Annotated in this window: 215 protein-coding genes, 2 tRNA genes and 1 riboswitch (1 of these 218 cut by a window edge); of the genes, 88 read left to right on the top strand and 129 right to left on the bottom strand. The window is 49.0% G+C overall.

Going from position 1 to position 230,686, the window contains the following annotated elements; genetic code table 11:
- The 20 genes from ACTHTY_RS01085 to hisS all read right to left on the bottom strand — a co-directional run.
- Positions 1-30: the 5' portion of an AMP-binding protein gene (locus ACTHTY_RS01085; RefSeq protein WP_440366194.1), read on the bottom strand. It extends 1,626 nt beyond the left edge of the window; the window shows 30 of its 1,656 coding nt (coding positions 1-30); it begins with the start codon at positions 28-30; the stop codon falls past the left edge of the window.
- 93 nt (positions 31-123) lie between these two features.
- On the bottom strand, positions 124-1,227 hold the full coding sequence (mnmA, locus tag ACTHTY_RS01080) for a tRNA 2-thiouridine(34) synthase MnmA (protein ID WP_440366193.1): 1,104 nt from the start codon (positions 1,225-1,227) through the stop codon (positions 124-126).
- A gap of 126 nt (positions 1,228-1,353) precedes the next feature.
- Positions 1,354-1,830, bottom strand: coding sequence for a copper chaperone PCu(A)C (locus ACTHTY_RS01075; protein WP_004519448.1), 477 nt, complete (start codon positions 1,828-1,830; stop codon positions 1,354-1,356).
- A gap of 131 nt (positions 1,831-1,961) precedes the next feature.
- On the bottom strand, positions 1,962-2,345 hold the full coding sequence (locus ACTHTY_RS01070) for a diacylglycerol kinase (RefSeq protein ID WP_440366468.1): 384 nt from the start codon (positions 2,343-2,345) through the stop codon (positions 1,962-1,964).
- 68 nt (positions 2,346-2,413) lie between these two features.
- Positions 2,414-3,370 (bottom strand): glutathione synthase, encoded by a 957-nt coding sequence (gshB, locus tag ACTHTY_RS01065; protein ID WP_371509913.1) that lies wholly within the window; start codon positions 3,368-3,370, stop codon positions 2,414-2,416.
- A gap of 115 nt (positions 3,371-3,485) precedes the next feature.
- On the bottom strand, positions 3,486-5,147 hold the full coding sequence (gene recN / locus ACTHTY_RS01060) for a DNA repair protein RecN (RefSeq protein ID WP_440366192.1): 1,662 nt from the start codon (positions 5,145-5,147) through the stop codon (positions 3,486-3,488).
- A 199-nt stretch (positions 5,148-5,346) separates the two neighbouring features.
- A complete protein-coding gene (locus tag ACTHTY_RS01055; protein ID WP_440366191.1) occupies positions 5,347-7,362 on the bottom strand; it encodes a BCCT family transporter in 2,016 nt (671 codons plus the stop codon).
- Between the two features lie 244 nt (positions 7,363-7,606).
- Positions 7,607-8,215: an SMC-Scp complex subunit ScpB gene (scpB, locus tag ACTHTY_RS01050; protein ID WP_004519443.1), complete on the bottom strand. Its 609-nt coding sequence runs from the start codon at positions 8,213-8,215 to the stop codon at positions 7,607-7,609.
- Positions 8,216-8,284: 69 nt separating this feature from the next.
- On the bottom strand, positions 8,285-8,518 hold the full coding sequence (locus ACTHTY_RS01045; RefSeq protein WP_070461515.1) for a glutaredoxin family protein: 234 nt from the start codon (positions 8,516-8,518) through the stop codon (positions 8,285-8,287).
- A gap of 149 nt (positions 8,519-8,667) precedes the next feature.
- On the bottom strand, positions 8,668-8,868 hold the full coding sequence (locus tag ACTHTY_RS01040) for a (2Fe-2S)-binding protein (RefSeq protein WP_003681978.1): 201 nt from the start codon (positions 8,866-8,868) through the stop codon (positions 8,668-8,670).
- 227 nt (positions 8,869-9,095) lie between these two features.
- Positions 9,096-9,974 (bottom strand): site-specific tyrosine recombinase XerD, encoded by an 879-nt coding sequence (gene xerD / locus ACTHTY_RS01035; RefSeq protein WP_440366467.1) that lies wholly within the window; start codon positions 9,972-9,974, stop codon positions 9,096-9,098.
- A 76-nt stretch (positions 9,975-10,050) separates the two neighbouring features.
- Positions 10,051-10,494, bottom strand: a complete 444-nt coding sequence (locus ACTHTY_RS01030; RefSeq protein WP_440366190.1) for a peroxiredoxin — start codon at positions 10,492-10,494, stop codon at positions 10,051-10,053.
- Between the two features lie 36 nt (positions 10,495-10,530).
- Positions 10,531-11,166, bottom strand: a complete 636-nt coding sequence (locus ACTHTY_RS01025) for a deoxynucleoside kinase (RefSeq protein WP_049350657.1) — start codon at positions 11,164-11,166, stop codon at positions 10,531-10,533.
- A 97-nt stretch (positions 11,167-11,263) separates the two neighbouring features.
- Positions 11,264-11,752 carry a 2-amino-4-hydroxy-6-hydroxymethyldihydropteridine diphosphokinase gene (gene folK / locus ACTHTY_RS01020; RefSeq protein ID WP_440366189.1) on the bottom strand — a complete coding sequence of 163 codons (489 nt, stop codon included), beginning with the start codon at positions 11,750-11,752 and terminating at the stop codon, positions 11,264-11,266.
- A 15-nt stretch (positions 11,753-11,767) separates the two neighbouring features.
- Entirely contained in the window at positions 11,768-12,142 is a 375-nt protein-coding gene (locus ACTHTY_RS01015; RefSeq protein ID WP_070695352.1) for a SirB2 family protein, read from the bottom strand.
- A gap of 55 nt (positions 12,143-12,197) precedes the next feature.
- Positions 12,198-12,767 (bottom strand): class I SAM-dependent methyltransferase, encoded by a 570-nt coding sequence (locus ACTHTY_RS01010; RefSeq protein WP_440366188.1) that lies wholly within the window; start codon positions 12,765-12,767, stop codon positions 12,198-12,200.
- 78 nt (positions 12,768-12,845) lie between these two features.
- A complete protein-coding gene (hfq, locus tag ACTHTY_RS01005) occupies positions 12,846-13,142 on the bottom strand; it encodes an RNA chaperone Hfq (RefSeq protein ID WP_036493792.1) in 297 nt (98 codons plus the stop codon).
- 297 nt (positions 13,143-13,439) lie between these two features.
- Complete coding sequence (gene der / locus ACTHTY_RS01000; protein WP_440366187.1) at positions 13,440-14,897, bottom strand: ribosome biogenesis GTPase Der; 1,458 nt, start codon at positions 14,895-14,897, stop codon at positions 13,440-13,442.
- Between the two features lie 141 nt (positions 14,898-15,038).
- Positions 15,039-15,668 carry a YfgM family protein gene (locus tag ACTHTY_RS00995; RefSeq protein ID WP_070695350.1) on the bottom strand — a complete coding sequence of 210 codons (630 nt, stop codon included), beginning with the start codon at positions 15,666-15,668 and terminating at the stop codon, positions 15,039-15,041.
- Entirely contained in the window at positions 15,669-16,964 is a 1,296-nt protein-coding gene (hisS, locus tag ACTHTY_RS00990; RefSeq protein WP_440366186.1) for a histidine--tRNA ligase, read from the bottom strand. It abuts the gene before it with no gap.
- Between the two features lie 257 nt (positions 16,965-17,221).
- Between hisS and ACTHTY_RS00985 the strand changes: the two genes are divergently transcribed.
- Positions 17,222-17,728: a hypothetical protein gene (locus ACTHTY_RS00985; RefSeq protein WP_440366185.1), complete on the top strand. Its 507-nt coding sequence runs from the start codon at positions 17,222-17,224 to the stop codon at positions 17,726-17,728.
- A gap of 55 nt (positions 17,729-17,783) precedes the next feature.
- Here ACTHTY_RS00985 and ACTHTY_RS00980 read toward each other — a convergent pair whose 3' ends face one another.
- Positions 17,784-18,086 carry a hypothetical protein gene (locus ACTHTY_RS00980; RefSeq protein WP_107792412.1) on the bottom strand — a complete coding sequence of 101 codons (303 nt, stop codon included), beginning with the start codon at positions 18,084-18,086 and terminating at the stop codon, positions 17,784-17,786.
- 209 nt (positions 18,087-18,295) lie between these two features.
- On the opposite strand from ACTHTY_RS00980, the gene ACTHTY_RS00975 reads away from it, so the two are divergent.
- On the top strand, positions 18,296-19,219 hold the full coding sequence (locus tag ACTHTY_RS00975) for an RluA family pseudouridine synthase (protein ID WP_440366184.1): 924 nt from the start codon (positions 18,296-18,298) through the stop codon (positions 19,217-19,219).
- Positions 19,220-19,288: 69 nt separating this feature from the next.
- On the opposite strand, the gene adhP is transcribed toward ACTHTY_RS00975, so the two are convergent.
- Entirely contained in the window at positions 19,289-20,332 is a 1,044-nt protein-coding gene (gene adhP, locus ACTHTY_RS00970) for an alcohol dehydrogenase AdhP (protein ID WP_440366183.1), read from the bottom strand.
- A gap of 340 nt (positions 20,333-20,672) precedes the next feature.
- On the opposite strand from adhP, the gene ACTHTY_RS00965 reads away from it, so the two are divergent.
- On the top strand, positions 20,673-22,154 hold the full coding sequence (locus ACTHTY_RS00965) for an aldehyde dehydrogenase family protein (protein ID WP_049335482.1): 1,482 nt from the start codon (positions 20,673-20,675) through the stop codon (positions 22,152-22,154).
- 94 nt (positions 22,155-22,248) lie between these two features.
- Here the strand turns inward: ACTHTY_RS00965 and ACTHTY_RS00960 are convergent, their stop codons facing one another.
- The 4 genes from ACTHTY_RS00960 to yjgA all read right to left on the bottom strand — a co-directional run bounded on the left by ACTHTY_RS00960 (position 22,249) and on the right by yjgA (position 26,328).
- Positions 22,249-23,184: a DMT family transporter gene (locus tag ACTHTY_RS00960; RefSeq protein WP_440366182.1), complete on the bottom strand. Its 936-nt coding sequence runs from the start codon at positions 23,182-23,184 to the stop codon at positions 22,249-22,251.
- Between the two features lie 18 nt (positions 23,185-23,202).
- Complete coding sequence (gene recJ, locus ACTHTY_RS00955) at positions 23,203-24,903, bottom strand: single-stranded-DNA-specific exonuclease RecJ (protein ID WP_440366181.1); 1,701 nt, start codon at positions 24,901-24,903, stop codon at positions 23,203-23,205.
- 108 nt (positions 24,904-25,011) lie between these two features.
- Positions 25,012-25,722 carry a hypothetical protein gene (locus ACTHTY_RS00950; protein WP_308881459.1) on the bottom strand — a complete coding sequence of 237 codons (711 nt, stop codon included), beginning with the start codon at positions 25,720-25,722 and terminating at the stop codon, positions 25,012-25,014.
- Positions 25,723-25,794: 72 nt separating this feature from the next.
- A complete protein-coding gene (gene yjgA / locus ACTHTY_RS00945; RefSeq protein ID WP_308881460.1) occupies positions 25,795-26,328 on the bottom strand; it encodes a ribosome biogenesis factor YjgA in 534 nt (177 codons plus the stop codon).
- 124 nt (positions 26,329-26,452) lie between these two features.
- Here yjgA and pmbA point away from each other — a divergent pair, with 124 nt between their 5' ends.
- The 3 genes from pmbA (at position 26,453) to ACTHTY_RS00930 (ending at position 29,705) form a co-directional block, all read left to right on the top strand.
- Positions 26,453-27,784, top strand: a complete 1,332-nt coding sequence (pmbA, locus tag ACTHTY_RS00940; RefSeq protein ID WP_440366180.1) for a metalloprotease PmbA — start codon at positions 26,453-26,455, stop codon at positions 27,782-27,784.
- An 87-nt stretch (positions 27,785-27,871) separates the two neighbouring features.
- The gene (locus tag ACTHTY_RS00935) at positions 27,872-29,041 is read left to right on the top strand and encodes a glycosyltransferase (protein ID WP_440366179.1); all 1,170 of its coding nucleotides are present in this window, start codon (positions 27,872-27,874) and stop codon (positions 29,039-29,041) included.
- A 154-nt stretch (positions 29,042-29,195) separates the two neighbouring features.
- A complete protein-coding gene (locus tag ACTHTY_RS00930) occupies positions 29,196-29,705 on the top strand; it encodes a cold-shock protein (RefSeq protein ID WP_440366178.1) in 510 nt (169 codons plus the stop codon).
- A gap of 93 nt (positions 29,706-29,798) precedes the next feature.
- Here ACTHTY_RS00930 and smc read toward each other — a convergent pair whose 3' ends face one another.
- Together smc and ACTHTY_RS00920 are read right to left on the bottom strand one after the other, a co-directional pair.
- The gene (gene smc / locus ACTHTY_RS00925) at positions 29,799-33,284 is read right to left on the bottom strand and encodes a chromosome segregation protein SMC (RefSeq protein ID WP_440366177.1); all 3,486 of its coding nucleotides are present in this window, start codon (positions 33,282-33,284) and stop codon (positions 29,799-29,801) included.
- A 134-nt stretch (positions 33,285-33,418) separates the two neighbouring features.
- A complete protein-coding gene (locus tag ACTHTY_RS00920; RefSeq protein ID WP_049348902.1) occupies positions 33,419-34,213 on the bottom strand; it encodes a thymidylate synthase in 795 nt (264 codons plus the stop codon).
- 412 nt (positions 34,214-34,625) lie between these two features.
- Between ACTHTY_RS00920 and gdhA the strand changes: the two genes are divergently transcribed.
- On the top strand, positions 34,626-35,960 hold the full coding sequence (gene gdhA, locus ACTHTY_RS00915; RefSeq protein WP_440366176.1) for an NADP-specific glutamate dehydrogenase: 1,335 nt from the start codon (positions 34,626-34,628) through the stop codon (positions 35,958-35,960).
- Positions 35,961-36,028: 68 nt separating this feature from the next.
- Here the strand turns inward: gdhA and recG are convergent, their stop codons facing one another.
- The 14 genes from recG to grxC all read right to left on the bottom strand — a co-directional run bounded on the left by recG (position 36,029) and on the right by grxC (position 50,093).
- Positions 36,029-38,068 carry an ATP-dependent DNA helicase RecG gene (gene recG / locus ACTHTY_RS00910; RefSeq protein ID WP_440366466.1) on the bottom strand — a complete coding sequence of 680 codons (2,040 nt, stop codon included), beginning with the start codon at positions 38,066-38,068 and terminating at the stop codon, positions 36,029-36,031.
- Between the two features lie 249 nt (positions 38,069-38,317).
- Positions 38,318-41,362 carry a TonB-dependent siderophore receptor gene (locus tag ACTHTY_RS00905; RefSeq protein WP_440366465.1) on the bottom strand — a complete coding sequence of 1,015 codons (3,045 nt, stop codon included), beginning with the start codon at positions 41,360-41,362 and terminating at the stop codon, positions 38,318-38,320.
- A gap of 374 nt (positions 41,363-41,736) precedes the next feature.
- The gene (locus ACTHTY_RS00900) at positions 41,737-42,687 is read right to left on the bottom strand and encodes an IS110 family transposase (protein WP_440366175.1); all 951 of its coding nucleotides are present in this window, start codon (positions 42,685-42,687) and stop codon (positions 41,737-41,739) included.
- Positions 42,688-43,242: 555 nt separating this feature from the next.
- Positions 43,243-44,409 carry a zonular occludens toxin family protein gene (locus ACTHTY_RS00895; protein WP_440366174.1) on the bottom strand — a complete coding sequence of 389 codons (1,167 nt, stop codon included), beginning with the start codon at positions 44,407-44,409 and terminating at the stop codon, positions 43,243-43,245.
- Positions 44,410-44,436: 27 nt separating this feature from the next.
- Positions 44,437-44,715 carry a DUF2523 domain-containing protein gene (locus ACTHTY_RS00890; RefSeq protein ID WP_049336921.1) on the bottom strand — a complete coding sequence of 93 codons (279 nt, stop codon included), beginning with the start codon at positions 44,713-44,715 and terminating at the stop codon, positions 44,437-44,439.
- A gap of 1 nt (position 44,716) precedes the next feature.
- A complete protein-coding gene (locus ACTHTY_RS00885) occupies positions 44,717-46,513 on the bottom strand; it encodes an IgG-binding virulence factor TspB family protein (RefSeq protein ID WP_440366173.1) in 1,797 nt (598 codons plus the stop codon).
- Positions 46,514-46,528: 15 nt separating this feature from the next.
- A complete protein-coding gene (locus ACTHTY_RS00880) occupies positions 46,529-46,831 on the bottom strand; it encodes a hypothetical protein (RefSeq protein WP_070646395.1) in 303 nt (100 codons plus the stop codon).
- Between the two features lie 8 nt (positions 46,832-46,839).
- Complete coding sequence (locus tag ACTHTY_RS00875) at positions 46,840-47,070, bottom strand: hypothetical protein (protein ID WP_049336932.1); 231 nt, start codon at positions 47,068-47,070, stop codon at positions 46,840-46,842.
- 84 nt (positions 47,071-47,154) lie between these two features.
- Entirely contained in the window at positions 47,155-47,358 is a 204-nt protein-coding gene (locus ACTHTY_RS00870) for a hypothetical protein (RefSeq protein WP_049336678.1), read from the bottom strand.
- Positions 47,359-47,371: 13 nt separating this feature from the next.
- Positions 47,372-47,683 (bottom strand): hypothetical protein, encoded by a 312-nt coding sequence (locus ACTHTY_RS00865; RefSeq protein WP_070646585.1) that lies wholly within the window; start codon positions 47,681-47,683, stop codon positions 47,372-47,374.
- A complete protein-coding gene (locus tag ACTHTY_RS00860; protein ID WP_440366172.1) occupies positions 47,676-49,043 on the bottom strand; it encodes a replication initiation factor domain-containing protein in 1,368 nt (455 codons plus the stop codon). The genes ACTHTY_RS00865 and ACTHTY_RS00860 overlap by 8 nt, the downstream gene beginning before the upstream one ends.
- Positions 49,018-49,248, bottom strand: a complete 231-nt coding sequence (locus ACTHTY_RS00855) for a hypothetical protein (protein ID WP_440366171.1) — start codon at positions 49,246-49,248, stop codon at positions 49,018-49,020. Before ACTHTY_RS00855 ends, ACTHTY_RS00860 begins: the two co-directional genes overlap by 26 nt.
- Positions 49,249-49,379: 131 nt before the next feature.
- Entirely contained in the window at positions 49,380-49,814 is a 435-nt protein-coding gene (gene secB / locus ACTHTY_RS00850) for a protein-export chaperone SecB (protein WP_003745844.1), read from the bottom strand.
- A 21-nt stretch (positions 49,815-49,835) separates the two neighbouring features.
- Complete coding sequence (gene grxC / locus ACTHTY_RS00845) at positions 49,836-50,093, bottom strand: glutaredoxin 3 (RefSeq protein WP_003684090.1); 258 nt, start codon at positions 50,091-50,093, stop codon at positions 49,836-49,838.
- Between the two features lie 237 nt (positions 50,094-50,330).
- Here grxC and ACTHTY_RS00840 point away from each other — a divergent pair, with 237 nt between their 5' ends.
- Positions 50,331-51,824, top strand: coding sequence for an Rne/Rng family ribonuclease (locus ACTHTY_RS00840; protein ID WP_070713423.1), 1,494 nt, complete (start codon positions 50,331-50,333; stop codon positions 51,822-51,824).
- A 58-nt stretch (positions 51,825-51,882) separates the two neighbouring features.
- On the opposite strand, the gene ACTHTY_RS00835 is transcribed toward ACTHTY_RS00840, so the two are convergent.
- The 4 genes from ACTHTY_RS00835 to ACTHTY_RS00820 form a co-directional block, all read right to left on the bottom strand.
- Entirely contained in the window at positions 51,883-52,551 is a 669-nt protein-coding gene (locus tag ACTHTY_RS00835) for a DUF3108 domain-containing protein (protein WP_107696988.1), read from the bottom strand.
- A gap of 30 nt (positions 52,552-52,581) precedes the next feature.
- Positions 52,582-53,208, bottom strand: coding sequence for a phosphoribosylglycinamide formyltransferase (purN, locus tag ACTHTY_RS00830; RefSeq protein WP_070749076.1), 627 nt, complete (start codon positions 53,206-53,208; stop codon positions 52,582-52,584).
- A gap of 97 nt (positions 53,209-53,305) precedes the next feature.
- Positions 53,306-54,121: an FKBP-type peptidyl-prolyl cis-trans isomerase gene (locus tag ACTHTY_RS00825; RefSeq protein WP_440366170.1), complete on the bottom strand. Its 816-nt coding sequence runs from the start codon at positions 54,119-54,121 to the stop codon at positions 53,306-53,308.
- 160 nt (positions 54,122-54,281) lie between these two features.
- Positions 54,282-55,547, bottom strand: coding sequence for a Glu/Leu/Phe/Val family dehydrogenase (locus tag ACTHTY_RS00820; RefSeq protein WP_070504425.1), 1,266 nt, complete (start codon positions 55,545-55,547; stop codon positions 54,282-54,284).
- A gap of 421 nt (positions 55,548-55,968) precedes the next feature.
- Between ACTHTY_RS00820 and ACTHTY_RS00815 the strand changes: the two genes are divergently transcribed.
- The 3 genes from ACTHTY_RS00815 to ACTHTY_RS00805 all read left to right on the top strand — a co-directional run bounded on the left by ACTHTY_RS00815 (position 55,969) and on the right by ACTHTY_RS00805 (position 57,481).
- Positions 55,969-56,682 carry a phosphoglycolate phosphatase gene (locus ACTHTY_RS00815; RefSeq protein ID WP_107858106.1) on the top strand — a complete coding sequence of 238 codons (714 nt, stop codon included), beginning with the start codon at positions 55,969-55,971 and terminating at the stop codon, positions 56,680-56,682.
- Between the two features lie 100 nt (positions 56,683-56,782).
- Positions 56,783-57,244 carry a recombination regulator RecX gene (gene recX / locus ACTHTY_RS00810; protein ID WP_440366169.1) on the top strand — a complete coding sequence of 154 codons (462 nt, stop codon included), beginning with the start codon at positions 56,783-56,785 and terminating at the stop codon, positions 57,242-57,244.
- Positions 57,245-57,319: 75 nt separating this feature from the next.
- Positions 57,320-57,481, top strand: coding sequence for a hypothetical protein (locus ACTHTY_RS00805; protein ID WP_039861975.1), 162 nt, complete (start codon positions 57,320-57,322; stop codon positions 57,479-57,481).
- 117 nt (positions 57,482-57,598) lie between these two features.
- On the opposite strand, the gene ACTHTY_RS00800 is transcribed toward ACTHTY_RS00805, so the two are convergent.
- The 3 genes from ACTHTY_RS00800 to gmk form a co-directional block, all read right to left on the bottom strand.
- Complete coding sequence (locus ACTHTY_RS00800) at positions 57,599-59,755, bottom strand: RelA/SpoT family protein (protein WP_440366168.1); 2,157 nt, start codon at positions 59,753-59,755, stop codon at positions 57,599-57,601.
- A 104-nt stretch (positions 59,756-59,859) separates the two neighbouring features.
- The gene (gene rpoZ, locus ACTHTY_RS00795; RefSeq protein ID WP_003682294.1) at positions 59,860-60,066 is read right to left on the bottom strand and encodes a DNA-directed RNA polymerase subunit omega; all 207 of its coding nucleotides are present in this window, start codon (positions 60,064-60,066) and stop codon (positions 59,860-59,862) included.
- 52 nt (positions 60,067-60,118) lie between these two features.
- A complete protein-coding gene (gmk, locus tag ACTHTY_RS00790) occupies positions 60,119-60,736 on the bottom strand; it encodes a guanylate kinase (protein ID WP_063067948.1) in 618 nt (205 codons plus the stop codon).
- Between the two features lie 168 nt (positions 60,737-60,904).
- Between gmk and ACTHTY_RS00785 the strand changes: the two genes are divergently transcribed.
- Positions 60,905-61,465: an adenine phosphoribosyltransferase gene (locus tag ACTHTY_RS00785; RefSeq protein ID WP_003682296.1), complete on the top strand. Its 561-nt coding sequence runs from the start codon at positions 60,905-60,907 to the stop codon at positions 61,463-61,465.
- Positions 61,466-61,510: 45 nt separating this feature from the next.
- Here ACTHTY_RS00785 and ACTHTY_RS00780 read toward each other — a convergent pair whose 3' ends face one another.
- The 3 genes from ACTHTY_RS00780 to ACTHTY_RS00770 all read right to left on the bottom strand — a co-directional run bounded on the left by ACTHTY_RS00780 (position 61,511) and on the right by ACTHTY_RS00770 (position 65,724).
- Positions 61,511-62,248: a toxin-antitoxin system YwqK family antitoxin gene (locus ACTHTY_RS00780; RefSeq protein WP_003686026.1), complete on the bottom strand. Its 738-nt coding sequence runs from the start codon at positions 62,246-62,248 to the stop codon at positions 61,511-61,513.
- A gap of 225 nt (positions 62,249-62,473) precedes the next feature.
- The gene (gene prmB, locus ACTHTY_RS00775; protein ID WP_003745819.1) at positions 62,474-63,373 is read right to left on the bottom strand and encodes a 50S ribosomal protein L3 N(5)-glutamine methyltransferase; all 900 of its coding nucleotides are present in this window, start codon (positions 63,371-63,373) and stop codon (positions 62,474-62,476) included.
- Positions 63,374-63,468: 95 nt separating this feature from the next.
- The gene (locus ACTHTY_RS00770; protein WP_440366167.1) at positions 63,469-65,724 is read right to left on the bottom strand and encodes a nitric-oxide reductase large subunit; all 2,256 of its coding nucleotides are present in this window, start codon (positions 65,722-65,724) and stop codon (positions 63,469-63,471) included.
- A 399-nt stretch (positions 65,725-66,123) separates the two neighbouring features.
- Here ACTHTY_RS00770 and nirK point away from each other — a divergent pair, with 399 nt between their 5' ends.
- The 4 genes from nirK to ACTHTY_RS00750 all read left to right on the top strand — a co-directional run bounded on the left by nirK (position 66,124) and on the right by ACTHTY_RS00750 (position 70,972).
- Positions 66,124-67,293 (top strand): copper-containing nitrite reductase, encoded by a 1,170-nt coding sequence (gene nirK / locus ACTHTY_RS00765; RefSeq protein WP_004519389.1) that lies wholly within the window; start codon positions 66,124-66,126, stop codon positions 67,291-67,293.
- A 173-nt stretch (positions 67,294-67,466) separates the two neighbouring features.
- Positions 67,467-68,222, top strand: coding sequence for a formylglycine-generating enzyme family protein (locus ACTHTY_RS00760; RefSeq protein WP_003745813.1), 756 nt, complete (start codon positions 67,467-67,469; stop codon positions 68,220-68,222).
- Positions 68,223-68,432: 210 nt separating this feature from the next.
- Entirely contained in the window at positions 68,433-68,702 is a 270-nt protein-coding gene (rpsO, locus tag ACTHTY_RS00755) for a 30S ribosomal protein S15 (protein WP_003679932.1), read from the top strand.
- Between the two features lie 176 nt (positions 68,703-68,878).
- A complete protein-coding gene (locus ACTHTY_RS00750; protein WP_440366166.1) occupies positions 68,879-70,972 on the top strand; it encodes an AsmA family protein in 2,094 nt (697 codons plus the stop codon).
- A gap of 267 nt (positions 70,973-71,239) precedes the next feature.
- Here ACTHTY_RS00750 and ubiD read toward each other — a convergent pair whose 3' ends face one another.
- Complete coding sequence (gene ubiD, locus ACTHTY_RS00745; protein ID WP_440366165.1) at positions 71,240-72,718, bottom strand: 4-hydroxy-3-polyprenylbenzoate decarboxylase; 1,479 nt, start codon at positions 72,716-72,718, stop codon at positions 71,240-71,242.
- A gap of 249 nt (positions 72,719-72,967) precedes the next feature.
- Here ubiD and ACTHTY_RS00740 point away from each other — a divergent pair, with 249 nt between their 5' ends.
- The 7 genes from ACTHTY_RS00740 (at position 72,968) to trmA (ending at position 81,116) form a co-directional block, all read left to right on the top strand.
- Positions 72,968-73,630 carry a DedA family protein gene (locus ACTHTY_RS00740; RefSeq protein WP_440366164.1) on the top strand — a complete coding sequence of 221 codons (663 nt, stop codon included), beginning with the start codon at positions 72,968-72,970 and terminating at the stop codon, positions 73,628-73,630.
- 66 nt (positions 73,631-73,696) lie between these two features.
- On the top strand, positions 73,697-74,680 hold the full coding sequence (locus tag ACTHTY_RS00735) for an asparaginase (protein ID WP_440366163.1): 984 nt from the start codon (positions 73,697-73,699) through the stop codon (positions 74,678-74,680).
- A gap of 13 nt (positions 74,681-74,693) precedes the next feature.
- On the top strand, positions 74,694-75,461 hold the full coding sequence (locus tag ACTHTY_RS00730) for a TatD family hydrolase (RefSeq protein WP_440366162.1): 768 nt from the start codon (positions 74,694-74,696) through the stop codon (positions 75,459-75,461).
- A gap of 287 nt (positions 75,462-75,748) precedes the next feature.
- Positions 75,749-77,017 (top strand): NRAMP family divalent metal transporter, encoded by a 1,269-nt coding sequence (locus ACTHTY_RS00725; protein ID WP_440366161.1) that lies wholly within the window; start codon positions 75,749-75,751, stop codon positions 77,015-77,017.
- A 155-nt stretch (positions 77,018-77,172) separates the two neighbouring features.
- Positions 77,173-78,249, top strand: coding sequence for a peptide chain release factor 1 (gene prfA, locus ACTHTY_RS00720; protein WP_440366160.1), 1,077 nt, complete (start codon positions 77,173-77,175; stop codon positions 78,247-78,249).
- A gap of 161 nt (positions 78,250-78,410) precedes the next feature.
- On the top strand, positions 78,411-79,913 hold the full coding sequence (pta, locus tag ACTHTY_RS00715; RefSeq protein ID WP_440366159.1) for a phosphate acetyltransferase: 1,503 nt from the start codon (positions 78,411-78,413) through the stop codon (positions 79,911-79,913).
- A gap of 117 nt (positions 79,914-80,030) precedes the next feature.
- Positions 80,031-81,116, top strand: a complete 1,086-nt coding sequence (gene trmA / locus ACTHTY_RS00710) for a tRNA (uridine(54)-C5)-methyltransferase TrmA (RefSeq protein ID WP_440366158.1) — start codon at positions 80,031-80,033, stop codon at positions 81,114-81,116.
- 42 nt (positions 81,117-81,158) lie between these two features.
- On the opposite strand, the gene ACTHTY_RS00705 is transcribed toward trmA, so the two are convergent.
- On the bottom strand, positions 81,159-82,226 hold the full coding sequence (locus ACTHTY_RS00705; protein WP_440366157.1) for a zinc-dependent alcohol dehydrogenase family protein: 1,068 nt from the start codon (positions 82,224-82,226) through the stop codon (positions 81,159-81,161).
- 162 nt (positions 82,227-82,388) lie between these two features.
- On the opposite strand from ACTHTY_RS00705, the gene mutY reads away from it, so the two are divergent.
- Entirely contained in the window at positions 82,389-83,423 is a 1,035-nt protein-coding gene (mutY, locus tag ACTHTY_RS00700; protein WP_440366156.1) for an A/G-specific adenine glycosylase, read from the top strand.
- A gap of 6 nt (positions 83,424-83,429) precedes the next feature.
- On the opposite strand, the gene ACTHTY_RS00695 is transcribed toward mutY, so the two are convergent.
- Both ACTHTY_RS00695 and ACTHTY_RS00690 read right to left on the bottom strand, forming a co-directional pair.
- Positions 83,430-83,786 (bottom strand): hypothetical protein, encoded by a 357-nt coding sequence (locus tag ACTHTY_RS00695; protein WP_004519372.1) that lies wholly within the window; start codon positions 83,784-83,786, stop codon positions 83,430-83,432.
- A gap of 3 nt (positions 83,787-83,789) precedes the next feature.
- Positions 83,790-83,987, bottom strand: a complete 198-nt coding sequence (locus tag ACTHTY_RS00690) for a zinc-finger domain-containing protein (protein WP_204788175.1) — start codon at positions 83,985-83,987, stop codon at positions 83,790-83,792.
- A 112-nt stretch (positions 83,988-84,099) separates the two neighbouring features.
- Here ACTHTY_RS00690 and ACTHTY_RS00685 point away from each other — a divergent pair, with 112 nt between their 5' ends.
- Positions 84,100-84,594, top strand: a complete 495-nt coding sequence (locus ACTHTY_RS00685) for a DMP19 family protein (protein WP_440366155.1) — start codon at positions 84,100-84,102, stop codon at positions 84,592-84,594.
- Positions 84,595-84,657: 63 nt separating this feature from the next.
- On the opposite strand, the gene ACTHTY_RS00680 is transcribed toward ACTHTY_RS00685, so the two are convergent.
- Positions 84,658-85,431, bottom strand: a complete 774-nt coding sequence (locus tag ACTHTY_RS00680) for a M48 family metallopeptidase (protein WP_440366154.1) — start codon at positions 85,429-85,431, stop codon at positions 84,658-84,660.
- Positions 85,432-85,540: 109 nt separating this feature from the next.
- Positions 85,541-86,449: a serine hydrolase gene (locus ACTHTY_RS00675; protein WP_440366464.1), complete on the bottom strand. Its 909-nt coding sequence runs from the start codon at positions 86,447-86,449 to the stop codon at positions 85,541-85,543.
- Positions 86,450-86,762: 313 nt separating this feature from the next.
- Between ACTHTY_RS00675 and clpX the strand changes: the two genes are divergently transcribed.
- Positions 86,763-88,028 carry an ATP-dependent Clp protease ATP-binding subunit ClpX gene (clpX, locus tag ACTHTY_RS00670; protein ID WP_440366153.1) on the top strand — a complete coding sequence of 422 codons (1,266 nt, stop codon included), beginning with the start codon at positions 86,763-86,765 and terminating at the stop codon, positions 88,026-88,028.
- 207 nt (positions 88,029-88,235) lie between these two features.
- Here the strand turns inward: clpX and ACTHTY_RS00665 are convergent, their stop codons facing one another.
- Positions 88,236-88,571: a hypothetical protein gene (locus tag ACTHTY_RS00665; RefSeq protein WP_036491675.1), complete on the bottom strand. Its 336-nt coding sequence runs from the start codon at positions 88,569-88,571 to the stop codon at positions 88,236-88,238.
- A gap of 428 nt (positions 88,572-88,999) precedes the next feature.
- On the opposite strand from ACTHTY_RS00665, the gene ACTHTY_RS00660 reads away from it, so the two are divergent.
- Positions 89,000-90,394 carry a DEAD/DEAH box helicase gene (locus tag ACTHTY_RS00660; protein WP_440366463.1) on the top strand — a complete coding sequence of 465 codons (1,395 nt, stop codon included), beginning with the start codon at positions 89,000-89,002 and terminating at the stop codon, positions 90,392-90,394.
- Between the two features lie 183 nt (positions 90,395-90,577).
- Here the strand turns inward: ACTHTY_RS00660 and acnB are convergent, their stop codons facing one another.
- Together acnB and ACTHTY_RS00650 are read right to left on the bottom strand one after the other, a co-directional pair.
- Positions 90,578-93,163 (bottom strand): bifunctional aconitate hydratase 2/2-methylisocitrate dehydratase, encoded by a 2,586-nt coding sequence (acnB, locus tag ACTHTY_RS00655; RefSeq protein WP_049331611.1) that lies wholly within the window; start codon positions 93,161-93,163, stop codon positions 90,578-90,580.
- A gap of 200 nt (positions 93,164-93,363) precedes the next feature.
- Positions 93,364-94,401, bottom strand: a complete 1,038-nt coding sequence (locus ACTHTY_RS00650) for a sensor histidine kinase (protein ID WP_440366152.1) — start codon at positions 94,399-94,401, stop codon at positions 93,364-93,366.
- A 93-nt stretch (positions 94,402-94,494) separates the two neighbouring features.
- On the opposite strand from ACTHTY_RS00650, the gene argH reads away from it, so the two are divergent.
- Positions 94,495-95,874: an argininosuccinate lyase gene (gene argH / locus ACTHTY_RS00645; RefSeq protein WP_440366151.1), complete on the top strand. Its 1,380-nt coding sequence runs from the start codon at positions 94,495-94,497 to the stop codon at positions 95,872-95,874.
- A 169-nt stretch (positions 95,875-96,043) separates the two neighbouring features.
- Entirely contained in the window at positions 96,044-96,568 is a 525-nt protein-coding gene (locus tag ACTHTY_RS00640) for a hypothetical protein (RefSeq protein ID WP_440366150.1), read from the top strand.
- A gap of 50 nt (positions 96,569-96,618) precedes the next feature.
- Here the strand turns inward: ACTHTY_RS00640 and fumC are convergent, their stop codons facing one another.
- Positions 96,619-98,007 (bottom strand): class II fumarate hydratase, encoded by a 1,389-nt coding sequence (fumC, locus tag ACTHTY_RS00635; RefSeq protein ID WP_440366149.1) that lies wholly within the window; start codon positions 98,005-98,007, stop codon positions 96,619-96,621.
- A gap of 308 nt (positions 98,008-98,315) precedes the next feature.
- On the opposite strand from fumC, the gene ACTHTY_RS00630 reads away from it, so the two are divergent.
- From ACTHTY_RS00630 to ACTHTY_RS00605, 6 genes are all read left to right on the top strand, one after another.
- The gene (locus ACTHTY_RS00630; RefSeq protein ID WP_440366148.1) at positions 98,316-100,235 is read left to right on the top strand and encodes a TonB-dependent receptor; all 1,920 of its coding nucleotides are present in this window, start codon (positions 98,316-98,318) and stop codon (positions 100,233-100,235) included.
- Positions 100,236-100,292: 57 nt separating this feature from the next.
- On the top strand, positions 100,293-101,270 hold the full coding sequence (locus ACTHTY_RS00625; RefSeq protein ID WP_440366147.1) for an ABC transporter substrate-binding protein: 978 nt from the start codon (positions 100,293-100,295) through the stop codon (positions 101,268-101,270).
- 236 nt (positions 101,271-101,506) lie between these two features.
- Entirely contained in the window at positions 101,507-102,304 is a 798-nt protein-coding gene (locus ACTHTY_RS00620; RefSeq protein WP_371459415.1) for an ABC transporter permease, read from the top strand.
- Positions 102,304-102,996 (top strand): ATP-binding cassette domain-containing protein, encoded by a 693-nt coding sequence (locus tag ACTHTY_RS00615; protein WP_182096250.1) that lies wholly within the window; start codon positions 102,304-102,306, stop codon positions 102,994-102,996. The genes ACTHTY_RS00620 and ACTHTY_RS00615 overlap by 1 nt, the downstream gene beginning before the upstream one ends.
- 303 nt (positions 102,997-103,299) lie before the next feature.
- Positions 103,300-103,914: a CadD family cadmium resistance transporter gene (locus tag ACTHTY_RS00610; RefSeq protein WP_199903545.1), complete on the top strand. Its 615-nt coding sequence runs from the start codon at positions 103,300-103,302 to the stop codon at positions 103,912-103,914.
- Between the two features lie 295 nt (positions 103,915-104,209).
- Entirely contained in the window at positions 104,210-105,307 is a 1,098-nt protein-coding gene (locus ACTHTY_RS00605; RefSeq protein ID WP_440366146.1) for an NnrS family protein, read from the top strand.
- A 51-nt stretch (positions 105,308-105,358) separates the two neighbouring features.
- On the opposite strand, the gene pgi is transcribed toward ACTHTY_RS00605, so the two are convergent.
- The 5 genes from pgi to zwf form a co-directional block, all read right to left on the bottom strand.
- A complete protein-coding gene (gene pgi, locus ACTHTY_RS00600) occupies positions 105,359-107,002 on the bottom strand; it encodes a glucose-6-phosphate isomerase (protein WP_440366145.1) in 1,644 nt (547 codons plus the stop codon).
- A gap of 143 nt (positions 107,003-107,145) precedes the next feature.
- On the bottom strand, positions 107,146-107,994 hold the full coding sequence (gene hexR, locus ACTHTY_RS00595; RefSeq protein WP_004519348.1) for a DNA-binding transcriptional regulator HexR: 849 nt from the start codon (positions 107,992-107,994) through the stop codon (positions 107,146-107,148).
- 77 nt (positions 107,995-108,071) lie between these two features.
- Positions 108,072-109,052: a glucokinase gene (locus tag ACTHTY_RS00590; RefSeq protein WP_440366144.1), complete on the bottom strand. Its 981-nt coding sequence runs from the start codon at positions 109,050-109,052 to the stop codon at positions 108,072-108,074.
- Positions 109,033-109,728 carry a 6-phosphogluconolactonase gene (gene pgl, locus ACTHTY_RS00585; protein WP_440366143.1) on the bottom strand — a complete coding sequence of 232 codons (696 nt, stop codon included), beginning with the start codon at positions 109,726-109,728 and terminating at the stop codon, positions 109,033-109,035. Before pgl ends, ACTHTY_RS00590 begins: the two co-directional genes overlap by 20 nt.
- 63 nt (positions 109,729-109,791) lie before the next feature.
- Positions 109,792-111,237, bottom strand: a complete 1,446-nt coding sequence (zwf, locus tag ACTHTY_RS00580) for a glucose-6-phosphate dehydrogenase (RefSeq protein ID WP_440366142.1) — start codon at positions 111,235-111,237, stop codon at positions 109,792-109,794.
- Between the two features lie 481 nt (positions 111,238-111,718).
- Between zwf and edd the strand changes: the two genes are divergently transcribed.
- Together edd and ACTHTY_RS00570 are read left to right on the top strand one after the other, a co-directional pair.
- Positions 111,719-113,554: a phosphogluconate dehydratase gene (gene edd / locus ACTHTY_RS00575; protein WP_070461364.1), complete on the top strand. Its 1,836-nt coding sequence runs from the start codon at positions 111,719-111,721 to the stop codon at positions 113,552-113,554.
- Positions 113,555-113,644: 90 nt separating this feature from the next.
- On the top strand, positions 113,645-114,283 hold the full coding sequence (locus tag ACTHTY_RS00570) for a bifunctional 4-hydroxy-2-oxoglutarate aldolase/2-dehydro-3-deoxy-phosphogluconate aldolase (protein ID WP_440366141.1): 639 nt from the start codon (positions 113,645-113,647) through the stop codon (positions 114,281-114,283).
- Positions 114,284-114,384: 101 nt separating this feature from the next.
- On the opposite strand, the gene ACTHTY_RS00565 is transcribed toward ACTHTY_RS00570, so the two are convergent.
- The 7 genes from ACTHTY_RS00565 to ACTHTY_RS00535 form a co-directional block, all read right to left on the bottom strand.
- Positions 114,385-114,753: a hypothetical protein gene (locus ACTHTY_RS00565; protein WP_440366140.1), complete on the bottom strand. Its 369-nt coding sequence runs from the start codon at positions 114,751-114,753 to the stop codon at positions 114,385-114,387.
- Between the two features lie 68 nt (positions 114,754-114,821).
- The gene (locus tag ACTHTY_RS00560; protein ID WP_440366139.1) at positions 114,822-116,432 is read right to left on the bottom strand and encodes an NAD(P)-binding protein; all 1,611 of its coding nucleotides are present in this window, start codon (positions 116,430-116,432) and stop codon (positions 114,822-114,824) included.
- A 68-nt stretch (positions 116,433-116,500) separates the two neighbouring features.
- Complete coding sequence (locus tag ACTHTY_RS00555) at positions 116,501-118,192, bottom strand: DUF4178 domain-containing protein (protein WP_440366138.1); 1,692 nt, start codon at positions 118,190-118,192, stop codon at positions 116,501-116,503.
- Between the two features lie 105 nt (positions 118,193-118,297).
- Positions 118,298-118,663: an adenosylmethionine decarboxylase gene (gene speD / locus ACTHTY_RS00550; protein WP_440366137.1), complete on the bottom strand. Its 366-nt coding sequence runs from the start codon at positions 118,661-118,663 to the stop codon at positions 118,298-118,300.
- Positions 118,660-120,354, bottom strand: coding sequence for a DUF4178 domain-containing protein (locus ACTHTY_RS00545; RefSeq protein ID WP_440366136.1), 1,695 nt, complete (start codon positions 120,352-120,354; stop codon positions 118,660-118,662). The genes speD and ACTHTY_RS00545 overlap by 4 nt, the downstream gene beginning before the upstream one ends.
- 203 nt (positions 120,355-120,557) lie before the next feature.
- Entirely contained in the window at positions 120,558-121,571 is a 1,014-nt protein-coding gene (locus ACTHTY_RS00540) for an SPFH domain-containing protein (protein ID WP_440366135.1), read from the bottom strand.
- Positions 121,572-121,621: 50 nt separating this feature from the next.
- Positions 121,622-122,020, bottom strand: a complete 399-nt coding sequence (locus ACTHTY_RS00535) for a DUF350 domain-containing protein (RefSeq protein WP_039861961.1) — start codon at positions 122,018-122,020, stop codon at positions 121,622-121,624.
- A 205-nt stretch (positions 122,021-122,225) separates the two neighbouring features.
- Here ACTHTY_RS00535 and ACTHTY_RS00530 point away from each other — a divergent pair, with 205 nt between their 5' ends.
- Complete coding sequence (locus ACTHTY_RS00530) at positions 122,226-122,978, top strand: CPBP family glutamic-type intramembrane protease (protein WP_440366134.1); 753 nt, start codon at positions 122,226-122,228, stop codon at positions 122,976-122,978.
- 73 nt (positions 122,979-123,051) lie between these two features.
- Here the strand turns inward: ACTHTY_RS00530 and ACTHTY_RS00525 are convergent, their stop codons facing one another.
- Complete coding sequence (locus tag ACTHTY_RS00525) at positions 123,052-123,399, bottom strand: hypothetical protein (protein ID WP_263341028.1); 348 nt, start codon at positions 123,397-123,399, stop codon at positions 123,052-123,054.
- 173 nt (positions 123,400-123,572) lie between these two features.
- Here ACTHTY_RS00525 and ACTHTY_RS00520 point away from each other — a divergent pair, with 173 nt between their 5' ends.
- On the top strand, positions 123,573-124,463 hold the full coding sequence (locus tag ACTHTY_RS00520) for a DMT family transporter (RefSeq protein ID WP_440366133.1): 891 nt from the start codon (positions 123,573-123,575) through the stop codon (positions 124,461-124,463).
- An 18-nt stretch (positions 124,464-124,481) separates the two neighbouring features.
- Positions 124,482-124,838: an STAS/SEC14 domain-containing protein gene (locus ACTHTY_RS00515; protein ID WP_003686136.1), complete on the top strand. Its 357-nt coding sequence runs from the start codon at positions 124,482-124,484 to the stop codon at positions 124,836-124,838.
- Positions 124,839-124,995: 157 nt separating this feature from the next.
- Here the strand turns inward: ACTHTY_RS00515 and argS are convergent, their stop codons facing one another.
- Positions 124,996-126,714, bottom strand: a complete 1,719-nt coding sequence (argS, locus tag ACTHTY_RS00510) for an arginine--tRNA ligase (protein ID WP_440366132.1) — start codon at positions 126,712-126,714, stop codon at positions 124,996-124,998.
- A gap of 153 nt (positions 126,715-126,867) precedes the next feature.
- On the opposite strand from argS, the gene ACTHTY_RS00505 reads away from it, so the two are divergent.
- Positions 126,868-127,404 carry an isochorismatase family protein gene (locus ACTHTY_RS00505; protein ID WP_440366131.1) on the top strand — a complete coding sequence of 179 codons (537 nt, stop codon included), beginning with the start codon at positions 126,868-126,870 and terminating at the stop codon, positions 127,402-127,404.
- Positions 127,405-127,417: 13 nt separating this feature from the next.
- Positions 127,418-127,918: an N-acetyltransferase family protein gene (locus tag ACTHTY_RS00500; protein WP_440366130.1), complete on the top strand. Its 501-nt coding sequence runs from the start codon at positions 127,418-127,420 to the stop codon at positions 127,916-127,918.
- 56 nt (positions 127,919-127,974) lie between these two features.
- On the opposite strand, the gene tehB is transcribed toward ACTHTY_RS00500, so the two are convergent.
- The 4 genes from tehB to ACTHTY_RS00480 form a co-directional block, all read right to left on the bottom strand.
- Complete coding sequence (gene tehB / locus ACTHTY_RS00495) at positions 127,975-128,844, bottom strand: SAM-dependent methyltransferase TehB (protein ID WP_049330918.1); 870 nt, start codon at positions 128,842-128,844, stop codon at positions 127,975-127,977.
- A gap of 122 nt (positions 128,845-128,966) precedes the next feature.
- Complete coding sequence (locus tag ACTHTY_RS00490; protein WP_440366129.1) at positions 128,967-129,341, bottom strand: DUF5376 family protein; 375 nt, start codon at positions 129,339-129,341, stop codon at positions 128,967-128,969.
- Between the two features lie 2 nt (positions 129,342-129,343).
- A complete protein-coding gene (locus tag ACTHTY_RS00485; protein WP_440366128.1) occupies positions 129,344-129,694 on the bottom strand; it encodes an EndoU domain-containing protein in 351 nt (116 codons plus the stop codon).
- A gap of 14 nt (positions 129,695-129,708) precedes the next feature.
- A complete protein-coding gene (locus ACTHTY_RS00480; protein WP_440366127.1) occupies positions 129,709-130,101 on the bottom strand; it encodes a hypothetical protein in 393 nt (130 codons plus the stop codon).
- A gap of 387 nt (positions 130,102-130,488) precedes the next feature.
- On the opposite strand from ACTHTY_RS00480, the gene rnhA reads away from it, so the two are divergent.
- The 4 genes from rnhA to ACTHTY_RS00460 all read left to right on the top strand — a co-directional run bounded on the left by rnhA (position 130,489) and on the right by ACTHTY_RS00460 (position 132,913).
- Positions 130,489-130,926 carry a ribonuclease HI gene (gene rnhA / locus ACTHTY_RS00475; protein ID WP_440366126.1) on the top strand — a complete coding sequence of 146 codons (438 nt, stop codon included), beginning with the start codon at positions 130,489-130,491 and terminating at the stop codon, positions 130,924-130,926.
- A 10-nt stretch (positions 130,927-130,936) separates the two neighbouring features.
- On the top strand, positions 130,937-131,251 hold the full coding sequence (locus ACTHTY_RS00470; RefSeq protein ID WP_440366125.1) for a hypothetical protein: 315 nt from the start codon (positions 130,937-130,939) through the stop codon (positions 131,249-131,251).
- Positions 131,248-131,646 (top strand): HIT family protein, encoded by a 399-nt coding sequence (locus ACTHTY_RS00465; RefSeq protein ID WP_300482913.1) that lies wholly within the window; start codon positions 131,248-131,250, stop codon positions 131,644-131,646. The genes ACTHTY_RS00470 and ACTHTY_RS00465 overlap by 4 nt, the downstream gene beginning before the upstream one ends.
- A 73-nt stretch (positions 131,647-131,719) precedes the next feature.
- Positions 131,720-132,913, top strand: coding sequence for an LD-carboxypeptidase (locus tag ACTHTY_RS00460; protein ID WP_440366124.1), 1,194 nt, complete (start codon positions 131,720-131,722; stop codon positions 132,911-132,913).
- A gap of 63 nt (positions 132,914-132,976) precedes the next feature.
- On the opposite strand, the gene serC is transcribed toward ACTHTY_RS00460, so the two are convergent.
- Positions 132,977-134,083: a phosphoserine transaminase gene (gene serC / locus ACTHTY_RS00455; RefSeq protein WP_440366123.1), complete on the bottom strand. Its 1,107-nt coding sequence runs from the start codon at positions 134,081-134,083 to the stop codon at positions 132,977-132,979.
- 343 nt (positions 134,084-134,426) lie between these two features.
- Between serC and rimP the strand changes: the two genes are divergently transcribed.
- The 5 genes from rimP (at position 134,427) to ACTHTY_RS00430 (ending at position 143,036) form a co-directional block, all read left to right on the top strand.
- The gene (gene rimP, locus ACTHTY_RS00450) at positions 134,427-134,858 is read left to right on the top strand and encodes a ribosome maturation factor RimP (protein WP_003685973.1); all 432 of its coding nucleotides are present in this window, start codon (positions 134,427-134,429) and stop codon (positions 134,856-134,858) included.
- Between the two features lie 27 nt (positions 134,859-134,885).
- A complete protein-coding gene (nusA, locus tag ACTHTY_RS00445; RefSeq protein ID WP_440366122.1) occupies positions 134,886-136,391 on the top strand; it encodes a transcription termination factor NusA in 1,506 nt (501 codons plus the stop codon).
- An 11-nt stretch (positions 136,392-136,402) separates the two neighbouring features.
- Positions 136,403-139,279, top strand: coding sequence for a translation initiation factor IF-2 (gene infB, locus ACTHTY_RS00440; protein ID WP_440366121.1), 2,877 nt, complete (start codon positions 136,403-136,405; stop codon positions 139,277-139,279).
- Between the two features lie 350 nt (positions 139,280-139,629).
- Positions 139,630-142,368 carry a calcium-binding protein gene (locus ACTHTY_RS00435; protein ID WP_440366120.1) on the top strand — a complete coding sequence of 913 codons (2,739 nt, stop codon included), beginning with the start codon at positions 139,630-139,632 and terminating at the stop codon, positions 142,366-142,368.
- A gap of 110 nt (positions 142,369-142,478) precedes the next feature.
- Positions 142,479-143,036: a nitroreductase family protein gene (locus tag ACTHTY_RS00430; protein WP_440366119.1), complete on the top strand. Its 558-nt coding sequence runs from the start codon at positions 142,479-142,481 to the stop codon at positions 143,034-143,036.
- Between the two features lie 79 nt (positions 143,037-143,115).
- On the opposite strand, the gene ACTHTY_RS00425 is transcribed toward ACTHTY_RS00430, so the two are convergent.
- The 4 genes from ACTHTY_RS00425 to yajC all read right to left on the bottom strand — a co-directional run bounded on the left by ACTHTY_RS00425 (position 143,116) and on the right by yajC (position 147,456).
- On the bottom strand, positions 143,116-143,997 hold the full coding sequence (locus ACTHTY_RS00425) for a carbohydrate kinase family protein (RefSeq protein WP_440366118.1): 882 nt from the start codon (positions 143,995-143,997) through the stop codon (positions 143,116-143,118).
- Positions 143,998-144,321: 324 nt separating this feature from the next.
- Positions 144,322-145,257 carry a protein translocase subunit SecF gene (gene secF / locus ACTHTY_RS00420; protein WP_263340965.1) on the bottom strand — a complete coding sequence of 312 codons (936 nt, stop codon included), beginning with the start codon at positions 145,255-145,257 and terminating at the stop codon, positions 144,322-144,324.
- 3 nt (positions 145,258-145,260) lie between these two features.
- Positions 145,261-147,114: a protein translocase subunit SecD gene (gene secD, locus ACTHTY_RS00415; RefSeq protein ID WP_440366117.1), complete on the bottom strand. Its 1,854-nt coding sequence runs from the start codon at positions 147,112-147,114 to the stop codon at positions 145,261-145,263.
- 75 nt (positions 147,115-147,189) lie between these two features.
- Positions 147,190-147,456, bottom strand: coding sequence for a preprotein translocase subunit YajC (gene yajC, locus ACTHTY_RS00410; protein ID WP_003675720.1), 267 nt, complete (start codon positions 147,454-147,456; stop codon positions 147,190-147,192).
- 177 nt (positions 147,457-147,633) lie between these two features.
- Here yajC and ACTHTY_RS00405 point away from each other — a divergent pair, with 177 nt between their 5' ends.
- The 4 genes from ACTHTY_RS00405 to ACTHTY_RS00390 all read left to right on the top strand — a co-directional run bounded on the left by ACTHTY_RS00405 (position 147,634) and on the right by ACTHTY_RS00390 (position 153,060).
- A complete protein-coding gene (locus tag ACTHTY_RS00405; RefSeq protein ID WP_440366116.1) occupies positions 147,634-148,692 on the top strand; it encodes a histone deacetylase family protein in 1,059 nt (352 codons plus the stop codon).
- 233 nt (positions 148,693-148,925) lie between these two features.
- A complete protein-coding gene (locus ACTHTY_RS00400) occupies positions 148,926-149,990 on the top strand; it encodes a 2,3-butanediol dehydrogenase (protein ID WP_003745670.1) in 1,065 nt (354 codons plus the stop codon).
- A 118-nt stretch (positions 149,991-150,108) separates the two neighbouring features.
- A complete protein-coding gene (locus ACTHTY_RS00395; protein WP_314458374.1) occupies positions 150,109-151,251 on the top strand; it encodes an NADH-dependent flavin oxidoreductase in 1,143 nt (380 codons plus the stop codon).
- Between the two features lie 213 nt (positions 151,252-151,464).
- Positions 151,465-153,060, top strand: a complete 1,596-nt coding sequence (locus ACTHTY_RS00390) for a peptide chain release factor 3 (RefSeq protein ID WP_440366115.1) — start codon at positions 151,465-151,467, stop codon at positions 153,058-153,060.
- 49 nt (positions 153,061-153,109) lie between these two features.
- On the opposite strand, the gene ACTHTY_RS00385 is transcribed toward ACTHTY_RS00390, so the two are convergent.
- A complete protein-coding gene (locus tag ACTHTY_RS00385; protein WP_254322192.1) occupies positions 153,110-153,880 on the bottom strand; it encodes a sulfite exporter TauE/SafE family protein in 771 nt (256 codons plus the stop codon).
- 196 nt (positions 153,881-154,076) lie between these two features.
- Here ACTHTY_RS00385 and ACTHTY_RS00380 point away from each other — a divergent pair, with 196 nt between their 5' ends.
- The gene (locus ACTHTY_RS00380) at positions 154,077-154,622 is read left to right on the top strand and encodes a TIGR00645 family protein (RefSeq protein WP_440366114.1); all 546 of its coding nucleotides are present in this window, start codon (positions 154,077-154,079) and stop codon (positions 154,620-154,622) included.
- Positions 154,623-154,693: 71 nt separating this feature from the next.
- Here the strand turns inward: ACTHTY_RS00380 and ACTHTY_RS00375 are convergent, their stop codons facing one another.
- Together ACTHTY_RS00375 and ACTHTY_RS00370 are read right to left on the bottom strand one after the other, a co-directional pair.
- Entirely contained in the window at positions 154,694-155,644 is a 951-nt protein-coding gene (locus ACTHTY_RS00375; protein ID WP_440366113.1) for a bile acid:sodium symporter family protein, read from the bottom strand.
- A gap of 206 nt (positions 155,645-155,850) precedes the next feature.
- The gene (locus tag ACTHTY_RS00370) at positions 155,851-156,738 is read right to left on the bottom strand and encodes a YicC/YloC family endoribonuclease (protein ID WP_440366112.1); all 888 of its coding nucleotides are present in this window, start codon (positions 156,736-156,738) and stop codon (positions 155,851-155,853) included.
- A 138-nt stretch (positions 156,739-156,876) separates the two neighbouring features.
- On the opposite strand from ACTHTY_RS00370, the gene rph reads away from it, so the two are divergent.
- The 7 genes from rph (at position 156,877) to ACTHTY_RS00335 (ending at position 161,859) form a co-directional block, all read left to right on the top strand.
- On the top strand, positions 156,877-157,605 hold the full coding sequence (rph, locus tag ACTHTY_RS00365; protein ID WP_440366111.1) for a ribonuclease PH: 729 nt from the start codon (positions 156,877-156,879) through the stop codon (positions 157,603-157,605).
- A gap of 171 nt (positions 157,606-157,776) precedes the next feature.
- The gene (locus ACTHTY_RS00360) at positions 157,777-158,997 is read left to right on the top strand and encodes an aspartate kinase (RefSeq protein WP_107768890.1); all 1,221 of its coding nucleotides are present in this window, start codon (positions 157,777-157,779) and stop codon (positions 158,995-158,997) included.
- A gap of 287 nt (positions 158,998-159,284) precedes the next feature.
- Entirely contained in the window at positions 159,285-159,935 is a 651-nt protein-coding gene (locus ACTHTY_RS00355) for a hypothetical protein (protein ID WP_440366110.1), read from the top strand.
- A gap of 79 nt (positions 159,936-160,014) precedes the next feature.
- The gene (locus ACTHTY_RS00350; protein ID WP_440366109.1) at positions 160,015-160,341 is read left to right on the top strand and encodes a purine permease; all 327 of its coding nucleotides are present in this window, start codon (positions 160,015-160,017) and stop codon (positions 160,339-160,341) included.
- Between the two features lie 68 nt (positions 160,342-160,409).
- A complete protein-coding gene (locus ACTHTY_RS00345) occupies positions 160,410-160,733 on the top strand; it encodes a dimethyl sulfoxide reductase (RefSeq protein ID WP_440366108.1) in 324 nt (107 codons plus the stop codon).
- Positions 160,734-160,826: 93 nt separating this feature from the next.
- On the top strand, positions 160,827-161,237 hold the full coding sequence (locus tag ACTHTY_RS00340) for a hypothetical protein (RefSeq protein WP_440366107.1): 411 nt from the start codon (positions 160,827-160,829) through the stop codon (positions 161,235-161,237).
- 187 nt (positions 161,238-161,424) lie between these two features.
- The gene (locus ACTHTY_RS00335) at positions 161,425-161,859 is read left to right on the top strand and encodes a hypothetical protein (RefSeq protein ID WP_440366106.1); all 435 of its coding nucleotides are present in this window, start codon (positions 161,425-161,427) and stop codon (positions 161,857-161,859) included.
- Positions 161,860-161,935: 76 nt separating this feature from the next.
- On the opposite strand, the gene ACTHTY_RS00330 is transcribed toward ACTHTY_RS00335, so the two are convergent.
- Both ACTHTY_RS00330 and ACTHTY_RS00325 read right to left on the bottom strand, forming a co-directional pair.
- On the bottom strand, positions 161,936-162,376 hold the full coding sequence (locus ACTHTY_RS00330) for a DNA polymerase III subunit chi (protein ID WP_371492574.1): 441 nt from the start codon (positions 162,374-162,376) through the stop codon (positions 161,936-161,938).
- Between the two features lie 37 nt (positions 162,377-162,413).
- On the bottom strand, positions 162,414-164,900 hold the full coding sequence (locus ACTHTY_RS00325; RefSeq protein ID WP_440366105.1) for a heavy metal translocating P-type ATPase: 2,487 nt from the start codon (positions 164,898-164,900) through the stop codon (positions 162,414-162,416).
- Positions 164,901-165,261: 361 nt separating this feature from the next.
- On the opposite strand from ACTHTY_RS00325, the gene ACTHTY_RS00320 reads away from it, so the two are divergent.
- Positions 165,262-165,387: a hypothetical protein gene (locus tag ACTHTY_RS00320; protein ID WP_003678791.1), complete on the top strand. Its 126-nt coding sequence runs from the start codon at positions 165,262-165,264 to the stop codon at positions 165,385-165,387.
- Positions 165,388-165,453: 66 nt separating this feature from the next.
- Here the strand turns inward: ACTHTY_RS00320 and hflX are convergent, their stop codons facing one another.
- The 4 genes from hflX to lptF all read right to left on the bottom strand — a co-directional run bounded on the left by hflX (position 165,454) and on the right by lptF (position 170,181).
- Positions 165,454-166,614, bottom strand: a complete 1,161-nt coding sequence (gene hflX / locus ACTHTY_RS00315) for a GTPase HflX (RefSeq protein WP_440366104.1) — start codon at positions 166,612-166,614, stop codon at positions 165,454-165,456.
- A 44-nt stretch (positions 166,615-166,658) separates the two neighbouring features.
- Positions 166,659-167,879, bottom strand: a complete 1,221-nt coding sequence (locus ACTHTY_RS00310) for a glycosyltransferase (protein WP_440366103.1) — start codon at positions 167,877-167,879, stop codon at positions 166,659-166,661.
- A gap of 119 nt (positions 167,880-167,998) precedes the next feature.
- Positions 167,999-169,069, bottom strand: a complete 1,071-nt coding sequence (gene lptG, locus ACTHTY_RS00305; RefSeq protein ID WP_283121173.1) for an LPS export ABC transporter permease LptG — start codon at positions 169,067-169,069, stop codon at positions 167,999-168,001.
- A complete protein-coding gene (gene lptF / locus ACTHTY_RS00300) occupies positions 169,066-170,181 on the bottom strand; it encodes an LPS export ABC transporter permease LptF (protein ID WP_004519285.1) in 1,116 nt (371 codons plus the stop codon). Before lptF ends, lptG begins: the two co-directional genes overlap by 4 nt.
- A 158-nt stretch (positions 170,182-170,339) precedes the next feature.
- Between lptF and ACTHTY_RS00295 the strand changes: the two genes are divergently transcribed.
- The 3 genes from ACTHTY_RS00295 to znuD all read left to right on the top strand — a co-directional run bounded on the left by ACTHTY_RS00295 (position 170,340) and on the right by znuD (position 174,836).
- On the top strand, positions 170,340-171,749 hold the full coding sequence (locus ACTHTY_RS00295) for a leucyl aminopeptidase (protein ID WP_440366102.1): 1,410 nt from the start codon (positions 170,340-170,342) through the stop codon (positions 171,747-171,749).
- Between the two features lie 95 nt (positions 171,750-171,844).
- The gene (locus ACTHTY_RS00290) at positions 171,845-172,327 is read left to right on the top strand and encodes a cupin domain-containing protein (protein ID WP_440366101.1); all 483 of its coding nucleotides are present in this window, start codon (positions 171,845-171,847) and stop codon (positions 172,325-172,327) included.
- A gap of 220 nt (positions 172,328-172,547) precedes the next feature.
- Positions 172,548-174,836, top strand: coding sequence for a TonB-dependent zinc receptor ZnuD (gene znuD, locus ACTHTY_RS00285; RefSeq protein WP_440366100.1), 2,289 nt, complete (start codon positions 172,548-172,550; stop codon positions 174,834-174,836).
- A gap of 84 nt (positions 174,837-174,920) precedes the next feature.
- On the opposite strand, the gene ACTHTY_RS00280 is transcribed toward znuD, so the two are convergent.
- From ACTHTY_RS00280 to sdhC, 16 genes are all read right to left on the bottom strand, one after another.
- On the bottom strand, positions 174,921-175,751 hold the full coding sequence (locus tag ACTHTY_RS00280; protein WP_440366462.1) for a phosphatidylserine decarboxylase: 831 nt from the start codon (positions 175,749-175,751) through the stop codon (positions 174,921-174,923).
- 225 nt (positions 175,752-175,976) lie between these two features.
- Positions 175,977-176,243, bottom strand: coding sequence for a hypothetical protein (locus tag ACTHTY_RS00275; protein WP_150537685.1), 267 nt, complete (start codon positions 176,241-176,243; stop codon positions 175,977-175,979).
- Positions 176,224-176,631 carry a phage holin family protein gene (locus ACTHTY_RS00270; RefSeq protein ID WP_049349053.1) on the bottom strand — a complete coding sequence of 136 codons (408 nt, stop codon included), beginning with the start codon at positions 176,629-176,631 and terminating at the stop codon, positions 176,224-176,226. Before ACTHTY_RS00270 ends, ACTHTY_RS00275 begins: the two co-directional genes overlap by 20 nt.
- A gap of 109 nt (positions 176,632-176,740) precedes the next feature.
- On the bottom strand, positions 176,741-177,175 hold the full coding sequence (locus ACTHTY_RS00265; RefSeq protein WP_070843376.1) for a DUF883 family protein: 435 nt from the start codon (positions 177,173-177,175) through the stop codon (positions 176,741-176,743).
- Between the two features lie 193 nt (positions 177,176-177,368).
- The gene (sucD, locus tag ACTHTY_RS00260) at positions 177,369-178,259 is read right to left on the bottom strand and encodes a succinate--CoA ligase subunit alpha (protein ID WP_070734676.1); all 891 of its coding nucleotides are present in this window, start codon (positions 178,257-178,259) and stop codon (positions 177,369-177,371) included.
- 10 nt (positions 178,260-178,269) lie between these two features.
- Positions 178,270-179,436: an ADP-forming succinate--CoA ligase subunit beta gene (gene sucC / locus ACTHTY_RS00255; RefSeq protein ID WP_003675098.1), complete on the bottom strand. Its 1,167-nt coding sequence runs from the start codon at positions 179,434-179,436 to the stop codon at positions 178,270-178,272.
- A 71-nt stretch (positions 179,437-179,507) separates the two neighbouring features.
- Positions 179,508-179,795 carry a hypothetical protein gene (locus ACTHTY_RS00250; RefSeq protein WP_004519272.1) on the bottom strand — a complete coding sequence of 96 codons (288 nt, stop codon included), beginning with the start codon at positions 179,793-179,795 and terminating at the stop codon, positions 179,508-179,510.
- A 124-nt stretch (positions 179,796-179,919) separates the two neighbouring features.
- Positions 179,920-181,353, bottom strand: a complete 1,434-nt coding sequence (lpdA, locus tag ACTHTY_RS00245) for a dihydrolipoyl dehydrogenase (RefSeq protein WP_440366099.1) — start codon at positions 181,351-181,353, stop codon at positions 179,920-179,922.
- 259 nt (positions 181,354-181,612) lie between these two features.
- Complete coding sequence (gene odhB / locus ACTHTY_RS00240) at positions 181,613-182,794, bottom strand: 2-oxoglutarate dehydrogenase complex dihydrolipoyllysine-residue succinyltransferase (protein ID WP_002217383.1); 1,182 nt, start codon at positions 182,792-182,794, stop codon at positions 181,613-181,615.
- A gap of 99 nt (positions 182,795-182,893) precedes the next feature.
- Complete coding sequence (locus tag ACTHTY_RS00235; RefSeq protein WP_440366098.1) at positions 182,894-185,722, bottom strand: 2-oxoglutarate dehydrogenase E1 component; 2,829 nt, start codon at positions 185,720-185,722, stop codon at positions 182,894-182,896.
- Positions 185,723-185,931: 209 nt separating this feature from the next.
- The gene (gene gltA / locus ACTHTY_RS00230) at positions 185,932-187,215 is read right to left on the bottom strand and encodes a citrate synthase (RefSeq protein ID WP_440366097.1); all 1,284 of its coding nucleotides are present in this window, start codon (positions 187,213-187,215) and stop codon (positions 185,932-185,934) included.
- Positions 187,216-187,340: 125 nt separating this feature from the next.
- On the bottom strand, positions 187,341-187,589 hold the full coding sequence (locus ACTHTY_RS00225) for a succinate dehydrogenase assembly factor 2 (protein ID WP_440366096.1): 249 nt from the start codon (positions 187,587-187,589) through the stop codon (positions 187,341-187,343).
- 3 nt (positions 187,590-187,592) lie between these two features.
- Complete coding sequence (locus tag ACTHTY_RS00220; RefSeq protein ID WP_003678833.1) at positions 187,593-188,300, bottom strand: succinate dehydrogenase iron-sulfur subunit; 708 nt, start codon at positions 188,298-188,300, stop codon at positions 187,593-187,595.
- A 119-nt stretch (positions 188,301-188,419) separates the two neighbouring features.
- Positions 188,420-190,183 (bottom strand): succinate dehydrogenase flavoprotein subunit, encoded by a 1,764-nt coding sequence (sdhA, locus tag ACTHTY_RS00215; RefSeq protein ID WP_188209249.1) that lies wholly within the window; start codon positions 190,181-190,183, stop codon positions 188,420-188,422.
- 2 nt (positions 190,184-190,185) lie between these two features.
- A complete protein-coding gene (gene sdhD / locus ACTHTY_RS00210; RefSeq protein WP_440366095.1) occupies positions 190,186-190,527 on the bottom strand; it encodes a succinate dehydrogenase, hydrophobic membrane anchor protein in 342 nt (113 codons plus the stop codon).
- Complete coding sequence (gene sdhC / locus ACTHTY_RS00205) at positions 190,521-190,898, bottom strand: succinate dehydrogenase, cytochrome b556 subunit (RefSeq protein ID WP_004519263.1); 378 nt, start codon at positions 190,896-190,898, stop codon at positions 190,521-190,523. The genes sdhD and sdhC overlap by 7 nt, the downstream gene beginning before the upstream one ends.
- 462 nt (positions 190,899-191,360) lie before the next feature.
- On the opposite strand from sdhC, the gene ACTHTY_RS00200 reads away from it, so the two are divergent.
- Positions 191,361-191,744 (top strand): YkvA family protein, encoded by a 384-nt coding sequence (locus tag ACTHTY_RS00200; protein ID WP_440366094.1) that lies wholly within the window; start codon positions 191,361-191,363, stop codon positions 191,742-191,744.
- Between the two features lie 84 nt (positions 191,745-191,828).
- Here ACTHTY_RS00200 and ACTHTY_RS00195 read toward each other — a convergent pair whose 3' ends face one another.
- From ACTHTY_RS00195 to dapF, 4 genes are all read right to left on the bottom strand, one after another.
- A complete protein-coding gene (locus tag ACTHTY_RS00195; RefSeq protein ID WP_371444493.1) occupies positions 191,829-192,329 on the bottom strand; it encodes a membrane lipoprotein lipid attachment site-containing protein in 501 nt (166 codons plus the stop codon).
- Between the two features lie 154 nt (positions 192,330-192,483).
- Complete coding sequence (gene cysK / locus ACTHTY_RS00190) at positions 192,484-193,416, bottom strand: cysteine synthase A (protein ID WP_440366093.1); 933 nt, start codon at positions 193,414-193,416, stop codon at positions 192,484-192,486.
- Between the two features lie 106 nt (positions 193,417-193,522).
- Positions 193,523-194,125, bottom strand: a complete 603-nt coding sequence (locus ACTHTY_RS00185) for a hypothetical protein (RefSeq protein WP_440366092.1) — start codon at positions 194,123-194,125, stop codon at positions 193,523-193,525.
- On the bottom strand, positions 194,122-194,973 hold the full coding sequence (gene dapF, locus ACTHTY_RS00180) for a diaminopimelate epimerase (protein WP_440366091.1): 852 nt from the start codon (positions 194,971-194,973) through the stop codon (positions 194,122-194,124). The genes ACTHTY_RS00185 and dapF overlap by 4 nt, the downstream gene beginning before the upstream one ends.
- Before the next feature lie 180 nt (positions 194,974-195,153).
- Between dapF and ACTHTY_RS00175 the strand changes: the two genes are divergently transcribed.
- Positions 195,154-195,645 carry a hypothetical protein gene (locus ACTHTY_RS00175; RefSeq protein ID WP_003678851.1) on the top strand — a complete coding sequence of 164 codons (492 nt, stop codon included), beginning with the start codon at positions 195,154-195,156 and terminating at the stop codon, positions 195,643-195,645.
- A 139-nt stretch (positions 195,646-195,784) separates the two neighbouring features.
- A tRNA-Asn gene (locus ACTHTY_RS00170) sits at positions 195,785-195,860 on the top strand.
- A gap of 259 nt (positions 195,861-196,119) precedes the next feature.
- Here ACTHTY_RS00170 and ACTHTY_RS00165 read toward each other — a convergent pair.
- From ACTHTY_RS00165 to dnaX, 3 genes are all read right to left on the bottom strand, one after another.
- Positions 196,120-196,530, bottom strand: a complete 411-nt coding sequence (locus ACTHTY_RS00165; protein ID WP_440366090.1) for a hypothetical protein — start codon at positions 196,528-196,530, stop codon at positions 196,120-196,122.
- A 325-nt stretch (positions 196,531-196,855) separates the two neighbouring features.
- On the bottom strand, positions 196,856-197,191 hold the full coding sequence (locus ACTHTY_RS00160; protein ID WP_128582910.1) for a YbaB/EbfC family nucleoid-associated protein: 336 nt from the start codon (positions 197,189-197,191) through the stop codon (positions 196,856-196,858).
- 90 nt (positions 197,192-197,281) lie between these two features.
- Complete coding sequence (dnaX, locus tag ACTHTY_RS00155) at positions 197,282-199,285, bottom strand: DNA polymerase III subunit gamma/tau (protein WP_440366089.1); 2,004 nt, start codon at positions 199,283-199,285, stop codon at positions 197,282-197,284.
- A 198-nt stretch (positions 199,286-199,483) separates the two neighbouring features.
- Here dnaX and ACTHTY_RS00150 point away from each other — a divergent pair, with 198 nt between their 5' ends.
- Positions 199,484-200,197 (top strand): aldose epimerase family protein, encoded by a 714-nt coding sequence (locus ACTHTY_RS00150; protein ID WP_254321551.1) that lies wholly within the window; start codon positions 199,484-199,486, stop codon positions 200,195-200,197.
- A gap of 57 nt (positions 200,198-200,254) precedes the next feature.
- Here ACTHTY_RS00150 and mltB read toward each other — a convergent pair whose 3' ends face one another.
- The 5 genes from mltB to rpsF all read right to left on the bottom strand — a co-directional run bounded on the left by mltB (position 200,255) and on the right by rpsF (position 202,913).
- Positions 200,255-201,334, bottom strand: coding sequence for a lytic murein transglycosylase B (gene mltB, locus ACTHTY_RS00145; protein ID WP_440366088.1), 1,080 nt, complete (start codon positions 201,332-201,334; stop codon positions 200,255-200,257).
- Positions 201,335-201,536: 202 nt separating this feature from the next.
- Complete coding sequence (gene rplI, locus ACTHTY_RS00140; RefSeq protein ID WP_036490126.1) at positions 201,537-201,989, bottom strand: 50S ribosomal protein L9; 453 nt, start codon at positions 201,987-201,989, stop codon at positions 201,537-201,539.
- 16 nt (positions 201,990-202,005) lie between these two features.
- Complete coding sequence (gene rpsR, locus ACTHTY_RS00135) at positions 202,006-202,236, bottom strand: 30S ribosomal protein S18 (RefSeq protein WP_003678863.1); 231 nt, start codon at positions 202,234-202,236, stop codon at positions 202,006-202,008.
- A gap of 6 nt (positions 202,237-202,242) precedes the next feature.
- Positions 202,243-202,545, bottom strand: coding sequence for a primosomal replication protein N (gene priB / locus ACTHTY_RS00130; protein WP_180947864.1), 303 nt, complete (start codon positions 202,543-202,545; stop codon positions 202,243-202,245).
- Positions 202,542-202,913 carry a 30S ribosomal protein S6 gene (gene rpsF / locus ACTHTY_RS00125; protein WP_003686150.1) on the bottom strand — a complete coding sequence of 124 codons (372 nt, stop codon included), beginning with the start codon at positions 202,911-202,913 and terminating at the stop codon, positions 202,542-202,544. Before rpsF ends, priB begins: the two co-directional genes overlap by 4 nt.
- A 245-nt stretch (positions 202,914-203,158) precedes the next feature.
- On the opposite strand from rpsF, the gene hscA reads away from it, so the two are divergent.
- The 4 genes from hscA (at position 203,159) to fdx (ending at position 206,523) form a co-directional block, all read left to right on the top strand.
- Positions 203,159-205,018, top strand: a complete 1,860-nt coding sequence (hscA, locus tag ACTHTY_RS00120) for a Fe-S protein assembly chaperone HscA (protein WP_440366087.1) — start codon at positions 203,159-203,161, stop codon at positions 205,016-205,018.
- A gap of 82 nt (positions 205,019-205,100) precedes the next feature.
- On the top strand, positions 205,101-205,730 hold the full coding sequence (locus ACTHTY_RS00115) for a GIY-YIG nuclease family protein (RefSeq protein WP_049330683.1): 630 nt from the start codon (positions 205,101-205,103) through the stop codon (positions 205,728-205,730).
- The gene (locus ACTHTY_RS00110) at positions 205,727-206,089 is read left to right on the top strand and encodes a TIGR02328 family protein (protein ID WP_440366086.1); all 363 of its coding nucleotides are present in this window, start codon (positions 205,727-205,729) and stop codon (positions 206,087-206,089) included. Before ACTHTY_RS00115 ends, ACTHTY_RS00110 begins: the two co-directional genes overlap by 4 nt.
- A gap of 92 nt (positions 206,090-206,181) precedes the next feature.
- Positions 206,182-206,523: an ISC system 2Fe-2S type ferredoxin gene (gene fdx, locus ACTHTY_RS00105; protein WP_003686005.1), complete on the top strand. Its 342-nt coding sequence runs from the start codon at positions 206,182-206,184 to the stop codon at positions 206,521-206,523.
- Positions 206,524-206,599: 76 nt separating this feature from the next.
- On the opposite strand, the gene ACTHTY_RS00100 is transcribed toward fdx, so the two are convergent.
- On the bottom strand, positions 206,600-207,220 hold the full coding sequence (locus tag ACTHTY_RS00100; RefSeq protein ID WP_440366085.1) for a hypothetical protein: 621 nt from the start codon (positions 207,218-207,220) through the stop codon (positions 206,600-206,602).
- Positions 207,221-207,519: 299 nt separating this feature from the next.
- Between ACTHTY_RS00100 and iscX the strand changes: the two genes are divergently transcribed.
- The 3 genes from iscX to metE all read left to right on the top strand — a co-directional run bounded on the left by iscX (position 207,520) and on the right by metE (position 211,136).
- Positions 207,520-207,717: a Fe-S cluster assembly protein IscX gene (gene iscX, locus ACTHTY_RS00095; RefSeq protein WP_003682097.1), complete on the top strand. Its 198-nt coding sequence runs from the start codon at positions 207,520-207,522 to the stop codon at positions 207,715-207,717.
- Positions 207,718-207,888: 171 nt separating this feature from the next.
- The gene (gene metF / locus ACTHTY_RS00090) at positions 207,889-208,770 is read left to right on the top strand and encodes a methylenetetrahydrofolate reductase (RefSeq protein WP_063075915.1); all 882 of its coding nucleotides are present in this window, start codon (positions 207,889-207,891) and stop codon (positions 208,768-208,770) included.
- A gap of 89 nt (positions 208,771-208,859) precedes the next feature.
- A complete protein-coding gene (gene metE, locus ACTHTY_RS00085; RefSeq protein ID WP_003745555.1) occupies positions 208,860-211,136 on the top strand; it encodes a 5-methyltetrahydropteroyltriglutamate--homocysteine S-methyltransferase in 2,277 nt (758 codons plus the stop codon).
- Between the two features lie 91 nt (positions 211,137-211,227).
- Here the strand turns inward: metE and ACTHTY_RS00080 are convergent, their stop codons facing one another.
- Both ACTHTY_RS00080 and ilvE read right to left on the bottom strand, forming a co-directional pair.
- Positions 211,228-213,723, bottom strand: coding sequence for a right-handed parallel beta-helix repeat-containing protein (locus ACTHTY_RS00080; protein ID WP_440366461.1), 2,496 nt, complete (start codon positions 213,721-213,723; stop codon positions 211,228-211,230).
- An 832-nt stretch (positions 213,724-214,555) separates the two neighbouring features.
- Positions 214,556-215,554 carry a branched-chain-amino-acid transaminase gene (gene ilvE / locus ACTHTY_RS00075; RefSeq protein WP_049323817.1) on the bottom strand — a complete coding sequence of 333 codons (999 nt, stop codon included), beginning with the start codon at positions 215,552-215,554 and terminating at the stop codon, positions 214,556-214,558.
- Positions 215,555-215,766: 212 nt separating this feature from the next.
- Here ilvE and ACTHTY_RS00070 point away from each other — a divergent pair, with 212 nt between their 5' ends.
- Together ACTHTY_RS00070 and lapB are read left to right on the top strand one after the other, a co-directional pair.
- Positions 215,767-216,090 (top strand): LapA family protein, encoded by a 324-nt coding sequence (locus tag ACTHTY_RS00070; protein WP_440366084.1) that lies wholly within the window; start codon positions 215,767-215,769, stop codon positions 216,088-216,090.
- A gap of 25 nt (positions 216,091-216,115) precedes the next feature.
- Positions 216,116-217,285 (top strand): lipopolysaccharide assembly protein LapB, encoded by a 1,170-nt coding sequence (lapB, locus tag ACTHTY_RS00065; protein ID WP_440366083.1) that lies wholly within the window; start codon positions 216,116-216,118, stop codon positions 217,283-217,285.
- 58 nt (positions 217,286-217,343) lie between these two features.
- On the opposite strand, the gene ACTHTY_RS00060 is transcribed toward lapB, so the two are convergent.
- Both ACTHTY_RS00060 and recC read right to left on the bottom strand, forming a co-directional pair.
- Entirely contained in the window at positions 217,344-217,850 is a 507-nt protein-coding gene (locus ACTHTY_RS00060) for a thioredoxin family protein (RefSeq protein ID WP_440366082.1), read from the bottom strand.
- A 9-nt stretch (positions 217,851-217,859) separates the two neighbouring features.
- A complete protein-coding gene (gene recC, locus ACTHTY_RS00055; protein WP_440366081.1) occupies positions 217,860-221,153 on the bottom strand; it encodes an exodeoxyribonuclease V subunit gamma in 3,294 nt (1,097 codons plus the stop codon).
- Positions 221,154-221,352: 199 nt separating this feature from the next.
- On the opposite strand from recC, the gene ACTHTY_RS00050 reads away from it, so the two are divergent.
- Positions 221,353-221,429, top strand: a tRNA-Pro gene (locus tag ACTHTY_RS00050).
- A gap of 48 nt (positions 221,430-221,477) precedes the next feature.
- Here the strand turns inward: ACTHTY_RS00050 and ACTHTY_RS00045 are convergent.
- A complete protein-coding gene (locus tag ACTHTY_RS00045; RefSeq protein WP_003745542.1) occupies positions 221,478-222,359 on the bottom strand; it encodes a lysophospholipid acyltransferase family protein in 882 nt (293 codons plus the stop codon).
- A 108-nt stretch (positions 222,360-222,467) separates the two neighbouring features.
- A riboswitch (SAM-I-IV-variant riboswitch) is annotated at positions 222,468-222,578 on the top strand.
- A 174-nt stretch (positions 222,579-222,752) separates the two neighbouring features.
- Here ACTHTY_RS00045 and metK point away from each other — a divergent pair.
- The 7 genes from metK (at position 222,753) to ACTHTY_RS00010 (ending at position 229,887) form a co-directional block, all read left to right on the top strand.
- Positions 222,753-223,922: a methionine adenosyltransferase gene (metK, locus tag ACTHTY_RS00040; RefSeq protein WP_070583688.1), complete on the top strand. Its 1,170-nt coding sequence runs from the start codon at positions 222,753-222,755 to the stop codon at positions 223,920-223,922.
- A 171-nt stretch (positions 223,923-224,093) separates the two neighbouring features.
- Positions 224,094-225,158: a DUF1176 domain-containing protein gene (locus tag ACTHTY_RS00035; RefSeq protein WP_440366080.1), complete on the top strand. Its 1,065-nt coding sequence runs from the start codon at positions 224,094-224,096 to the stop codon at positions 225,156-225,158.
- Between the two features lie 124 nt (positions 225,159-225,282).
- Positions 225,283-225,603: an accessory factor UbiK family protein gene (locus ACTHTY_RS00030; RefSeq protein ID WP_070849164.1), complete on the top strand. Its 321-nt coding sequence runs from the start codon at positions 225,283-225,285 to the stop codon at positions 225,601-225,603.
- 13 nt (positions 225,604-225,616) lie between these two features.
- On the top strand, positions 225,617-227,113 hold the full coding sequence (locus ACTHTY_RS00025; protein WP_070645415.1) for a YifB family Mg chelatase-like AAA ATPase: 1,497 nt from the start codon (positions 225,617-225,619) through the stop codon (positions 227,111-227,113).
- Positions 227,114-227,267: 154 nt separating this feature from the next.
- Positions 227,268-228,365, top strand: coding sequence for an SPOR domain-containing protein (locus tag ACTHTY_RS00020; RefSeq protein WP_440366079.1), 1,098 nt, complete (start codon positions 227,268-227,270; stop codon positions 228,363-228,365).
- A gap of 11 nt (positions 228,366-228,376) precedes the next feature.
- Positions 228,377-229,018, top strand: a complete 642-nt coding sequence (locus tag ACTHTY_RS00015) for a thiol:disulfide interchange protein DsbA/DsbL (protein WP_440366078.1) — start codon at positions 228,377-228,379, stop codon at positions 229,016-229,018.
- 44 nt (positions 229,019-229,062) lie between these two features.
- A complete protein-coding gene (locus tag ACTHTY_RS00010; RefSeq protein WP_440366077.1) occupies positions 229,063-229,887 on the top strand; it encodes an undecaprenyl-diphosphate phosphatase in 825 nt (274 codons plus the stop codon).
- Positions 229,888-229,958: 71 nt separating this feature from the next.
- Here the strand turns inward: ACTHTY_RS00010 and ACTHTY_RS00005 are convergent, their stop codons facing one another.
- The gene (locus ACTHTY_RS00005) at positions 229,959-230,453 is read right to left on the bottom strand and encodes a type IV pilin protein (RefSeq protein WP_440366076.1); all 495 of its coding nucleotides are present in this window, start codon (positions 230,451-230,453) and stop codon (positions 229,959-229,961) included.
- Positions 230,454-230,686 lie beyond the last annotated feature (233 nt).

The raw sequence follows: 230,686 nt of genomic DNA, 5'->3' as shown, positions 1-230,686 counted from the left end.
TTCGTAGCTTTTGAGCCAGAGTTTTTCCATATTGATCAGTCTTTTATTTAGTCGTTTTTTGAAATCAAGGCCATCTGAAAGGCTTTATTCAATCTGCCGCTTCGTTTTCAGACGGCCCTTTTATTAAGCAGTAATAATGACAGGCTTGTCGGTGGACATAATGATACCGCCACCCAAGCACACATCGCCGTCGTACAGTACCGCAGATTGTCCGGGGGTTACCGCCCATTGCGGCTCATCAAAGACAAGCTCAATGGTTTCATCATCCAAGTAACGCAACGTGCAAGGCGCGTCAGCCATACGGTAGCGCGTTTTGCAGGTATAGCGCCCTTCTTTTGGACGTTCGGGCAATGTGAAACTCAAATCGTTCATAATCAGGCTTTGCGTATAAAGCAAAGGATGGTCATGACCTTGGACGACAATCAGTTCGTTTTTGGTCAAATCCTTGGCCGCAACAAACCATGGCTCGCCTGCGCCGCCGATACCCAAGCCTTTGCGTTGGCCCAGCGTGTAAAACATCAGGCCGACGTGTTCGCCGACTACTTTGCCTTCAGGGGTCACCATTTTGCCATTATTGGTCGGCAGGTATTTTTGCAGAAATTCGCGGAACGGGCGTTCGCCGATAAAGCAGATGCCGGTACTGTCTTTTTTGGTTGCAGTCGGTAATTTAAATTCTTTGGCAAGACGGCGGACTTCAGGCTTCTCCAACTCGCCCAATGGGAAAATCGCGCGCTCGAGTTGGAAAGGCTTGAGGCGGTACAGAAAATAGCTTTGGTCTTTGTTTTGATCCAAGCCTTTGAGCAGGTAATGCACGCCGTTGCGAACTTCTTTGCGGGCATAGTGTCCGGTGGCAATGGTATCGGCGCCCTGCTCTATGGCATAGTCCAAAAAGCATTTAAATTTGATTTCGGCATTGCACAAGACATCCGGGTTTGGCGTGCGACCTGCGCTGTATTCTTTGAGGAAATAGGCAAATACATTGTCTTTATATTGCGCGGCAAAATTGACGATGTCGATATCGATACCGATGATATCGGCAACGGCAATGGCATCAAAGGAGTCTTGTTTAATGCTGCAATATTCGTCGTTGTCGTCATCTTCCCAGTTCTGCATGAACACGCCGCTGATTTGATGGCCTTGCTGTTTGAGCAGGGCCGCGGTAACGGAGGAATCGACGCCGCCGGAAAGGCCGACGATGATGTTTGTTGGTGTGCTGGTAGTATTCATGAGGGGAATGTGGGTTTCAAATACATTTTTTAAAGCGTGATTTTAGCACATTTTGATTTGACGACAGAAAAGGCCGTCTGCAAGCCCAATGACTTTCAGACGGCCTTTATATGCAAATTCAAGCAATTAGTGCTGATGTGCGCCACCGTGTGCGCCGTGATCGTGCTGCATTTCGGCTTTAGGCGCGGTTTTCACTTCCAGCTCGACAGTTTGAGGTTTGGCGTTTTTGAATTTCAGGGTTACAGGCACTTTTTCGCCTTCTTTCAATTGTTTTTTCAGACCCATAAACATAACGTGGTAGCTGCCCGGTTTCAGCTCGGTTACGCCTTTTGCAGCCAAAGGCACGCCGCCTTTAACTTCGCGCATACGCATAACACCGTTGTCGTTAATATGGGTGTGTACTTCAACGCGTTCTGCAACAGGGCTGCTGCCGCCTACCAAGAAGTCTTGTTTGGCTTCATCGTTTTGGATTTTCATGAATGCGCCACCCATTTTCATACCCTCGACAGTGGCACGTGCCCAACCGTCTTCAATATGGATACCGGCTGCAGATACGGAAGTTGCCAAGCCTGCCAGAATCAGGGTTGCCATTAATTTTTTCATGTTTTGCTCCTTGTGTTTGCCAAATGGCTGGGATATACGGCCTTCATCTTACAACCAAAGGCCGTCTGAAAACTTTGATATAGATTAATTAATACTATCTAATCCTAACGAATTACCATATTACCACATTTTTAAGCAGTTAATGCAATAATCCAAACAATAAATAACATGAACAAAGCCATCAGTTGCGCGGCCGAGCCGGCATCTTTGGCACGCTTGGCCAGCTCGTGTTTTTCAGTAGAGGTATGGTCAACAGCTGCTTCGACGGCGGTATTAAACAATTCGGTAATCAATGAAACAAACGATGCAGCAACAAGCACCATTTTAATGGCCGATCCGAAATCAAGGAACAAAGCCAAGACAATTAAAATCAGGTTCAACCAAAAAACTTGGCGAAATGCGCTTTCATAACGGTACGCGGCAGCCAGTCCGTCTTTGGAATAACCAAACGCATTGATAATGCGCTTAATGCCGTTTTTACCTTTTTTTTCAGATGCGTAGGAGGATGGTTCCATCATATTCTCAACATAAAAAGGCCGTCTGAAAAGAAACGGTCGGGTTAATTTTCAGACGGCCTTTGGGTTTATTGTTTTGCCCAAGATGCTACGGCATCTGCAAACATGGCGGCAACGTCGAAATCTTTTTGCTTCATGATTTCTTGGAAGCCGGTCGGGCTGGTTACATTGACTTCGGTCAGGTTGTTGCCGATGACATCCAAACCGGCAAGCAAAATACCGCGACGCTTCAATTCAGGCGCAAGGGTTTCTGCAATTTCACGGTCGCGCTCGCTCAATTCCTGTGCCACGCCGCGACCGCCGGCAGCCAAGTTGCCGCGTGTTTCGCCGTTTTGCGGAATACGCGCCAAAGCATACGGAACAACTTCCCCGCCGATAATCAAAATGCGCTTGTCGCCATGTACGATTTCAGGAATATAGCGTTGCACCATGATGGTGCGTGAATCAAGCTGCATCAGGGTTTCAAGGATACTGCCGATATTGGGGTCGGATTCGGTCAGGCGGAAAATGCCCATACCGCCCATGCCGTCCAAAGGTTTGATGATGATATCGCCGTGTTCTTTCAAAAAGGCACGGACATCGGCGGAACGTGTGGTAACCAAAGTCGGCGCGGTAAACTGGCTGAAGTTCAAAATCGCCAATTTCTCATTGAAATCGCGCATTGCCTGTCCGCTGTTAAATACTTTTGCGCTCTGCTGCTCTGCCAACGTCAAAAACTGGGTCGCGTACAGATATTGCATATCAAACGGCGGATCAGTGCGCATAATGACCGCATCGAAATCTTTCAAGGCCGTCTGAACTTTTGCCTCTGCTTTAAACCATTCGTGATCGTCATCACTCTTCGCGCCGACAAACTCAAATGCCGCTGCCTGAGCCACTACCCAGCCTTCACGGACGGACAATTCTCCGCTCAAGGTATGAAAAAGCTGCCAACCGCGCTTTGCCATTTCACGCATCATGGCGTAAGTAGTGTCTTTATAGGTTTTAAAACTTGCCATTGGATCGGCGATAAACAGGACTTTCATCAAAATTTCCTTGTAAACAGACGATATAATCATACCTTGTATTCTGCCTGCCTGAAAAGGTGGCAAAATATAGAAAAGGCCGTCTGAATCCTATTTTCAGACGGCCTTGAGGCTTTTAGGCGGCTGCCAAATGCAAGAGTTCGGCGGCATGGCTGCGTGTGGTATCGGTAATGATTTCGCCACCCAGCATACGCGCGATTTCCTCAATGCGCTGATGATGGTTCAAGACACTGATTTCGCTGACGGTTTGCTCCCCTTCGCTATGCTTGCGGACCTGCCAATGGTTTTCACCGCAAGAGGCGACTTGAGGAAGATGGGTTACCGCCAAGACTTGATGTTTTTTACCTAAGGCACGCAAAGCTTTACCGACCATTTCAGCAACTCCGCCACCAATACCGGTATCCACTTCGTCAAAAATCAATGTCGGCACTTGCGTGTATTGGCTGGCAACCACTTGCAAAGCCAAGCTGATACGTGCCAATTCGCCGCCGGAAGCCACTTTGTTCAAAGGTCGGGACGGACTGCCTTTATTCGCCGCCACTTGGAATTGCACTTGTTCCAGCCCATGTGCGGTCGGCGAAGACGGCAACAAGACGATGTCAAAACGTGCGCCTTTCATGGCCAAATGCTGCATATGCTCGGTGGTCTCTTCGCCCAAACGGCCGGCTGCCTGATGGCGCATGGCGGAGAGAATGTGCGCGGCTTCGTGGTATTCGGCAAGATTGCGCGCAACCGTATTTTCCAAGGCTTCCAAATCAGCGGCCGCTTGCAGGTTTTGTAGGCGCTCGTCAATTTCCGCCAACTTTTGCGGTAGCTCTTCCGGCTCAATGCGGTATTTGCGCGCCATGCTCATCAATTCACCCATACGGCTTTCTTGTGCGGCCAATTCATTCGGATCGATATCGCTGCGGCCGGCCACATCGCGCATATTGGCACTGATTTCACCCAACTCGGCTTCAATACTTGCCAACATATTCAGGCTTTCGGCAAAGCGCGGTTCAATGTTTTGCAGATTGCCCAGCAGTTTTTGGCATTGGTAGATTTGACGTTGGATGCCGTTGTCGCCGTCTATGCTTTCGCCCACCTGCTCGGCGGTTTGCAGCAACTCGGCCGAATGCGCCAGGCTGTCGTGGCTTTGGCTTAAGGTTTCCCATTCGTTGGGTTTGAGCTCCAATTGGTTCAATTCATTAAACTGCCATTCCAAACGCTCGCGCTCGAGGGCCATGGTTTCTGCCTGCTCTTGTGCTTCTTGCAGAGCTTTTTTCGCATTAACCCAGTTTTGATAAAGCTGCTTGACCGTTTCCGCCTGCTCTTTGCTGCCGGCGAACGCATCCAACAACTCGCGTTGCGCGGATTCTTGATTCAACGAATGATGGGCATTTTGGCCGTGAATATCGATTAACTGCTCGCCGATGGCTTTCAGCTGCGCCAATGTTGCTGCCTGATTATTGATATAACTGCGGCTTTTACCCTTGGCATCGATAATACGGCGGATGCTGAGCTCTTCGGCATCTTCTTCCAAAAGGCCTTGCTCCTGCAGCTGCTCTTTCAGCTCAGGCAAACCGCTGATGTCGAACAAAGCCGACAACTGCGCTTCTTTGGCGCCGCTGCGCACTTGGCTGTAATCGGCTTTATCGCCCAATAACAGGCCAATCGCATCCAGAGTAATCGATTTGCCTGCGCCGGTCTCGCCCGTCAATACGGTAAAGCCGTTTTGAAAATCAAGATTCAGGTTTTCAACAATGACAAAATCACGCAAAGAAAGTGCCAACAGCATTGCAGTATTCCTTAGTAAATCACCCGCACCTATGCGGAATAGCTTTAGATAAGCTGATTATAACTAAGATTTTTTATAGTTTAAATCAGATTTTTCTTATGATTTATCTAAGATATTTATTTTAAACAAATTATTTTTTAATCAGGCAATAAAAAGGCCGTCTGAATATTGCTACATGTTCAGACGGCCTAAATTTATTTTACTCTGCCAGCTCTACTTGTTCATGCCCCATCAATTCCTGCCCTACTCCGGCAAGCAGGTTCAGATAACGCTCATACTGCTTGAGCATATCGGCAATCAATTCTTTGTGCGTCATATATTGCACATCGTATCCATCGCGCCCATCCGAAAAATACGTCAACGGTATGAACGTTGCCGCATATTTGAAATGAGGCAGGCTGTCTTCACGAATCAACTGGTCGGTAATTTCCCGCTTTACGGATTTAATCCCATAGACAAAATCCCTTACCGTCCCTTTATGCACCACCAGCTCCACCGACGGCTCATCCTGTTGCAACAGGCAACGGATTTCTACGTCCATATTGTATTTTTCGGTCAATTCGTTTTTCAATTCCTGCATTGCCGGAAGCGCCGTATTTTTCATAAATTTGATGATATCGACTTCCTGCGTCTGATTCATCATTTGTCCAAGGCGTTCCCTCCAATGATCGCCCGACCAGAAAATACTGCCCGGATTGACCGCAGTTGCAAAATAGTTGGCATCGTTGTTCAGGGCTTTCCACAAAGAAACCATCATAAAAATCATCAACACCGCAAACGGCAGAGACGCAATCAGGGTCATGGTTTGCAAAATAGGCAAACCGCCGGCACCCAACAACACAATAGCCACAGCCGAAATCAACACGCCCCACATAACCGATTGCCACTTGGGCGAAGCCAGCCCTTTATCGCGCGAAGCAATATTGTTCAGCACATAAATGCCTGAGTCGGCAGAAGTGATAAAAAACAGCGCAATCACTAGCAATGCAACCAAGCTGCTGACAACCGGCCACGGCAAATAATTCAAAAAGGCAAACAACAATTTTTCAGGCTCGTTGGTCAAGGCAGACAAGGCGCCGTTTGCCACATGCGTGTCCAGCCACAAGGCCGAATTACCAAATACGGTAAACCACAAAATACTCATCAGGCTAGGCACTGCTAATACGCCAAAAATAAATTCGCGGATGGTCCTGCCTCGTGAAATTCGGGCAATGAACAAACCGACAAAAGGCGACCACGAACACCACCAAGCCCAATACAACACCGTCCAGCCGGTAAACCATTTTGTATGCTCAGGCTCGTAGGTATATGACTTAAAGCTGAACGAAACGAAGTTACTCAAATAAGTGCCCAAATTGTCGCTGAATGCGAAAATCAAATACGTCGTCGGCATACTCAACAAGACAAACAACAGCAATGACAGTGCCAATACCAAGTTGGTTTCACTCAAAATTTTGACGCCTTTGCCCACGCCCGAAGTTGCGGAAAATATGGCAATCGCCATCACAACAACGATAATGCCGACCTGCAAGACATAGCTGTTGTCCTGCACCCAGCCCATCTTCAGCAAACCGGAACCCATTTGTGCCGCGCCAAATCCCAAGGTTGTGATAATACCGAACAAAGTCGCAATCAAAGCCATCACATCGATGGCATCGCCCATTTTGCCGTTGATTTTGTCTTTTAAAATCGGATAAAAGCAGGAGCGCAACGCCAGCGGCAATTTGTAGCGGAAACCGAAATACGCCAAGGCAAGTGCGATGATTCCGTAGATTGCCCAGGCATGAATCCCCCAGTGGAACACCGTATGCAGAATCGCCTCTTGCGCATTGCCTTTGGCAATCGGGGAAGAAAAATGCGATAACGGCTCGGCCACACCGAAAAACATCAAGCCCACGCCCATGCCGGCCGCAAACAGCATGGCCAGCCATGATAAAAACGAAAACTCAGGTTCGTCCTCGTTTGTACCCAGCCTGATACTGCCGAAGCTGCTGATGGGAAGCGCCAATAAGAAAATAAGGAATACAGAGAAAGTCAGAATGTAAAACCAACTGACATTTTGAAAAATAAACTGCTTCATGGCATTTAACAAAGCCTCAGTATTTTGAGGCCAAACCAAAGCAGCTGACAAAAGCAAAAGGACGAAGAAAAGCGTAATACCGACCACGCTTGGGTTGAAAGAAGATTTGTTTTGAATAAATTGTTTGAATTTCATATCGGTTCCGTAGTTGATACAGCGCATATTTGAAGAACAAACGGGCTGCCGATTGATAAAGAAAGAAACGTTTCCGTATGCCTTCTCAAACTATTACAGAATGAGAGATATTTATTCTAATAATTCTTAAATTATATCACAAAATCAATAAGTTATTAAAATAGATGAAAATTATATTTAAAATCATGATGTTATACAACAATAAAGGCCGTCTGAAACACGATTGACGGCCTTTACATTCAAATCAGTTAATCAGTCTGCTTCCTGATTCTACTGCTTCTTCAGCCTCCTCATCGCCTGTCGGCGGCGTTTCCATCAAATCAGGCAACACCAGCTCGCCCAATTCAGTCAGCGGCGGCAATTCTTCCAAACTTTCCAAACGCAAATCGCTTAAGAATGTTGCTGTTGTTGCCCACAAAGCCGGACGGCCGACAGAATCACGGTGGCCGATGACTTCAATCCAGCCCCTATCCTGCAAGGTTTGCATCACATTTTGCGACACCGCCACGCCGCGTATGCCTTCAATATCGCCACGCGTTACCGGTTGCTGATAGGCAATAATCGCCAGCGTCTCCATCACGGCGCGGGAATAACGCGGCGCGCGCTGCTCTTGCAGGCTGCCCAGTCGTTCAAAGGCGGCTTGGGCGATTTGGAAACGCCAGCCCTCATGGGTATGCACCAGTTGCAAAGCCCTGCCCTGCCAGCGGGCCTTCAGTTGCGCCAACACGTCAATCAGCTTGTCTTGCGACAACGGCGGCACACACAATTCGCGCATGGCTTTTTCGTTTAAGGGTTCGACTTGCGTCAACAGCGCCGCTTCAATCAGCGCATCGGGAGAAAGTTTTTCAGTCATAATAAAATCAATGTTCAGACGGCATAAACAGCCAAAGGCCGTCTGAAAGATAATATGGTTAATGGTTTGTTACGCACTCAAATGCGCTTTCAGTTTTTCTTCGTCCAAAAACCAATGGCAGATTTCAGTATCGCCATCCAGCAAAACAGGCACCAGCTCATTGTACTTTTCTTCTAAAACCGGATCGGCATCAACATCGACAATATCCAGCTCAAATCCAAACTGCTCCTGATAAGGCTTTAATTGTTCGCGCATTTTGTGGCACAGGCTGCAATATTCCCGAAACATCAAGGTCAGTTTCATGGCGGTTACTCTCGGAGGGACAAAAGCGGCCATTGTATAGCAAAATGCCGCCAAACCATACAGGCATGACAAAGGCCGTCTGAACAGGCGCGAAACGAAATCAAGGATTTCTGTCACGCCTTCAGACGGCCTTTGTGTGTATTCTAAAATTAAGACTGAACGTTGATACCGGCAGTCACGGTATTTTGGGCACTGCTTGCAGTCAAAAACGATGCAGCCAATTCGCCGCAGCAACCGCAACAAGTCGCCACGCCCAATTGAGCCTGCAAATCGCTCATGGTGGTTGCACCGGCGGCAATGGTCTCTTTGATGTCGTGGTCAGTAATGGCGTTGCAGATGCAGACAAACATGATGTGCTCCAATAATTTTGTTACCCTCTGTAATTGAGAGTAGGATTTATTCTTGAACGTAAATATAAATAAAAACGGTTTGCATTGCAATATTGGCACCGTCCTTTTGTTTTAAAATTTTTCTATGTAAATTTGTATTTTGATTGTTATTTTATAAATAGTAAACTTTATAACCGTTCAGACGGCCACGATAACAAAAGGCGGCATCTTCGAAATGCCGCCTCTATTCATGAACGGGAATGGTGTTCATCGACCATGTTTTTCAAACGAATATTAGCAACATGGGTATAAATCTGTGTGGTGTTGATATCGGAATGTCCCAACATCATCTGGACCGAACGCAAATCGACGCCGTGATTGACCAAATGCGTGGCAAAAGCATGGCGCAAACCGTGCGGGCTGAGCGAAGCAATACCGGCCGCTTCGGCATATTCTTTGACTATCATCCATGCAAGTTGACGGCTGATGCCGCTGCGTTTCTGGCTGACAAACACTTCGTTGCAGATTTTGTTTTTCAGCAACAACGGACGCGATTCGTTGCAATAGCGTTCCACCCAATACGCCGCTTCCTGCCCCAGTGGAACCAGACGCAATTTGTCGCCCTTGCCTATGGTACGGATACTGCCGCGATGTAAATCGATATCGCTGAGCGTCAATTTGACGGCTTCGGTCACGCGCAAACCTGTTGCATACATGACTTCAAGCAAGGCTTTGTCGCGCAGTCCATGCGGCGTTTCCACATCCGGTGCAGCCAGCAGCGCGTCGATTTGGGCTTCGGTAATCAGCGTGGGCAGTTTGCGTTCCGATTTCGGCGCTTTGAGAAAACGGGTGGGATTGTCTGCTCTTTGACCTGTTTCTTCCAACCAGCCGTACATGCGCTTGCAAGCCGACAAGGCTCGTGCTTGGGACGTGCTTTTTTCCCCCTCCGCATATACGGCATCAGACAGGGAAAATTCATCGGCACTCAACCAATCCTGCCCACCCTCGGCCAAACGCGCCGCGACCTTGACCAAATCACGGCGGTAACTTTGCAGCGTATTGTGGCTGAGCCTGTCTTGCAGCCAAAGGGATTCAAGCAGCTTGTCTATTAAATCGTCCATATCCATCAAACTGTATTGAAAGGCCGTCTGAACGGCATGGCTTTACATCCGTTCAGACGGCCTTAGGTTTTCAAAGCCCTATTTAAGAGGCTTGAGAGATTGTATCCAAAACTTCCTGCGCGTGTCCGGCCACTTTGACTTTGCGCCATTCATGGGCGATTTCGCCGTTTTTGTCCAGCACAAACGTACTGCGCTCGATGCCGAGGGATTCTTTGCCGTAAAGCTTTTTCAGCTTGATCACGTCAAACAGTTTGCAGACGGTTTCTTCTTTATCGCTCAACAATTCAAACTGGAAGCCTTGCTTGGCGCAGAAATTCTGATGCGATTTGATACCGTCGCGCGAAATGCCGACAACGGTATAGCCCAATGCTTTGAATTGCTCCAATCGGGCATTGAAATCCAAACCTTCGGTGGTACAGCCGGGCGTGCTGTCTTTAGGATAAAAATAGACAACCAACGGCAAATGTTCGGCGGAGTTAAAATCGCTGCCGGAAGAAGATGGGAGTGTAAATTGATATTTTGACATATTATTCCTTTCAGACGGCCTAAACCTAGCCTGCGTTTATTTTTCACTTAAATTCAAATAACTGCGCGTACCTTGAAAATCTTCCAATGCGCGCAACAAAAGCTGGAAGTGGTCGTCATTGCCGGCCAAATCCAACTCATCGGCATTGACAGTCAGCAAAGGCGCGCTTTGATACAAATGGAAGAAATGACTGTATTCGTCATGCACACGTCCCAAATAGCCTTCGGGGAACAAACTGATGATGCCTTCGTGACGTTTTTGTAGGCGTTTGCGGTTGTTTTCGACGGCGGTTTGCAGATAAATCACCACATCAGGCTCCGCGTATTGCGGCAGAATACGTTGCTTCATATCGGCAAAAAGCTGCTGCTCGTCATCATTCAAAACGATGGGCGTAAAAATACGGTCTTTTTCCGGCAGAAAATCAGCCACAACCATTCCGCCTTGCGCGCATTGTTCTTCAATAATATTCACGCTTTCAGCGCGGCGCGTTAGGAAGAAAAGTTCGGCAGCCAAGCCATTATTGGAAACATTGCTGTAAAACTTCATGAGAAACGGATTGTGATCCGGATTCTCCGACAACAGCAACGCGCTGAAATGCTCTGCCAAACGGCGGCTCAAAGCGGTCTTGCCGCTACCGATGGCGCCTTCGACAACAATATAACGAGGATTCATAGTAACTCTTTGTAATGTGTTTTCCAACAATATTTTATAGCAAAAAAGGCGTGTCCAACACGCCCTTTCTTGTTTTAGTCCGTTTTTCAGACGGCCCTTATTCTTTCAACAGGCGAATACCCTGCCAGCCCAAAGCTTGAGCCAAATCAGCCGCACTGCCATGCTCACCCAACTCGAAATCCGGAAGGATTTCGGCCAGCGGCAACATAACGAAACTGCGCTGATGCGCTCGCGGATGCGGCAAGGTCAGATGCGGGTCATCGCTGCGAATACCGTCAAAATCGATGATGTCCAAATCCAAAGTGCGCGGCGCATTCCGGAAGGTACGTTCGCGCCCAAATTCGGCCTCGATGCGGTTTAACTCTGCCAACAGCGCTACGCCGTCCAATGATGTTTTCACCGCGCAAACCGCGTTCACAAAATCGGGCTGATCATCATAGCCGACCGGCGCAGTTAGATACAGGGAAGAAGTCTTTTCAAGCCGGATATGCGGATGCGCGGCCAATTCGGCCAAAGCGGTGCGAACCTGTTCAGCAGGATTGGCGAGATTGCTGCCCAAAGCGATAACGGCAAAATGCGGATACATTTCAGACAGCCTCTTTTAAAACGGCAGCGTTTTGGTTTTGGCAAGGAAAACAATCGTGGCAACACACGACATGGCCAAAACGTAGACGATATAGAATTTCGGCGAACGCGGACGCGAACGCATCATAATCATGCCCAATACAATATAAACCAGCAACAGCAGGATTTTCATGCCGAGCCACGGCGCATTGAACGGCGAAAAATGGGTAATCTTCATCAGCCACAAGCCGGTAAACAGCAACATGGTGTCGTTCAAATGCGGCATGGCTTTCCAAATGCCTGACAACGGTTTCTCAGGATGACGCCAGAGCAGGAAAAAACGGATGTTGAACAACAGGATGGTAATGGCAACGAAAATCTGATGGCTGTATTTTACAAACAGATATTGCATGGCAGTTTCTTATGTTAAAGGTTGAAAAACAAAGCAGCTATTTTACCGCAAACATCTATTTCTGACGCAACTTTTCAATCGCCAGCAGATAGGGAGGCGCATTGCGGCGGTTGACAAAGCCATAGCGTAACACGGCAAATGCTTCCTGCGGCAAAGTTTCCGCCCATTGCACAATCGCTTCAGCCTCTATTCGGCCGGCTTCATGCCCCGGATACAATACCGCCACGGCAAGCCCGCCCTCTTTCAGCAAACCCAAAGTATCCGTCAGCGCACGGATGCTGCTTGCCGCCTCAGTCGTACAGCTTTTATTGCCACCCGGCAGCCAACCGAAATTAAATACTGCGGCATCTAAAGGCTCGTCGAGATAAGATAAAAGGTTTTCATGGCCGTCATGTATCAGAGCTACCCAACCATCTACGCCATTTTCTTTCAGACGGCCTTGAGTCTGCTCCAGTGCTTTGGGTTGCACATCAAATGCCCACACCCTACCCGTCTCGCCAACCGACTGCGCCAACAGCAAAGTATCATGCCCGTTTCCGGCCGTCGTATCCAAAGCGCGGCAGCCTGATTTTAAGGCTTGTCGTAACAGGGAATGTGCAAAAGGAAGAATGTTTTCAAGCAGCATGATAAAGGTCGTCTGAAAATAAAAATACCCTACCGCAAAAGCGGTAAGGTATTGAAAAACAGGAATGCGTTACATCATTTATTCGGCAGGTTGTTGCACAGTCTCAACTTGAACCGGAGCAGCTGCGGCAGCGGCTTGAGGTTGTTTGTTTTCGTGTTGCAGGCTGACTGCGCGTGCAGGAACGATTGTTGAGATAGCGTGTTTGTAAACCATCTGAGTGACGGAAGTATTACGCAGCAGAACAACGTACTGGTCGAATGATTCCACTTGGCCTTGCAGCTTAATGCCGTTTACCAAGTAGATCGAAACCGGAACGTGCTCTTTACGCAACGCATTCAAAAAAGGATCTTGTAACATTTGTCCTTTAGCTGTCATATTCTTGAGCTCCATTATTATGATTGTAAAGACGCCAAAATCGGCGTTTGATGGGATTGTAGCCCCGAATAGGATAAATTACCAACTATTTTTTTCTATCACACCGTTTAGGAATCCAGCAATCAGGGAACTTCACGACAAACTGACTGTTTCATTTTCATATTCACAACAATTCCCAATTCAAATTTGATGTTTTTTTAAATTCAGCAAACCCTATCGAAAATATGCTACGAAGCTCTAATGAGTTGTTTTTCATTATAAAAAGGCCGTCTGAAATTGTTCAGACGGCCTTTGTGCTTATTTGCTAAATTGTTTTTTCACGCTGACTTTGGTTTTCTTCTTGAAGCGGTTTTTCTCTTCCTTGCGGCCTTCGCGTTTCTCAATACGGTTGCTCAAGCTGACACGGCGTAGCGGTTTTTTCTTCGGTTTGTCTTCCGCATTTTCATACGGGTTTTCCGAAACATTGTATTGAATTCTGAGCGGCGTACCTTGCAGATTGAAGGCTTTGCGGAACGTTTGGGTCAGATAACGTGTGTAGCTGTCAGAAATGGCGTGCAGCGAATTGCCGTGAACCACAATCACCGGCGGGTTCATGCCGCCTTGGTGGGCATAACGCATTTTCGGACGCACCAAACCAGCGCGCGGCGGCTGTTGACGCTCGATCGCGCTTTGCAATACGCGCGTGATTTTCGGCGTCGGCATCTTAATCATCGCCGCATTGTAGGCAGCCTGAATGCTTTCAAACAAACCGTCTATACCGCGCTCTTTCAACGCAGAAATAAAGTGGAACTTAGCAAAATCAAGGAAATACAGTTTTCGGTTGATATCGCGTTTCACTTGCTCGCGGCGCTCTTCGCTGATGCCGTCCCATTTATTGACTGCCACCACCAAAGCACGGCCTGCTTCCAAAGCAAAACCTGCAATCGTCGCATCTTGATCGGCGATATCTTGTTGCGCATCCAACACCAAAACAGCAACGTTTGCCGCCTCAACCGCCTGCATGGCTTTGATAACGGAGAACTTTTCCACCGCTTCATCCACTTTGCCGCGACGGCGCACACCTGCGGTATCGATGATGGTAAACGGCTTGCCTTCGCGTTCAAAATCGATATGGATACTGTCGCGCGTCGTGCCTGCCATATCGAAAGCAATCACGCGTTCCTCGCCGAGAATGGCGTTTACCAAGGTCGATTTACCGACATTTGGACGGCCGATTACAGCAAAAACAGGATGTTTCGCTTCTTCCTCTTCCTTTTCAGGCTCAGGGAAGGTTTCCAAAATCTCTTCAATCAAATAATACACGCCATCGCCGTGCGCACCTGAAATAACATAAGGGTCGCCCAAGGCAAGTTCGTAGAACTCGGCTGCAAGTACAGCCCTATTGCCGCCCTCGCCTTTATTCACGGCCAAATAAACGGGACGCGGACTTTGGCGTAAACGGTCGGCAATAATTTTATCTTGCGGCGTCAAACCGGTACGACCGTCCACCAAAAACACAACCGCATCGGCTTCATCGACAGCCTGCAAGGTTTGTTTTGCCATTTCGTGCAAAATGCCGCTGTCCACAACCGGCTCAAAACCGCCGGTATCGATGACCAAATAAGGTTTGCTGCCGACTTTGCCATGACCGTAATGGCGGTCACGCGTCAGGCCAGGCAGGTCATGCACGAGCGCGTCTTTGGTGCGCGTCAAACGGTTGAATAAAGTAGATTTGCCGACATTGGGGCGGCCGACAAGCGCGATGGTTGGTTTCATAATTGAGTCTTTCTGTGTCAAGTGCCGCCTAAAAACGGGAGCGGAACACAAGCAGGTGTTTTAAAAACACGGTTGATAAGGATAAGTGTAGGCCGTCTGAAAAGTCATTGCAACTTCAGACGGCCTTGATTTCAAACAAACTTATTTCAAGCTGTCGATTTTCATTTGCAGCAATTCACGGCCTACTGCGGTTTGCGGCATTTTGCTCAAAGCTGCTTCGTAACTTTGTACGGCTTCTTTGGTTTTATTTTGGGCAACGTAAACATCGCCTTTGGTTTCCAGCATCAAAGGCTCGAAATCAGCCTCAACCTGAGTATTCAGGGCATTGATGGCGGCATCGTATTTTTTCTGCTGCAACAGGACAACGCCCAAACGCTGCGCTGCCAAAGCTTGAACCAGCGGTGCGTTTTGGTTTTTCAGCACCCAATTCAAATGACCTTCCGCCACATCATAACGGCCGGCATCAAACTCAGTCGCCGCTACCATCAACGTAGCTTGGGCTGTCGAAATGGAATCAGGATAGTTTTTTTGCAATTCGGCCAAATCGGCATTGATGGCTTTAGGGTCGGTTTTTTGCTGCGCCTTTTCCACCATTTGCGCCAATACAGCGGCGGCTTCCTGATCTTTTGAAGCTTTTTGGCCTTGGTAAATGGTGTAACCCAAATACCCCAAAGCCGCCACGATCAGCAAGGCAAAGATCCAACGGCCGGTTTTTTTCCAAAAATATTTAAAGTTGTCTAACTCTTGTTGTTCTTCCAAATGGGCTGCCATTTATGCGTTCTTCCATTGTTGTAAAGTGTCTGTCAAATCAGCGGCGGCAACGGTTTGTTGTTCGTGTTCGCCCTGCATATCTTTCAAGGTAACCGTACCGTTTGCCAGCTCATCCTGAGCCACAATCAGGGCAAAGCGTGCGCCACTGTTGTCTGCTTTTTTCATTTGCGCTTTCAGGCTTTGATAGCCGGAATGCTGCATTACATTGAAACCTTGTGCGCGTAAGGCTTGCGCGTATTTCATCACCTGCAAGTCCGCACCTTCGCCTTGGTGCATTGCATAGACATCAGGCGCAGCGTTCACTTCCAGCGAGCCGTATTCGCTCACCAAAAGCAGCAGTCGCTCAATACCCATCGCAAAGCCGATAGACGGCGCAGGTTTGCCGCCAAGCTCTTCAATCAAACCATCGTAACGGCCGCCGCCGCACACAGTCGCCTGCGCGCCGAGTTTGTCGGTCGTCCACTCAAAAACCGTCTGATTGTAGTAATCCAAACCGCGTACCAAGCGCGGATTTTCAACATATTGAATACCCAAACCGTCCAACATCACCTTGAAGCGTGCATAATGGTTTTGCGAGGCCTCGCCCAAGTAATCCACCAAACGCGGCGCCGCATTGCAGATTTCCTGCAAATCAGGGTTTTTCGTATCCAAAACGCGCAAAGGATTGGTTTTCAGACGGCGTTTGCTGTCTTCATCCAATTTATCTTCATAACGGGTCAGATATTCGACCAATGCCGCACGGTGTGCCGCGCGTTCCTCACGGTTGCCCAAGCTGTTGATTTCCAAAGTCAGGTATTCACGAATACCCAATTTTTCCCATAAGTCGGCAGACATCGCGATGATTTCCGCATCGATATCCGGCCCTTCAAAACCCAAAGCCTCAATACCGACCTGATGGAACTGACGATAACGGCCTTTTTGCGGACGCTCGCGGCGGAACATCGGCCCCATATACCACAGCTTTTGCGGGCTGTTGTACAGAAGGTTGTGTTCGACCACAGCACGCAGACAAGAAGCCGTACCTTCAGGGCGCAGGCTCAAACTCAAAGAATCGTTTGAATCGGAGAAGGTGTACATTTCCTTGCCGACCACATCGGTTTCCTCGCCGATAGAGCGGACAAACAAACCGGTTTGCTCGACAATCGGCGTACGGATTTGCTGGTAGCCGTAAGCGCGTGTCCAGCGACCGACCGTATCTTCAAACGCCTGCCAAAACGCAGCCGTCAGTTTGAAATCTTTTTGTTCGACAGGTAAAAGGTCGTTCATACCTTTTACAGATTGAATTTTTTGTGCCATTTCAATATGGGATAAGCGAAAATCAAATAGTTGGGCATTATAGCTGATTTTTAAGGGTTTGTGAGGTTGGGAACAAATCAAAAGGCCGCCTGAAAATCGGTTTTCGCATTCAGACGGCCTGTAAAGCAGATTGCAGAATCACATTCAATGATTCCAATCCTTCCCTTGCTTTTCAACTTAAATTTCTTAAAAATATATTCAATATAGATTCAATGCCGTTATACTTGGATTCTTTTCATCTCGTCCCTATGCACATCATGAAAACACTACGCTCTCTTTTTGTTATCGGCTTGTTAACTACTATCTTCCCCTCCCAAGCGACGGCTGCAAATAACGCCACAAATAATCAAGCAAAAATAGATTTAGTCAAAAAAGTTTATCTGTCTAAAGTGGATTTAGGCTCTGAACACAATCGTGTTACCACGCCTGAACTACAAAAAATCATCCGACAATTCAATAAATTCAACACAAATATCCGTAAGCAACCCGATATGGAGATGGGATGTGACATGCCGATACATTACTACTTGGGCTTTGACCAGGATCATCCTGACAACTTCCATAAAACCTTACAAATCAAGGTCACTTCTCCCCATACCGTCCGGGCAACATTTAAACAATTTGACGGCCATAGGGTCGGTGCAGATTTCACGTTGAAATGTACAGAAAACCGTTGTTTGATAGATGATTTTAAGATGATTGGCGATCAAACCGGCATCAAAACCGATTACAAACTTGTTTTGCGCAAACAAAAATGTGAGTGAGCCGACAAAACAAAAGGGCTGCCCAAACAAATGGAGCAGCCCTTTGATTTTGAAATCAAGGTCGTGAAGGATGCGGATTTAAGCGGACAGGCGGCAAATTAGGTTTTCCGTATTGGGAAACAGCTTGTCTGCCTGAAGCAGCTTTCCCTGACTGCATGACGCCGCTGTCGTTGCGTATTGGATGTGCGGCATACTCATCTTGATTTAATTGTGAAACTTCTTCATTGACTTCATGCTCTGCCACAAGTTCATACTCATTATCGTATGCCTTACTCTTGCCAAGCCGAACTTCCCCTCCCGCCATAGCGGATACGGAAAACGCGGATAACATGATGATTATGCCGATTTTTCTCTGCATAATATTCTCCTTTTCTCAAATATTGCTTCTTTATCATTTCTTTAATTTATGCCACAAAAGCAAGTTCAAACAAAACCAGTTTCTTTGGTCGGTTGAAGAATCTATTTAAGCACAAAACCGGCATCACTACATATCCGTTATTAGAAGTTTATTTTCCATATAAACAAGGCCGTCTGAAAAAATCCTAAAAAACGAGTACAATCCGCCGCATGAAAAAACGTACTAGTCCCCTACCCCTTTTAGACGGTGTCAAACCCAGCTACTTAGTTTTGCCACATAAAAAGCAATTTTACGGCTTTCCTCTGCTGCATTTTTTATGCGCTCATTTTCCCTTTGTCGGCGAAGAAAACTGGCGACGGCGGCTGAATAGCGGTTTTGTGGTGGGCGCGAATGGCGTACCGTTTGATGAGAATACTTTATTCGAGCCCGGTAAGACGATGTTTTATTACCGTGAAACCAGCCGTGAGAGCGAGCCGCGTATTCCGTTTGAAGAAAAGATTTTGCATATTGACGAGCATTTGATTGTAGTGGACAAACCGCATTTTCTGCCTGTCATCCCCAGCGGCAGATTTTTGCGGGAAACCCTGCTCACGCGCCTGCGTTTGCGTTCTGAATTGCAGCATTTGAATGTTGAAGACATTACGCCGATTCATCGCTTAGATAAAGATACGGCAGGCGTTATGCTGCTTTCGCTCAACCCTGCCACGCGTCGCGATTATCAGACCATGTTCCAAGAAAAAACCGTCCGAAAAACCTATGAAGCGGTTGCGCCGACGCGGACGGATTTGGACTATCCGCTGGATATTTCGTCACGAATGGAACGTGGCGAAAAATTCTTTCTCACGCGGGAAACAGAAGGCAAACCCAACGCCCACACGACCATCGAGCTTATCGAAAACCGCGGCGCATTCAGCCTCTACCGCCTCACGCCGCATACCGGAAAGAAACACCAGCTCCGCGTGCATATGATGAGTTTGAACATGCCGTTGATGAACGATGCACTTTACCCTACCCCATTGGCAGCCGGTGATGAAGACTACGACAAACCTTTAAAACTTCTGGCCAAAAGAATTGAGTTTACCGATCCTGTCAGCGGAAAAATCCGCGTATTTGAAAGCGGCTTTACGCTTTAAGTTATCCAATCCAATAAAAAAGGCCGTCTGAAATTTTTCAGACGGCCTTTTTGTCACGGAATCATTTGATTAGTGATGAATGCAGCTGCACTCTTTATTCATATCAATCACCATACGGCCGGTAATTTTACCTTCGCGCATTTCTTGGAAGATGGCAGGCGCTTCATCCAAAGCACGCAACTCGACTTTAGGCACAACCAAACCTTCTGCGCCGAATTGGAATGCTTCCTCCAAATCTTTGCGGGTACCGACCAAAGAGCCGACCACTTCGATGCCGTCCAATACCAAACGTGGGATAGACAAATCCATAGACTCAGGTGGCAAGCCAACTGCAACGACACGGCCGCCTGCACGGACGCAGTTAACACCTGAATTGAAGGCGGCAGCGGATACGGCTGTTACAACGGCTGCGTGTGCGCCGCCGGTTTTTTCCTGAATCACTTTGGCGGCATCTTCTTTGGCAGCGTTGATGACTAAATCAGCGCCGGTTTCTTTAGCAAAGGCCAGTTTGTCGTCGTTGACGTCAATGGCAACAACATGCGCGCCAAACACTTTTTTCGCGTATTGAACCGCCAAGTTGCCCAAACCGCCTGCGCCGTAAATCGCAATCCATTGGCCCGGACGGACGCCGGAAACTTTAATGGCTTTATAAGTAGTTACGCCGGCACAAGTAATGCTGGAAGCTTGCGCAGGATCCAAACCTTCAGGGACTTTGACCGCGTAATCGGCACTCACGATACAGTGGGTCGCCATGCCGCCGTCGGCAGTATAGCCAGCGTTCAATACAGAGCGGCACAAGGTTTCGCGGCCGGTATTGCAGTATTCGCAAGAACCGCAGCTTTGGAACAGCCATGCGATGCTGACACGGTCGCCGACTTTCAGATTTTTCACACCGTCGGCAACTTCTTTAACCAAACCGATGCCTTCGTGTCCCAACACGCGACCCGGTTTGTCGCCGTAATCGCCTGCCGCAACATGCAAGTCGGTGTGGCACACGCCGCAATACTCGACTTCCACTAACGCCTCGCCGTATTCCAGCGGACGCAGTTCGCGTTCAACAACTTCTACATCACCTGCTACATCTTTATTTACTACCACAGCATGCATTTTCATGAGAGAGTCTCCTAGGGTGTTGAAAAACTGTTTAGCTATGAATGAGAATACTCCCCATATCCGAAGCCGTCAACCCATAATCTTTTTTAAAACAATAAGTTATAATGTTATACCATAACAAAATTTATTTAAGCCGTATAAATCTTTAAATATATTAACAAATGCACTTTCATTTCAATAAAATCCTTTATTTTTCAGACGGCCTGTTACATGAGACAACATTGCAAATGTAAATTTTGAGAATATTCTCATTTTTAGTACTTGAACTTAAAAAGAAAAAAGCATAAGCTGTTTTTCATGGTGTGAAACACCTATTCCCATTCATTAAGGAGACAGCATTATGGCAAAAGATTTAAATGTGTTTGATAAAGAATACGGCCTTTTGATCAACGGCGAATGGACGAAAGGTAGCGAAGGCAAACTTTTATCCTCTTACAACCCTGCCAATGGCGATGAGTTGGCCAAGTTCACAGACGCGACCGATGCCGATGTCGATGCTGCCGTCGCCGCTGCGCAAGAAGCGTTCAAAACATGGCGCAAAACCACGACTGCCGAACGCGCGGCCATTTTGAACAAAATCGCCGATGTGATTGACGAAAACGCCGAATTGTTTGCCCTGCAAGAAACCTTGGACAACGGCAAACCGATCCGCGAAACTCGCGCCGCCGACGTACCATTGGCTTCCGACCATTTCCGCTATTTCGCCAGCGTGATCCGCGGCGAAGAAGGCACTGCGACCCAGCTTGATGCCGAAGACCTGTCCATCGTTCTGCGCGAACCGATCGGTGTTGTCGGCCAAATCATTCCTTGGAACTTCCCATTCTTGATGGCCGCATGGAAAATCGCTCCGGCATTGGCCGCAGGTTGTACCATCGTCATCCATCCTTCTTCCAGCACTTCATTGAGCCTGTTGTCCCTCGCTCAAAAAATCAACCACTTGCTGCCTAAAGGCGTGTTGAACGTGATTACCGGCCGCGGTTCCAAATCCGGCGAATACATGCTGCACCACAAAGGCTTCAACAAACTGGCCTTTACCGGCTCAACCGAAGTCGGCCGCCGCGTCGGCATCGCTGCCGCCGAATTGCTGATTCCGTCCACTTTGGAATTAGGCGGCAAATCTGCCAACATCTTCTTCGACGATATGCCTTTCGACAAAGCCCTCGAAGGCGCGCAAAAAGGTATTTTGTTCAACCAAGGCCAAGTGTGCTGCGCCGGTTCGCGCATTTTTGTACAAGAAGGCATTTACGACAAATTCGTCAATGCTTTGGCGGAAGAATTCAAAAAAATCAAAGTCGGCCTGCCTTGGGAAGATGACACCCAAATGGGTTCGCAAGTCAATGCCGGTCAACTCGAGACCATTTTGAAATACGTCAAAATCGGCGAACAGGAAGGCTGCCGCATCATTACCGGCGGTAAAAAAATCGAAGGCGCATTGGGCAAAGGCGAATTTGTCGAGCCTACTTTGATTGAAGCCAGCAGCAACGAAGCCCGTGTTGCCCAAGAAGAAATCTTCGGCCCGGTTGCCACCGTGATTAAATTCAAAACCGAAGAAGAAGTCATCAAAATGGCCAACGACAGCGAATACGGCTTGGGCGGCGCAGTTTGGAGTACCGACATCAACCGCTGCCTGCGCGTTTCCAATGCACTGGAAACCGGCCGCGTTTGGGTAAACTGCTACAACCGCCTGCCTGCCGGTGCGCCGTTTGGCGGCTACAAAACTTCGGGTATCGGCCGCGAAACCCACAAAATGATGCTCGCCGCCTACACCCAAGTGAAAAACATCTACATCAGCACCCGTGAAGAACGCGAAGGCTTTTATTGATTCGGTGATTCACAGTAATCTGATTTAGAACATAAAAGGCCGTCTGAAACCTGTTTCAGACGGCCTTGCTTTATTCTGTTTCGCAATAAATGCTTTATATCTTTCTCAAAAAAAGCCCCATTACTTTCTCTCCGGCCACCGCCAGCAAGGCTCCGGCCACAACCACCATGGCACCCATATAGCTGACGATATTCATATCTGAAGCGGCAAAATAATCGGGGGCGAGATGATGGCCGATGGTAGAAAATATCATGGTAAACACAGGAATCAGCGTGGTAACGATACTGACTTTTGAAGCGTCCCAATGGTTGAGCGCTTCGCCGAATGAACCGTAGCCGATCAGCGTGTTCAAACAGCAATAGATAAAGCAGCCCCATAAAAACGGATTGCCGATATGGGCGATTTGAGACGGTTCGGCAAACGGCAGGAAAACAAAGCTGCTGCAAAAATAGATCATGAGCAGGATTTGTTGCGAATTAAAATGTTTGGACAGAAGTTTTTGCGCCACGCCGTAGCACACCCAAATCATGCTGCCCGAAGCCGCCATCATCACGCCGACTGCGTAGCTGCCCAAGCTGAAAAGTTCGCCAAATTTGTCGTTGAAAAACATGACCAAACCCGTCAGCAAAAGCATCAAGCCGATTTTTTGCCAGTGCGTAAAGGCTTCTTTAAACACGCCTACGCCGACCAAAATCATGGTAAAGGGCGAGAGCTGCCACAACACCTGCGTGGTTGTCGGCGAAATATAGTGCAAACCCATGGCAACGAGAACAAAGTTGGCGGAAATACCGATAATGCCCAACACCAATAAAAACAAGGTTTGCTTGGAAAATTCAGACGGCCTCGGCAGCTTGCCGGTCAGCCCCAACAGCACAAACAACACCAGCGAAGCCACTAAAAAGCGTATCCACACCAGCGTGGGCGCATCGACGGCTTTTAAGGCCTGTTGGGCGATAACCGGCAGCGAGCCCCAAGTCATGGTGGCAAGCAGCGCCAATGAAAAGCCGAGCCACGGTTTTTGTTTCTTCATTTTTCAGACGGCCTTTGTTTACGCGGCTTCCCAGTAGTCGATATAAAGCTGCAATTCGAGATTATTCCGCCATTCGTTGGCAACGGGGCGGTACACCGTGCGGATGTATTCGGGAATGTCTTCGCTGCAACGCCAAAACATGGCTTCAAATTCATAGCCGTCTTTTTGCAGCCAGACTTTTTTATGTTTGCCTTCTGCGCCCAAAGGTTGCTGGCGGACAACATGAAATTCATCGGTAAAACTCGGCGGCGCGAAGCCCTGCCCCCAAACGTGTTTAGCAAGGTTTTGCGCCTGTTCCAGCGTAATGTCGCGTGCAGGCAGGCTGCCGTCGGTGATGAAGGTTTGCGATAAATCGTCTTCGCACACCATCTCGCGCACGGCTTCTTCAAAGGCCGTCTGAAACGCGGGAATATTGTGTTCAAGTATGCTCAAACCTGCCGCCATCGCGTGTCCGCCGAATTTCAAAATCAAATCGGGATGGCGTTTGGACACCAAGTCCAAAGCGTCGCGCAGGTGCAAATTGGGAATGGAGCGCCCCGAACCGCGCACTTCGCCGTTGTCGGCAGGCGCAAACACGATGGTTGGACGATAAAAACGGTCTTTGAGACGGCTGGCAACGATACCGACCACGCCTTGATGGAAATCGTCGCGATACGCCACTAACGTCGTCTGACCTGAAGGCAGGGTTTCAGGAAAATCATTCAGCGCGTCTTGCAGCATAGACTGCTCGATTTCGCGGCGCTCGATATTGAGGTTGTTTAACTGCGCCGCCAGTTCCTGCGCTTCGACATCATCTCGCGCCAACAGACAGGCAATGCCGACCGACATATCGTCCAGCCGTCCAGCCGCGTTGATGCGCGGTCCCAGTGCAAAACCCATATCAAACGGCTGAGCCTTGCGCCAATCCCGTCGCGCCACTTCAAACAAAGCGCGGATGCCGGGGCGCATTTTGCCCAAACGCATCCGTTTCAAACCTTGCGACACGAGGATACGGTTGTTGTGGTCTAGAGTAACGACGTCAGCGACGGTACCGAGTGCGACCAAATCCAAAAGGTCGCCCAGATTCGGCTCTTTCATGCCGTCTGAAAAATAATTGCGGCGGCGCAATTCGGCACGCAACGCCATCAATACATAAAAAATCACGCCCACGCCCGCCAAGCTTTTGCTTTGGAAAGCGCAGCCTTTTTGGTTCGGATTGACGATGATGCAGTCGGGCACGGTCTCGGCAGGCAGGTGGTGGTCGGTCACAATCACATCCAAACCCAATTCCTGCGCACGCGCCACGCCTGCAATGCTGGCGATACCGTTATCCACCGTCACCAACAAATCCACACCTTGCTCGGCAGCGATTTCAGCCAGCTCGAGCGTTAAGCCGTAGCCGTGTTCAAAGCGGTTGGGCACAAGGAAATCCACTTTCGCCCCCATCGCCGCCAAACCGCTCATACCGACGGAACACGCCGTCGCACCGTCGGCATCATAGTCGGCGACAATCAGGATTTTTTCCTGACGCTCAATCGCATCCGCCAAACGGCCGGCGGCGGCTTCGCAGTTTGTCAGCGTTTGATACGGCAAAAGCGCAGCAAGCTTGTCGTCCAACTCGGCCGGACTTTGCACATCACGCGCAGCACACAGCCGGGCAATCAAAGGATCGGTACCGGCAGTAAGCAAGTCGTTGAAAACAGTCGGATTAATGGAACGTGTTTGGATTTTGACGGACATGGTATGTGGGATTAAATAGAGAGAAAATTAATATATTTTTGAAGCGTTTATTTTAAGGTGGGGAAGGCCGTCTGAAACCTGCAATCCGTTTTCAGACGGCCTTGAATATTATTTGCGTGAAGCATCGATAATTTCACTGACTACGACATAGGGGACTGCTATCACTGCGCCGACTGCATCCAAAGCCAATGTGAATGGCGTTTGCAGGATATTCTCCGTCAACTTCTGAACGTCAGTGCTTTTTTTGGTTTCCGTATAATAAATTCTGACCGGAACGGCAGTGTCAAAACGGCGGTCTTCGGCAACATTTTTCGGCGTTGCGTAATAATGACCTTCGGTAGAAATACACCGCGTGTAGACAGTTTTGTCATCGAGTTCGACCGGCTTGAATGCCAACTGTTTCAACTTAGCAATCTCGGCAGCTTTTTGAGTATCGTAACGCAGGCAGAATTTTGAGCGGAAAGTTTGCGCTTCAGGGGATTTCAATTCGACCGGCAAAGCCTTATACACATATCTTGGATTTTGCTGAACCATTTGAAACTGTTTGTCCAATTTAACATCCAAGACCGCCTTCAACTTGGTCGAATCTCTAGGATTAACAACAAACCAATATTTTTTGCCCATCATAACCAAGCTGCCTGTTTTCAATTGCGTATTGTCTTTGGCAACCACGCCAAATGCTTGAATATTGTCTTTGGCAACGGTTTTTTCGGTTGTGGTTTTATGGAACGGGTTGTTCTCTCCCCAAAGAAAGACAGTACAACCATTCAGGGTTAGTGCACTGATTAACAAGGCAGGTACAAAGTGGCGAAATTTCATGGTCATCCTCCTTCGGCATTACGATACAGGCCGTCTGAAAACCGCAATCCGTTTTCAGACGGCCTTAAGGGTTTATTCTTCCCAATCCTGCCCTTCTTCTGAAGCATCGGATTGACCGGCCTCCATCACTGCTTTAATTTCTTGGAACAGCGCGCGGAAGTTTTTCGGCGGTTTGTTTTGTTCCTGCTCTTTTTTGGTGTTGCGGATCAAGGTACGCAATTTGCCGGCATCGGCTTGCGGAAAATCGGCCATAAATTGGGTAATCGCACCATCGTCTGCCAACAGTCGGGTACGCGCCTGCTCGACGCGTTGCAAAAAGGCATTGTGTGCCGTATTGTCGCCACGCAGTTTGGCCAAATAGGCTTCGATGGGCGCAGGGTCGGTATCGCGCATCAGGCGGCCGATAAATTGGGCTTGGCGTTTGAGCGCACTGTTGGACGTGATTTTTTTATAGGTAACGATGGCCTCGAACAGCTCTTCGTCCAAGCCGATTTTTTTCAGCGTATCGCTGGAAAGCTTGGTCAATTCCATACCCAAAGCCTGCAAATCGTTCATCTGCTTTTTCATTTGGGTTTTGCTGACCCATTCGTCTTCTTGTTCAAACATTGTGTTTCCCTGATTTTCTTAATCTGCCTATTTTATCAGTTTTCAGACGGCCTTTCCGTGCGATTTTTGCAGAGGCCGTCTGAAACGGTTAAAATGCCGCAAAACCCTGTCAGGAAACCTTTTTATGCTGTTTAACCACACACCGGACGAGCTGTTGCGCTTGTGCGGACACACGCTGGATTTGGCCAAACAATCCGGCGCCACCTCGGCCGAAGCCGATTTCAGCGAGTCACTCGGTCAAAGCGTCAGCGTGCGCTTGGGCGAAATCGAACAAATCGAGTTCCAACAAGACAAATCTTTAGACATTACGGTCTATGTCGGCCAACGCAAAGGCCGAGCCAGCACTGCCGACTTCTCCGAACGAGCACTGCAAGATACGGTCAAAGCCGCCATCGATATTGCGCGCTATACCGCCGAAGACGATTGCGCCGGTCTTGCCGACGCTGCCTTGATGGCAACCCATATCGGCGACCTCGACCGCTACCATGAATGGGATTTGAGTACCGAATCCGCCATCGATTTGGCCAAGCAATGCGAACAGGCCGCGCTGTCAACGGACAAACGCATTGAAAATTCCGAAGGTGCATCGGTTCATACCGGCCATTACCAATACGTCTACGGCAACACTCACGGCTTTGCCGCACACCAGCAAAGCACGCACCACAGCATTTCTTGCAGCGTGGTCGCCAGCGACGAACACGGCATGCAGCGCGACTATTGGTATGATTCTTCCTGCCGTCACGAAGACATGGACGCGCCCGAACTCATCGGCCAAACCGCAGCCGAACGGACTTTACGTCGTCTGGACAGCCGCAGCGTTCCGACCGGCAACTATCCCGTACTGTTCGACACCACTGTCGCCGTCGGCTTAATCGGCCACCTTATCGGCGCACTCAGCGGCGGCGCGCTCTACCGCCAAAGCAGCTTCCTGATTGACAGCATCGGCAAACAGGTGCTGCCCGAGTTTCTCAGCCTTCGTGAAGAGCCGCATATCCTGCGCTCGTTCCGCAGCACTTATTTCGATGCCGAAGGCGTCGCCACGCAGCCACGTTTTGTAGTAAAAGACGGCGTCGTCGAAGGCTATTTCCTCAGCAGTTACAGCGCGAAAAAACTCGGTATGCAGACAACGGGCAACGCCGGCGGCGCGCACAATCTGTATCTGAACCACACCCACGCCACGCAGGCCGACCTGTTGAAAGAAATGGGGACAGGTTTGCTGGTTACCGAATTGATGGGACAAGGCGTCAACACCATTACCGGCGACTACTCGCGCGGCGCGGCCGGATTTTGGGTGGAAAACGGCGTCATTGCCTATCCGGTTCAGGAAATCACCATTGCCGGACGTTTGCAGGATATGTACCGCGACATCACCGGCGTGGCAGACGATGCATTACGCCGTTCGTCCAACCAAATCGGCTCCGTCTTGGTTTCCAAAATGACGGTTGCCGGCAACTAATTGAACTAAATATACAAAAGGCCGTCTGAAAGATATCTTTTCTTTTCAGACGGCCTCGCCGTTATCTACTTCCATAAAAAACACATCATGCATATTGTCGTCATCCCCTCTTGGTACCCCTCTTCCGAAACCGATGTGGACGGAATCTTTTTCCGCCTCCAAGCCCAAGCCCTGCAACGCGAAGGCATGAAAATCGGCATGGTCGTACCCATGTTCCGCTACTTGAGAAGTCAGCCGAAAACCATCTTCTCACGCTTCTACGGCCTACGCCGCCATCAACAAGGCGGACTCAATACTTACGCCTACGACAGCATGTATTTCTTCCCGCGCTGTCCGGTTGTCGATATCGACCGCATCCGCTGGATCAACGCAGGCATGAAAGCTTTTGAAGCCTATATCGCCGACAACGGCAAACCCGACGTAATTCACGCCCATTGCGTCAACTACGCCGCCATTTTGGCCTGCGCCATCTTCAAAAAATACGGCATTCCCTATGTGATTACCGAACACAGCAGCGCCATTTCACGCGGCCTTGTCCGCAAAAACCAATGGCCGTCCATGCACGAAGCCGTGCGCCACAGCGCGGCCCGGTTCGCCGTCAGCCGTGATTTCTGCCGCATTCTCGAAAAAACCTACGCCGGTACAGACTGGCAATACCTGCCCAATATGCTGGGCGGCAATTTTGAACAGGATTTCGAGTTCCCCGAAAAAAACAATCAAGACTTCACCTTCTGCAGCGTTTCCCACCTGCGCCACCTCAAAGGCCACGACCTGCTCCTGCCTGCTTTTGCCGAAGCACTCAAAACCTATCCGCAGCTCAAACTCAAAATCGGCGGCGGCGGCGTAGAAGAAGGCCGTCTGAAACAACTGGCAAGCGACTTGGGCATCAACCACGCCGTTACCTTTACCGGCGCATTAACCACCGACCAAACCCTAGACCTCATGCGCCACAGCAACGCATTCGTCCTCGCCAGCCGTACCGAGACCTTCGGCGTCGTCTATATCGAAGCACTGTCGCAAGGTTTGCCCGTTATCGCCACACGTTGCGGCGGCCCCGAATCCATCGTCACATCCGACAACGGCCTGCTGGTGCCAATCGAAAACATACTGGAACTGACCAAAGCATTGCTCACCCTCTACGAAAACCATGCACAATACGATCCCGTCCGCTTGCGCCAAGATTGCCTGCAACAATTCGGCAGCCGTGCCATTGCGCAACATCTGATCGACACCTTCCAAAAAGTGCTTAATAAGTAAGCGTAAACCATACAGGCCGTCTGAAGGATTTCAGACGGCCTGGCCGCTTCCAACAAGATAAATCTAGTGTAAAATTAAGACAATAACTAAACTTTTTGATTTAAAATCAGTCAAAGGAAAAACTGTTACCTATAATAATATCCCCACATACATTATGCGCTATTACGGAACGATTACTCGCTGGAACAGCAAGCGCGGCTTTGGAGCCGCTACCATAGAAGACACAGGCCAAGAAATCTTTCTTGCCCTTGCCGCCTTTACCACCCTTACCCGCCTTCCGGCCGAAGGGCAACACATCTCCTTCAACATCACAGAAGGCCGACGCGGCCGCAAAGAAGCCGAAAACGTCTGCTTCGCCCTCGATTGCGCCGACTGCTTTGATGTCCTCGTCCCTCCCCCCGAAAAACCCCTCGCCGGCAAACAAGCCATCGTCGGTCTGATCGCCGTTATCTTCGTCTGCAGCATTTTCGCCGCCTTGTGGTATGGCCTCCACTTTTCCGACAACACACTGGAAGAGCCGGCCGTCAAAAAACAAGAAACCATGGTTCACGAAGTAGCCGCCAAAATCGAAGCCGAACGCAAAGCATGGCGCGATGCCGTCAATGGCAGCAACCAACGCTCGAGGCAGCCCCAACGCGCCAAAGATAATACTTCAAAACAATAACGCTGTATCCAATACAAAAAGGCCGTCTGAAAAAATGGGGAGATGAAATTATAGATTTCTTCCTCATTCTTTCAAACGGCCTTTGTTCTTACCTCAATTCGGCTCTGCCATTTCCAACGCCTGTTTAATGTCCACGGCGACGACGCGCGATACGCCTTTTTCCTGCATGGTTACGCCGACGAGCTGCTCTGCCATTTCCATGGTCAGGCGGTTGTGGGAGATGTAGAGGAACTGGGTTTGTGCCGACATTTCTTTGACCAGGTTGCAGAAACGCGAGGTGTTGGCGTCGTCCAGCGGGGCGTCGACTTCGTCCAGAAGGCAGAAGGGGGCGGGGTTGAGGCTGAACAGGGCGAACACGAGGCTCATGGCGGTGAGGGCTTTTTCGCCGCCGGAGAGGAGGTGGATGGTGCTGTTTTTCTTGCCGGGTGGGCGCGCCATGATGGACACGCCGGCGGTCAGGAGGTCGTCGCCTATCATTTTGAGGGTGGCTTCGCCGCCGCCGAACAGGGTCGGGAAGAAGGTTTGGACTTTGCCGTTGACGGCGTCGAAGGTTTCTTTGAAGCGCGCTTTGGTTTTGTCGTCGATTTGGGCGATGGCTTCTTCCAAAAGCGCGATGGCAGCCTGCACGTCTTCACTCTGGCTGCGGTAGTAGCCGTCGCGTTCGCGCGCTTCTTCGAGTTCTTGCAGGGCGGCGAGGTTGACGGCGCCGAGGGCTTCGATTTGTTGCGAGAGGCTGCCGATACTGCTGTTCAATACTTTCGGCGATTCTTTCGCCAACACTTCGAGCGCATCCAAATCGGCGGCGCGTTCGGTCAGGTTTTGATGGTAACGTTTGGCGTTGATCAGGGCTTCCTGCTGCTGCAACAGGGCAGTTTGGGTGGCTGCCTGAAGCTGCGGCAGCTTGGTTTGCAGGGTTTGTACGCGGGTGTATTGCTCCCTGCCCTGCTCCTGAATCTGCGCGAGTTTTTCCTGCACGGCGATGTATTCTTCGTCCAGCGTGTGCACGGCTTCGGTCAGCTCGTCGAGCTTGATGTGCTGCTCGTCGTTTTGAAACTCGGTTTCATAGGCGAGGGCAAGCTCTTGCTGGCGTTCCTGCCAATCTAGGGTTTGCTGTTCGAGTCGGGCGATTTGCTGCTGGTAGTTTTGTTTTTGCTGGTTGAGCTTGTGAACGGCAACTTCGGCCAATCCATACTGGCGGTTTGCTTCCAACAGGGCAAGCTGCGCCTGTTTCAGACGGCCTTGCTGCTCTTGGCGGCGGTGCGCGGCGGTTTGCTGTTGGTGTTCAAGTTCGGCGGCGGCTTCCTGTAAAGTAACAATGTCGTCTGCAAGGCCGTCTGAAGTATGTTGCAACACAGTCTGCTCTTCCGCCAACTGCGCCAGTTCGCGCTCGATGTGTTCGCGGCGGATTTGCCCTTGGTTGGTGCGCGCCAGAAGTTCGGCGGCGCGTTGCTGCGCTTGGCTGTATTGGCGCGTGTGCTGCTGTTGCTGCTGCATCAGGTTTTTATGTTGCACTTCAGACGAGCGCACGGCGGCTTCCGCCTGTTTGAACACGGCTTCGGCGGCGGAGAGTTCGGGGGCGAGGTTTTCCAGTTCGGACGCGATACCGTCGAGGCGCGCTTTTTGGGCAATCAGGCTTTCCTGCGCGGGTTTGGCATAGAGCAGGACGCTGACTTTGTCGACCTGATGGCCTTCAGGCGTGAGCCAGATTTGGTGTGCGCCCAAATCGCTTTGATGCGCGAGGGCGTAGCTCAAATCGGGCGCGCACAATACGCCGTCGAGCCAGTGGTGCAACGCCGTCTGAAACGGCGGCTGCGCTTGGATTTGGTTCAGCAATGCCTGTACGGGCAGGGATTTTTTGATGCCGCCGGAGAGGTCGTCTGGAAGCCATGCCGCCTGCCCTTGTGGCAATGGCGTGGGCGGAACGAAGCCGTGCGGCACGCTACGGGCGTGCAGACATTCAGCAAGGATGACGGACAAGGCGTGTTGCCACTCGGCGGGGGCGGTGATGTGTTGCCATAGCTGCGGCGCGGCGGCGTGGTCGGTTGCCTGCCAGAAGTCGGCGGCTTCCTGCTGTTGCGACAGGATTTGCGACAACGCCTGCTGCTGCGCCTGCAAGGTGATGTGTTGCTGCTTCAGGCTTTGGAAGCGGTTTGAGGCCGTCTGAAACACTTCACGTGCGGCGTGTAAGGCTTCTTCGGCGGCGATGATTTGTTCTTCGTAATGCTCTTGCTGGCTTTGCAACAAAGCGGCGGCTTCCTGCGCGGCGGCGGTTTCGGCTTCGTCGGGCAGGTTCAGGGCTTGGGTTTCCTGTTTCAGACGACCTTTACGCTCTTCATGCTTGGCAATCGTTTGTTCAGCATGGGCAAGCTGCTGCTGTTTCAACGCCAGTTCGCGGCGGATGCGGTTTGCCTCGTCCTGCTGGGTTTGGAAGGCGGCGTTGAGCGTGGCTTGGGCTTCTTCCAATTCGGGCAGACGCTCTTCGTGTTCGGCAACCTGCATCGCCCATTCCGCCAATTCGGTTTGCTTTTCTTCGACGTATAACTCGTTTTCTTCCAGCTTGACGCGGATTTGCTGCTGCTCTTGATGGATGCGTTGCAACTGCGCCTGCGCCGCCTGCTTGTCGCGTTCGATGCGTTGGTGCAGGTTTTGCTGATGGCGGATTTGTTCTTCCAAACGGGCAATCTGCTCGCGCAACACGCCGCGTTTGTTGCTCAATTCATGCACCGCCTGCTGCTGCGACTGCTCGGCGGTCTGCAAGGCGTGTACTTCGTCGTTTAACGCCTGAACCTGCGCGGCGGTTTCGTCCTGCTGCGCCTGCAAAGACTGATGTTGCGCGGTCGCCTTATCTGCGGCGGCAAGCGATTGCTGCCATTGGGCGTAATCAAGCAAATCCTGTTGTTGGTTCAACTGTGCGGTCAGGGATTTGTAGCGTTCGGCGGTTTCTGCTTGTTTCTCCAGCTTCTCCACCTGACGCGCCAACTCGTTCTGCAAATCTCCCAAACGCTGCAAATGCTCGCGCGTGTCTTTCAGACGGCCTTCCGTCTCCTTGCGGCGTTCCTTATATTTGGACACGCCCGCCGCTTCCTCGATATAGGCGCGTAACTCCTCCGGCCGCGCTTCGATGATGCGCGAAATCATCCCCTGCTCGATAACGGCATAACCGCGCGCGCCCACGCCCGTACCTAAAAACAAATCGGTAATGTCTCGGCGGCGCACAGTCTGATTGTTGATGAAATAAGTCGATTCGCCCTGACGCGTCAGCTGCCGCTTGATGCTCACCTCGGCATACTGCCCCCACGCCCCCTGCAAACAGTGGTCACTGTTGTCAAACACCAGCTCCACCGAAGCCCTCGGCGCAGGACGGCGCGTCGCCGCACCGTTAAAAATCACGTCCTGCATACTCTCGCCACGAAGCTGCTTCGCCGAAGCCTCGCCCAACACCCAGCGCACCGCGTCAATCACATTCGACTTGCCGCAGCCGTTCGGCCCGATAACCGCAACAAGCTGCCCCGGCACATGAATCGTGGTCGGGTCGGTAAAAGATTTGAAGCCGGAGAGTTTGATGTGGGTGAGGCGCATGGCAATGTTTCGAATCGGAAAAAAAGGCGTATTTTAACGGAAATACGCTTATCCGTTGAGAGAAAATCTGACAACTCAAATCAAATAAAAAGGCCGTCTGAAGTTTCAGACGGCCTTTTTATTTTTAACTTGAATTACACCGATACGGCTGCTTTGATGTGCGGATGCGGATCATAGCCTTCCAGCTCGAAGTCTTCAAATTTGAAGGCAAACAAGTCTTTGACTTCAGGGTTGATTTTCATGGTCGGTAGGCTTCGGAAATCGCGGCTTAATTGCAGTTGGGCCTGCTCGATATGGTTGCTGTACAAATGCGCATCGCCAAACGTATGGATAAATTCACCGGCTTCCAGTCCGCACACTTGCGCCATCATCATGGTCAACAATGCGTAGCTGGCGATGTTGAACGGTACGCCAAGGAAAATATCGGCGCTGCGTTGGTAAAGCTGGCAAGACAGTTTGCCGTTGGCAACGTAAAACTGAAACAGCGCATGGCAAGGCGGCAAGGCCATTTCGTCGACCAAAGCGGGATTCCATGCCGATACAATCAGACGGCGCGAGTCGGGATTTTTCTTGATTTGTTCCACCACGTTGGCAATTTGGTCGATATGGCGGCCGTCGGGTGCGGGCCAGCTGCGCCATTGGTAGCCGTAAACTGGGCCTAAATCCCCGTTTTCGTCCGCCCATTCGTCCCAAATGGAAACGTTGTTGTCTTTCAGGTATTTGATGTTGGTATCGCCTTTGAGAAACCAAAGCAGCTCATGAATAATCGAGCGCAGATGCAGTTTTTTGGTGGTCAACAGCGGAAAGCCTTCACTCAAATCAAAACGCATTTGGTAACCGAACACAGAACGCGTGCCGGTGCCGGTACGGTCGGATTTGTCGATACCATTGTCGAGGACATGGCGCATAAGGTCGTGATAGGCTTTCATGTGTTTCCTTAATGTATGTGTTGTGGGAATTTCTTGTGTATTGTACCGAATTTTCAGACGGCCTGCCTCTCTGTCTTCAAGGGGGCGACCTTCCCCATATTCACGTAGTACACTCATTAACAATGTTGACAATTTAGCGCTAATTTACACAAATTTTGAGCTGAATTAAATTTTTACAAAAAATTTTTAAACATTTTCTAGTTTAATTACTTAGCACTTTATTTTTTTATTACTTATTTGATGAAATATTTTTAGATATTTTTAATTAAATTTAAAATATAATTCTATTTTTACAAATTAGTAAAAAAAGAATGTCAACAATCTGGGTAAAATTTTTCTTGGCAAGTAAAATTTTTACAGCTATATTTCAAAACATAAATATTGAAATATCTCACTCAATAGGAGTAGAAAAATGACCGACCTGAACACTCTATTTACCAATCTCAAACAACGCAACCCCAACCAAGAACCCTTCCATCAAGCCGTTGAAGAAGTATTCATGAGTTTGGATCCGTTTTTGGCAAAAAACCCGAAATATACCCAACAAAGCCTGCTTGAGCGTATTGTTGAACCGGAGCGTGTGATTATGTTCCGCGTCACTTGGATGGACGACAAAGGCCAAGTCCAAGTCAACCGCGGCTACCGCATCCAAATGAATTCTGCCATCGGCCCTTACAAAGGCGGCTTGCGCTTCCACCCTACCGTCGATTTGGGCGTGTTGAAATTCCTCGCTTTTGAACAAGTCTTCAAAAACGCGCTGACCACCCTGCCTATGGGCGGCGGCAAAGGCGGTTCCGACTTTGACCCTAAAGGCAAATCCGATGCCGAAGTAATGCGCTTCTGCCAAGCCTTTATGACCGAACTCTACCGACACATCGGCGCCGACACCGACGTCCCTGCCGGCGACATCGGCGTAGGCGGCCGCGAAATCGGCTATCTGTTCGGCCAATACAAAAAAATCAGCAACGAATTTGCATCCGTCCTGACCGGCAAAGGCCTCGAATGGGGCGGCAGCCTGATTCGTCCTGAAGCCACCGGCTACGGCTGCGTGTATTTCGCCCAAGCCATGTTGGAAACCCGCAACGACAGCATCGAAGGCAAACGCGTGTTGATTTCCGGCTCCGGCAACGTGGCGCAATACGCTGCCGAAAAAGCCATCCAACTGGGTGCAAAAGTATTGACCGTTTCCGACTCCAACGGCTTTGTCCTCTTCCCTGACAGCGGTATGACCGAAGCGCAACTGGCCGCTTTGATCGAACTGAAAGAAGTACGCCGCGAACGCGTGGCCACTTATGCAAAAGAACAAGGCCTGCAATACTTTGAAAACCAAAAACCGTGGAACATCGCAGCCGAAGTCGCCCTGCCTTGCGCCACCCAAAACGAATTGGATGCAGATGCCGCCAAAATCCTGTTGGCAAACGGTTGCTATGTGGTTGCAGAAGGTGCGAACATGCCGTCAACTTTGGGCGCAGTCGAACAATTTATCAAAGCCGGCATCCTCTACGCTCCGGGCAAAGCGTCCAACGCCGGCGGCGTAGCGACTTCAGGTTTGGAAATGAGTCAAAACGCCATCCGCCTGTCTTGGACTCGTGAAGAAGTCGACCAACGCCTGTTCGACATCATGCACAACATCCACGAATCCTGCCTGAAATACGGCAAAGTCGGCGACAAAGTGAACTACGTCAATGGTGCGAACATTGCCGGCTTCGTCAAAGTTGCCGATGCCATGTTGGCGCAAGGCTTCTAAACCCCTACCCAGCCAAACCAAAGGCCGTCTGAAATCTTTCAGACGGCCTTTTTCTTTTAAAGCAAACCTTATACGCCCAAATAACCTTCCCTGCTGGAAAGCCATCTTGCCAAATGCGCTTCGACGATTTCAGGGTTTTGTTCAATCAGCAAAGGGGCGATTTCGCGTGCCTGTTCCAAAAGGTGCAGGTCTTCTTCGAGGTTGGCAAAACGCAGCATGGGGACTCCGCTTTGACGCGCGCCGAGAAATTCGCCCGGGCCGCGGATGTTGAGGTCTTGGCGGGCGATTTCGAAGCCGTCGGTGTGTTCGTAGATGACTTTCAACCGCGCTTTAGCAAGTTCGCTTAAAGGTTCGGCAAACAGGAGGACGCACACGCTTTCTGCCGCGCCGCGCCCTACCCGCCCGCGTAATTGATGCAGCTGCGCCAAGCCCATGCGCTCGGCGTGTTCGATAACCATCAGGGCGGCGTTGGGCACATCTACGCCGACTTCGATGACGGTGGTGGCAACCAAGACGTTCAGACGGCCTGCGACAAATTCCGCCATGACTTCGGCTTTTTCGGTAGCCTTCATGCGCCCGTGTACCAAGCCGATGTTGAGTTCGGGCAATGCCGCCTGAAGCTGCTCTAGGGTTTCGGTCGCGGTTTGCAGTTGCAAGGTTTCGCTTTCTTCAATCAGCGGGCAGACCCAGTATGCCTGCTGCCCTTTGCGGCAGATGTTGAGAACGAAGCCTTCGACTTCGGCGCGGCGGATGTTGTTGACGAGGCGGGTTTTAATCGGGGTGCGCCCGGGCGGCAACTGGTCGATGACGGACACGTCCAAGTCGGCGAAGAAACTCATGGCGAGCGTGCGCGGGATAGGCGTGGCGGACATCATCAGCTGGTGGACGTCGCGCCCTTTGTTTTTGAGGGCGAGACGTTGGGCGACGCCGAAGCGGTGTTGTTCGTCCACAATCACCAAGCCGAGATTTTGGAACTCGACGTCGTCTGAAAACAGGGCGTGCGTTCCGACGGCGATTTTGACGGTGCCGTCTGCGAGTTTGGCTTTGGCTTCGTCTTTGGCTTTTTTGCGCTGACTTCCGGAAAGCCAGACGACTTCGAGTCCTAAAGGTTCGAGCCATTGTTTGAACTTGATAAAGTGCTGTTCGGCAAGGATTTCGGTCGGCGCCATCACGGCCGCCTGCGCACCGGATTCGATGGCGGTCAGCGCGGACAAGGCGGCGACGATGGTTTTGCCGCTGCCGACATCGCCTTGCAGCAGGCGGTGCATGGGGTGGGTTTGCGCCATATCGCGGCGGATTTCGGACACGACTCTTTCTTGGGCATCAGTCAGGGCAAACGGCAAGGCGTGGCGCAGGGCTTGGGTCAGCGTGCCGTCGCCGCCCAATGCCGCCGCCGTACCGCTGACACGCTTCTGCCGCGCCAGCCGCATGGAAAGCTGTTGCGCCAAAAGTTCGTCGAATTTGAGCCGCTGCCATGCGGGCAGCGTGCCGTCAGAAAGCTGGTGGATGGTGAAACTCGGCGGCGGCGAATGCAAAAGGCGTAGGCTTTCGGCAAGGTGTGGCAATTTCAAACGGCCTAATAAAGCATCAGGCAAGGTATCGTGTAGCGGAGTAACGTCCAAGGCCGTCTGAATAATACGGCGCAGAGTGGGTTGATTCAAACCGTTTACAGTCGGATAAATCGGCGTGAGGCTTTCCGCCAAACCACTGCTCTCGGCATCGCGGATTTTGGGATGAATCATCTCGTCGCCGTAAAACCCGTGTTTGATTTCGCCCACTGCGCGGATGCGTTTGCCTGCCGCCATCTGTTTCTGATTGCTGGCGTAAAAGTGGATGAAGCGCAGAAAAAGGACGCTGCCGGAACCGTCGGCGATTTGGACAATCAGCTGTTTGCGTGGCTTAAAAGTTACTTCCTGATGGATGACCTCGCCCTCGACCTGACACGGCATGCCGATCGGCGCGTCCTTAATCGGCATGATGTGCGTCTCGTCCTCGTAACGCAACGGCAAGTGCAACACCAAATCCCATGCAGTATGGAGGTTGAGCTTGTCGAGCTTCTTGGCGGAAACGTCGGTGATTTTGAGCTGTTTTTGGGTTTCGGGCGTCATCTTAAAAGGCAGCTGATTGAAAGTTTGCTGTATTTTATCTGAAAACAAAAAAGCCGTCTGAACGCAATGTTTCAGACGGCCTTCAAAGCTGAATACTTGAAACAAATGAATATTTGAAAATACGCCGGCTATCGAATCAACTTCAGCCATTGTTAGAAAACAGCTTTCAAAAAAGAAGGATGTTCAATCCATACTTTTATCAGGAATTTTGCCAATAATGTTCACATACCAAATAATGATCCATTCACTCTAGAAATGCCAATCCAATTTCAGTTTGACTGTCCGCGGTTCGCCATAGAAATTGTTTTGACCTCGCGTACGGTTGTAGTTGTTTTCAAAATACGTCCTGTCAGCCAGGTTCGTTCCTATCAGGCTGATTCTGCCGTGTTTGTGAAAGTCATATTGAACAAAGCCATCTATAAGTCCGTAGCCTCCTTGGCGAATATTGTAAAGGCTACTTGTGCGACTTTGCGCGGATATTCCGCCACCCAAGGTCAATTTAGTTTGAGGCAAGCGGTAGCTTGTACCGAGGCGGAACATATGTACCGGCGTGAAGTTACTGAAGTTATACGGGTCGGCAGTCGTGTTTTTCTCCAACCGCTCCGCATTGACTTCTGCAGCATTTTTATACTTACTTTTGTTATATGTGTAGCCAACAAAAATACGCCAGTTTTCCGACAATTCGCCAGCCAATTCAAGTTCTGCGCCACTACTCTTAACCTTACCCACAGGTTTGGCGATGGTTTGGAATGAACCTCCGTTACGACCAGTATCGGGAACAAATCCGAAATCGACAACGGTTCGGTTTTTCTGCTGTAAAACAAATAAGGCAAGCGAAGCATTCAGACGGCCTTGCAAGAACGACCCTTTCCAACCTATTTCATAGTTAGTCCCGATGAGTGGTGGAAGAACGGATTTGCTGGTTACATCAACGTTATCCTGTTGTTTAAAAATCTTAGTATAGCTGGCATACAAGCTTTGTTGCGGTGTCAGGTCGTAGGTAATGCCTGCATATGGCGTAAACCGATGACTTTGCATTTTTGAGGTGTAGTGTTCTTTGTCGATTTTATTACTGCTCTCAGTTTGAAATGCCGTAGCAGGCTGGCCGTAGCGTACAGGCATTTCTTTGGCTTGTGTGGTTTCATAGCGCGTATAGTGCATACCGCCCAAGAGATGCAAACGGTTGGTTGCATTAAAGCGGGTACTGAAAGTCAAAGAATGTGTTTTATTCGTGTTAAGGTATTTCGAATAATTGTATAACGCCGGAACATGATCATCTGCAACCTGAACAGTTTTCCACAGCGGCGTTTTCAGATATTGGTTTGCCCATTTCAAATTCCCCTCTTCATCCCGCTCCTGTATTTTGTTTCCATTTGCATCCAATTCGTAAACAGGATCTTGCACCATTACGCGCTCACCATTGTCGTTGACTGTCCAGACAGGCTTGCCCTCAGCATCCAAACGGGGAGTATATTTGGTAACATGCGCGCCACTGCATTCCGGCACATAGATTTTGTTATTACCTTTTTCGTTATAAATATGCCAATCTGGTTCGACAATGCCTTTTTCTAAAGGATTACGCTCCGGACCATCGGGATGAATGCCGCAACTGCCTGCACCTGCATAACCTTGAGGACGGACAAAATAACGGTTTTGATATATTTCTGTATAAGCAGAACGGATTTTTTCATTGTTATACGCATAGCCGACAAAGAAATCATGTTCACGTCCAAGCAAGCGGTAGTTACCTGTCAGATCCAGCTTAAAGCCCCATTGCACATCGTGTTTGGTATAGTGCAACGGCATGAAGTTGTAACGGCGGTTGTATGTGTGGCGAAGATTGTATGCTGAGTCGTATAGACGGTTGGGAAACAAACCTTCTGCATTGTTAATAATGCCTTGCTTTGCAAGCTCCTTATCAACAAACTCTTTTTTATCTACTTCTACACCAGGATCCTGCCAGTCGTTGCACAGGAAATCCAAACCAATGTCCTGCATACATTGATCAAAACCTGCCCGACGTGCTGCCGCCCTTTGGGAGCGATATTGTTCAAAAGCAGATGCATCGAAATGATGGGCAACGTAATCTGCTTTTTTCTCTTCATATGTCTTAGTGACGCCATCACGATATTCTTTTAATTTTGCCAACGCCTTGTCTTTAGGCTCAAAAGGGATCACCTCTCCCTTTTCAGTTAGGAAACCTGTTGCCGCAGATGCTGAAATACCTGCCGCGTGTTCGTTTTTCAGAAAAAATTGTCCGACTTTGGCATCTGAATCATTACGCGTATAAGAAATTTCGGCATTAAGTTGCCATCCATTGTCAAAAACATGTTTGAAACCGGAAAAAATATTGTATTTATCAGCATTTAGGCGTGACCATGAGGTTTCACCCAAATAAGTATTACGTGGCAATTTCAAAGGATTGTTACAAGCAGGACTGGAGCTGAAGGCCGCAGTTTTTTGATCCTCACAAGGTAAAATCACGCCGGCAAAATCGGGAATATCTTTATTTTTCTGATAAGTACCACCCAAAGTCAGCATACTGTTATCACTCAAATCCGTATCGATCACGCCATAAACCATGTCTTTCTTGTTCCATACACCCTCTTTAAAAGAACGGTGGTCCTCATGAACACCAACCAGCCTACCGCGTACCGTATGTTCATTATTCAAGCTTCCAGATACATCCAAAGCTAAACGCTTGCTGCCCCTATGGTCAGTGCTGATTTCACCTGTATGCTTAAACAGAGCTGTTGGCCGCTTACGGATTAAATTAATGGTTCCACCCGGTTCGGAATTGGACTGAGTAAGACCGGTTGCACCTCTGACAACCTCAATGTGATCATAAACAGCCAGGTCTGTACTGGGTGAGACATCGATTTTTGCCGTATAGCCCGAACGTCCAGACACATTAGTGGTAATACCGTCTTCACCAATCTGATCAACATAGAAACCACGAGACAAAAAACGAGTTTGTAGGCCCGAATCGCGAACCACGTTAATTCCCGTAGTGTTTTTCATTGCATCTTCTAAAGAATATATTGCTTTATCATCTAGCTGCCGACGCGTCATTACGCTCACCGACTGCGGTGTATCCTTGCCTGAAATACGCAAGCCAGTCGCCGTTGCCATCGTTCCGATTGTATAAGACTGACTGCGCTCGGTATTCCTTTGTGCCTGCCGTTTGCCGCTGACCTTGACCGTATCCATGTCTACATGCTCCACTTCTTGATGTCCTGTATCTGCAAAAACAGTTTGGCAAGGCAGCACCAATAACAAACAAATTGTTTTCATTTGAAAATCAGGTTTCACAACTATTTCCTTAATTAATAGAATCTACTTACTGGATAAAATTCTAATTCATTGATTTTAAATGGTATATAAACCTATAAAAATTAAAAATATTATCGTAATGATAAACGATATCATTATATACTTATTACATTAATATATGAACTTTTTATTATAGATTTTTCTTATGTCCTAATTTTCAAATAAAAAAGATAGTGTATTTCACAGTCAAATAAATTTACATTTCTTAAAATTGCAACAATACGCACCCTGATTTGTTCAGGGTGTTTTGTTTGATATTAAATGGTTTTTCGTTTTATTTTTTTATTTATTTTTCAGTAAATTAAAAATCGCCGGCGAAAGCCTGGTTTAATTTTTCATTTATATCTTTCCGGCTCAAAATCTTGACCGTTATTTAATAAGTTGAAAGCTATCACGGCAAGTTTGCGCATGATGGCTATCAGTATGAGTTTTATGGGCTTTCCTTTGGCTTTTAATCTGTTTACGAAACTGGAAAAGACGTTACAGCGATAAGCAACTACGGCGGGCATATACAGGCTTTTTCTGATGTCGGCATTGCCGATTTTCGATATTCGGCTTTTGCCGTTTACGCTGCTTCCTGATTGGTTTTTGCGTGGGTCTAAACCGAGATAGGCAGTAAACTGCTTTTGGTTGGAGAAAGGGTGTCTTTTGTAGGCGGAAAGCAATACTGCTGCGCTTTGTTCCCCTATGCCCGTAATGGTCTTTAGGCGTTTGCGTTGCGTATTGTAATCGGGATGAGACTTGTAGAACTGGAGCAGTTGCTTTTTGATGTCACGGATTTGGCTGCTCAGATTTTCAATGGTGATTTTGATATGCGGGGCAATGTAGTCGGGTGCTTCGTGCAGTTTGGTGGTTTCGGTCGCACGTTGTTGTTTGAGATGGTCTAAATATCGGGCGAGTTCTTGGAGCTGTTTCTGTTCTTGTGCCGGCGGTATCCATGCTTTCAGTTTGTGTTTCCGGTCTTGGCAGTATTGTGCGATTAGTCTTGCATCTTGCTTGTCGGTTTTACTTCGTTGAAGTTCGGCTATGGCATACCCTTTTATTCTTCGCGGATTCTCGACCGTAACGGTGTAATGCTGATGTAAATAATGGGCTAGCGGTTCGTAATATGTTCCGGTGGCTTCGCAGCAGCAATGCAGCTCTGAAGTCATTTGATGAAATTTTAGCCAGTCTGTAAGTAGTTGGAATCCTTTCGGGTTGTTGCTGAATCTCTTTTCATGGTTTTGGCCGTCTGAAATGAGACAGCAATCTATTGTGAGTTTTGATACGTCTATGCCTAAGTACATGTGTTTTACCTTATGAATTCGGGTTGCGCCCTAGATAGTGTTCAAACTTCAGATGTACGAAAGCCCACGCTTCTATCTTTTTTACAAGCTATGGCTTTGGCCGTGCTTTCGAAGTCGTGGGCTTTACTTGGTGTTTCGTCAAACGCCAAGCCCTGAAAATGCTGGTTTCACGTTCAGGGCTTGAAGCTTATCGTGTGCTTGCCTTCGGCGACATTCGCCATGTGGCAGGGGTTGGCGCAAAAAACCGCCCCAACCCTTGCTAATAGCGTTTTTGGGTGGGCTAGCGTCAAGGGGTATCCAAAAAGTTTTATAAAGGCAAAAAACGCGCCTTTACAAAACTTTCTGGACGTCCTCCCCCTGACTTGTGTTCAAGTAAGTGGGTGGATTAGGGGCGTTTAATTTATAAAAATATTAACACTGCAAAAATTAAAACAAGGGCTATTGAAAAACCTATCAAAGCTTCTTTAAAAAAGACTTTAAATATAGACATTCCATATTTTTTATGCAAATGAACTATGGCGTAAAGTATTAATCCACCAACTACTATATCAAAAATCATATCCCAACCTTTGCCCCTTGATTACTTAACGATTTTTCTTCGTATCCGTCATACATCAAATTTTGCGGACTCTTTCCACCCATTGTCAAGACTTGAGGCGTTTCGTGCTGCGCCTTTGGTGCTTCCGTTGCCGCCGATTCGGGCTGTTTTGTCTTGTAGGGGTTAAAGGGCAGGCCGTCATTTACATATTGGACACAGGTTTTTTTGCTGATCTCTTTTATTTTTGTGCCTTGATCGGTATAGCAGTTACAGCCTTTTTCGGATTTGATGCAGGCAGACGGCCACGGCATGGCTTTAAAGGCTTTGTTCATGCTGTCGTAGATCGGGGCGGTTTCGGGACGCTCTGCTATTCTTGGTTCGTAGTCTTGCTGTGTGATATAGGGCTTTTCTTCCTCTTTTTCGGTTGTTTTCGGCTCTTGTTGGGGATATTGGCCGCTTTGTTCAATTTGGGGTTGTGCCGTTTGTGTGTTTTGTACTGTTTGGTTACTGTCTGTTTCGGTTGTTTTTTTGACCTCTATCGGTTTTGATATGTCTTTATAACTGCCATATGCAATAAACATGCTGAATATAATTACTATAAGAACCAAAGGCAAAATAAATATCACTTTACTTCGTTTGGTTTTGATTTTTGTGTGTTCTTCGGCCGATTTGTAAACGCCAAATGCTTTTTTATCGAGTTTATAAACGCTTTTAACGCCGTTTGCTATATCGCCGTTTGCTTCGGGATTGGCACATCTTTCCCATTCGACCATACGCCGAACGCCTAGGCTGGTTTTGCCGATATGGCAATGATGACCTATCAGGCTTCTGACGTTGGCATCTATAAGCCGTGGGTGTTGTGTCAATAAAAAAATGTCTATGCCTTTATGTCGGTGTGTTTCAAGTTCGGCGACATAATCGGGGACTTTTGAACCGCTTGGGCGTGGACGGAATACGCGTTGACACTCATCAATCACGAGGATCGCGCCAGTAGGTGCCCATTTGTGCCACGTCTGCATGGTTTCGCCTTCAGGGATCGGCAGATTGGGGATGATTTGGCCGTCAACTTCGGGAATTCCATCAAGATAAAGCGGACGGTTTTTTAAATCGTCTCTTGTCATCAAGTCCGAGATCATTTTTAATGTTTTGCCCGAACCAGGTACGCCTGTTATCAGATACAACATTTTTTATCTCCTTTTTAATTATCTGTTTTATTTTTTTGACATAACTGCCGAGAGTTTGGCAAAAGATTTAAGCGATGCAATAAATGCGAAAGTGCCAAATATCCAATTAAGACACACTCCCATGCCTGTTATATAAAGTATTTGTAAGGCATCATCAGATATACCGCCTATTTGATTTGTTACATAGCTTAATAACTGCTGTTGCAGTTCGTTTGCCCCTACATAAGTTACAAACGACAGACCAAATGCGGCCATGATTTTTCCTGCTACGGTTGTCAATACGGCAGTTAACAATTTACTCCACATGTTACAACTCCTTGACTGCCGACCATGCCGCCCAGCTACAACTTATCATGCATATTAAAACCAAAATTGGCCTGATTTTTCGGGCAATGTCGCAAATTGTGTCATAACCCATCTCAAAACGTCCGAACAGTCCAAAATCAAATGATTGTGGCTTTGGACAAACGCCATCTGTCTGAAAGTGTTCCAACGGTTTCAAAGTACCTATATCTTGATCGTTTTGAGGAATGTTTAGATCTTTTTCTTCTGCGTTGCCCAAATCTGCACACGCTGCGATATTTGGAAACAGCGAACATAAGTTATTTTCTTGCTGTTTTGGCGTAGGAGTGTTCGGACTATTCGGCTCATTTGGAGTATTGGGAGAATTAGGGCTATTTGGTGCGTTTGGCGTGTCTGGACTCTCCTGTCTGCTCGGTGTTGTCTTTTCGGGCTTATTCGGTGCTTCTGGACTGTTTGGCTTTAAATCTGGACGTGGCACATAATCAACGCCCACAGTACCATCTTGATTCATTTTGAATCTTGTTTGTTGAGGGGTGCTACTGCCTTCAGGGGTATATGGCGCACTAAGTGCTGTATCAGGGCTAAATGTGCTTGGCTCGGCAGATTGATTCATAACGCCCATTTTTGCCAGTTGGTTCATCAACTCGGCATGGTTTGTCTGATTGTTTTCAAGCATACGTTTAAGAATGTCTAACATTTCTTTTTGTGTCAGCATGAAATCTTCAGGTTTTACTTGGCTTTCATTTTGTGCAATTTTCTGTTTTTCTGATTCGGGAACTGTGCCTTCTTTATAAGATTTCCAGCGAATAAAAACAAGCCTATCAGACGGAGTACTTACTTTAATATTTGATGGGGATGCTCCACCTAAATCAATATTGTAGGATGATACAAATTGGCGCATATATGGAGGCGTATTGTTTAAAGTATTACGATCAGAACCACTTATTCCATAACCGTCTCGAGCATAGATAACATAGTTTTGATATGACCCATCAACTTCTACTATTAATTGATACTTGAATAATCCTTTCTTTTTTGCTTCTTCGTCTTTCTTTTGTTCTTCTTTCTTCTGTTGGTCTTGTTGTTGCGCTTTTTGTGCTGCTTCTGCTGCTTTTTTAGCTGCTGCTTCAGCTACTGCTTTTTGATAGTTGCCTTGTGCTTCTGCTTCGCGTTGGGCAGCATAAAATCTTTCTGCTGCATCTCTAAATTGTTGCGGTGATGGATTATTTACTAACCCTAAAGAGCGCCCTAAATTCACAATGGATTCTGGCAATCCGCCAAATAAGTTATTACCGAAATCTCCTAAAGCAAGAACTGAACCTTCAAACGCTGACTGATAATTCCCAGCTCTTAATTGAGTTGCTACATATGAGCCATTTTTACTTAACGCATTTGCAGCCGATGACCCAACCCATACACCCGTAGCAGTTTTTTGAATCGCGCTTGTACCGACTCTTTGATTAACAGTCGTGTTCATCGTGCCAGTTTCGCCATAGCGACCTGTAACCGTTACGGTTTTTCCTTGGCTACCATTAATATTTCCGCCATTTTTAGTTACTGTCGGTTTGCCGTTATTTTGTACATCAACTTTCCAAATGCCTGTTTTTGGATCGTATCCGCGACGTTGCAAGGCTTGGTCACTCGGAAAGCCTGCGTTTTGATGTTGTACAGGGGGAGGAAGGCCGACTTCTGCAAACGCTGTTAACGGGCTTAAAACTTGCGCGCCAAAACATACAAGCACAAGCAGGCGACTGCGTAAGGCGAAACGCCGAGAATAAAATAAACTTCGGGTATCATTCATTTTTCCTTTTCCCTTTTATTCGTCATTTTGCATATTGGCCAGTTTTACGACTTTTAAGCAAACTACGACAATAAATAAACCTATAAAAGCAAGTAGCATAGACTGTCCCAACTCTCTGCCCTGATCATAAAAATCTTGATTATTGCACTGAGGAAAGTTGAGTTTTACTTGATTTCCGTGATATTCCCATGCCGAACCAATAAAAACAGGGTGATTTAACACCCCGTCTTTATCGATTGTCGGTATGACTTGGGACATCACATGATTTTGAGCTTCTATCTGCGTTCCATAACAGATTTGGCCTACTCGATATCCCATATCAAACCTTATGCTTTATTGATCACGCGTTTAACCAGACCAATTGACACGATAGCAATCGCAATGCCTACAACAACAACGCCGAATGCGACAATACCTGTTTTGAGAGCGCCAATTTCTGTAGAGGCGGTATCGAGCAAGTTTGTATCTGCCAATGCTTGATTAGCCAAAGCCAGAGGAGCAGCGGCAACAACGGCCAGTTTTGCGCCGTATTTACGGCAAGTGTTCATCAATTTCATGATGTTTTCCTTTACGAAATGTTTAAAAAATATGTTTGCGGGCTATGTGAAGGTTTTAGAGACCGCCCGCCGAGCCTCTTAAACTTAATCTTCTTTTGTATAAAAACTGAAAATTAAAAATTCTCCGCCGATTTCTTCAATCGCCGAACTGAAAGCATCTTCATAGCTTTCATATTGACCGGCAGATTTAATATTGGGCGTAAAGCCAATATCGCCGAATGGATCGGGATAGATGAATTCATGATTTTCGAGTTCTTGAACAATAAATTTTTGCTGATACTTACTCATGATTCAGCCTTTCTTAGGCTTTGGGCGTTGCGCCTTTAACTTGGAAATCCAGCAATTTTGGAACAAGACCTTTACCTGTTGATTCCATGGCGACGGTTACATCAACCGCGCAAGGGAATTTAAGATTTTTCAGCTTTTCAAAATTATGGCTATCGCCAAATTTCATGCTTGCCGCGGTAAAGCCCACGGCATTGCCGTTTGAAGGCATGGGGCTGGCTACCAAAACTGTGCAAGAATCGATTTTGTTACCGTCGATTTCGCCTTTGAATTGTTTTGCGCCCAACAGGGTTGCTGAATATGTGGTTACTTGGCTTTGCTCAAACATTTGAATTTCCTTTACTGTTTAAAAAATTTGAAATAATTTTCTCTTCGAGTTCTATGTCTTTAATGTGTTGTTTTTCCCTATCTTGTGGGAATGCGGTTTCTTTCTCATCAAGCAAATCATCAAGTAATGTTTGCATGTTCAAATCATCAATTGCTTTTTGCTCTTCGTGTATATATTGAATCTTTTGTGTCTGATCTCTACAGTCGTATTGTTCAGGTTGTAAACCTTTGGGATAACCTTCAATGCCTTTTACAAGTTCATCGACAATTTTTGTATCATCCCAACCTATATCACGGAGAAAATTAACCATCTTTCCAACCTGATTACGCGCATGGAACAGTTTGTGATCGAAAGATAGATTTACTGTTTCTGTCTTTGCATCCATCCGCTTGGCTTCTGTTTTGAATATTGCGGTACATATCGGATAAGCACCACCAAGATATGAACCGGTATAAAGCAAAACATCTAAGGGAATTTCTATATCGCCTGCCCGAAATTCAGTTTCAAACCTTACCCAAGGACTGTTGACATCGCCAAATTGTTTTCCTTTCTCATAAACGCGGGTAAATTTGGAATTTCCGCGTTTACCTACATAAAAGGTTTTGCCGCTACCATCATCATTGCGCCATGCAGTACCTCGGCATTCGCTTTTTGGTCTCATATTGTGAACGTCAAAATGACCGTTATCATGATCAAGTAATGCCTGATCGGGTGTGTATTCGCCGTTAAAAAAATCATGGGCGACATCAACACGGGTAATTTTTGGACGTATGCACTTACTTAAAAACTCATACAGTCTGTTTTCCCAACCAGGTATAGCAGCCTGACAACCTGTACCATTCAATTCAACCAGCATTGTTTCTCGCTGACCACCATAATGAACCTTGCCATATTCGACGTTATCCGGGCCGAGTTGGTAACAGCTTTTATAGAAAAACTTTCCTTTGAACGGTAGTTTTTGGGTAATGCCAAAACCTAAAATTTCTTCTAACAGCTCGCTATACTTCACAACAAATTCTGTATCTGAAACCAATCCTTTACCTGTTACTTTCGGTAAACTGTCTTCGTGAATCGTGAAAGTGATTTGGTCAATAAATGCGCCGTCATCCCTTCCTCTTCTTAACGGTATTTCGATGAATTTGCCTTTTCCATCCGATACGAAATGGCTGAAATATTCAAACTCAAAATCTTGGTTCTCCGATTTTTCCGCACCCTTCGGATTAGGGGTTTTATTTTGCTCCCCCCCTATTAGCCTAGGGGGGCAGCCTTCGGTGGTTGCCGCAGCCCTGCCGTCCGCTGACGCGTCCGCCATGTCTGCGCCCACCGCCACGGCTTTATCTTCCCAAGCTTTCACGGCCATATTCCTCATTCATCAAATCCCTTACTAAAAGTCTTCCGCATTCGTTTGCAGCGTTTTCAGCTTTGTGTTTTAAAGTTTGATGTGAAACAGGAAAGCAAAGAGTTTTGACACATTGAGATTCATCATTTATATCCTTGAAAACTTTGAGGATATATGCCTTCGGAAAAGATACTGGTTCGGGATTTACGGTGTAGAAAATAAGCATGATTAAAGCCCCTTCACTGGCTTAGTTAAGGGGCTTTACAAGAATTAAGAATATGCGCCCCTGATGGAACGCAATATATAAGGCCGTCTGAACGCAATGTTTCAGACGGCCTTAATTTAGGTATAACGCGATTAAGCGTTAGCTTCCTGTTGTTGTTGGTAGATGGCTTCGAAGTTGATCGGAGCGAGCAATACAGGTGGGAAGCCGGCGCGGGTTACGCTGTTGGAAATGGCTTCGCGCGCGTAAGGGAACAGGATGTTCGGACAAGCAACGCCCAACAGCAGTTGTACGTCTTCTTCAGGAATATTTTCCAGACGGAAGATGCCGCTTTGGGTAACTTCGTTCAAGAACATGGTGCGCTCTTCGTTCAGTTTGGCAGTCACGGTCACGGTCACGTCAACGCTGTAGAAGCCGTCTTCCAGTTTGGTGTTGCCGGTAGAAACGCGCATATCCACTTCAGGCTCGCCTTGTTCCAAGAAGATTTGTGGTGCGTGAGGCACTTCCAAAGACAAGTCTTTTACATACAGACGCTCAACGCTGAATACGGGTTGCAATTCTTCGCTCATTTTATTTTCCTAAGTTAAGGGTTAAGGATTTAATAATTCGTCCAACTTGCCTTCCTGCTGCAAGCGGTACAAATCGGTAAAGCCACCGACATGGGTGTCGCCGATAAAAATCTGCGGCACGCTGCGCTGGCCGGAAAGCTGCTGCATTTCGGCAAAAACTTCCGGATTGCCGTCGATGCGGATTTCGTTGATTTCTTTCACACCCACCGCCTGCAACAGCCTTTTCGCCATGGTGCAGTACGGGCAATATGGACCGGTATAAACAGTAACGGTTTGCATGATTTCTTCCAAAATACCAATGTTCATGACTATATGGGCATAGGTGCTATTTTACAAGTATTCCCGCCGTACGGTTGTAAAAAACATTCAGACGGCCTCTTGGCCATAAACATTTGTGCAGATGCGGAAAAACCATAATTAAAGTATGATAAGCGCTTTCGCAGAATGACTTTTGCCATTTGTTTTTTGGAGAAGAACACATCGCAAAATTTTTTCTATTCAAAATCAGGTATCCCCATGCTTTCAGGAATTCCCATACCCAAGGACGCTGTGCGTCCGCCCGAAACTGTCCTCGTCAACATCACGCCGCAAGAAACGCGTGTGGCTGTTTTGGAAGAGAACAATATCTGCGAGCTGCACATCGAGCGCAACAGCGGCCATAGCTTGGTCGGCAATATTTATTTAGGCGTCGTCAAACGCGTCCTTCCCGGCATGCAAAGCGCGTTCATCGATATCGGCTTGGAACGCGCCGCGTTTTTGCATATCGTCGACGTCCTCGAACAACGCCGCAATCCGGATGAAACCCAACGCATCGAACACATGCTCTTTGAAGGCCAGTCTGTCTTGGTTCAAGTCATCAAAGACCCCATCAACACCAAAGGCGCGCGCCTGTCCACCCAAATCTCACTGGCCGGCCGTTTCCTCGTCCATCTTCCGCAAGAAGACCACATCGGCATTTCCCAACGCATTGAAGACGATGCGGAACGCAGCAGTTTGAGGGAGCGCCTCAACAACCTGCTGCCCGAAAACGCCTGCCACGGCTACATCATCCGTACCAACGCTGAAAACGCCTCCGATGACCAACTACAATCAGACATCAACTATCTGACCAAAGTGTGGGAACACATTCAAAAACAGGCAAAAATTCAGCCGCCTGAAACCCTGCTCTATCAAGATTTGCCATTAAGCCTGCGCGTATTACGAGATATGTTCAGCCTTGATACGCACAAAATCCTGGTCGATTCCACCGAAAACCACCGCCGCATGACCCAGTTTGCCGAACAATACGTTCAAGGTGCATTGGGCAGAATCGAGCTGTTCAAAGGCGAACGCCCCCTATTTGAAACCCACAACATCGAGCAGGAAATCGCCCGCGCCCTGCAACCGCGCGTCAACCTCAACTTCGGCAGCTACCTCATCATCGAGTCCACCGAAGCCATGACCACCATCGATGTCAACACCGGCGGCTTTGTCGGCGCGCGCAATTTTGATGAGACCATCTTCCGCACCAACCTCGAAGCCTGCCACACCATCGCCCGCGAACTTCGCCTGCGCAATCTCGGCGGCATCATCATCATCGACTTCATCGATATGGCGCAGGAAGTCCACCGCGAAGCCGTCCTGCAAGAGCTTGCCAAAGCCCTCAGTTTCGACCGTACCCGCGTCACCCTCAACGGCTTTACCAGCCTGGGCCTTGTCGAACTGACCCGCAAACGCTCGCGTGAAAACTTAAGCCAAATTCTCTGCGAACCCTGCCCTTCCTGCCAAGGCCGGGGCCGTCTGAAAACGCCGCAAACCGTGTGCTACGAAATCCAACGCGAAATCGTCCGCGAAGCGCGCCGCTACGATGTCCAAGCTTTCCGCATTTTGGCCGCTCCAAATGTCATCGACTTGTTCTTAGACGAAGAATCGCAATCGCTGGCGATGTTGATAGACTTTATCGGCAAGCCGATTTCACTGGCAGTCGAAACCGCCTACACGCAGGAACAATACGATATTGTGTTGCTGTAAAAATAAAAGGCCGTCTGAAAACTTTTTCAGACGGCCTTCTTGTTTGAGCAAATAAAGATTACGGTTTCACTACTTTACCGTTGATTTTGACGGAAGTCAGTTTCAAGTTGTAGGTTTTGCCGTCATCGGTATAACTGATTTGCGCAGGGATATTGTCGATATCGGAAGCAAAAGAGTAAGTAACGGTATCGTCGCCACGGCGGACGCGATATTTGCTCACAGGCGTTGTACCGCCATTCAATTTATAGCTTTCGCTGCCAATTTTGTTCATGCTGCCGACGGTATAGAGTTTTTTACCGTTGGTAATTTTCAAACCTGACGGCAGGCGCACGTCATTGGCGGCCAGTTGCCATGCCAAAGTGAACAAGTCCATAGCCGGGCCGGATTTTTCGGTTTTCAAATCACCTGCTTTGCCGTAAGTGATGTTGCCGCCGGAGAATTTGGCCTCGGCATACAATTTACCGCCGCGTACATCTTTGTAGTAAGACGGATTCAAGGTTGTGCCGTTGATGCTGCCGCCAGATTCAAAGCGGATATTGTAAAGCGGTACTTTGATGGTAGAGACAATTTTGTATTGGCTGCCGCTACGTGTGAAGGTCATGGTTGCAGGAATACCGTAGCTGCCTGAGTATTGCAAAACGGCAGATTGCGGCAATTCAGCGGCTTGCGCGCCGATGGAGGCTGTAAGTAGGGAAAGTGTCAGCAGAGTTGTTTTAATCGGATTCATGATGTTTTCCTTGTGTGTATGGTGTTTTAATTAAGCCAACAGGCTTTGACCGGCGGCATTGCGTTGTGCATTCAAAACGCGGTTGCCTTCGATTTTCAGACGGCCTGCAACAAAGTCGGCAACGGCTTGTGGGAAAAGCTGGTGTTCAACCGTCAGCACGCGTGCGGCAACGTCGTCAGCGGTATCGCCGTCCAAAATAGGAACAATGCCTTGTGAAATAATCGGACCACAATCCAGCTCGGGGGTCACGAAATGGATGGTGCAGCCAGCTACTCGGCAACCTGCTTCCAATGCGCGTTCGTGGGTATGCAAACCGGTGAAAGAAGGCAGGATGGACGGATGGATGTTGATCAGGCGGTTTTCATAATGCGCGCAAAATTCCGGAGTCAAAATGCGCATAAAGCCCGCCAATACGACCAAATCCGGCTGATAGGCATCAATTTTCTCCATCATGGCCTGATCAAATGCCAGACGCGAGTCGAAGTTTTTATGGTTCAAACTGTCAGTGGCAATACCGCGCTCTGCCGCCCATGCCAATCCGGCTGCGGTCTCGCTGTTGCTCAATACGGCTGCAATGTTGGCATCGGGAATATTAGCATTCACAATCGCCTGCATATTGCTGCCGCGTCCGGAAATAAGGATGACGATATTTTTCATCATAATTCCTTGTTTGTTTGGAACAAAGGCCGTCTGAAACGGAATTTTTTCAGACGGCCTTTTATCCGTTGTTTAAGGGCGTAAGCCTTGATTCGGATTATTGAACTTTTTGTACGTCAACTTGTACAGGTTGTTGTGCAGCAGCATCAGGCGCGCCGACTTTAACCAGTTTCACGTCGAATACCAAAGTAGCGTTCGGACCGATTTTATCGCCGGCACCAACTTCGCGGTAAGCCAATTTAGCCGGGATGTAGAATGTTGCTTCGCCGCCTTCTTTCAAGAGTTGGATACCTTCAGTCCAACCTGGAATCACTTGGCTCACAGGGAAGCTTACTGGGCCACCGTTGGCTTTGCTGCTGTCAAATACGGTACCATCAATCAGACGGCCTTCGTATTCAACGGTAACCATATCGTCTTTAGTCGGTTTTTTACCTTCGCCTTCTTTGGTGATTTTGTATTGCAGACCGGAAGCGCTGGTTTTCACGCCTTCTTTAGTCGCGTTTTCTTTCAAGAACGCTTCGCCTTTTTCCAAGTTTACTTTGGCATCTTCAGCACGTTTGGCAGCCGCTTTTTCTTGTTGCTCTTGCAGGAACTTCATCATCACTTCCTGAGCTTGGGCTTCCGTCATTTTGACTTCTTTACCTTCAAACATGGCTTCCATAGCTTCGGTGAAGACTTTCAAATCGATTTCCGTACCTTGGTCTTTCATTTGTTTCAATGAACGGCCGATGTCCACACCCATTGCGTAGCTGGCTTGTTGGGCAGTAGAACCGATGGCGGAAGCATCTGCAGTCGCATTTGAAGCTGCTGAAGCAGCTGGGGCATCTTTAGCGGAAGTGTCTTTTTGGTTGCAAGCAGTCAGTGCCAACAAAGCAGACAAAGCCAATGCGCTGAATTTGAAAGTTTTGTTCATGATTATGTCTTTTCCGGAAAGGTCAAAAAAGGGGATTATAGCTGAGTTTGATTGAAATGGAATCAAGGTGGATTAAAATTTGTAAAGGCTCTTATCAAAAACATTAAGGCCGTCTGAAAACAGGTTTCAGACAGCCTACTCTTAGCTATCGCTCAAACGATTAATACCAGCCGCGCAGTTTCATTGCTTTTTCAACACGACGGATACTCATCATGTAAGAAGCGGTACGCAGGTCGACATCGTATTCTTGAGCCAAGTTCCAAATATCGCGGAACGCACGGCGCAGAACCACGGTTTCTTTCTCTTGAACTTCGTCAAACTCCCAGTAGTAGCCTTGCAGGTTTTGTACCCATTCAAAATAGGATACCACCACGCCGCCGCAGTTTGCCAAAATATCAGGAACAACCAATACGCCGTTTTGACGCAGGATAACGTCTGCTTCAGGAGTAGTCGGGCCGTTTGCGCCTTCAACCACGATTTTCGCGCGGACTTTACCGGCGTTTTCAGAAGTCAGTTGGTTTTCCAGCGCGCAAGGGGCGAGTACGTCCACATCCAAAGCCAAAAGTTCGGCATTGCTGATTTCTTTGCCGTAGCCGGCTTCGTTGGTGATGAAACCTTTGGTTTGGAATTCTTTGATGATTGCTTCCATATCCAAGCCGTTTTCATTGTAGATGGCAACGTCAACAGTAGATACGGCAACGATTTTCGCACCGGCTTTGTGTGCATAGTAACCGGTGTGGTAACCCACATTACCGAAACCTTGAATGGCGTAAGTGGCACCCTTCACGTCTTTGCCCAGTTTTTCCAAAGCTTGGACGGCGGCGAAGTTTACACCGTAACCGGTGGCTTCGGTACGCGCCAAGGAGCCGCCAAACTCAACCGGTTTGCCGGTAAATACGCCCGGTGCGGAATGTTTCACCACGTTTTCATAGGCATCAACCATCCAAGACATGATTTTGCCGTTGGTGTTCACATCAGGGGCAGGAATATCGATTTTCTCGCCGATCAGCGGAGAAATGGCTTCGGAATAAGCGCGGGCAATGCGTTCCAATTCCGCTTCGGAATAGTTACGCGGATCCAAAGTGATGCCGCCTTTACCGCCGCCGTAAGGAATACCGGCCACGCAGCATTTGATGGTCATCCAGATTGACAGGGCTTTGACTTCGTCCAGATTCACATTGGGATGGAAGCGCACGCCGCCTTTGTAAGGGCCGACGGCATTATTGTGTTGGGAACGGTAGCCGGTGAAGTTTTCTACTGTACCGTTGTCGAGTTTGACAGGGAAGTTGACTTCCAAAACACGTTGCGGCTTTTTCAAGATTTCAAATACTGCCGGGTCGGCATTCAGGCGATCGCAGGCAATTTTTACTTGTTTTTGTGCAATTTCAAACGGATTCAGTGTTTCTTTAACAGCAGATGCGGACATGTATTTTTCCTTTTCATACACATGATTAGACGAGAGCCATACTTGTTACTATATACAAAAACAGAAAAAAATGTAATAGCATGTAGTCGATAAAAAGCAAATCCATTCATTTATATATAAATTTAGTTTGAGGCCGTCTGAAAATATCGGCATGCCGACCAAAAAATTTTCAGACGGCCTAGTATAAATGCTCATCAAACCATTCAAAAAAACACACAAACCCTTTGTTTTTTAATGCCTACCAAACCACCCTTTTTGTTGACAAAATCCCTTCCATATTCCAAATAGGCTAACAGCCTTACACCAGCAAAAATTGTTAACAATTTAAACAAATATCCCTTTAAAGAATCAGCAAAACATCGGCAAATCAGGCAAACAATGTTAAAATAAGCGCTTAAATAATATGACAGAAAGCTACTCAATGACCACTGCTGCTTTAGAACACGTTCAAGCCGTTGCCTTTGATTTGGACGGTACCTTATGTGATTCCGTTCCCGATTTGGCCGCAGCAGCCCAAGCCATGTGTGCGCACTTGGGTTTACCTGTTTTGCCCACCCAAACGGTTGAAAGTTATGTCGGCGACGGCATCGGCAAATTGGTTCATCGCGTCATTACCAATGATCGTGAAAAAGAAGCCGATCCTGAAATCTGGGAAAAAGGTTTTGTGTTCTTTATGAAATATTATCGCGAACACTTGAGCGACTTTACCCGCCCCTACCCTGAAACTGAAGCCGGTCTCGGCCTGCTGAAGTCCTTGGGTATTCCATTGGTTGTCATTACTAACAAAAATGAAATTCTGGCTGCTGAGTTACTGAAACAGCTCAATCTCGACGACTATTTCAGCCTGGTTCTCGGCGGCGACAGCCTGACTGAGAAAAAACCCAGCCCATTGCCGCTTCAACATGCAGCCGAAGTTCTGGGCATCGACGTTGCCAATATGCTGATGGTGGGCGACTCCAAAAATGACATTATTGCCGCCAAAGCGGCCGGTTGCTTCAGCGTCGGCGTAACATTCGGCTACGGCGACATGACCTTGCTCTCTCAAGACAAAGCAACCAAACCTGATTTGTTGATTCGCGCCCTGCCTGAAATCTACGAAAATCTGCAACCGCAAAAAAACAAAGACGAAGAATAATTCGGCTTTATTTTCAGACGGCCTTTTCGGCTATTTTCCCCAATCAGGCCGTCTGAAAATGTAATTCGATGTAGTTAAAATCCCGCCCCTTCCATATCCTATGAAACCTCCCAAAACCTTACGCGCCCGCGCCTTGGATATTCTTTCCCGTCAGGAAGTCAGCCGTGTCGGCTTGAAACGCAAACTGGCCCCACACGCTGAAAGCGAAGAAGAATTGGAAAAGGTTTTGGACGAATTTGCCGAACGGAATTGGCAATCCGACCAACGTTACGCAGAAGCCTATATTCACAGTAAAAGCAACCGTTACGGCACGCTCCGCCTCAAGCAAGCTTTGGCGCAACAAGGTATCGATGCAGACGACTGTCGGGAGTTCCTACCCGATAGGGAGAACGAGCTGCAAACCGCTATTTCCGTCTTACGTAAAAAATTCAAGCAAGAAGCTCAAGATTTGAAAGAAAAACAAAAACAAGCACGTTTCCTTGCTTATCGCGGCTTTGGTGCCGATACCATTCAGACGGCCTTAAAAACGGCGTGGAATGAAGACGAAGACTTCTATCAATAATCATTCCCACTTGAATCTTTGCTTCTATCGGCGTACCCTTACGTTTTTATTCAATAATTCAATCAGAGCTTCATCATGTCCGACAAACCGCACGATACACCTAATCCCCTACTCGAAGACGAACGCAAAAATCCTGTTTACCGCTTGGGTCAGGCAGTAGCCGGATTCATGTTGCTGGTTTGGGCCGGCGTTTTGGCCTTAGTTTTCTTCTTGGTTTTCCGTTTTTGGTTAAGTTAAATCCAACCTGAAGCATTATTTTTCTTCAAAACAAACTAACAGAGTTTGTTTGTACATACTCAAAAGGCCGTCTGAACACACTTTCAGACGGCCTTTTCTAATCATGCTAATCACAGATTATCCTCGGATTACTTTACGGATATTCGGATTAGCATGCATTGCATGAATAATCTGATTAACCTGATCCAAATCTTTGACTTTAATTGTGAATTTAAATTCCACAAAACCTTCCGTTCCTGCTTGCGCTTTGGTCGGCGTATCAACAGATTCAATATCCGCACCGGAATTGGAAATCGCTTGCGCCATTGAGGCCAACAAACCATGCGCATCTTCGGATTTGACATTGAGGATGGTGCGATACGTTTGATTGCGCAAACTGTCCCAGCCCGCATCGAGTTGCTCTTCCGGATCGGCTTTGACCAAAGTTTGACAGGTATCACGGTGGATAATCATACCCTTGTCTTTGACCAATAAGGCGCGGATCGCATCGCCGGGAATCGGATGGCAACATTCGGCAAAATGAATCCGGCCGGTTTCTTGATCGTTGACTTTGATCGGGCTGAGTTTGACCGCGCTGCCAAAATGTTGGCCCGCCAACTCGGCAATGTGCATGGCAACGTGTACCGGCAAAGTATGCCCCATACCGACATTGTAGAGAACCTCTTCAAACGAGGTTTGTTTGGTATTCAAATCGGTAAGGTATTTTTCTTTGAGGTCGTCTGAAAGCAGAACGTCTTTAGGCAACAGGCTGGATAAAGCTTTTTGCAGCAGGTTCTCACCCAAAACAACGGCATCGTGACGATTCAGATTTTTAATGTATTGGCGGATGGCGCTGCGCGCACGGCTGGAAACGGTAAAATTCAGCCATGCCACATTAGGCTTGGCGTGTTCGGAAGTAATGATTTCTACCGTATCGCCGGTTTTCAGCTTGGTGCGCAACGGCATCATGACGTTATTGATACGCGCAGCAACAGTTTTATGACCGATATTGGTGTGAACGGCATAGGCAAAGTCAATCGGTGTCGCTCCTTTAGGCAAGGTAAGAATATCGCCTTTCGGGGTAACGATATAGACTTCGTTGGGGAACAAATCGACTTTGACATGCTCCAGAAACTCGATGGCATTTGAGCTGCTAGCCTGCAGGTCAAGAATATTTTTCATCCACCGGTTCATATGGAGGACGGCTTGGTCCGGAGTGTTTTCACCGGATTTATAAATCCAATGACCGGCAATACCGCCCTCAGCCACTGCATCCATTTCACGCGTACGGATTTGCACTTCGATCGGCAAACCGTAAGGGCCGACCAAGGTAGTGTGTAGGCTTTGGTAGCCGTTGCTTTTCGGAATGGCGATATAGTCTTTGAAACGGCCGGGCTTGGGGTGGTATAAATTATGCAATGCACCCAACGCGGCATAACAGGCAGGAATATTGTTTACAATGACCCGAAAGCCGTAGATATCCATTACTTCGGCAAAACGCAGCTTTTTAGCCAGCATTTTTTGATGGATGCTGTATAAGTTTTTCTCGCGGCCTTTGATTTTGGCTTCAATATTGACACCAACCAAACGCTGACCGAATGCACGCAACACTTTGCCGACAACATCGCGGCGATTTTTGCGGCTGTTGTCCATGGCTTTTTTCAGGGTTTCGTAGCGTCTTGGGTGGAGGTTTTGGAACGATAAGTCTTGAAGCTCTTGATACGCATTGTTCAGACCAATGCGGTTGGCGATTTGAGCATAGATTTCGAGGGTTTCTTTGGCGATGCGGCGGCGTTTTTCCGGACGCATAGAGCCAAGGGTACGCATATTGTGCAATCGGTCGGCAAGTTTGACGACGATGACGCGCACGTCTTTAGTCATGGCGAGGATCAGTTTGCGGAAACTTTCCGCCTGATGCTCGGCATGATCTTCAAATTTGAGTTTTTCCAGTTTGGAGAGGCCGTCTACCATTTCGGCAATGGTATCGCCGAATTCTGCCGCCATTTCGACTTTGGTTACGCCCGTATCTTCCAATACATCATGCATAACGCCCGCGCAGAGGCCTTGAACATCCATGTGCCAAATCGCAAGCTGCGTGGCAACGGCAAGGGGATGGGTGATGTAGGGTTCGCCGCTTTTACGGGTTTGTCCGTCATGGGCGTGGAAAGCGTAGGCAACGGCTCTTTCAAGCTCGGCCTGCTCATTGGTATTGAGATAGGATGCGGTGCGAAACAGAAGATCGCGCGCTTCTGCTGTCAACGGATCATAGGGGGAGGTAGGCAGTGGGGCTGGCATTTTCAGACGGCCTTTTATGGCTATTTTTAAGCCGTCAGACTGTATCGGTTGTGATATCGCACCGATACAGTCCGCGCGGCGGTTTTATCGGTTTGCCGGTTGGTTTATTTGTTGCGGGTCAGCAGCTCGGTTCCGATTTGTCCGGCAGCGATTTCGCGCAGTGCGGTTACGGTTGGTTTGTTGTTGCGAATGTCGTCAACCAAAGGCGTGTTGCCGTTTTCGAGCTGGCGTGCGCGACGGGCGGCAACGAGGGTAAGGTCGAAGTGGTTAGGGATTTTACCTGTGCAGTCTTCAGTAGTAATACGTGCCATGTTTGCTTGCTTTCTTTCTATGTTTCAAATAAACGGTTATTTTCGCTGTTTTTTACGAATTTTCCAACAGGTTTGAGATAAATCCCTGCTGGGCGGATTTTTTCAGACGGCCTGCTTTAATAATGTGGAACAAATCGGCTTCTGCACGATCCAAATCGTCATTCACGACAACGTAATCGAACAAAACGGATTGCTCAATCTCATGTCGGGCTTTTGAAAGACGTGTTTGAATAACTTCTTCGCTGTCTGTACCACGGCCGATCAAACGTTGCGCCAAAACTTCAAAGGAAGGCGGCAGGATGAAAATGCTGCTGGCTTCAGGCAACGATTTACGCACTTGCGCCGCACCTTGCACATCAATTTCCAAAATTACGTCATAGCCCTCTTCACTCAGCGAATTCACGCCGGCAATGCTGGTGCCGTAATAATTGCCGAACACATTGGCGTGTTCCAAAAATGCTCTTTGCTCAATCAGCGATTCAAATTCTTCTTTGGGAACAAAGTGGTAATGCACACCATGTGCCTCACCCTCTCGCGGCTGGCGCGTGGTATGAGAAATGGAAACACGGATGTCGTCATGATTTTTCAACAGGCGTGACACCAAGGTCGTTTTACCTGTGCCGGAAGCGGCAGAAATGATGTAAATATTGCCTTTTTTATGATTTTGCATGGTGGTTCAGCCGATGGTATGTATCTGTAAATTATAACACAACACAATGTTTCTCGGAATTTCAGACGGCATGTTGCAAAATTTGGCTATTGTATCGATTAATTTGGCAAGTCTGCATATGACCGCTACAATATCGTGTTAAAAACTTTTTGATTTCGGAATGTCGAGATGTTAATTCATCCTGAAGTAATGGGCGTAGAAGCTTTGGCGGACAAAATCCGTAAAATTGAAAACTGGCCGCAAAAAGGAATTTTGTTTCATGACATTACTCCCGTTTTGCAAAGCGCAGAATATTTCCGCCTGCTGGTTGATTTACTGGTTTACCGCTATATGGGGCAAAAAGTTGACGTTGTGGCAGGCTTGGACGCACGCGGTTTTATCATTGGTGCGGCTTTGGCCTATCAGCTAAATGTCGGCTTCGTTCCCATTCGTAAAAAAGGCAAGCTGCCGTTTGATACGGTTTCTCAAAGTTACGCTTTGGAATATGGCGAAGCAACGGTAGAAATCCATACCGACGCCATCAAGCCGGGCGCACGCGTTTTGTTGGTAGATGATTTGGTGGCAACCGGCGGCACAATGCTGGCAGGTGTCGAGCTGATCCGCAAACTGGGCGGCGAAGTAATCGAAGCGGCTGCCATTTTGGAATTTACCGATTTGGACGGCGGCAAAAAAATCCGCGAAAGCGGTGCGCCGTTATTTACCCTATGCCAAAACAAAGGCTGTATGTAATAAAAAACCGCAAGCTAATCAGCCTGCGGTTTTTTATGATCAAAATTATTCGAGGACGTATCCGTCCGTATCCCAAAAAGTTTTTTTCACCAACTGGTCGTCTTTATAAACCAACTCGGATTTCTTCGCACCATCATCGTACCAATCCAAAATGATGCCGCTGCGTTTACCGTTGCGAATACTCAATTCAGACACGATGCGGCCATTTTCATCCCAACTGATGATCTCCGTCGGTTTGTCATTGCTCATCATCATTTCAGTTTTCGGGCTGCCGTCTGAATACCATTGTTTCCAATGGCCATTGGCTTTATCGTGCTTAAACTGGATTTCGCTTTCTTTCACACCATTTCGGTAATAGCGGGAACCCACGCCCTCACTCAGTCCATTTTGATAAGGCATTACTGCGGATTTTTTACCGTTTGGATACCAGTTGACCCATTCACCATGCGGTTTGCCGTTGCGATAGCTGCCAACCATCTTTTTCTGACCGTTGAAATGCCACAGGGTTAACGTACCATTATCCAAAGCCGGAACAAAAACCTTAATCTGACCGGCAGGTACTTCATAAGGATCAGAATATTTTTTCATCGATGGATAGTAAAAATCCTGCACCTGCGCCTTACCTGCCTCAATCTTGTATTGGCGGACATAAGCAACCGAAGGCATGGTCGCCGTCAGTTTACCGTTTTGATTGAAATAAACGGTATGTTGCTGGGCAAAGGCGGCAACGGGCATACTGAACAAGGCGGCAGCCAACAGGCCTGATTTTAAATAATTATTCATAATATGGAGTTTGGCAGTATATGTTCTACAAAAAGTCAGTAATAAAAATCCACTGACATTAGAAACTATGACGAATATTATAAGCTATAGTTTCAAAGCCTGCTTGGATTTCATATTCGGCATACCATAGGCATTTGTATTTTCTTAAAACATTAAAGATTATACAGAATAAAGGCCGTCTGAAACTTTTTCAGACAGCCTTTGTTTTATTCATATCAAAATAAACTACTCTTCACCCAATAATTGCTCACGGGTCAACAAGAATACAAACCCATCGCCACCGCTGGTTTCCAACCAAGTAAACGGCAATTCGGGATAAGCTGCTTCCAATACTTCACGGTTATGACCGATTTCAACCAGCAATACACCTTTCGGATTCAAATATTTCGCCGCTTGCAGAATGATTTGACGTGTAGCGTCCAAACCATCTTCGCCGCTACCCAAAGCCAATTCCGGCTCGTGCAGGTATTCATCAGGCAACGCTTCCACAGATTCCGCGTCAACATAAGGCGGATTGGAAACAATCAAGTCGTAGGTTTCATCCAAACCTTCGAACAAATCGGTATGCACCAAGCTGATACGGTCTTCCAAGCCATAATCTTCGATATTAATCGCGGCCACTTCCAACGCATCCAAGCTTAAATCAACGGCATCGATTTGTGCGTCGGGATAGTGATGCGCCATTTGAATGGCCAAACAGCCGCTACCGGTACACAAATCCAAAGCACGATGCACCAACTCATCGTGTTCAATCCAAGGACGAATACCGTCGCCAAGCAATTCATAAATAAAAGAACGGGGCACGATGACGCGTTCATCGACATAAAAATCAAACTCACCCTGCCATGCTTGATGTGTCAGATACGCGGCAGGAATATGCTCCACTGCGCGGCGTTCGAGAATGGACAATACCTCTTCCTTCTCACTTTGCAACAATTTGGCATCCAAATAAGGCTCCAACGTATCCAAAGGCAGGTTCAAAGTGTGCAAAATCAGATAGGCTGCCTCGTCATGGGCATTATCGCTTCCGTGTCCGAAAAACAGTCCGGCATCGTTAAAACGGCTGACGGCGAAACGCAATAAATCGCGAACAGTGGTCAGCTCTTGAGCAGCTTGGTTGAACATAATGTTTTGTCTTGTCGATTTAAGAATATTGAAATTATAACAGAAAGGCCGTCTGAAAACTTTTCAGACGGCCTTCGATTTAATTCAGCTTAAGATTATTTATCGCGGCTGAATACGATTTTGGTAGCTTGGATAGCAACGCAGACAGCACCACCGATGAAGATCAAGTCAGCAGCGGTACGAACCCAACGCAGGGTATCCAGAATTTCCATTTGCAGGAATTCTTCGCTACGCGCATACCACAGACCATGAGTGATAGAAGCGTAAGCTTGAATCACGCCGACCGGCAACAGGCTGATAGCAATCATACCCACCAGGCCGCCGTTCAGCAACCAGAAGCCCCAAGTCATCAGTTTATCGTCAAATTGAACATTAGGTTTCAAGTAGCGTGCAACCAGCAATACGAAGCCCAGAGCCAAGAAACCATACACACCGAACAGAGCAGCGTGAGCGTGAACTGCAGTAGTGTTCAGACCTTGGATGTAGAACAGGGAAATCGGCGGATTAATCAGGAAGCCGAATACGCCGGCACCGATCATGTTCCAGAAGGCAACTGCTACGAAGCACATCAAAGGCCAACGCAGACGTTTCGCCCAGTCGGACAGGTGTTGGTAAGACCAGTGTTCGTAAGCTTCACGACCCAGCAGAATCAAAGGTACAACTTCCAAAGCGGAGAAACATGCACCGATTGCCATAGAAGCAGAGGTAGAGCCGGAGAAGTACAAGTGGTGCAATGTACCTGGAATACCGCCCAACATAAAGATGGCAGCAGCAGCCAAAGTAGAAGCAGTGGCAGTACTACGGCGGACAAAGCCCATGTTATAGAAGATGAATGCGAAAGCGGCAGTAGCGAACACTTCGAAGAAACCTTCTACCCACAAGTGAACCACCCACCAACGCCAGTACTCCATCACAGCGATTGGAGACTTTTCACCGTAGAACAGACCAGGAGCATAGAACACACCCACACCGACCATAGAAGCTACGAAGATAGCCAACAGGTTTTTGTCTGTACCTTTTTCTTTAAAGGCAGAAATGGTACAACGCAGCATCAGGAACAGCCACAACAGCAAGCCGACCATCAACAGAAGTTGCCAGAAGCGACCCAAATCCAAGTATTCGTAACCTTGGTGACCGAACCAGAAGTTCAGCTCAGGCGGAATGATGTGAGTCAAAGCAAAGAAGTTACCTGCATAAGAACCGCCGACTACGATGAACAGGGCGACGTACAGGAAGTTCACACCGGCACGTTGGAATTTAGGATCTTTACCGCCGTTCACAATCGGAGCCAAGAACAGACCTGCTGTCAGGAAGCCGGTTGCAATCCAGAAAATAGCGGATTGGATGTGCCAAGTACGGGTCAGCGCATATGGGAACCAGTCGGCCATTTCAAAGCCCAAGGCGGTATCGATACCGTAGAAGCCTTGACCTTCGACAGTATAGTGAGCGGTCAAACCACCCAACAGTACTTGTACGACAAACAACGCAACAGTCAGGAATACATATTTGCCCAACGCTTTTTGAGAAGGAGTCAGTTGTACTTTGGAAATAGGATCCTCAGTAGGTACTTCAACCTCTTCGTGTTTGGTCAAGAAAGAGTAACCCCACATCAGCAAGCCGATACCCATCAGCAACAATACCACGCTGGTGAAGGACCACATGTAGTTTTCAGTAGTCGGTACGTTCTTGATCAAAGGCTCGTGCGGCCAGTTGTTGGTGTAAGTGAAGTTCTCATCAGGACGGTTGGTCGAAGCAGACCAAGAAGTCCAGAAGAAGAAGTTGAACAGTTTTTCACGCGCTTCTTGGCTTGGCAATGTGTTGTTTTTCATTGCAAAGTGTTCGCGAGTGGTTTGGAACTTAGGATCGTCGCTGTACACACCGTGGTAGTAAGGCAGAATGCTTTCGATCGCTTTCACGCGGGTATCGCTGATAACGACAGAACCGTCTTCCTTAATACGGCTTTGGTTGCGGTATTCGTCAGCCAAACGGGTTTTCAGAACAGCTTGTTCCTCAGGAGAAACTTCGTCAAATTTTTTGCCGTAAGTTTCTTGCGCAGTCAGATCCAACCATGCAACCAGCTCGCGGTGCAGCCAGTCGGCAGTCCAGTCCGGAGCTTGGTATGCACCGTGACCCAATACAGAGCCAACTTCCATACCGCCGGTAGTTTGCCATGCAGATTGACCTGCCAAAATATCGTCTTTGGTCATCAGGACTTTGCCGGATGCAGAAACGACTTGTTCAGGGTATGGCGGAGCCTTTTTATAGACCTCGCTACCCATATAACCAAGAATGGTAAAGCATACTGCCAGTACGGCAAACAGCAAGTACCAAAGCTTCTTGTACTGTCCCATTTTGAGTACTCCTTGATTTTGGTAAAAAGTGGTTGGGTATTAATTCATCAAATATGAATGTTAAAGATTGTATCACGGTTTTAAAAGTAAAGAAATATTTTGTCAATAATATTCCTTTAAAACCATTAACTTACATGATATTGATTCCTATTATCTTGTATAACTCCTCCTTTGTTATATTTTGTGTTAAGCCCACACTAACATTTTCACACAAAAATAAACTTTTCGGTTTAGTTTTTTATACTACTAAAGGAGTATTTAAGGATTAAAAGATTCATATTCATTGAACAATTTGATTTATGTCAAAATACACCCAAACAAGCGCCTACATAATCATACAAAATTTCAAACCATCCTATCAGGATACTTAACTTTTCTTACAATAAGGAAACTTTAAACATGAAACGCCAAACCTTAGCTGCACTTATCGCTTCTGTATTTGCACTGGCCGCATGCGGCGAACAAGCTGCTAAACCAGCTGAAACTCCGGCTGCCACCGCTTCTGCCGAAGCTCCTGCTGCTGCTTCTGACTCACAAGCTGCTGCCGAGACTCCTTCTTCAGAATTGCCTGTAGTCGATGCCATCATGACTCACGCTCCGGAAGTTCCACCTGCAATCGATCGCGATCATCCGGCTAAAGTACGCGTTAAAATGGAAACCGTCGAAAAAACCATGACTATGGAAGACGGTGTTGAATACCACTACTGGACATTCAACGGTGACGTTCCGGGCCAAATGATTCGTGTACGCGAAGGCGATACCGTAGAAGTAGAATTCTCTAACAATCCTTCTTCTACTGTTCCTCACAACGTTGACTTCCACGCTGCTACCGGTCAAGGCGGTGGTGCAGAAGCTTCTTTCACTGCCCCAGGCCACACTTCTACTTTCAGCTTTAAAGCTCTGCAAGCCGGTTTGTACATTTACCACTGTGCCGTTGCTCCTGTAGGTATGCACATCGCCAACGGTATGTACGGTTTGATCTTGGTTGAACCTAAAGAAGGCCTGCCTAAAGTAGATAAAGAGTTCTACATCGTACAAGGCGACTTCTATACTAAAGGTAAAAAAGGCGCTCAAGGCCTGCAACCTTTCGATATGGACAAAGCAATTGCCGAACAACCTGAATACGTTGTATTCAACGGTCACGTAGGCTCTATCGCCGGTGACAACGCCCTGAAAGCCAAAGCTGGTGAAACTGTTCGTATGTACGTTGGTAACGGTGGTCCTAACTTGGTATCTTCTTTCCACGTTATCGGCGAAATCTTCGACAAAGTATATGTTGAAGGTGGTAAACTGATTAACGAAAACGTACAAAGCACTGTGATTCCTGCCGGTGGCGCCGCCATGATCGAATTCAAAGTCGATATTCCAGGCAGCTACACTATAGTTGACCACTCTATCTTCCGTGCGTTCAACAAAGGTGCTTTGGGTCAATTGAAAGTTGAGGGTAACGAAAACCCTGAAATCATGACCAAAAAACTGAGCGACACCGTTTACCAACCTGCCGGTGCTGCCGCTTCTGCCCCAGCCGCTGCGTCTGCCGCACCTGCTGCTTCTGAAGCCGCTAAATAATCCCTCGGTTTAATACGCCAAGCCACTGCTACTCTTCTCTTAGAGTCGCAGTGGCTTCCATCACAATTAATCTTCCTATTCAATCAGACAGATTAATTTTTCAGACGGCCTTGTTATGATTAGGCTATCTTAAAAATAAATTTTCTGTTTTCAAACGATAATAAGGGCGTACCATGAAACTCATACGACTCCTCCTCTTAGGCAGTGCCTTAATCTGCGGCAATACATTTGCAGCCGAAATGGTAAAAATCGAAGGAGGCAGCTATCGCCCTCTCTATCTCAAAAAAGAGACTTCCCTTATTAAAGTCAAACCCTTCCAACTTGACAAATATCCTGTAACCAATGCCGAATTTGCCGAATTTTTGAAAACACATCCACAATGGCAAAAAGACAAAATCAGCTCCAAACAAGCTGAAAAAGCTTACCTGAAACATTGGGTAAAAAACGGCAGCAACAGTTATGCGCCTAAAGCCAGCGAACTCAAACATCCGGTAACCAATGTTTCATGGTTTGCCGCCAATGCCTACTGCGTTTCCAAAGGCAAACGCCTGCCGACTATTGACGAGTGGGAATTTGCAGGCTTGGCTTCTGCCACTCAAAAAGACGGCTCTGCCGAGCCTGGCTACAACCGCACCATCTTGGATTGGTATGCAGACGGCGGCCGCAACGGCCTGCATGACATCGGTAAAAACAAACCCAACTACTGGGGCGTATATGATATGCACGGCCTGATTTGGGAATGGACTGAAGACTTCAACAGCAGCCAACTCTCTGCTGGCTCGTCCAATACACAAATGTTCTGTAGCGGCGCATCCGTAGGTTCAAGCGATCCGTCCAACTATGCGGCATTCTTACGCTACGGCATCCGCACCAGCCTGCAGTCCAAATATGTTTTAAATAACTTGGGCTTCCGCTGTGCGAGCAAATAAAGTTTAGTTTTTATCACCAAAGCAGCTTTGGCGGTACTGAAAGGTATCGCCGCTTTTTTTGGCCGTCTGAAAAGATATGGCGCACAAAGACAAATTGTGGCATAATCCGCCCGTCTTTATAAAAAGGCACTTAGGAGTTTGCTTAGGTCGTTCGGCTTGGCAAACTTGTCCGAACCTGAAAAGGTTCTTTTATTTTCGGAGTTATCCATCATGGCATTGACCGTAGAACAAAAAGCACAAATTGTTAAAGATTTCCAACGTAAAGAAGGCGATACTGGTTCTTCTGAAGTACAAGTCGCTCTGTTGACTTTCCGCATCAACGACCTGACTCCTCACTTCAAAGCCAACCCTAAAGACCACCACAGCCGTCGCGGCCTGTTGAAAATGGTTAGCCAACGTCGTCGCCTGCTGTCTTACCTGCGTCGTACTCAGCCTGATACTTACCGTACGCTGATTACCCGCCTGGGTCTGCGTAAATAATTTATGCTTAAAATCAACACCGCCTTCGGGCGGTGTTTTTATTCATATACCCATGCCGTCTGAAACACATGCCCACTCTGTGTTATACTTCCACACGCTTAAGCAGCAAGGCTTAAACTTCCAATCACTCCTTAAAGCTCCCATCAAAGCGAGAATCTGAATTGTCTGTTCATTCCATGTTGCACTCAGGAAAATTTTGGCTGAAAACCCTGGTTTTCAGCATTGCCGTGCTTTTATGCCTCACGGCGGTATTGAGTGCCTTAATGTTCCGCATATTCAATACAGAAAACATCGACGCATTCATACAGAAAAACTTTTCCGCCCATGGCTGCCAAATCAAATACAACGCCACTATCGGCAGAAAATGGCTGCCGCGCCCCACGCTAATTTTAAAAGACCTCAGCCTTTCCTCTTCCGAACCAGACACGCCGACACTGAACATTGCCGAATCCAAAATGGGCTTTGGCTGGAGCAGCCTATGGTCAGATGCCCCAATTCTTGAAAAATGGATTCTTTCCAATCCATTGCTGACGCTGGGTCCCAAAAACCACCTGCCTGCCTGCCTGCAACAAAACCATGCATCAAAAGAAAGCTTCCAGCTCAACCGCGTCATCATCAATAACGGCAGCATCCGCTATCACAATAAAGAGCAAGATATTGCCTTAAACGATCTGCAATTTTCCCTGCGCAGAGCCGATTCAGACGGCCGTCCATTCGATATCAGCGGCACACTGCAAAACATCGGCAACCCCATCAATTGGCAAGGCATCGGCCATCTTGTACAAGATGATACCGGCTGGAACGTTCCCGCCCTCAAATTAAACCTGCAAACCGTATTACTCAAAAACAAGCTGGATGCCCAAATCGCAGGCAGCCTTAATTGGCAAAACCAAACCGCCCTTTTGCGCGACTTCAATCTGCAAGCCGAAAGCGACTATCAAAACTTGCATATCAACGCACGTTCTCCCCTCTTGCAATTCAAAAATGGCTATTTGCACCTCAACACACTCAACGGCGCATTGACCGCCGGCAGTGAAAACAACCAATGGGACGGTTCATTCAAACTGGACAAAACCAACCTCTATCCAACCGTTTTGACCGCCGCCAATTTTGAACTCAAAGGCAGCCATAAAAACGACCGCCTCCAAACCAACTTTACCTTTTCCAGCCCATTGGTTTGGCAAAAAGGCAAAGGCATCGATGCGCCCAAACTACACCTCAGCACCCTGCAAGACACCATCAACCGCCTTCCCCGCCCCCGATTCATCAGCACCCTTGAAGGACAGGCCAATTTCAGCCTCAATACATGGGAAGGCCGTCTGAAAGGCGCATTTGACAGACAAGCCCTTGCCTTGGCCTTTAAATACCAACGCGATGCCCAACCGCGTCCACACCTTGACGCCGGTATCGCTTTACAAAAACTGAATCTAACCCCTTACTTGGAAGACCTGAAAACCCAGCCATCACTGAACCTTCCTTCCCTGCTGGCCAAATCCTGGTTGCCCGACATTGAGGCCAACCTCCAAATCGGCAGCATTCAAACTGCCGGCCTGCAATTAGAAAATGTCGAATCCCTGCTCACCGCCGATAAAGAACATATCGCCCTGCACCGTTTCAAAGCCGGGCTTTATGGCGGCAAAACCGAGGGCGGCCTGAGTATTGCGGCGACCCAACCTGCTTCCTACCACCTTCAGCAAAACGCAAAAGGCATACAAATTCAGCCGCTGCTGCAAGACCTGTTCGGCTTCCACAGCTTCAGTGGCAGCGGTGACGCCGTTATCGACATTCAAACTTCCGGCAACGACCGCACCCAAATGATACAGGCCCTAAACGGCAGCCTGCTCCTCGATATTACCAACGGTGCATGGCACGGCATCGATATGGACAGCATTCTGAAAAACGGCATCTCTTCGGAAAAAATCGACAACAGCAACCTAAAAACCCCTTTCCATCATTTCATCCTCAATAGCGAAATCGAGAAAGGCATCAGCCATCATATCAACACCGAACTGTTTTCCGACAGCCTGCACGTTGTCAGCAGCGGCTATACCGACTTGAATACCCAAAAGCTGTCCGAAAACCTGCTTATCAGCAATGTACTGCAACCTAAAAACAAACCGATTCCCCTAAAAATCGGCGGAACCGCACAAAACCCTTCCATTACCCTTGATTACAGCCGCTTGACCAATGGCATGAACACGCCTGCAGAAAAACAAAAAGCCCTGCAAGAAACCATACAAGAACAATGGAAGTGGCTCAAACCACGCTAGGTTTTCAAATCAAAGGCCGTCTGAAACCCAAAAAGTTTCAGACGGCCTTTTAACAGATACATTGTCAGAATAAGATGTTTACTTAGGAATGACTATATACGCAATCAGTGCAACAATGATGGCAAACCATATAGTCAACATTATCAAGCCTTTTTTGGAGAGTTTTCTTTTTCTCCAATCGAGCCTCAATATTTCTATCGTACCCTCAAACATCGCCCCAATCATTTCCATCAATATTTGAAGTATAAATTCCAATAGAAATGACATCTACAAGCCCAAACTCTCCCAAATCTCATCGATTTTGGCCGTAACGGCAGGGTCTTTTTTGATCACACGTCCCCATTCGCGGTCGGTTTCGCCCGGCCACTTGTTGGTCGCATCCAAACCCATTTTGCCGCCGAGTCCGCTGACGGGGCTGGCGAAGTCGAGGTAGTCGATAGGTGTGTTTTCCACCAAAACGGTATCGCGTACGGGGTCCATGCGCGTGGTGACCGCCCAGATGACTTCTTTCCAGTCGCGCACGTTCACATCGTCATCCACTACGATGATGAATTTGGTGTACATAAACTGGCGCAGGAATGACCAGCAGCCCATCATCACGCGCTTGGCGTGGCCGGCGTACTGTTTTTTCATGCTGACCACCGCCATGCGGTAGGAGCAGCCTTCGGGTGGCAGATAGAAATCGGTGATTTCGGGGAACTGCTTTTGCAAAAGCGGGACGAACACTTCGTTCAACGCCACGCCCAAAACGGCAGGCTCATCGGGTGGTTTGCCTGTGTAGGTAGAGTGGTAAATCGGGTTTTCGCGCATGGTAATGCGCTCGACCGTAAACACAGGGAAATGATCCTGCTCGTTGTAATAACCCGTGTGGTCGCCGTATGGGCCTTCCAACGCGGTTTCGTTTGGATGAATCACGCCTTCCAACACGATTTCTGCACGGGCAGGCACTTGCAAATCGTTGCCGATACATTTCACCAGCTCCGTCCGCGAACCGCGCAGTAGTCCGGCAAACTGGTATTCGCTCAAAGTATCGGGAACAGGCGTTACAGCGCCCAAAATGGTGGCAGGGTCGCAACCGAGTACGACGGCGACGGGATACGGCGTCTCGGGATTGAGTTTGCGAAACTCCTGATAATCCAGCGCGCCGCCGCGATGCGACAGCCAACGCATAATCAGCTTGTTTTTGCCGATGAGTTGTTGGCGATAAATGCCTAAGTTTTGGCGTTTTTTGTACGGGCCGCGCGTGACGGTCAAGCCCCACGTTACCAGCGGCGCAACGTCTTCCGGCCAGCAATGCTGAATCGGAAGTTTATATAAATCAACGTCGTCACCTTCCCATACGATTTCCTGACACAGCGCATTTTTCACCACGTTCGGTGCCATGCTCCAAATATCTTTCAAAAGCGGCAGTTTGGAAAACGCGTCTTTAATGCCTTTGGGCGGTTCGGGTTCTTTCAGATACGCCAGCGTCTGCCCGATTTCGCGCAACTTGGACACACTCTCCGCACCCATGCCCAGCGCCACACGTTCGGGCGTGCCGAACAGATTCGCCAACACGGGATAATTATAACGCGTACCGTCAGGCTTAATCGGATTTTCAAACAACAACGCCGGTCCTTCAGCACGCAGCACGCGGTCGGCGATTTCGGTCATTTCCAAATGCGGCGACACCGGATGCTGAATGCGCTTGAGTTTGCCATCAGCTTCCAATCCGGCGATAAATTCTCGCAAATCTCTGTATTTCATGATTTCATTTTCCTGAACAGGCCGTCTGAAAACAGACTGCCATTTCGGGTTTGAAAGATAAACCAGCGGCTATTGTACCTGCCAAATCTGTTCAAATCCCAACTTTCCACGTCCGAATTTCGAGTTTTTTTGCAAACTACCGTCAAATTTAAACAATATCTGCTTGTGATTGCTTTCAGACGGCCTTATCTTTGGTAAAATTCCAACTTAATCCAGTCATCAATCAATATTTATCGTGGGACGGCGGCCATGTTTGCAATTTTAGAATCTTTTTTCGTTGAATACGGCTATGCGGCCGTGTTTTTCGTTTTGGTTATTTGCGGCTTCGGCGTGCCGATTCCTGAAGATTTGACGCTGGTAACCGGCGGTGTGATTTCCGGCCTGGGTTATACCAACTCGCATATTATGTTTGCCGTCGGCATGCTCGGCGTATTGGTAGGTGACGGCTTTATGTTTGCGGCCGGCCGGATTTGGGGACAAAAAATCCTTAAATTCAAACCGATTGCGCGCGTGATGACACCCAAACGCTATGCCCAAGTACAGGAAAAATTCGACAAATACGGCAACTGGGTTTTATTCGTCGCCCGTTTCCTGCCCGGCCTGCGTACTGCCGTTTTCGTGACTGCAGGCATCAGCCGCAAGGTTTCCTACATGCGCTTCATCCTGATGGACGGCTTGGCCGCGCTGATTTCCGTTCCGGTTTGGATTTATTTGGGCGAATACGGCGCACGCAATACCGACTGGCTGATGAAAAAAATGCACAGCCTGCAATCCGGTATCTTTATCGTACTGGGCATAGGTGCAGTCATCGTCGGCTGGATTTGGTGGAGAAAACACCGCCGCCACACCTTCTTCCGTGAAAAATTACACGAAAAACGCGCCGCAAAAGCCAAAAAACAAGCCAATCAATAAACCATTCCAGGCCGTCTGAAACACTTCCCCGCTTTCAGACGGCCTCAATCATTCATCAGAAACACCATGAAACAAAAAATCTTTGTCCTCTACACCGGCGGCACCATCGGCATGACCCAAAGCAGCGCCGGCCTGCGTCCCGATACCGCACTCGTCGATAAAGCCCTTGCTCCCTTTTCAGACAGCCTTGATTTCGAATGGCACGTTTGTCAGCCGCTCATCGATTCTTCCGCGGTAACGCTGCAAAACCAACGCAACTGGCTGGAGCTTATTATCGCCAAACTGCCTGACTATGACGGCATTTTGGTGCTACACGGCACGGATACCATGGCATACACTGCCAATCTCTTCGCCCTAGCGCTGCAAAGTTTGGACAAACCTATTATCCTGACCGGCTCACAATGGCCTTACGATGCCGCAAACAGCGATGCGCCGCGCAACCTTGCTACCGCCGTTTCCGCCTTCTCGCTCAAACTCAAACAAGTGGCGATTGCCTTTGACGGCAAACTATTCCCCGCCGTCGGCAGCAGCAAGGTCAGCACCGAGACCGCCGCAGGTTTTGACAACCTGCATTTGGGCTCACTCGCCGAATGGGAGGAAAACAAAGGTTGGCACAATATCCGTACCGCCCCGACCGACCATTCAGACGGCCTCAAGCCGCGTCTTCCAAATCCCGAAGCCAAAGTTTCCGTCCGCACGCTGATTCCCGGTTATGCCGCGCAAGAACTTTCAGACGGCCTGCCCCATCTTTCCGCCCAAGCCCTGATTCTGCAAAGCTACGGCCACGGCAATGCGCCGAGCAACGATGCGTTTGTCCGAGCCGTTCAAGCCTTTACGCAACAAGGCAAATTGCTGCTCAACATCAGCCAAGTACCGCAAGGTTGCGCCGCCGCCGTCTATGCCCAAGGCGATGCTTTGCGTCAGGCAGGTATTATCAACGGCGGCAAATGCAATCTCGAAACTGCCACGGCACTGATGATCCTCGCCGTATCTCATGACTGGAATGCGGATAAGGTGCAACAAGAATTGCGACAATTAAATCTGCTGTAAACCACCATTTAATATGACTTTCACCGACACCCACTGCCATCTTGCCGACCCCAAACTTGCCGACATGCTTCCTGCCGTGCTTGCCGAAGCGCAAGCCGTCGGCGTAACGCGTTTTATCGTACCGGCTACATCTCCCAAGGATTGGCATTCCGTTGCGCAGTTGGAAAGGCCGTCTGAAAACATCCATATCGCTTTGGGCATTCATCCGTGGTTTTCAGACGGCATTGATGAAACAGCGTTTCAACAATTAGAAACCGAACTGATCCAACATCCGCAGGCATGGGTTGGCGAAATCGGCTTGGATTTTTATGGCAAAGAGCAAACCCAAGCGCAACGCGACACGCAAACCGACGTCTTTATCCGCCAACTCATCCTCGCCCAAAACCTCAACCGCCGCGTCATCATCCATAATCTGAAAGCCACCGCCGCCATTGCCGCCGCCGTCAAAACCGTCGGTTTCACACGAGGCGGTATCGTTCACGCCTTCTCCGGCAGCGTAGAAGAAGCGCGAATTTTGGTAAAACTCGGCTTCAAAATCGGCATAGGCTCGCTGCTACTCAATCCCAATGCCAAAAAAGTCCGTGCCGCCTTACAAGCCTTAGATGACACGGATTTCGTTCTCGAAACCGACAGCCCTTTTATGCTCGGCCAAGAAACCAACACACCAGCCAACATCCGCCGTATCGCCAAAATTGCCGCCGAACTGCGCGGCGTACCGCTGTCGCAACTGGCTGAAATCACCGAGCAAAACGTGGATTCCCTACTCCATACTTCCCCTTAATATACCGACCTCAAGGCATCAAAAAGCCTTGCCCGGCCATTTCGTTTCCAAACCGACACACTTTGTCCTCCCTACCCCATATTCATGAATAAAAAGCGATACAAGGCCGTCTAAAAAAATGTTTTTGGCACAAAATATCGTTCATTCCACCATTTCAGCTTTTTAAAACTGTATTTTTCCTTTGATTGATAAAAAGTATTACGCATATTATTGGGCAAACTTTTTATTTACGTTAAAATATGCTTTTTTTTGATAATAAGGCCGTCTGAAACAGGCGGAAAATACTTATGGCAGAACAACATACACACTCCTCTACCTGGCAGAGCAAAATTAATGCTCTCGGCCCGGGCATCATGATGGCTTCGGCAGCGGTCGGCGGATCGCACCTTATCGCCTCCACGCAGGCAGGTGCGCTTTACGGCTGGCAGCTTGCGTTGATTATTATTCTGACCAACCTGTTCAAATACCCGTTTTTCCGCTTCAGCGCACATTACACGCTGGATACGGGCAAAAGCCTAATTGAGGGCTATGCCGAAAAAAGCCGCGTTTATTTGTGGGTATTTTTGATTTTGTGTATTGCATCGGCAACGATTAATGCCGGTGCGGTCGCCATCGTGACCGCCGCCATCGTCAAAATGGCGATCCCATCGCTGACTTTCGATGCCGGCATAGTGTCCGTCATGATTATGGCTTCCTGCCTGCTGATTTTGGCAAGTGGCCGCTATAAAGCATTGGACAACGTTTCCAAAATCATCATCGTCAGCCTGACCATCGCCACCGTCGCCGCAGCAGCCGTGGCCATGTCTCGCGGCATGCAGATGAAACCCGACTTTATCGAGCCTACCCCGTGGACACTGACCGGCTTGGGCTTCCTCATCGCGCTGATGGGCTGGATGCCTGCACCGATTGAAATTTCCGCCATCAACTCTTTGTGGGTAACCGAAAAACAACGTATCAACCCTTCCAGCTACCGCGACGGCATATTTGACTTCAACGTCGGCTACATTACCAGCGCGATTTTGGCGGTCGTTTTCCTCGCCTTGGGTGCATATGTACAATACGGCAACGGCGAGGAAGTGCAAATGGCGGGCGGCAAATATGTTGGCCAACTGATTAATATGTACGCCGTGACCATCGGCGACTGGTCTCGTCCGCTGGTGGCATTTATCGCCTTCGCCTGCATGTACGGCACCACCATTACCGTAGTGGACGGCTACGCCCGCGCGATTGCCGAACCGGTACGCCTGCTGCGCGGCAAAGACAAAACCGGCAATGCCGAATTGTTTGCTTGGAACATCTGGGTTGCAGGCTCAGGCTTGGCCGTGATTTTCTGGTTCAACAGCGCAATGGCCGAGTTGCTCAAATTCGCCATGATCACCGCCTTCGTTGCCGCCCCAGTGTTCGCTTGGTTGAACTACCGCCTCGTCAAAGGCGACAAACGCCACAAACTGACCATGGGCATGAACTTCCTCGCCATTATCGGTTTGATTTATTTGACCGGCTTTACCGTTTTGTTCCTGCTGAACCAAACAGGCATCTTGGCTGCGCCTAAATAAGCCCATATAAAAAAGGCCGTCTGAAACTTAAAAACAGGTTTCAGACGGCCTTTCCAATCCATCATATCTTGTTGAATTTCCATTCAAACCCATTATAATGACTCCTTATTTCGCCGTTGCAGATCACTCGACGGCATCCGTATTTTGGAAAATTTATGAAGCCGTCTATCTTAGAAAAACTACAACAACTCAGCGACCGACTGGAAGAAGTCACGCACCTGCTCGGTCAGCCTGAAGCCACGTCCGACATGGACAACTACCGCAAACTCACTCGCGAACACGCCGAACTGACCCCTGTGGTCGAAGTCTTCCAAAACTATCAGCTGGCGCAAAGCGACTTGGCAGATGCCGAAGAAATGCTGTCCGACCCTGAAATGAAAGACTTTGCCGCCGAAGAAATCGAAGCGGCCAAAGCCAAAATCGACAAACTCGATACCGAATTGCAAAAACTGCTGCTACCCAAAGACGCCGACGACGACAAAAACATCTTTATCGAAGTGCGCGCCGGTACCGGTGGCGACGAAGCCGCGCTGTTTGCAGGCGATTTGCTGCGTATGTACAGTCGCTACGCCGAGCGAAACCGCTGGCAGGTCGAAATCGTTTCCGCCAACGAAAGCGAATTGGGCGGCTATAAAGAAGTCATCGCCCGCATTATCGGCTTAGGCGCGTATAGCCGTCTGAAATTTGAATCCGGCGGCCACCGCGTACAGCGTGTTCCTGCCACCGAAAGCCAAGGCCGCATCCATACTTCCGCCTGCACCGTCGCCGTCATGCCCGAAGCGGACGAACTGGAAGACATCGAGTTGAATCCGGCTGATCTGCGCATCGATACCTTCCGCGCATCCGGCGCGGGCGGTCAGCACATCAACAAAACCGACTCCGCCGTCCGTATTACCCACCTGCCGACAGGCATGGTGGTCGAATGCCAAGACGGCCGCAGCCAACACGCCAACAAAGCGCAGGCGATGAAAGTCCTCGCTGCCCGCTTAAACGACGCACAAAAACGCGAAGCCCAAGCCAAAGAAGCCGCCGAACGAAAATCCCTGATCGGCAGCGGCGACCGCAGCGAACGCATCCGCACCTACAACTACCCCCAAGGCCGCGTGACCGACCACCGCATCAACCTCACCCTGCACAAACTGGATTTTGTGATGGACGGCGACTTGGAAGAAATCACCAATGCCCTGATTGCCGAGCATCAAGCCGAGCTTTTAGCAGCAATGGGGGATTGATGAATTTAGCCCATTGCGTTTATACTTTTCAGACGGCCTGATGACATATGTCAATATGACCGTGAATATATTAAAGAAACTTCAATCCTGAAGTGTTAAAATGCAGCACCAGCTGCACTCCAGCAACACCCTTCTACAATTAACGAAAGAGAGGACACAAAATGGCAAAAATCCTGATCGCACCGGTATCTACCGGCCTGAGCGCCGATGCAGCGGCAAAAGCATTTGCAGCGGCATTGAATGCACAAGTTTTCCAAGCCGTTGACTCCACTACAGAAGTCCTGTTGGCTCAAGGCAAGAGCGACGACTGGTTTGACGCGCTTGTCGGTAAAGTTGCAGCATTGAATGCAGATAACCTCGTTATCGAAGGCATCACTCCTGATGCAGACAAATTGTTCTTGGCAGGCAAAAACGTCGAATTGGCGTTGTCTTTGGACGCAGGCGTTGTATTGGCGCTGAAATCCGACAATACTGACGCTGCCGTCATCGCCCAACAATTAAACCTCACCAAACAGCTCTACACCAACTCCCCGGGCTTATTGGAAGGTTTCATCATTGACGGCGCAGCCGCTGCTTTAGGCGCACAAGTTGCCGAGCAAACCGGCCTGACTTTCTTCGGCTCCAGCGACAAACTGCAAGACGTATCCGCTTTGGCCAAACGCGAAGCCAAACGCCTGTCTCCAGCCCAATTCCGTTACAACCTGATCGATTTCGCCCGCAAAGCCGATATGCGCATCGTTCTGCCTGAAGGCGCCGAACCACGCACCGTCGCCGCTGCCGCTATCTGTCACGAAAAAGGCATCGCCCGTTGCGTACTGTTGGCTACCCGCGAAGAAGTTGAAGCCGTTGCTAAAGAACGCGGCATTTCCCTGCCTGATTCTTTGGAAATCATTGATCCTGCTACTTTGGTTGAGCAATACGTCGAGCCAATGTGCGAATTGCGCAAATCCAAAGGCCTGACTCCTGAAGATGCACGCAAACAGCTGCAAGACACCGTCGTACTCGGCACCATGATGATGGCTCAAAACGACGTGGACGGTTTGGTTTCCGGCGCAGTCCACACTACTGCCAACACCATCCGCCCTGCCCTGCAACTGATTAAAACCGCTCCGGGTGCAAGCCTCGTATCCAGCGTATTCTTCATGTTGCTGCCTAACCAAGTTTTGGCATTCGGCGACTGCGCGGTTAACCCGAACCCAACTCCGGAACAACTGGCCGACATCGCCATTCAATCTGCCGACAGCGCCAAAGCTTTCGGTATCGATCCAAAAGTGGCCATGATTTCCTACTCTACCATCAACTCAGGCAGCGGCCCTGATGTCGATGCAGTGATCGAAGCAACCAAACTGGCGAAAGAAAAACGCCCTGATTTGGCCATCGAAGGCCCGCTGCAATACGATGCGGCTACCGTTCCATCTATCGGTCAATCCAAAGCTCCGGGCAGCGCTGTCGCTGGTCAAGCAACCGTTTTGGTTTTCCCAGACCTCAATACCGGCAACTGTACTTACAAAGCCGTACAACGCAGCGCCAACGTCCTGAGCGTAGGCCCGTTGTTGCAAGGCTTGCGTAAACCGGTTAACGACTTGTCACGCGGCGCATTGATTGAAGACATCGTCTTCACCATCGCCCTGACTGCCGTTCAAGCCAAACAAATGCAAGGCTGATTGACAAGCTGATGCTTTGAAATCAAAGGCCGTCTGAAACCGATGTTTCAGACGGCCTTTCGTATCTTTGCGCCAACTATATTATAATTCTCCATTATTTTCTGAAAGACTGCCCCAATGACTGCCTACCAGCAACAACTAGCCGACAAAAAGCAATATCTTCAGCAACTTTTCCAAGGACTGGATTTCCCTAAAATCGAAGTCTTTGAATCTCCGGAACAGCATTACAGAATGCGCGCCGAGTTCCGCATCTGGCATGAGGGCGGCGAAATGTTTTACGCCATGTTTGAGCGCGGGCAAAAGGCAAGCGGGGCAAGCCTGATCCGTTGCGACCAATTTCCTGCCGCGTCCGAATCCATCAATGCCTTGATGCCGAAACTGATTGAAGCCGCATCCAATCATCCCGAGCTGAAAAACCGCTGGTACGCCGTCGAATTTTTGTCCACTTTAAGCGGCGAAATGCTGGTTACCATGATTTACCACAAGAAGCTGAACGAAGCATGGCAACAAGCCGCGCAAGAGCTGGCGCAAAATTTGGGCATCCACATCATCGGCCGCAGCCGCGGACAAAAAATCGTATTGAGCCAAGATTTTGTGACCGAAGCGTTGGAAGTCAACGGCAAGACCTTCCGCTATCGTCAAATCGAGGGCAGCTTTACCCAACCCAATGCCCAAGTGTGCCAAAAAATGCTGACATGGGCATGTGATGCCGCGCAAAACTTAGGCAAAGACATGCTTGAGTTGTACTGCGGCAACGGCAATTTCACCCTACCGCTTTCACAACATTTCAATCAGGTGCTGGCAACCGAAGTTTCCAAAACTTCCGTCAATGCCGCCCAATGGAATATTGAAGCCAACCAAATTATCAATCTCAAAATCGCCCGCCTGTCTGCGGAAGAATTTACCGAGGCCTACACGCAAAACCGTGAATTCCGCCGCCTGCAAGAACAAGGTATCGACTTAAAAAACTATGATTTTTCAACTATTTTTGTCGATCCTCCACGCGCCGGTGTTGATGATGAGACGCTCAAATTGGTTGCCCGATTCGACAACGTCCTCTATATTTCCTGCAACCCTGAGACCCTGCGCGCCAATCTCGACACGCTCTGTCAAACCCATACCATTGAACGCGCCGCCCTGTTCGACCAATTCCCATTTACCCACCATATCGAAAGCGGCGTTTGGTTGAAGAAGAAAAAATAAAACCATACAAAAAGGCCGTCTGAATGTTCAGACGGCCTTTAATTAACGGCATATTAAGCGATTTTCAAATCGATCCGCTTCCAAAACTACTTTCATGGCTTGGTTTTCAGCAGCGTGTTTGAACACATCGTAAGCTTTTTCCAATTCGCTGAATTTGAAATGGTGGGTCATCATTTTGGTGTAATCCACTGAGCTGCTGGAAATGGCTTTCATCAGCATTTCTGTGGTATTGGCGTTAACCAGGCCGGTAGTAATGGCAAGGTTTTTAATCCACAGTTTTTCCAGTTTGAAATCAACGGATTGACCATGTACACCGACCACAGCAATATGGCCGCCGGGTTTCACGATATCTTGGCACATATTCCAAGTCGCAGGGATACCGACCGCTTCGATGGCGCAATCTACGCCATCTTCGCCAACAATGTCGGCAACTTGCTTGCTTACATCGCCGGAAGCAGGGTTGATGGTATGGGTCGCTCCCAATTCTTTCGCCAGTTTCAAACGGTTTTCATCCATATCACAAACGATGATGGCGGCGGGACTATACAGTTGGGCGGTCAATAAGGCGGACATACCGACAGGGCCTGCGCCTGCAATGAATACAGTATCGCCAGGTTTCACATCACCATATTGCACGCCGATTTCGTGGGCGGTAGGTAAGGCGTCGCTCAACAGCAGGGCAACTTCTTCGTTGACGTTGTCAGGCAGCGGAACCAAGCTGTTGTCGGCATAAGGCGTACGGACGTATTCGGCCTGAGTACCGTCAATCATATAGCCCAAGATCCAACCGCCATTGCGGCAGTGTGAATAAAGTTGGATTTTACAATTGTCGCAAGTACAGCATTTGCTGACACATGAAATAATGACTTTATCACCGACTTTGATGTTTTTTACAGCGTCGCCGACTTCTTCTACAATACCGATGCCCTCATGACCAAGAATACGACCGTCGGCAACTTCAGGGTTTTTACCCTTCCAAATACCCAAGTCAGTACCGCAAATCGTGGTTTTAACGATTTTGACGACTGCATCGGTCGGATCGATAATTTGAGGGCGAGGTTTTTCTTCGAAACGGATGTCGTTTGCGCCATGATAAACCATTGCTTTCATGTGAATCTCCTTGAACGGTTAATAAACTTTAACAATACAGCGTAAATCCACGTTAACTATATTTATATACCCCTACATCAGATAAGTCAATCCTGATTATTATTTTGTATGCTATATTGTAACATACTGTTTTAAAAATAAATAATTAAAAAGTAAATATTAATGAACACACCCGCATCCTTCTCTCAACGACTCATCAATTGGCAGCGCCAACACGGTCGTCACAACCTGCCTTGGCAGGTCAAAGACCCTTATTCCGTCTGGCTTTCAGAGATCATGCTCCAACAAACGCAGGTTGCTACCGTATTGGACTACTATCCGCGTTTCTTAGCTAAATTCCCGACCGTGCAATCGCTGGCAGCAGCTCCTCAAGACGAGGTTTTATCTTTGTGGGCAGGCTTGGGCTATTACAGCCGCGCACGCAACCTGCATAAAGCTGCGCAACAAGTCGTCGGACAATTCGGCGGTATCTTTCCATCCAAGCGCAAAGACTTGGAAACGCTCTGCGGCGTAGGCAGAAGTACCGCCGCAGCTATTTCCGCCTTTGCTTTCAACCAACGCGAAACCATCTTGGACGGCAACGTCAAACGCGTTCTCTGCCGTGTCTTTGCCCAAGACGGCAATCCGCAAGACAAAAAATTTGAAAACTCGCTTTGGACGCTTGCTGAAAGCCTGATGCCGTCTGAAAACGCCGATATGCCTGCCTATACACAAGGACTGATGGATTTGGGTGCAACCGTCTGCAAACGGACAAAACCTTTGTGTCATCAATGCCCAATGGCAGACATCTGCGAAGCAAAAAAACAAAACCGCATTGACGAGCTGCCCCGCAAAAAAACTGCTCCCGAAGTGCAAACCCTACCGCTTTACTGGCTGATTATTCATAACACTGACGGCGCATTATTGCTTGAAAAACGCCCTGCCAAAGGTATTTGGGGCGGTCTGTATTGCGCACCCTGTTTTGAAAAATTAGACGATTTGTATGCTTACGCAGAACGCTTCGGTATTGTTTCAGACGGCCTTGAAGAACAAACCACGTTTACCCACCGCCTGACCCACCGTTTATTGATGATTACCCCTTTTCAGACGCAACAAAGGCCGTCTGAACATCTTTCAGACGGCCTTTGGATATCATCAGAACAGTTGGCGGATTATGGTTTGCCCAAACCTTTACTCAAGTATTTGGCTAAAGGCTAAACCGCCCTATTCCACAATCTCTTTAAATACAACCTCTTTTCCGCCGCGAATCAGTACGGCAAACCCGTCGCCAATCTGCCAACGCGAGCTTGGATTGGCGTACTCGACGCCCTGACTCCGCAAGCGGACTTGCACCAGTTTCTCAACCGTATTGCCTTCACGCAGCTCAACCATCATCGGGCTGTGGCTGTTGATATAAATTGCAGTAATCGTCCGGCCTTGTGCGGATTGATAACGGACAGAATACGTCTGCGCCTGCGCAATGACTGGTAACGGCGCGTCAGGGCGCACGGCCTTATACGAGCCGCACGCAGCGCACAAACTCAGGCACAAAGCGCAGATGACTTTGTTCAACATAGGCATAGATCAGTAATGGTGATGCGGAATCTCGCCATCAAGACGATAATAAGTGCCGCAATACGGGCATTCAATCTCACTGTTGGACTGAATCGGCAAGAACACGCGCGGATGGCCGTTCCATGTTTCATGATTAGGGCCGGAGCAATGCAGCGGCAAATCCTGCGGCTTGATGACTACAAGGTTTTTTTCAGACTGTGTACTCATGGTTTGGTTCCTCACTATGTTTTCTTATCTTCCGATATTGTAAAGCAAAACGGCCGCTAGGTTCGACTGAAAACATTATATAATCACTTTTTTCAGACGGCCTTTGATGATTATGACTACACTGCTCCGCCTTCAAGATTTCGATACTTCCGATTCCGCTTCATTTCTTTATACACTCAGCGCAGCCTATTTGGATCACACCGAACAGGCAGACGACGAGGAAATGTCCGGCCTCAACGACGAACAGCATACATTGACCGCCCTTTGCTATCTCGACAGCCAAGTTCAAGAAGGCGGCTTCGTACAGCTTATCGCTTCAGGATACGGAGAATACATCTTTGGCAACCCGGTTGCCGACAGCCTACGCCGCTGGCGCATCAAGCCTACACCGAAAATCTTAGACAAAGCCAAAGCCCTGTACGAAAAACACGGCGAAACCATTGAAAAAATGGCAGACGAACAAAGGGATTTCGACGAAATCCGCAAAGCTTTTCTCGATTTTGAAGAGCTTGATGGCGATTATTATGACGTTGCCGACGAAGACTTGGAAACTGCGGCAGCGTATGTTCAGGCAAATTGGGATAAATTTGCCAAACTGTCAGGCTGAAACCATAAAACTTTGCCGGTTTGAATCATCTGTTCAAACCGGCAAAATCATCAATACGTCAAATTAACGTTTGTTTTTCTGATAAATCGGCATCACTTCCGGCAACATTTTGCGGATTGCATTGATACGCGCCTGATTGGTCGGGTGGGTCGACAAAATAGACAATGAGCTGCCGCCCTGTACTTTGTTCATTTTTTCCCACACGCTTACCGCAGCCTCAGGATTGTAGCCTGCTTCAGCCATCAAACGCACACCGCCGGCATCCGCTTCGCTTTCCTGATGACGTGAGAACGGTTTGGTTGCCAACAAATCTGCACCCAAGCCGACCAAATCACCATCCACACCGGTTGAGCTGGCCAAAATCGAACCGCCCAAGCCGGTCAATACTTGTCCGCCTAAAGCTTTTTTACTGTGTTCCAACAAAGCATGGGTCATTTCATGGCCGACAACGGCGGCAATTTCAGCATCAGTCAGCTTCAATTTTTCTACTATGCCGGTGTACACGGCCATTTTACCGCCCGGCATTGCCCATGCGTTCATTTCATCACTGCGGATAACGTTCATCTGCCAGTTGAAAGGCACGCCGGTTTTGTTGGCGCGCTCAGCATGAGGACGCAGACGTGCAAACACGCGTTGAACACGTTGCGCAGTTGGAGATGAAACATCCAAAGCTTTTTGACCACGCGCTTTTTGAATGACTTGTGTGTAACTTTTAGCCGCATCTTCATTTAAAGTCGCGGTATCGTAGCCAACCATATCTGCTACGGAAGTACAGCCGGTCAATGCCAAAATAACGCCCATGCCGGCCCAATATTTTTTATTCAGTTTTTTCAACATGTTTTCTCTCTGTGTTTTTAAGTTAATGTAACGACATTGTACCCAAATTTAATACACTTTACACAAAAAGCCGTCTGAACGGTTTCAGACGGCCTTTAAGCGTAATATTTTAAGAACGGCGCTGCAACATCCAAGACTCAATCTTACGTGCATCGTTCACGCGGGTTGTGGAAGACGGAGAGTTGAGCAACACAATGGTGATCGGCTGATTCTGTACATTGGCTTTAACCACCATAGAACGTCCTGCCTCGCGGATATAGCCTGTTTTCTGCAATTCGATATTCCAGCTGCCCTCACGCACCAAGGCATTGGAGTTTTTGTAGTTTTGACGACCGTTTGCCGTCCAAACCGAGCCGTAATTTGAAGTCGAATTTTTACGGATCAGCGGATACTTGCTGGCTGCCGCAACCATGCGGTTCAAATCGCGTGCAGTTGAAACGTTTTGGAAATTCAAACCGGTAGGCTCATAGAAACGACTGCTGCTCATGCCCAGGCTTTGTGCTTTGGCATTCATGGCCGCAACAAACGCACTCATACCGCCCGGATAGGTACGACCCAACGCATGGGTAGCACGGTTTTCACTGCTCATCAGGCTCAGATGTAACAGTTCTCCGCGAGTCAGCGTCGTGCCGATGCTCAAACGGCTGCCCGTACCTTTCAAACGGTCGATTTCAGCCTCGGTAATCGTGATAGGTTCGTTCATATCCAGACGCGCATCCAACACCACCATCGCGCTCATCAATTTGGAAATAGAGGCAATCGGCATGACACGATCAGGGTTTTTCTGATACAGCACTTCACCGGTTTTATTATTGAAAATCAAAGCAGATTGCGAAGAAAGCAGAGGACCTGCCAAAGCGGCTTGAGCTTCGACTTGGTCGGCATGACTCAACGCAAAAGCTTCCATCGGGTCATTTTGCACTGGGAAATTTTGCTCCAAAAATTGTCCCAATACATCCATATCATCGGCAACGGCAGGCGCAGAAGCAAAGGCCAATGCCACACCTGTCCATACCATTCCTAAAGTTTTATAGAATTTCATATCTGCCAATTCAAAAAAATACATTTAATTCAACATTCTGTTAAATTTTTCGGCAATTGTAAAGCGAGTTGAGAAAACTTTGCGTTTGTTTGCGAGATATTCAAATCCAGCGCCCGCATCTGTTTCTTAGACGATACGGCGCAATGCCTGCTCTGATTTGAAAAAACACAAGATAGTCATTATACTTAGGCTCCTTTGTCAGAGGCATTCCCTCAATCCGGCAATACGCCCGAAATATCTGTTCCCCCTTTACAACACAGCCTCCATACAACCATACGAAGAAATTATTATGTCTGAAGAAAAACGTACCTGTTCATTCTGCGGGAAGTCCGAAAACGACGTTAAAAATCTGATCGAAGGCGAACACGCCTTCATCTGCAACGAATGTGTAGAAACTTGCGGCATAATGCTACAAGACAACGAATCCGGCGAGATTGAAAACGAGCTTGCCAAAGCGAAAGAAGAAAACACCGAGAAAAAACTGCCTACCCCTGCCGAAATCGTTGCCAACCTCAACGACCACGTTATCGGCCAGGAACACGCAAAAAAAGCGTTGGCAGTATCGGTTTACAACCACTACAAACGCCTGCGCCACCCGAAAGCGGAGGGCAAAGTTGAATTGTCCAAGTCCAACATCCTGCTCATCGGCCCTACCGGCTCAGGTAAAACCCTGTTGGCGCAATCTTTGGCGCGCAAACTGGATGTGCCTTTTGTCATGGCGGATGCCACAACTTTAACCGAAGCCGGTTATGTCGGTGAAGACGTCGAACAAATCATCACCAAACTTTTGGGCAAATGTGATTTTGACGTTGAAAAAGCCCAGCGCGGCATCGTTTATATCGATGAAATCGATAAAATTTCACGCAAAAGCGACAATCCGTCCATCACGCGTGACGTATCCGGCGAAGGCGTGCAACAAGCCCTGCTGAAACTGATTGAAGGCACGGTAGCCAGCGTTCCCCCTCAAGGTGGCCGCAAACATCCGAACCAAGAATTCATCAATGTTGATACCACCAACATCCTCTTTATCTGCGGCGGTGCATTTGCCGGCTTGGAAAAAGTCATCCGCCAACGTACTGAAAAAGGCGGTATCGGCTTTGGTGCGGCGGTGCACAGCAAAGATGAAAACGCCGATATTTCAGCCCTGTTTGAAACAGTCGAGCCTGAAGACTTGATTAAATTCGGTTTGATTCCCGAGCTTATCGGCCGTCTGCCCGTGATTGCCACATTGGCAGAATTGGACGAAGATGCTCTGGTCAACATTTTGACCGAACCGAAAAATGCCTTGGTCAAACAATATCAAACCTTGTTTGAAATGGAAAATGTCGGCCTTGAGTTTGAAGAAGATGCCTTGCGCAGCATCGCCAAACTGGCAATGGAACGCAAAACCGGTGCGCGTGGCCTGCGCTCTATCGTTGAACGCTGCCTCTTGGACACCATGTACGCCCTGCCAGATTTAAAAGACGTAGCCAAAGTCGTCATCAATAAAGAAGTGGTGGAAAAAGGCGATCAGCCAAAACTTTTCCGTGAAGACGGCAGCGAATACAAGCAATAAGGTTTATTCTTCGAAAAAGACGTGTACCCATTACACGTCTTTTTTATTTTCTTAATAAAACCAAAACCATATTTTCTAATGATGGCCTTATACATGAAAAACAAAGGCCATCTGAAACATATTCAGACGGCCTTTGTTTTCAAGTTGCTCTAAGTCTGTCTTCATCCGGAGTATTGATGAGAGTGACTTCCTTGAATTTTATGAAGCTTATTTTTTTGCTTTTTTAGCAGCTTTTTTTGCAGGAGCAGCTTTAGCAGCAGGCTCGGATGCGGCAGCTTCAGGAGCAACAGCCTCAGGCGCTGCTACCGGTTCAGAGGCAGCAGGCTCGGAAGCAGCTGATTCAGCGGTACGTTGATAGCCTTTGTCTTTCATGCAGGCATCAAACACAGCGCGGTCAGCATTTTCACCAGATGCCTGTTGGCATTGGGTCATTGCTTCTTCAACAGTGACGCGTGGCGCTGCCGCTTCTTCAGCAGGTTTGGAAGAAGAACAAGCTGCCAACATCAGGCTACCGGTTGCAAGAGCGATCAATAAAGTTTTCATAATTGTATATTCCTAAATTTTGATTTTATGGTTTACCGTTAAACGGGAGATACAGGCTACAAAACAAGCTCTGCACCTCAATATTGAGTACGTGAGTACAATTTAGTTTCATTTCAGCCTGTAAGTTTTTGATAAATTAATTCTATTGACGTTAAGACAAATGCTTAATTCCCAATAAACTCAAAACCTTGCAGGTCAGCCATTTTTTCTGTTTTTGAACTGTAAAAATATCAAAACTTGGTCAATTCTAGCCGCAACCATCATTTGGGGAGTCCCTCTTTTTATGGCATAATGAACTACTTGACGGATTATTCCGCTCCCCATTTTTTCAAACCGCAGAATCAACATCATACTGCGGTTTGTCCATTTCAGAATCAGATTTTTCAGACGGCCTATCATTCAAAAGGCCGTCTGAACAGAAAGCCACCATCATGAATCCTTTCTCTTCACTCGGTTTAGGCAGCGAATTAGTCTCTGCCCTGACTGATCAGGGTTATGAAAACCCGACGCCTATTCAAGCAGCAGCGATTCCTAAAGCCTTGGCAGGACACGACCTTTTGGCCGCAGCACAAACCGGCACAGGTAAAACCGCCGCCTTTATGCTGCCCAGCCTCGAACGTCTGAAACGCTACGCTACATCCAGCACCTCCCCTGCCATGCACCCTGTCCGCATGTTGGTATTGACCCCGACCCGCGAACTGGCCGATCAAATCGATCAAAACGTACAGGCATACATTAAAAATCTTCCTTTGCGCCATACCGTCCTCTTCGGCGGCATCAATATGGACAAACAAACTGCCGACTTGCGCGCCGGTTGTGAAATCGTTGTTGCCACGGTTGGCCGACTGCTCGACCACGTCAAACAAAAAAACATCAATTTAAACAAAGTTGAAATCGTTGTACTCGATGAAGCCGACCGTATGCTTGATATGGGTTTCATCGACGATATCCGCAAAATCATGCAGATGTTGCCCAAACAGCGACAAACCCTGCTTTTTTCCGCCACTTTCTCACCGCCTATCCGCAAGCTTGCACAAGATTTTATGCACACGCCTGAAATGGTCGAGGTGGCCGCGCAAAACACCACCAACGCCAATGTCGAGCAACACATCATTGCCGTTGATGCACTTAAAAAACGCAACCTGCTCGAACGTCTGATTGTTGATTTGCATATGAATCAAGTTATTGTTTTCTGCAAAACCAAACAAAGCGTCGATCAAGTTACCCGCGACCTCGTCCGCCGCAATATCGCTGCGCAATCCATCCACGGCGACAAATCCCAACAAAGCCGACTGGAAACCCTCAACGCCTTTAAAGAAGGTACATTACGCGTTTTGGTTGCCACTGACGTTGCAGCGCGCGGCCTGGATATTGCCGAGTTGCCTTTCGTCATCAACTACGAACTACCAACCCAACCTGAAGACTACGTCCACCGCATCGGACGTACCGGCCGAGCCGGTGCCGACGGCGTTGCCATTTCCTTAATGGATAAAACCGAACAGAAAATGTTTGAATCCATTAAAGAGCTGACCGGCAGCAATTTGAATGTGGAACGCATCGAAGGCTTTGATCCGCATTGGTGGGGCAACGACAATCAAGATGAAGCCGAAGCGCAACCGGTTCAGCATAACGACAGCCGCTCTCGCCGCGAAGATAGAAACAAACGCAACGAATACGCAAATAAATCAGACAAAAACTCGAAAAAAGCAGAAGAGAAAAACGATCCGGGTATTGTCTGCGGCAAAATTGCCGGCAGAACACGCCGCAGCCGTCACGAGCGTCAGCCTTGCGCCCTGCTCCAACCTGGTTTTGGCGTAAAGTAAACAACGCTGATTAATCGGTTTTCTGATTATTTATCCTAAGCAAAGGCCGTCTGAAACTTATCTTTCAGACGGCCTTTTATTAAACTAAAAATAAAAAGGACGTGATGAACACGCCCTTTATTTTTCCGTTTCAGACGGCCTTTATTATTTAAGGCCGTCTGAAAATCGGTTTACCTTGCTATATTAAACATTCACGGTTTCGGCTACTTCGTTGTAGCTATCGATTTCGTTGAAGTTCATGTAGCGGTAGATTTGGTCGCCCTGCTCGTTGATGATGCCGATATTGGCTTGGTATTCTTCAACAGTCGGGATTTTACCCAGTTTGGAGCAGATTGCCGCCAACTCAGCCGAGCCGAGGTAAACAAAGGTGTTTTTACCCAAGCGGTTCGGGAAGTTGCGGGTGGAAGTGGACATGACGGTTGCGCCTTCGTGTACTTGGGCTTGGTTACCCATACACAATGAGCAACCCGGCATTTCCATACGCGCGCCTGCACGGCCGAGTACGCCGTAGTGACCTTCGTCAGACAGCTCTTTCGCATCCATTTTGGTCGGTGGTGCCATCCACAGACGTACCGGGATGTCGGTTTTACCTTCCAAGAGTTTGGAAGCGGCACGGAAGTGGCCGATGTTGGTCATACAAGAACCGATGAACACTTCGTCGATTTTGGTGCCGGAGCGTTCAGACATGAAGCACACGTCGTCAGGGTCGTTCGGGCAAGCAATAATCGGCTCTTTAATATCGTCCATGTTGATCTCAATCACGGCGGCGTATTCGGCATCTTTATCCGCTTCGAGCAATTCAGGATTTGCCAACCATGCTTCCATGGCTTTGATACGGCGTTCCAAAGTGCGCGAATCTTGATAGCCGTTGGCAATCATGTTTTTCATCAACACAATGTTGGATTTCATATACTCGATAATCGGCTCTTTGTTGAGCTTCACAGTACAGCCAGCAGCGGAGCGTTCGGCGGACGCATCAGTCAACTCAAAGGCTTGTTCCACTTTCAAATCAGGCAGGCCTTCGATTTCGAGGATGCGGCCGGAAAAGATGTTTTTCTTACCGGCTTTGGCAACAGTCAGCAAACCTTGTTTAATCGCGTACAACGGAATGGCATTCACCAAATCGCGCAGGGTTACGCCCGGTTGCAGTTTGCCGCTGAAGCGTACCAATACAGACTCAGGCATATCGAGCGGCATTACACCAGTAGCTGCTGCGAAAGCAACCAAGCCGGAGCCGGCAGGGAAAGAAATACCGATAGGGAAACGAGTGTGGCTGTCGCCGCCTGTACCGACTGTATCAGGCAACAGCAGACGGTTGAGCCATGAGTGAATCACGCCATCGCCCGGACGCAGGGATACACCGCCACGGGTAGAGATGAAGGCAGGCAATTCTTTATGGGTTCTCACATCGACAGGTTTTGGATAAGCAGCGGTGTGACAGAAAGACTGCATCACCATATCTGCTGAGAAGCCCAAGCAAGCCAGGTCTTTCAATTCGTCGCGAGTCATAGGGCCGGTAGTATCTTGCGAGCCGACAGTAGTCATGCGTGGTTCGCAGTAAGTACCCGGACGCACGCCTTTGCCTTCCGGCAAACCGCAGGCACGACCAACCATTTTTTGAGCCAAGGTGAAACCGGCTTTGCTTTCGGCAGGCGCTTGAGGCAGACGGAACTCGGTAGAAGCAGGCAATTTCAGTGCTTCGCGCGCTTTGGCAGTCAGGCCGCGACCGATAATTAGGTTGATACGGCCACCGGCTTGTACTTCATCCAGCAATACTTGTGATTTCAATTCAAAATCGGCAACAGTTTCGCCGTTTTTCACGATCTTGCCTTCATAAGGCAGGATATCGACGACATCGCCCATTTTCAGCGCGGAAACATCGACTTCAATCGGCAGTGCGCCGGAGTCTTCTTGAGTATTGAAGAAAATAGGAGCAATTTTGCCACCCAGGCATACGCCACCGAAACGTTTGTTCGGTACGAACGGAATATCTTCGCCTGTATGCCAAATGACAGAGTTGGTCGCGGATTTACGTGAAGAACCGGTACCGACCACGTCGCCAACGTAAGCAACCGGATGGCCTTTGGCTTTGAGTTCTTCCAATAATTTAATCGGACCGACTTCGCCCGGTTTGTCAGGATTGATGCCGTCGCGCGGGTTTTTCAACATCGCCAGCGCGTGCAGAGGGATATCAGGACGGCTCCATGCATCAGGTGCAGGAGAGAGGTCGTCTGTATTGGTTTCACCGTCAACTTTGAATACGGTAACAGTGATTTTTTCTGGAACTTTGGCACGAGAAGTGAACCATTCGGCATCTGCCCAAGATTGCAATACTTCTTGCGCGTATTTATTGCCTTTTTCGGCTTTTTCTTGAACATCGTGGAAAGAGTCAAACATCAACAGAGTGTGTTTCAGACCATTTGCAGCGATAGGCGCAAGTTTGTCGTTGTCCAAGAGTTCGATGAGTGCATGAATGTTGTAACCGCCAAGCATGGTGCCCAACAGCTCGGTAGCATACTCAGGGGAAATCAGCGGACTGGATGCGCTACCTTCGGCAACGGCTGCCAAAAATGAGGCTTTTACTTTAGCGGCATCATCCACACCGGGTGGTACGCGGTGAGCCAACAGCTCAACCAAGAATTCACCTTCACCGGCAGGTGGATTTTTCAGCAGCTCAACCAAATCAGCAGTCTGCTGAGCAGTCAGAGGAAGGGCGGGAATACCAAGGGCGGCGCGCTCGGCGGCGGCTTTACGATAGGCTTCTAACATCTCTTTGTTCCTTTTTCTGTTTTTTCTTCTGGACAATTGCAAATGATTTGCAATTAAGGATTGTAAACAATCCTTTTAAGTATCATAGACCAGTTTTCAAAAAATGGGAACAGTTATGTTACTGAATGTAATAAATTTAAACTATTTTGTTTAATGTATTAATAGTCTAACCTATCTAAAGCCGCCCTCTTCTAAGCGTTTTAGCCAAACAGACGAGAAACTTCGGCTGATTTTTTACGATACGGCAATATGATTTCAACGCGGAACAGGCCGTCTGATTGGATGTTTCTGATTTTCGCGTCGGTGTCATACATCAAAGTCAAGCGCTCTTTCAGATTGCGCAGAGCCATAGAATTGCCTTTATGCGGCTTGGTATTTTCGTTAGGTTCTGTTCCGCACGGATTTTCGATACTGATGAAAATAGATGATTTTTCCAATTTTGTTAATACCGTAATTATCCCTGGACGGTGGATAGATTCGACACCATGAAATACGGCATTCTCCAAAAGCGGCTGCAGCAGCAGATGTGGCGTTTCGGCATCATCGGGCGCATGATGCTGCCACATGACCTGTACGCGCATATGTCCCATTCGGATTTGCTCGATGGCAATATATTCCTGTGCCCACTCGATTTCCTGCCCCAAGGTGCTGTTTTGACTACCATCGCGCAGTTGCGCGCGGAACAGGTTGGCCAGATTTTCCAGCAAAGTTTCCGCATCATACGGACGCAGACGGATTAAGCTGATGGCGGCATTCAGGCTGTTAAACAAGAAATGCGGACGGATACGCGCCGTCAACGCACTCAGCCTGGCTTCGGAAATGGAAGGCGCAAGGCTGTTGCGGCGGGCGGCTTCGATGTACATGAAACTGAAACAAAAAAAGGTCAACAAGAAGAAGTGTTGAATCAGCGGCCAAATTTGCGTCTTCAAAATCACTAGATCGACAAACAAGAAAATCAGCAGGTTGGAGACGTAGGAAACCACAACGCTGTACTGCGAGCGAAGCAGGGACGGCGCAAATGCCTGTAAGAAATAGACCTTGAGTAAAATTAAAAGGATGACGGGGCAAGCCCATGAAAAATGTTGGAAAATCTGTTCCGGATAAGGTACGCCCGATACCGTCATCAACGGAAAGATAAACAAACTGATTAACAAAACAATGAGCAGGCGCACCAGAGTTGCGGAATTGCGCAAATCCGGCACTGCGAAATTCTGGTTTATTTGACGTATAATAGACATGATTTCAACCGTTTTCTTTCATAATGTATAGACGGGTCTGCTATATTGAAGACGTAGACCCTGTTTTTTTATTTATATTTTAAGGATGCTGATATGAGCAAGGACAAAACCTGGTCAGGCCGTTTTAACGAACCTGTTTCCGAGCTGGTTAAAAAATATACCGGCTCGATTGATTTTGACAAACGACTGGCAGAATGGGACATCCAAGGCTCGCTGGCACACGCGCAAATGCTGACACAGTCGGGCGTTTTGAGCGAAGACGACCTCTCCGCCATCCGTCAGGGCATGGCCGAGATTATAGCAGAAATCAAAGAAGGAACGATTTCCTGGTCGCTGGATTTGGAAGATGTCCACATGAACATCGAACGCCGCCTCACCGACAAAATCGGCGATGCCGGCAAACGCCTGCACACCGGCCGCAGCCGCAACGACCAAGTCTCTACCGACATCCGCCTGTGGCTGCGCGATCAAATTACCGTTATTCAAAGCCTGATTCAAAACCTTCAGACGGCCTTGGTTGATTTGGCGGAACAAAACGCCGAAACCGTCATGCCCGGCTTTACCCATCTGCAAGTTGCCCAACCGGTCAGCTTCGGGCATCACATGCTCGCCTATGTTGAAATGCTCGGCCGTGATTTCGAGCGCATGGCCGACTGCCGCAAACGCGTCAACCGTATGCCGCTCGGCGCCGCCGCACTGGCCGGTACCACCTACCCGATTCAACGCGAAATTACCGCCGAGCTGCTGGGATTTGAGCAAATCTGCCAAAACTCGCTCGATGCCGTATCTGACCGCGATTTTGCCATTGAGTTCACGGCTGCCGCTTCTCTGATTATGGTTCACCTGAGCCGTCTTTCCGAAGAATTGATTTTGTGGATGAGCCCGCGTTTCGGCTTCATCGATATTGCCGACCGTTTCTGCACCGGCTCTTCCATCATGCCGCAAAAGAAAAACCCCGACGTACCCGAACTCGTGCGCGGTAAATCCGGTCGCGTGATTGGCCACCTGATCGGCCTGGTTACCCTGATGAAATCGCAACCTTTAGCATACAACAAAGACAATCAGGAAGACAAAGAGCCTTTGTTTGATACTGCCGACACGCTTATCGACACCCTGCGCATTTACGCCGACATGATGCGCGGCGTGACCGTCAAACCCGACAATATGCGCGCCGCCGTAATGCAGGGTTTTGCAACGGCTACCGATTTGGCGGATTACTTAGTGAAAAAAGGCATGCCTTTCCGCGACAGCCACGAAGTCGTTGCCCAAGCCGTGCGCCATGCCGATGAAGCTGGCGTTGATTTAAGCGAATTGCCGCTTGAAGTCCTGCGAGGTTTCAGCGGTTTGATTGCCGACGACGTTTACAGCGTGCTGACACCCGAAGGCAGCTTAAACGCGCGCAACCACTTGGGCGGCACCGCGCCTGAACAAGTCCGTTTCCAAGTGAAACGCTGGCGTGAATTGTTGGCTTAAATCCATCTAAACACATAAGTAAAAGGCCGTCTGAAAATTTTCAGACGGCCTTTTGATTACCCGTGTTACACTCAACCTCACAATAAAAACAGATAAAACCTAAACTTACCTTCAAACGAGAAAACACGCCTCCTGACTTTGCCGCCCTACTCAAACAAAAGGAGCAAGGATGAAAAACATTGTCTTAAAATTGATCATGATCTGCCTATGCTGCGGATGCTATGCCGTATTCGTTGCCTGGGAAAATGGCGGATTCAGCCAGCTCCATGATTTTCAAGCAATAGAGAGCAACGGCATGAGCGCATACCTTCATCAAACCTCCGCCGCCACCATGCAGGCTGAAAAAAACGAGCTGTCGATTTTGCAAAACAACCAAAACAGCTTGGCCTCTTGCGTCGGCATTGAATCTTTATGCGAACACGCCAAGCCGGGCATCTGGGTTGAACATGCCAAATTCTTACAACACAAAGACACAGGCAAATTATTGGTACTTTCGTTGGATTATTTGGAAAACAATGACACCGCAAAAACCCTACACAACCGCTATACTGCATCGCTCCTCCGCCAAGCAGACAGAACGGAAGCATGGCATTACGCCTGGCGTACATTTTTGAGCTCAATAATATTTCTAATGGTCGTCAATCTGACGCCAATGATTTTTGCCCTATTAGAAGAAAAGACAAGCGCAGCATAAAAACATGCCGTCTGAACACATTTTCAGACGGCATGTTTCATTATTAAAGCTTAACGCGGATGAACCATATCGGCAGGAACGACCAATTCATCAAACTCTTCTCCCGTCAACAAGCCCAATTCGATGGCGGTTTCGCGCAACGATTTGTCGTTTTTATAGGCGGTTTTGGCGACTTTGGCGGCGTTTTCGTAGCCGATTTTGCGGTTTAACGCAGTAACCAACATCAGAGAATGGTGCAAGAAATAATCGATTTTTTCCGGCACGGGTTCGATGCCGACGGCGCAGTGTTCGTTGAAGCTGTTGCACACGTCACCCAAGAGGCGGATGGATTGCAAGAGATTGTAAGCGATAACGGGCATATAGACGTTCAGCTCGAAATTGCCCGACGCGCCTGCCATGCCGATGGTGACGTCGTTGCCGAACACTTGGCAGCACACCATGGTCATCGCTTCGCATTGGGTCGGGTTGACTTTGCCCGGCATGATGGACGAACCCGGCTCGTTTTCGGGGATTTTAATTTCGCCCAAACCGCAGCGCGGCCCGCTTGCCAGCCAGCGGATGTCGTTGGCGATTTTGTTCAGGCTTGCCGCCAGCGTTTTCAATGCACCCGAAGCGGCAACGGCGGCATCGCGTCCGCCCAAGGCTTCAAATTTGTTCGGCGCGCTGACAAACGGCAGGCCGGACAATTCGGCGAGTTTTGCGGCGGCTTTTTCGGCGTATTCGGGATGGCTGTTCAAGCCCGTGCCTACCGCCGTGCCGCCCAAAGCGAGTTCATACAAGTCTTTAAGTGCATCGTTCAGACGGCCTAAACCGTGATCGAGCTGGGAAACGTAGCCGGAAAACTCTTGTCCCAAAGTCAACGGCGTCGCATCTTGCAAGTGAGTGCGGCCGATTTTGACGATAGGGGCGAAAGCTTGGGCTTTTTTGTCCAATGTATCGCGCAAGGTTTTTACCGCCGGAATAAGGTGACGGTTGATTTCAATCGCGGCGGCGACATGGATGGCGGTCGGGAACGCGTCATTGGTCGATTGTGCGTGGTTCACATGGTCGTTGGGATGGACGGGCTGATACGCCGCCAAACCTGTACCGGCGATTTCGTTGGCGCGGTTTGCCAACACTTCGTTCATGTTCATATTGGATTGCGTGCCGGAGCCGGTCTGCCACACTACCAATGGGAACTGCCCGTCGAGCTTGCCGTTCAACACGTCGTCTGCCGCCTGCGTAATCAAATCTGCCTGTTCGGGCTTAATCCTGCCGAGGGAAACATTGGTGGCGGCAGCGGCTTTTTTCACCAGCGCCAAAGCATAAATCAACGGCTGCGGCAGGGTTTCGCCGCCGATTTTGAAATTGTTACGGCTGCGCTGGGTCTGCGCGCCCCAATAGGCTTCGGACGGGACTTCGACATTGCCCATGGTGTCGTGTTCGGTACGGGTACTCATGCGTTTCTCCTACATTTAAACAGAAATAATAATGATTCGTAAATTTATTATACCCAGCAAAAGGCCATCTGAAAAGAGAGAGGTTTTCAGACGGCCTTTTGCTTTATTAACCTAAAATACTAATAGAAGATAAAACCCGATTTCGGAGCAAATACAACCTGCGCCGCCGCTCCCCTCTTCTAAAAATTTTCCTCCTTGCCGATTTGTGTTCGACGCTAAGTGTTTATCAACAATAAATACCTTATCGTTTCTTTACTTTGTTTCTCTCCAAGAGCATAATGAATAAAAATGATTATCAGGAGATGAAGATGAAACGAAAACATTTGGTTTACCTGTTAATGAGCAGTTTTGCCGCTGCAAACGGCTTTGCCGAAACCTTGGCAGACCCTGATGAAATCCAGCCTGTCAAAACCTTCTCCCCTCCCAAACCGATTGCACCAACCGCCGCACAAGGCTATTTCCCCGAAAACCAATTCGACCGCACCGACCGCAGCGATCATTACTTTGTTACTGAAAACATAGACCAAGCCTTCCGTCCGCTGAAAGCAAACAGCGGCTTTTACGGCAAAAGCTTTTACAATTCCGTTACCGCACAAGCGCGTGGGGCAAAGGTGTACGGCGTAGCCAACCTCAATCACACCAAGGCCAACGGCTACAAAGACGGCGACGGCAATCAGACCGATTGGAAATACAGCCGTCTTAATCAAGCTTTGGTACTCGGTTTCGTGCCGTCTGAAAATCAGGAATACCGCCTCACCTACCTACACGACAACATCAACAACGACCGCCAACCGCAGTTCGTCAACGACGCATTGGATACCGAACGCCATATCGCCAAACTCAACGCACGTTGGGGCAATGCCGATTTGAGCAATACGGTCAGCGCAGAAGCAGGCATCATCAAACTCAAACGCCATGCCGACAATTACTCCTTGCGACCAAACAACACGCCGCAGCAAGTGTTCGTAGAGCTTGACCGCAAAGTGTACGACTTCTCGCTCAAACACGATGCGGACTTCGGCAAATTCCACAACACCGCCGCCGTCAGCTACCGCAACGACAGCCAAAACGGTGAGCGCAACGCCCACACCGCCATGCGCGATTTCCTCAACGGCTACCGTTTCGCTGATGTACACCTCGACCGCTGGCGCATAGCCGATACCCTGTCTTACAAGTTTGACGACCAACACAAACTGGGCTTGGGCTTAAGCTACGAAATCAACGAAGCGGACGTACGCAAAAATACGGCGCAGCCTGAAAACCCAATAAAACCCGGTTTCTCCTTCGCCTCATCACAACAAATCTGGAAAACCCATTACGGCTACGACTTCAACGGCAAAGTGCGCCGTCATGCCTTCTCAGGCGAACTCAAATACGATTTCACGCCGTCTGAAACGCAAAAATACAGCGTTTCCCTTGCTCACTTAGAACGCATCGGCGACAACACCGAACGCTTCAACTCGCTTGCCGCCATCGTGCAAAACCGTATGAACGGCATGATGATGAACCCAAACCCAGCCGCCGCCATCGCAGGCAATCCCCTGCTGAAAACCGAAAAACACAACCGTATCAAGCTCACCGCCGACAGCCGCAACGACTACTACAACGGCTACATGAACTCGTTGGCAGGCGCAGGCTGGAACGTAGGCGGCACGCTTGTGGCAGACAAAGTCAAAGACCTGATTATTTTTGACCGCGCCCACGGACAAAGCGGCACGGCTTCCAAAGGCAGCGGCATCATCACACGCAACGTGGACGCGCGATTGTTTACCGCTCAGGCCTATGCGCGTTACAACTTCAATCCGCATTGGGCGGCAGGCATCAAAGCCGCCTACAACTACGGACACAATGAAACCGACGGCAGGCCGCTCTATCAAATCCGTCCGTTTGAAGCCGCCGTCCAAGCCGACTACAAAAATTACTTTGCCCACGGCAGCTACAACATCGGCGCGGCGACACGCTTTGTCGCCAAACAAACGCGCGGCGATTTTGACGCGGCAAGCGGTCTGGGCATAGACAAACGCGAAGCCGCCAAAGGCTTTACCGTTGCCGACGTGTACGCAGGCGTAAACTTCAAAGACAAATACGGCTTACGCTTGGGCGTAAACAACGTGTTCAACAAAACATACGCCGAATACATCAGCGGCGACCACGTCCTCGCCCTGTCGCCCAGCGTCGTGTATGCACCGGGCAGGACATATTGGTTGAGTTTGCATGCGGCATTTTAAAATCAGGCCGTCTGAAAGAATGCCTGCATTGGCTTATTAAGAATTAGGAGATAAAAAATGGAACTGAAAAGACGCGATTTCTTAAAAATGACCGCCGCGCTGGCAGCCGCAGGCGTTTCGCCTTCGCTATTGGCAGCCGGTAAAGAACAATTTACCGTGTACGGCGCGCCGGCGATGCCCAGCGTTACCATCGCCGTAGCGGCGTTGCAAGGCAAGCTGGCGAAACAGGCGGATGTATCGCTGAAAATCTGGCGTTCGCCCGACCAACTGCGCGCAGGTGTAGCAAGCGGACAATTTAAAGTAATGATGAGTCCGAGCAATGTCGGCGTAAACCTGCGCAACCAAGGGCAGAAAGTCGGTATGGTCAATATTTTGACCAACGGCATCACGCAGCTGATGTGCAAAGGCAGCGCGATTGCCTCGCCGCAGGATTTGGTCGGTAAAAAAATCCTTGTGCCGTTTAAAAACGATATGCCCGACATCGTGCTGCAAGCCTTGTTGAAAAAACTGAAAATCGACGTACACAAAGTCGGCATCACTTACACCGCCACGCCGCCCGAAGCAGTCGGACTGTTTTTAAGCAAGGACTACCACGCCGCCATCCTGCCTGAACCGATGGCAACCGCCAGCCTACTGAAAGGCAAAACCATGGGCGTAAACGTCGTGCGCGGCTTTGATTTGGTGAAAGCATGGGGACAGGCGTTTGACACCAAACCGCTGATTCCGATGGCAGGCATCATCGCCAACGAAGAATATTTCCACGCACACAAAGCGCAGTTCGACCTCTTCCATCAGGATTTGAAAAACGCGCTCAACTGGATACTCGCCAACCGCCAAAGCGCGGCGAAAATCGGTAAAAACTATCTCCCCGCCCCCGAACCCGCCCTAGTCATGGGCTTGGACGGCGCGCGGCTGACGGTAACCAAAGGCAGCGAAGTGAAGAACGAGATTTTGAAGTTTTACGAAATCCTGATGCAGTTCAACCCGAAACTTTTGGGCGGCAAGCTGCCTGATAATGGGTTTTTCTTGGCTTAAAATGGGAGAAAGGCCGTCTGAAAGTGTAGAATAGTTGCAAGTATTCAATCTTCTATTTTCAGACGACCTCAGAGCATTATCCGCTGCGTAGGTTAAATCAATTCCCAGCAGCGTAGGTCGGATTCTTGAATCCGACATTTCGGCTAAACGGGGGCTGTCGGATACGAGTATCCGACCTACTTTTTTTCAGATGGCCTATCCTTGCCAAAACATAACGACAAAACAACACCCAAACCATGATTAAAACCGATAAAATCCGCAAACCGCAGCCTGCGGTGTTTTACATCATCGACTACCTTTGGAGCGGCTTTGCCGGTCTGAGCGTGGCGATGGTGGTGGTGGCGTTGTGGGCATGGGGCAGTGCCGTGTTCGGCGAGTTTATGCTGCCTGCGCCGGTGGAGGTGTTTCAAAAGTCTTTGGATTTATTGAAACATTTTCAGGAAAACGAAATCGGGATTTCGCTGTGGCGGTCGGTGGTGGGCATTTCGGTTGCTTTGGTAGCAGGATTGACAGCGGGGCTGGTGGCAGGCAGTTTTAAGACGGCGATGGCGTTGCTTAAGCCTGTGATTACGGTTTTATTGGCGATGCCGCCGATTATTTGGGTGGTAATGGCTCTGTTTTGGTTCGGTTTCGGCAATCCGAGCGTGCTGTTTACCATCATTGTGTTGGTTGCGCCGCTGACGTTTGCGAGTGCGGCGGTTGGGATGGCGAGCGTGAACAGGCAGCATGAGGAATTGTTTGACGCTTATAAGTTAGGCCGTCTGAAAAAAATCCGTTATCTGTATATCCCGCATCTGACGGGCTATGTGATTTCCAGCATCGGCGTGGCGGTGGCGATGGGGGTGAAGGTGGTGATTATGGCGGAACTCTTGGGCGCGAGCGAAGGCGTGGGCGCGCGGATTGCGGACGCGAGGGCGATGCTGGAGACTTCGACGGTGATGGCTTATGTGGTGTTGGTTATCGTGTTTGTGTCGCTGTTTGAATACTTGATTACCAAGCCTTTGGAAATTTTGTTTATGCCGTGGAGAAGATGATGCTCTGTCTTGAAAACGTGCGTTTTGAAATTCTCCGCGACCCCATCGTGCGCGATTTCAGTTTGAACCTGCAACATGGCGAAGTGAAAGCCTTATTCGGGCCGAGCGGCTGCGGCAAGACGACGGTTTTGCGGCTGATTGCGGGCTTGGAAACGCCGAAATCGGGTACGATACGCAATACTTTCCGCAAAACGGGCTTTCTGTTTCAGGAAAACCGCCTGCCGGAAAACCTGACCGCGATGCAGAATATCGCGATTTTTATGGACAAACCCGATGAAGGCGAAATCATCGCGCTGGCGGCGAAAGTCGGGCTGACTGCGGGCGATTTGAACAAATATCCGACCGAGTTGTCCGGCGGTATGGCGAAACGGGTGGCGTTTCTGCGCCTGCTGCTGTGCGGCTGCGACCTTGCCTTGCTGGACGAACCGTTTGTCGGTTTGGACCGCGATTTGCGCGATATTTTGGTTGCCATGCTGGTGGAAAAAATCGAGCAGCAGGGCATGGCGTGTATGCTGGTAACGCACGACCGCTTCGAAGCCGCGCGCCTGAGCCATGAAATCATGCTGCTTTCCACTAAGGGCATGAACGTGCAAAACGTGATTACCCTGCCTACGCCGCTGTCCGAACGCGATTCGGCTTTTGAAGAAGCCGTGGTGGCAAGAGAGTTTCAGGGGATTCATTATTATGAGTGATAGGAATTTAAATTTCTGACAAACCTTGCGGTTCGTTGCCCTCTCCCACGGGGAAAGGGGATCAGGTTTCTCAAAATCAGAGAGCCGTAGAATTGGGAATCAGATGTCAGGTAAACCTAAAAATATTCAGGCTCGACAGCCCAATTCCCTCTCCCCGTGGGAGAGGGCTAGGGAGAGGGTAAGCAAGCCGCAGGCTTGCCTCTTTAGCGAAAGATACGAATCTGTTATCCGAACGCGATTCGGTTTTTGAAAAAGCCGTGGTGCCAAGGGGGCAGGGGATTCATTATCATTATGAGGTGCTTTATGTTTTCGACTGTGATTACTGCTGCTGTTTTATATATTGCTACAGCAGTAGATTTGTTGGTAATACTATTAATATTTTTTGCTAGAGCAAATACTAGAAAAGAATATCGAGATATTTATATCGGACAATATTTAGGTTCTGTAATTTTAATATTAGTTAGTTTATTTCTAGCTTTTGTTTTGCATTATGTTCCGGAAAAATGGGTGTTGGGTTTATTAGGTTTAATACCGATTTACTTAGGTATTAAAGTTGCTATTTACGACGATTGTGAGGGCGAAAAAAGAGCTAAAAAAGAATTGGATGAAAAAGGGTTGTCAAAATTAGTCGGTATTGTTGCTTTGGTTACAGTTGCTAGTTGTGGTGCAGATAATATTGGACTTTTTGTTCCTTACTTTGTGACTTTAGATCTTGTCGACTTATTAGTTACTCTTCTTGTATTTTTAATATTGATTTTTGTTTTAGTATATACAGCACAAAGATTGGCTAATATTTCAGGTGTTGGTGAAATTATAGAGAAGTTTAGTCGTTGGATAATGGCTGTTATTTATATTGGTTTAGGATTATTTATTATTATTGAAAATAATACAATTCAAACAATAATATCAATAATATGAATGATACGGGCATTTGAGTATCTGACAAACCTTGCGGTTCGTTGCCCTCTCCCTAGCCCTCTTCCACGGGGAGAGGGAATCAAGTTGCTGAAAATCAAAGAGTGCAGGATTGGGAATTAGATGGCAGGTAAACCTGAAAATATTCAGGCTCGACAGCCCAATTCCCTCTCCCCGTGGGAGAGGGCTAGGGAGAGGGTAAGCAAGCTGCAGGCTTGCCTCTTTGGCGAAAAATACAACCCTGTCCGCCCAATAAATCTATATCCGAAAGCATCTTCATGCAGAATCAAGCCAAACCATGAATAAGTTTTTCACCCACCCCATGCGGCCGTTTTTCGTCGGTGCAGCGGTGCTTGCCATACTCGGCGCGTTGGTGTTTTTCATCAGCCCCGGTGCCGTCATTTTGCACCGCCAAATCTTCTTAGAACTCATGCTGCCTGCGGCATACGGCGGCTTCCTGACTGCAGCCATGCTCGAATGGACGGGTTATAAAGGTCGTCTAAAACCTGTCGCTACTTTGATGGCGGCATTACTGCTCGCCGCATCTGCCATACTGCCCTTTTCGCCGCAAACCGCCTCGTTTTTCGTCGCCGCCTATTGGCTGGTATTGCTGCTGTTTTGCGCCTGGCTGATTTGGCTCGACCGCAACACTGATAACTTCGCCCTCTTAATGCTGCTTGCCGCGTTTACTATTTTTCAGACGGCCTACGCCGCAACTGGCGATTTGAACTTACTGCGCGCGCAAGTACATCTGAACATGGCGGCGGTCATGTTTGTATCCGTCCGCGTCAGTATTCTTTTGGGCGCGGAAGCCCTTAAAGAATGCCGTCTGAAAGACCCTGTTTTCATTCCAAATATCGTTTATAAAAACATCGCCATTACTTTCCTGCTCTTGCACGCCGCCGCCGAACTTTGGCTGCCCGCGCAAACCGCCGGTTTTACCGCGCTTGCCGTCGGATTCATCCTGCTCGCCAAGCTGCGTGAGCTCCACCATCACGAACTCCTGCGCAAACACTACGTCTGCACTTATTACCTGCTCCAGCTCTTTGCCGCCGCAGGCTATCTGTGGGCAGGCGTGGAGAAACTGCAAAATCTGCCCTCCTCTGCCCCCCTGCATTTGATTACCCTCGGCGGCATGATGGGCGGCGTGATGATGGTGTGGCTGACCGCAGGACTGTGGCACAGCGGCTTTACCAAGCTCGACTACCCGAAACTCTGCCGCATTGCCGTCCCCCTGCTCTTTATGGCTGCCGTCTCGCGCGCTTTCTTGATGAACGTGAACCCGATATTTTTCATCACCGTCCCCGCGCTTCTGACCATCGCCGTGTTCGTACTGTATCTTTTCACGTTTGTACCAATATTTCGGGAAAATGCGTTTACGGATGATCCGGAATAACACAAAAGGCCGTCTGAAACTTTCAGACGGCCTTTGCTTTAAATAAATGCTTTATTTGTTGGCGTTCAAATAAAGATTAATTAGGCGTGTAGTGGAGCTGTCGTGTTTTTGCACTTCGGTCTCGCCGGTCAATTCGGCAAGAATGGTTTTGGCCAGTTGTTTGCCGAGTTCTACGCCCCATTGGTCAAAGCTGTTGATGCCCCAAATAATGCCTTGAACGAAGGTTTTGTGTTCGTACATGGCAATCAGACTGCCCATATTGCGCGGGTTGATTTTGTCCATGAGGATAAGGTTGGTCGGACGGTTGCCGGAGAAGGTTTTGTGCGGAACCAGCTCTTCGATACGCGCTTCATCCATGCCTTGGGCTTGAAGCTCGGCGCGTACTTCGTCAGGCGTTTTGCCACGCATAAAGGCTTCGGCTTGGGCAAAAACGTTTGCCAACAGGATTTCGTGATGGCCTTGCAAATTGCTGCGTTTTTCAAGAGAGGCAATCAGGTCAATCGGCGTGATGTGCGTACCTTGGTGCAGCAGTTGGAAGAATGCGTGCTGGCCGTTGATACCGGTTTCGCCCCAAATAATCGGGGAAGTTTCGTAACCGACCGGTTTGCCGTCAAGGGTAACTTGTTTGCCGTTGCTCTCCATATCGAGCTGCTGGATGAATTTGGGCAGGCGGTGGAGATGTTGGTCGTAAGGCGCGATAACGTGGCTGCCACCGCCGTAGTAGTTGATGTACCAGATGCCGATAAGGGCGAGGATGACGGGCATGTTGCGCTCTAGCGGCGTATTGATGAAGTGTTGGTCCATCAGGTGCGCGCCGTTGAGCATTTCGATGAAGTTTTCTTCGCCGAGATACAGCATAATCGGCAGGCCGATGGCCGACCACAGGCTGTATCGTCCGCCGACCCAGTCCCAAAATTCAAACATATTGGCGGTATCGATACCGAATTCGGCAACGGCTTTTTGGTTGGTCGATACAGCAACGAAGTGTTTGGCCACGGCGCTTTCATCGCCTGCATGATCCAAGAACCATTTACGCGCGGTCAGGGCGTTGGTGAGGGTTTCTTGGGTGGTGAAGGTTTTGGAGGCGATGATGAACAGCGTGGTTTCAGGGTGGACTTTGGACAATACGTCGCGCAGTTGGGAGCCGTCCACGTTGGAGACGAAGTGCATGTTCAAACGCGGATGGCCGAAAGGCTTGAGCGCGGTACACATCATCAGAGGGCCGAGGTCAGAGCCGCCGATACCGATGTTGACGACATCGGTAATGACTTGATTGGTATAGCCCAACCAGCTGCCGCTGCGGACTTCATGCGCGAACTCGCCCATGCGTTGCAGGACATGGTTGACTTTAGGCATCACATCCTCACCATCCACAACAATGGGGGCATTGGTGCGGTTGCGCAGGGCAACGTGGAGTACGGCGCGGTTTTCTGTCGTATTGATTTTTTCGCCGTGGAACATTTGCTGCATCCGCTCCGGCACGCCTGCTTCACGCGCCAACTCGAACAAAAGCGACATGGTTTCGTCGTTGATACGGTTTTTAGAATAATCCAAAGTCAGGCCGCCAACCTGCAGCCAGTAGCGCTCGGCACGTTCGGGATCTTGCTCGAACATTTCGCGCATGTGTTGTTCTTTGGTTTCGTCAAAATGTATCCATAATTTTGACCAAGCTGGTAAATCGTGAAGGTGTTTCATCGGATGCTCTCCTGGATAGTGGACAGTTTTGTTGAGAAAACGGCCGTGAGGTCGTCTGAAACGGGAACGGGGTGGTTTCCGTTTTTTGAGGTTTCAGACGGCCTTGATATGGAACGAGGTCGTCTGAAAATGTCAGTGAAGAATCAATCTTTATCGTATTCGATGTGCTTGTTATGTATGCTTTTTTTACTTTTTTGCAGTTGCGTGCTGGCAGTGTCGCCCAAACGCAAGGCCAAACCGATGGCAAGAATGTCGATAACGGCCAACTGCAGAAGGCGGGACACCATAGGCGTATAAAGCTCGGCATTTTCCTGAGTGGCAATGCTCAATACGCAGTCGGCCATTTGAGCCAACGGCGAATCATTGCGAGTCAGCGCGATAACGGCTGCGCCGTTTTCTTTGGCGATACTGGCCGCATCCAACAATTCGATAGATGAGCCGGTATTGGAAATCGCCACCAACACATCCTGCTCAGTCAATACGGAAGCCGCCATCAGCTGGGTATGCGTATCGACATAGGCAACGGTGGACATACCGAAGCGGAAGAATTTGTGTTGCGCATCTTGGGCAACGATGCCGGAGTTGCCGACACCATAAAACTCAACGCGTCGCGCGTGCATCAGAATGGCAATCGCGTTTTCAAGCTCGGATTCTTTCAGGAAGCGGCGCTCGCCCAAAAGGGAGGCTGCGGCATTGCCCAATACTTTTTCGACCACGCTGCCCATGTTGTCATCGGCGTTTAATTCTTCATGAACGTAAGGCATGCCTTCGTGGCCGATGCTGGCAGACAAAGCGAGTTTGAACTCAGGCAAGCCTTTGTAACCCAAGCTGCGGCAGAAACGGATTACAGTCGGCTGACTGACGGATGCACGCTCGGCGATTTCCGCCACAGCGGCATGAACGAACCATTTCGGCTCGGCCAGCGCAGATTCGGCAACTTTGCGTTCCGCACCGGAGAGATTGGACAATGATTCGCTGATTTTGCTTAACATATACTCTACCCTTTGATTCTTTGACGTTCAGGACAAGGCACATTTTCGCACCCTGCCCTGCACCGCCGTTTGTGTGTTTAAACGTTATTTAAATGATTGTCTAATGCGACCGCCGCGCCGACGATGCCCGGAAACTCGCTCAATACGACATACACGGGAATGGCGGCAAGATAAGCCTCAAAGCGGCCTTTATTTTCAAAGCGGCTGCGGAACGGGGATGTTTTAAAGTAATCCAACACGCGCGGGATAATCCCGCCGCACAAATACACGCCGCCGCGCGCACCCAATGACAAAGCCAAATTGGAAGCAACCGTACCCAGCATGGCGCAGAAAATATCCAAAGTCTGACGGCAAATCGGCGATGTTCCGCTCAATGTCTTATCGGTGATTTCAGAAGGCTTCAGACGGCATTGTTTGATGTTGTCGCGTTTGGCCAATGCTTCGTAAATCAGGCTCAAACCTGCGCCGCTCAAGAAACGCTCGGCAGAAACATGGCCGTATTTGTTTTTAGCGTATTGCCAAATCAATACTTCCATATCGTCAAACGGCGGGAAGCTGGTATGGCCGCCCTCGCCTGCCAACGCTACCCAGCCGGCAGCGCTGTGCACCAAACCGCTGACACCCAAACCGGTCCCCGGACCGATAACGGCTTTAGGCGCAAATTCGATGGGCTTTTGACCGCCGATTTGTATCAAGTCTTTCTTATCGGTTTTTGTTACCGCCAAAGCCTGGGCGGTAAAGTCGTTCAACAGAATCAACGTTTCAAAACCCAAAGCCTGGCGGGTGGTTTCGATGGAGAATGCCCAGTGGTGGTTGGTCATCTGCACCCAGTCGCCCAAAATCGGATTGGCAATCGCAAAGGAGGCGTGCAAGACTTTCGGACTGCCTGCGCGTTCCAAATAAGTTTTGGCGGCATCGACAATGGTGTCGTAATCCTGGCAAGGCAAGACTTCAGCCTTTTCAATGACCTGTGGTGCAGTTTCAAGTGCAAAACGGGCATTCGTACCGCCGATATCGGCAACCAAACGAGGATAAGCTTCAGTGTGCATAGTAGACATGGCAGTTAATTCCTTGATGATTGAGAATCAGACTGGTCGGATATTCGGTATCGGCCCTTGCGGCAGCTTTATCAAATACTGCTTTTTTCTCTGCACCTTGAATAGCCAAAAACACATTCGGCGTTTTGGCAATCGCACCCAAAGTCATACTCACACGCTCATGCGGCACGGTAACCGGCGTAGTATGAATCAATGTCGGGTCATTGGCTTCATTGATTGCTGCCTGTAATTGAGGCGCTTGAGGGAACAACGACGCCGTATGTCCGTCTGAACCCATGCCCAACACCAGCACGTCAGGTTGCTTGTAATGTTTCAATGCATAAGCAACGACAACTTCAGGTTGTAATTCAGTTTCAGACTTTCCGTCTTCAACAACAGGAATCCATGTGGCAACGGCCGCGTTATTTTTGAGCAGATATTCGCGTACCAAGCCTGTATTGCTGTCGGCATGCGTGGTCGGGACGATACGCTCGTCCACCAAAGTAATGCCGACATTTTGCCAATTTAAATCTTTTTGCGACAAAGCCTCGAAAAACGCAATCGGCGAACGACCGCCGGAAACGGCCAAAACCGCATGACCTTTCTCATTCAACGCGGCTTGCAATGCGGCGGCAACGGCATCGGCGAGAGCTTGCGCGGCAGTTGCAGCGTTTTCTTGTTCGTGCCAAACAAACATGTTTCGTCCTTTCATGGTTTCAGACGGCCTTTTGTTGGAAAACAAGGCCGTCTGAAAGAAATATTATTGCTCTTCGTGCCACTTGTTGCCGTCACGGGCCAACAGCGCGCGCGCAGCTTCAGGACCCCAAGAATGGGCTTCGTAAGCATGTGGAGGCGTTGTATTGTTCGCCCAGTTTTCCAAAATCGGCATCACATATTCCCAAGCTGCTTCGAGTTCGTCACGACGGTTGAACAAAGCGAGTTTGCCGTTAATCACGTCCAGCAGCAGACGCTCATAAGCCTCAGCGCGGCGACCCTCTACGGCTGTGCCCAAGTCGACGCCAATCGGTGTCACTTCGACTTTGTTGCCTGCACCCGGGGTTTTTACTTGAGTGTAAAGGCGGACGGATTCGGTCGGTTGTAGTTCAATAACCAAACGATTCGGCGCAGGTTGGCTGTTGTCGAAAATATGGTTTTGCAGCGGACGGAAGTTCAACACGATTTCCGCCACTTTTCCTGCCATGCGTTTGCCGGTACGCAGGTAGAAAGGTACACCTTTCCAACGCTCGTTTTCAATTTCGGCTTTGATGGCGACATAGGTTTCAGTGAAACTGTCTTTCGGTACATCGACTTCTTCCAGATAGCCGTTCATGCCGTTTGCTGCAACATATTGGCCGCGAATAACATTTTCGTTGACGGATTCGATGGTCAGCGGTTTCAGCGATTTGATGACTTTCACTTTCTCGTCGCGTACGGCATCCGCATCCAAGCTTGCCGGCGCTTCCATCGCAGTCATACAAAGCATTTGCATCAAGTGGTTTTGCACCATATCGCGCAATGCGCCGGTAATGTCGTAAAACTCACCGCGTTCTTCCACGCCCAACTGCTCGGCGATGGTCAGCTGTACGCTTTCAATATATTTGTTGTTCCACAAAGGCTCGAACATCACATTGGCAAAACGCAAGGCCAGCAGGTTTTGCAGGCTTTCTTTACCCAAGTAATGGTCGATACGGTAGATTTGTTCTTCTTTGAAATAACGGGCTACATCCGTATTGATTTGTTGGGAAGAGGCCAAGTCCGTACCCAACGGTTTTTCCAAAACCACGCGCACGTTATCGGCATTCAAACCGATTTCAGCAAGGTTTTCACAGGCTTGCGCAAAGAATTTCGGCGCAGTTGAGAGGTAGATCACGACACTCTCAGTATTCTTGCGCGCTTTTACCAACTCGCCCAAAGCAATGAAGTCGTCTTTCTTTGTCACATCGACTTTCAAATACTCAAGACGTTGAATAAACGATGCCCACGCTTCTTCTGAGAAGTTTTGTTTGACATGGATTTTAGAATTCGTTTCCACTTTGGCCAAAAAGCCGGCGGTATCCAATTCGCTGCGGCTTACACCCAAAATACGACCTTCGGGATGAAGCAAACCGGCTACATGCGCCTGATACAGGCAAGGCAAAAGTTTACGCATTGCCAAATCGCCGGTCGCGCCAAACAACACCAAATCAAAATTTGTCTGTGTACTCATCGTTTCATCTCTCGTTGAGGAAGCTTGCTTCAAAACTTTTGGACTGTCATCATCTATAAAAATTGATTAGAATCAAAAGCCTTTAAGCAATAAGCAGTAAAAAACCAATCGCCTGCACCAAAACTTCAAACAAGCGGGCTAATGAGTAGTAATACTACACATGGCTACAGATTTTGTCCATTCTCATTTTTACAAATTGTTTGATTTAACATAAAAGTTTGATGACTTTTGCAGCCTGCCATTTTACGAATTGACCATACCTCGATTTAAATCAAATTTCTTCCACTTAGTGAATTATTTTGTAACAAAATTACAGATTTTGTACTATAATACGCAGACGCTTCGAAGAGAAATCTTCAAATATTCAGACGGCCCATATTATTCATTCCCACAGCTCAAGGCCGTCTGAAACATACCCAATACAAAAATCAGAAACGCGCAAACAAAATCCCTATCATATCGTTTAGCCAGGAGACCGCACATGAACCCCACTCCTATTCACCCGAAACTCGCCGAAATTACCGAGCGCATCATCGAGCGCAGCCGCCCGACGCGTGAAAAGTATCTGGCGAAAATCCGCAGCGCCAAACAGATGGGACGCTTAGAGCGCAACCAGCTCGGCTGCAGCAATTTGGCGCACGGCTATGCCGCCATGCCTAAAAGCATCAAAATTGAAATGCTTCAGGAAACCGTCCCCAACTTAGGCATCATCACTGCCTACAACGACATGGTTTCCGCACACCAGCCATTTAAAGACTTCCCTGACCAAATCAAAGACGAAGCACAGAAAAACGGCGCGACCGCCCAAGTCGCCGGCGGCACGCCCGCCATGTGCGACGGCATCACGCAAGGCTATGCCGGTATGGAATTGTCGCTGTTCTCCCGCGACGTGATTGCCATGAGTACCGCCATCGGTCTGTCGCATCAAATGTTTGACGGCAGCCTGTTTATGGGCGTGTGCGACAAAATTGTTCCCGGCCTGATGATCGGTGCGTTGTCTTTCGGCCATATTCCAGGCATCTTCGTTCCGGCAGGCCCGATGTCCAGCGGTATCGGCAATAAAGAAAAAGCCCGTACCCGCCAGCTTTTCGCCGAAGGTAAAGTCGGCCGCGACGCCTTGCTTGAAAGCGAAATGGGCTCTTACCACAGCCCGGGTACTTGTACCTTCTACGGTACCGCCAACTCCAACCAAATGATGATGGAAATGATGGGGGTACACCTTCCTGCCGCCGCCTTCGTCCACCCTTATACCGACCTGCGCGAAGCACTGACCCGCTACGCAGCCGGACATCTCGCACGCGGCATCAAAAACGGCACCATCAAACCATTGGGCGAAATGTTGACCGAAAAATCCTTTATCAACGCCCTGATCGGCCTGATGGCAACCGGCGGCTCGACCAACCACACCATGCACCTCGTCGCCATGGCGCGTGCCGCAGGTGTGATTTTGAACTGGGACGACTTCGACGAAATTTCCTCCATCATCCCATTGCTGATCCGTGTGTATCCAAACGGCAAAGCCGACGTGAACCACTTTACCGCAGCAGGCGGCCTGCCTTTCGTTATCCGCGAATTGCTGGACGCAGGCTTATTGCACGACGATGTCGATACCGTCGTTGGACACGGTATGCGCCACTACACCAAAGAGCCTTTCCTCATCGACGGTAAACTCGAATGGCGTGAAGCACCCGAAACCAGCGGCAACGACGACATCCTGCGCAAAGCCGACAACCCGTTCTCCCCAGACGGTGGTCTGCGCCTGATGAAAGGCAACATCGGTCGGGGCGTGATTAAAGTGTCCGCCGTGCGCGAAGGCTGCCGCATCATCGAAGCGCCCGCCATCGTATTCAACGACCAACGCGAAGTGTTGGCGGCATTTGAACGCGGCGAGTTGGAACGCGATTTCGTCTGTGTTGTCCGCTACCAAGGCCCGCGCGCCAATGGCATGCCCGAATTGCACAAACTGACTCCGCCTTTGGGCATTCTGCAAGACCGCGGCTTCAAAGTGGCGCTGCTGACCGACGGCCGTATGTCCGGTGCGTCCGGCAAAGTACCTGCGTCCATCCACATGACGCCTGAAGCCCTGATGGGTGGCAACATCGCCAAAATCCGTACCGGCGACCTGATCCGCTTCGACTCCGTTACCGGCGAACTCAACGTCCTGATTAACGAAGCCGAATGGAACGCCCGCGAAGTCGAGCGCATCGACTTGAGCGCCAACCAACAAGGCTGCGGCCGCGAACTCTTCGCCAACTTCCGCAGCATGACCAGCAGCGCAGAAACCGGCGCCATGAGCTTCGGCGGCGAATTTGCCTAAACCCTTTTCAGACGGCCTTTTAAAACAATCAGGCCGTCTGAAACCATGTTAACGAACCTATTACGATACAGTCCCCAACGGAGACCTAAAATGTCCAAACTGACCCCTCGTGAAATTCTGACTGCCGGCGCAGTTGTTCCGGTAATGGCGATTGACGACTTGAGTACTGCTGTCGATTTATCCCATGCCCTTGTCGAAGGTGGCATTCCCACCCTCGAAATTACCCTGCGCACCCCTGTCGGCCTCGACGCCATCCGCCTGATTGCCAAAGAAGTGCCCAACGCCATCGTCGGCGCAGGTACGGTAACCAATCCAGAACAGCTCAAAGCTGTCGAAGATGCAGGCGCAGTTTTCGCCATCAGCCCGGGTTTGCACGAATCCCTCGCCAAAGCCAGCCACAACAGCGGCATCCCCCTGATTCCCGGCGTTGCCACTCCGGGTGAAGTCCAACTGGCTTTGGAACACGGCATCGACACACTCAAACTCTTCCCCGCCGAAGTCGTTGGTGGCAAAGCTATGCTCAAGGCACTCTACGGCCCTTATGCCGACGTACGCTTCTGCCCAACCGGCGGCATCAGCCTGGCAACTGCACCCGAGTACTTGGTGCTGCCTAATGTCTTGTGCGTCGGCGGCTCATGGCTGACTCCGAAAGAAGCCATCAAAAACAAGGACTGGGATACCATCACCCGTCTTGCTCGCGAAGCTGCCGCTTTGAAACCCAAAGCCTAATCAGGTCATAAGGTTAAAAAAAGGCCGTCTGAATATGATTTCAGACGGCCTTTTTTACTGCAAGCATACCGAATCAAACATTATTCGGCTTAATATTTATCCTAACTGGCAGCATTAACACACAAAGATTCAATCTTACCTGCCCTCGGGAAGTGGATGGTGTAACGTCCTTTCTGATCAATTTCGGCAAAGCTGAAGCGGTTTTCAGGCGTATCACCATCAGCCCCTACTTCCAAAGCAATCCGTTTGCCTTTCGGGTCTTTCACAACGACATCGGGACTGACAGGCGCGAATGAAAGCACTAAACCGGCATCTGCCGAACTATTAAAACCATACACTTGGCCACGTTTAACCTGTAAGGGTTGGTCAATGCAGCCTGTTTCGTTCAGAGGCAGCATTTTTTCAGCAGAGGCAAATGCCGCGCTCCCTAACCCTAAGGCAACAATCAGAGAAAAACTCAAATATTTCATATAGTTTCCTTTTAAAATTGAAATTTGAATGTAAACAGAAATTTAGCCGAATATCCGCCTCATTCTAATTATCCTTTTCCCAACACTTTCCGTGCCGCTTCCACACCCCAATACAAAGCCTCTTCAAATACCGAATAGCTGCTTAAATCACTGTGTGCAAACAATAATCCGGCATTTCGGTTTCTGATTTTTAATAAAGCCTCATCGCTTAAATAGCCGGGTTTCGGCACGCTCATGCCATGCCCGCGCACGGTAATGTCAACATGGGAAACATGCCGCCAAAAGCCTTCGCCGTAAGCGGTAAGCAGATCTTGGACGGCAAGCTGGAGCAGCTCTTCATCGCTTGCATCAAGCAGCTGGCGGCGGACGGCTTGTGGCGTATCGTGATTGAGCGCGGCGTAGGCGGTAAAAATCGTGCGTTCAGGACGGGCAACCCGGATAAGCTGATTGGTCGCAACAACATAGCCCAGCCCTTGGCTGCCATAAACCACGTTGTCCCATGCAAGTTCGCTGTTGTTTTTTTCTTTCGGGAAACTGTGCAGTTCAAAATTAGAAACCAGCCATGGCGCGTATTCGGGGATGTCCAGACCAAATTGTTCAGGAGATTCAATAATGCGGGCGCCAACCATCAGCGGCATGGCGGAGATAACGTGTTGCGCGGTGACGGCAACGGTTTCCCCTTTTGCATTATCACGCAGCCACACTTCAATCCGGCCGTCTGAAAGCGGTTTGATTTTGACGGCTGAAGCATTAACCGAAGCAGGTTTCTCCAAACGGATACGGTTTTCAGACGGCCATTGCCAGCCTTCCTGCAAACCAGCATGACGGCGCAGGTTTTCAGAAAGATGTGCCAAACCTTCGGGCCAAGTGAGGACGGTTTCTGCATTGTTGCGGGCGGCAAAATAATGCAGTCCCGCAAAGGCGGATACTTGCGCTATGCCCTGTCCGTAATCGTCGCGGCAACAATAATCGAGATACCACAAAAGCTCGAGTGAGGTGTAGCCCTCTTGCTCAAGCCATTGTTTAAACGTCAGATGATCGAGTTTTCGCCATGTTTCATTTGTCGATGACAGCGCAATTGGAATGGCAAAAATTTTCTTACCGTCATTGCCGTAAGCCTGTTTCAGACGACCTATTAAATCAAAAAACCGTTTGGAATCCGCATCTTCTTTCGGCAATAAATGTTCCATCCATTTATCCTGATATAAGAGACGTGATTCGGGCGCATAGACTAAATCGGTTTCCCTAAAGCTACCGTCCGACTGCAAAATACCGAAATCCGCCAGCATCTCGCGCACATACACGCTTTCTTTCGACGGCAAAGCCAAATAATGCGCACCGCTCGGCGCTTTCAGGCCGTCTGAAGACGTATAGGCGGCATTGTTGCCATTGCGCTCAAACCCTTCTGCCAACAATACATCGCGGTGATTATGCTTCGCCAAATACCACAACGCCCCCAAACCCGCCGCACCGCCGCCGAGTATCAACGTATTGCATTCATAACGACGGGTCGGCGGACTGAGCAATTCCCCGTCGCGCAACAAATGCCCCAACGGCAAGCCTACACGGTTAATAGAAACCGGCGGTTTGCGGTTGAAGTATTGGTAAGTCTGCCAAGAAAAAGCAGAAGCAGCGCCAAGCGCGGCGGTATAACTGAGAAATTGACGGCGGGTTAGCATGTTTTATAAAAAAGGTTGTCTGAAAAAATAAAAGTAAAACGGCACAACGAGGTTAAGCAGATCTCACGTTATTTATGCCCTGCCGAATAACCATGATAGGAGCCGCCGGAATGCGATGAATCGCTGTCTTCCGCTTTGACATAGTTGAACAAGACGGTAAGAAAAATGATGAAAGCAAAGAAAATAATCGTCCCTACCCGTTCTTCTTCATAATCACGATCGCTTTTATATCTGTCAGAAATCCATATCCATACCAACGCACACAGACTGACCACTATGCCGACAGGGCTACGTAGGTGCGGCGACAGCCAGGCCGGAAGGTTGACGATGATAAGAATCAGCATAGCAATAATACGGGCTACATTATCTCTACTCCCAACATTTCTATTGTCGCCCTTCAGCCAGTAAGAGAGCATCTCCTTAGTATCAAAAGACAGGCCGAATGCCTTTCTCATTTGACGGTAAGACACAGGGCTGCTTTTACTCCAGACAATTTCATCCTTGCTCTGCTCGGAACACAGAATGACATTCCGGCCATAACTTTTCTTGCCGCTATATTCCTTGTAATGAAGCAAATCGCCTTGTTTGACTTTCCAATAAAAAGCGCCAGCCGCTGCCTCGACCCGCCCGCGGTAATGATCAATCAACATTTCACCGGCAGGATTGCCACTTGAATCAAAGTCCGGCCATGTGTGTAAGGTTTCTGACAGCCGCCAGCGTTTTCCAGACTCAATCAGCCAGGCAAACCCTTGTTGAGTGTTATAAAGCAGATATTCCGTCCAGTATTCGGACTGATTTTGGTTATAGGACGATATCTCTGCAAATCTTACAGCCCCGATAATCAGATATTCTGTATCGTTCAGACGGCCTTTCATACCAATGGAAAGTGTAAACAGGTTTTCTTGTTCTTTCCTTTGGGCATTTGCCTTCATCAACGCAACAGTATCTTTTGTCGTGTTCAAACTGCTGCCGCAAGACTGACACAAAAGGAAAGAAGTAACACCACTTGGCCAATGGACAGGAGCGCCGCAATGAGGGCAGTTTTCAGAAAAAATCTCTCCTTTCAGACGGCCTGCACTTTCACGGATTTCATCATCACTGCGCTTATTTTCCAGCTTCAAACTGTCCAAACTGACTATGCGTCCGAAGTAGGAGTCCATTGGAAAAGTCGAATAATCCAAGGTCAAAAACAAATTGCCGCGTCGCCAGTCGCAAACCTCGCCTGTCGCTTGATTCCCAGATAGGTTGAACGGCAACTCACCTTGCGCATCGGTATTACGGTAATGTATGGTGCGGACGTCTGACGCAATAAAGGTTTGGCCATTAAAGACCAACGAACTGGAGCCGGCTTTCACCGACTTAAATTTTTTCGGCCCCCGTCTCCTCTTCTGGGCAAGCAAACAAGTCATCGCATATAAATCGCCAACCTCGGAAAGCCAGCCGGTCTGCCCGTCATCAAACAAGACATACCATTCATTCCATGCGCCGACATCGTAATGCACCTGCAATCGCCCAATCAGCGTAAATTTCCGATCATCAAAAACGCCTCGCGTTCCAATCTGCAACGGACTGAAATCTTCCAGCAACGTAGAATTATGCCCTGAATTGGCAACAAAATATCCGCTCCTCCCCTTACCGCTTCTAGCAACCAGCATACTGTGACAATGGCCACACACGAGCGTCACGGCAGTAGCGGAATACGCCTCCACAGGCGCACCACAGCTTGGGCAATCGGTTTTAAAAAAAGGCGTTTTTTCCATATAACGTCAATATTTCAGTTTAATCAGCACAAGGTTTAAGGCCGTCTGAAAACGGATTGAATATGCTTTCAGACGGCCTGACAGATTTTATTGTTCAACCGATGGTTATATATCGTCCAGTATACCTTCGCCACGTTGCGCAACCGTCCAATCCACCCGTTCCGCCGCCAATTCCCTGCACAAGATTTCCTTCACTTTTTCCAATTTCATACCGCCGCAAATAAATGCGTCTATAGCAGCAAAACGGTGTTCCGGCCAAGTATGGATACTGATATGGGACTCGGCAAGCAGCAAAACGCCGGTTACGCCGCCTGCGCCGCCGAAGGTGTGGAAATGTTCGGTTAATATAGTCGCTTCTGTTGCCTGTGCGGCAGCCATCAAAGCGGTTTTCAGACGGCCTTCATCTTTTAAGATGGCTTCATCGCAGCCATATAAATCCAATAGGCCATGATTACCGGGCACATGGGTCATTTATGGCCTCCGGAATAGCCGCTTGAATAGCCTCCGTAGCTTCCTCCTGAATGAACTCGGCTACCGTCATCATCCAAATCAGACAAATCTGCATAATTCATCATCGTAACAAAAACAATCAAAGCCATTGCGCAAATAACATATCCCACTCGAGAGATACTCTGTTCGCCATTTTCATCTCTCTTCCGTCCGACTATAAAAAGAGCATAGACACCCCAACCGATAAGAAATATATCGAACAGTGCATCGAAGCCATTCATAAACAATGACGGAATATTGACGATAACCAAAATAGCAATCATCAGAAGTCGTAATTTTTCATCGATATCATCTGCACTCATTTTCACGGTGTAAGATGATATTTTATTGGTCAATTCAAATGCATCTGCAATTTCCCGATAAGCAATTGGGGCACTTCTAGTCCATGCCATTTCGTGACTGTTTAGTTCGGAGCCAATCTTACGGCTTTGTCCGTCTCGGTAATCGCTGTAATAGTTCAAATCACCGTTTCGGACACGCCAATAAAACGCTCCGCTGGCAATCCTGACCCGTCCGCCATAGTCATAAAGTTTGCCATAGCCTTGCGGTTGGCGGTTGCGGTCGAGGCGCGGCCAATCGTTCAAGGTTTCGGAAATATTCCAACCTTCATCAGCTTCAACCAGCCATAAGAAACCCTGAGTTGGGTTGTAAAGCAAATACTCTGTCCACTGCCCTTCTGGTGCCAATGTATGTTTGGCACCTTTGAACAAGTTATCAAATGTTTCCTGCGCATCTGTTTCTAAATATCTAATTGCGCCGATAACATGAAACTCTTTATTTTTCAGACGGCCTGTCGATCCGACAGGCAAAGTAAACATCGTATTTTGCGACAAACGCAGATTATTGGCTGTAATGAGTTCCGCTTTATCCTTACCGACTGCCAATTCGCTGCCGCAACTTTGACAGCTCAGATGGGAAGTCAGCCCGTTTACCCAATGAATGGATGAGCCGCAGTTAGGACAGTTTTCTGAAGTAATACTGCCTTTCAGACGGCCTGCGCTTTCTTTAATTTCATCTTCGTGGCGCGTGTTTTCCAGCTTCAAATCATCTAGGTTTACCATCCGACCGAAGAAGGCTTCGGGTGTTTTGTTGCTGTAATCGAGCGTGATGAAAAGGTTTTCGCAACGCCAGTCGGAAACCCGATTTTCTGTATCCTCTTTCAAAACAAACGGCAATTCGCCCTGCGCGGCGGCGCGTTTCAAGCTGATGTTGCGGACATCGGAGGCAATATAGTGCTTATCTTGAAAAGTCAGCTCACTAAATCCGGCTTGCGTGTCTTCAAATTTCGGCGGATTATCGATTTCGACCGACATGGTCATCACATACAAATCACCCGCCTCAGAAAGCCAACCTGCCCTGCCGTCGTCAAACAGCGCATACCATTCATTCCACGCACCATCGTCGTATTGCACCTGAAGCCGTCCGACCAAGGTAAAGCGTTGAGCGACAAATGTGCCGCTGGTTCCGATTTGAAGCGGACTAAAATCTTCCAGCAATGCGGAATCGCGGCCGGAGTCGACAACGCCGTTATCTTGCCGCACCAGCATGCTGTTGCAATAGCCGCACACCAGCGTCACGGCAGAAGCAGAATGCGCTTCAACAGGTGCGCCGCAGCTTGGACAGTCGGTTTTGAAGAAAGGAGTTTGAGACATAGATTTGCTTTTTCGGAATGGGTTGGAGTATTTCAGACGGCCTTAATGTTTATATCAACTGGTTTTATCAATGATTTCAGATTAGAAACAAACCAAATCGCCGAACGAACTCACTCAAATGACTCGAAAGGCCGTCTGAAACCTTTTCACAGAAGCAGCTCAACGCTTCTTTGAATGATATTTTTCAGACGGCCTTCAATTTGTCAACCAATCAACTGTTTCAACACTTCAGCCTTGGCTTTATCAAAATCTTCTTGCGAAATCAAACCGCCATCCAGCAAAGACTTGAGTTTCACCAATTTCGCCTGCGGATCTTCGGCAGCCGGCTGAACATTTTGCTGAGCCTGTTGCGCATTCGGCTGCATCATGCCAGACATGGCACCCGCCATCGCCTGACCAATGCCGGCACCTACGCCCAAACCTGCACCGATTCCGGCAAGTCCGCCTTCATTTTGTGCCGCAAGCGGGATGGATTCGGCGGTTTGATATTGGGTGTAGCGTCCCAAATCGCCGATAACGCCCATCGAAATTTTCTTATCCAACGCAGCCTGAATAGACGCAGGCAAGGTAATGCTTTCAACAGTGAAGTTTTCTAGCGCCAAACCCAGCTTGGCAAATTCCGCACCGAGCAATTCGCCGATTTTTTGCGACAGCAAAACTTGGTTCGCCGCCATATCCAAGAATGGGATACCGGAGCTGCCAAACGCGGCCGCCAATTGGGTGACTGCAATATTGCGCAACTGGTTTTCCAAATCTACACCGCTGTATTGAGCCGCCACGCCGCTGACTTCTTTGAAGAATTTTACCGGATCGCTGATACGGTAAGAATACATACCGAACGAACGCAGTTGCACCGCGCCAAACTCGGCATCGCGCACGGTAACAGGCTGGGACGTACCCCATTTACGTGCAAGCTGTTGTTTGGTATTGAAAAAGTAAACATCCGATTTAAACGGAGACTCAAAAAGCTTGTCCCAGTTTTTCAAATTGGTCAGCACTGGCAGCGTTTGCGTATTGAGCGTGTAACGCCCCGGCCCAAACACGTCGGCGGTTACGCCTTCATCGACAAACATCGCCATCTGCGCCTCGCGCACAGTCAGGCTCGCACCGTTTTGGATCTCCTCATCGGCAATCGGAAAACGCCACATCAACAGGCTGTCATCGGGATTCGGCCATTGAATGACGTCGATAAACTGTTTCTTGATAAAGTTGAACATTTCAACTCCTTATAAAATAAATAGGGATACAAAATTCAAGGTATGGGTATTCAAGTCAAGCAAGCAGCATTCAAAATGCCGATTGAGATGGACACTGCACCAAACAGCGCGCCGACGGCAACATTGTTGCCGATAAGTTCTGCGGTAGCGCCTTTAATCATCATGGTGGCGGCGAAATAGACAAAAATCTGAATCACTGCTGCGGCAAGGGCCCACAGGATAAAATCGATGAAGCTGACGCTGTGGGCAATACTTGAAGCCAGTGTCAGACAAAAACCGACCAACGCGCCGCCAAATGATAAGGCGCAGGCAAGGTTGCCGTTTTTAATCAGGCGCAATTCTTCAACGGGTGTAATCCGCAGATATACGGCAGCAAAAACAACGGTCATGGCGATACCTGCCAACATGTATTGCAGGTAGAGCAGATATTGGGACAGAGAAATACTCACGATAAGATTCCTTGGTTTGCAATAAAGTGATTATGCCATATTTTTGAAGATAAACCCTTCGGAAAATATGGCATTTTTAGAAGCACTTCAGGCTGTCTGAAACGGTCTGATTTTTAATTCATGTTTTATTGTGATAATTGTTGACGATTTTTGTATGTTTATGTAACTATTGCGCACCGCTATTTATTAGAGCAAAGAGGAGAATATGAGCATACTCGCCGCCATCCGCCCTAAAGAGCCTTTGCGCCATCTGCGCTGGTTTGACATGCTGATTGTGACCGCTATCCTGTTCGGTCAATTTGCCTACCGTTCTACCCAACTTTATATTGCCAGCCTGATACCGCAAATAGAAACGGCCGCTGTTGCCGAAGAGGCGCGCGATACTGCGGTAACCGGTGTGGCTTATTCGGAAAACATGAGCCTGCAGCTGACGCTACTTGCTATTGCTCTGATTTACCTCGTTATCCGCCGTTTCGACTTCAAACAATTGCCGATTCACTTTAATTTAGGCGTATTGTTTTGGACGCCTGTGATTTTTATCCTGATGGGCTTAACCGCCGACGCGGTGACTTCGTTAAGTGGCGGCTACAATTACTTCACCACTGAAATCTTTCAATACATCAAACCATTATCCATCTTCGACAAATTCGCCGCCCTTGCGCCGATGGCCATCCTCTACGGCCTTTTAAACGGCTTTTATGAGGAATTCTGTTTCCTCGGTCTTTTGACCTGCGTGGAAGACAAATACAAATGGCAGGCATTGGCCTATTCGACCTTGGTGCGCATCTCCTTCCATACTTACCAAGGCATGCTTTGGGCGACCGTTATCGGCGTTGTTTTCGGCTTGATGTACTACTTCTTCTACAAATACAAAGTCAAAAATCTGCTGCCGTTTTTCCTGATTCACGCCTTGGCAGATATCTTCGGCTCCGGCTTCATCTATTTGATTTGCGCTTAATGGCAATGGTTGACTGAATAAACCAGGCCGTCTGAAACATCATTTTTCAGACGGCCTTTTATTATCTATCGGTTTACTTAATCAAAGTAATTGCCACATCCGCATCTTCGGTTGCAACTGCCTCAATCACAGCATCGCCGCCAAACCGCAACACCGAGCCTGCGCCGACAGTATGTTTTTCAGTCTGATTTAACGTTACGTCAAAACTTCCCTTTCCAACGGCAAAAATCAGCGTTTTAAAACCCGGATGATCGTGCGGCTTAATCTGTTCCCCTTTTTTCATATCTTTCTTAACGACCATGTAATTTTCGCCGCTGAAAATCTTACCGTTTTCGGAAGAAACCTCTCCCAAAGGCGCGGCAGAAACAGCAACAGAAAACAAAGCGGACAGTAATACGGCAGAAATATTGGCAACTTTCATGACAAGCCTTTCTTAAAAACAGAACCCCCATTCTATAAAAAACCACTTCATTATTCAATAATAATTCTTATTTCTAATAAAAGGCCGTCTGAAACCCAACGATATTTTTCAGACGACCTGATTGACCTGTATAATATTTTCTTATTAATAAAATCGCTTTACATACCCATCAAATGGAAACCGTCAGAAAAGATCCGCTCGGCTCGGCATGGATGGTTATCGCCGCGCTCGGCTTTACCGTCATGAACCTCTCCGTCAAAGCCGCCTCTACACATTTCGGCTTTTCCAGCGGCGAGCTGGTCTTTTGGCGCATGCTGGTCTCCACCCTGTTCTTAGGCATCATGGCCAAAGTGCAAGGCAACACGTTTTCCACACCGCATTGGAAAACCCATCTCAACCGCAGCGTCATCGGCACGCTTGCCATGATGTGCACGTTTTATTCCGTCATGCACCTGCCGCTGGCAACAGGCGTCACGCTCAACTACACGTCCTCCATCTGGCTGGCCATCTTTTCATTTTTCATTTTAAAAGAAAGAATTACGCTTTATACCCAAGCCATTTTGGTTATGGGCTTTATCGGCGTTATCCTCTTGCTCAACCCATCTTTTCAAGGCGGACAAGAATTTGCCGCGCTGGTCAGTTTGGCAGGTGGCGCCATGTCGGGCTGGGCGTATTTGCAGGTGCGCGAACTCTCTCTTTTGGGCGAGCCGGGCTGGCGCGTGGTGTTTTACCTCTCGCTTACCGGCCTGATTATGGGCGCAGTCTGGAGTACCATCACAGGCTGGCATCCGCTGACCGTCTCTTCCCTGCCCTATCTGGCCGGCATCGGCATCTCCGCCATGATTGCCCAACTGGCCATGACCCGCGCCTATAAGGTCGGCAAGAAATTTACCGTTGCCTCGCTTTCCTACTTGACCGTCGTTTTCTCCGCCCTATCCGGCGTACTGCTTTTCGGCGATAAAATCACTTGGCAGGAAGCCGCCGGCATGGTTATCATTGTTGCAGGCGGCGTGTTCAGCAGTTTTACTCCGGCCTCAATCAAAAAATTTCTGATGAAGCAATAATTTAACAAGGAGAACACCATGATTTCCATCCGCGAACAATCTTACGGCTTAAACGTAGCGCTGTACAACGAGTTCACTTTGGACGATTTCCGCCAATTGGAAGAAGCCTTGTTGGCCGCAAAACAGAAAGTCCATCTGCCCGACATCCTGTTGGATTTGTCCATGCTGAAAGACTTCACCATCGATATGGCGGTCGAGCAAATCAAATTCCTCAACCAACACGAAACCGACTTCGGCCGCGTTGCCGTCATTACCGACGACATCTGGATCAAACTCGGCGCGCGCCTTTCCAGCCTCTTGACCAACCAACATCCCAAATATTTCAGCGACGCCACTGAAGCACAGGCTTGGTTGTTGGCAAGCAATTTGAAATAAAGATAAGGCCGTCTGAACGCATTACCTGAGCAAATATAAAACCGCTCAGGCTCAAAATCAACGGTATCACAATATTTTTCAAAGCATAAAAAAGGCCGTCTGAAACCTTGCAACCTGCAAAGTTTCAGACGGCCTTTCATCGTTTTCATTCAAAAACTTACATCACATTCAATACATCAATACCCAACAATTCCAAGCCTTGTTTCAGCGTGTCGCCGGTCAGCTTCGCCAGTTGCAGGCGGCTGTTGCGGGTTGCGCCTTCTGATTTCAGGATTGGGCAGGCTTCGTAGAAGCGGCTGAACAGGGTGGCGATTTGATAGAGGTAGGCGGCGAGGTAGTGCGGATACGCGGTATCTGCCACGCTTTGCAGCACGTCTTCAAATTTCAGCAGCTCGGCGGCAAGCTGTTTTTCCAGCGGTTCGGTCAAAACGGTTGGCGCGGTTGCGTCCCATTCGCCTGCTTTGCGGAACACGCTTTGTACGCGAGTGTAGGCGTATTGCAGGTAGGGGGCGGTGTTGCCTTCAAACGAAAGCATGGCGTCCCAGTCGAACACATAATCGCTGGTGCGGTTTTTGCTCAAATCGGCGTATTTGACTGCGCCGATGCCGACGGTTTTGCCGATTTCACCTGCTTCGTCTGTGCCCAATTCAGGATTTTTCTCTTTTACCAAAGCGGTAGCGTGCTCGACGGCTTCGGTCAGCAGGTCAACCAGTTTTACGGTGTCGCCGCTGCGCGTTTTGAACGGTTTGCCATCTTTGCCCATCATCGTACCGAAGCCGATAAACTCGGCTTTTACATTTTCCGGCAGATAGCCTGCTTTGCGGGAAGTGGTAAAGAGTTGCTCAAAGTGCAGGGCTTGGCGATGGTCGACGACGTACAGCAGGCGGTCGGCATGAAGCGTGCCGACGCGGTAGCGCAAACACGCCAAGTCGGTGGAAGCATAAAGGAAACCGCCGCCTTGTTTTTGCACGATAAATGCGGCAGGTTCGCCGTCTTTGTTTTTGAACTCGTCCAAGAACACGACTTTCGCGCCGTCGTCTTCGACTGCCAAACCTTTTTCGACCAAATCATCGACCACGGGCTGCAAATCGTCGTTGTATTTCGATTCGCCCGCCACGTCTTCAGGGCGCAGTTTCAAGCCCAACGTGTCGTAAACGGCTTGAGCATGTGAGAGCGAAATATCAACAAACTGTTTCCACAATGCCAATACGGTTTCATCGCCGCCTTGCAGCTTCACAACGTATTCGCGCGCGGTGTCGGCAAAGGCAGGATCATCGTCAAAACGTACTTTGGCGGCGCGGTAAAACTGCTCCAAGTCCGCCAGCTCAAACGCGGCATTGTCTTTTTGCTGCTCGACCAAATAAGCGACCAACATGCCGAACTGCGTACCCCAGTCGCCGACATGGTTTTGGCGGATAACGGTGTTGCCCATAAATTCCAACACGCGTGAAATGCTGTCGCCGATGATGCTGGAGCGCAGATGGCCGACGTGCATTTCTTTGGCCAGATTAGGCGAAGAATAGTCGATAACGACGGTTTTCGGTTGGTCGGTTTTCGCTACGCCGAAACGCGCGTCGTTCAAGGCCGTCTGAATGTTTTGGGCGAGGAACTCAGGACGCAGGCGCAGGTTGATAAAGCCCGGGCCGGCTACTTCCGCACTTTCAATCACAGCGTTGTCCGCCAATACCTCGGCCACTTTTTGCGCCAACTCGCGCGGATTTTGTTTGGCTTTTTTCGCCGCACCCATCACGCCGTTGATTTGGAAATCGCCGTGTTCGGCATTCTTGGTCGGCTGCAAAACAACGGGGCTGTCGGCAATGCCTGCGGCGGCAAAGGCTGCTTGGGCTTCACGTTCGACGGTTTGGTATAAATTCATGTTGTCGGTCTCTATCAATTCAAATCAGGCGGTATTTTAAAAGAATTTCGGGCTTTAAAACAGGGCAAGCTGCAATACTTTTCCAGCGGCTTGTTATATGATTGCATTCTGATTCAACGATTTTGCTGTAAAGGCCGTCTGAAAGGAAAAGCCATGAACCCCAAAAATACGCTTTGTCTGATTGTCGATATTCAAGAACGCCTGCAGCCCGCCCTTTCCGGCGCGGACGAAATGTTGGAACGCTGCCGCCTGCTGATTCAAGGCTTGACGGCTTTGGACGTACCCTTTGCCGTAACCGAACAATATCCGAAAGGTTTGGGCAACACCGTATCCGCCGTATCGCTGCTGTTGCCCGAAGGCACGCCTGTTGTCGAGAAAACCCGATTCTCGGCGTTTTTACCTGAAATTCAGGAAATCTTACGCAAAAACGACATCAAAAACGTTATTTTAGTGGGAGCGGAAGCGCATATCTGTATGCTTCAGACGGCCTTGGATTTGAAAGCGCAAGGTTACGCCGTATCCCTGCCTTTTGAATGTACCGCCTCGCGCACAACAGCCAACCGCGACAATGGTTTGGCGCAACTGAGCCGTCAGGGCATTATCGTTTCCAATGTCGAAAGTATTTTGTTCCAACTGCTCGGCGATGCCAAACATCCGGCCTTTAAGACTATCTCCAAACTGATTCAATAACAGGCCGTCTGAAATGCAATACACCATCCGCCCTGCCCTGCGCCAAGACTTGCCCGCCATCGTCGATATTTACAACAGCACTGTGGCCACGCGCCAATCTACGGCCGATTTGTCGCCGACCACGGTTGCCGAACGCGAAATATGGTTTGCCGCACACACGGACAAACGCCCGATCTACACCCTTTACGATGCCGACGGCACCATATTGGCCTGGGGCAGTTTCAGCGACTACCATCCGCGCTACGCCTACCACATCAGCGCGGAAGTCAGCATTTATGTCCGCCACGATATGCGCGGCGCAGGCGTGGGCAAAATCCTGTTGCGGCATATGCTCGAACGCGCACCTTCCTTAGACATCCGCAACGTCATCGCGCTTGTGTTCGGCCACAACTATCCGAGCCTGAACCTGTTTCACCGTTTCGGTTTTGAAGAATGGGGACGGCTGCCGCAAGTCTGCGATTTGGAAACCATGTTGGCAGACGTCGTGATTTTGGGCAAAAGGATTGTGGATTGATTACGGCAAAGGCCGTCTGAAAACTGAATTCAGACGGCCTTTTTACGGCAAAACCTTTATTCCGGTTTCTTCGCCAGCATGGTGACGAATTTAAACTGGATCGGATTGCCGAATTCGTCTTTCGCGTGCATCGAACCCAGCTCTTCCTTGTATTCCACCAATTCCCAATCCTTATAGTATTCGCGCAACTCGCCCTCGCCAAACTTGAACGGGAACGGCATCGGGCAAGGGAAATCTTCCGTATCCATCGCAGAAACGATCAAGTTGTAGCCACCAGGGTTGGTGTGTTCCTTCATATTGGCAATCACGTCAGGAACGTAACGTGGCATCAGGAACATAAACACCACGGTCGCCACCATATAATCGAAGTTTTCCTGAATATTGGCGGCGTTGAGGTCGTATTCAAACGCGCGAACATTCAGCTCTTCAATACGCGCCAGCTCTTCCACGTTTTGAACCGCGTTCGGATTATTATCGACAGCGGTAACGTCAAAACCTTTCAAACCTAAATATAGCGCATTGCGGCCCTGACCGCAGCCCATATCCAAAACCTTGCCGACAGGTACGATGCCCTCGGCGGCGCGGACGGCCGAATGTGTCGCGCTCATGCCGTATTTCTTATTGAAATAGTCCGCCGCCTCGCAGTAAAACGACAGTTGGATTTCCGTGTCTTGCGTTTGCGGCGCGATAAAGTGCCATGCTTGCGGATGGATAATCCAATCATCGCTTTCAGGCGTCAACTCGTGCGTAGCCGTAATATTGCCCGCTTCGTCCACTTCGTTGAAGTTCAGACGGCCTTGGAGGACATTGAGGCAGCCCCAAGTACCGGCGGCGGTATTGTGTTTGGACAACAAGGCTTCGGGAATCTCGTCCGCCGTCCATACCGGCATCTGTTTGTAACAAAACAATTCTTGCTGTTCGCTCATCATATTTCCTTTCTATTTTGACGGTTTCAACACGGCTTCTGCCAAGGCTTTCTGAATGGCAATAAAGTGCAGGCAATTTTGAGATATTTTAAAACTCTTTGATAATTGGCCATCTTTCCAATCTAGAACTCTAAGTGCTGTATTAAGCCTTCTTCAGGTTCTTGGCTTCGGAAAATCAGCCATAACCTTAACACATCAACCATAACTCCACGAGGCAAAGTGAGATAAAGTGATTCCTCTTCTTGAGCAAAGAGAAAATAAAAATTCACTTGATCGTTCATCACCTCAACACCCCAAGAATTGGAAGAAATATCCGCTTCTTGAATCGTCTCATCTGTTAAGATTGACAATGAATGATCCAAAAAAGAGAAATAATTTGGACCACCCATTGGATCATTCAAATAGCCGGTTAATGGATTTAATTGGTGATTTTCTTCCAAATAGCAAGCTGGAATAATTTGCCCTTTATGTTGAATATACGTAAAAATAAGTTTCATCTTTACTCCTGCCCAGCACTTGGGAAAGCCGTGACGACAGGATAGGTATAACCTTCTACACGTACGCCTGAATTTGAAATGCCAACCCACATACCTTCAGCTTTACGAATAGAATCTAAATCATCTACTTGATTCATATAAGCAGAATTAATTTCCACTTTGATACGATCTGCCGTCCACGTTTGAGGAAACATCAAGGTCTCCCCATTATTGTTAGTTTTAGTCATATATTGATTAGCTTCACTATCAAAAGCGGAAATTTGTGCAAGATATACGCCATTTGGATAAGTATATAATATCCGATCAACACGTATATTGCCTAAGGCGGAATGGCCACCGATCATGACTGTCATAAAATACCTCTAATCTACACTGAAAAATAAACTTCATTACTTATATTGGGTTCAGATATTAAGAAATTATACCAATTAGTTAAAATGGTTTTAAATTGCTCAAACTCAAGATAATCATCAGGGTACTCTTCATCACCCCAATAAATAGTTACTTTATCTAACAAAATTAGTGCGCCTAAAGTTTGCCCCCACATATCATATTCAAGAATTTCTTTTTTAGATATTTTATCAATCTCTTCAAGACCATTTTTTATCCACTTTTGCAAATGGCTTATACCTAATCCTTCATCATCAATCAAAAAATTAACTATATTTAAAGCCTCATCTACATTCAACATTGAGCAACGAGGTCTCAAAACCTCATCCTTCCATGTAGACGATATATACCAATAAAACTTAAAATCCATAATTAGCTCATATTTCATTAGCGGGTAAACTGTTACTTTAGGTTCCTTATAATCTATCACTAGATGTAGTTAATTCCCACATAACCTTTCCATTTTTCAAATTCGTATTTATTTTCTTGCTCGTTGATGTAATGATCTTTTTGGCGATTAGAAATCCTTTCATTCAATCCTTTATTTCGATTTCCTCCTATATTTAGCTATATCTTCTGATTAATTAACCGCATTTTTAGTCTTGGATTTCAACATCCCTCTAGCCTTAACCAACGCCAATCCAGCACAACTTAACGAGTGATAAAGTACAGGTTATTTTACACGCGCAAACCGTATTTGCCGATATTTCAGACGGCCTTATGTTATGATACCGCCTTATTCGACAAAGACATGCCCATGGATAAACCCGTTTACCTCTACACAGACGGCGCATGCAAAGGCAATCCCGGCGCAGGCGGCTGGGGAGTGTTTATGCGCTACGGCACGCACGAAAAAGAACTGTTCGGCGGCGAAGCCGAAACCACCAACAACCGCATGGAGCTGACCGCCGTCATCGAAGGCCTGAAATCCTTAAAACGCCGCTGCCAAGTCGTCATCTGCACCGACTCGCAATACGTCAAAAACGGCATGGAAAGCTGGATACACGGTTGGAAAAAAAACGGCTGGAAAACCGCCGCCAAAAAACCGGTCAAAAACGACGATTTATGGAAAGAGCTGGATAGTTTGGTTCAACAGCACGATGTCCGCTGGACGTGGGTAAAAGGCCATGCCGGACACCAAGAAAACGAAAAAGCCGACGAGCTTGCCAACCGAGGCGCAGCAAAATTTTTATAACATTTCATCCATGACTGCACTCAAACATCTCAAACCATTCTTTTGGATTGCCATCATTGCATTGATTTGTGTGATGCCCATAGCGCTTATGTTCGCCTATTCGCCCTTTCATGATGTCAATGATTTTTTTCGCTTTGGCTTGTGCGATCACGTTAAGAGTGCCGAAGAATGTGCCGACTTAATCACGCCCTCCTATTTATTTTGGTGGTTTATACCTGAACCGTGGCTTTTCGCATTCATATCTCTGACTGCCATTTACCTCGTTCTAAAAATCCTGATTGAAATCATCCGATTCCTATTCAGACTGAGAAAGAAAAACCCATGACCTGCCCCATCTGCACTGCCGACAACGAAGATATTTTGCTGCAAACGCCAAACCTGCGCGTCATCGCCGTCCACAACGAAGCCGGCGCACCGGCATTCTGCCGCGTTATTTGGAATAACCATGTTTCCGAGATGACCAACCTTTCCCCTGCCGAACGCAACGAAATCATGGAAATGGTGTATCAGGTTGAAGCCGCAATGCGCCAAGTCTTCCACCCGGCCAAAATCAATTTGGCCAGCCTCGGCAATGTTGTGCCCCACTTGCATTGGCACGTCATCGCCCGCTTTGAAAACGACGCCAACTTCCCCGCGCCGATTTGGGCCGCGCCCGTACGCGAACACGGCATGACCCTGCCCGAAAATTGGCCGGAACAAATCAAAAACTTAATCGCTTAAACTTTCAGACGGCCTGCAAGGTCCGACACGCCCAGTTCAGGCCGTCTGAACATATAACGAAAGGAAAACCTCAATGACTTCCACCACGCGCCGCCATTTCCTGCGCACCTGCTCTGCCGCGGCAGGCGCAGGGTTGTTGCAAGCCTGCGGTACAGGCACGACCACCACGCCGCAAACCAAAACCACTTCCACCACCGCGAAAGCCCAAACCGTGCAACCTAAGCAACCCCATCCGCCACGTTCCGGCGACAACCTCCTGCGCGTTGTTGCGCCGTCAGGCTTCGCCGAAGACCCCAACCGCGTAACCACCGGCCTGACCCGCCTCTACAACGCAGGCTTTACCGTGACCAACCAACAGGCAGGCAGCCGCCGTTACCAACGCTTTGCCGGCAGCGACGCCCAACGCGCCGCCGACTTCCAAGACGTTGCCGGCGGCCGCGTCGAAACGCCTAAAGTCTTGATGGGCCTGCGCGGCGGTTACGGCGCGGCACGCATCCTGCCGCAAATCGAATTTGCCTCACTCGGTGCCAGAATGCGCGAACGCGGCACATTGTTCTTCGGCTTCAGCGACGTGTGCGCCGTCCAACTCGCCCTGTTGGCCAAAGGCAATATGATGAGCTTTGCCGGCCCGATGGTGTACAGCGAATTCGGCAAAGCAGACCCCAGCATCTTTACCATGGATTCGTTCATCCGCGGCACGACCAACAACGTCAACATCGTTGATGTCCCAACCATCCAACGCGCCGATGTCAACGTTGAAGGCACATTGTGGGGCGGCAACCTCAGCGTTCTCGCCTCCCTCGCCGGTACGCCTTACATGCCCGATATTCAAGGCGGCATCCTCTTTATCGAAGACGTCAGCGAGCAACCCTACCGCATCGAGCGCATGCTCAACACGCTTTATCTGTCAGGTGTTTTACAAAAACAACGCGCCATCATCTTCGGCGATTTCCGCATGGGCACCATCCGCGACGTGTACGACTCCAGCTACGATTTCTCCGCCGTCGTCAACCACATTTCGCGCACCGCCAAGATTCCTGTGTTGACCGGCTTCCCATTCGGCCACATCACCAACAAAACCACTTTCCCGTTGGGCGCGCATGCCAAAGTCCGCAGTACCGGTAACGGCGGTTATTCCGTAACCTTCAGCAGCTATCCTACGCTGAACCCGTCCGCACTGACACTCGACAACCTGCTGCCGCCTCCTGTTCCAACTTACGACAGCACCATCTACCGCGACAGCATTACTGAAGAAGTCACCGAATAAGGCTTGTTCAAATCAAAAGGCCGTCTGAAACCCAGTTTCAGACGGCCTTTTTATATCTTCATCTTAACCGTAACGTCGTTGGAAATCTTTCATAAAGTCAGCCAACGCGTTCACGCCTTCAAGCGGCATCGCATTGTAAATGCTGGCACGCATACCGCCGACGGTTTTATAACCCTTAAGCAGGCACAAGCCCTGCAACTCGGCTTCCAACACAAAACGGCGGTCCAAGTCTTCGCTTGCGGTTTTAAAGACCACGTTCATTTTGGAGCGCGCATCAGGATGAATATCGTTGATGTAAAAACCGCCGCTGCCGTCTATCGTCTCATACAAGGTTTGTGCCTTTATTCGATTGACTGCTTCAATTTTTTTCACACCGCCCTGCGTTTGCAGCCAGCGGAACACCAAACCCGACATATAAATCGCATAAGTGGAAGGCGTGTTGTACATACCGTCGCGGTTGATGTGAGAGCGGTAGTTGAACACATCGGGAATATCGTTTGGACAACGCTCCAGCAAATCCTCGCGGATAATGACCACAGTTGCACCGGCAGGGCCGATATTTTTTTGCGCGCCGGCATAAATCAAGCCGTAATCGGATACATCAAACTCACGCGACAAAATCTCGCTCGACATATCGCACACCAGCGGCGGCAGGCCGTCTGAAAGTTTGGGGACATTTTGATACTGCAAGCCGTTTACGGTTTCATTAATCGCAAAATGAACAAACGCGGAATTCGAGTTGACATCCCAATCCTCAACCGCAGGAAGGTTTTTATAGGAATATTGCTCGCCGCCATGCGCGGCCAAACGGATTTCGGCATTGCTCAAACGGCTCATCTGCTCATAGGCAATACGGCTCCAGTTGCCCGTTACCACCGCGTCGGCAGTCGCAAAACCGTGCGCCAGATTCATGGCCGCCATATTGAATTGCGTGGTCGCACCGCCCTGTAAAAACAGGATTTTATAGTTGGACGGAATATTCAAAAGCTGGCGCAAGTCTTGTTCGGCATGATGCAGAATACTCAAAAACATATCCGAACGGTGGCTCATCGCCATCACGGGAAAGCCCGTACCGTTGTAGTCGAGCATTTCCTGTTGCGCGGTACGCAATACCGCTTCCGGCAATACGGCAGGACCTGCGGAAAAATTGTAAATCGGGTGTGCGGACATGGCGGCCTTCTTTCTTATTCGGTGGGTATGAAGAAATTGTAGAACCGCCTTGCACATTGTGCAAGCACGAAAAATCAGAAAATCCAAGGCCGTCTGAAAACAAAGCAATACCAATTATTTGTTTTCCAAACTAATTTAAGAAACACCACACCAAAACTTGTCAACAATTTCCTTTTCAGACGGCCTCAACCCTCCCCTTTACATTTAAGCAATCACTTCAAAAAATCCACGCCAAATCAACACTTTTCTTTTATCTTGAAAACAGTTATAATAGGCCAATTTTTCAAATCACACGAAAAATGGCCGCGCGGCCATTTTTTTGTTTATGCACTTCTGGAGAAGCATGGATATTCAAAGCATTCTTGATAAAACCCTGCCCGGCTTGGGCTACGAGCTGGTCGATTTCGAACTGACCGCACAAGGCGATTTACGCGTTTTCATCGATAAAGAAGGCGGCATCACCGTCGAAGACTGCGCCACTGTCAGCAACCATCTGAGCCGCGTGTTTATGGTTGAAGACATCGACTACAAACGTTTGGAAATCTCCAGCCCGGGCCTTGACCGTCCGTTGAAAAAAGCCGCCGACTTCGTGCGCTTTGCCGGCCAGAACGCCAAAATCAAAACACGCCTGCCGATTGATGGTCAGAAAAACTTCATCGGCCGCATCGAATCTTGCGAAAACGACATCGTTACCGTCTCTTTCGACGGCAAAACTGCCCAAATCGAATTGAGCAACATCGACAAAGCCCGTTTGCGCCCCGAATTTAAATTTTAAAAACCGATTACTTGGAGATTCTAGAAAATGAGTCGCGAAATGTTACAGCTAGCCGAAGCGCTGGCAAGTGAAAAAAACGTTGAAACGGAAGTCGTATTCAAAGCCCTTGAATTCGCCCTCTCTACTGCCGCCAAGAAAAAAGCCGACCGCGAGCACATGGACGTGCGCGTCGAAATCGACCGCGATACCGGCGAATACCAAACCTTCCGCCGCTGGCTGATTGTTGCCGATGAAGACTATACCTACCCCGATGTAGAAAAAACCATCGAGGAAATCCAAGAAGAAATTCCCGGCACCACCATCCAAATCGGCGAATACTACGAAGAGCAGCTGCCAAACGAAGGCTTCGGCCGCCAAGCCGCGCAAACTGCCAAACAAATCATCCTGCAACGCATCCGTGATGCGGAGCGCGAGCAAAACCTGAACGAGTTCCTCGCTTCTAAAGAAGACATCGTTTCCGGTACGGTAAAACGCGTCGAGCGCCACGGCATCATCGTTGAAGTCGTCGCGGGCAAACTTGACGCACTGATTCCGCGCGAAGAAATGATTCCGCGCGAAAACTTCCGCAGCGGCGACCGCATCCGCGCCCTCTTCCTGCGTGTGGACGAAATCGGCAATACCGGCCGCAAACAAGTTATTTTGAGCCGTACCAGCGGCGACTTCTTGGCCAAACTCTACGCCAACGAAGTACCTGAAATTGCAGACGGCCTGTTGGAAATCCGCGAAGTAGCACGCGACCCAGGCCAACGCGCCAAAGTTGCCGTTAAAGCCAACGACCAACGCATCGACCCGCAAGGTACTTGTATCGGCGTGCGCGGTTCCCGTGTTAACGCCGTGAGCAACGAATTGTCCGGCGAACGCATTGACATCGTATTGTGGTCTCCTGAGCCAGCCCAATTCGTGATGAACGCGCTGTCTCCTGCCGAAGTGAGCCGCATCGTGATTGACGAAGACAAACACGCCGTTGACGTGATTGTTGATGAAAACCAACTGGCGCTGGCCATCGGCCGCGGCGGTCAAAACGTCCGCCTGGCTTCCATCCTGACCGGCTGGCAGCTGAACATCATGACCGTTGAAGAAGCCGACGAGCGCAATGCCGCCGAAGACGCCGTTATCCGCAACCTCTTCACCACCCACTTGAACATCGACGACGAAACCGCCGATATCTTGGTGGAAGAAGGCTTTGCCACTTTGGAAGAAGTTGCTTACGTTCCAGCGGCAGAATTGCTCGCCATTGACGGCTTTGACGAAGAAATCGTTGAAACCCTGCGCAATCGCGCACGCGACGCGATCCTGACCATTACCATCGCCGCAGAAGAAAAACTGGGTGAGGTGTCTGAAGACATGCGCAATTTAGACGGCGTAGATTCCGACATGTTGCGCAAACTGGCCGAAGCCGGCGTTACCCAACGCGATGATCTGGCCGAATTGTCTGTTGACGAATTGGTCGAAATTACCGGTGTTGACGAAGAAGAAGCCAAAAAAGTGATTTTGGCTGCACGCGAACACTGGTTTATTGAAGAAAACAACTAAGGGGGTACTGAATGAGTAATACAACCGTAGCGCAATTTGCCGCCGAACTAAACCGCCCCGTCGATGATTTGCTTAAACAATTGAAAGAAGCCGGGGTCAATAAAAACAGCGGTAATGACAGCATAACCACTGACGACAAACAATTGCTGACCGCTTACCTGCAAAAGAAAAACGGCAGCAACAGCGGCACCATCAGCATCCGCCGCAAAAAAACCGAAGTCAGCACCGTTGACGGCGTAAAAGTGGAAACGCGCCGCCGCAGCCGTGCCGTTACCATTCCTTCTTCCGAAGAATTGGCAGCGGAAGCTAAAGCCAAAGTAGCAGCGGAAAACCAAAAAGCCGAAGCAGAAAAAGCAGCTGCTCAAGCTGCCGAAGAAAAAGCCAAAGCTGAAGCAGAAGCTGCCGCAAAAGCCGAAGCCCGTGCCAAAGCAGAGGCCGAAGCAGCCAGACTGAAAGCAGCCAAAGCCGCACCAAAAGCAGAAGGCAAACCTGCCGAAGCCAAAAAAGAAGAAGCCAAACCGGTTGAAGCCGTAGAAGCCAAGGCCGAAGCAAAAGTTGAGGCTAAAGCAGACAACAAGCCGTCTGAAAAATCCGTTGAAGCCAAAAAACCTGCCAAAGCCAAACAAGACAAAGGCAGCAAAGGCAAAGAAGCGAAAAAGGCAGCCAAACCTGCCGCTCCTGCCGTACCGCAACCTGTCGTCAGCGTGGAAGAACAGGCTCAACGCGATGAAGAGGCCCGTCGTGCCGCCGCCCTGCGTGCGCATCAAGAAGCTTTGTTGAAAGAAAAACAAGAGCGTCAAGCACGCCGTGAAGCCATGAAACAACAGGCCGATCAAGACTCAAAACCTACTAAAGAAGCCAAATCAGGCGAACGCAACAAACCTGCTGAGAAAGCCAAAGCAGCATCCGGCGAAGGCAAATCCGAACACAACGCGCGCGGTAAAAAAGAAGACCGCCGTGACCGTGACGAAGAAAACCAAGGCCGTAACGCCAAAGGCAAAGGCGGCAAAGGTGGTCGCGACCGCAACAATGCGCGCAATGGCGACGACGAGCGCGTACGCGGCGGCAAAAAAGGCAAAAAACTCAAACTTGAACCAAACCAACACGCCTTCCAAGCGCCGACCGAACCTGTCGTACACGAAGTTTTGGTACCTGAAACCATTACCGTTGCCGACTTGGCACACAAAATGGCCGTTAAAGGCGTGGAAGTGGTTAAAGCCCTGATGAAAATGGGCATGATGGTAACCATCAACCAATCCATCGACCAAGACACTGCCCTGATTGTGGTGGAAGAACTCGGCCACATCGGCAAACCTGCCGCAGCCGACGACCCTGAAGCATTCTTGGATGAAGGCGTTGAAGCAGTAGAAGCCGAAGCATTGCCGCGTCCTCCGGTTGTTACCGTGATGGGTCACGTTGACCACGGTAAAACTTCCCTGCTGGACTACATCCGCCGCGCCAAAGTGGTACAAGGCGAAGCGGGCGGCATTACCCAACACATCGGTGCATACCACGTTGAAACCCCTCGCGGCGTAATTACCTTCTTGGATACTCCGGGTCACGAAGCGTTTACCGCCATGCGTGCGCGCGGTGCAAAAGCAACCGATATCGTGATTCTTGTGGTTGCAGCCGACGACGGCGTGATGCCGCAAACCATCGAGGCAATTGCCCACGCTAAAGCCGCCGGCGTACCAATTGTGGTTGCCGTCAACAAAATCGATAAAGAAGCCGCCAACCCTGAGCGTATCCGCCAAGAGCTGACCGCGCACGAAGTCGTGCCTGACGAATGGGGCGGCGATGTACAGTTTATCGACGTTTCCGCTAAAAAAGGCCTGAACATCGATGCATTGCTCGAAGCCGTCTTGCTCGAAGCCGAAGTTTTGGAACTGACTGCCCCAGTCGATGCACCTGCAAAAGGTATCATCGTTGAGGCACGTTTGGACAAAGGCCGCGGCGCGGTTGCCACATTACTGGTTCAAAGCGGTACACTGAAAAAAGGCGATATGCTGCTGGCCGGTACTGCATTCGGTAAAATCCGTGCCATGGTTGACGAAAACGGCAAAGCCATCAATGAAGCCGGTCCGTCTATCCCTGTCGAAATCCTCGGCTTGTCCGACGTACCGAACGCAGGCGAAGATGCAATGGTATTGGCCGACGAGAAAAAAGCGCGCGAAATCGCCCTCTTCCGTCAAGGAAAATACCGCGACGTGCGCTTGGCCAAACAACAGGCCGCGAAACTGGAAAACATGTTCAACAACATGGGCGAAAACCAAGCCCAATCCTTGTCTGTCATCATCAAAGCAGACGTACAAGGTTCTTACGAAGCTTTGGCGGGCAGCCTGAAAAAACTGTCCACTGACGAAGTGAAAGTGAACGTGTTGCACAGCGGCGTTGGCGGCATTACCGAATCTGATGTTAACTTGGCCATCGCTTCCGGCGCATTCATCATCGGCTTTAACGTCCGTGCAGATGCTTCCGCACGCAAACTGGCTGAGAATGAAAACGTGGAAATCCGTTACTACAACATCATTTACGATGCCATCGACGACGTGAAAGCCGCCATGAGCGGTATGCTCTCTCCGGAAGAGAAAGAGCAAGTCACCGGTACGGTCGAAATCCGTCAGGTCATCAGCGTATCCAAAGTCGGCAATATTGCAGGCTGTATGGTTACCGACGGTGTGGTCAAACGCGATTCCCATGTCCGCCTCATCCGCAACAACGTGGTTATCCATACCGGCGAGCTGTCTTCTTTGAAACGCTACAAAGACGACGTCAAAGAAGTCCGCATGGGCTTCGAGTGTGGTCTGATGCTCAAAGGCTACAACGAGATTATGGAAGGCGACCAACTCGAATGTTTCGACATCGTCGAAGTTGCCCGTACTCTGTAATCAGACAGGCCGTCTGAAAAATCAGAAGCAGGTTTTACAATGCGAAACCTGCTTCTTTTTTTCAGACGGCCTTTTTACAACCATTCATAGTTTGAAACTATTAAAATTAATGTGTGGTATATAAGAAACAAAACAGCCGCATAAGGCAAAGCCATTTGGCAAAAGAATAGACGGCAAACTAAGCCTGATAAGGCTCTCTATATATTGTCATATCTTAACGTTTCTGTTGTTTTTATCAAATTTCGGCACTAGTATATACAGCCTAAACACAATACAAATTAAGCAATACCGGCCATATGCCGGATACGTTTACTTCCTTGTTACTCTCATCAATATCTAAAGAAAATATCATGACAATCGAAAAAGCAATGCGCACCTCCAATGCGCAATTTGAATTACGACATTTAGAGCAATTACAACCTTCCTTCCTTGAACAAGTAACGATAGGCACGTCGGAAGATGACGTTTATTATGTAACCCTCAGTGACGATATAATCATTGAAAACCCAAATGGCGGCGATGATACGGTTTGCAGCAACGTCAGCTATACCCTTCCAAACCACGTTAAAAACCTTGTTTTGACCGGTACAGCCAACATTTTCGGTGCAGGCAACAACAGCAACAACATCCTCATCGGCAATGAAGGCCGCAACCGCCTCAACAGCGGCCGCGGCGACGACATCGTTTACGGCGGTGGTGGCAACGATTTCATCAACGGCGGCGAAGGCAACGACCGTCTTTTCGGCGAAACAGGCAATGACATCCTCAACGGCGAAGCAGGCAACGATGTGCTTGAAGGTGGCGAAGGCGACGATACCTACCTTTTCTCTGCAAAAAGCGAGCAAGACACCATCATCGACAATCAAGGCCACAACAGCATCCGCTTTCATCCTGACCTGAGCCTTAACGATTTAACCGTTGAAGTCCAAAACAACGAAACCGGCAGCCATGACTGGCTGATTGCCGTGAAAAACAGCAACGCCGTTTTAACCATCAAAAACCAATACACTCAAAACGGTACAATACCGGCAGTCTCCCAATTCATCATCGGCACACAAAAACTGGATGTAAACAACTTTGCCAAATATTTCGATATTTCCCTGACTGAACATACCGAAAGCGGTCAGACCATCGATGGCAGCGACGGCAATGACCACCTGATCGGCACATCCGGCGATGATATTATCGATGGCAAGGCCGGTGCCGACATTATGGAAGGCGGAGACGGCAATGACACTTACTACGTTGATGATGTAAAAGACGTGGTGATTGAACAAGCTGGCGGCGGCGAAGACACCGTATTCAGCAGCATTTCCCATACTGCCGCTACCCACGTCGAAAATGTCACCTTAACCGGCTCTGCCAATATTTTTGCCGCCGGCAACAACAGCAATAATATCCTGACCGGTAACGAAGGCCGCAACCGCCTCAATAGCGGACGCGGTGATGATACCGTTTACGGCATGGGTGGCAATGACAACCTCAACGGCGGCGACGGCAACGATTATCTGGATGGCGGCGACGGCAACGATGTCATCAATGGTGATGCAGGCGACGACATTTTGGTGGGCGGCAAAGGTAAAGACATTCTGAAAGGCGGCGCCGGAAACGATACCTATATCTACGGCGACAACGATACCATTATCGATAACCAAGGCATCAATACCCTCAAGTTTTCAGACGGCCTGAACAATGCCAAGCTCCACCTGAAGACCATTCAGAACGATGATGGCAGCCAAAGTTGGGAAATCACTTCGGAACAAGGTTCAGCCCTGATTCAAAACCAAATCGGCGCTGATGGCAGTATTTCCATCGACCGTTTCCAGTTCAACGACCAAACCTATATTGCCGCGCAGTTCCAACAAGCCTTCCAAGCGCTGAAAGACGAAACCATTAAATTTGTCGGCACAAACGGCGACGATACCTTGCATGGCAATGCAGACAACAATGAAATCAACGGCGGCAATGACGGCCAAGACACCCTCTATGGCCACGACGGCGATGACATCTTGCGCGAACACAGCGAAACCTATTACGGCAACGAACCTGCTTCCGACGATAAATTCTATGGTGGCAACGGTAACGACAAACTCTATGCCCATGTAGGCGCCGACCTGCTTGACGGCGGCGCAGGCAATGATTATCTGGAAGGCGGCGAACACAACGATACTTATGTTTTCGGAAAAGGTTACGGACACGACACCATTTTCGACTACAACTTCGGTTTCGACAACGAGGCCGGCCTGCATACGCTCAACGCCAACGTCGTGAAATTTAGCGGCGGCATTACCCTTGACGACCTTGAAATTACCGTTGAAAAAGGTTACGACAAAACCGGGATTGCCGACCTGCCCGACAGCAACCAATTTGTATCTCCACCCCTGCTGGATGGTGACACTTGGCATATCCGCATCAAAGGTACAGACGATGTTTTGACCATCAAAAACCAAAGCGGTATTTATGGTGCAATTTCTGAATTTCAGTTTGACGGCAATGCCTCATACAGCACGGGTGAGCTGATCAACCACTTCAAACTGTCTATCCCGCACATGATCGGCAACAAAAACATCGTCCAATACACCGGCCAACCCGTTGAAGAACTCAACCGGGATGCGTACAACAACTTCAACCACACCATCCATGCCGATAGCGACAACAGCGATTTAGATTTGTCGCGTTATACTTCTGTTGTCGAATACAGGGGCAACCGCAGCGATGAAACCATTACTTTGGGCCGAGGCATCAACATCGTTGATACGGCCGGGGGCAACGATACCATTACCGACCCGGGTGCCGATAACACCGTTATCATGTTTGGCAGAAACAGCGGCAACGACACCTTTAATCCGTATGGTGGCAGCGATACCCAAGTCCGTTTCAAAGAAGGGCTCACGCTGAAAGATTTACAGTTGAAAACCGGTGATGATTGGGTCTTAACCATCAAAGATACAGGCGAAACCCTGACCATCCATGACATTGCCAACAATAATGTCGACAGCTTTGTATTCGGAAACGGTAAGAGCTACACCGCCGACGAAATCAGCAAAGCACTGATGACTGAAAATACACAAAACAACGGTATCCTGTAAAACTCAAAGGCCGTCTGAAACCTTAATTCAGACGGCCTTAGTCCTTTGCTGATTTATTTATCGTTCTGCTATATAATTATTCTCATTCGAATTCACAAGAAAGAATAAAAATGAATGCCTTAAATCTCCTGACCACGCGTCGTTCTTCCAAAAAACTGACTGCTCCGGCACCCAATGCCGAGCAACTGGAACAAATGCTGCAAGCGGCAACACAAGTACCCGATCACGGCAATATGCGCCCTTTCCGCTTTACTGTGATTCAAAGCGAGGCCGGCTTACAACGTTTCCGCGAGCTTTTGAGCAAGACCGTTACCGAACTCAACTTCGGCGACGATGCCATGAAAAAGGCCGAACGCGTCGGCAACATGGCGCCTATGATTATCGCCGTTACATTCGTACCAAACCGTGAAGTAGCAAAACCCAAACCTGAATGGGAACAAATGTTGACTGCCGGCTGCGCCGCCTATGCTTTACAACTGGCTGCTTCTGCTCAAGGCTTCGACAATGTTTGGATTACGGGCATGTGGGTCAACAGCCCATTATTGCGCGAAGCATTTGAGTGTGCCGACAAAGACAAAATCATTGGCCTGATGATGATTGGTTCGCCGACCGAAGAAGGAAGCGGCCCGAAAAATACCAACTTAGAATGTTTTACAACTTATTGGTAAAGCCTGAAAATACTAAGGCCGTCTGAAAAACCTGATTTAATGGTTTTCAGACGGTCTTTTTATGTCTCTTGTCAAAATATCAAGCAGGATTCATAAACGCTTCAACTTCTTCCAAAGAAATATCCGCCGTCGCGCCATGACGTGAAGCCACCAATGCACCCAGCGCACAAGCAAAAGCAATGGCTTCTTGAGGAGGCGCATTATTCAGCAGTTTGTAAGTCAAACCGCCAAGGAAGCTGTCGCCGGAGCCGACAGTATCCACCACTTTGACGCGGAAACCGCAATGGCGGTATAACTCGCCGTCCTTATACAAAACTGCGCCATGGCTACCCAAAGTCACACAAAGAATTTTGACGCCGGTCAGCTCAACGAGGTAGCTGATATTTTGCTCGATACTGTGATAAGGAGAGCCGTAAGCCGCAGCCAATTCATACAACTCATCATCGTTGAGTTTGACCATATCGGACTGTTTCATAGTCTCCAACAAGCGGTCAATATCGTAATGAGGCTTACGCAGATTAACGTCAAAAATTTTGAATTTGGCTTCTTTCAGCAAAACAGCCAAACTTTTACGCGAAACTTCATCGCGGGTTGCCAAGCTGCCAAAAACGAAAGCATCGGATTCTGCCACACGTTTAATTGCCGCATCATCAACCGCAATCCTGTCCCACGCGCAAGGGTAAACAATCTCATAAGACGCGCTGCCAGACTTGTCCAAGTGTACTTTCACCAAACTGGTCGCACATTCGTGACAAACCTGCAAATAATCAGTATTGACGTTTTTACTTTGAATTTGACGTAGTAATTCCTCACCATCGGCATCATCGCCGCGACGGCTGATGATGACAGCATCGATACCCAAAGACTGCAAACGGACAGCAACATTCAAGGGTGCACCACCCAATACCTTCCCGTTTGGAAAATCGTCCCACAGCACTTCGCCGAAACTGGTTACTTTCATTCTTGGCCTTCCTTTTTTGAGGTTGATTGGCAGGGTCTGCACACCCGACAGATTTTTTGCAAATCATGTACTTGTAGTAAAACTCCAGCATCGGGGGCAAAAGTATTATGTTTTAAAATGTTGGGACTGACAAGCAATTAAGGGAATATCAGACAATAAACTTGATTCATCACAAAATTATATTGTTCCTATTTTTTCTTTTTCTTTCATATTTATCCCCTCCTGTTTCATTAAAACAAAATATTCTGAAATTTAAATACAAAAGGCCGTCTGAAAACTGATTCAATCAATTTTCAGACGGCCTTTATCGAATTATTGCAGCGATTAAACTACAACTTCTTCTTTTTTCTTCACTTCTTTGGCAATGTTCTCACGACTCAAGCCAAACATCAGCAAGAGCGGGCTGGCAACCAATACGGAAGAGTAAATACCGAACACGATACCGATGGTCAGCGCCATAGAGAAACCGTGCAAGGCTGCACCGCCGAACACCAGCATAGAAACAACCATTGCCTCGGTCGAACCGTGGGTAATGATGGTACGGCTCATGGTTGCGGTAATCGCATTGTCGATGACCTCCGGAACAGTATGGCCGCGCATATGCGGTTTGCGGAAGTTTTCACGAATACGGTCAAACACAACCACTGATTCGTTCACGGAATAACCCAAAACAGCCAAGATACCTGCCAAGACAGTCAGAGAGAATTCCCATTGGAAGAAGGCGAAACAGCCGAGAATAATCACGATATCGTGCATATTCGCAATAATCGCGGACACTGCAAAACGCCACTCAAAACGCATAGACAGATAAACAATGATACCTGCCACCACGAAGCCCAATGCCATCAAACCATTGGTAACCAATTCTTCACCAACCTGAGGGCCGATGAATTCAACTTGGCGCAAAGTAACGTCAGGATTGTCTTTTTTCAGCAAATCCATCACTTGGTTGGACAGCTGGGCTGACGTTACGCCTTCTTTGTTCGGCAGGCGAATCATGATGTGCTTGTTCGTACCCAATGCCTGAACCTGTACATCACCCATTTTCAGCGTATCGAGGCGTTCGCGCGTTTTATTCACATCCACGCCCTGCTGATATTGGACTTCCATCACCGTACCGCCGGTAAATTCAACGGAGAAATTGAGGCCTTTGGTTACCAAAAAGAACACGGCGGCGATAAACGTAACCAACGAAATAAAAGTCGTCAGTTTGCCGTAGCTCATAAACGGAATATCGCGTTTGATTTTAAATAATTCCATGTTTTACTCCTTGCCTTCTGCCATTTCAGCTTTCGGCTTCCATACCGCACCAATGGAAATATTCCGCAATTTGCGACGGCGGCCGTACCACAGGTTGACCAAAGCACGGAACACGACTACAGACGAATACATCGAAGTCAGAATACCGATACAGTGTACAACGGCAAAACCGCGTACAGGGCCGGAACCGAATACCAACAAAGCAATACCGGCAATCAGAGAGGTCAAGTTAGAGTCGACAATGGTTGCCCAAGCATGTTGGAAACCGAGGTTGATGGCCTGTTGAGGTGGTATGCCTCCGCGTAATTCTTCACGGATACGTTCGTTAATCAATACGTTGGAGTCAATCGCCATACCCAATGTCAATGCCAACGCGGCAATACCCGGCAAGGTCAGCGTTGCCTGCATGGCAGACAAAATACCTACCAAAAATAAGATATTGGTACTCAAAGCGATAGTAGAGAAGAAACCCATCAGACGGTAGTAAACCACCATAAACGCTGCAACGGCGGCAAAGCCCCACAAGGTAGAGTGGAAACCTTTTTCAATGTTTTCTTTACCCAAAGACGGGCCGATGGTACGTTCTTCGACAATCTGCATCGGCGCGGCCAGCGAACCGGCACGCAGCAACAATGAAGTATCTTCAGCTTCTGCTTTTGTCATACTGCCAGTAATTTCTACACGACCACCGGTAATTGCACCGAGGATTTTAGGTGCAGTGACGACTTCAGATTTACCTTGGTCGATCAACACCATAGCCATACGTTTACCCACATTGGCCGAAGTCAATTCGCCAAAAATACTACCGCCTGCACTATCCAATCTCAGGCTCACAGAAGGTGCGCCCATTTGGTCAGTGCTAGGTTGCGCGTCATTAATATTGTCGCCGGTCAGTTCAACTTGTTTACTAACCAAAATAGTTTCAAAACGATCACCACCGCTTGACAACAACTCGTAACCATTCGGTACATTACCGTTTAAGGCTTCCTGCAATTTAATCGGATCATCTTCCACCATACGCACTTCCAAAGTCGCGGTACGACCGATAATATCTTTTGCTTTGGCAGTATCTTGCACACCCGGCAGCTGTACGACAATGCGGTCAATACCAGATTGTTGGATAACCGGCTCTGCCACACCCAATTCGTTCACACGATTGTGCAAAGTGTTGATGTTTTGTTTCACTGCATCAGAGCGTACTTTATTGATTACCTCTTCAGACAGGGTCAGCAGGATATTGTTGCCGTCTGCAACTAAAGTGGCTTCAGGGAACAATTTTTGCAACTGAGGCAAGGCTTTTTGTACATCGGCAGCATCTTGTAAAGGCACGGTCAGACCATTCTCAGCCTGATGCACCGTGCCGGTACGAATTTTTTCGCGGCGCAATTCGCGGCGGATGTCGCCGGAATAACGTTCAAACGTTTTCTGCATCGCGGCTTTCATGTCCACCTGCATGGTGAAATGCACGCCGCCACGCAAGTCCAGACCCAGGAACATCGGATTGGCTTTGATTTTTGCCATCCACTCAGGGCTGTCTGCCAACAGGTTTAGCGCGGTAATATAGCCCTCGCCCAAAGTATTTTCGATGACGTCGCGCGCTTTCAGTTGCGTTTCGGTATCTTTGAAACGCACTTTCAGCGAGTTGTCGACGATGAACATACCATCAGTCTGAATACCTGCCTGTTTCAGCGCGGCATCCACTTTAGACTGGGTTTGATCGTTGATCACGATGGCTTGTCGGTTGGTCGATACCTGTACGGCAGGCGTTTCACCGAAAAGGTTGGGCAGCGAGTAAACAGCCGCAACCACAATCGTGAACGCAATCAGCAGGTATTTCCATAAAGGATAACGGTTCATGGTAAACCTTTGCTTTATTTATAAAGGCAAACAGCCGCGCTCGGAAAATGAGGCGGCTTTTTGCAAAAAAACGGATTATTCGGCTTTCGCGGCAATCGCGTTGCGCTCAACTTCCACTTCGATTTTCGCACCTTGACCGATGTCGACAGTGTAGAATTGCTCGCCGACTTTGGTCACACGGCCTTTGAAACCTGCCGCCAAAACGACTTTATCGCCGACTTTCAAAGCGGCCAACATCGCTTGGTGCGCTTTGAATTTCTTTTGTTGAGGACGCATAATCAGGAAGTAGAACACCACCATGATCAGCACTAAAGGGGCAAATTGAGCCACTGCTTGATTCATAATATATCCGTTCTTTCAAGTTTTAGATTAAGTAAAAAACTGCACACTGCAATCAAACACATTGGTTGGACTGCAAAATTGAGCTATTCTAAAGGCCGTCTGAAAAATTTCCAAGTATTTCCGTATTTATTAACCATATTTAGCAGTCTTTACGACTTGTCCGACACATACTGTTCCATGTTCAAAAAAATCCTTTGGCGCATCAGCACCCGCCTACGCCGTTTGTTTGGCAAAAACGCCCGCACCGTATGGATTTCGCATCCGATATTCCTACAGCACCAGCCGGGGTCCAACCATCCCGACAGGCCCGAACGCATCAGCGCCATTCAAGCCGCCTTAAAAACGGAAGGCATTTGGCGTCATCTGCAAACCACCGAAGCACCGGAAATCAAAGATGCACAACTGGCATTGGTCCACTCGCGCAACTATCTGCACGAGTTGGAAGCCGCCCAGCCGCTCCCCGGTAAAATCCACCGTATCGACGACGATACCGTCATCTGCCACGACTCCCTCCAAGCCGCCCGTTTTGCGGCCGGCGCCGTTATCAAGGCAGTCGATATGGTGATGAACAAAAAGGCCTGGCATGCTTTTTGCGCCATCCGCCCTCCCGGCCATCATGCCCACAGCAACAGTGCCGGCGGATTTTGCCTGATCAACAACGTTGCCGCCGGAGTGATGCACGCCATTGCCCAATACCGCTTGCAACGCATCGCCGTCATCGATTTCGACGTCCACTTCGGCGATGGTACGGCGGAGATTCTCCAAGACGATCCGCGCGTGATGTTTTTCAACCTGTTTGAAACCGACATCTTCCCCTTCCCTCAAGCAGAACAATACGCCGGCAATAAAAATATGCTGCATACGCCCCTCAAACCGGGCACAGGCAGCCGTATCTTCCGCACGACCATCCGCGAACAATGGCTGCCCAAGCTCACGGCCTTCCGCCCCGAGTTGGTGTTGCTTTCGGCAGGTTTTGACGGGCACAAACAAGACGAAACAGGCCGTCTGAACCTGCATGAAGCCGATTTTGCCTGGCTGACGCACAAAATCGTCCAAGCAACGGCAAGCTGTCAAGGACGTGTCGTTTCCGTACTGGAGGGCGGATATACCTTGGAATCCATGTCTAAATCCGCCGCCGCCCACATCCGCGTATTGGCGGGCTTAAGCAAGGCCGACTACGTCATCGCTTACCAAAAGCATCTGAAGCGCGGCAAAAGTAATAATCCTACACCATAATGCATTCAAACTATTGCCCCAGGCCGTCTGAAAACAGATTATCCATTTCAGACGGCCTTTTTTTTCATTTACAAACTTTAATTTGAGCAAAGACAAACCATTTCCATATTATCAGTAGTAAAATAACAAACATAAAACATATCAATAAAAACATTTCACACGCCACACTGCTTCCCTTTCCCCAATTGACCGTCTTTTTCAGACGGCCTCCACTTTAAAAAAGGAGCGTTACAATGAAAGCAGCACGTTTTTATAACAAAGGCGACATCCGCATCGAAGACATTCCCGAGCCAACCGTAGCTCCGGGTACTGTCGGCATCAATGTTGCTTGGTGCGGTATCTGCGGTACCGACCTGCACGAATTCATGGAAGGCCCGATTTTCATTCCGCCTTGCGGCCATCCGCACCCAATCTCCGGCGAGTCAGCGCCAGTCACCATGGGTCACGAGTTCTCCGGCGTGGTTTATGCCGTAGGTGAAGGCGTGGACGACATCAAAGTTGGCCAACACGTTGTCGTTGAGCCCTACATCATCCGCGACGACGTACCTACCGGCGAAGGCAGCAACTACCACCTCTCCAAAGACATGAACTTCATCGGCTTGGGCGGCTGCGGTGGCGGCTTGTCTGAAAAAATCGCCGTTAAACGCCGTTGGGTACACCCTATTTCCGACAAAATCCCATTAGACCAAGCTGCTTTGATTGAGCCTCTGTCTGTCGGCCACCATGCTTATGTACGCAGTGGTGCGAAAGAAGGCGATGTCGCATTGGTCGGCGGCGCAGGTCCAATCGGTTTGTTATTGGCTGCCGTATTGAAAGCCAAAGGCATCAAAGTCATCATCACCGAATTGAGCAAAGCACGCAAAGACAAAGCACGCGAAGCCGGCGTTGCCGACTACATCCTCGACCCATCTGAAGTCGATGTCGTTGAAGAAGTGAAAAAACTGACCAACGGCGAAGGCGTAGACGTTGCATTCGAATGCACCAGCGTCAACAAAGTGCTGGACACCATGGTCGAAGCATGCCGTCCGACTGCGAAAGTCGTCATCGTATCCATTTGGAGCCACCCCGCCACCATCAACGTCCACAGCGTTGTGATGAAAGAGCTGGACGTGCGCGGCACCATCGCCTACTGCAACGACCACGCCGAAACCATCAAATTGGTTGAAGAAGGCAAAATCAACCTTGAGCCTTTCATCACCCAACGCATCAAACTGGACGAATTGATTTCCGAAGGCTTCGAGCGCTTGATCCACAACAACGAATCCGCAGTAAAAATCATTGTTAATCCTAATCTTTAATCCTAAGGCTTAAAGAATAAACAGGCCGTCTGAAACTTTTCAGACGGCCTGTTTACTTGATAATTTCCCGAATGGCCCAATTCTCTGCCAACCATTCACTTATCAAGAGCAAAATCTCATGAATCCAAAATACGCCCCACTCTTTCAAACATACACCCTCAATAACGGCGTAACCATCAAAAACCGCCTTGTCGTCGCTCCCATGACCCATTTCGGCTCACAAGCCGACGGTTTGATCAGCGACCAAGAGCGTACTTTCCTCAGCAACCGCGCAGGCGATATGGGCATGTTTATCACTGCCGCCACTTTGGTTCAAAAAGACGGCAAAGCCTTTCACGGCCAACCTGAAGCCACAGGCGAACATTGCCTCGACAGCCTGAAAGAAACCGCACAAATCCTGCAACAGCAAGGCGCAAAAGCGATTTTGCAAATTCATCACGGCGGTTCCAAAGCCATTGATGACCTTTTGGACGGTCTCGACAAAATCAGCGCTTCCGACAGCGAAGCCGAACACGCACGCGAAGCGACCGCAGAAGAAGTCGAGGCACTCATCGCCTCTTATGCGCAAGCCGCCGATTTGGCGCTTCGTGCCGGTTTTGACGGCGTGGAAATCCACGGTGCCAATACCTATCTGATCCAACAGTTTTATTCTGCTCAAAGCAACCGCCGCAACGACCAATGGGGCGGCAGCTTGGAAAACAGAATGCGCTTCCCTCTGGCCGTTATCGATGCCGTGGTTACCGTCCGTGAAAAACACCAGCGCGACGACTTCATTATCGGCTACCGCTTCTCCCCTGAAGAGCCGGGCGATGACGGCTTAACCATGACCGAAACCGGCGCACTGATTGACGCATTGGTACAAAAACCGCTGCAATACCTGCACGTTTCCCTGTGGGAATTTAATAAAAAAATCCGTCGCGGCGGCGATACTGCGCAAACCCGTATGCAGTTCATCCACGAACGCATCAACGGCAAACTGCCGCTTATCGGCGTGGGCAACCTGTTTACCGCCGATCAAATTTTGGCCGCCTATGAAACCGGCTGGGCAGAATTTATCGCATTGGGCAAAACCGTAATGATTAATCCGCACATCGCCACGCAAATCCGTGAAGGCCGCGAAGCTGAAATCGAAACGCAACTCGACCCGACACACGCCGACCATTACGGCCTCCCCGACACCTTGTGGGGATTTGCCTCCAGCGGTACGCAATCATGGCTGCCGCCGGTAAAAGGCGCGGAATGGAAACCGATGGATATTTAATCATCGATTCATAGCACAAGGCCGTCTGAAACTTTTCAGACGGCCTTCGGTTTGGTGCAAACATTGAATTATCAAGCATTTTTTTGTACAATTCCGCATCTTTCAATCTATTGCAGGGCGTGTCGCACACGCCCTTATTTTAGCCTGTTTTCCAACACCCATATCCTTCAGGCCGTCTGAAAAAGCGGCCTGAAACTTTTTGCAAAGAAAACCATGTCCCAAGAAATCCTCGACCAAGTGCGCCGCCGCCGCACGTTTGCCATCATCTCCCACCCTGACGCGGGTAAAACCACGCTGACCGAAAAACTGCTGCTGTTTTCAGGTGCGATTCAAAGCGCAGGTACGGTAAAAGGCAAGAAAACCGGCAAATTCGCCACCTCCGACTGGATGGAAATCGAGAAGCAGCGCGGCATTTCCGTGGCATCAAGCGTGATGCAGTTCGACTACAAAGACCACACCGTCAACCTTTTGGACACGCCGGGACACCAGGACTTCTCCGAAGATACCTACCGCGTATTGACCGCCGTCGACAGCGCATTAATGGTCATCGACGCGGCAAAAGGCGTGGAAGCGCAAACCATCAAACTTTTGAACGTCTGCCGCCTGCGCAATACGCCGATTGTCACGTTCATGAACAAATACGACCGCGAAGTGCGCGATTCTTTGGAATTGCTGGACGAAGTGGAAAACATCCTGCAAATCCGCTGCGCGCCCGTCACTTGGCCGATCGGCATGGGCAAAAACTTCAAAGGCGTGTACCACATCCTGAACGACGAAATTTATCTCTTCGACGCAGGCGGCGAGCGCCAGCCGCACGAGTTCGACATCATCAAAGGCATCGACAATCCCGAACTGGAACAACGCTTTCCGCTTGAAATACAGCAGTTGCGTGACGAAATCGAATTGGTGCAGGCTGCTTCCAACGAGTTTAATCTCGACGAATTCCTCGCCGGCGAACTCACGCCCGTGTTCTTCGGCTCTGCGATTAACAACTTCGGTATTCAGGAAATCCTCAATTCATTGATTGACTGGGCGCCTGCGCCGAAACCGCGCGACGCGACCGTACGCATGGTCGAACCGGACGAGCCGAAGTTCTCCGGATTTATCTTCAAAATCCAAGCCAATATGGACCCGAAACACCGCGACCGCATCGCCTTCTTGCGCGTTTGCTCCGGCAAATTCGAGCGCGGCATGAAAATGAAACACCTGCGCATCAACCGCGAAATCGCCGCGTCCAGCGTGGTAACATTCATGTCGCACGACCGCGAGCTGGTGGAAGAAGCCTACGCGGGCGACATCATCGGTATCCCGAACCACGGCAACATCCAAATCGGCGACAGCTTCTCCGAAGGCGAACAACTGGCGTTTACCGGTATCCCATTCTTCGCGCCCGAACTGTTCCGCAGCGTCCGCATCAAAAACCCACTGAAAATCAAGCAACTGCAAAAAGGTTTGCAACAGCTTGGCGAAGAAGGCGCGGTACAGGTCTTCAAACCGATGAGCGGCGCAGATTTGATTTTGGGCGCGGTCGGCGTGTTGCAGTTTGAAGTTGTTACCTCGCGCCTCGCCAACGAATATGGCGTAGAAGCTGTGTTCGACAGCGCATCCATCTGGTCTGCGCGCTGGGTATCGTGCGAAGACAAGAAAAAGCTGGCGGAATTTGAAAAAGCCAATGCAGGCAATCTGTCGATAGACGCAGGCGGCAACCTCGCCTACCTCGCGCCTAACCGCGTCAACCTGAATCTGACGCAAGAACGCTGGCCGGATATCGTGTTCCACGAAACGCGCGAGCATTCGGTTAAACTGTAAAACGCAAAGGCCGTCTGAAACATTCAGACGGCCTTTTTTTCATTCGATATCAACCCAATAAATCCCAAGCAAACTTTCCGATGGTCAGGCACAGCAGCAACATAAACCCATAACGCAGTAATTTAGTTCCGCCGCGTATTGCCAAGCGCGCGCCGACCACGCCGCCGCACAAATTCGCCACCGCCAACGGTATCGCCCATGCCCACACGACATGGCCTTGTGGGATAAAAAACGTCAGCGCGGCAAGATTAGTGGTCGAATTGATGACCTTTGCCGAAGCATTCGCCGCTAAAAAATCATAGCCGTAAAAGCGGACGAACACAAAAGCCAGCAGGCTGCCCGTCCCCGGCCCGAACACGCCGTCGTAAAACCCGATTAACGCGCCGAAAAATAAGCCCCATAAAGTTTCGCGGCGCGTCAGCTTTTCAGTGCGCACCGTCTGCCCCAAGTCTTTTTTCAAAAAAGTGTACAGACACATGGCAATCATGATGACCAACATTGCCGGTTTCATGTATTGCACGGGGAAATACACCACCGTTTTCGCGCCTAAATATGAAGCGGCAAACGCCAACGCCGCGGCAGGCAGCAGCATTTTCCACGGCACGGGAATTCGGCGCAGATATTGCCCCGTCGCGGTCAACGTGCCGCAGCAGGAAGCAAATTTATTGACACCCATCACCGAGGCCACAGGCGTAGCGTTTGGCAATAGGTTGAACAATCCGGGAATCTGCAACAGCCCTCCGCCACCAACCGCCGCATCCATCAGCCCAGCAGCAAAACCGACCAATACCAGATAATAAAAAAACGAATCTGCAAGCATAATGTCCATCTCTAAAAAGCAAAGCGATTTTGCGCGTGTTTGCCTGTCCTGACAACCTACAAGGCCGTCTGAAAAACAAGGAACGATATTCTGTTTTCAGACGGCCTTTCTTTTTAAATTCAGCCGCTCAAATTGCAGCTTAAAAACTTTTCCATTAAAATGCCGCCCCTTATCTTTCCTACACACAACACATTTTATGGAACATTCCACCCCGACCAAACGCACAGCCCACGACCGAATGGGCATCTTCGCGCATTTCATTTTTGCCAGCCGCTGGCTGCAACTACCGATTTATATAGGCTTGATTATCGCCCAAGTCATTTATGCCTGTAAGTTCCTCAAATCCTTGTGGCACTTGGTATCCAATTTCAGCATCATGGATGAAAACACCATCATGATCGCCGTATTGAACCTGATTGATGTCGTAATGATTGCCAACCTGCTGACCATGGTCATTGTCGGCGGCTACGAGACCTTCGTTTCCCGCCTCCACGTTGACGAACATCCCGACCAGCCCGAATGGCTCAGTCATGTCAATGCTTCGGTTTTAAAGGTTAAGCTGTCGATGTCCATCATCAGCATTTCCTCCATCCATCTGCTGCAAACCTTCCTCAACGCCGCCAACCTGACCGAAAAACAAATCATGTGGCAGTGCATTACCCACATCTGCTTCCTGATTTCCGCCCTCGCCATGGCTTTAACAGACAAAATCGTGTACAGCACGACGCATAAAGCGCATTGATAATAAAAGGCAATCAAAAGGCCGTCTGAAATATTTCAGACGGCCTTTTGCTATCTGGCAATGTTTACAGCTTATTGCTTACGCTTGTCCCACCAAGCAAACAAGTTGCCCAAAACCGTTCCCGATACGGAGTGCCAAACGCAGGCAACGGCGGCGGCAACTGCGGATTCAGCATTACCGGGGAAGAATTTAGCGCTCAAACCGGTCGCAAGTCCGGCATTTTGTACGCCGACTTCGATGGCAAGGGTGCGTTTTTTGGCGGTGTTCATGCTGGTCAGTGCGCCGCTGTAATAGCCGAGGATGTAGCCGCCGATGTTGTGGGCAGCGATGGCAAGTACCATAACGAAGGCGGATTCGGCGAAACGGTGGCCGTGAACGGCAGCAACGCCGCCGACGATGCAGGCAAACGCGACAACGGCAACGGCCGGCATAATCGCGCGCACGTCTTCAAACCAATGTTTTTTATGCAGCAAGATATTGGCGGCAGAGCCGATAACGACAGGCAACAGGGTAACGAGCAGCATAAATTTGAACATACCCCAGCCGTCCATTTCGACAGTTTGTCCGACCAAATAAGTCATCCAAAGCGGCGTCATCACAGGCGCGAGGACGGTGGAGACGGTGGTCATGCCGACCGAAAAAGCGACATCGCCTTTAGCCAAAAAACTCATGATATTGGACGAAACCCCACCCGGACAGGTACCGACCAAAACCAGACCTAGCGTCAATCCGGGCGAAAGGTCAAAGGCTTTGGCAATGCCGATGGCAAGCAGGGGCATAATCGTGTATTGGGCGATTGCGCCGATAAAAATATCGAGCGGACGTTGCGCCAGAATTTGATAATCTTCTTTACCCAAAGTCATGCCCATGCCGAGCATGATGATGCCGAGTACAACGACTTGCGTATCGCCTTTTACCCACGAAAACGTAGCAGGTTCGATAAAGGCGATGATGGAGGCAAGGACGATAATCAGGGCGGTGAAGCGGGTCATTTGCCGACTGACTGCGGTTAGAAAGTTCATGTTTTTACTCCTTTGTATGTTCTTATCATGACAATAATTGCCATAATTTAACACATGTTAACTCTTTCGCGCAATTACAATAACGAAACAGGAAATCCGCCATCCAATAATGTTTAAAAACAAACCACAACGATTCCACCCAATATCAACACAAAGGCCGTCTGAAACCTTTTCAGACGGCCTTATCCTATCCATTCATGATCGATTTATTCGATATTTTGAACCTGTTCGCGCATTTGCTCGATCAAGACTTTCAGTTCAACTGACGCTTGCGTGCATTCGGCAGCGATGGCTTTGCTGCCCAAGGTATTGGCTTCACGGTTCAACTCTTGCATCAAGAAATCCAAACGTTTACCTGCGCTGCCCTTGCCTTCGGTAACAATGCGGCGCACTTCGGCGATATGGGTGCGCAAACGGCTGAACTCTTCATCCACATCGGATTTTTGAATAAACAAAGCAAATTCCTGTTGCAAGCGGTCGTTATCGATGTTGCCGATGGCTTCTGCCAAACGGGCTTTGACTTTGTCCATATGCGCTTGCAGCAGGCTTGGGAACAGCTCGTTCAAAGCATCCACAATCTCTTCCATACCGTCCAGACGTTGCAGCAAATGTTCGCCCAGCTTTTTGCCTTCGCGTTTGCGGGCGGCTGTAAACTCTTTCAACGCGCCGGTCAATAAATCTTTGACACCTTTCGCCAAGGCCTCAGAGTCTTCGCTCTGACCTGCCAAAACGCCGGGGAAACGCAAAACGTCGGCCACGCTCAGCTTGCCGAAATTGTGTTCCTTGCGCCATTCTTTGTTCAAATGCGCCAGCTGTGCGACCAAATCCTGATTGACTTCCAAAGTCTGACCGCCCGAAGCTGCATCTTGCAGCTGAACACGGCACTCCAATTTACCGCGTGCCACAGCCGCGGCAATCTGTTCGCGTAATGCGCCTTCCAAATAGCGCAGCTCTTCCGGCATACGGAATTGGACATCCAAATAACGATGGTTGACCGCGCGGATTTCCAAATTAATCCGCTTGCCGCCGCATTCGCCTGCGGCATTGGCAAAGCCGGTCATGCTGTGGATTTGAATAGTTCGTCTTGTAGCCATGGTTTTACTCCGTTTCCAAATACGAGTGAAAGTACGGATACTATAACACACCCGACCGACGATTTTCAGACGGCCTTTGGTGCCAAATTCCTCTATAATTCAAGGCAACCTGTTTTTTATTTCCCCCAAAGGACCATCATGAGCGACTACACCCGCACCGGCCGCGCCGCCGACAGCCTGCGCAACATCAAAATTACGCCCAATTTCCTGCCACACGCCGACGGCTCCTGCCTTATCGAGTGTGGCAACACCAAAGTGATTTGCACTGCCTCCATCGACGAAAATGTCCCACCGTTCCTGCGTGGTAAAGAACAAGGCTGGGTAACGGCCGAATACGGCATGTTGCCGGCTTCTACCGCCTCCCGTATGCGTCGTGAAGCCGCCGCGGGCAAACAGTCAGGCCGCACACAAGAAATCCAACGCCTAATCGGCCGCTCGCTACGCGCCGTCGTCGATATGGAAAAACTCGGCGAACGCCAAATCCTGATTGACTGCGACGTCATCCAAGCCGACGGTGGCACGCGTACCGCCTCCATTACCGGCGCCTACGTTGCCCTGCAAATCGCCGTAGACAAACTGCTTTCAGACGGCCTTATCAGCGAAAACCCGATCCGTGAAGCTGTTGCTGCCGTTTCCGCCGGCGTGGTGGGCGGTGTACCGCTTTTGGACTTAGACTATCCCGAAGACTCAGGCTGCGACAGCGACGTCAACATCATCATGACCGCATCCGGCAAAATCATCGAAATCCAAGGTACAGCCGAAGGCGCACCGTTCAGCATCGAAGAATTGGGCAAACTCATTGCCCTCGCGCATAAAGGCATTTCCGAATTGGTTCAACACCAAAAGGCCGCCCTTTTGTCCCGATAAGCAGCAAGGCCGTCTGAAAGATTTCAGGCGGCCTTTTTTAACCCCGTCCATTTATGCGCATTTACTCAAAAAAGCGCGCCCCATCCTTGAATTTCATGTAAAAAATAGTAATAATAACCCTTTTTCCAGCAAACCAAGCTGCCCGACAACCCCCACAAGAAAGCACGAAACATGGCGTTAATCGTACATAAATACGGCGGCACATCAGTAGGCTCGCCAGAACGCATCAAAAACGTAGCCAAACGTGTCGCCAAAGCCCGCGCCGAAGGACACGACATCGTAGTCGTCGTATCCGCCATGAGCGGTGAAACCAACCGACTGGTCGCACTGGCACACGAAATGCAAGAGCATCCCGATCCGCGCGAACTCGACGTTGTTCTCGCTACCGGCGAACAAGTGACCATCGGCCTGCTGGCCATGGCTTTGAAAGACATCGGCGTTGACGCCAAGAGCTACACCGGCTGGCAAGTCGCCCTCCAAACCGACACTTCCCACACCAAAGCCCGCATCGAAAATATCGACGACGAAAGAATGCGTGCCGATTTGGCCGACGGTAAAGTCGTTATCGTAGCCGGTTTCCAAGGCATCAGCAGCGAAGGCAATATCTCAACCCTCGGCCGCGGCGGTTCGGACACCTCTGCCGTTGCCATCGCCGCAGCCCTCAAAGCCGACGAATGCCAAATTTATACCGACGTGGACGGCGTTTACACCACCGACCCGCGCGTCGTACCCGAGGCGCGCCGCATGGACACGATCACTTTTGAAGAAATGATCGAATTGGCCAGTCTCGGCTCAAAAGTTTTACAAATCCGCTCCGTAGAATTCGCCGGAAAATACAAAGTGCGCCTGCGCGTACTCAGCAGCCTGCAAGATGGCGGCAACGGCACCCTGATTACCTTTGAAGAGGACGACAACATGGAAAGAGCAGCCGTAACCGGTATCGCATTCGACAAAAACCAAGCACGCATCAACGTACGCGGCGTACCTGACAAACCCGGCGTTGCCTACCAAATCCTCGGCGCAGTTGCCGATGCCAACATCGAAGTCGACATGATCATCCAAAATGTCGGTAGCGAAGGCACAACAGACTTCTCCTTCACCGTTCCACGCGGCGACTACAAACAAACCATCGAACTCCTGCAACAACGCCAAGACAGCATCGGCGCAGCCTACATTGACGGCGACGACACCGTATGCAAAGTCTCCGCAGTCGGCTTGGGCATGCGTTCACACGTCGGCGTAGCCGCCAAAATCTTCCGCACCCTCGCAGAAGAAGGCATCAACATCCAAATGATCTCAACTTCCGAAATCAAAGTATCCGTCCTGATTGACGAAAAATACATGGAACTGGCTACCCGCGTTCTGCATAAAGCATTCGACTTAGGCAACTAATTCCAGTCTGTTAAAAGGCCGTCTGAAACAATAAAGTTTCAGACGGCCTCTTTTTATTTCCATCATATCAATCAACAATTCTATGATGCGCAATACATCCACTTCTGCTCAAAACAGTATATCCACCCTACCTTGCCGTTTAATTCCAAAAACATACCACTTAACCTAATTTAAGAAAAATAAACAAATTTGTAATAAAATAGAACAAAAGTACAGATAATTATCTATACTCATTAATAAAAACAAATTTCCCCCAATTTTCCCCTAACTTAAGAAGGAATCCTAATATGAACGTATTAAACAAATTCGGTATGCTAATCTTGACCGCTTCCCTGCTGGCAGCCTGCGGCGACTCCGACAATAAAGGTAGCAGCGACAAACCGGCAGAACAAGTTGCCCAAAGCGAATCTAGCCCAGCCAACAAATACGAAAAAGCCCTGAGCGAATTCCCAGAAGCAGATCCTAAACTGGCCGAACCTATCGTCATTTCCGATAAAAAATCTCCAGACGGTCTTGCCGAATTGCAAAAATTCATTCACTTCACCACTGGTGAAGAAGCTCAAAAAATTACTCAGCTAGGCCTAGAATTGCAAAACTTGGCTAACCAAAATAAAGAAAAAGAAGCTTTGGAGCAGATGAACAAACTGACTGCCGCACTGGAACAATTCCATCAGAGCGCAGCTGCCCTCGACATCAAAGATCCTGAAATCAAAGCAGTTCTGGATCGTGCATTACAAGTCAGCAGTGCTGCCAACAACATGATGATTTATGCAGGCAAACATGCTTCTGAGCTGACTATCAACGGCAAAGATAAAGATTCGCTCAAATTTGCCAATGATTTCCAAGAAAAATCTCAAAAATTGCAAGAAACCCTGCGTGCAGCCAATCAAGAAGTACAAAAAGCTGCCGAAGCTTTAGGCAAAAAATACTCCCAATAAGCCTATTGTTTCCGATAAATAGCGGTGGTATCGGCAACATCGATACCACCTTTCCAAACCCTAAGTCAGGTTGAACACAATGAATAATCTTAATCCTTCACTCCCCTGCCCACACTGCCATGCCCCGATCCAAGGCGGATTGGTTAAAGGATTGGCCGCAGTCAAAGAATGCCCTTCCTGCCATAAAAAAGTTAAATTCAAAAAGCCGCCTGTTGGCGAATATTTCAAAGCTTTACTGAAGCCTTTTGCTATTTTTGTAGTCGTCGTCTGCATCGTAGCGGCAATACTGATCAGCCTGTTTGGTACATTTCCCCCATATATCAGTACGGTATTAGTTATCGGCTTTCTCGTCTACTACATTATCCCGATTCAAAACAAACTTTCATCTTTTGAAAAAGACGAATAAACATATACTTTGCCCATCCAACCCGCTTTTCCGGATGGGCAATACTTTATACGGCCCAATAAAAAATAATGAAATCGTCCCCATTTTCTTGTCCTCATTGTTCCAATCCGATTCGGGGTAGTGCATTCAAAGGACTGAAAAGCATTAAAGAGTGCCCGACCTGCCACAAAAAAGTCCGCTATAAGCAGCCGACTGCAAAAGAAATCCGCCAAGCGACATGGAAAAAGAGCGTTATTTTCCTTGCCCTGCTGACCTTATACCTTGCCTTTCTGATTGCACTATTTCGCGCAGATATTCCTTTTGCGTATCTCATCCTCCCTATCGTGATTTATTTGGTTGCTGTCTTCCAGCCTGCCATTATCAAGCTTTCTTCATTTGAGAAAGACGAATAGCCTGTTTCAGACGGCCATCGCCTTTAATGACAAGGTTTGGCCGATACCGATTTTAATCCTTATCCCCGATATTCTATCCAAGGCTTTTATTACATGAAACGCCCAGTCCCTGTTACCATCGCCACCGTTCTCTATTTCATCCTAACTACCCTTGTCTGCTTTACCACTGTTGCTCTTGCGATTTATTCGGGCGATTTACTGATAGAGGTTGCAGCCTTGGCATTCCCTTTCCTGCCTTGGTGGCTGTCTATGCCCCTATACTTCATCCTCCTTTTCTTACCGGTATTTATTGCTGTCGGCCTGCTTTCAGGCAACCGTTCTGCCCGTTGGCTGGCTGTTGTGTTGGCTGCCGCTTCGCTATTCATGGTGTATAGCGATATGGCGAGCTATAGTTCTCAACAAATCATTATTCAATCCATTCTCCACCCTGCTTTGCTGCTCCTCATCTTCAATCCGGTATCCAACCGCTATTTTGCCAACGCGGCCTCAAAAACCGAATCCTAAACCATCGGATTTTGACCTCAAAAAGACTTAAGGCCGTCTGAAACCCTTGCCCTTACGCAAATCTTTTTCAGACGGCCTAAAATAGAATGGCCTTTTCAGACTGTCTTTTTCTAAGGCAGCCCTTCATACAATCAATGATGCGTTTCCCTTAGCAGCTTTAAATACCAAACTGTAAGCAAACAAACCCATGAAATCCGTTTTCCCTATTTTTTTTATCCTGCTCAACTTATTCTTCATCCTTTATTTGCCACGCAAACTATCCATATGGGTCCGTCTTGCGCTTTACCTATCTATCGGGGGGCTGTTTTATTTATGGATGTCCAACAAATCTGCCCTGACCTCCCTATTTGCACACACCCTGTCATTGCAGCCATTCGACGTATTTCATGAGACAATCGGTTTTTCATTATTGGTTACAGTCTTCCTCAATCTGTTTGACTTGCTTGCCGTACCTTCGATTGTCCGTTTCCCCAACTTAATCCTCAAAAATCCCCAACACCACCATCAGTCTGTTCAATGGTATCTTGCCAATACTTCCCTTTTTGAACGCTTTTTCCACTATTTCTACGCTTTCTGCTGTTGTCTCATGTTTTATGGCATATGGCGCGAAGCCTTCCGATAATCAATCTAAAAAATAAAGGGACATCATTAAAATGTCCCTTTGTTTATATTCAGACGGCTTTGAATATCTTCAATACTCAATCCTTCCCTTCTCTCGAAAAATGCTCAATCTCAAATCCGCTCTGACGATAAGCTCGAAAACGGTCTCGGGCTTCGGCCAAATCTTCTAAGCTATTGCCGACAATTTCAAGGATACGGTTTGGAATGGCTGGGGCTTGGCTCCAGAAATCAGCAGACAGGTTCAAAACCGTGCAATCTTGCGGAATATTCGGCAATGCATTTCCAAACGCAAGTAATACCGGCGTTTCAGACGGCATGGGGTCGGTAGGCAGCCAAACTTCATGCGGAATAAAGCTTTCGGGAATCTGCTGCCACAAATCAACATCTAGTTGCTGTACTGCCGCAACAGAATCCGACCACACCAAAATCTGACCGCCATCGCGTATGGCGCGCGCAATCAGGCGGCAGGCAAAGGCGGCCGGCTGGGCGACATGTGTATAAAAAGTGGCTTTAGGCATGGAGTATTCTTTCGTTTAGGCAATGGATTGGCCGGTTTCAGACGGCCTTTTTGGTTTTCAACAATCTCAAGGCATTGCCCAACACCAGCAGCGAGCTGAAACTCATGCCGAGCGCGGCGATCCACGGGGTCACGTAACCAAACACGGCCAGCGGAACGGCAACCAGATTGTATGCGCTCGCCCAAGTCAGGTTTTGGAGGATGATTTGATGGGTGCGGCGAGCCTGTTCCATCATCACGGGCAAAACGTTCAAATCATCATTGAGCAAAACCACATCGGCACCGTCTCGCGCCACATCGGCACTCGTAGCCACTGCGGCCGACACGTCGGCTTGGGCAAGGACGGGGGCATCGTTAATCCCGTCGCCGATCATCATGACTTTACGTCCTTGTTTTTGCAGATTTTCTACATAAGCCAGCTTGTCTTCAGGCGTGGCTTCGGCACGATAGGCATCCAAACCCAGCTCTTGCGCGACTTGGGCTACGGCAGCTTGACGGTCACCGCTTAAAAGGTGCAGACGGATGCCGTGTTGTTTCAGGTTTTGCAACATTTCAGCGGCGCTGTCTTTGATTTGGTCTTCCAACAAAAAGGCCGTCTGAAAACCGCTTTGATTGCCCAAGAAAATAATGCCGCCGGTGTGGTCGATATGGGAAAATGCTTCGGGAAGATTACCGGCAATTTCCGAGACAAACGCTGCTTTGCCCAAAGCCCAAACTTGGGTTTCGCCATCAAATTCGATTTGCGCGCTGACGCCGTGTCCGATACGGTTGACCCGTTGTTGCACTTTCACATCAAGCGCGGATACAGGGCCGTCTGAAAGCGTATGATTCAAAATGGCACGGGCGATGGGGTGTTCGGATTGCTGTTCCAATGCTTGGGCGATAGCAAGGGCTTGGACTTCGTTCAGACGGCCTGCGGACAACATACGGCTGACGGAAAGCTGCCCTTTGGTCAACGTACCGGTTTTATCGAACACGACATCGTCAATTTGAGCAAGCGTTTCCAAGCTTTGTTTGCCACTGATGAGAATGCCGTCTTTGGCAAGTGCGCCGGTCGAAGCTGCCAGCGCAGTCGGTGTGGCAAGCGATAAGGCGCACGGGCAGGTAATGACCAGCAGGGCGACGGTAATCCACAAGGCGGTGTGCGCGTCGGCATACCAAGCCCAGCCGATAAAAACGGGAATAGCAAGCAAGAGCTCGCCAAACACGAAACTGGACGCGTATTTCTCGGCCAACTCGGCAGCACGCGGTTTTTGCGCCAGCGCACGGTCGAGCAGTTTGACGATATGGGACAGGCGCGTGTTGCCGCCGGTATGGTCGGTGCGGATGATTAAAGGACTGCTGGTGTTGAGCGTGCCGGCAGTTACTTTTTCAGACGGCCTTTTCACGATGGGCAGGCTTTCGCCGGTCAACATGGCTTCGTTAACTTCGCTCTCGCCGGACAAAACCGTACCGTCCACCGGAATGACTTCGCCGGGTTTCACAACAATCGTATCGCCGATATTGAGGCGGACGACTGCGGCTTCCTCGATGGCTTCGCTTTCAGGATAAGCAGGCAAACGGTGGCAGAATGCCGGAACCAGTTTGACCAACCGCTCCGCCGCATCGCCTGCTTTGCGTCGGGCAATCTGTTCCATAAAACGCCCGCCCAACAGAAAAAACAGCAGCATGGCGATGGATTCAAAATACATGCCCTGCCCTGCGTTGGTAGCCAAGCTGTAAATACCGGCGATAAAGGTCATCACAATGGCAATGGCAATCGGCGTATCCATGCCGACACGGCGGTTTTTCCAGTCGCGCCATGCGCCGCGGTAAAACGGCAACGCGCTGTAAAACACAACGGGCAACACCATCAAAAAGCCGCCCCAATGCAGGATTTCCAAATAAAGCGGCTCGATGTCGCCGCCGTAAAAATAAGTCGGCAGGGCAAACATCATCGTCTGCATCATGCCCAGACCGGCCACGGCCAATCTGACGATAAACTGTTTGCGTTCCTTCTGCGCCTGCGCTTCGATTTTTTGCGCATCATAAGGCGCGGCGGTATAACCGGTTTGGCGGATTTTCAGCAAAATATCCGACAATTCGATGTGGGCGCTGTTCCACACCACGCGGCAGCGGTGGGTGCTGTAATTCAAATCCACACGCACTACGCCCTTCATGCGCAACAACTGCTGCTCAATCAGCCACACACACGCGGCGCAGGTAATGCCGCCCAGCATCAACACCGCCTCGCGCTCATCCCCTGCGCCGACCTCGACAAAATCCGCCTGCACTTCGGGCAAATCGTACAGCTTTAATTGCGACAACACTTCCGGCGGCGGCAATTCGGATTTTTCCGCGTCGGCAGTACGCTGTTTGTAATAATTGCCCAAACCAGCATCAATAATGCTCTGCGCCACCGCTTGGCAGCCGGCGCAGCAGGTTTCGTGTTCTTCGTCTTCAAAACGAACCGTCAAATGCAGATGCTCCGGGACTTCAAGTCCGCAATGGAAGCAGTTTTTTTGGGGATGTGTGGAAGATGTCATAATGTGTTCGATTTATTTTTCAGACGGCCTGAAACAATCGTTTCAGGGTGTTACATTTTAGCAAAAAGCGTTTTTTCGCCTCATTTCATTTACTTTTGAATTAATAGACTGTCGAATTTTATAAAAAATATGGAAAACAAAGTATTGACCGTTTATCAAATGATGAACGGTAACATATAAATACCGTTTATTCTTAAAAACTTCCGATTATTTTAATGTAAAAATGGAACTTTTTTAAAAATTCCGATACATTCTTTGTTGACCTCAGCCCACTTAAGCAGCATACTTTAGGCATTCCGCGAAGACGGAAATCAAAAAACACACATTTACTTATAAAACTAACTTATTGGGAAACCTCACCATGATTGATCGCCTTATGCCTATTTTTGCCGTTATCGGCATTTTGTCCAGCACCGTATACCTGAGCCTTGCTGCTTGGATGCTTTACGAAAGCGTGTTCAAAAAGAAAAGCCCTCTGTCGGCATAATCCTCGGATTTAGAATTTTACGGTAAGGCCGTCTGAACATTCAGACGGCCTTGTTTCATTTAAACATCAAGCATTCGGCTGTACGGCCAATTCAATCATCGCTTCACGCAAACCGTCCAAGCCCAAACTTTCGGTAACGGAAACATTCACGCCGACCGCCTGTCCGGAATTGTCGCGCAAAATGCCTGCTTCACGCATACCCGACGGCAGCAAATCGATTTTGTTGTACACCACCAATTGCGGAATTTCATGCGCACCGATTTCTTCCAAGACCTCGTTGACATCGTCCATCTGCCGTTCAAAATCGGGATTGGACGCATCAACGACGTGCAGTAATACATCCGCCATCGCCGTCTCTTCCAAAGTAGCGGAAAACGCCGACACCAGCTTGTGCGGCAAATCGCGGACGAAACCAACGGTATCGGTCAAAATCACACTCGCCTCGTGCGACAGGAACAGCCGACGCGCAGTGGTATCCAAAGTGGCAAACAACTGGTCTTTTGCCAATACGTCCGCTTTGGTCAAACGGTTGAACAGGCTGGATTTTCCGGCATTGGTATAGCCGACAATGGCAAAGGTTTTCAGACGGCCGCTCATGCGCGATTTGCGGCGCGTGGCGCGTTGTTTGCGGACATCGGCAAGCTGCTTTTTCAATGCCGTGATTTTTTGTCCGATTAAACGGCGGTCGGTTTCCAACTGGGTTTCGCCCGGCCCTTTCAAGCCGATACCGCCCTTTTGGCTTTGCAAATGTCCATAACCGCGCACCAGCCGTCCGCTCAAATGGTTCAGCTGAGCCAGCTCCACCTGCAACTTACCTTCCTGCGATTGGGCGCGTTTGGCAAAAATCGCCAAAATCAAACCCACTCTGTCGAGTACGCGGCATTGAAGCTCTTTCTCCAGATTACGCTCTTGTGTCGGCGTGAGTTCGTGGTTAAACACGACCAGCCCGACATCATGCTGCTTGACCACTGCCGCCAACTCTTCCGCCTTGCCCGTACCGACAAACAAAGCCGGATGCGGTTTGTCGCGGCGTGAAGTTTCGATAGAAACCAAATCACCGCCGGCCGCGCTCACCAATTCTGCCGCTTCGGTCAAGGCCGTCTGAAAGCCGCGCTCGCGCGTTTCGTTTGCGCCGGAATAATCCGCCGTCAACATCACGCCGACCAAGAGGACGCGTTCGGGCTGCTCCAAAGATTTATCGACGGAAAACAGATTGCGCTTGCTCAAAAAATTTCCTTTCAGACGGCCTTATGGCTGGGTCAAAGTGCTGATTAACGGTTTTTCAAAATATCGGCAAAATATTCGGTCACTTCCGCCAAACGTGCGCCCTGCTCGGCATAAGGCTGCATGACGACCACCAGTTGCTCCAACACTTCACGCGTTTCTGTTTGCGCGTGTTCGCGGTAGAGCCACATATTTTGCATGGTCACCGTGGTCAATGCCTCGCGTACATTCAGCAAGAGCAAGTGGCGGCAAGACTCATAGCCTTGGCGCAAATCGCCAGCCGCATATGCGGTAACCGACAATTCATAGTCGATGTCCAACTGATAAACATTGCTTTGGACAAAAAGAATATCGTCTTTCGGGAACGGGATACGTTTCGCCATCAGGCCGATTGCATGGGAAATGCGGTATTTCCCTTCCTGACGCAGCATGGTTTGCGCAAGGTAGAGACACTCGGCACGGCGCGGGTTGTAATCATAGCCTGCCAACCAGGTTGCCAAGGCTTCATCGCGTTTGCCCATTAATTTGTAGCACTCGCCCAGCTGTTGGTAAGAAACCGACACTTCCTCGATCCAACCACCCAACTCGATGCGTTTTTTAAACCATTCGCTTGCACGCTCGGGCATATCGGAATCCCAATAAGAACGCGCCGCATAAAAGGCGTAACGCGGTTTCAGGTCTTCATCTTCAGGGCTGTAAAACGCTTTTTCCAAAGAAACCGCGTCAAGCAGGTATTTGTTCGCCATATTGCTGCGTGCGCCGAAACGGCCGCTGAGAACCGTATAGTCGCCATGAAGCGTGGCTTCGCTGGTATCTTGTTTGTCGGTTTCAATAAACTCGTGCAACACGCCGCGCCAGTAGAATGTTCCGTCATTGCGCAACAACAGCGGACGATAATAAACCACGCTGCCCATGGCATTTCTCATGCGGAGGCGGTAACGGTCGGCGGTCAGCTCGGGCAATTCCAATTTGCCTTCAAAGCGGTCGTCCGCATCAAAAATCAACACATAATCGGTTTTGCCTTTTGCGTGTTTCAACGCCTGATTGCGGTTGTATGCAAAATTTTGCCAACCATCATGATGAATCTCGCCCGCGATGCCCTTTGCATCGAAAAAGCGGCGGATCACGCCGGCGGTATCATCGGTCGAGCCGGTGTCGCTGATGACATAGTAGTCAAGTTTGATGTGGTCGGTGATGTTGGCCAGTGTTTCTTCGATGATTGCCGCTTCGTTTTTGACAATCATATTCAAGCAGATGGTTTGGGACATTTTCAATAGCCGCATTGGTTTGGAAAGGTATTATTTTACTTTAGCATTTTGTTTTTTGCACACAAAATACTCAGGCCGTCTGAAGATTGCCTTTCAGACGGCCTGAAGTTTATTTTGCCTTATCTTTTTTCCTGACGGCGTATCAGATACACCGCCAACAGTGCAAACAAAACCGTCGGCAATGCGCCTGCCAAAAACGGCGGCACGCCGTACAACTGGCTGGTAAAGCCGAAGAGCCGTCCAGCAAAGTGGAACAGCAAACCGAGGCAGATACCGCCGAAAAGTTTCAAGCCCATATTGCCGTGGCGCGTGGTTTGCGGCGTAAAGGCGAAGGCAACAAGCGCCATCACCCATGCGGCAACGGGATACACCAGCTTGCGCCACCATGCGATGGCATAGACTTGGGTATTTTGGTTGTTTTTTTCCAGATGGTCGATGTAGGTGGTCAGTTCGCCGACAGACATTTGGTCAGGCTTGACGAGCAATACATCCATCAGGTTGCGCTTGACGGAAATCGGCCAGTTTTCTTCGGCGGCAGTGGAGACCTCGACTTTATCTTCGCCCAATACGCTGCGGCGGATGTTTTTCAACTGCCAGCTGCCGTCAGGATTCAAAACGGCCGATTCTGCTTCTGCCGCTTGGGTCAGTTCGTTTTTATCGTTGCGCTGCCAAATTTTGATGCCCAAAAGCGTATGATCGGGCAACATTTCGCGCACGTTGATAATGCTGTTTTTTTCTTTCAGCCAAAGGCCGGTATTGCCGGTACTGATTTTGCCGTTGATGGCGGCGGCTTTGATATTTTCAGCCTTTTGGCTCAGCGTGGGGGCAACCCATTCGCCAAGCGCGACGGTGGCAATGGCGAAAATCAAGCCAAACTGCGACAGAATCAACAGCAGCTTTTTGGTGCTCATGCCGCTGGCTTTGATAACGGTCAGCTCACTGCCGGAAGCCAGTTGGCTGAGGGAAATCAGGCCGCCGATCAAAACGGCAAGCGGCATCAGTTCATATGCGCGCGCAGGCATCTGCATTAAAACATACTGCCCCAACTTTGCGCCGTTATAGCTGCCTTTTCCAAGATCGCCGACTTCGTTGATGATTTCAAAAAAGCTGTATAAAGCGAGGAAGGCAAGGAGGGCGTAAACCGCCATAACCGCCATTTGACGGATGATGTAACGTGAAATCAGGTTCATTTTCCGCCTTTCAATGTCAGACTTTTGGCAACCGCCTGCCAGAAGGGTTGGCTAGGCATACTGCGCACGCGCAGCAGGACGACGGCAATCACAAACATGATGATGTGCATAGGCAACAGTCCGAGCCAAAAATGGATTTTGCCGTCTTCCACGGCGTTGCGCAGGAAGGTCAGCCCGTTTTGGTAAACCAAAAACAAACCGATGGCAATCAGGATATTGTAGGTGTGGCCGCTGCGCGGATTGAAATAAGAAAGCGGCACGGCAAGCAGGCACAGCAACAAAACGCTGACGGTCAAGGAAATACGCCACATCAATTCCGCTTGGTGTTGGGGATTGCTGCTGCCAATCAGTTGGGCGGTCGGAATGGTACGGCGGTGTGAAACAGGGTCGATGAGTTTCGGCGTGGTGCTGATAATCAGGCTGAGGTGTTGGAAAGAAACGCGGTTGTAATCGGCTTTGCCGGGCGTACCGCTGTAACGGTAGCCGTCGCGCAATTCAAGCGTACGTTTGTTGTCGGTCAGCGAAAAATTGCCCTCTTTGGCAAAAACGATGTTGTCGTTGCCGTTTTTGTCCTGCTCGCGCAGGAACAGGTTTTTCATGATGCCGGATTCGGTATCGAAGGTTTCGACAAAATAAACCCTACCGTTGCGCTTGCCCAAGCTATTGAACTCGCCGGCTTCCACCAAAGACAACTCCTGCTTCTGCTTCAAAATTTCGGCATATTCGCGGCTGCGCAACTCTGCCCACGGCATCACCCAAAGCTGCATGACGGCAATCAAAATAGCAAACGGCACGGCAAACTGCATGACCGGGCGTATCCATTGTTTCAATGCCAATCCGCAGGAAAGCCAAACCGACATCTCGCTGTCGCGCCAGTAACGGGTCAATACGGTCAACGTACTGATAAATGCGGTCAACACCAGCAAAAGCGGGGTCATGCCGATTACCCAAAAGCCGACCAAGGCCAACACGGCATCGATGGCGACACGCCCGTCGGCTGCGCGGCCAAGCAGGTTGATGGCCTGCGTCGACACCAATACCGCCAAGAGGACGACAAAGATGCCGACGGCGGTAAAGGAAAGTTCTTTAATAAAGTTTCTTTGGTAAATCATAAGATTGAGCGTGGTATACGGTTTATGGGAAACCTATATTTATTAATAAGGCTTCAGACGGCATGACACAAATGGAGTACAATGATTTTCATCTGTTCGGACGGTTGGTCAACAGGCCGTCTGAACAACCGACAACCGTTCCAATCAGGAGAATAAACGTGAAATTTAGCACAAAAGCCGAAACTTTGCAGGCTCAACAGGCAGGTGCGCAATTATTTGTCTGCGCCGAAGCATCACAACTGAACAACCCAACTGCCCTCGCCCTCTTCGCTTCCCTTGAAGAAGGTCAAAATTTCGCCGACACCAAAATCCCGACGGACAACGGTTTGCAAGCCATTGCCGTCGCCCGCCTCGAAAAAACCGACCGCGCCGCATTGAACAAAGCCGCAGCCGAAGCCGCCAAATGGGCGCAAAATCAAGAAACGGTCAATGTGGACGTTCACGCCTTTGATGAAGCGCAAGCAGCAGACATTGCCGAAGCGTTTGCAATTGCGTTCGGCAATGCCGCCTACCGTTTCGACCGCTATAAAAAAGAAGCCAAACCGGCCAAATTTGCAGAAGCCGTGTTCCACAGCGCACACGAAGCCGCCGTCAAAGAAGCCCTGCGCGTTGCCGAAGCGCAAGTTTACGGACAAAGCCTCTGCCGCGACTTAGGCAATGCCGCACCGAACGAATGCACGCCTGAGTTCCTCGCGCGTACCGCCAAAGCCGAAGCCGAAAAATTGGGCGCACACGCCAAAATCATTGAAAAAGACTACATAAAAGAAAACATGGGTTCATTTTGGTCTGTCGCCAAAGGCAGCGTTGAGGATCCATATTTGGTCGAACTGAGCTATTTCGGTGCGGCCGACAAAGAAGCCGCGCCCGTCGTCTTGGTCGGCAAAGGCATTACCTTCGACACCGGCGGCATCTCCCTCAAACCCGGTCTGAACATGGACGAAATGAAGTTTGACATGTGCGGCGCGGCAACCGTCATCAGCACCTTCTGCGCCGCCGTCAAACTGCAACTGCCGATCAACCTCGTCGCCGTCGTTGCCACCTGCGAAAACATGCCTTCCGGCGCGGCAAACAAACCGGGCGACGTCGTGAAAAGCATGAAAGGCCTGACCATCGAAGTGTTGAACACCGATGCCGAAGGCCGTCTGATTTTGTGCGACGCACTCACTTACGCCGAGCAGTTCAAACCCAAAGCCGTTATTGACGTCGCCACCCTGACCGGCGCGTGCATCATCGCCTTGGGACATGACGTCAGCGGCGTGATGGGCAACAATCAGGATTTGGTTGACAGCCTGCTTGCTGCCTCCCGCAACGTGGACGACAAAGCATGGCAACTGCCGCTTTTCGAGACCTACAAAGACCAGCTCAAATCCAACTTCGCTGACATCCCCAACATCGGCACGCCCGGCGCAGGCACGATTACCGCCGCCACCTTCCTGTCTTACTTCACCGAAGATTACCCGTGGGCGCACCTCGACATCGCAGGTACGGCATGGAAATCCGGCAGCGAAAAAGGCGCGACCGGCCGCCCCGTTCCCTTGTTGCTGAACTATCTGCGCAACGTGAAATAAGCCTTGACGCCTGCGGGGCAAAGCCATCGCCTCCGCAGGCCGTCTGAAAACGGAATCCGCATTATCTGACTCAACCTGACAAACGGAGAACCACCATGAAACCACTATTTGCCGCATTATCTGCCGCCCTTCTGCTCGGCACATCTCTAAACACTCAAGCTGCCGAACAACCCATCCCCACCGACCGCAGCATCCAAGTGTACAAAAAAGCCGACTTAGCAGAATGGAACCGCGAAAACGCAGCTGGAGGCCAAGGCCCGCTACTCGGCAGCTTTGCCTTCACGCGCCATCAAACCGCAGAACAAGACGCATTCAAAGAAATTGGCTGGCTCACATTACCGCCGGGCGCTTCCATCGGCCAACACAAACATACCGGCAATGAAGACGTTTACATCATCGTATCCGGCAAAGGCCTGTTTACCGATAGCGAAGGCAAACAAACCGAAGTCGGCGCCGGCGACATTACCATCGCCCGCCCCGGCCAGTCCCACGCACTCAAAAACATCGGCAAAAAGCCGTTGGTATTCTTGGATTTGATTGCAGAGACCGCTGGCGCTAAAGCCGCCGAAACCAAGTAATACTTTCAATGAAAGCAAACAATCTGCCATAACTTTCTGCCTTACCCAAACCAGGCAGTAGAGAGATTGTTCCGTTTTCATTTAAACCTGCATACAAGCTAAAGGCCGTCTGAAAACCACGCTTCGTTTTCAGACGGCCTTTTTTTTCTCAAAAATCTTATCATATAAATAATGAAATGTTATATAATAACAGCCTTTCAAAATATGATGAGAAACTAAAATGACACAAACCACACTCAAACCCATTGTTTTATCTATTCTTTTAATCAGCGCCCCTATCCTCTCCCAAGCGCATGAAACCGATCAGTCGGTGGACTTGGACGAGGTTACCGTCGTCGGCAAAAGCCGTCCGCGCGCCACTTCAGGGCTGTTGCACACTTCGACCGCCTCCGACAAAATCATCTCCGGCGATACCTTGCGCCAAAAGGCCGTCAACTTGGGCGATGCTTTAGACGGCGTACCGGGCATTCATGCCTCGCAATACGGCGGCGGCGCGTCTGCTCCCGTTATTCGCGGTCAAACAGGCAGACGGATTAAAGTGCTGAACCATCACGACGAAACAGGCGACATGGCGGACTTCTCTCCCGACCATGCCTTGATGGTGGACAGTGCCTTGTCGCAACAGGTCGAAATCCTGCGCGGTCCGGTTACGCTCTTGTACAGCTCGGGCAATGTAGCCGGTTTGGTCGATGTTGCCGATGGCAAAATCCCCGAAAAAATGCCTGAAAACGGCGTATCGGGCGAAGCCGGATTGCGTTTGAGCAGTGGCAATTTGGAAAAACTGACATCCGCAGGCATCAATATCGGTTTAGGCAAAAACTTCGTGCTGCATACCGAAGGCTTGTACCGCAAATCGGGCGATTACGCCGTACCGCGCTATCAAAAAGAAGAAGGCCGTCTGAAACGACTGCCCGACAGCTATGCTGATTCAAAAACCGGCAGCATCGGCCTGTCTTGGGTTGGGGATAAAGGTTTCCTCGGTGTGGCGTACAGCGACCGTCGCGACAGCTACGGCCTGCCTGCCCACAGCCACGAATACGATGATTGCCACGCCGACATCATCTGGCAAAAGAGTTTGATTAACAAACGCTATTTGCAGCTTTATCCGCACCTTCTGACCGAAGAAGACATTGATTACGACAATCCGGGCTTGAGCTGCGGCTTTCACGACGACGATGATGCACACGCCCATGCCCACAACGGCAAACCTTGGATAGACCTGCGCAACAAACGCTACGAACTCCGCGCCGAATGGAAGCAGCCGTTTCCAGGTTTTGAAGCCCTGCGCGTACACCTAAACCGCAACGACTACCACCACGACGAAAAAGCAGGCGATGCAGTAGAAAACTTCTTCAACAACAAAACACACAACGCCCGTATCGAGTTGCGCCACCAACCCATAGGCCGTCTGAAAGGCAGCTGGGGCGTGCAATATTTGGGACAAAAATCCAGCGCGCTCTCCGCCATTCCCGAAACCGTCCAACAACCGATGCTGATTGACAACAATGTCCGCCATTACGGCTTTTTCGGCGTAGAACAGGCGAACTGGGACAACTTCTCGCTTGAAGGCGGCGTACGCGTGGAAAAACAAAAAGCCTCCATCCAATACGACAAAGCATTGATTGATCGGGAAAACTACTACAACCAACCCCTGCCCGACCTCGGCGCACACCGCCAAACCGCCCGCTCGTTCGCGCTTTCGGGCAACTGGTATTTCACGCCACATCACAAACTCAGCCTGACCGCCTCCCATCAGGAACGCCTGCCGTCAACGCAAGAGCTGTACGCACACGGCAAGCACGTCGCCACCAACACCTTTGAAGTCGGTAACAAACACCTCAACAAAGAGCGTTCCAACAACATCGAACTCGCGCTGGGCTACGAAGGCGACCGCTGGCAATACAATCTGGCACTCTATCGCAACCGCTTCGGCAACTATATCTACGCCCAAACCTTAAACGATGGACGCGGCCCCAAATCCATCGAAGACGACAGCGAAATGAAGCTCGTGCGCTACAACCAATCCGGCGCCGACTTCTACGGCGCGGAAGGCGAAATCTACTTCAAACCGACACCGCACTCCCGCATCGGCGTTTCCGGCGACTATGTACGAGGCCGTCTGAAAAACCTGCCGTCCCTACCCGGCAGGGAAGATGCCTACGGCAACCGTCCTTTCATCGCGCAGGACGACCAAAACGCGCCCCGTGTTCCGGCTGCGCGCTTCGGTGTCCACCTGAAAGCCGCGCTGACCGACCGCATCGATGCCAATTTGGACTACTACCGCGTGTTCGCCCAAAACAAACTTGCACGCTACGAAACGCGTACGCCCGGACACCATATGCTCAACCTCGGCACAAACTACCGCCGCAATACGCGCTATGGCGAGTGGAATTGGTACGTCAAAGCCGACAACCTGCTCAACCAATCCGTTTACGCCCACAGCAGTTTCCTCTCTGATACGCCGCAAATGGGCCGCAGCTTTACCGGCGGCGTAAACGTGAAGTTTTAAAATCGGACAGGCAAACAAAAAAGGTTTTCAGACGGCCGTCTGAAAACCTTTTTCTTGTTTTAGCCAATCATTTAAAACTGACTATTAATCTTTCAACACATCTTGCACAGCCGCTTGAATCTTAGCCGCCGCTGCTTCGATTTGCTGTTGTTCGGTAGATTGGCTTGCCACTGTTTCAGCCGGAGCAGCTTGAGAAGCCGGAGTTGCTTGTGAAACTGGCGCGGCTTGTGGAGCTGCGGCTTTAGGCTCAGATTCAGCTTGCGGCGCAGTCAGCGGCAAACGCGCCAATACAGTGCTGACGCCGGTGACTTTATCGCCAATCGCCACTTGCGCCTGCGCATCGACAGGCAGATACATATCCACGCGCGAGCCAAAGCGGATAAAACCATAGCGTTCGCCGCGAGACAGTTTCGCACCTGCTTGGGTGTAGCACAAAATACGGCGTGCCACCAAACCGGCTACTTGAACAAAAGTAATTTCACGACCAGAAGCCGTAGTCGCCAAAACCGCATTACGTTCATTTTCTGTGCTGGCTTTGTCCAAATCCGCATTCACGAATTTGCCTTTGTTATAGACCACTTTCGTTACCGTACAATCGGCAGGCGATTTTTGCGAATGCACGTTGAACACGTTCATAAAAATACTGATTTTCAAAGCATCGACATCACGATACGGATCGCGTGCGCGCTCGACCACCACGATACGGCCGTCAACAGGGCTCAACACCGCTTCAGGATTTTGCGGAATCTCACGCGCAGGGTCGCGGAAAAACTGCAAAGCAAATACAGTAAACACCCAAAACGGCAAAGACCACCAGCCGCAGCACATAGACACTAGCAGGCTCAAAGCCAAACCGCCGCCGATAATTGGCCAGCCCTCACGGGCAATAATCGGGTGGGGATACAAACGGTTCATCATTTATCCTTCATTTAATAATTTCAAAATTGCCGCCATTATATCTGAAACTCCAAACATTGAGGCCGTCTGAAATGTTCAGACGGCCGGTGTCTTTTGTAAAAAATACTCAACATAGATAAAGTTTCAGTTTCGGCAACACAATGACGCAGCGTCCTCAACACGCGGCTCACACGAGCCAACAATACGCTGCAAATATCATTTCGACCAAACCTCTGCCCTCGATTATCTCGACAAGCCCAGTATGACCGCCAATACCAGCCAAATCCAATGCCGACGGCGCGATGTAGAAAACAAAGCGCGTTGAGACAGCAAACGCGTTTGGCTCAGCTGATACGCCACATCGGCCAACATTACCAAGCGATTAGTCTGCCGAGCATTACCTTCTTCCGCTTTACGCAGTTTCAAATTTTCCGCTTCAATCCGCAGCCGCACCAGCTTGGCCTCTAAAAGCAGCAGCTCGCGCGCTTCTTCATACTCCTGTCGCTTCATCGTCCGCATCCTTATCTATCTCACCGCGCAAATACGCAATATCCGATCGAATATCCTGCAAGGTCTCAGCCACACGGCTGCCCTGCTCCCGATAATCTGCCGATACTTTGCGGAACAATACAGCAATAATCAACAGGCTTACAAAGAAAATGCCGAAAAATACCCACAAAGCGGCCACATCCGACAGCACGCGGTTCAAGCCGAACAGCAAACCGACCAAGCCCACCATCAACAGCGCGCCGGACAACACCAGCCAAACCGCCAACCGGAACACATTCTCCGCCTGACGTGTCAAATCCAAGCTCAATACCTGCAAACGCAGCAGCAGCAAATCCGCGCCCTGATTCAACAAAGCCTTGCCATGTTCAAAACGTTGGCGAATTCCCATCTCGATTATCCTTTTTCTCAGGAAACATAAGGCTAAGGCCGTCTGCACGGCGCAATGAAATCCATGATTTCATATACACACCTGTTCAGACGGCCTTAACATATTCACATTAACGGCGGTTCAACAACACACCGACAACCAAACCGGCCAATGCGGCAAAACCCATCGCATAGTATGGTTTTTCATGCACCACTTCATCAGCGTGTTTGGCACCGCGTTTCAAACGCTCGCCCGCATCAGCTTCAAATTCGGCAAAACGCTCTTTGCCTTCTTTAAAACGTTCCTGAGCCGCCTCTTCAAACTGCTCGTATTTTTCACGCGCACGCTCGGCATGATGGCGCAAACGTTCGCCGGCCTCTTCTTCAAAACGGCTCAAACGCTCTTTGGCCGCGGCCAATTTCTCTTCCAATTTGGCCCGGGCTTTGCCGCCCTCTTCCGAACCGGCTTCCACACCATCGCGGTACAACTCTTCCACATCATCCATCACTTCTCGGATGTCTTTCAGCAAAGCCTCGCGACGTGCCTCAAAATCGTGTTTTTTCATGGTTTTCTCCTTGATATAGGTTGATATGGTTACAGATTGTTCATCTGTTAATAATATTATAACCATTTATTTCCAAATAAACGTTAATTTAAATTAAATTAAGTGCTTATTCTGAAAACAACCCAATGGAATTTAAAAAAGGCCGTCTGAAAACTTCAGACGGCCTTTTCAATTCAGTTTAAAGACTTAAGTTTTATGCCAAACCTTTTGCTTTCAACACTTCCAGCATGGTAGTGCCCAACTCGGCAGGGCTGCGGGTGTAAGCGATACCGGCTTTTTCGAAAGCGGCGAATTTTTCTTCGGCAGTACCTTTACCACCGGAAATAATCGCACCGGCGTGGCCCATACGTTTGCCTTTAGGAGCGGTAACACCAGCGATGTAACCGACAACAGGTTTGGTTACGTTGGATTGGATGTATTCGGCTGCTTCTTCTTCTGCAGTACCGCCGATTTCACCGATCATGATGATGGCATCGGTATCTGGGTCTTCTTGAAAGAGTTTCAGTGCGTCGATTTGGTTCATACCAGGAATCGGGTCGCCGCCGATACCGATACAGGTTGATTGACCCAAGCCCAGTTTGGTGGTTTGTGCCACGGCTTCGTAAGTCAACGTACCGGAACGGGAAATAATACCGATGCGGCCAGGTTGGTGGATGTGGCCCGGCATAATACCGATTTTGCACTCACCCGGAGTAATCACGCCCGGGCAGTTAGGGCCGACCAAGCGGGTACCGTTGCCGTTGGTTTCCAAGTAACGTTTAGCTTTGAGCATGTCCAGAGTAGGCACGCCTTCGGTAATCACAACGACCAAGCCTACGCCTGAATCAACGGCTTCAACGATAGAATCCAAAACAAACGGAGCTGGAACGTAAATTACAGATGCGTCAGCGCCGGTTTCTTTAACGGCTTCTTTCATGGTGTTGAATACAGGCAGATCCAAATGGGTTTGACCGCCTTTGCCTGGGGTAACGCCGCCGACAACTTTAGTGCCGTAAGCCAGAGCTTGTTCGGAGTGGAAAGTACCGTTTTTACCGGTGAAACCTTGAACCAATACTTTGGTGTCTTTATTAATCAATACGCTCATTCTTTTCTCCTTAGGCGTTTACGGCTGCAACAATTTTTTCGGCTGCGTCATTCAGGCCGTCTGCAGAAGTCAGTTTCAGACCTGATTCGTTCAGGATTTTCGCGCCGAGTTCGGCGTTGTTACCTTCCAAACGAACAACGACAGGAACGTTGACGTTGATTTCTTTAACGGCTGCCACGATGGCTTCCGCAATCATGTCGCAACGTACGATACCGCCGAAGATGTTGATCAATACGCCTTTAACGGATTTGTCTTCCAAAATCAGTTTGAACGCTTCAACCACGCGGTCTTTAGTTGCGCCGCCACCAACGTCCAAGAAGTTGGCAGGTTGGCCGCCTTTGAGTTTGATGATGTCCATAGTGGCCATCGCCAAACCGGCACCGTTAACCATACAGCCGATGTTACCTTCCAGAGCAACATAGTTCAGGTCGAATTCAGAAGCTTTCAGCTCACGTTCGTTTTCTTGAGATTTGTCGCGCAATTCAGCAATTTTTGGCAGGCGGTAGAGCGCGTTGCTGTCGATACCGATTTTGCCGTCCACGCAAGCCAGTGCGCCGTTTTCGCGAACTGCCAATGGGTTTACTTCAAACAGGGCGAAGTCGTTTTCGATAAACGCTTTGTACGCGCCGGTCATCAGTTTGACGAACTCGTTGATTTGTTTGTCTTTCAAGCCCAGTTGGAAGGCAACTTCGCGAGCTTGGCAAGGTTGCAGGCCGACCAGCGGATCAACGGTTACTTTGAAGATTTTTTCAGGAGTTTCGGCAGCAACTTTTTCGATTTCCACGCCACCTTCGGTAGAAGCCATGAATGTAACGCGGCGGGTAGAACGGTCAACCACTGCGCCCAAGTACAGCTCGGTTTGAACCGGATACATGTCTTCGCAAACCAAAACGCTGTTGACAGGTTGGCCGTTGGCATCGGTTTGGTAAGTTACCAAGTTGGTGCCAATCAGGCTTTCAGCCACTTCTTTTGCTTCTTCGCGGCTTTTAACGACTTTTACGCCGCCCGCTTTACCGCGGCCGCCGGCGTGTACTTGTGCTTTGACAACAGCGAATTTGCCGCCCAATTTGTCGTAAGCTGCAGCGGCTTCTTCGCCGTTGTGTGCCAAAATACCGCCTTGTACGGGCAAACCGTAGCTAGCCAGCAGTTCTTTAGCCTGATACTCGTGTAAATTCATGGATTTCTCCTTAAGGTGAGTGGGTTTTAGGAATCGCCCTGCGGCCAATCCCATATTTTCAGACGGCCCTACTATTTACTGAAGGGCAACCACATCCGCGCCAGCAGATACATGGTTGCACCGCCTCCTCCGAGAATAAAAAAGACAATGCCTTTTTTACGCGAATTCGGGCAGAGCAGATAAACGGCAAGGCTGAAACTGATAAACAACAATGCCACGCGCCAAACCAATTCTTTATCTTTGAAACGGTTGAGCGTATAAGTTTCGGTCATCATCACATACATTTGCCACAATGCGGCCATACACATGCTGATGATGCCCATCGGTATAAAGAAAATACCGACTATTTCTTTGTTCATAATGAATGTAAATGCTGTTTGTTTGCCTGACGAAATTATAAATCAGAAAACGAAGCTCTCGGAACATTCAATTTGTCGGAGGCCTTAAGGCCGTCTGAAAAGTTTCAGACGGCCTTAATGTCTATCAACCGTGCAAAGCGCGTTTGTCGGCTGCCAATGCAGCTTCGTGAACCACTTCGGACAAGGTTGGGTGGGCATGGATAATGCGGGCGATGTCTTCGCTGCTGGCGAAGAATTCGAGCGCAGTCACGCCTTCGGTAACCAATTCGCTGACAACCGGGCCGATCATGTGTACGCCCAAGATGCGGTCGGTTTTGGCATCTGCCAATACTTTAACCGTACCTTTGGCTTTGCCCATTGCCAATGCGCGACCGTTTGCACCGAAACCTGAAGTACCTTTTTTGTACTCCACACCTTCGGCTTTGAGCTGCTCTTCGGTTTTACCCACCCAAGCGATTTCAGGGTCGGTGTAAATCACAAACGGTACGTTGTTGAAGTCGATATGCGGTTTTTGACCGGCAATACGCTCGGCAACGGCAACACCTTCATCGCTGGCTTTGTGTGCCAACATCGGGCCACGAACCACGTCGCCGATTGCCCATACGTTAGGCAGGTTGGTACGGCATTCGCCATCTACTTTGATAAAGCCACGCTCGTCTTTTTCCAAGCCGACGGCTTCGGCATTCAGGCCTTTGGTGTTTGGAATACGGCCGATGGCAACGATCAGTTTGTCGAATACTTCGGTTTTGGCTTCGCCGGCAGCAGTTTCGTAAGCAACGGAAACGCCTTTGCCTTCAGATTTAATGTCGCCGATTTTCACGCCCAATTCGATGCCCAAACCTTGCTCTTTGGTGAAGTATTTGAAGGCTTCTTTGGCGATTTGTTGGTCGGCGGCAGCCAGGAAGGTCGGCGCGGCTTCAAGAATGGTAACTTCTGCACCCACGCGGTTCCATACGGAACCCATTTCTAAACCAATCACGCCGGAACCGATCACGCCGAGTTTGGCAGGCACTTCGGTCAGGTTCAATGCGCCTTCGTTGTCCAATACGTTCACATTGTCGATAGCGACTTGTGGCAGCGGACGCGGTACGGAACCGGTGGCTACGATGACGTGTTTGGCTTCGATAACGGTTTTCTCGCCTTTGTTATCGACTTCGATTTGGTAAGCATCGCCATTTTTACCGACAAAGGAAGCAGTACCGAACAGGCTGGTTACTTTGTTTTTTTGGAACAGGAATTTCACGCCGCCGGTCAGTTTGGTTACGATGGCATCTTTGCGCTCAATCATTTTGGCCGCGTCGAATTTTACATCACCGACAGTGATACCGTGTTCGGCAAAATCGTGTTGCGCAGCGTGGAAATGTTCACTGGATTGCAACAGGGCTTTGGAAGGAATACAGCCTACGTTCAAGCAAGTACCGCCCAATGCAGGGGCATTGCCTGCTTTGTTAACGCCTGCATCGACGCAAGCGGTTTTGAAACCCAGTTGCGCGGCACGGATGGCGGCAACGTATCCGCCCGGGCCTGCACCAATCACTACTACATCATATTGAGACATCGTGTCATCCTTTGCTTTTAGCAGTATCTCAAAATAAAAACGATACTTTTTGTTTCTTTTTTATTTTGAATGACTGCGTTTTGATGGTTTTAAGAAAAGGCCGTCTGAAAGTCCATATCTGTCGATTCATTCGAATCAAATGTTTCAGACGGCCTCAATCGTTCGTTGAGCCTATTGTAGCACGATACTACATTACGCTACATCTAAATAAAAATTCAGACGGCCTTTTCATTAATAAATAAAAGGCCGTCTGAAACGATTACAGATCCAACAACAGGCGGGCTGGGTCTTCCAACGCGTCTTTAATGGCTACCAAGGTCAATACGGCTTCGCGGCCGTCAATGATACGGTGGTCGTAAGACAGAGCCAGATACATCATTGGACGGACAACAACTTGACCGTTTTCAACCACAGCGCGCTCTTTAGTAGCGTGCATACCCAAAATCGCAGATTGAGGCGGGTTGATGATCGGGGTAGACATCATAGAACCGAAAGTACCACCGTTGGTAATACTGAATGTACCGCCGGTCAGATCTTCGATAGCGATTTTGCCGTCTTTTGCTTTTTTCGCGTAATCAACAATTGCTTGTTCGATGTCGGCAATGCTCATTTGGTCGGCATCGCGCAGGATTGGTACAACCAAACCGCGTGGGCTGCCAATTGCGATACCAATGTCGAAGTAGCCGTGGTACACGATGTCTTTGCCGTCAACAGAAGCATTCACAACCGGGTATTTTTTCAGGGCGGCAACAGCGGCTTTAACGAAGAAGGACATAAAGCCCAGTTTCACGCCGTGTTCTTTCTCGAATTTTTCTTTGTACTTCGCACGCAAGTCCATGATCGGTTTCATGTTGACTTCATTGAATGTAGTCAAAATGGCGTTTTCTTGTTGAGAAGCCAGGAGGCGTTCTGCAACACGGGCACGCAGGCGGCTCATTGGTACGCGTTCTTCAGGGCGTGCGCCAGCAGGAAGTGCAACAGCAGGAGCAGCGGCTGCGGCAGGTTTGGCAGCGGCATTTTGTACGTCTTCTTTCAATACGCGACCGTCACGGCCGGAACCTTGCAATGCGTTTACGTCAACACCGGTCTCGGCAGCCAATTTGGCGGCAGCAGGCATAGCGGCGTTGTTTTGTGCAGCAGCAGGAGCGGCGGCTGGGGCAGCTTCGGCAGGCGCGGCGGCTGGGGCTTCAGCAGCGGCAGTAGCAGCTGTATCGATGCGTGCCAAAACTTGGTCGGCAACAACGGTTTCACCGTCTTGCGCTACGATTTCAACCAATACGCCGGCTTGTGGAGAAGGTACTTCCAAAACCACTTTGTCAGTTTCGATATCGATCAGGATTTCGTCACGGGCAACGGCTTCGCCAACTTTTTTCTTCCATTCCAAGAGCGTGCCTTCAGATACGCTTTCAGACAGCATAGGTACTTTTACATCAATAATCATTTTGTGTCTCCAATGGCCCTTTCAGACGGCCTGTTGTGTGTTTTTAATTCTGCATATGGGCATTCCGCCTGAACAATTTCAAACGGAATGCCACTAGGCTTACAACGCCAAAGCGTCTTCAACCAATTGTTTCAATTGAGCAATATGTTTGCTTGAGTAGCCCACTGCAGGCGATGCGCTGCTTGGACGACCGGCATAAGACAGTTTTTGCTCTTCGCTGATAACGTCTTCAATGCGGTGGCGGATTTGGTAGAACGCACCTTGGTTTTTCGGCTCTTCTTGTGCCCAAACCACAGATTTTGCGTTCGGATATTTCGCCAGTTCAGCTTTAACCTCCTCGTATGGGAACGGATACAGCTGCTCAACGCGGACGATAGCGACATCATCTTCCAGTTTACGCTCGGCACGGCCTGCTTCCAAGTCATAGTAAACCTGACCGGCACACAATACTACGCGTTTCACGCTGTCGTTGCTTGCGCGTTCTGCGGTATCGCCGATAACCGGACGGAAAGTCGAACCTTCGGTGAAGTTTTCCAGCGGGCTCATTGCACCTTTGAAGCGCAACAGGCGTTTGGACATGAAAATCACCAGCGGTTTGCGGTATGAACCCAAGACTTGACGTTGCAAGAGGTGGAACATTTGCGACGCTTCAGACGGCATGATGACTTGCATATTGTTCTCAGAACACAGTTGCAACCAACGTTCTACGCGTGCAGAAGAGTGCTCAGGGCCTTGACCGTCGTAGCCGTGCGGCAGGATGGTGGTCAGGCCGCACAAACGACCCCATTTGGTTTCGCCTGAAGACAGGAATTGGTCGATAGTTACTTGCGCGCCGTTGGCGAAGTCACCAAATTGAGCTTCCCAAATGGTCAGCTTGTCAGGAGCGGAGCAGGCAAAGCCGTACTCGAACGCCATCACGGCTTCTTCGTTCAAGATAGAGTCGATAACCAGGAACTCGCCCAAGCCTTCGCCCATGTTGCGCAGAGGAACATAAGTACCGTCGTCCCATTTTTCGCGTTTTTGATCGTGCAGAACGGCATGACGGTGTGAGAATGTACCGCGGCCGGAGTCCTCACCGGAGATACGCACGCCATGACCTTTAGTCAGCAGGCTTGCGTATGCGAGGGTTTCGGCCATACCCCAGTCGATGGCTTGTTTGCCGGATGCCATGGCTTTACGCGCTTCGATCACACGTTTTGCAGTCGGATGCAGGGCAAAGCCTTCCGGTACAGCGGTGAATTTCTCAGTAAGACGCTCAATGTCGGCGGCAGGCAAACCGGTTTCGATTTTTTCGCGCCAATCTTTGCCTTGGTATTTGCTCCAGTCGATTTGTGTGCGTTGGAAATTGCTCAACGTTGTTTGTTCAACATGTTCGCCTTTGTCCAAAGCATCACGGTAGGCTTGGATGTAACCGTCAGCCTCAGCTTGGGTTACCACGCCTTCGGCAATCAGTTGTTCGGTGTACAAAGCACGCGCACCCGGGTGTTGCGATACTTTTTTGTACATCATCGGTTGGGTCAGGGTCGGATCATCGCCCTCGTTGTGGCCCCATTTACGGTAGCAGACAACGTCGACCACGATGTCTTTATGGAATTTTTTGCGGTAATCCAAAGCGGCTTGGATAGCAAAGCAAACGCGTTCAGGGTCATCGCCGTTCACGTGGATAACCGGAGCGGAAACCATTTTCGCGATATCGGTACAGTGTACGGTAGAACGGGTATCGCGGGTATCGGAAGTGGTAAAGCCGATTTGGTTGTTGATCACGATGTGAACAGTACCGCCGGTGGTATAGCCGCGTGTTTTAGACAGGTTGAATGTTGCTTGGTTAACACCCAAACCGATAAATGCGGAGTCACCGTGAATCAATACCGGCAAGACTTTATCGCGGCCGTTTTCGCCCAAACGTTTTTGTTTGGCGCGTGCAGAACCTTCTACTACTGGGTTAACGATTTCCAAGTGTGACGGGTTGAATGCCAAAGAAACGTGCATCGGGCCGTGTGGCGTAGCAATGTCGGAGCTGAAGCCCATGTGGTATTTCACGTCGCCGCTAGGCAATTTGATTTCGGCACGGCCTTCAAATTCGGCAAACAGATCAGCCGGTTTTTTGCCCAAAATGTTAACCAAAACATTCAGACGGCCACGGTGTGCCATACCGATGATGACTTCTTCCACACCGTCTTTACCGGCGTTTTGAATCAGGTAGTTCAAACCGGCAATCGCGCTTTCGCCGCCTTCTACACCAAAGCGTTTTTGACCGACATATTTGGTATGCAGGTAGCGTTCCAGAGTTTCGGCAGCAGTCATTTCCTTCAAGATACGGCGTTTTTGTTCAACGTTGTAGCTTGGCGTAGACAGTACGCTTTCAAAATAATTACGAACCCAACGACGCTCTTCGGTATTTGGAATGTAGATGTACTCTACCGCGATATGGCCGCAGTAGGTTTGTTTGAGGTTACTGATGATTTGGGACAGAGGCAGTTTGCTCTGACCGGAAAAATCGCCCTCGCCCATATTGAACTGAAGTACCATATCGGCATCTGACAGACCGTGGAATTTAGGATCGAGAGCTTCGATATTTTGAGGAGGAATACGTTTGAGCGGATCAAGTTGGGCTGCACCCACGCCTTGGATACGATAGGCAGAAATCAGTCGCAAAACGCTGACTTGCTTTTTCATCATTGCCTCATCCACACCGCCTACGACGGCTGCGGCAATTTTCTTTTTAGCCAAAGTGGCAAATGATTCACGAATCGGTGTATGGGCAACATCGACAGCGACTGCGCCCGGCTGTTTACTCAAATCGGTAAAGTACTGTTTCCATTTTTCATCGACAAATTCCGGATTATCCAGAAACTTTTCATACAACTCCTCGATGTATGGTGCATTAGAACCAAACAGATAAGAGAAATTGAGTTTTTCGTCCATCATGGCGTGAGCTCTTTTCTTTAAAATATAAACAAAGGGTAGAATCCCGTGTTCTCCGAACGGAATTCAGGCCGTCTGAAATGACACTTTATTCTACCCTATTTCAAATCAAATTACCTGCTATCAACTTAATTAATTACGACCAACCTCATTGAAAACGGCAATTCGATTTTTTCAAACGACTTTTCAACAATATATTAATATATTGTCTGTTAGCGCTTATCTACCGGAACATAATCACGACGTTCCGCACCGGTATACAGTTGACGTGGGCGGCCGATTTTCAGTGTCGGATCGCTAATCATTTCATGCCAATGTGAAATCCAGCCTACACTGCGCGACAATGCGAAGATAACGGTAAACATTTCAGTTGGAATGCCCAATGCGGACAAGACGATACCGGAGTAGAAGTCGACGTTTGGATACAGCTTGCGTTCAACAAAGAATGGGTCTTTCAGTGCAATTTGTTCCAATTCCATTGCCAGTTTGAATTTCGGGCTGTCTTCCAAACCCAACTCTTTCAAAACTTCATAACAGGTTTCGCGCATGATGTTGGCTCGTGGGTCCATATTGCGGTATACGCGGTGACCGAAGCCCATCAGACGGTATTTGCGTTGTTTCACACCTTCCATGTATTCAGCAACATTAGATACATCGCCGATTTCGTCCAGCATCTTCAACACAGCTTCGTTTGCACCGCCATGTGAAGCACCCCACAGACAGGCGATACCGGCAGCGATACAGGCAAATGGGTTCGCGCCGGAAGAACCGGCCAAACGTACGGTTGAAGTTGACGCGTTTTGCTCGTGATCGGCATGCAAAATAAAGATGCGGTCGAGCGCGCGAGCCAATACTGGATTAGGTTTGTATTCTTCACATGGTGTCGCAAACATCATGTGCAAGAAGTTTTCAGCATAGGAAAGGTTATTTTTTGGATAATTGAACGGCAGACCGTTGGAATAACGGTAACACATTGCCGCAATGGTCGGAATTTTGGAGATTAAGCGGTAAATCGCAATTTTACGGTGCTCAGGATTGGCAATATCCAAGCTATCTTGGTAGAAAGCAGACAAAGCGCCAACCACGCCAACCATCATCGCCATTGGATGCGCATCGCGACGGAAACCGCGGAAGAACCAAGTCAGCTGTTCATGCACCATAGTATGGTGGCTGACTGTGGCATCAAATTCTTTTTTCTGTTCAGGGGTAGGCAGTTCGCCGTAAATTAACAGATAGCAAACTTCCAAGTAATCAGATTTTTCGGCCAGCTGCTCGATAGGATAACCACGGTAATACAACAGACCTTCATCGCCATCAATATAAGTGATTTTGGATTCGCAACTTGCAGTTGACACGAATCCGGGGTCGAAGGAAAACAGACCTGTATTTTTTGTCAACGCACGGATGTCAACCACATCATGGCCGATACTTGCTTCCAATACTGGCAGTTCCAAGGTCTCTTGATTTGGGGTGGTGAGCTTGACTGATTTAGACATTCTTAAACTCCTTTGTAAGTTGGGGCTTTCGTTGCCGCCTAAGCGGCACGGTCCTTTTTTTTCAGACGGCCTCAGTATGGAAAGAGCTTGTTCGGATTGGCATCGCAAACAAGCTCTATAACACGTCATGCCTGTCTGATTTTTTCAAGCATAAGAATCAGGTGTTTCTTGTCCGTCGCCGAATGTCCGTTAATCAAGGCAAGCAATTCTTGGTCTTGAAATTCGAGGATTTCGGAAAATTCGGACAACTCCTGATCACTCAGGTGCTCGAATTCTTTTTCCATAAACCTACCGAAGATTAAGTCTAATTCCAACAATCCCCGGCGGGTTTGAAAACGGATTTTCCGTTTGGCAATATCGTCAAAAACCATCATTTCTTAAACGGCTCGTTTCAACATAATCTCTTTAATCTTACCGATGGCTCGGGTCGGATTCAAGTGTTTAGGACATACGTCTACGCAGTTCATAATGGTGTGACAACGGAACAAACGGTATGGGTCGTTCAGATTATCCAAACGCTCATTAGTAATGGTATCACGGCTATCCGCAATGAAACGGTAAGCATTCAGCAAGCCAGACGGACCAACGAATTTATCAGGGTTCCACCAGAATGACGGGCAGGCAGTCGAACAGCAGGCGCACAAAATACACTCGTACAAACCGTCCAACTCTTTACGCTCTTCCTGAGTTTGCAGACGCTCTTTGTCCGCATCGATAGGGTTATCGTTGACAACGTAAGGTTTAATGGAGTGATATTGTTTGAAGAACTGGGTCATATCCACAATCAGGTCGCGGATAACAGGCAGACCTGGCAGAGGGCGGATTTTAACCGGCTGTTTCAGGCTGCGCAGATCGGTCAGACATGCCAAGCCGTTTTTACCGTTGATGTTCATACCGTCAGAACCGCAAATACCTTCGCGGCAAGAACGGCGGAAAGACAATGTATCGTCTTGTGCTTTCAGACGCACCAAAGCGTCCAAAAGTTTAACGTCGGTTGGTTCCAATTCCAACTCATAACGTTGCATATAAGGCTTGGCATCAACGTCCGGGTTGTAACGGTAAATTTCAAAACTCATTTTTTCCATGAGAAGTGTTCCTTTTCTCATAAACTGCCCAATGATTTTGTATTATGAATTCAAGCAGTTCAATGTGGGTATGGTTAGGTTTCAGACGGCCTTTAAGGTAAAGGCCGTCTGAAAACTCATCAATAAACGCGTTTAGCCGGTTTGATGTATTCCACGCTCAAAGGCTTGGTATGTACCGGTTTGTAAGACAAAGTATTGGTATCTGAATGATACAGGGTATGTTTCATCCAGTTTTCATCATCGCGCTCAGGATGGTCGTCTGAAGCGTGTGCGCCACGCGATTCTTTACGCGCTTCGGCGGACACCAAAGTCGCTTTCGCTACTTCAATCAGATTATCCAATTCCAAAGCTTCGATACGCGCGGTATTCCACACTTTGCTCTTATCTTTGATTTCAGTACGTTTCACGCGCTCGGCAATCGCCATGATTTCTCGAACGCCTTTGCTCAGAATCTCATCGGTACGGAACACGCCGGCATGCAGTTGTACAGAGCGTTGCAGTTCGCGACGCAATGCATCAACGTTTTCGCCGCCGGTTTGGTTGTCCAAACGCTCGATACGTTGGCGGGTCAATTCACCGGCATTAGCAGGCAGAGGTTTCCAATCGCTTTGCTCTTTGATGAATTTAATCATACTGTCACCAGCAGCTTTACCAAATACCACCAAGTCCAACAGGGAGTTGGTACCCAAACGGTTTGCACCGTGTACGGAAGCACAAGCGCACTCACCTGCCGCATACAGACCTTTTACAGGCACTTCGTAATCTTCACCTTGCGGAACAACAACTTCGCCATGGTAGTTGGTCGGAATACCGCCCATCATGTAGTGGGTAGTCGGCACAACAGGAATCGGGTCTTTAATCGGGTCAATACCGGCAAACTGGATGGAAATCTCGCGGATGCCCGGCAGTTTTTCCATAATTTTTTCTGCGCCGATATGGTCAATTTTCAGCAATACGTGGTCTTTGTTTTTACCACAGCCGCGACCTTCGTAGATTTCCATAGCCATCGCACGGGAAACCACGTCACGGGAAGCCAAGTCTTTTACGGTTGGAGCGTAACGTTCCATAAAGCGTTCGCCATCGGCATTCAACAGAATACCACCCTCACCGCGCACACCCTCGGTGATCAATACACCAGCACCGGCTACACCAGTCGGGTGGAATTGCCAGAATTCCATGTCTTCCAACGGAATACCTGCACGCGCACAAATACCCAAACCGTCACCGGTGTTCATATAAGCATTGGTGGAAGAAGCATAAATACGACCGCCGCCACCAGTAGCAAACATAACAGCTTTAGCGTGGAAAATATAAACTTCGCCGGTTTCCATTTCCATGGCGGTTACACCGACTACGTCGCCGTTTTCATCACGAATCAAATCTTGCGCCGTCCATTCCACAAAGAATTGTGTATTGGCACGGACGTTTTGTTGGTACAAAGTATGCAACATCGCATGACCGGTACGGTCGGCAACCGCACATGCACGTTCTACCGCGCGTTTACCGTGTTCGGCAGTATGGCCGCCGAAAGGACGTTGGTAGATTTTGCCACTTTCCACACGGTCAAAAGGCATACCCATGTGTTCCAACTCAATTACGGCTTCAGGCGCTGCGCGGCACATAAACTCAATCGCATCTTGGTCGCCCAACCAGTCAGAACCTTTCACGGTATCGTACATATGCCAATCCCAACGGTCTTCCTGCACATTACCCAATGAAGCAGAAATACCACCTTGAGCCGCTACAGTATGAGAACGGGTTGGGAATACTTTAGACAAAACAGCACAATTCAGGCCGGATTTAGACAATTGGAGGGCTGCGCGTAAACCTGCACCACCACCGCCAACAATCACGGCATCAAACTTGCGAACAGGAAAACTCATATTTACCCCCAGATTACTTTAACTGAATATACCAAGCAGCCGACCAACCAAACGATGGTGGCAACTTGTAAAAACAAACGCACGCCGAAAGGCTTAATGTAGTCCATCCACAAATCGCGGATACCTACCCATGCATGCAGGAATACGGCCAAGAAGCTCACTTGGGTAAATACTTTCACCCAAGTTTGATTAAAAAATGCCTGCCATGCCGAATACTCTTTAGGCAATGTAAACAAAACAACCAAAAGAACCACGGTGTACACCAACATGATGACCGCAGTTGCACGTTGCATTGCCCAATCGCGCAAACCGTAATGCGCACCTGTCAATTTACGTTCTACCATAACAAAGCTCCCAAAACGACGGTCAGAATCAAAGCAGAAGCAAATACAACTTTAGCAGTAGTACGGGCAGTATTTAATTCCAGGCCTTTATGCACATCCAAAAACAGAAAGCGGATGCCGGCGAAAAAGTGGTGCAGATATGCCCACAACAGACCGATAAGGATCAGCTTCACAAACGGATTGGAGATAGCAGAACGATATGCTTCAAACGACGCTTCGCGATCCAGCGTTCCAGAGAAGAAATACAAGAGAACAGGCAGCATCACAAACAAGCCGACGCCGCTGATACGGTGAAGAATAGATACAATCCCCGGTATGGGCAATCGGATATTCGGAATTTCCAAAAATACCGGGCGTGATTTGGCGGACATGGTCAGTTCCTCTAGATTTATTATCAGCTCAAAACCTATAGCTCAGCACTACAATAAGCTACATAAACCATAATTTACCTGTTTTATCTCATTTTGAACAGTGCAATTTATGAATGCTCTAATGATTTTTACCAAAAGACTAATAAAATCAAACAATCATTCTTAGATTTTTTTTTGCGTGGCTAGCCTTTTTTGTTACTTTCCTGCAATTAAGCCATCTCCCCATCAAAGCACTTACGATAACATCATTATTGTTTGAGAATTGTATCTATTGTGAGATAAATTCTCACTCTTGATACCTAATCTTTACAAAGGCATAAGCCATTCTTAACTTATTACCATTGCATTATCACCACTACTCTTACATAGTTATACATTCAAAGACATTTCATCCATCTCTAGATGGACTAAAATACAGCACAACACCAACAATGTTTCCATACCTTATAAGGAAGCTGCATCATGACACACTCCCCTCATCAAAACACACCCGATCCGGAAGACTACATCCCCTCCTTCCGCCGTCGAAACTTGGACACATCCGGTTTTATGAAAAAACTCGGACGCTTTACAGGCCGCCTGGGCAAACCTGTCGTCCGACAGCTTTATGCACTTTATTACCTTTGGGAATCTGAACACACGCCCAAACGGGCCAAAATGATTATTGTCGGTGCACTGGTTTATTTTCTCAGCCCCATCGACAGCATTCCCGACCTGCTGATTCCATTTGGTTTCAGTGACGACATTGCCGTCATTGCATTGGTTTATTCTCAGATGAAAAACTATCTGACCGAAGATATTCAAGAAAAAGCCCGTCAAGCGGCTGACAAGCTGTTTGGTTATTGATTAGATAGAGTTCAACTACACATATATAAATAATAAGAAGAAGGCCGTCTGAATATTCAGACGGCCTTCTCGGTTTATGACTTTTTATTTCAAAGGCTGCATACCCATAACTTCCATCAGGAAGTTGGTAAACGCAGGATTACTTGGCTTGGTATCCATGTTTTTCCAACGTTGTTGCCAACCGCGCAAAGCACCTTGGATGTACTGTTTGGATTGCTCGGTAGTAATTTCACCACGTTGGCTGTCAACGGCAGAGCGCAGATAAACTTCGTACATACTGTCATCGACGGAGTTGCGTCCCACTTGTTGGATACGGAAGCGGTTCAAATATTGGGCAGCCTGAACTTTGGTCAGACTACCTTGGCTCACTTGGGTACTCAAGCGACGTGCTTCATCATGAATCTTGGAAACATCTGCCCAATGCGAAGGAGCTAAATGATAACCGGTAGCTGAAACTTGTGAATCAGCCTTAGGTTTCTTAACGTTAGTTGGTCGAACTGGCACTTCTTTCAATGTTGGAACATAAATCGATTCACAACCAGCAAGTGCCGCCACAGCAAGGATAGGAAGAATGTATTTTTTCATAATGCGCATTATAAGCATGATTCGTTGAAGAAACCAACTTTTGAATAACGGTATTCAAAACAGATTAACTGAATTACAACAGATTTCATACGATATCTCAAGCCCATACGCAAAAAAGGCCGTCTGAAAACGGCCTTTTAACGACAATCCTATATTATGCCAAATCGGCAAACAGAGGTGTAGAAAGATAGCGTTCGCCATATGATGGCAATAAGACAACGATCAGCTTACCTTCGTTTTCAGGTTTTTTGGCCAGTTGCAATGCACTCCATACTGCGGCACCTGAAGAAATACCTACCAAAATGCCTTCTTTTTCAGCCATAGCGCGCGCAGTTTCAAACGCTGCCTCGTTAGGTACTTTGGAAATGCTGTCGTAAACAGTCGTATTCAAAACGCTGGGGATAAAGCCTGCACCCAAACCTTGAATCGGATGCGGGCCTTTCTCGCCACCGCTCAATACTGGGGAAGCTTCAGGCTCGACAGCCACGATTTGAACTTCGGGTTTGTATTTTTTCAACACTTCACCTACGCCGGTAATCGTGCCGCCAGTACCCACACCGGCCACGAAAATATCAACTTGGCCGTCTGTATCACGCCAAATTTCTTCGGCAGTGGTTTTACGGTGAACTTCAGGATTGGCCTCGTTATCAAATTGGCGCGGCATGAAATAAGTGCCCGGATGTTCGTCTACCAAAGATTGGGCTTTGGCGATAGCGCCTGCCATGCCTTCGGCAGCAGGGGTCAAAATCAATTCTGCACCAAACGCACGCAGCAGCATTTTGCGTTCTTTACTCATGCTTTCAGGCATGGTGATGGCCAATTTGTAACCGCGGGCCGCACACACCATGGCCAAACCGATACCGGTATTGCCGCTGGTTGCCTCGACGATAACGGTATCTTTATTGATTTTACCGGCTTGCTCGGCCGCTTCAATCATGGCTTCGGCAATACGGTCTTTTACGCTGCTGCCCGGATTGAAAAATTCAAGTTTAACGGCGATTTGCGCTTTTAAACCTTCGGTCAGGCGGTTCAGTTTCACCAGAGGTGTGTTGCCGATCAGCTCGGTAATATTATTTGCAATTTTCATTTCCTGCTCCTGATTTAGATGTAATACAGCCTGCATATTAAACTCAGGCCGTCTGAAAAACCAATATCGAAAATTTCTTTCTTTATAACTTTTGGTTCAAGCGCGGTCAATATCCACTGCGCTCAAAAATCAATGCAACGGCAACCACAGCCTGCATCACGACGGCAACCATCCAGCCTGCCCACATCTGCCGCATACTGAAAAGAGAGGCAGACTGCTTGCAAACAACCACACGGTGCAGATAAAACACCAGCATCAACACGCCCTGCAATGCAAACCAATAAATGGGTTTCAAAGCATAAATTTTCAGTAAGGCCGCCCATGCAAAAACCGCGCCTGCTAATGGCAAGATGAAATAAACCACGCCTGCCAAGAAAACAAAAGTCAAAGTCATGACTACATTGGAAACCGCAAATAAGGTCAAACCGGCATATTCGCCTGCCGACCAAAACTTTTTGTCTTCCGTTTTACTGCAGTCATCGATAAAGAAGAAAATACTGGCGATTGTCAGATAAAAATGAGGGATGAACAAAGGGCCTGTATGCGTAAAGCCCCACATTCCGGGCAACAAGCGTGCACCCAATGCCGAAACCCCCAGCCACAACAACACCGCAGCCCAAAGCCATTGAAACTGCTGTGCGCGAAAAATAAATGCCAACGATACCGCAGCATACGCGATGGCAAACCAAAAATCCAAAGAAACCATCATGAATACTGCAACTCGCCTTCAAAAACGGTTTCAGCAGGGCCAGTCATTTGCACATCGCCACCCTCTTCCCAACTGATAAACAATTCGCCACCAGGCAAAGTAACACGCACAGGCGCACCCGCTTTCAGCAAGCCATTGCGCACGCCTGCCACCACGGCCGCACACGCTCCGGTGCCGCAAGCCTGAGTTTCCCCCACCCCGCGTTCAAACACGCGCAGGCGGACTGACAATTCATCTTCAACCTGCAAAAAGCCGACATTGACCCGTTCAGGAAACTGCTCGTGCGATTCAATAGCGCCGCCCCAATGCTCCACCGGTGCGGTTTCAACATTATCAACCAAAATTACCGCATGCGGATTACCCATATTCACACAGCTTACCGGTACAGACTCCAAACCGACTAAGACAATATGTGTCAACGCATCTTCATTTTCACCATGGGCAGGCACAAACGGAATTTCAGACGGCATGAAACGCGGTTTACCCATGTTGACGGTAACCAAACCGTTATCCAACAGCTTCGGCACAATAATCCCTTTGGCCGTCTCGACCAAAATTTCCGTTTTATCCGTCAAACCCTTATCCGCAACAAAACGTGCAAAACAACGCGCACCATTGCCGCACTGCTCTACTTCCCGACCATCGGCATTGAAAATGCGGTACCGAAAATCGACCGCATCAGAAGAAGGCTTCTCCACTACCAAAAACTGATCAAAACCCACGCCGCAATAGCGGTCTGCCCATTGGGCAAGCGGCGCAGCCAACGGATCAAAGTCCTGTTCGATGGCATTGACCACCATAAAATCATTGCCCAAGCCGTGCATCTTCGTAAATTTCAAAGTTTTCATGATTCATTCACATTCTTATTAAATCATTATTTCGGCACATTCTACACCAGAATGATATATTCGTTTCTATCTTGTTTTTCAGACGGCCTTGCGCCCTTTTACCAATACTAACACCAGCCACCCCGCAAAAATACTATACTTCCCACATTACAAACATTTCTTATTACAAGGATACACATTATGAAAAAAGTTCTCTTACCTGCCCTTTTGGCCGCTTCACTCAGCGCATGTACAGTCGGCACGCCAGGTGTTTCCGTCGGTTTAGGCGTCGGCACCAGCATCGGCCGCCATGTCGGCCTGGGTACATCCATCAACATCCCTGTCGGCTTGGATAAAACCAAAACCACCAAAGGCACGGATTCAGACGGCATCCGTATCTCAGAAGAACAAATCGTGACCTATTTTGATGCACACGGCACACCCAGCAACAGCGCAGTCAAAGGCGGCTTCCATCGCCAACTGATCAGCAAACGCAACAACGAATATGTCGTCCAAGACTTTTACAGCGACAACAGCCAAAAACGCACGGACCCTTACGTCCTCAGCCGCAACCAACTGATGCAGTTCCGCGCCACGCCAAGCAACGGCTCGCTGACCACTTACGCCTACAATGGCACGGTGATGCAGCAACAAGTATTCCAAAACGGCAAATTGGTTAACGCCAAATACTAAAGGCCGTCTGAAACGGCTGGGGAGCATGTAAAACTTGATTACAAAATATTTTTAACATTCAAACATTTGAAATATTTTGCACCATTTTCTTAAAAATATTGATTGACACATTTTTTCCAGCCATTATAATACGCCCCATTCCCCGATAGCTCAGTCGGTAGAGCGACGGACTGTTAATCCGCAGGTCCCTGGTTCGAGCCCAGGTCGGGGAGCCAAATTTCAAAAGCCTGAACTGCTGTTCAGGCTTTTTTACATCAATAAGGAACGATTGTTCTTTCCCAAAGAAAGCCCTGAATCCTCATGAGACCTTTGCCAAGGTCTCTATCCGCCAAACTGGCACGCCTTGCGCCCTACCCGCTTCGTCTGGCGAACAGGTGCAAACAGCCCGAAACTGACTGCAAAAGGTTTCGGGCTGTTTCGTTTTTTGAATAAACGGCATCTTTTCAGACGGCCTTGTCCATCAAATTTGGCACATCATTTCACACACGGATTATCTAAAACGACTGAGACATTGCGTTCGGCTTTGTTTATATACGTCATGTGGACTTTCTTGCCTTTGAACTCTGCCTCGACGACTGATTCCAGCGTGGCAACATCTTGAGGGAAGCCAAATTTTTTGTCGTTTGCAGCAATGAATTTGACGGGTTTGTCGCGGAAGAGCGAGTAGAAAGACACGCCTTTATTATCTGCGGTTACGGCGCATTGCGTTTTGCTGTCGATGGCGATGACGGAGGAAAGCGTATGGGGCTTGTGGGTACGATCGGCGAAGGTGGTGTAGGAATCATACGACCCGAAGCTGGTTCTTAATGCGAAGGTATTGCCAATCCATTCATAGCTTGTCCTGTCTTCGGGAAGATTTTTTTTCGATGGCTTTTTTGCCTGCAAAGAAAGAGCATTCTTGGTTTTTGTGGCTGCAGACTTTTCTGACGCTGAACTGTTTATCCGGAGAAGTAATGACGGTTTCGGCGGCAAAGCTGTTTGCACTTGCTGTGGCGAACATACAGCTTAAAAGAAGTGAGCGGATGGGAAGGGACGGTTTCATTTTGTTTAGTGTATCGGTTGGTTTTAATATTGATTGAGCTGATTTGAATGCAATAAGCGGAATAACTGCCGATATGTTGATTTCAATCTGCAGAACAGATAATCCAAAGGCCGTCTGAAACTAATTTTTAGTGTTTCAGACGACCTTTGTTTGCTTTGCGGCGCGGGTTTAGCGGAAGAAGTCGCCCATGCCTGCCGGCAGGCCTTGGGTAAACGCACCCATGGTTTTGTTGGTCGTTTCCTCGGCTTTTTCAGAAGCGGCATTGATGGCGGCCAATACCAAATCTTCCAGCATTTCTTTGTCGTCAGTGGCTTCTTGAATCAAATCAGGGCTGATTTCAAGTTTGCGGACAACGTGCGAACACGTCATCACAACTTTTACCAAACCATTGCCTGCTTCGCCTTCAACTTCGGTTTCAGCCAGCTTGGCTTGTGCCTTTTTCATGTTTTCCTGCATTTGTTGAGCCTGCTTCATCAGGCCGCCTAATCCGGCTTTTCCGAACATGTTTTACTCCTATGGGTTTGAATAAATGGGTTTCACTCATGCCGTCTGAAAAACGCTATTGCCTTTCAGACGGCCTTGTATGTCAGTATTTTAAGAATGCCCTGCCAACTCTAAAGAATCCGGCAGCCATTGCGCTTCAAAGGTTTGCAAAATTTTCTGCGCCGTTGTATCCGCTTCCAGCAAATCTTGCGCCTGCTGCCGTCCTTCTTCTTGAATACGTTTGCGGCGCATCACCGGCGTTTCCCAGCCTTTATCATCCTGCCAAGGCTCGGTTTGCAACCTTAAATTACCAAGATGGTAGGCCTCGCCCAATGTCTGGCAGATTTTGTCCAAGCGCTCTTTATTAGCGGTGGCTTTGGCCTCATCCGTCAACGACAGCATGATTAATCCTGCTTCCACATCATAACTCGTCCATGCCGCATTTTGCGCCAACATCTGCGCCGCGCCTAATTTACGGGCGAAGCGTTCGATAATGCTGTGCCAATTCTCCGTTTTAAACTCAGGCAAAGGAGCGAACTGAAGCTCTTCTTCATCTCCCTCCTCTTCTTCAGGCTCAGCAGACGCAACCGGCTGAGGTACTTCCATCACATCAGCACGGTGTGAATCTTCATATGTATATGCTTCATCAAAAAACGGAGGCGGAATTTCCTCATCCATGTGCGGATATTCTTCCTGCTCAGGGGCCGTCTGAACTTTTGCAACAGGCAATGGCTCCGTTGCTTCTTGTATCTGTACCGTTTGAGTTTGAGGCGGCTCAGCCGATACTTGGCTCGGCATATCTTCCCAAGGCGGCACATCCGCCTGTTGTTGCTGAACAGGCTGAACCGTTTCTTCAGACGGCCTTTCAACGGTATCCTGCTTGGCAGAAACAGCCTCTTTCTCAACCGCCGGTGCTGCTATCGGCTCAGATTTCGGCATCTGAAAAGGCTTTTTTTCGGCCTCAGCTTTCTGATGGTCGGAATGCAAATCCGTGTGTTCAATCTGACTTTGCGTATCGCAACCCGAAGCAGCCAACGGCGCAAATGCAAGCATGCGCAAAAGCGTCATGACAAAACCGGCATATTCGTCCGGAGCCAGCGGCAAATCCTGTTTGCCATGAATAACACATTGATAATAAAGCTGAATCTGCTCGCCACTCAAAGCCTGACTTAATCGCAGCAAAGTTTCACATTCAGGGTCATCATTCGCCAAGGCGGAAGGAATGGTTTGAATCAAAGCCAAACGTTGCAACAGCATGGCTAATTCTGCCAATGCGCTGTCAAAACCAATCGCCCTGGCGGACATTTCCTGAGCTTTTTCTAGCAAGGCCTCACCGTTTTGATTGATGATTCCTTCAAGCAATTCAAACAAGTATTGTTTATCGACCGCTCCGATCATCTGGCGGACATCTTGCTCGGCCACTTTACCCGAACCCATGGCAATCGCCTGATCCAAAAGACTCAACGCATCGCGCATCGAGCCGGCGGCGGCACGGCCTAAAAGTTGCAAAGCCTGTGGCTGATAAGGAACGTTTTCACGATCCAAGACATGCGCCAAATGCTCCGCAACCTGCTGGGTTGTCATGTTGCGCAAAACAAACTGCAAACAGCGGCTCAATACGGTAATGGGGACTTTATGCGGATCGGTGGTCGCCAAAATAAATTTAACGTGTTCAGGCGGTTCTTCCAAAGTCTTCAGCATGGCATTGAACGCGCTTTTGGAAAGCATATGCACTTCGTCGATGATATAGACTTTGTATTTACCCGCTGTCGGCGCGTATTGGGCGTTTTCCAACACTTCGCGGATATTATCGATACCGGTATTCGATGCCGCGTCGATTTCCAATAAATCCACATAACGGCCGCTGTCGATTTGCGTACAGCTTTCACACTGACCGCATGGTTCGCCATGCACGGCATTTTCGCAGTTCAAACTCTTGGCCAAAATCCTGGCAATCGTGGTTTTACCCACACCGCGCGTCCCTGTCAGCAGATAGGCATGGTGCAGACGGCCTTCGTCCAGCGCGTTGCGCAGGGCTTTGACGACGTGTTCCTGACCGACCAAATCGGCAAAGGTTTTCGGGCGCCATTTTCGTGCAAGAACTTGATAAGCCATGTTGTTTCTCTACGGGAAATAAATCGGAAGGCCGTCTGAAAAGAATTATCCGCTTTTCAGACGGCCTCAGAAAATGGCATATATTCTAGCATTTTTTTGATTTTTATTAAGGATTTTCTATCAAGCCGACAGCGACAGCATGTCATCGCAATGTTATAATACTACATAAATGATAAACAATTTGAAACTCAAATCATTATGACTGAAATCATACTACACAACAAATCAGCCACTATGCAAGTCAATACAATAGGCGGATATATTGACTCCCTGATTCTAAAAGGACGGGAAGTCTTATTTCCGAAAACCAGCGTCCACGTGGGCGATGATACAAAATTACGTGGCGGCATGCACGTTTGCTTACCCCAATTCGGACCGGACAGCAAAAATCATCTGGCCCAACATGGTTTCGGCAGAACTTCAGACTGGGAAATCCGTCATCAAAATGAATCGGATATCGGCTTGAAATTAATCAGCACAGAAAAAGGCTATGAACACGTCGAATGGTTGCTCGATTACAGCCTACCTAACGAAAATGAAGCCATTGCCATCCTGACCGTCTGCAATTACGGCGAATCGCCCGTCCGCACGTCTCCGGGATTCCACCCCTACTTTACCGCTGCCGGCACACAATTTGATTTCAACGGCGCACCATACGATGCCGACTATATCTCCCATACCGAATTTGTTTCCTCCGACCAGGATGCACACGTTGCATTTGACGGCTTGAAACTAGATATCCGCACCCACAATCTGCCTGTGTACGCACTCTGGAGCGATCGAAACGGCCAATATACTTGTGCAGAGCCAACCGCAGAAGGCAATGCGTTTTTATCCCCTGCCCGCGGAGGACAGTTTGTTTCAGGACACAGTAAAAAACGTTACGCCATGAAAATCAGACTGATGGCTTAACCCCCTTACAAATCCTCAATATTTAAAAACCACCCCAAAGGGTGGTTTTCTTATAGCTTACAGTCCATTGTTATTGATTGCATTCGCAATATCGCGTACCGCTGTTACATACATGCGGCTGTGGTTGTATTGCCATACTGTGTAGAAGTTATTCAGGCCCAAATAGTATTCAAATACGCCCGGGCTGGTCTCCAAAGCATACAATACAGCCTTTTCATTATCCGCAACAGCAGCTTGAGGCATGACACCCAAAGCTTTGAAATCTGCGACAGTGCGCGTCAAGGCAGTTTTCTCATCGATAATCGCCTGCAAGTGCGGGGTAATCGTCAGACTTACCGGCACAACCATCTTACCGCCGGTCTGCCAACCATGCTGTTTCATATAATTGGCGACAGAAGCCGCCACATCGCCGACATTATTCCAAATATCGCGATGACCATCACCATCATAGTCCACCGCCCATTTACGGTAGCTTGAAGGCATAAATTGCGGCATGCCCATCGCGCCAGCATAGCTGCCTTTGAAGTCAAAAATATTTTCTTTTTCTTCTTTTGCCATCAGCAAAAGTTCGCTCAATTCGTTTTGGAAAAATTCGGCACGGCGGGGATAATCAAAGGCCAATGTACTCAAGGCATCGGCAACGCGGAAGCTGCCCGTATTTTTGCCGTAATTGGTTTCAATACCGAGAATCGCCACAATCAATTCGGCAGGTACGCCGTATTTGCGTGCCACATCATCGATTACGGCACGGTTTGCCGCATAGAATTGTCTGCCGCCGTTAAATTTGGCTGCACCAGAGTTACCGGTGCGGAATTCATACCACGGACGCGAAGTGCTTGGGCGGTACATAATGGTAATAATATTGCCTTTATACACCACGCCATTGAAGAAGTTACGCAATTCTTCTGCACTGAAACGACGGTTTTTCACTTCATATTGGATAAACTGCTGAACATTGACGTTTTCATTAAAACCGCTGCTGGCAACAGATTCAGCCGCTGCATCAAATACAGGTCGTTTTGCAGAGGAAACAGGCTCGACAGGTTTTGCCGTATCAACAGCAGGCTTTTGCGGAGTGCCGCATGAAGCTAAAGCCAAAGCAGTCAGACCTATCCCAAAGATTTTAATTTTATTCATAAATAATCTCTTTACTAAATAATACGACAAACCCGAACACGAATGAATATTCGGCCAATACATCATCTCTTCCGCTATATTTCTAGACAGACTTAAAAAATATAGACAAATCGATATTTACTTACTTCGGCCCAAGCAGATAAACAAGGCCGTCTGAAATTCAAGGAAACCCTTGATTTTCAGACGGCCTTGAATGAATTAATTACTCAGCGGCTGCAACAACAGCAACGGTAATTTTAGCAACAGCGTCAGTGTGCAGAGCCACTTCAACTTCGTATTCACCAACAGCTTTCAAAGGACCGTTAGGCAGGCGTACGTTTGCTTTAGCAGCTTGGATACCGGTAGCAACAATCGCTTCAGCGATGTCAGCATTGGTAACAGAACCGAACAGACGACCATCAACACCGGCTTTTTGAGCAACAGTAATGGTTTGGCCTTCCAGTTTTTCTTGACGGGCTTTAGCATCAGCCAAGATTTCAGCTTGTTTGGCTTCCAATTCAGCGCGGCGTGCTTCGAATTCTTTCATGTTGGCTTCGGTTGCACGTTTTGCTTTACCGGCAGGGATCAGGAAGTTGCGTGCGTAACCGTTTTTAACGGTAACGATGTCACCCAAGTTACCCAGACCGCCGATTTTTTCTAACAGAATAATTTGCATGATTTAAACTCCAAAATTATTTGTGTTGATCGGTGTAAGGCAACAGAGCCAGGAAACGGGCACGTTTCACAGCAGTAGCCAACTGACGTTGGTAGTGTGCTTTAGTACCAGTAATGCGGGCAGGGATGATTTTGCCGTTTTCAGAGATGAAGTCTTTCAACAAATCAACTTGTTTGTAATCAACTTCTTGGATTTTTTCAGCCGTAAAGCGGCAGAATTTTCTACGTTTGAATGATTGACGGGCCATTGTCGTTTAACCTTTATATTCTTTAATGTTCTGTATGCGTAGTACCGGCTTGGGGAAGCGTTGGCTGCGTTGCGCCAAAAAACCTTCCGATTCGATGACGGCATCTTGCCGATACTGCCATTCCTCAGCCTGCTTACCTAAAATCCGCGCAGGGATTTCAAACTTGACCAGACATTTCTGTCCGTTTTCTTCCTGCCAAGACTCATGTTGCAACACAATATCTAAAACAGGAATTCCTGCCGGCGTATATCTCAAGGGCTGAACCTGCAAGATACGGGCGGTAAGCTTAATCAGATTGTTCAATCTTATTCAGCTGCTGCAACTTCTTCAGCTGCACCGTTCAGCAAGTTTTTTGCTTTTTCGCCGCCCAGCATTGGGGAAGCTTCAGTTACAGCGTGTTTTGTCTTGATGGTCAGGTGACGCAGTACGGCATCATTGAAGCGGAAAGCAGTTTCCAGCTCTTCAACCACTTCAGGAGTAGTTTCGATATTCATCAAAACATAGTGTGCTTTGTGGATTTTGTTGATTGGGTAAGCCAATTGACGACGGCCCCAGTCTTCCAAACGGTGGATTTTACCGCTGGCTTCAGTAATCATGGTTTTGTAACGCTCAACCATAGCAGGCACTTGCTCGCTTTGATCAGGATGAACGATAAACACGATCTCGTAATGACGCATGTTATCTCCTTATGGATGATTAAAAACAGCCTTTCACCATGCGAAGTAAAAGGCAAGGCAAAGAGGTCGAATTTTATCCGCATTTCTTAAAAAATACAAGTCTGAATTCAAAATCCACTTTCTTTTCAATTAAAAAACAACATTAGGCCTTATGGTTATTTCCTAGCAAACCACTCAACTATCTGCCAAAAATCTGCTAAAATCTGCCCCATCCTAATAAATACAGCATCAGAAGGCACACAATCATGGCTCTTTTGCAGATTTCAGAACCCGGCATGTCCGCCGCCCCCCATCAACACCGCCTCGCCGTAGGCATTGATTTAGGTACAACCAACAGCTTGGTTGCCACCGTCCGCAGCGGTAGCGCAGTCTGCCTGCCCGATTCAGACGGCCGCACCACCCTGCCTTCGGTTGTCCGTTATTTAGATGGCGAAGTAGAAGTCGGCAAAAACGCCCTTTCTGCCCAAAAAACCGATCCGCTAAATACAGTCAGCTCCGCCAAACGCCTGATCGGCCGCACCCTTACCGACCTCGCACAAGAGGCGCAATATCTGCCCTATCGATTTACACCCAATGAGCGCGTTGTTGAATTAAACACCCGTCAAGGTGCAAAAACGCCTATCGAAGTATCGGCTGAAATCCTCAAAGCCCTTAAATCGCGTGCCGAAGAAACATTAGGCGGCGATTTGGTCGGTGCCGTCATTACCGTACCTGCTTATTTTGACGACGCCCAACGTCAAGCCACCAAAGATGCCGCACGCTTGGCAGGCTTAAATGTCTTGCGCCTCCTCAACGAGCCGACTGCCGCCGCAATCGCCTACGGACTGGACAACGCCTCAGAAGGTACGTTTGTCGTCTATGACTTGGGTGGCGGCACATTCGACGTATCCGTATTGCAACTGACCAAAGGCCTGTTTGAAGTTAAAGCCACCGGCGGCAACAGCGCATTGGGCGGCGATGACTTCGACCATCGTTTGTTCTGCTACCTGCTCGAACAAAACGACCTTTCCAAACTCAACGAACAAGACAGCCAGCTTCTGCTCTCCCTTGTCCGTACCGCCAAAGAAAAACTGACCACTCAAACCGAAGCCGTCATCGAAACCACACTTTCAGACGGCCATAAAATCCATACTGTCATTACCCGCCAAGAGTTTCACAATCTGACCCAAAACCTGGTACAAAAAACCATCGAACCTGTCAAACAGGCGTTGAAAGATGCCGGCGTAACCAAGGAAGATGTCAAGGGCGTGATTATGGTTGGCGGCTCTACCCGCATGTTGCACGTTCAACAAGCGGTTGCCACATTCTTTGGTCAAACTCCGCTGAACAACCTCAATCCTGACGAAGTGGTCGCACTAGGTGCCGCCATACAGGCAAACGTCCTTGCCGGCAACAAAAACGACGGCGAATGGCTGCTGCTGGACGTTACACCTTTGTCGCTTGGTTTGGAAACCTACGGCGGTCTTGCCGAGAAAATCATCCCGCGCAACTCCACCATTCCTACCGCACGCGCGCAGGACTTCACCACTTTCAAAGACGGTCAAACCGCCATGACGATACACGTCGTACAAGGCGAGCGCGAACTCGTTTCCGACTGCCGCAGCCTTGCCAAATTTACCCTGCGCGGCATTCCGCCGATGGCCGCAGGCGCAGCGCGTATCCGCGTGACCTTCCAAGTTGATGCCGACGGTTTGCTGTCCGTTTCCGCACAAGAACAAAGCACCGGCGTACAGGCGCAAATCGAAGTCAAACCTTCCTACGGTTTGGACGACAGTACCATCACCCAAATGCTCAAAGACAGCATGAGCAACGCTGCCGAAGACATGGCTGCACGCGCACGCGCCGAAGCCGTGGTCGAAGCAGAAAGCCTGACCGATGCCGTCAACGCCGCCCTTGAGTTGGATAGCGATTTGCTGGATGCTGAAGAATTGCAACAGATTCAGCAAGACATCGCTGCTTTGCAAGGCCGTCTGAAAGACGGAAAAGCCGAAGAGATCCGCTCCGCCGTCGCCAAGCTCAGCCACAGCACCGACAACTTCGCCGCCAAACGCATGAACCGCAACATCCAACGCGCATTGACAGGACAAAGCGTTGATAATATTTGACGGCAAATGGTTTCAGACGGACTTTGATAAAAAGGCCGTCTGAAAAGATATCTTCATACAGAAATAAAAATAAAGGACAACAATGGAAAAAGCGGGCATTGTCTACCTGATGAAAACCGTCATCAAAGGCGTATATAAAATTGGTATTACTGACGAAAATAATTTTGAAACTAGAATGCGCCATTTGGAAAACAACGGCTACGCAAACGTTGCCGGGTTAGAACGTATTCTAGCGATTAAAACCGACAACTATAAAGAAAAAGAAACCTTACTTCATGAAATTTTCGGCAAAAGCCAAATAGGAGAAACTGAGCTTTTTGCAATTGATGAAAATCTTGTGAAAAGGCTTTTTCTCTCATTAAGAGGTGAAATTGTATTTCCTAAGAATGAAATAGCAGAGTTAGGTTTTGAAAAAACTGTCAAAGAACATCATCAAGAAAAAATTTTTGAAGTAAACAGAAGTGCATTTATCTCCTTTATCAAGGAAAAGCATCAACAAAATCCTTCCATATTAAGAAATCTCCTCTCTTCAGAAAATGCATATAAACCCAAAAATTCCAAAGTCCGTCTATATAAAGACGAATACTTTGGGAAAAGTGGATCGAAGCTAACCACTGAAATTGAAGAGGGTCTTCACATTTATACTACCTACTCAAAAAAGGATTTGAAGATAGCTTACGAAGATTACTCAGAATTATTTGAATCACAATGAGACTCTGGCACCAAACCCTTATCCCCCTACTCCCCCGCGCCCAGCTTTTGGGGCAACACCGCGAATGCGCCGCTTTACGCGGAGCAGGCTGGGGCAGGCCGCATGCGACGGTAAATTACGTTTTTACCCATTCACCCTACAAACTCTACCTGTATCACGTATTGATTATGGAAGAGATGGAAAAGCGCGGTTACAAACCGGATGTTTTATGGAAAGACCCACTATATCGCGGCAAAGCCGCTGCCCCATACCATTCGCACGCGATTGAAGCATCCACTTCGCCGATTTACGCCGAACATGATGATGCCTACTTGGACGAATGTCTGGAAAATTTAAAAAGTAAAGGCATCATGTTATAAACCCATTTTTCAGACGGCCTGAATATTGAATATCCAAGGCCGTCTGAAACCACTTTAACCACAACCACTCTTAAACAACCGAGACAATAAAAATGCCAAAAATTACCGTACTCCCACACGCGACATTATGCCCTGAAGGCGCGGTTATCGAAGATGCACCGGAAGGCCAAACCGTCCTTGACGTGCTGCTCGACCACGACATCGAAGTCGATCACGCCTGCGAAAAATCCTGCGCCTGCACCACTTGCCACGTGATTATCCGCAAAGGTTTTGACAGCCTGGAAGAACCGACCGAATTGGAAGAAGACCTGCTCGACCAAGCATGGGGCTTGGAAGCCGACTCGCGCCTGAGCTGTCAGGCGGTGGTTGCCGATGAAGACTTAGTGGTCGAAATCCCCAAATACACCATTAACCACGCTCGCGAAGACCATTAAAACGAGATTTAATGAAAAAGGCCGTCTGAAACCATGTGCGTTATGGTTTCAGACGGCCTTTTGGTTACATCCCAAACTATTCGATATGAGGGAAAATAAAACGCATACGCGAAATCTGCATGGAGGCCACTTTCTGCGTAGCAGAGTAATTTTCAATTTTTTCTTGCATTCTGATTTGATGCATATTGCTGTTATAACGGGGAGCGGCGTTCTGAGATTTATTTACTGTCGGCAGCTCAGCCTCTGCCTTCAACGCTTCCTCTGCCTCAATCGCCGAAAGTGCTGCCTCATCCCTTACCAAACCGAAACGCTCGATAATGGCATTGGCTTCATCTATATAACGCGATTTGTCCACGCCATTTTCCAACACTGCATCTTCAAGCACGACCGACAAATGTTTGCCGCAATTCTCGATACGCTCGGCGATACGCGAATAAACCATCCAACGTTTCAACCTCAACGCGCCTGCATCGTCGTTGAGTGAAGCGGCATCCAGTTTAATCAAGCCATAGTGTTTGCCGTAATACAGACGGAACACCAGCTGTTTCAAACCTTCTGTTTCGTCCAGCATCCGATAAAATTCGCGAACCAACAACAACAAACGGTCAAATGCGCCTGTTTTGGACAGACACTCCGGATCATCGGAAGCGAGCGCGTAAATCAGTTTGGACAATTTGGCGTTGAGTGCGTTATTCATCTTTTTTCCTTTTATTTTTAAGCGATGGATTTTCTTAAGAGCCATTCCAAAAAATTTGGTTGCATAACAAAATGTAAATTTTGCATGAAAACCAAATCATACAAAGCGGAATAGAAAGTATAAAACGGCAGATTGCCGTGAATTTTAAGTGTCTTGCCGTATTTTAACGCAACTATGCTATTTTGTTAAAAAATAGCGCCATCATTTATCTGCCCATCTTCCGTAAAACAATCTGGCAGTCCGACTTCTTCTTGATTAAAATAATTACTAATAGCCCAAACCCAATAAAGGAACACATCATGAAATGGACAGATACCCAACGCATCGCCGAAGAACTCTACGACTTACACGGCGACAGCATCGATCCGAAAACCGTACGTTTTACCCAACTGCGTGATTTAATTATGGCTTTGCCTGAATTTGACGATGATCCTGCGCGTTGCGGCGAGCGTATTCTCGAAGCCGTGCAACAAGCATGGATAGATGAAGCAGAATAATCCTTCCTCCCTTTCCTATCAAACAAGACCTCAGGCTGTTTTTCAGACGGCCTGAGGCCTTTATTAAATCTATTCATACAATTTCGGAAAATTTCGAAATTGACTCATGCCAACCTCAAATTTATTATGCAGCCTGACAACAAATAAAAGATATGCAGAAGGTGCATAAGCATGAATCACGCTAGAGAAATTAACGCATTAAATCACAGCCTTTCCGATTTAAAAGGCGACATCAACGTTTCATTCGAATTTTTTCCGCCGAAAAACGAACAAATGGAAACCATGCTGTGGGATTCCATCCATCGCCTGCAAACCCTGCACCCGAAATTTGTTTCCGTAACTTACGGTGCAAACTCAGGCGAGCGCGACCGCACTCACAGCATCGTTAAACGCATCCAACAAGAAACCGGCCTTGAAGCCGCCCCTCACTTGACCGGTATCGATGCCAGCCCTGACGAGTTGCGTCAAATTGCCAAAGACTATTGGGACAGCGGTATCCGCCGCATCGTTGCCCTACGTGGCGACGAGCCGCCTGGCTACGAGAAAAAACCTTTCTATGCCGAAGATTTGGTCAAACTGTTGCGCTCCGTTGCCGACTTTGACATTTCCGTAGCAGCCTATCCTGAGGTACACCCGGAAGCCAAATCCGCCCAAGCCGACTTGATCAATCTGAAACGCAAAATCGATGCGGGTGCAAACCACGTTATCACCCAATTCTTCTTCGACGTGGAAAGCTATCTGCGCTTCCGCGACCGTTGCGTGATGATGGGCATCGATGTTGAAATCGTTCCCGGCATCCTGCCTGTAACCAATTTCAAACAATTGACCAAAATGGCCCAAGTGACCAACGTCAAAATCCCAAGCTGGCTGTCTAAAATGTACGAAGGTTTGGATGACGACCAAGGCACGCGCAACCTTGTTGCCGCCAGCATCGCCATCGACATGGTCAAAGTCCTCTCGCGCGAAGGTGTCAAAGACTTCCACTTCTACACCCTCAACCGCAGCGAACTGACTTACGCCATCTGCCATATTTTGGGTGTACGTCCCCGTTAATAAAACAGACGGCCTCACCATTCTGATTTACAATATCGAACATTCAGGCCATACCGGCCTGATTCAAAATTCCAACTAGGAGAGTTAACATGACAACATTACATTTTTCAGGCTTCCCGCGCGTCGGTGCCTTCCGCGAATTGAAATTCGCACAAGAAAAATACTGGCGCAAAGAAATCAGCGAGCAAGAATTGCTGGCTGTTGCTAAAGACTTGCGCGAGAAAAACTGGAAACACCAAGCTGCTGCCAACGCTGATTACGTTGCCGTAGGCGATTTCACTTTCTACGATCACATCCTCGACCTGCAAGTTGCCACCGGTGCCATCCCTGCCCGTTTCGGCTTCGACAGCCAAAACCTGTCTTTGGAACAATTCTTCCAACTGGCCCGTGGTAACAAAGACCAATTCGCTATCGAAATGACCAAATGGTTCGACACCAACTACCACTACTTGGTGCCTGAATTCCACGCCGATACCGAATTCAAAGCCAACGCCAAACACTACGTTCAACAACTGCAAGAAGCCCAAGCTTTGGGCCTGAAAGCCAAACCGACCATCGTCGGCCCATTGACTTTCCTGTGGGTAGGTAAAGAAAAAGGCGCTGTCGAATTCGACCGTCTGAGCCTGTTGCCTAAACTGTTGCCTGTTTACGTTGAAATCCTGAACGCTTTGGTTGAAGCCGGTGCCGAATGGATTCAAATCGACGAGCCAGCTTTGGCTGTTGACCTGCCTAAAGAATGGGTAGAAGCCTACAAAGACGTTTACGCCACTTTGAGCAAAGTAAACGCCAAAATCCTGTTGAGCACTTACTTCGGTTCTGTTGCCGAACACGCTGCTTTGCTGAAATCCCTGCCTGTTGACGGCCTACACATCGACTTGGTACGCGCTCCTGAACAACTGGACGCATTTGCCGACTACGACAAAGTTCTGTCTGCCGGCGTTATCGACGGCCGCAATATTTGGCGTGCCAACCTGAACAAAGTTTTGGAAACTGTCGAGCCTCTGCAAGCCAAACTGGGCGACCGTTTGTGGATTTCCAGCTCTTGCTCTCTGCTGCACACTCCATTTGACTTGTCAGTTGAAGAAAAACTGAAAGCCAACAAACCTGACCTGTACTCTTGGTTGGCATTCACCCTGCAAAAAACCCAAGAATTGCGCGTTCTGAAAGCCGCATTGAACGAAGGCCGTGATTCCGTTGCCGAAGAACTCGCCGCCAGCCAAGCTGCTGCCGACTCCCGTGCCAACAGCAGCGAAATCCACCGTGCAGACGTTGCCAAACGCCTGGCCGATTTGCCTGCCAACGCGGACCAACGCAAATCTCCATTTGCCGACCGTATCAAAGCGCAACAAGCATGGTTGAACCTGCCTCTGCTGCCGACTACCAACATCGGTTCTTTCCCACAAACTACCGAAATCCGCCAAGCACGCGCAGCCTTCAAAAAAGGCGAACTGTCTGCCGCTGATTACGAAGCCGCGATGAAAAAAGAAATCGCCTTGGTGGTTGAAGAACAAGAAAAACTGGACTTGGACGTACTGGTACACGGCGAAGCCGAGCGTAACGACATGGTCGAATACTTCGGCGAATTGTTGAGCGGTTTTGCATTCACCCAATACGGCTGGGTACAAAGCTACGGCTCACGCTGCGTGAAACCACCTATCATCTTCGGTGACGTAAGCCGTCCTGAAGCCATGACTGTCGCTTGGTCTACTTACGCACAAAGCCTGACCAAACGCCCGATGAAAGGTATGTTGACCGGCCCTGTTACCATTCTGCAATGGTCTTTCGTCCGCAACGATATTCCTCGCTCTACCGTGTGCAAACAAATCGCACTGGCTCTGAACGACGAAGTATTGGATCTGGAAAAAGCCGGCATCAAAGTCATTCAAATTGACGAACCTGCCATCCGCGAAGGTCTGCCTTTGAAACGTGCCGATTGGGATGCCTACCTGAACTGGGCCGGAGAATCTTTCCGCCTGTCCTCTACCGGTTGCGAAGACAGCACTCAAATCCACACTCATATGTGCTACTCTGAGTTCAACGACATCCTGCCTGCCATCGCCGCTATGGACGCTGACGTCATCACCATCGAAACTTCACGTTCCGACATGGAGCTCTTGACTGCATTCGGCGAGTTCAAATACCCGAACGACATCGGCCCGGGTGTTTACGACATCCACAGCCCACGCGTACCGACTGAAGCTGAAGTTGAGCACCTGTTGCGCAAAGCTATCGAGGTTGTACCGGTTGAGCGTCTGTGGGTTAACCCGGACTGCGGCCTGAAAACACGTGGCTGGAAAGAAACTCTGGAACAACTCCAAGTGATGATGAACGTAACCCACAAACTGCGTGCCGAACTGGCTAAATAATGTGAGTTAGATGAAAAGGCCGTCTGAAAATTTTCAGACGGCCTTTTTTATTTATCGATATTTAAACCATAAAAATTACGGCTTCAACAACTTACAAAATCCCTGTTGTTGTATGATGTTCTTCCACTCCTGATGTATACACGTTCTGAGTATGGTGATATACAGTCTCTTTAGTCGTTTCGACAATATGGTTGGCTTCTGACAAGATATCGCTCAATGCCACTTTACTGCCGGCCGTATTCACCTTTTTCAGTGCTGCGCCGTTATGGCTATTGCCTTCAGAATACGTTTTGATGTTATTTTCAAAGCGCAGCCATGAATCATACAGTTCACCTTTAATGTCCGTCATGATTTTATTGTTGGCTACATTTAAAGATGCCTTGCCCTTAGGGTTGGTACTGTGTACGTCTACCAAAGCATCATTCAGGGCACCACCAAGTTTCAATGTGTTATTGGTGATGTTGTACTCTTTGGCATTGCTCTTTAAATAAGCAAATTCGACGTAACCGGCAGATTCTTCACGCACGGAAATTTTGTTGTTGTGAATCGTTACCGCCCCATGCATAGCGACATTGCCATGGTGTTCTTCCACATAAACCGGTACTGCGCCTTTCATAATCTTGCCGATATCGGCATCATTGCCGCTGATGGTAATGGTACCGCTACCCATGCCGTTTTTAGATAAAACGCGGTCGTAGGTATCGTTGATGACGGCAATCAGATATTTGGTGGATTCGCCGCTGATCTTGTTGTTTGCCATATTGAGCGTGTAATCCATTTTGCTTTCATGGTTACGGAACTCAATCGCGTAGGTCTGAATATTGTTTTGATAAACCGTCAGATTTTTAATGACATTATTACTGATATCAAAATAGCCTTTGTCAGCCGAGTGCAAATCTTTGTATTGGGTATTGGTTTGCACCTGAATCCCTGAATACATGTGGTAGTACTTGCCCAAGTCATCATCAACATTCAAACGGAAGCTCGGGTCTTGGATAATGGTATTGCCGGTAATTTTGACTTTATCCATAGAAAACTGGCGATTGTAGGCAACAATACCATACAGCCGGTCACCCGTTAACACATTGTCTTCAATGACAATGCCCGTACCATCGTGCACATCCAAACCTTTGCGGTAGTTGTGGTCGGTCGTGTTTTTACGGTATGTGATGCCGTAATTGTAGCTTCCGGCAGCCACAGCCATACCGTAGCCGGTACCGCCATCCGCTTCGTGGCCGTTCCAATCCAAGCGGTTGCCCTCGCCGATAAAGTTTTGTTGAAAACCGATCAGCGCACCGGCAACGCGGTTGTGGTGTAAATACGAATCGATAATACGGTTGTTTTCACCCAAAGGCAGCGCTTCGTATGTTTCATCAATTTCGCCGCTTTGTACGCGCGCTTTAAAGGTCAACTTATGCCCTTTTTCCGTTTCCAAAGAAGCGGTCGACGTAAACATCACACCAGCGCGGTTGGCACCGGAAACCTCTACTTTGCTGATTAAAGTATTGTCCGCATCGTTCACCAAAATGCCGTTTACCTTGCCAAAATAGCTTAAGCCTTTTCGGTAAAAATCAGGGTTGGTATATTGAACCGACAAGTCGGCAATGGTTTTATTGTTTTGTCCATCGACTAAAATACCGGCAAATTGGCGAATATCATCATGGTTGGTGTCCGGATTGAACACGCCCGTCTGCGCCTTATCAAACGTTACTTTGGTTTTACCCATCCCCGAACCAAACAAACCACGCGCGCCGGAAACGGTTTTATCCATCACAATCTGGTTGGAAATATAGTAAGCACCATCCAAGAAAACCATGGCTTTTTCTTTGTGCGCCGCCTCTAAAGCTGCTTTAAATGCCTGGAGGCTGTCTTTCTTACCCTGTGCATCGGCACCAAAATCATTCACGCGGACGTAATTACCGTACTCTTTGGATTCATACACACGGTATTTTCCAGATAGACCTTCCCTGCCTTCGGCATGGTCGTCAATTTTGTTTGCTTTACCCGAATTGAGGTGGCTATCGTGGCTATTGATTGCTTTTTTGCCGGAAGAAACGCCCGCTATTTTGTCATGTCCGTCTGAATCCTTCAGATTCTTTTTATGGACAATCTCAACGGTTTCTTTTTCTTCGGCAATTCTGTCTTCCGCCTCTTTTTCTTTGCGTGCGGCTTCTTGTTTGGCTTTACGCTCTGCAATCGCTTTTTCGACTGCTGCTTTATGCGCTTCTTTTGCGCGTTCAACCGCCTTTGCTTTGGCTGCGGCGGCTTCGGCTATTTTTTTTTCTTTAGCCTCTTCGTAAATTTTTTGCTTTTCAGCCAGAATTTTTTCTATCGATTGACTAACCGGCTTGTTTACCGGTTCTTTTGAAACAACGTGTTTGCTCGCCACTTTAGGCTCAATGATATGTTTACTGGAAACGCTGCTTACAGAAGCAACGCTGGTCCGTGCAACATGCATTTTTGTCACAAGGCCGTCTGAAGATGATGAAGAACTGTCAAATCTTGCTGCCTCCGCCACATGCACTACTTCTCTCGTTACCGTATTTTTACCACCTAATTGCTTAAGCTCAGGAGAAACCGACGGCATATCCCCCCAATTGTGGGTGTGTATCCATTCTTTTAGAGGAGAAGATGATTTGGAATTTGCTTCAGGTGTAGATGAACCGTGACGAATGTGGGTACGGCCAAGAGGAGCAAGTTTATGTGACATAATCAGCGTATTTCCTTGTATCGAATATCGCCTTTCCCACCGCACAAGCGTGCAACAAAAAAGCCGATTGATTAAAGAGGTAAGACGGATTCTGTCGTAACAACAATTGCCTGTATAAAGGCCAAACTGAAGTTGGCCGCTTTGAGAAACTCGGCAGCGTTTCCCCTTCTGCCGGTTTTCTGATTGGAAACGGTCATGGTGTCAGACAGAACCCTTGGATGACTTTATATAGGCGATCTGTCCGCGTACCATGTGTCCGGTTATTTTTGACGGAAATGTATCAGAGTCCCTTTTTAATTGATTAGTTCATCCAGAGTTAAGTTATTTTTGATTTTTATAGCAAAATAAAAATGGTTTTATCTTGCACTGGTTTCCTTTTTGACTTGACAGAGTGAATCCCGCGAAGCCAAAAAGGAGGGAAATTCTAACACGACATGTCTTTAGCATTCCCTATTTAACTAAATTTACAAAATATACAGAATAAATATCTATAACTGTTTTTAACTTCTTCTAAAAATCAATAAAATTCGATATTTTCAATGTGTATTTTTACAACATAATTGCGCATTATATACCGATTATCTTAAAATACTACCGTTTATTTGCAAAATTTAGTATTTTATTATTGCTTTCACCATCTAAAAACCAATAAAAAAAGGCCGTCTGAAAAAATATTTCAGACGGCCTTTTTTTATTAAATGCGTTCTATTCAACAAACTTCGACCAACCAGCCGTGTTTGTCTTCTGTCAAACCGTATTGAATGTCGGTAATCGCCTTACGGATTGCGTAACCGCGCTCTTGGCTCTTCACTTCGATTTCTTTGCCATCAATCACGAAAGAAGTTACCGGAGAAATGACCGCAGCCGTACCGGTCAGAATCGCCTCTGCGCCATTTTCCACAGCTGCTTTCAGCTCATCAACGGTAAAGTTGCGTTCGGTAACGGTGTAGCCCAAATCTTTGGCAACAGTCAGTACGGAATCGCGGGTAACGCCGTGCAAGAATTCGTCGGTCAACGGTTTGGTAATGATTTCATCGCCGTTAATCAGGATAAAGTTGGACGCGCCGGTTTCCTGAACGTCGCCATTCGGGCAGAACAACACTTGGTTTGCACCATATTCGGCTTTGGCTTTCAATACCCAAGGCATGGCGGAAGCGTAGTTACCGCCGCATTTCACACGACCCATATGTGGGGCGCAACGGATATGTTCGGTTTCCACCAAGATTTTAACGGGCGAACCGGCTTTGAAATAGTCACCAACAGGAGAAGCCAGAATGTACAGCAAGGCTGTTTCGGAAGGAGAACCGGCTTTACCGATCACAGGGTCGGTACCGATCAAAGTCGGACGCAGGTACAAAGCGGCAGGTGCGTCAGGGATTTCCTCGGCGGAACGTTTGACCAATTCGATCAAAGCATTCAAATAAGCTTCCGTTTCAGGACGCGGCAGGTGCAGAATATCTGCGCTTTGCTGCATACGCGCGATGTTTGCAGTCGGGCGGAACATCACGATTTTGCCGTTTGCCTGACGGAATGCCTTCAAACCTTCAAAACATTCGCTGCCATAATGCAGGGCGTGTGCGCCGGGGGCGAGTGTCAGGTCTTTGGAAGATTGCCATTCTACCGGTTGCCATTTACCTTCACGATAAGCGATAACGGGCATTTCAGCGTGGAAAACGCTGCCGAATACGGCTGGGACTGGTCTGCTCATGATGATTGCCTTTCTTATTCTGATTTGTAAGATAATAACTAAAGACTGAACAATACGCCTTTCAATATGGGTTTGACAAGTACCCGTCAGCATAAAGACACCATCCCCCCTGCCGTCTGAAACATGCCGTCCTATCCGAAATCCGGCAAATCGTTTAAACTGATACCATTTTTCAGACGGCCTGCCCCACCCGCGGCCCCCCGGAGCAACCCATGAAACTCATCTATACCATCATCAAAATCCTGATTCTTCTTGTTTTCCTCCTGCTGGCCATCACCAATACCCACAACGTATCCTTCTTCTACCTGCCCGGCCAAAACGTCAATCTGCCGCTGATTGTCGTGCTTTTCGGCGCCTTTATTATCGGCATCGTGTTCGGTATGTTTGCCCTCTTCGGCCGTCTGCTGACCCTACGCAGCGAAAACAACCGCCTGCGCGCCGAAGTAAAAAAACATGCCCACCTTTCCGAAAAAGACCTGACCTCGGTCAAAACCGAAACACCGGCAACGACTTCCGAAGCCACTCCCAAAGCGTAACGCCACCAACCAATAAAGGAATACCATGGACAACGAATTGTGGGTCATCTTACTGCCCATCGTCCTCCTCCCCGTTTTCTTCGCTATGGGCTGGTTTGCCGCGCGCGTCGATATGAAGACCGTCCTGAAACAGGCCAAAAGCATACCGGCAGGGTTTTACAAAAGCCTTGATGCCCTCGTTGACCGCAACAGCGGCCGCGCCGCGCGCGAATTGGCGGAAGTGATCGACCAACAGCCGCAGTCATACGACCTAAACCTGACCCTAGGCAAGCTCTACCGCCAACGCGGCGAAAACGACAAAGCCATCAATATGCACCGCGCCCTGCTCGATTCGCCCGACACCGTCAACGAAAAACGCGCGCGCGTGCTTTTTGAATTGGCGCAAAACTACCAAAGCGCAGGCTTGGTGGACCGTGCCGAACAAATCTTCCTCGGTTTGCAGGAAGGCGATATGGCACGCGAAGCCCGCCAACACCTTTTGAGTATTTACCAACAAGACCGCGACTGGGAAAAGGCCATCGAAATGGCGCAGCTCTTGAGCCATGACGAACAAACCTACCAGTTTGAAATCGCCCAGTTCTATTGCGAAATCGCCCAAGCCGCACTGTTCAAATCCAACTTCGATGCCGCTCGCTACAACATCGGCAAAGCACTCGAAGCCAACAAGAAATGTACGCGCGCCAACATCATTCTCGGCGACATTGAATACCGTCAGGGCAACTTCCATGCTGCAGTGGAAGCGTATTCCGCCATCGAGCAGCAAAACCACGCCTATCTGAGCATGGTCGGCGAAAAACTCTATGAAGCCTATGCCGCGCAAGGCAAGCAAGAAGAAGGCCTCAACCGCCTCATCGGCTATATGCAAACCTTCCCCGATCTTGACCTGATCAACGTCATTTACGAGAAAGCACTGTTGCTCAAAGGCGAAACCGAAGCGGCGCAAATCGCTGTCGAACTTGTCCGCCAAAAACCCGACCTCAACGGCGTGTACCGTCTGCTTGGCTTGAAACTCAGCAGTATGAATCCGGAGTGGAAAGCCGACACCGATATGATTCGTTCGATTATCGGCCGCCAGCTGCAAAAAAGCGTCATGTACCGCTGCCGCAACTGCCACTTCAAATCCCAAGTCTTCTTCTGGCACTGCCCTGCCTGCAACAAATGGCAAACCTTTACGCCGAATAAAATCGAGATTTGATAAAGCGTTAAATATCAAAACAGTTCAAAACATAGGCGAACACACCAGCAATATTTGCTCAACAACGCTGCTCTGCCCATGCCAACGCCGCTACAATCTGAGCCTCAATATCGGCATTAAACTCGCCGACACGGTACGCATCGCGCAATTCTGTGCGACGGGTTTCATCTGCCGCAATTTGGTTTAACACCACTTGCGGAAACTCATTAAACACAGGCCCGGCCTCTTCATGCCCCATCAAAAACAGCGCAGGGATTTTTTGGTTGGCACGGACGATTTCCTGTTGGCGCGGATTCTCAAAACGGCTGCTGTCGTCAAAATCGTTGCGGGCAATATAGTTGACGCGGATATTGGGGTTCAACTCCGCCATTTTTTGAATAAACGGCACAAACACGCGGCAATCTGGGCAATATGGCGCAGCGGCAAGCAGCCAATTTTGCGGACGGCTGATCTTTTTAACCGCCGCTACCGCTTGTGCCGACAGCTCGGTCACCTGATAGAGCTGCTGCTGTTTCAATTTGTCTTCTTCGGTATCAAAATCCAAATATTCTGTATAAGTGGCCATGCTTTACTCCTATTCTGTTGTATCGGTTTTCCCTGCCACGCCGGTCAAAAGCGGCACAAGCAGATTGACGATAAGGTTTTCAAATAGCGGCTCATCAAGAGGCGATTCTTCCGAATGACCAAACACCAGCTTCACTTCGGTATATTCTTTCTGCCCTTTACTCATTTTATTGCCGTTAAAAACCTCATGGGCTTTTCTCAAGGCAGCATCCCAATCCTCTTTTTTGCTGTACTCCTCCGCAGCGGCAAGACTGGTTTTGGCAAAAAACGGCAAGGGGGTATTTTGTCCGATTCGGAAATATACCAACCATTCTTTCAAAAGTTCTTTTGCTGTTTGTTGCTCGATGGCAGCATAGGTTTCGGACTGCCCCAAGCTGACAATATAGGTTTGTCGGTTTGCAACGGATTTAGGGGCGACGGCGCAAAAAATCAAATGCTCCAATAAACGGGCAATGCGGTTGGGTGCATTGTCTTTTTGATTTAGGAACACAATGCGGCCGCATTCGTAAAGATTGCTGATGGTACCTTGTAAAACCAAGTCGTCAAAGGATTCTTCATAAGGTTCAGACGGCCTTTTGTTACTGCGTATCAGCTCGGCATCTACGTTTTTCGCAGATATCTGATACTGCTTCTGCCACAAACCGCCCAATTCGCCTACCGGCATCAGGCTTTCGGCATTCAGCCGAATGGCCGTATCTTCAAAATCTTCCCCTGTGCGCCGCGCATCCAAATAGGCATCGGCAATCCGACCCTCATGTTGCGGCTCAAACGGTTCGGCAGACTCCCATGCGCCGTCCAAATACGGCTGATCCCAGCTTAAATTTCTCTTCAGCCAAACTTTGACAGGGTTGCGCCAAAAACTGATGAGCTCGCCCTGATGAATGGTTTTGCCCGGCTCTTCCTGATTTAAGGCCTCAAGGAAAAACGGTTGCGCTTCCGCTGGCGGTTGGTTCAACGCATCAGCGTAATCTTGGCGCGTACTGAAGAGGCCGTCTGAAAGCGCGTCCTTTTGGAAATAACGGCGTGAAAAAGCCTGCAAAGGATGATGTTTCACCCATTTCTCCGACAACTCGCGCCCGCTTTTCCCCGTCATGGCGGCAATAGTATCCAGCAACTCGCTGATTAACGAGGACGGCGCGAACTCGGCATCATTGCGTATATCGCGGCCGATATAAGACAAATACAGCATTTCACGTGCGCTGATTAAGGCTTCGAGGAAGAGATAACGATCATCGTCGCGGCGGGCACGGTCGCCTTTTTTCGGATGTTTGGCAATCAGGTCGAACACCGCCGCTTTGGTATTGCGCGGAAAATCGCCGTCATTCAAACCCAACAGGCAAACCATTTTAAACGGCAGGCTGCGCATCGGCACCATACTGCAAAAAGTGATGCCGCCGCTCAAAAATCCGGCTTGGCTTTCGCTGTCCAAAAAGCGGCGGATATGGCGGATAACGGTTTTACACGGCAACAATCCGTCAAATTCGGCCAACTGCGCCTCTTCCTGCCATTTCGCCAAAGACTGTTCAAACTGCTGCTTGGCGTATTGGTCGTCCGTATCCGGAGCAAACAGTTTCTCCAGCAAATCGCGGCAACGTTGTACCCAGTTTTCCACACAGGCAGGTTCTTGCCACTGCGCCGCCATATCGGCCAAAGTACGGATAAATTCGGCAAAACCGCTGAACACGTCCAACTGGTTGACGTTGCTATGCCACGCACTCACGCCCTGCCACATGCCGTTTCCGCCTTCTGGCAGCATCCAGCCCAAGGCCAAACGCTCTACCGCCTGCTGCCAAGTAAAAAGGTTGTCTTTTCCCTCGCGCATGGTTTGGTCCAAACCCCAATGCACATTCAATCCGGCAACAGTCTCATGCAGCAGCGGCACATCTTCCTCACTCAACCCGAAGCGTTGCAGCACCAACCGACTTTCCAGCAAAGGCAAAACCTTGTCCACTTCAAACCGGCTCTCCAGCAAGTCCAAAGTTTGAGCCAAAGCATACAGCAACGGCTGACGGCGGCTGAGTTTCACATCCGAAATCGAATACGGCAAAGCCTGACTGCCTGCATACTCCTGTCCAAAAACGGCTTCAATAAACGGGCTGTACGGCTCGATGTTCGGCGTCAAAACGGCAATATCGTGCGGTTGCCAGTCGGGATTTTTTTGCAACACCAGCGACAGCTCTTCTTTCAAAATCTGCAATTCTCGCAAAGGGCTGTGCGCCGCGACGATTTTGACCGAGCCGTCGTTCAGCAGCTTGTCCGGCTCGACACACACTGAATTGCCATCCGCATCGCGAACCTGAACCAGAGCCTGTTGCCCGCCTACTTCGCTTTCTTCCTGTTGATACAAGCGTTCAGACGGCATGATTAAGTTTTGGATATCGTTTTGCAGGCAATGCAATAAGGTATCGTCTTTTCCTTCTTCATAAACCTGAATATCCTGTTCGGTTTCCACTTCCGACAAAAAATCAAAGAAATCGCGCCCCTGCTTGCCTAAAGAAGCCAACAGCGGATGCCCTGCCTGCGACAAATCCGCCTCATCGCCCCTTTTCAAAATCTGCGCCTCGTCGATAACCTCGCCCCAATATTGGCTGCTCGGGTTGAGCGCAAACACAAATACATCGCAATGCTTGGAAATTTGGTGCAGCAGTTGCAGATACATCGGCGCCATTGTCGAAATGCCGAATACAAACAACCTTTGCGGTAAAACTGATTTATCCAACTGTGCCAACAGCTTTTCCCACAAGGCCACGCGGTGCGGCGCTGATTGGCTGCCATCGTCCAAATAACGCCACAGCTGCGCCTGCCAATCCTCATCATCGCCCAAACCCAGCAGCTTCCCAGTCTGCCACGCATCAATCCAATCCGGCCGGTACACCAAATATTGGTCGAAAATATCCGCCATCTGTCCGGCAAGCTGATAATCCGCCGAGGCCGAACTGTGCAAATAACTTTCCAGCTTCAGGCGTACGTTTTCGTATTCCGGGGCCGTCTGAAACACTTCGCTGCGGAACAAATCCAGCAAACGCCAGCGCATGACTTCAGGCGAAAACGGACTGAGCGGCGGCACATCGGGAACCAATTTGCGCATCAGCTGCCACGCCAAACCGGCAGGCAGGCTGAACTTCAAATTCGCCGCCACGCCGAGTTTGCGCGCAAAAAACACATTCAGATACCGCCGCATCCCCTGGCTCTGCACTACCACTTCTTCCTGCGCCAATACAGAATCCAAGGGCAAGGCCTGATGAATATGCGCGCACATTTCGGCAAGCGCTTCCAAACGGTCGGACTGATAAAGATAAAACATAGCAGACAATCTAAAAAACAATTGCCCACATTATAATGCCATTAGGACAAATGCTTCAGCAGAAGCAGCAAACAAAAACACAGGCCGTCTGAAACACATCGCTTCAGACGGCCTAAAACAAACCCATCGGCAGCCAATTATTAATTATTTATCGACCCCTGTACAAACCGGCTTCCCCTATCCTATAATTTCCCACATTCGGAATGTAGCGCAGCCCGGTAGCGCACTTCGTTCGGGACGAAGGGGTCGGAGGTTCGAATCCTCTCATTCCGACCAAATACAAAACCTGCTTGAGTCCAAGCAGGTTTTTTACATCCGGCAAGCCTATACTTCCGGCGGAGGGAAAGGCGCACCTTCGGGATGTTTGTAGCGGTTGTACATAAACAAATATTGTTCCGGAAAACGGCGTATCCAATACTCGGTATTTTCATTGATCACGCGCGCATCGTTCTCCTTATCGCCGTTCAATTCGCCGCGCAATGGCTCTATGTGCAAGACAAAGCCTTTGCCGTCGGGCAAACGCTCGCCGCAGAAAAACAAAGCCTTCACGCCTTTGACTTGCGCCAGCTTGCCCGCCAACGTCATGGTGTAGGCAGGTTTGCCGAAAAAGTCCACCCACACGCCGTCGCCGCCTTCCTCTGGAGACGGCACATGGTCCGGCAACACAATGGTCGCTTCGCCGCCTCGCAGCGCTTTGATGATTTGTTTGACGCCCTGAATACTGGTCGGCGCAGTCTTGCCTTTGCCGCGCACTCGACCCGCCTGCATTACCGCATCAAAAGCCTTGATTTTCGGCGGCTTGTACATTGCCGTCAGCGGAAACGGCAGTTGCTGGCTGATGTAGCGGCCCGCCAAATCATAGCTGCCGATGTGCGGCGTGATAAACAGCAAACCCTCGCCCGCGCTCAAGGCCGTCTGAACATGTTCCCAACCGTTGACGCTGACAAACAGGTTTTCAATTTCCTCAGGCCGTCTGAAAAACGCCACCGGCAATTCCAAGCCGCCTTTTGCCGTTTCACGGAAAACTTTTTTTACTGCCTCGTCCGTCGGGTTCAATCCGGCAAGTTTCATGTTTTCGAAAACACGCCGGCGATCTTTCGACAGCACGCGGAAACCCAAACTACCCAGCAGGTTGCCTAATTTGTGCAACCAAGCCAAAGGCAGCGCGGCCAAAAATTTAAAAACAAAGGTAACAAGCGTTTGCATAAGGTTTTACCAAAATGAAGTGGACAGATTGTAAACGAAACAGGCCGTCTGAACAAAACAGACTTCGGGCAAATATATTGCGGCACACCTGCTTTTCTGCTACTATCCGCGCTGCATTAAGAGTTGGGAATTCCATGCCAACCTGCTTTTCAAACGGAAAGGTAAGGTGGACGGTTGAAAAACCGATGTGGCTCGCCAGAGCAATCCAAACCCGCTTAATGCGGGAATTTTTTTGCCTGTAAGAAACGCGCAACAGGATTCCGAAACAGCAGGCAAGTGCGAATGTTTCTCACTTGTATAGAGAAAAAGCGGAGTTTTTGTTATGATTTCCGCTGTCCGAAATAAAAGGCCGTCTGAAAACACAGCAGCCTGTTTTTTAATGAAAGAATAGCAATGAGCGAATATCTGTTTACTTCCGAATCGGTATCCGAAGGCCATCCGGATAAAGTTGCCGACCAAGTATCCGATGCGATTTTGGATGCCATCTTGGCGCAAGACCCCAAAGCGCGTGTCGCCGCAGAAACCTTAGTTAACACAGGCTTGTGCGTATTGGCAGGCGAAATCACTACTACCGCCCAAGTGGACTACATCAAAGTCGCACGCGAAACCATCAAACGCATCGGCTACAACTCCTCCGAGCTGGGCTTTGACGCCAACGGCTGCGCAGTCGGCGTGTACTACGACCAACAGTCTCCCGACATCGCCCAAGGCGTGAACGAAGGCGAAGGCATCGACTTGAACCAAGGCGCGGGCGACCAAGGTTTGATGTTCGGCTATGCCTGCGACGAAACCCCTACCCTGATGCCGTTTGCCATCTATTACAGCCACCGCCTGATGCAACGCCAAAGCGAATTGCGCAAAGACGGCCGCCTGCCTTGGCTGCGTCCTGATGCCAAAGCCCAACTGACCGTGGTTTACGACAGCGAAACCGGCAAAGTAAAACGCATCGACACCGTCGTCCTGTCTACCCAACACGATCCGTCTATCGGCTACGAAGAGCTGAAAAACGCTGTTATCGAACACATCATCAAACCGGTTCTGCCGTCTGAACTGCTGACCGACGAAACCAAATACCTGATCAACCCGACCGGCCGCTTCGTTATCGGCGGCCCGCAAGGCGACTGCGGTCTGACCGGCCGTAAAATCATCGTCGACACCTACGGCGGCGCGGCTCCGCACGGCGGCGGCGCATTCTCCGGCAAAGACCCGTCCAAAGTGGACCGTTCCGCCGCTTACGCCTGCCGTTATGTTGCGAAAAACATCGTCGCCGCCGGTTTGGCAACCCAATGCCAAATCCAAGTTTCCTACGCCATCGGCGTTGCCGAACCGACTTCGATTTCCATCGATACTTTCGGCACCGGCAAAATCAGCGAAGAAAAACTGATTGCCCTGGTTCGCGAACATTTCGACCTGCGCCCTAAAGGCATCGTCCAAATGCTCGACCTGCTGCGCCCGATTTACGGAAAATCCGCCGCCTACGGCCACTTCGGCCGCGAGGAGCCTGAATTTACTTGGGAGCGCACTGACAAAGCAGCCGCATTGAAAGCAGCCGCAGGCGTGTAAAAAAATAATAAAGGTCGTCTGAACGGGAGTTTCAGACGGCCTTTTTACATCTAAATATTCAAAACCTTTTTACGAACGACACATCGTATTTTCACAAAAACAGCGCAACGAAATTTTGGATTGCTATGCTGTCTTTGTGAATCTGCATAAATAAAATTGAAAGAATACATCATGAAAAAATGGCTGCTGGCTGTTTTGCCTGCCACTGCACTGGCTGCTCCGCCTCAAGGCTTTTATCAAAATTACCAAGACTGGGACATTGCTTGCGACAATACCGGCACCTGCCGTCTTGCCGGATATCAGGCGGATGAAACAGAAACGCCGGTTTCCATCCTGTTTACCCGAAAAGCGGGGGCGAATGCCGCCGTAGCTGGCGAAGTTTCCCTGCTGCCGTTTAACGACGATGATAGGCAACTCGCCCGTGTGGCAGCCCGCAGCGAATTGATGTTGAACGGCAAATCACTGGGCAAATTGGCGTTGAATAAAAAAGGCACAGGCAAATTGAGCAGCGCGCAAACCAACGCCTTGCTCGAAGCGTTGAAAAAAGAAAGCAAAATCAGCATCCGCGCCGGCAAATATGAATGGCACTTGTCCGACAAAGGCGCGGCGGCAGCAATGTTGAAAGCGGACGAATTCCAAGGTCGTCTGAACACACCTTCCGCGCTGATACGCAAAGGCAACAGCACTCAGGCAGTCCTCAATCCTCAACCCAAACCCGTTATCCGCGCCGTTGCCGTGCCGAAAACAGCAGGCGATATACTGGAACAAGACACACCGCGCCACAGTGCCGTCATGAAGCTGCTGCGCAACAGCAACCGCGTTTCTGAAGGCGACGATAATTACTGTTACGCCCTGCACAATAAAGAGCAAATGGATTGGAACCGCAGCCTAAATATTTATCCGCTCAACAAACAACAAGTTTTGGTGGAGGCCGTCTGTATCGGCGGAGCCTATCAAACCAGCGGCTACTATGTCATTGCCGACAAAAAATTAACCAAAATCGAACAAGTGCTGCCACCAATGACATACGGCGGGCACGGCGGATTCGATGAGAAAACAGCCACCCTTAGCGGCAGCTTCAAAGGCCGAGGAATCGGCGACTGTTGGTCGGGCAATGCCGCAGTGTGGGACGGTAAAACGTTTGTCCGCAGTGAGGAACACACCACCGGTTCTTGCAAAGGCTTCATGGGCGGCGCATGGCTGATGCCTGTTTTTGAAGCCCGTGTTGAGCGTTAAAAGACACGGAATATTTACGATAGAAAGCAAAGGCCGTCTCAAAATTCCCGTTTTCAGACGGCCTTTTTCCTTATACAATAGCCACTTGAATTTCTATATACATTCTGAATAAAGGATACGGATTATGTTCGGCAAACAACTTTTTGAAGAAGTCAGCTCCAAAATCAGCGAAACCATCGCCAACAGCCCTGCCAAAGACATGGAAAAAAACGTTAAAGCCATGCTCGGCAGCGCGTTCAACCGCATGGATTTGGTAACCCGAGAAGAATTCGACATCCAACAACAGGTTTTGATTAAAACCCGTACCAAGCTGGCCGAATTGGAAGCCCGTTTGGCCAAACTCGAAGCCGCCCAAGAGCCTGAAGAAGCTGCTTTGAAAGCGGCCGAAGCCGCTGCTGAAGAAGCAGTTGCCGAAATCGTACAACAAACCGAAGCCGCCGAATAAGGCCGTCTGAAACATGTCGCTTGCTTTGGTTTACAGCCGCGCCTTAAGCGGTATGAACGCGCCGTTGGTCGAAGTGGAAGCCCACCTTGCCAACGGCTTGCCACATTTCAATATCGTCGGTTTGCCCGATACTGAAGTCAAAGAAAGCCGCGACCGCGTGCGTGCCGCCATCATCCAAAGCGGCTTCGACTTCCCCGCCAAGAAAATTACCGTCAACCTCGCACCGGCCGACCTCCCCAAAGAATCCGGCCGTTTCGATTTACCTATTGCCTTGGGCATTCTTGCCGCATCGGGACAAATTAATCCTGAAAAGCTCGCGCAATATGAGTTTGCCGGAGAATTGGCGCTGTCCGGGCTGCTGCGTCCCGTACGCGGCGCGCTGGCTATGGCATGGCAGGGAATGCAGGCAGGCCGTTCGTTCGTATTGCCACAAGAAAATGCCGAACAGGCTGCCGTCATGCGCGGTATCGCGGTTTATGGCGCGCGTTCTTTGGGCGAAGTGGCCGCCCATTTAAACGGCATCGAACCGTTGACACAAACCGAATGCAAACTGCCACAAAGGCCGTCTGAACAAAGTAAAATTCCTGATTTAGCTGATGTTAAAGGCCAGCATACCGCCCGCCTTGCTTTGGAAATCGCAGCGGCAGGCGGACACAGCCTGCTGATGATGGGTCCGCCGGGTACGGGCAAATCCATGCTTTCGCAACGTTTGCCCGGCATCCTTCCGCCTTTGACCGAAGACGAATTAGTCGAAGTATGGGCATTGCGTTCGCTCCTGCCCAACCATCAACAGCAACTCGACAGTAACCGTCCTTTCCGCAGCCCTCATCACAGTGCCAGCTCGGCTGCCATGGTAGGCGGCGGTTCAGACCCGCGTCCGGGTGAAATTTCATTGGCTCATCACGGTGTGTTGTTTTTAGACGAATTGCCTGAGTTTGACCGTAAAGTATTAGAAGTATTGCGCGAACCTTTAGAAAACGGCGAAATCCATATTTCCCGTGCCGCACGCCAAGCGGTTTATCCGGCTAAGTTCCAACTTGTCGCCGCCATGAACCCCTGCCCTTGCGGCTATCTTGGTCATCCATCCAAACCTTGCCGCTGCACGCCTGAAAGTGTTGCCCGCTACCGCAACAAAATTTCAGGGCCATTGCTCGACCGTATTGATTTAACCATCGAAGTACCCAGCCTTTCCGCTGCCGAGTTAATGCAACAAGAAGCAGGCGAATCCAGTGCCACCGTATTGGAACGAGTTACCGCCGCACGCAAAATCCAATACGGCCGACAAGGCAAAGTTAATGCCGAATTGAGTGTCAGCGAGCTCGATGGCAAAGCCCGCATCCAAAAAGAAGCGCAAGAAGCCTTGGGAACCATGCTCGAAAAACTGTCCCTTTCCGCTCGAAGCTTCCACCGCATCATGCGCGTCGCCCGTACACTGGCCGATTTGGCAGGCGACGAAGAAGTCAGCAAAACCCATGTGATGAAAGCCATCGGCTTCCGTCGCGCCCTTTAACTTTTCAGACGGCCTGAATCTTTATGTTTAAGTAAAACTAAAGTAAACAAAGCATCAGGATTTTGCCGTCTATAACGGTTATTGATAAAATATCGAATCCAAACTCAGACAGTCTCCCTTCAGACCGTCTGAACACATTATTACAAGGTAAGTCATGAAAAAATCTACACAATATGGCAAAGGCTTGGCCGGTTTCTTTTTCGGTCTGATACTGGCAACAGGTATTATTGCCGGTATTTTGTTCTTCCTGAACCAAGGCAACCAAAACGTTTTCAAAGAGCTGACCCAGCCTAAACAAAGTGAAGAACCTGAAATCCTGAAGCCTCAAGACAAAGCAGAGAAACGCCCTGCTACCGACAATTCGTCCAGCCAAGCAGATGAAGAAAAAGCCAAAGCTGAAAAAGAAGTGGCGGAGAAAGAAGCCAAAGCAAAAGAAGCGGCTGAAAAGGCTGCCAAAGAAGCTGAAGAGAAAGTGGCTCAAGCAGAAAAAGAGGCTCAGGAAAAAGCCGAGCGCGAAGCCAAAGAAAAAGCGGATAAAGCTGAAGCAGAAAAAGTCGAACGCGAAGCTAAAGAAAAAGCTGAAAAAGCCGCCGCCGACAAAGCCGAACGCGAAGCCAAAGAAAGAGCAGACAAAACTGCCGCCGACAAAGCCGAACGTGAAGCCAAAGAAAAAGCCGCAAAAGCGGAAGCAGAAAAAGAAGCCGCCAAGAAAAAACTGGCCGAGAAAAAAGCCGAATTAGAAAAAAAACGCGCAGAAAAAGCCAAAGCTGAAAAAGAAGCTGCTGATAAAACTGCAAAAGATAAAAAAGCGGCCGACCAACTGACCGACAAACAAAAAGAGCGTGCCGAGCGCAAATTGGCTGAGAAAAAAGCAGCCGAAGCCAAAAAACAAAACAAGCCGACACCTGAGCAAATCCTCAACAGCGGCAGCATCGAAAAAGCACGTAAAGCCGCAAATGCCTCTGCAACAAAAGAAAGCAGTAAACAGTCAGCAGAAAAAGCCGAAGCGACTGCCAACAGCGGTAAAAAAGCCTTCCTGCAACTTGGTTCATATGCAGACCGCTCCAGCGCAGACTCACAACGTGCCAAACTGGCTATTTTAGGTGTTTCTTCCAAAGTGGTTGAATCGCAAAACGGCGACAAAACCATTTACCGAGTTCAAAGTAACACCATGCCGCAGGAAGCCGCTGTAAAACTGCAAAAAAACCTGCAAGGCCATAATATCAATAGCTTGATTCGTTCTACCAAATAATGGAATCACTGATGAAGCAGCGTATAAAACAAACCATTGCCGCACTCAGCCTGAGCCTGCTCAGTCTGAGTGCGCAGGCTGCTACCGAGGGCGTGGACTATACTGTCCTCAGTCGCCCTATTCCGCAGCAACAAGCTGGAAAAATTGAAGTGCTAGAATTTTTCGGCTACTTCTGCGTCCATTGTTACCATCTCGATCCAGTTTTGTTGCAACACAGCAAAACCTTTGCCAAAGATGTTTCCTTGCGGACAGAACACGTCGTTTGGATGCCTGAAATGTTAGGCTTGGCCAAGGTTGCCGCAGCCGTCAATCTTTCAGGTTTGAAATATCAAGCCAATCCAGTCATCTTCAAAGCAGTTTACGAACAAAAAATCAACCTGGCTGATGCAAATGTATTCCGATCATGGGTTGGTAAACAGACAAGTTTTGACAGTAAAAAACTGCTTCAAGCCTACAATAGCCCTGCTGCCGCGTCGGCTGCTGCAAAAATGCAGCAATTGACGGAAACTTATCGAATTGAAAACACACCAACTGTCATTGTCGGTGGTAAATACAAAGTCAATTTCAATGGTGGCGACTGGAAAGTCGGTATGAAAACCATAGACGAGCTCATCGTCAAAGTCCGCAGCGAACAATCCTCAAAACCACTTTAACTATTCAACAAAAGAAAGACGGCCTCAAGGCCGTCTGAAAACTTATGGACATTCTGATTTTATTTAAAGCACTTATTCTCGGTATTATCGAAGGTTTAACCGAGTTCCTCCCTATTTCAAGTACCGGTCACTTGATTGTATTTGGCGACTTAATGAATTTCCAAAGCAACGGAAAAGTATTCGAAATTGCCATCCAGCTCGGTGCCGTATTAGCCGTCGTATTCGAATATCGCCAACGATTTACCCATATCATAAAAGGACTAGGCAAAGAGCGAACAGCCAATCGCTTTGTGCTGAATTTATTTATCGCGTTCATCCCCGCTGCGATTGTTGGCCTCTTATTCAGTAAACAAATTAAATTGCATCTTTTCAACCCGATTACCGTTGCTACCATGCTGGTATTAGGTGGCTTCTTCATTTTATGGGTTGAAAAACGCCAAACAACAGCCAAACCTAAAGTCAACCATGTCGATGATATACGCCCAATTGACGCATTTGTTGTAGGATGCGCCCAAATTTGTGCCCTTATCCCTGGGACATCACGTTCAGGCAGTACCATCATGGGCGGTATGCTGTGGGGACTGGAACGCAAAACGGCTACCGAATTTTCATTCTTCCTTGCTGTACCAATGATGATTGCGGCCACAGGTTACGACATCTTAAAAAACTACAAACTTTTTACCTTGCAAGATGTCGGACAAATTGCCATCGGTTTTATCGCAGCATTTATCGCCGGTTTATTGGCAGTAAAAGCTTTGCTGAAATTTGTCTCCAGTAAAAACTATGTGCCTTTTGCCTACTACCGTATTGTATTTGGTGGTCTGATTCTCCTTACTTGGATACTAGGCTTAGTCAGCTGGAGCGAATAACCCCTCTCCCTAAAGGACGTGCCTGAGCACGTCCTTTTTCTTTATCCGCTTTCTCCCTTTCGATTAGGTTTCTACCCCGTAAAAGGCCGGCACTCCGCATCATTGCCCCTAAATATCTCCTCGCCGTCCGTACAGCTTCCCTTACCCTTCATCTTCCCGCACACCACCGCCGTCAGCGACTCGTTCAAGCGCAGCACCCTCGGCTCCGCTTCCCTATCCAGCGCCACCGCCTTCAAGGTAAACTTACCTTCCAGGATACCCTTAGCCTGGCCACTCATCCTGATACAGAAACCACCCGCCTCCTTCACCGGCAGCTCCGGCCACTTCGTCGACGTCAGCTTAAAGCTGCCCTTTTTTGTGTAGAACTGCTCCATAAAGCGCGCATTTTCCAGCAGCGCGGCATGAGCCGCACGCAGGTTGGCCGAGCGGACCGATTCCCGATAGGCCGTAAAGGCAGCCGTCGCCAAGATCGAAACCAGCAGCATCACCACCAACAGCTGTATCAAAGAGTACCCCCTCTGCACAGCTGCCCTATTCCGTTTTCCGTCAAATGCTTTTAAGTACATATCTTTATTCCCTTTATCTTTTATATCCCTATCCGACAGGATGGACCTTATCCGTTTATCCCTTCACCCAATGAAAGCCCCATTAGCCCAAGTTTTATTGCCACTGCCCAAACAAAGCCGCCCGTCATCCCGAACCGGCAAGCAGTTCGGCCTCGGGGCGGCGTATACGGCACGATCGTCCGTCAGGTTATTTTTTCACGGCAGGCTGGGCGGCCTTAGGAGCGGCAGAAGAA

The organism is Neisseria sp. P0019.S002, assembly GCF_051957155.1.
GTDB classification, from domain to species: Bacteria; Pseudomonadota; Gammaproteobacteria; order Burkholderiales; family Neisseriaceae; genus Neisseria; species Neisseria perflava.
This window is presented reverse-complemented; position numbering and strand designations above follow the sequence as displayed.

Excerpts from the sequence above, each read along its gene's own strand:
- mnmA (WP_440366193.1), bottom strand. The coding sequence starts at position 1,227 with ATGAATACTACCAGCACACCAACAAACATCATCGTCGGCCTTTCCGGC.
- ACTHTY_RS01075 (WP_004519448.1), bottom strand. The coding sequence starts at position 1,830 with ATGAAAAAATTAATGGCAACCCTGATTCTGGCAGGCTTGGCAACTTCC.
- ACTHTY_RS01070 (WP_440366468.1), bottom strand. The coding sequence starts at position 2,345 with ATGGAACCATCCTCCTACGCATCTGAAAAAAAAGGTAAAAACGGCATT.
- gshB (WP_371509913.1), bottom strand. The coding sequence starts at position 3,370 with ATGAAAGTCCTGTTTATCGCCGATCCAATGGCAAGTTTTAAAACCTAT.
- recN (WP_440366192.1), bottom strand. The coding sequence starts at position 5,147 with ATGCTGTTGGCACTTTCTTTGCGTGATTTTGTCATTGTTGAAAACCTG.
- ACTHTY_RS01055 (WP_440366191.1), bottom strand. The coding sequence starts at position 7,362 with ATGAAATTCAAACAATTTATTCAAAACAAATCTTCTTTCAACCCAAGC.
- scpB (WP_004519443.1), bottom strand. The coding sequence starts at position 8,215 with ATGACTGAAAAACTTTCTCCCGATGCGCTGATTGAAGCGGCGCTGTTG.
- ACTHTY_RS01045 (WP_070461515.1), bottom strand. The coding sequence starts at position 8,518 with ATGAAACTGACCTTGATGTTTCGGGAATATTGCAGCCTGTGCCACAAA.
- ACTHTY_RS01040 (WP_003681978.1), bottom strand. The coding sequence starts at position 8,868 with ATGTTTGTCTGCATCTGCAACGCCATTACTGACCACGACATCAAAGAG.
- xerD (WP_440366467.1), bottom strand. The coding sequence starts at position 9,974 with ATGGATATGGACGATTTAATAGACAAGCTGCTTGAATCCCTTTGGCTG.
- ACTHTY_RS01030 (WP_440366190.1), bottom strand. The coding sequence starts at position 10,494 with ATGTCAAAATATCAATTTACACTCCCATCTTCTTCCGGCAGCGATTTT.
- ACTHTY_RS01025 (WP_049350657.1), bottom strand. The coding sequence starts at position 11,166 with ATGAATCCTCGTTATATTGTTGTCGAAGGCGCCATCGGTAGCGGCAAG.
- folK (WP_440366189.1), bottom strand. The coding sequence starts at position 11,752 with ATGTATCCGCATTTTGCCGTTATCGCTTTGGGCAGCAATCTCGCCAAT.
- ACTHTY_RS01015 (WP_070695352.1), bottom strand. The coding sequence starts at position 12,142 with ATGCAATATCTGTTTGTAAAATACAGCCATCAGATTTTCGTTGCCATT.
- ACTHTY_RS01010 (WP_440366188.1), bottom strand. The coding sequence starts at position 12,767 with ATGCTGCTTGAAAACATTCTTCCTTTTGCACATTCCCTGTTACGACAA.
- hfq (WP_036493792.1), bottom strand. The coding sequence starts at position 13,142 with ATGACAGCTAAAGGACAAATGTTACAAGATCCTTTTTTGAATGCGTTG.
- der (WP_440366187.1), bottom strand. The coding sequence starts at position 14,897 with ATGAAACCAACCATCGCGCTTGTCGGCCGCCCCAATGTCGGCAAATCT.
- ACTHTY_RS00995 (WP_070695350.1), bottom strand. The coding sequence starts at position 15,668 with ATGGCAGCCCATTTGGAAGAACAACAAGAGTTAGACAACTTTAAATAT.
- hisS (WP_440366186.1), bottom strand. The coding sequence starts at position 16,964 with ATGGCACAAAAAATTCAATCTGTAAAAGGTATGAACGACCTTTTACCT.
- ACTHTY_RS00985 (WP_440366185.1), top strand. The coding sequence starts at position 17,222 with ATGAAAACACTACGCTCTCTTTTTGTTATCGGCTTGTTAACTACTATC.
- ACTHTY_RS00980 (WP_107792412.1), bottom strand. The coding sequence starts at position 18,086 with ATGCAGAGAAAAATCGGCATAATCATCATGTTATCCGCGTTTTCCGTA.
- ACTHTY_RS00975 (WP_440366184.1), top strand. The coding sequence starts at position 18,296 with ATGAAAAAACGTACTAGTCCCCTACCCCTTTTAGACGGTGTCAAACCC.
- adhP (WP_440366183.1), bottom strand. The coding sequence starts at position 20,332 with ATGAAAATGCATGCTGTGGTAGTAAATAAAGATGTAGCAGGTGATGTA.
- ACTHTY_RS00965 (WP_049335482.1), top strand. The coding sequence starts at position 20,673 with ATGGCAAAAGATTTAAATGTGTTTGATAAAGAATACGGCCTTTTGATC.
- ACTHTY_RS00960 (WP_440366182.1), bottom strand. The coding sequence starts at position 23,184 with ATGAAGAAACAAAAACCGTGGCTCGGCTTTTCATTGGCGCTGCTTGCC.
- recJ (WP_440366181.1), bottom strand. The coding sequence starts at position 24,903 with ATGTCCGTCAAAATCCAAACACGTTCCATTAATCCGACTGTTTTCAAC.
- ACTHTY_RS00950 (WP_308881459.1), bottom strand. The coding sequence starts at position 25,722 with ATGAAATTTCGCCACTTTGTACCTGCCTTGTTAATCAGTGCACTAACC.
- yjgA (WP_308881460.1), bottom strand. The coding sequence starts at position 26,328 with ATGTTTGAACAAGAAGACGAATGGGTCAGCAAAACCCAAATGAAAAAG.
- pmbA (WP_440366180.1), top strand. The coding sequence starts at position 26,453 with ATGCTGTTTAACCACACACCGGACGAGCTGTTGCGCTTGTGCGGACAC.
- ACTHTY_RS00935 (WP_440366179.1), top strand. The coding sequence starts at position 27,872 with ATGCATATTGTCGTCATCCCCTCTTGGTACCCCTCTTCCGAAACCGAT.
- ACTHTY_RS00930 (WP_440366178.1), top strand. The coding sequence starts at position 29,196 with ATGCGCTATTACGGAACGATTACTCGCTGGAACAGCAAGCGCGGCTTT.
- smc (WP_440366177.1), bottom strand. The coding sequence starts at position 33,284 with ATGCGCCTCACCCACATCAAACTCTCCGGCTTCAAATCTTTTACCGAC.
- ACTHTY_RS00920 (WP_049348902.1), bottom strand. The coding sequence starts at position 34,213 with ATGAAAGCCTATCACGACCTTATGCGCCATGTCCTCGACAATGGTATC.
- gdhA (WP_440366176.1), top strand. The coding sequence starts at position 34,626 with ATGACCGACCTGAACACTCTATTTACCAATCTCAAACAACGCAACCCC.
- recG (WP_440366466.1), bottom strand. The coding sequence starts at position 38,068 with ATGACGCCCGAAACCCAAAAACAGCTCAAAATCACCGACGTTTCCGCC.
- ACTHTY_RS00905 (WP_440366465.1), bottom strand. The coding sequence starts at position 41,362 with ATGAAAACAATTTGTTTGTTATTGGTGCTGCCTTGCCAAACTGTTTTT.
- ACTHTY_RS00900 (WP_440366175.1), bottom strand. The coding sequence starts at position 42,687 with ATGTACTTAGGCATAGACGTATCAAAACTCACAATAGATTGCTGTCTC.
- ACTHTY_RS00895 (WP_440366174.1), bottom strand. The coding sequence starts at position 44,409 with ATGTTGTATCTGATAACAGGCGTACCTGGTTCGGGCAAAACATTAAAA.
- ACTHTY_RS00890 (WP_049336921.1), bottom strand. The coding sequence starts at position 44,715 with ATGTGGAGTAAATTGTTAACTGCCGTATTGACAACCGTAGCAGGAAAA.
- ACTHTY_RS00885 (WP_440366173.1), bottom strand. The coding sequence starts at position 46,513 with ATGAATGATACCCGAAGTTTATTTTATTCTCGGCGTTTCGCCTTACGC.
- ACTHTY_RS00880 (WP_070646395.1), bottom strand. The coding sequence starts at position 46,831 with ATGGGATATCGAGTAGGCCAAATCTGTTATGGAACGCAGATAGAAGCT.
- ACTHTY_RS00875 (WP_049336932.1), bottom strand. The coding sequence starts at position 47,070 with ATGAAATTGATGAACACTTGCCGTAAATACGGCGCAAAACTGGCCGTT.
- ACTHTY_RS00870 (WP_049336678.1), bottom strand. The coding sequence starts at position 47,358 with ATGAGTAAGTATCAGCAAAAATTTATTGTTCAAGAACTCGAAAATCAT.
- ACTHTY_RS00865 (WP_070646585.1), bottom strand. The coding sequence starts at position 47,683 with ATGTTTGAGCAAAGCCAAGTAACCACATATTCAGCAACCCTGTTGGGC.
- ACTHTY_RS00860 (WP_440366172.1), bottom strand. The coding sequence starts at position 49,043 with ATGGCCGTGAAAGCTTGGGAAGATAAAGCCGTGGCGGTGGGCGCAGAC.
- ACTHTY_RS00855 (WP_440366171.1), bottom strand. The coding sequence starts at position 49,248 with ATGCTTATTTTCTACACCGTAAATCCCGAACCAGTATCTTTTCCGAAG.
- secB (WP_003745844.1), bottom strand. The coding sequence starts at position 49,814 with ATGAGCGAAGAATTGCAACCCGTATTCAGCGTTGAGCGTCTGTATGTA.
- grxC (WP_003684090.1), bottom strand. The coding sequence starts at position 50,093 with ATGCAAACCGTTACTGTTTATACCGGTCCATATTGCCCGTACTGCACC.
- ACTHTY_RS00840 (WP_070713423.1), top strand. The coding sequence starts at position 50,331 with ATGCTTTCAGGAATTCCCATACCCAAGGACGCTGTGCGTCCGCCCGAA.
- ACTHTY_RS00835 (WP_107696988.1), bottom strand. The coding sequence starts at position 52,551 with ATGAATCCGATTAAAACAACTCTGCTGACACTTTCCCTACTTACAGCC.
- purN (WP_070749076.1), bottom strand. The coding sequence starts at position 53,208 with ATGAAAAATATCGTCATCCTTATTTCCGGACGCGGCAGCAATATGCAG.
- ACTHTY_RS00825 (WP_440366170.1), bottom strand. The coding sequence starts at position 54,121 with ATGAACAAAACTTTCAAATTCAGCGCATTGGCTTTGTCTGCTTTGTTG.
- ACTHTY_RS00820 (WP_070504425.1), bottom strand. The coding sequence starts at position 55,547 with ATGTCCGCATCTGCTGTTAAAGAAACACTGAATCCGTTTGAAATTGCA.
- ACTHTY_RS00815 (WP_107858106.1), top strand. The coding sequence starts at position 55,969 with ATGACCACTGCTGCTTTAGAACACGTTCAAGCCGTTGCCTTTGATTTG.
- recX (WP_440366169.1), top strand. The coding sequence starts at position 56,783 with ATGAAACCTCCCAAAACCTTACGCGCCCGCGCCTTGGATATTCTTTCC.
- ACTHTY_RS00805 (WP_039861975.1), top strand. The coding sequence starts at position 57,320 with ATGTCCGACAAACCGCACGATACACCTAATCCCCTACTCGAAGACGAA.
- ACTHTY_RS00800 (WP_440366168.1), bottom strand. The coding sequence starts at position 59,755 with ATGCCAGCCCCACTGCCTACCTCCCCCTATGATCCGTTGACAGCAGAA.
- rpoZ (WP_003682294.1), bottom strand. The coding sequence starts at position 60,066 with ATGGCACGTATTACTACTGAAGACTGCACAGGTAAAATCCCTAACCAC.
- gmk (WP_063067948.1), bottom strand. The coding sequence starts at position 60,736 with ATGCAAAATCATAAAAAAGGCAATATTTACATCATTTCTGCCGCTTCC.
- ACTHTY_RS00785 (WP_003682296.1), top strand. The coding sequence starts at position 60,905 with ATGTTAATTCATCCTGAAGTAATGGGCGTAGAAGCTTTGGCGGACAAA.
- ACTHTY_RS00780 (WP_003686026.1), bottom strand. The coding sequence starts at position 62,248 with ATGAATAATTATTTAAAATCAGGCCTGTTGGCTGCCGCCTTGTTCAGT.
- prmB (WP_003745819.1), bottom strand. The coding sequence starts at position 63,373 with ATGTTCAACCAAGCTGCTCAAGAGCTGACCACTGTTCGCGATTTATTG.
- ACTHTY_RS00770 (WP_440366167.1), bottom strand. The coding sequence starts at position 65,724 with ATGGGACAGTACAAGAAGCTTTGGTACTTGCTGTTTGCCGTACTGGCA.
- nirK (WP_004519389.1), top strand. The coding sequence starts at position 66,124 with ATGAAACGCCAAACCTTAGCTGCACTTATCGCTTCTGTATTTGCACTG.
- ACTHTY_RS00760 (WP_003745813.1), top strand. The coding sequence starts at position 67,467 with ATGAAACTCATACGACTCCTCCTCTTAGGCAGTGCCTTAATCTGCGGC.
- rpsO (WP_003679932.1), top strand. The coding sequence starts at position 68,433 with ATGGCATTGACCGTAGAACAAAAAGCACAAATTGTTAAAGATTTCCAA.
- ACTHTY_RS00750 (WP_440366166.1), top strand. The coding sequence starts at position 68,879 with ATGTTGCACTCAGGAAAATTTTGGCTGAAAACCCTGGTTTTCAGCATT.
- ubiD (WP_440366165.1), bottom strand. The coding sequence starts at position 72,718 with ATGAAATACAGAGATTTGCGAGAATTTATCGCCGGATTGGAAGCTGAT.
- ACTHTY_RS00740 (WP_440366164.1), top strand. The coding sequence starts at position 72,968 with ATGTTTGCAATTTTAGAATCTTTTTTCGTTGAATACGGCTATGCGGCC.
- ACTHTY_RS00735 (WP_440366163.1), top strand. The coding sequence starts at position 73,697 with ATGAAACAAAAAATCTTTGTCCTCTACACCGGCGGCACCATCGGCATG.
- ACTHTY_RS00730 (WP_440366162.1), top strand. The coding sequence starts at position 74,694 with ATGACTTTCACCGACACCCACTGCCATCTTGCCGACCCCAAACTTGCC.
- ACTHTY_RS00725 (WP_440366161.1), top strand. The coding sequence starts at position 75,749 with ATGGCAGAACAACATACACACTCCTCTACCTGGCAGAGCAAAATTAAT.
- prfA (WP_440366160.1), top strand. The coding sequence starts at position 77,173 with ATGAAGCCGTCTATCTTAGAAAAACTACAACAACTCAGCGACCGACTG.
- pta (WP_440366159.1), top strand. The coding sequence starts at position 78,411 with ATGGCAAAAATCCTGATCGCACCGGTATCTACCGGCCTGAGCGCCGAT.
- trmA (WP_440366158.1), top strand. The coding sequence starts at position 80,031 with ATGACTGCCTACCAGCAACAACTAGCCGACAAAAAGCAATATCTTCAG.
- ACTHTY_RS00705 (WP_440366157.1), bottom strand. The coding sequence starts at position 82,226 with ATGAAAGCAATGGTTTATCATGGCGCAAACGACATCCGTTTCGAAGAA.
- mutY (WP_440366156.1), top strand. The coding sequence starts at position 82,389 with ATGAACACACCCGCATCCTTCTCTCAACGACTCATCAATTGGCAGCGC.
- ACTHTY_RS00695 (WP_004519372.1), bottom strand. The coding sequence starts at position 83,786 with ATGCCTATGTTGAACAAAGTCATCTGCGCTTTGTGCCTGAGTTTGTGC.
- ACTHTY_RS00690 (WP_204788175.1), bottom strand. The coding sequence starts at position 83,987 with ATGAGTACACAGTCTGAAAAAAACCTTGTAGTCATCAAGCCGCAGGAT.
- ACTHTY_RS00685 (WP_440366155.1), top strand. The coding sequence starts at position 84,100 with ATGACTACACTGCTCCGCCTTCAAGATTTCGATACTTCCGATTCCGCT.
- ACTHTY_RS00680 (WP_440366154.1), bottom strand. The coding sequence starts at position 85,431 with ATGTTGAAAAAACTGAATAAAAAATATTGGGCCGGCATGGGCGTTATT.
- ACTHTY_RS00675 (WP_440366464.1), bottom strand. The coding sequence starts at position 86,449 with ATGGTATGGACAGGTGTGGCATTGGCCTTTGCTTCTGCGCCTGCCGTT.
- clpX (WP_440366153.1), top strand. The coding sequence starts at position 86,763 with ATGTCTGAAGAAAAACGTACCTGTTCATTCTGCGGGAAGTCCGAAAAC.
- ACTHTY_RS00665 (WP_036491675.1), bottom strand. The coding sequence starts at position 88,571 with ATGAAAACTTTATTGATCGCTCTTGCAACCGGTAGCCTGATGTTGGCA.
- acnB (WP_049331611.1), bottom strand. The coding sequence starts at position 93,163 with ATGTTAGAAGCCTATCGTAAAGCCGCCGCCGAGCGCGCCGCCCTTGGT.
- ACTHTY_RS00650 (WP_440366152.1), bottom strand. The coding sequence starts at position 94,401 with ATGTCTATTATACGTCAAATAAACCAGAATTTCGCAGTGCCGGATTTG.
- argH (WP_440366151.1), top strand. The coding sequence starts at position 94,495 with ATGAGCAAGGACAAAACCTGGTCAGGCCGTTTTAACGAACCTGTTTCC.
- ACTHTY_RS00640 (WP_440366150.1), top strand. The coding sequence starts at position 96,044 with ATGAAAAACATTGTCTTAAAATTGATCATGATCTGCCTATGCTGCGGA.
- fumC (WP_440366149.1), bottom strand. The coding sequence starts at position 98,007 with ATGAGTACCCGTACCGAACACGACACCATGGGCAATGTCGAAGTCCCG.
- ACTHTY_RS00630 (WP_440366148.1), top strand. The coding sequence starts at position 98,316 with ATGAAACGAAAACATTTGGTTTACCTGTTAATGAGCAGTTTTGCCGCT.
- ACTHTY_RS00625 (WP_440366147.1), top strand. The coding sequence starts at position 100,293 with ATGGAACTGAAAAGACGCGATTTCTTAAAAATGACCGCCGCGCTGGCA.
- ACTHTY_RS00620 (WP_371459415.1), top strand. The coding sequence starts at position 101,507 with ATGATTAAAACCGATAAAATCCGCAAACCGCAGCCTGCGGTGTTTTAC.
- ACTHTY_RS00615 (WP_182096250.1), top strand. The coding sequence starts at position 102,304 with ATGCTCTGTCTTGAAAACGTGCGTTTTGAAATTCTCCGCGACCCCATC.
- ACTHTY_RS00610 (WP_199903545.1), top strand. The coding sequence starts at position 103,300 with ATGTTTTCGACTGTGATTACTGCTGCTGTTTTATATATTGCTACAGCA.
- ACTHTY_RS00605 (WP_440366146.1), top strand. The coding sequence starts at position 104,210 with ATGAATAAGTTTTTCACCCACCCCATGCGGCCGTTTTTCGTCGGTGCA.
- pgi (WP_440366145.1), bottom strand. The coding sequence starts at position 107,002 with ATGAAACACCTTCACGATTTACCAGCTTGGTCAAAATTATGGATACAT.
- hexR (WP_004519348.1), bottom strand. The coding sequence starts at position 107,994 with ATGTTAAGCAAAATCAGCGAATCATTGTCCAATCTCTCCGGTGCGGAA.
- ACTHTY_RS00590 (WP_440366144.1), bottom strand. The coding sequence starts at position 109,052 with ATGTCTACTATGCACACTGAAGCTTATCCTCGTTTGGTTGCCGATATC.
- pgl (WP_440366143.1), bottom strand. The coding sequence starts at position 109,728 with ATGTTTGTTTGGCACGAACAAGAAAACGCTGCAACTGCCGCGCAAGCT.
- zwf (WP_440366142.1), bottom strand. The coding sequence starts at position 111,237 with ATGAGTACACAGACAAATTTTGATTTGGTGTTGTTTGGCGCGACCGGC.
- edd (WP_070461364.1), top strand. The coding sequence starts at position 111,719 with ATGAACCCCACTCCTATTCACCCGAAACTCGCCGAAATTACCGAGCGC.
- ACTHTY_RS00570 (WP_440366141.1), top strand. The coding sequence starts at position 113,645 with ATGTCCAAACTGACCCCTCGTGAAATTCTGACTGCCGGCGCAGTTGTT.
- ACTHTY_RS00565 (WP_440366140.1), bottom strand. The coding sequence starts at position 114,753 with ATGAAATATTTGAGTTTTTCTCTGATTGTTGCCTTAGGGTTAGGGAGC.
- ACTHTY_RS00560 (WP_440366139.1), bottom strand. The coding sequence starts at position 116,432 with ATGCTAACCCGCCGTCAATTTCTCAGTTATACCGCCGCGCTTGGCGCT.
- ACTHTY_RS00555 (WP_440366138.1), bottom strand. The coding sequence starts at position 118,192 with ATGGAAAAAACGCCTTTTTTTAAAACCGATTGCCCAAGCTGTGGTGCG.
- speD (WP_440366137.1), bottom strand. The coding sequence starts at position 118,663 with ATGACCCATGTGCCCGGTAATCATGGCCTATTGGATTTATATGGCTGC.
- ACTHTY_RS00545 (WP_440366136.1), bottom strand. The coding sequence starts at position 120,354 with ATGTCTCAAACTCCTTTCTTCAAAACCGACTGTCCAAGCTGCGGCGCA.
- ACTHTY_RS00540 (WP_440366135.1), bottom strand. The coding sequence starts at position 121,571 with ATGTTCAACTTTATCAAGAAACAGTTTATCGACGTCATTCAATGGCCG.
- ACTHTY_RS00530 (WP_440366134.1), top strand. The coding sequence starts at position 122,226 with ATGAGCATACTCGCCGCCATCCGCCCTAAAGAGCCTTTGCGCCATCTG.
- ACTHTY_RS00525 (WP_263341028.1), bottom strand. The coding sequence starts at position 123,399 with ATGAAAGTTGCCAATATTTCTGCCGTATTACTGTCCGCTTTGTTTTCT.
- ACTHTY_RS00520 (WP_440366133.1), top strand. The coding sequence starts at position 123,573 with ATGGAAACCGTCAGAAAAGATCCGCTCGGCTCGGCATGGATGGTTATC.
- ACTHTY_RS00515 (WP_003686136.1), top strand. The coding sequence starts at position 124,482 with ATGATTTCCATCCGCGAACAATCTTACGGCTTAAACGTAGCGCTGTAC.
- argS (WP_440366132.1), bottom strand. The coding sequence starts at position 126,714 with ATGAATTTATACCAAACCGTCGAACGTGAAGCCCAAGCAGCCTTTGCC.
- ACTHTY_RS00505 (WP_440366131.1), top strand. The coding sequence starts at position 126,868 with ATGAACCCCAAAAATACGCTTTGTCTGATTGTCGATATTCAAGAACGC.
- ACTHTY_RS00500 (WP_440366130.1), top strand. The coding sequence starts at position 127,418 with ATGCAATACACCATCCGCCCTGCCCTGCGCCAAGACTTGCCCGCCATC.
- tehB (WP_049330918.1), bottom strand. The coding sequence starts at position 128,844 with ATGAGCGAACAGCAAGAATTGTTTTGTTACAAACAGATGCCGGTATGG.
- ACTHTY_RS00490 (WP_440366129.1), bottom strand. The coding sequence starts at position 129,341 with ATGAAACTTATTTTTACGTATATTCAACATAAAGGGCAAATTATTCCA.
- ACTHTY_RS00485 (WP_440366128.1), bottom strand. The coding sequence starts at position 129,694 with ATGACAGTCATGATCGGTGGCCATTCCGCCTTAGGCAATATACGTGTT.
- ACTHTY_RS00480 (WP_440366127.1), bottom strand. The coding sequence starts at position 130,101 with ATGGATTTTAAGTTTTATTGGTATATATCGTCTACATGGAAGGATGAG.
- rnhA (WP_440366126.1), top strand. The coding sequence starts at position 130,489 with ATGGATAAACCCGTTTACCTCTACACAGACGGCGCATGCAAAGGCAAT.
- ACTHTY_RS00470 (WP_440366125.1), top strand. The coding sequence starts at position 130,937 with ATGACTGCACTCAAACATCTCAAACCATTCTTTTGGATTGCCATCATT.
- ACTHTY_RS00465 (WP_300482913.1), top strand. The coding sequence starts at position 131,248 with ATGACCTGCCCCATCTGCACTGCCGACAACGAAGATATTTTGCTGCAA.
- ACTHTY_RS00460 (WP_440366124.1), top strand. The coding sequence starts at position 131,720 with ATGACTTCCACCACGCGCCGCCATTTCCTGCGCACCTGCTCTGCCGCG.
- serC (WP_440366123.1), bottom strand. The coding sequence starts at position 134,083 with ATGTCCGCACACCCGATTTACAATTTTTCCGCAGGTCCTGCCGTATTG.
- rimP (WP_003685973.1), top strand. The coding sequence starts at position 134,427 with ATGGATATTCAAAGCATTCTTGATAAAACCCTGCCCGGCTTGGGCTAC.
- nusA (WP_440366122.1), top strand. The coding sequence starts at position 134,886 with ATGAGTCGCGAAATGTTACAGCTAGCCGAAGCGCTGGCAAGTGAAAAA.
- infB (WP_440366121.1), top strand. The coding sequence starts at position 136,403 with ATGAGTAATACAACCGTAGCGCAATTTGCCGCCGAACTAAACCGCCCC.
- ACTHTY_RS00435 (WP_440366120.1), top strand. The coding sequence starts at position 139,630 with ATGACAATCGAAAAAGCAATGCGCACCTCCAATGCGCAATTTGAATTA.
- ACTHTY_RS00430 (WP_440366119.1), top strand. The coding sequence starts at position 142,479 with ATGAATGCCTTAAATCTCCTGACCACGCGTCGTTCTTCCAAAAAACTG.
- ACTHTY_RS00425 (WP_440366118.1), bottom strand. The coding sequence starts at position 143,997 with ATGAAAGTAACCAGTTTCGGCGAAGTGCTGTGGGACGATTTTCCAAAC.
- secF (WP_263340965.1), bottom strand. The coding sequence starts at position 145,257 with ATGGAATTATTTAAAATCAAACGCGATATTCCGTTTATGAGCTACGGC.
- secD (WP_440366117.1), bottom strand. The coding sequence starts at position 147,114 with ATGAACCGTTATCCTTTATGGAAATACCTGCTGATTGCGTTCACGATT.
- yajC (WP_003675720.1), bottom strand. The coding sequence starts at position 147,456 with ATGAATCAAGCAGTGGCTCAATTTGCCCCTTTAGTGCTGATCATGGTG.
- ACTHTY_RS00405 (WP_440366116.1), top strand. The coding sequence starts at position 147,634 with ATGTTCAAAAAAATCCTTTGGCGCATCAGCACCCGCCTACGCCGTTTG.
- ACTHTY_RS00400 (WP_003745670.1), top strand. The coding sequence starts at position 148,926 with ATGAAAGCAGCACGTTTTTATAACAAAGGCGACATCCGCATCGAAGAC.
- ACTHTY_RS00395 (WP_314458374.1), top strand. The coding sequence starts at position 150,109 with ATGAATCCAAAATACGCCCCACTCTTTCAAACATACACCCTCAATAAC.
- ACTHTY_RS00390 (WP_440366115.1), top strand. The coding sequence starts at position 151,465 with ATGTCCCAAGAAATCCTCGACCAAGTGCGCCGCCGCCGCACGTTTGCC.
- ACTHTY_RS00385 (WP_254322192.1), bottom strand. The coding sequence starts at position 153,880 with ATGCTTGCAGATTCGTTTTTTTATTATCTGGTATTGGTCGGTTTTGCT.
- ACTHTY_RS00380 (WP_440366114.1), top strand. The coding sequence starts at position 154,077 with ATGGAACATTCCACCCCGACCAAACGCACAGCCCACGACCGAATGGGC.
- ACTHTY_RS00375 (WP_440366113.1), bottom strand. The coding sequence starts at position 155,644 with ATGAACTTTCTAACCGCAGTCAGTCGGCAAATGACCCGCTTCACCGCC.
- ACTHTY_RS00370 (WP_440366112.1), bottom strand. The coding sequence starts at position 156,738 with ATGGCTACAAGACGAACTATTCAAATCCACAGCATGACCGGCTTTGCC.
- rph (WP_440366111.1), top strand. The coding sequence starts at position 156,877 with ATGAGCGACTACACCCGCACCGGCCGCGCCGCCGACAGCCTGCGCAAC.
- ACTHTY_RS00360 (WP_107768890.1), top strand. The coding sequence starts at position 157,777 with ATGGCGTTAATCGTACATAAATACGGCGGCACATCAGTAGGCTCGCCA.
- ACTHTY_RS00355 (WP_440366110.1), top strand. The coding sequence starts at position 159,285 with ATGAACGTATTAAACAAATTCGGTATGCTAATCTTGACCGCTTCCCTG.
- ACTHTY_RS00350 (WP_440366109.1), top strand. The coding sequence starts at position 160,015 with ATGAATAATCTTAATCCTTCACTCCCCTGCCCACACTGCCATGCCCCG.
- ACTHTY_RS00345 (WP_440366108.1), top strand. The coding sequence starts at position 160,410 with ATGAAATCGTCCCCATTTTCTTGTCCTCATTGTTCCAATCCGATTCGG.
- ACTHTY_RS00340 (WP_440366107.1), top strand. The coding sequence starts at position 160,827 with ATGAAACGCCCAGTCCCTGTTACCATCGCCACCGTTCTCTATTTCATC.
- ACTHTY_RS00335 (WP_440366106.1), top strand. The coding sequence starts at position 161,425 with ATGAAATCCGTTTTCCCTATTTTTTTTATCCTGCTCAACTTATTCTTC.
- ACTHTY_RS00330 (WP_371492574.1), bottom strand. The coding sequence starts at position 162,376 with ATGCCTAAAGCCACTTTTTATACACATGTCGCCCAGCCGGCCGCCTTT.
- ACTHTY_RS00325 (WP_440366105.1), bottom strand. The coding sequence starts at position 164,900 with ATGACATCTTCCACACATCCCCAAAAAAACTGCTTCCATTGCGGACTT.
- ACTHTY_RS00320 (WP_003678791.1), top strand. The coding sequence starts at position 165,262 with ATGATTGATCGCCTTATGCCTATTTTTGCCGTTATCGGCATTTTGTCC.
- ACTHTY_RS00310 (WP_440366103.1), bottom strand. The coding sequence starts at position 167,879 with ATGTCCCAAACCATCTGCTTGAATATGATTGTCAAAAACGAAGCGGCA.
- lptG (WP_283121173.1), bottom strand. The coding sequence starts at position 169,069 with ATGAACCTGATTTCACGTTACATCATCCGTCAAATGGCGGTTATGGCG.
- lptF (WP_004519285.1), bottom strand. The coding sequence starts at position 170,181 with ATGATTTACCAAAGAAACTTTATTAAAGAACTTTCCTTTACCGCCGTC.
- ACTHTY_RS00290 (WP_440366101.1), top strand. The coding sequence starts at position 171,845 with ATGAAACCACTATTTGCCGCATTATCTGCCGCCCTTCTGCTCGGCACA.
- znuD (WP_440366100.1), top strand. The coding sequence starts at position 172,548 with ATGACACAAACCACACTCAAACCCATTGTTTTATCTATTCTTTTAATC.
- ACTHTY_RS00280 (WP_440366462.1), bottom strand. The coding sequence starts at position 175,751 with ATGAACCGTTTGTATCCCCACCCGATTATTGCCCGTGAGGGCTGGCCA.
- ACTHTY_RS00275 (WP_150537685.1), bottom strand. The coding sequence starts at position 176,243 with ATGAAGCGACAGGAGTATGAAGAAGCGCGCGAGCTGCTGCTTTTAGAG.
- ACTHTY_RS00270 (WP_049349053.1), bottom strand. The coding sequence starts at position 176,631 with ATGGGAATTCGCCAACGTTTTGAACATGGCAAGGCTTTGTTGAATCAG.
- ACTHTY_RS00265 (WP_070843376.1), bottom strand. The coding sequence starts at position 177,175 with ATGAAAAAACACGATTTTGAGGCACGTCGCGAGGCTTTGCTGAAAGAC.
- sucD (WP_070734676.1), bottom strand. The coding sequence starts at position 178,259 with ATGAGCGTATTGATTAATAAAGACACCAAAGTATTGGTTCAAGGTTTC.
- sucC (WP_003675098.1), bottom strand. The coding sequence starts at position 179,436 with ATGAATTTACACGAGTATCAGGCTAAAGAACTGCTGGCTAGCTACGGT.
- ACTHTY_RS00250 (WP_004519272.1), bottom strand. The coding sequence starts at position 179,795 with ATGAACAAAGAAATAGTCGGTATTTTCTTTATACCGATGGGCATCATC.
- lpdA (WP_440366099.1), bottom strand. The coding sequence starts at position 181,353 with ATGTCTCAATATGATGTAGTAGTGATTGGTGCAGGCCCGGGCGGATAC.
- odhB (WP_002217383.1), bottom strand. The coding sequence starts at position 182,794 with ATGATTATTGATGTAAAAGTACCTATGCTGTCTGAAAGCGTATCTGAA.
- ACTHTY_RS00235 (WP_440366098.1), bottom strand. The coding sequence starts at position 185,722 with ATGATGGACGAAAAACTCAATTTCTCTTATCTGTTTGGTTCTAATGCA.
- gltA (WP_440366097.1), bottom strand. The coding sequence starts at position 187,215 with ATGTCTAAATCAGTCAAGCTCACCACCCCAAATCAAGAGACCTTGGAA.
- ACTHTY_RS00225 (WP_440366096.1), bottom strand. The coding sequence starts at position 187,589 with ATGATGGTTTTTGACGATATTGCCAAACGGAAAATCCGTTTTCAAACC.
- ACTHTY_RS00220 (WP_003678833.1), bottom strand. The coding sequence starts at position 188,300 with ATGGAAAAAATGAGTTTTGAAATTTACCGTTACAACCCGGACGTTGAT.
- sdhA (WP_188209249.1), bottom strand. The coding sequence starts at position 190,183 with ATGAGTTTTCCTGTTCGCAAGTTTGATGCCGTGATTGTTGGCGGTGGT.
- sdhD (WP_440366095.1), bottom strand. The coding sequence starts at position 190,527 with ATGGTAGAACGTAAATTGACAGGTGCGCATTACGGTTTGCGCGATTGG.
- sdhC (WP_004519263.1), bottom strand. The coding sequence starts at position 190,898 with ATGTCCGCCAAATCACGCCCGGTATTTTTGGAAATTCCGAATATCCGA.
- ACTHTY_RS00200 (WP_440366094.1), top strand. The coding sequence starts at position 191,361 with ATGACACACTCCCCTCATCAAAACACACCCGATCCGGAAGACTACATC.
- ACTHTY_RS00195 (WP_371444493.1), bottom strand. The coding sequence starts at position 192,329 with ATGAAAAAATACATTCTTCCTATCCTTGCTGTGGCGGCACTTGCTGGT.
- cysK (WP_440366093.1), bottom strand. The coding sequence starts at position 193,416 with ATGAAAATTGCAAATAATATTACCGAGCTGATCGGCAACACACCTCTG.
- ACTHTY_RS00185 (WP_440366092.1), bottom strand. The coding sequence starts at position 194,125 with ATGATGGTTTCTTTGGATTTTTGGTTTGCCATCGCGTATGCTGCGGTA.
- dapF (WP_440366091.1), bottom strand. The coding sequence starts at position 194,973 with ATGAAAACTTTGAAATTTACGAAGATGCACGGCTTGGGCAATGATTTT.
- ACTHTY_RS00175 (WP_003678851.1), top strand. The coding sequence starts at position 195,154 with ATGAAAAAAGTTCTCTTACCTGCCCTTTTGGCCGCTTCACTCAGCGCA.
- ACTHTY_RS00160 (WP_128582910.1), bottom strand. The coding sequence starts at position 197,191 with ATGTTCGGAAAAGCCGGATTAGGCGGCCTGATGAAGCAGGCTCAACAA.
- dnaX (WP_440366089.1), bottom strand. The coding sequence starts at position 199,285 with ATGGCTTATCAAGTTCTTGCACGAAAATGGCGCCCGAAAACCTTTGCC.
- ACTHTY_RS00150 (WP_254321551.1), top strand. The coding sequence starts at position 199,484 with ATGACTGAAATCATACTACACAACAAATCAGCCACTATGCAAGTCAAT.
- mltB (WP_440366088.1), bottom strand. The coding sequence starts at position 201,334 with ATGAATAAAATTAAAATCTTTGGGATAGGTCTGACTGCTTTGGCTTTA.
- rplI (WP_036490126.1), bottom strand. The coding sequence starts at position 201,989 with ATGCAAATTATTCTGTTAGAAAAAATCGGCGGTCTGGGTAACTTGGGT.
- rpsR (WP_003678863.1), bottom strand. The coding sequence starts at position 202,236 with ATGGCCCGTCAATCATTCAAACGTAGAAAATTCTGCCGCTTTACGGCT.
- rpsF (WP_003686150.1), bottom strand. The coding sequence starts at position 202,913 with ATGCGTCATTACGAGATCGTGTTTATCGTTCATCCTGATCAAAGCGAG.
- hscA (WP_440366087.1), top strand. The coding sequence starts at position 203,159 with ATGGCTCTTTTGCAGATTTCAGAACCCGGCATGTCCGCCGCCCCCCAT.
- ACTHTY_RS00115 (WP_049330683.1), top strand. The coding sequence starts at position 205,101 with ATGGAAAAAGCGGGCATTGTCTACCTGATGAAAACCGTCATCAAAGGC.
- ACTHTY_RS00110 (WP_440366086.1), top strand. The coding sequence starts at position 205,727 with ATGAGACTCTGGCACCAAACCCTTATCCCCCTACTCCCCCGCGCCCAG.
- fdx (WP_003686005.1), top strand. The coding sequence starts at position 206,182 with ATGCCAAAAATTACCGTACTCCCACACGCGACATTATGCCCTGAAGGC.
- ACTHTY_RS00100 (WP_440366085.1), bottom strand. The coding sequence starts at position 207,220 with ATGAATAACGCACTCAACGCCAAATTGTCCAAACTGATTTACGCGCTC.
- iscX (WP_003682097.1), top strand. The coding sequence starts at position 207,520 with ATGAAATGGACAGATACCCAACGCATCGCCGAAGAACTCTACGACTTA.
- metF (WP_063075915.1), top strand. The coding sequence starts at position 207,889 with ATGAATCACGCTAGAGAAATTAACGCATTAAATCACAGCCTTTCCGAT.
- metE (WP_003745555.1), top strand. The coding sequence starts at position 208,860 with ATGACAACATTACATTTTTCAGGCTTCCCGCGCGTCGGTGCCTTCCGC.
- ACTHTY_RS00080 (WP_440366461.1), bottom strand. The coding sequence starts at position 213,723 with ATGCCGTCGGTTTCTCCTGAGCTTAAGCAATTAGGTGGTAAAAATACG.
- ilvE (WP_049323817.1), bottom strand. The coding sequence starts at position 215,554 with ATGAGCAGACCAGTCCCAGCCGTATTCGGCAGCGTTTTCCACGCTGAA.
- ACTHTY_RS00070 (WP_440366084.1), top strand. The coding sequence starts at position 215,767 with ATGAAACTCATCTATACCATCATCAAAATCCTGATTCTTCTTGTTTTC.
- lapB (WP_440366083.1), top strand. The coding sequence starts at position 216,116 with ATGGACAACGAATTGTGGGTCATCTTACTGCCCATCGTCCTCCTCCCC.
- ACTHTY_RS00060 (WP_440366082.1), bottom strand. The coding sequence starts at position 217,850 with ATGGCCACTTATACAGAATATTTGGATTTTGATACCGAAGAAGACAAA.
- recC (WP_440366081.1), bottom strand. The coding sequence starts at position 221,153 with ATGTTTTATCTTTATCAGTCCGACCGTTTGGAAGCGCTTGCCGAAATG.
- ACTHTY_RS00045 (WP_003745542.1), bottom strand. The coding sequence starts at position 222,359 with ATGCAAACGCTTGTTACCTTTGTTTTTAAATTTTTGGCCGCGCTGCCT.
- metK (WP_070583688.1), top strand. The coding sequence starts at position 222,753 with ATGAGCGAATATCTGTTTACTTCCGAATCGGTATCCGAAGGCCATCCG.
- ACTHTY_RS00035 (WP_440366080.1), top strand. The coding sequence starts at position 224,094 with ATGAAAAAATGGCTGCTGGCTGTTTTGCCTGCCACTGCACTGGCTGCT.
- ACTHTY_RS00030 (WP_070849164.1), top strand. The coding sequence starts at position 225,283 with ATGTTCGGCAAACAACTTTTTGAAGAAGTCAGCTCCAAAATCAGCGAA.
- ACTHTY_RS00025 (WP_070645415.1), top strand. The coding sequence starts at position 225,617 with ATGTCGCTTGCTTTGGTTTACAGCCGCGCCTTAAGCGGTATGAACGCG.
- ACTHTY_RS00020 (WP_440366079.1), top strand. The coding sequence starts at position 227,268 with ATGAAAAAATCTACACAATATGGCAAAGGCTTGGCCGGTTTCTTTTTC.
- ACTHTY_RS00015 (WP_440366078.1), top strand. The coding sequence starts at position 228,377 with ATGAAGCAGCGTATAAAACAAACCATTGCCGCACTCAGCCTGAGCCTG.
- ACTHTY_RS00010 (WP_440366077.1), top strand. The coding sequence starts at position 229,063 with ATGGACATTCTGATTTTATTTAAAGCACTTATTCTCGGTATTATCGAA.
- ACTHTY_RS00005 (WP_440366076.1), bottom strand. The coding sequence starts at position 230,453 with ATGTACTTAAAAGCATTTGACGGAAAACGGAATAGGGCAGCTGTGCAG.